The organism is Celeribacter indicus (assembly GCF_000819565.1).
GTDB classification, from domain to species: domain Bacteria; phylum Pseudomonadota; class Alphaproteobacteria; order Rhodobacterales; family Rhodobacteraceae; genus Celeribacter; species Celeribacter indicus.
The window spans coordinates 475,001-696,142 of record NZ_CP004393.1 but is presented as its reverse complement, the minus strand read 5'-3'; the positions used below and the strand labels follow the sequence as shown (position 1 = coordinate 696,142).

General features: G+C 65.8%; 234 protein-coding genes, 2 tRNA genes, 2 rRNA genes, 1 pseudogene, 2 riboswitches and 1 other annotated feature (2 of these 242 only partly in view). Of the genes and pseudogenes, 87 read left to right on the top strand and 152 right to left on the bottom strand.

The window, feature by feature from the left end:
• Positions 1-719: the 5' portion of a sensor histidine kinase gene (locus P73_RS03560; RefSeq protein ID WP_043868491.1), read on the bottom strand. 718 nt of this gene lie to the left of the window's left edge; 719 of the gene's 1,437 nt are visible here — the first part of the coding sequence; the start codon lies at positions 717-719; its stop codon lies beyond the left edge, outside the window.
• Between the two features lie 547 nt (positions 720-1,266).
• Between P73_RS03560 and rpmH the strand changes: the two genes are divergently transcribed.
• From rpmH to P73_RS03515, 9 genes are all read left to right on the top strand, one after another.
• Positions 1,267-1,401, top strand: a complete 135-nt coding sequence (rpmH, locus tag P73_RS03555) for a 50S ribosomal protein L34 (protein WP_043868490.1) — start codon at positions 1,267-1,269, stop codon at positions 1,399-1,401.
• 36 nt (positions 1,402-1,437) lie between these two features.
• Positions 1,438-1,881: a ribonuclease P protein component gene (rnpA, locus tag P73_RS03550; protein WP_043868489.1), complete on the top strand. Its 444-nt coding sequence runs from the start codon at positions 1,438-1,440 to the stop codon at positions 1,879-1,881.
• Entirely contained in the window at positions 1,878-2,132 is a 255-nt protein-coding gene (yidD, locus tag P73_RS03545; protein ID WP_043868488.1) for a membrane protein insertion efficiency factor YidD, read from the top strand. The genes rnpA and yidD overlap by 4 nt, the downstream gene beginning before the upstream one ends.
• Positions 2,125-3,006 (top strand): tRNA 2-thiocytidine(32) synthetase TtcA, encoded by an 882-nt coding sequence (gene ttcA / locus P73_RS03540; RefSeq protein WP_043868487.1) that lies wholly within the window; start codon positions 2,125-2,127, stop codon positions 3,004-3,006. The genes yidD and ttcA overlap by 8 nt, the downstream gene beginning before the upstream one ends.
• A 78-nt stretch (positions 3,007-3,084) precedes the next feature.
• A complete protein-coding gene (locus P73_RS03535; protein ID WP_043868486.1) occupies positions 3,085-4,623 on the top strand; it encodes a putative bifunctional diguanylate cyclase/phosphodiesterase in 1,539 nt (512 codons plus the stop codon).
• Between the two features lie 106 nt (positions 4,624-4,729).
• Positions 4,730-6,565 carry a membrane protein insertase YidC gene (gene yidC, locus P73_RS03530; RefSeq protein WP_043868485.1) on the top strand — a complete coding sequence of 612 codons (1,836 nt, stop codon included), beginning with the start codon at positions 4,730-4,732 and terminating at the stop codon, positions 6,563-6,565.
• 16 nt (positions 6,566-6,581) lie between these two features.
• A complete protein-coding gene (gene yihA / locus P73_RS03525) occupies positions 6,582-7,229 on the top strand; it encodes a ribosome biogenesis GTP-binding protein YihA/YsxC (RefSeq protein WP_043868484.1) in 648 nt (215 codons plus the stop codon).
• A gap of 65 nt (positions 7,230-7,294) precedes the next feature.
• Positions 7,295-8,188 (top strand): acetylglutamate kinase, encoded by an 894-nt coding sequence (argB, locus tag P73_RS03520; RefSeq protein WP_043868483.1) that lies wholly within the window; start codon positions 7,295-7,297, stop codon positions 8,186-8,188.
• Positions 8,185-8,697, top strand: a complete 513-nt coding sequence (locus P73_RS03515) for a SixA phosphatase family protein (protein ID WP_043868482.1) — start codon at positions 8,185-8,187, stop codon at positions 8,695-8,697. The genes argB and P73_RS03515 overlap by 4 nt, the downstream gene beginning before the upstream one ends.
• A gap of 41 nt (positions 8,698-8,738) precedes the next feature.
• On the opposite strand, the gene P73_RS03510 is transcribed toward P73_RS03515, so the two are convergent.
• From P73_RS03510 to rpmC, 31 genes are all read right to left on the bottom strand, one after another.
• Positions 8,739-9,527: an amino acid ABC transporter ATP-binding protein gene (locus P73_RS03510; protein ID WP_043868481.1), complete on the bottom strand. Its 789-nt coding sequence runs from the start codon at positions 9,525-9,527 to the stop codon at positions 8,739-8,741.
• Between the two features lie 14 nt (positions 9,528-9,541).
• Positions 9,542-10,852: an amino acid ABC transporter permease gene (locus P73_RS03505; RefSeq protein ID WP_043868480.1), complete on the bottom strand. Its 1,311-nt coding sequence runs from the start codon at positions 10,850-10,852 to the stop codon at positions 9,542-9,544.
• Position 10,853: 1 nt separating this feature from the next.
• The gene (locus P73_RS03500; protein ID WP_043868479.1) at positions 10,854-12,074 is read right to left on the bottom strand and encodes an amino acid ABC transporter permease; all 1,221 of its coding nucleotides are present in this window, start codon (positions 12,072-12,074) and stop codon (positions 10,854-10,856) included.
• Between the two features lie 141 nt (positions 12,075-12,215).
• A complete protein-coding gene (locus P73_RS03495; protein WP_043868478.1) occupies positions 12,216-13,241 on the bottom strand; it encodes an amino acid ABC transporter substrate-binding protein in 1,026 nt (341 codons plus the stop codon).
• 229 nt (positions 13,242-13,470) lie between these two features.
• Positions 13,471-14,178, bottom strand: coding sequence for an ATP12 family chaperone protein (locus P73_RS03490; protein ID WP_043868477.1), 708 nt, complete (start codon positions 14,176-14,178; stop codon positions 13,471-13,473).
• Positions 14,179-14,181: 3 nt separating this feature from the next.
• Positions 14,182-14,850, bottom strand: coding sequence for an HAD-IA family hydrolase (locus tag P73_RS03485; protein WP_043868476.1), 669 nt, complete (start codon positions 14,848-14,850; stop codon positions 14,182-14,184).
• On the bottom strand, positions 14,847-15,896 hold the full coding sequence (locus tag P73_RS03480; protein ID WP_043868475.1) for an RluA family pseudouridine synthase: 1,050 nt from the start codon (positions 15,894-15,896) through the stop codon (positions 14,847-14,849). The genes P73_RS03485 and P73_RS03480 overlap by 4 nt, the downstream gene beginning before the upstream one ends.
• Positions 15,893-16,267 carry a fluoride efflux transporter CrcB gene (gene crcB / locus P73_RS03475; protein WP_043868474.1) on the bottom strand — a complete coding sequence of 125 codons (375 nt, stop codon included), beginning with the start codon at positions 16,265-16,267 and terminating at the stop codon, positions 15,893-15,895. The genes P73_RS03480 and crcB overlap by 4 nt, the downstream gene beginning before the upstream one ends.
• 47 nt (positions 16,268-16,314) lie before the next feature.
• Entirely contained in the window at positions 16,315-17,640 is a 1,326-nt protein-coding gene (locus P73_RS03470; RefSeq protein ID WP_043868473.1) for a replication-associated recombination protein A, read from the bottom strand.
• A gap of 89 nt (positions 17,641-17,729) precedes the next feature.
• Entirely contained in the window at positions 17,730-18,317 is a 588-nt protein-coding gene (locus tag P73_RS03465; RefSeq protein WP_043868472.1) for an acyl-homoserine-lactone synthase, read from the bottom strand.
• Positions 18,318-18,371: 54 nt separating this feature from the next.
• Positions 18,372-18,989 carry an autoinducer binding domain-containing protein gene (locus P73_RS03460; protein ID WP_043868471.1) on the bottom strand — a complete coding sequence of 206 codons (618 nt, stop codon included), beginning with the start codon at positions 18,987-18,989 and terminating at the stop codon, positions 18,372-18,374.
• Between the two features lie 238 nt (positions 18,990-19,227).
• On the bottom strand, positions 19,228-19,656 hold the full coding sequence (rplQ, locus tag P73_RS03455) for a 50S ribosomal protein L17 (RefSeq protein ID WP_043868470.1): 429 nt from the start codon (positions 19,654-19,656) through the stop codon (positions 19,228-19,230).
• A gap of 142 nt (positions 19,657-19,798) precedes the next feature.
• A complete protein-coding gene (locus tag P73_RS03450; protein ID WP_043868469.1) occupies positions 19,799-20,815 on the bottom strand; it encodes a DNA-directed RNA polymerase subunit alpha in 1,017 nt (338 codons plus the stop codon).
• Positions 20,816-20,937: 122 nt separating this feature from the next.
• Positions 20,938-21,327 carry a 30S ribosomal protein S11 gene (gene rpsK, locus P73_RS03445; RefSeq protein WP_043868468.1) on the bottom strand — a complete coding sequence of 130 codons (390 nt, stop codon included), beginning with the start codon at positions 21,325-21,327 and terminating at the stop codon, positions 20,938-20,940.
• Between the two features lie 15 nt (positions 21,328-21,342).
• Positions 21,343-21,711 carry a 30S ribosomal protein S13 gene (rpsM, locus tag P73_RS03440; protein WP_043868467.1) on the bottom strand — a complete coding sequence of 123 codons (369 nt, stop codon included), beginning with the start codon at positions 21,709-21,711 and terminating at the stop codon, positions 21,343-21,345.
• Positions 21,712-21,915: 204 nt separating this feature from the next.
• Complete coding sequence (locus P73_RS03435) at positions 21,916-22,557, bottom strand: adenylate kinase (protein ID WP_043868466.1); 642 nt, start codon at positions 22,555-22,557, stop codon at positions 21,916-21,918.
• On the bottom strand, positions 22,554-23,912 hold the full coding sequence (gene secY / locus P73_RS03430; RefSeq protein ID WP_174446900.1) for a preprotein translocase subunit SecY: 1,359 nt from the start codon (positions 23,910-23,912) through the stop codon (positions 22,554-22,556). The genes P73_RS03435 and secY overlap by 4 nt, the downstream gene beginning before the upstream one ends.
• A gap of 104 nt (positions 23,913-24,016) precedes the next feature.
• Positions 24,017-24,493, bottom strand: a complete 477-nt coding sequence (gene rplO, locus P73_RS03425; RefSeq protein ID WP_043868464.1) for a 50S ribosomal protein L15 — start codon at positions 24,491-24,493, stop codon at positions 24,017-24,019.
• 239 nt (positions 24,494-24,732) lie between these two features.
• Positions 24,733-24,861, bottom strand: coding sequence for a hypothetical protein (locus P73_RS26625; protein ID WP_275451663.1), 129 nt, complete (start codon positions 24,859-24,861; stop codon positions 24,733-24,735).
• A gap of 36 nt (positions 24,862-24,897) precedes the next feature.
• Positions 24,898-25,113 (bottom strand): DUF1127 domain-containing protein, encoded by a 216-nt coding sequence (locus P73_RS03420; RefSeq protein WP_043868463.1) that lies wholly within the window; start codon positions 25,111-25,113, stop codon positions 24,898-24,900.
• 304 nt (positions 25,114-25,417) lie between these two features.
• Entirely contained in the window at positions 25,418-25,606 is a 189-nt protein-coding gene (gene rpmD / locus P73_RS03415; protein WP_043868462.1) for a 50S ribosomal protein L30, read from the bottom strand.
• Between the two features lie 3 nt (positions 25,607-25,609).
• Positions 25,610-26,185: a 30S ribosomal protein S5 gene (rpsE, locus tag P73_RS03410; RefSeq protein ID WP_043868461.1), complete on the bottom strand. Its 576-nt coding sequence runs from the start codon at positions 26,183-26,185 to the stop codon at positions 25,610-25,612.
• Between the two features lie 127 nt (positions 26,186-26,312).
• Positions 26,313-26,672: a 50S ribosomal protein L18 gene (rplR, locus tag P73_RS03405; RefSeq protein WP_043868460.1), complete on the bottom strand. Its 360-nt coding sequence runs from the start codon at positions 26,670-26,672 to the stop codon at positions 26,313-26,315.
• Between the two features lie 11 nt (positions 26,673-26,683).
• A complete protein-coding gene (gene rplF, locus P73_RS03400; RefSeq protein ID WP_043868459.1) occupies positions 26,684-27,217 on the bottom strand; it encodes a 50S ribosomal protein L6 in 534 nt (177 codons plus the stop codon).
• Between the two features lie 12 nt (positions 27,218-27,229).
• Positions 27,230-27,622: a 30S ribosomal protein S8 gene (gene rpsH / locus P73_RS03395; RefSeq protein WP_043868458.1), complete on the bottom strand. Its 393-nt coding sequence runs from the start codon at positions 27,620-27,622 to the stop codon at positions 27,230-27,232.
• 12 nt (positions 27,623-27,634) lie between these two features.
• Complete coding sequence (gene rpsN / locus P73_RS03390; RefSeq protein ID WP_043868457.1) at positions 27,635-27,940, bottom strand: 30S ribosomal protein S14; 306 nt, start codon at positions 27,938-27,940, stop codon at positions 27,635-27,637.
• A 21-nt stretch (positions 27,941-27,961) separates the two neighbouring features.
• On the bottom strand, positions 27,962-28,525 hold the full coding sequence (rplE, locus tag P73_RS03385; protein WP_043868456.1) for a 50S ribosomal protein L5: 564 nt from the start codon (positions 28,523-28,525) through the stop codon (positions 27,962-27,964).
• Positions 28,525-28,830 carry a 50S ribosomal protein L24 gene (gene rplX / locus P73_RS03380; RefSeq protein ID WP_043868455.1) on the bottom strand — a complete coding sequence of 102 codons (306 nt, stop codon included), beginning with the start codon at positions 28,828-28,830 and terminating at the stop codon, positions 28,525-28,527. The genes rplE and rplX overlap by 1 nt, the downstream gene beginning before the upstream one ends.
• Positions 28,830-29,198, bottom strand: a complete 369-nt coding sequence (gene rplN / locus P73_RS03375) for a 50S ribosomal protein L14 (RefSeq protein ID WP_009574016.1) — start codon at positions 29,196-29,198, stop codon at positions 28,830-28,832. The genes rplX and rplN overlap by 1 nt, the downstream gene beginning before the upstream one ends.
• Positions 29,199-29,285: 87 nt before the next feature.
• Positions 29,286-29,513: a 30S ribosomal protein S17 gene (gene rpsQ, locus P73_RS03370; RefSeq protein WP_043868454.1), complete on the bottom strand. Its 228-nt coding sequence runs from the start codon at positions 29,511-29,513 to the stop codon at positions 29,286-29,288.
• 12 nt (positions 29,514-29,525) lie between these two features.
• A complete protein-coding gene (rpmC, locus tag P73_RS03365) occupies positions 29,526-29,723 on the bottom strand; it encodes a 50S ribosomal protein L29 (RefSeq protein ID WP_043868453.1) in 198 nt (65 codons plus the stop codon).
• Positions 29,724-29,948: 225 nt separating this feature from the next.
• Here rpmC and P73_RS03360 point away from each other — a divergent pair, with 225 nt between their 5' ends.
• Positions 29,949-30,356: a DUF6636 domain-containing protein gene (locus tag P73_RS03360; RefSeq protein ID WP_052453530.1), complete on the top strand. Its 408-nt coding sequence runs from the start codon at positions 29,949-29,951 to the stop codon at positions 30,354-30,356.
• Positions 30,357-30,405: 49 nt separating this feature from the next.
• Here P73_RS03360 and P73_RS03355 read toward each other — a convergent pair whose 3' ends face one another.
• Positions 30,406-30,891, bottom strand: a complete 486-nt coding sequence (locus P73_RS03355; protein ID WP_043868452.1) for a bacterioferritin — start codon at positions 30,889-30,891, stop codon at positions 30,406-30,408.
• A 127-nt stretch (positions 30,892-31,018) separates the two neighbouring features.
• Between P73_RS03355 and P73_RS03350 the strand changes: the two genes are divergently transcribed.
• On the top strand, positions 31,019-31,639 hold the full coding sequence (locus P73_RS03350) for a TIGR02466 family protein (protein WP_043868451.1): 621 nt from the start codon (positions 31,019-31,021) through the stop codon (positions 31,637-31,639).
• 4 nt (positions 31,640-31,643) lie between these two features.
• Here P73_RS03350 and P73_RS03345 read toward each other — a convergent pair whose 3' ends face one another.
• The 28 genes from P73_RS03345 to P73_RS03210 form a co-directional block, all read right to left on the bottom strand.
• Positions 31,644-32,411 (bottom strand): ion transporter, encoded by a 768-nt coding sequence (locus P73_RS03345; protein WP_043868450.1) that lies wholly within the window; start codon positions 32,409-32,411, stop codon positions 31,644-31,646.
• A gap of 211 nt (positions 32,412-32,622) precedes the next feature.
• Positions 32,623-33,036 (bottom strand): 50S ribosomal protein L16, encoded by a 414-nt coding sequence (gene rplP, locus P73_RS03340; protein ID WP_043868449.1) that lies wholly within the window; start codon positions 33,034-33,036, stop codon positions 32,623-32,625.
• A 14-nt stretch (positions 33,037-33,050) separates the two neighbouring features.
• A complete protein-coding gene (gene rpsC, locus P73_RS03335) occupies positions 33,051-33,761 on the bottom strand; it encodes a 30S ribosomal protein S3 (protein WP_043868448.1) in 711 nt (236 codons plus the stop codon).
• Positions 33,761-34,141: a 50S ribosomal protein L22 gene (gene rplV / locus P73_RS03330; RefSeq protein WP_043868447.1), complete on the bottom strand. Its 381-nt coding sequence runs from the start codon at positions 34,139-34,141 to the stop codon at positions 33,761-33,763. Before rplV ends, rpsC begins: the two co-directional genes overlap by 1 nt.
• 3 nt (positions 34,142-34,144) lie before the next feature.
• Positions 34,145-34,423 carry a 30S ribosomal protein S19 gene (rpsS, locus tag P73_RS03325; RefSeq protein ID WP_043868446.1) on the bottom strand — a complete coding sequence of 93 codons (279 nt, stop codon included), beginning with the start codon at positions 34,421-34,423 and terminating at the stop codon, positions 34,145-34,147.
• Positions 34,424-34,426: 3 nt separating this feature from the next.
• Complete coding sequence (rplB, locus tag P73_RS03320; RefSeq protein ID WP_043868445.1) at positions 34,427-35,266, bottom strand: 50S ribosomal protein L2; 840 nt, start codon at positions 35,264-35,266, stop codon at positions 34,427-34,429.
• A 738-nt stretch (positions 35,267-36,004) separates the two neighbouring features.
• A complete protein-coding gene (locus P73_RS03315; RefSeq protein WP_043868444.1) occupies positions 36,005-36,301 on the bottom strand; it encodes a 50S ribosomal protein L23 in 297 nt (98 codons plus the stop codon).
• Positions 36,298-36,918, bottom strand: coding sequence for a 50S ribosomal protein L4 (gene rplD, locus P73_RS03310; RefSeq protein WP_043868443.1), 621 nt, complete (start codon positions 36,916-36,918; stop codon positions 36,298-36,300). The genes P73_RS03315 and rplD overlap by 4 nt, the downstream gene beginning before the upstream one ends.
• On the bottom strand, positions 36,915-37,757 hold the full coding sequence (gene rplC / locus P73_RS03305) for a 50S ribosomal protein L3 (RefSeq protein WP_043868442.1): 843 nt from the start codon (positions 37,755-37,757) through the stop codon (positions 36,915-36,917). Before rplC ends, rplD begins: the two co-directional genes overlap by 4 nt.
• Positions 37,758-37,773: 16 nt before the next feature.
• Positions 37,774-38,082 carry a 30S ribosomal protein S10 gene (gene rpsJ / locus P73_RS03300; RefSeq protein ID WP_043868441.1) on the bottom strand — a complete coding sequence of 103 codons (309 nt, stop codon included), beginning with the start codon at positions 38,080-38,082 and terminating at the stop codon, positions 37,774-37,776.
• Between the two features lie 485 nt (positions 38,083-38,567).
• Positions 38,568-39,743 (bottom strand): elongation factor Tu, encoded by a 1,176-nt coding sequence (gene tuf / locus P73_RS03295; RefSeq protein WP_043868431.1) that lies wholly within the window; start codon positions 39,741-39,743, stop codon positions 38,568-38,570.
• Between the two features lie 60 nt (positions 39,744-39,803).
• Positions 39,804-41,927, bottom strand: a complete 2,124-nt coding sequence (fusA, locus tag P73_RS03290) for an elongation factor G (protein WP_043868440.1) — start codon at positions 41,925-41,927, stop codon at positions 39,804-39,806.
• 22 nt (positions 41,928-41,949) lie between these two features.
• Complete coding sequence (gene rpsG / locus P73_RS03285; RefSeq protein WP_043868439.1) at positions 41,950-42,420, bottom strand: 30S ribosomal protein S7; 471 nt, start codon at positions 42,418-42,420, stop codon at positions 41,950-41,952.
• 12 nt (positions 42,421-42,432) lie between these two features.
• Positions 42,433-42,804 carry a 30S ribosomal protein S12 gene (rpsL, locus tag P73_RS03280; RefSeq protein ID WP_005980675.1) on the bottom strand — a complete coding sequence of 124 codons (372 nt, stop codon included), beginning with the start codon at positions 42,802-42,804 and terminating at the stop codon, positions 42,433-42,435.
• 389 nt (positions 42,805-43,193) lie between these two features.
• On the bottom strand, positions 43,194-47,435 hold the full coding sequence (gene rpoC, locus P73_RS03275; protein WP_043868438.1) for a DNA-directed RNA polymerase subunit beta': 4,242 nt from the start codon (positions 47,433-47,435) through the stop codon (positions 43,194-43,196).
• 52 nt (positions 47,436-47,487) lie between these two features.
• The gene (rpoB, locus tag P73_RS03270) at positions 47,488-51,624 is read right to left on the bottom strand and encodes a DNA-directed RNA polymerase subunit beta (RefSeq protein ID WP_043868437.1); all 4,137 of its coding nucleotides are present in this window, start codon (positions 51,622-51,624) and stop codon (positions 47,488-47,490) included.
• Between the two features lie 277 nt (positions 51,625-51,901).
• On the bottom strand, positions 51,902-52,279 hold the full coding sequence (gene rplL / locus P73_RS03265; protein ID WP_043868436.1) for a 50S ribosomal protein L7/L12: 378 nt from the start codon (positions 52,277-52,279) through the stop codon (positions 51,902-51,904).
• Between the two features lie 71 nt (positions 52,280-52,350).
• The gene (gene rplJ, locus P73_RS03260; protein ID WP_043871356.1) at positions 52,351-52,863 is read right to left on the bottom strand and encodes a 50S ribosomal protein L10; all 513 of its coding nucleotides are present in this window, start codon (positions 52,861-52,863) and stop codon (positions 52,351-52,353) included.
• A gap of 404 nt (positions 52,864-53,267) precedes the next feature.
• Positions 53,268-53,966: a 50S ribosomal protein L1 gene (gene rplA, locus P73_RS03255; RefSeq protein ID WP_043868435.1), complete on the bottom strand. Its 699-nt coding sequence runs from the start codon at positions 53,964-53,966 to the stop codon at positions 53,268-53,270.
• Positions 53,966-54,415, bottom strand: a complete 450-nt coding sequence (gene rplK / locus P73_RS03250; RefSeq protein WP_043868434.1) for a 50S ribosomal protein L11 — start codon at positions 54,413-54,415, stop codon at positions 53,966-53,968. The genes rplA and rplK overlap by 1 nt, the downstream gene beginning before the upstream one ends.
• A gap of 140 nt (positions 54,416-54,555) precedes the next feature.
• A complete protein-coding gene (gene nusG / locus P73_RS03245; protein ID WP_043868433.1) occupies positions 54,556-55,089 on the bottom strand; it encodes a transcription termination/antitermination protein NusG in 534 nt (177 codons plus the stop codon).
• Positions 55,090-55,434: 345 nt separating this feature from the next.
• The gene (secE, locus tag P73_RS03240; protein WP_043868432.1) at positions 55,435-55,632 is read right to left on the bottom strand and encodes a preprotein translocase subunit SecE; all 198 of its coding nucleotides are present in this window, start codon (positions 55,630-55,632) and stop codon (positions 55,435-55,437) included.
• Positions 55,633-55,746: 114 nt separating this feature from the next.
• A tRNA-Trp gene (locus P73_RS03235) sits at positions 55,747-55,822 on the bottom strand.
• 268 nt (positions 55,823-56,090) lie between these two features.
• Positions 56,091-57,266, bottom strand: a complete 1,176-nt coding sequence (gene tuf, locus P73_RS03230; RefSeq protein ID WP_043868431.1) for an elongation factor Tu — start codon at positions 57,264-57,266, stop codon at positions 56,091-56,093.
• A 90-nt stretch (positions 57,267-57,356) separates the two neighbouring features.
• Complete coding sequence (locus P73_RS03225; RefSeq protein ID WP_043868430.1) at positions 57,357-58,001, bottom strand: hypothetical protein; 645 nt, start codon at positions 57,999-58,001, stop codon at positions 57,357-57,359.
• An 84-nt stretch (positions 58,002-58,085) separates the two neighbouring features.
• Positions 58,086-59,243 (bottom strand): M48 family metallopeptidase, encoded by a 1,158-nt coding sequence (locus P73_RS03220; RefSeq protein WP_052453016.1) that lies wholly within the window; start codon positions 59,241-59,243, stop codon positions 58,086-58,088.
• A complete protein-coding gene (locus P73_RS03215; protein WP_043868429.1) occupies positions 59,240-60,496 on the bottom strand; it encodes a DUF898 family protein in 1,257 nt (418 codons plus the stop codon). Before P73_RS03215 ends, P73_RS03220 begins: the two co-directional genes overlap by 4 nt.
• 31 nt (positions 60,497-60,527) lie before the next feature.
• Positions 60,528-62,885: a DNA topoisomerase IV subunit A gene (locus P73_RS03210; protein ID WP_043868428.1), complete on the bottom strand. Its 2,358-nt coding sequence runs from the start codon at positions 62,883-62,885 to the stop codon at positions 60,528-60,530.
• A gap of 168 nt (positions 62,886-63,053) precedes the next feature.
• Here P73_RS03210 and P73_RS24245 point away from each other — a divergent pair, with 168 nt between their 5' ends.
• The 6 genes from P73_RS24245 to P73_RS03180 all read left to right on the top strand — a co-directional run bounded on the left by P73_RS24245 (position 63,054) and on the right by P73_RS03180 (position 67,262).
• Complete coding sequence (locus tag P73_RS24245; protein ID WP_052453015.1) at positions 63,054-63,686, top strand: SH3 domain-containing protein; 633 nt, start codon at positions 63,054-63,056, stop codon at positions 63,684-63,686.
• 60 nt (positions 63,687-63,746) lie between these two features.
• Positions 63,747-64,580: an SDR family NAD(P)-dependent oxidoreductase gene (locus tag P73_RS03200; RefSeq protein WP_043868427.1), complete on the top strand. Its 834-nt coding sequence runs from the start codon at positions 63,747-63,749 to the stop codon at positions 64,578-64,580.
• Between the two features lie 71 nt (positions 64,581-64,651).
• Entirely contained in the window at positions 64,652-64,855 is a 204-nt protein-coding gene (locus P73_RS03195; protein ID WP_043868426.1) for a twin transmembrane helix small protein, read from the top strand.
• A 1-nt stretch (position 64,856) separates the two neighbouring features.
• Positions 64,857-65,429 (top strand): cob(I)yrinic acid a,c-diamide adenosyltransferase, encoded by a 573-nt coding sequence (locus P73_RS03190; RefSeq protein WP_043868425.1) that lies wholly within the window; start codon positions 64,857-64,859, stop codon positions 65,427-65,429.
• Positions 65,430-65,589: 160 nt separating this feature from the next.
• Entirely contained in the window at positions 65,590-66,342 is a 753-nt protein-coding gene (locus P73_RS03185; RefSeq protein ID WP_043868424.1) for an electron transfer flavoprotein subunit beta/FixA family protein, read from the top strand.
• Entirely contained in the window at positions 66,342-67,262 is a 921-nt protein-coding gene (locus P73_RS03180; protein ID WP_043868423.1) for an electron transfer flavoprotein subunit alpha/FixB family protein, read from the top strand. Before P73_RS03185 ends, P73_RS03180 begins: the two co-directional genes overlap by 1 nt.
• Before the next feature lie 75 nt (positions 67,263-67,337).
• Here P73_RS03180 and P73_RS03175 read toward each other — a convergent pair whose 3' ends face one another.
• On the bottom strand, positions 67,338-68,165 hold the full coding sequence (locus P73_RS03175; protein WP_043868422.1) for a DUF6473 family protein: 828 nt from the start codon (positions 68,163-68,165) through the stop codon (positions 67,338-67,340).
• A 174-nt stretch (positions 68,166-68,339) separates the two neighbouring features.
• Between P73_RS03175 and P73_RS03170 the strand changes: the two genes are divergently transcribed.
• Positions 68,340-69,215 carry a 3-hydroxybutyryl-CoA dehydrogenase gene (locus tag P73_RS03170; RefSeq protein WP_043868421.1) on the top strand — a complete coding sequence of 292 codons (876 nt, stop codon included), beginning with the start codon at positions 68,340-68,342 and terminating at the stop codon, positions 69,213-69,215.
• A 74-nt stretch (positions 69,216-69,289) separates the two neighbouring features.
• On the opposite strand, the gene P73_RS03165 is transcribed toward P73_RS03170, so the two are convergent.
• The 7 genes from P73_RS03165 to P73_RS03135 are packed head-to-tail and all read right to left on the bottom strand — an operon-like array spanning position 69,290 to position 74,711.
• The gene (locus tag P73_RS03165; RefSeq protein WP_043868420.1) at positions 69,290-70,180 is read right to left on the bottom strand and encodes a lysophospholipid acyltransferase family protein; all 891 of its coding nucleotides are present in this window, start codon (positions 70,178-70,180) and stop codon (positions 69,290-69,292) included.
• 1 nt (position 70,181) lies between these two features.
• On the bottom strand, positions 70,182-70,457 hold the full coding sequence (locus tag P73_RS03160; RefSeq protein ID WP_043868419.1) for an HPr family phosphocarrier protein: 276 nt from the start codon (positions 70,455-70,457) through the stop codon (positions 70,182-70,184).
• A gap of 39 nt (positions 70,458-70,496) precedes the next feature.
• Complete coding sequence (locus P73_RS03155; RefSeq protein WP_043871353.1) at positions 70,497-70,889, bottom strand: PTS sugar transporter subunit IIA; 393 nt, start codon at positions 70,887-70,889, stop codon at positions 70,497-70,499.
• 14 nt (positions 70,890-70,903) lie between these two features.
• Positions 70,904-71,785 carry an RNase adapter RapZ gene (rapZ, locus tag P73_RS03150; RefSeq protein ID WP_052453529.1) on the bottom strand — a complete coding sequence of 294 codons (882 nt, stop codon included), beginning with the start codon at positions 71,783-71,785 and terminating at the stop codon, positions 70,904-70,906.
• 23 nt (positions 71,786-71,808) lie between these two features.
• Positions 71,809-72,276, bottom strand: coding sequence for an HPr kinase/phosphorylase (locus P73_RS03145; RefSeq protein ID WP_074743334.1), 468 nt, complete (start codon positions 72,274-72,276; stop codon positions 71,809-71,811).
• 3 nt (positions 72,277-72,279) lie between these two features.
• Positions 72,280-74,010, bottom strand: coding sequence for a sensor histidine kinase (locus P73_RS03140; protein ID WP_052453014.1), 1,731 nt, complete (start codon positions 74,008-74,010; stop codon positions 72,280-72,282).
• The gene (locus P73_RS03135) at positions 74,010-74,711 is read right to left on the bottom strand and encodes a response regulator transcription factor (protein WP_043868417.1); all 702 of its coding nucleotides are present in this window, start codon (positions 74,709-74,711) and stop codon (positions 74,010-74,012) included. Before P73_RS03135 ends, P73_RS03140 begins: the two co-directional genes overlap by 1 nt.
• 379 nt (positions 74,712-75,090) lie before the next feature.
• Between P73_RS03135 and P73_RS03130 the strand changes: the two genes are divergently transcribed.
• On the top strand, positions 75,091-76,689 hold the full coding sequence (locus tag P73_RS03130; protein ID WP_043868416.1) for a phosphoenolpyruvate carboxykinase: 1,599 nt from the start codon (positions 75,091-75,093) through the stop codon (positions 76,687-76,689).
• A gap of 85 nt (positions 76,690-76,774) precedes the next feature.
• Here the strand turns inward: P73_RS03130 and P73_RS03125 are convergent, their stop codons facing one another.
• Entirely contained in the window at positions 76,775-77,545 is a 771-nt protein-coding gene (locus P73_RS03125) for a sulfite exporter TauE/SafE family protein (RefSeq protein ID WP_043868415.1), read from the bottom strand.
• A gap of 190 nt (positions 77,546-77,735) precedes the next feature.
• Between P73_RS03125 and P73_RS03120 the strand changes: the two genes are divergently transcribed.
• Positions 77,736-79,409 (top strand): acyl-CoA dehydrogenase family protein, encoded by a 1,674-nt coding sequence (locus P73_RS03120; RefSeq protein ID WP_043868414.1) that lies wholly within the window; start codon positions 77,736-77,738, stop codon positions 79,407-79,409.
• A 17-nt stretch (positions 79,410-79,426) separates the two neighbouring features.
• Here P73_RS03120 and recO read toward each other — a convergent pair whose 3' ends face one another.
• The 12 genes from recO to folK form a co-directional block, all read right to left on the bottom strand.
• Positions 79,427-80,170: a DNA repair protein RecO gene (recO, locus tag P73_RS03115; RefSeq protein ID WP_043868413.1), complete on the bottom strand. Its 744-nt coding sequence runs from the start codon at positions 80,168-80,170 to the stop codon at positions 79,427-79,429.
• A gap of 63 nt (positions 80,171-80,233) precedes the next feature.
• On the bottom strand, positions 80,234-80,569 hold the full coding sequence (locus P73_RS03110) for a DUF1491 family protein (RefSeq protein ID WP_043868412.1): 336 nt from the start codon (positions 80,567-80,569) through the stop codon (positions 80,234-80,236).
• Positions 80,559-81,470 carry a GTPase Era gene (gene era / locus P73_RS03105; RefSeq protein WP_043868411.1) on the bottom strand — a complete coding sequence of 304 codons (912 nt, stop codon included), beginning with the start codon at positions 81,468-81,470 and terminating at the stop codon, positions 80,559-80,561. The genes P73_RS03110 and era overlap by 11 nt, the downstream gene beginning before the upstream one ends.
• Entirely contained in the window at positions 81,463-82,152 is a 690-nt protein-coding gene (gene rnc / locus P73_RS03100; protein ID WP_043868410.1) for a ribonuclease III, read from the bottom strand. The genes era and rnc overlap by 8 nt, the downstream gene beginning before the upstream one ends.
• Positions 82,149-82,931, bottom strand: a complete 783-nt coding sequence (gene lepB / locus P73_RS03095) for a signal peptidase I (protein ID WP_043868409.1) — start codon at positions 82,929-82,931, stop codon at positions 82,149-82,151. The genes rnc and lepB overlap by 4 nt, the downstream gene beginning before the upstream one ends.
• A gap of 113 nt (positions 82,932-83,044) precedes the next feature.
• On the bottom strand, positions 83,045-83,449 hold the full coding sequence (acpS, locus tag P73_RS03090; RefSeq protein ID WP_043868408.1) for a holo-ACP synthase: 405 nt from the start codon (positions 83,447-83,449) through the stop codon (positions 83,045-83,047).
• The gene (locus tag P73_RS03085; protein ID WP_043868407.1) at positions 83,446-83,901 is read right to left on the bottom strand and encodes a hypothetical protein; all 456 of its coding nucleotides are present in this window, start codon (positions 83,899-83,901) and stop codon (positions 83,446-83,448) included. Before P73_RS03085 ends, acpS begins: the two co-directional genes overlap by 4 nt.
• Positions 83,902-83,911: 10 nt before the next feature.
• Positions 83,912-84,667, bottom strand: coding sequence for a pyridoxine 5'-phosphate synthase (locus P73_RS03080; RefSeq protein WP_043868406.1), 756 nt, complete (start codon positions 84,665-84,667; stop codon positions 83,912-83,914).
• 89 nt (positions 84,668-84,756) lie between these two features.
• Complete coding sequence (locus P73_RS03075) at positions 84,757-85,404, bottom strand: DUF2062 domain-containing protein (protein WP_043868405.1); 648 nt, start codon at positions 85,402-85,404, stop codon at positions 84,757-84,759.
• A gap of 24 nt (positions 85,405-85,428) precedes the next feature.
• A complete protein-coding gene (locus P73_RS03070) occupies positions 85,429-87,546 on the bottom strand; it encodes a RelA/SpoT family protein (RefSeq protein WP_043868404.1) in 2,118 nt (705 codons plus the stop codon).
• 53 nt (positions 87,547-87,599) lie between these two features.
• Positions 87,600-87,953, bottom strand: coding sequence for a DNA-directed RNA polymerase subunit omega (rpoZ, locus tag P73_RS03065; RefSeq protein WP_043868403.1), 354 nt, complete (start codon positions 87,951-87,953; stop codon positions 87,600-87,602).
• An 82-nt stretch (positions 87,954-88,035) separates the two neighbouring features.
• Complete coding sequence (gene folK, locus P73_RS03060; protein ID WP_245629229.1) at positions 88,036-88,638, bottom strand: 2-amino-4-hydroxy-6-hydroxymethyldihydropteridine diphosphokinase; 603 nt, start codon at positions 88,636-88,638, stop codon at positions 88,036-88,038.
• A 142-nt stretch (positions 88,639-88,780) separates the two neighbouring features.
• Here folK and P73_RS03055 point away from each other — a divergent pair, with 142 nt between their 5' ends.
• The 5 genes from P73_RS03055 to P73_RS03035 all read left to right on the top strand — a co-directional run bounded on the left by P73_RS03055 (position 88,781) and on the right by P73_RS03035 (position 92,139).
• Entirely contained in the window at positions 88,781-89,341 is a 561-nt protein-coding gene (locus P73_RS03055) for a LabA-like NYN domain-containing protein (protein ID WP_043868402.1), read from the top strand.
• Between the two features lie 91 nt (positions 89,342-89,432).
• A complete protein-coding gene (gene ispH / locus P73_RS03050; RefSeq protein WP_043868401.1) occupies positions 89,433-90,383 on the top strand; it encodes a 4-hydroxy-3-methylbut-2-enyl diphosphate reductase in 951 nt (316 codons plus the stop codon).
• Complete coding sequence (locus P73_RS03045; RefSeq protein ID WP_043868400.1) at positions 90,380-90,991, top strand: LysE family translocator; 612 nt, start codon at positions 90,380-90,382, stop codon at positions 90,989-90,991. Before ispH ends, P73_RS03045 begins: the two co-directional genes overlap by 4 nt.
• A gap of 66 nt (positions 90,992-91,057) precedes the next feature.
• On the top strand, positions 91,058-91,519 hold the full coding sequence (gene rnhA, locus P73_RS03040; RefSeq protein WP_043868399.1) for a ribonuclease HI: 462 nt from the start codon (positions 91,058-91,060) through the stop codon (positions 91,517-91,519).
• On the top strand, positions 91,516-92,139 hold the full coding sequence (locus tag P73_RS03035; RefSeq protein WP_043868398.1) for a trimeric intracellular cation channel family protein: 624 nt from the start codon (positions 91,516-91,518) through the stop codon (positions 92,137-92,139). The genes rnhA and P73_RS03035 overlap by 4 nt, the downstream gene beginning before the upstream one ends.
• Before the next feature lie 16 nt (positions 92,140-92,155).
• On the opposite strand, the gene P73_RS25890 is transcribed toward P73_RS03035, so the two are convergent.
• The 6 genes from P73_RS25890 to def (P73_RS03010) are packed head-to-tail and all read right to left on the bottom strand — an operon-like array spanning position 92,156 to position 94,986.
• Positions 92,156-92,293: a hypothetical protein gene (locus tag P73_RS25890; protein WP_158401908.1), complete on the bottom strand. Its 138-nt coding sequence runs from the start codon at positions 92,291-92,293 to the stop codon at positions 92,156-92,158.
• 26 nt (positions 92,294-92,319) lie between these two features.
• Positions 92,320-92,562 (bottom strand): hypothetical protein, encoded by a 243-nt coding sequence (locus tag P73_RS03030; protein WP_043868397.1) that lies wholly within the window; start codon positions 92,560-92,562, stop codon positions 92,320-92,322.
• A 9-nt stretch (positions 92,563-92,571) separates the two neighbouring features.
• Positions 92,572-93,477 carry a methionyl-tRNA formyltransferase gene (gene fmt, locus P73_RS03025; protein ID WP_043868396.1) on the bottom strand — a complete coding sequence of 302 codons (906 nt, stop codon included), beginning with the start codon at positions 93,475-93,477 and terminating at the stop codon, positions 92,572-92,574.
• Entirely contained in the window at positions 93,474-93,977 is a 504-nt protein-coding gene (gene def, locus P73_RS03020; RefSeq protein ID WP_043868395.1) for a peptide deformylase, read from the bottom strand. The genes fmt and def (P73_RS03020) overlap by 4 nt, the downstream gene beginning before the upstream one ends.
• Positions 93,974-94,465, bottom strand: a complete 492-nt coding sequence (gene def / locus P73_RS03015) for a peptide deformylase (RefSeq protein WP_043868394.1) — start codon at positions 94,463-94,465, stop codon at positions 93,974-93,976. The genes def (P73_RS03020) and def (P73_RS03015) overlap by 4 nt, the downstream gene beginning before the upstream one ends.
• Positions 94,465-94,986, bottom strand: coding sequence for a peptide deformylase (def, locus tag P73_RS03010; protein ID WP_043868393.1), 522 nt, complete (start codon positions 94,984-94,986; stop codon positions 94,465-94,467). The genes def (P73_RS03015) and def (P73_RS03010) overlap by 1 nt, the downstream gene beginning before the upstream one ends.
• A gap of 129 nt (positions 94,987-95,115) precedes the next feature.
• Between def (P73_RS03010) and P73_RS03005 the strand changes: the two genes are divergently transcribed.
• On the top strand, positions 95,116-96,294 hold the full coding sequence (locus P73_RS03005) for a MalY/PatB family protein (protein WP_043868392.1): 1,179 nt from the start codon (positions 95,116-95,118) through the stop codon (positions 96,292-96,294).
• On the opposite strand, the gene P73_RS03000 is transcribed toward P73_RS03005, so the two are convergent.
• Positions 96,295-96,642 (bottom strand): hypothetical protein, encoded by a 348-nt coding sequence (locus P73_RS03000; protein WP_043868391.1) that lies wholly within the window; start codon positions 96,640-96,642, stop codon positions 96,295-96,297.
• A 205-nt stretch (positions 96,643-96,847) separates the two neighbouring features.
• Here P73_RS03000 and P73_RS02995 point away from each other — a divergent pair, with 205 nt between their 5' ends.
• Complete coding sequence (locus P73_RS02995; RefSeq protein ID WP_043868390.1) at positions 96,848-97,822, top strand: glutathione S-transferase family protein; 975 nt, start codon at positions 96,848-96,850, stop codon at positions 97,820-97,822.
• Positions 97,823-97,828: 6 nt separating this feature from the next.
• On the opposite strand, the gene P73_RS02990 is transcribed toward P73_RS02995, so the two are convergent.
• The gene (locus tag P73_RS02990; RefSeq protein ID WP_043868389.1) at positions 97,829-98,194 is read right to left on the bottom strand and encodes a response regulator transcription factor; all 366 of its coding nucleotides are present in this window, start codon (positions 98,192-98,194) and stop codon (positions 97,829-97,831) included.
• A 273-nt stretch (positions 98,195-98,467) separates the two neighbouring features.
• On the opposite strand from P73_RS02990, the gene P73_RS02985 reads away from it, so the two are divergent.
• The 3 genes from P73_RS02985 to P73_RS02975 are packed head-to-tail and all read left to right on the top strand — an operon-like array spanning position 98,468 to position 101,554.
• Positions 98,468-99,424: a threonine-phosphate decarboxylase gene (locus P73_RS02985; protein ID WP_043868388.1), complete on the top strand. Its 957-nt coding sequence runs from the start codon at positions 98,468-98,470 to the stop codon at positions 99,422-99,424.
• On the top strand, positions 99,421-100,326 hold the full coding sequence (cbiB, locus tag P73_RS02980) for an adenosylcobinamide-phosphate synthase CbiB (RefSeq protein WP_043868387.1): 906 nt from the start codon (positions 99,421-99,423) through the stop codon (positions 100,324-100,326). Before P73_RS02985 ends, cbiB begins: the two co-directional genes overlap by 4 nt.
• A gap of 52 nt (positions 100,327-100,378) precedes the next feature.
• Positions 100,379-101,554 carry a lytic murein transglycosylase gene (locus P73_RS02975; protein ID WP_043868386.1) on the top strand — a complete coding sequence of 392 codons (1,176 nt, stop codon included), beginning with the start codon at positions 100,379-100,381 and terminating at the stop codon, positions 101,552-101,554.
• 41 nt (positions 101,555-101,595) lie between these two features.
• Here the strand turns inward: P73_RS02975 and smc are convergent, their stop codons facing one another.
• From smc to P73_RS02960, 4 genes are all read right to left on the bottom strand, one after another.
• A complete protein-coding gene (smc, locus tag P73_RS02970; protein ID WP_043868385.1) occupies positions 101,596-105,051 on the bottom strand; it encodes a chromosome segregation protein SMC in 3,456 nt (1,151 codons plus the stop codon).
• A gap of 183 nt (positions 105,052-105,234) precedes the next feature.
• Positions 105,235-105,387, bottom strand: a complete 153-nt coding sequence (locus tag P73_RS26150; RefSeq protein ID WP_169747676.1) for a hypothetical protein — start codon at positions 105,385-105,387, stop codon at positions 105,235-105,237.
• 101 nt (positions 105,388-105,488) lie between these two features.
• Positions 105,489-105,863 (bottom strand): hypothetical protein, encoded by a 375-nt coding sequence (locus tag P73_RS02965; RefSeq protein WP_043868384.1) that lies wholly within the window; start codon positions 105,861-105,863, stop codon positions 105,489-105,491.
• A gap of 35 nt (positions 105,864-105,898) precedes the next feature.
• Positions 105,899-106,747, bottom strand: coding sequence for an MOSC domain-containing protein (locus tag P73_RS02960; RefSeq protein ID WP_043868383.1), 849 nt, complete (start codon positions 106,745-106,747; stop codon positions 105,899-105,901).
• Positions 106,748-107,122: 375 nt separating this feature from the next.
• Here P73_RS02960 and P73_RS02955 point away from each other — a divergent pair, with 375 nt between their 5' ends.
• The 3 genes from P73_RS02955 to cobO are packed head-to-tail and all read left to right on the top strand — an operon-like array spanning position 107,123 to position 108,821.
• On the top strand, positions 107,123-107,485 hold the full coding sequence (locus P73_RS02955; RefSeq protein WP_043868382.1) for a CidA/LrgA family protein: 363 nt from the start codon (positions 107,123-107,125) through the stop codon (positions 107,483-107,485).
• Entirely contained in the window at positions 107,482-108,198 is a 717-nt protein-coding gene (locus P73_RS02950; protein ID WP_043868381.1) for an LrgB family protein, read from the top strand. Before P73_RS02955 ends, P73_RS02950 begins: the two co-directional genes overlap by 4 nt.
• A gap of 8 nt (positions 108,199-108,206) precedes the next feature.
• On the top strand, positions 108,207-108,821 hold the full coding sequence (cobO, locus tag P73_RS02945) for a cob(I)yrinic acid a,c-diamide adenosyltransferase (protein WP_043868380.1): 615 nt from the start codon (positions 108,207-108,209) through the stop codon (positions 108,819-108,821).
• Between the two features lie 32 nt (positions 108,822-108,853).
• Here cobO and P73_RS02940 read toward each other — a convergent pair whose 3' ends face one another.
• Entirely contained in the window at positions 108,854-109,894 is a 1,041-nt protein-coding gene (locus P73_RS02940; RefSeq protein ID WP_043868379.1) for an NAD(P)/FAD-dependent oxidoreductase, read from the bottom strand.
• A 73-nt stretch (positions 109,895-109,967) separates the two neighbouring features.
• On the opposite strand from P73_RS02940, the gene mnmC2 reads away from it, so the two are divergent.
• Together mnmC2 and P73_RS02930 are read left to right on the top strand one after the other, a co-directional pair.
• Positions 109,968-110,633 (top strand): tRNA (5-methylaminomethyl-2-thiouridine)(34)-methyltransferase MnmC2, encoded by a 666-nt coding sequence (gene mnmC2, locus P73_RS02935; RefSeq protein WP_052453013.1) that lies wholly within the window; start codon positions 109,968-109,970, stop codon positions 110,631-110,633.
• Positions 110,630-111,505, top strand: coding sequence for a DMT family transporter (locus P73_RS02930; protein WP_043868378.1), 876 nt, complete (start codon positions 110,630-110,632; stop codon positions 111,503-111,505). The genes mnmC2 and P73_RS02930 overlap by 4 nt, the downstream gene beginning before the upstream one ends.
• 24 nt (positions 111,506-111,529) lie before the next feature.
• On the opposite strand, the gene P73_RS02925 is transcribed toward P73_RS02930, so the two are convergent.
• A complete protein-coding gene (locus tag P73_RS02925; protein ID WP_245629228.1) occupies positions 111,530-113,374 on the bottom strand; it encodes a lytic transglycosylase domain-containing protein in 1,845 nt (614 codons plus the stop codon).
• A gap of 263 nt (positions 113,375-113,637) precedes the next feature.
• Between P73_RS02925 and dapA the strand changes: the two genes are divergently transcribed.
• From dapA to P73_RS02905, 4 genes are all read left to right on the top strand, one after another.
• Complete coding sequence (gene dapA, locus P73_RS02920; protein ID WP_043868376.1) at positions 113,638-114,510, top strand: 4-hydroxy-tetrahydrodipicolinate synthase; 873 nt, start codon at positions 113,638-113,640, stop codon at positions 114,508-114,510.
• Between the two features lie 166 nt (positions 114,511-114,676).
• On the top strand, positions 114,677-115,159 hold the full coding sequence (gene smpB / locus P73_RS02915; RefSeq protein WP_043868375.1) for an SsrA-binding protein SmpB: 483 nt from the start codon (positions 114,677-114,679) through the stop codon (positions 115,157-115,159).
• A 95-nt stretch (positions 115,160-115,254) separates the two neighbouring features.
• Positions 115,255-116,142, top strand: coding sequence for a 3-mercaptopyruvate sulfurtransferase (sseA, locus tag P73_RS02910; RefSeq protein WP_245629227.1), 888 nt, complete (start codon positions 115,255-115,257; stop codon positions 116,140-116,142).
• Positions 116,142-117,326 (top strand): amino acid aminotransferase, encoded by a 1,185-nt coding sequence (locus P73_RS02905; protein ID WP_043868374.1) that lies wholly within the window; start codon positions 116,142-116,144, stop codon positions 117,324-117,326. Before sseA ends, P73_RS02905 begins: the two co-directional genes overlap by 1 nt.
• Before the next feature lie 140 nt (positions 117,327-117,466).
• Here the strand turns inward: P73_RS02905 and P73_RS02900 are convergent, their stop codons facing one another.
• From P73_RS02900 to P73_RS02890, 3 genes are all read right to left on the bottom strand, one after another.
• Positions 117,467-118,228, bottom strand: a complete 762-nt coding sequence (locus P73_RS02900; protein ID WP_052453012.1) for a lysozyme family protein — start codon at positions 118,226-118,228, stop codon at positions 117,467-117,469.
• A gap of 127 nt (positions 118,229-118,355) precedes the next feature.
• On the bottom strand, positions 118,356-119,690 hold the full coding sequence (gene amt / locus P73_RS02895; protein WP_043868373.1) for an ammonium transporter: 1,335 nt from the start codon (positions 119,688-119,690) through the stop codon (positions 118,356-118,358).
• Positions 119,691-119,724: 34 nt separating this feature from the next.
• Entirely contained in the window at positions 119,725-120,063 is a 339-nt protein-coding gene (locus P73_RS02890; RefSeq protein ID WP_043868372.1) for a P-II family nitrogen regulator, read from the bottom strand.
• Between the two features lie 274 nt (positions 120,064-120,337).
• Between P73_RS02890 and P73_RS02885 the strand changes: the two genes are divergently transcribed.
• A complete protein-coding gene (locus P73_RS02885) occupies positions 120,338-122,536 on the top strand; it encodes a transglycosylase domain-containing protein (RefSeq protein WP_043868371.1) in 2,199 nt (732 codons plus the stop codon).
• Positions 122,537-122,623: 87 nt separating this feature from the next.
• Here the strand turns inward: P73_RS02885 and P73_RS02880 are convergent, their stop codons facing one another.
• The gene (locus P73_RS02880; protein ID WP_245629226.1) at positions 122,624-123,217 is read right to left on the bottom strand and encodes an MlaC/ttg2D family ABC transporter substrate-binding protein; all 594 of its coding nucleotides are present in this window, start codon (positions 123,215-123,217) and stop codon (positions 122,624-122,626) included.
• A complete protein-coding gene (locus P73_RS02875) occupies positions 123,210-123,974 on the bottom strand; it encodes an MlaA family lipoprotein (protein WP_052453011.1) in 765 nt (254 codons plus the stop codon). The genes P73_RS02880 and P73_RS02875 overlap by 8 nt, the downstream gene beginning before the upstream one ends.
• A 191-nt stretch (positions 123,975-124,165) precedes the next feature.
• Between P73_RS02875 and P73_RS02870 the strand changes: the two genes are divergently transcribed.
• Genes P73_RS02870 through P73_RS02840 form a run of 7 tightly spaced genes read left to right on the top strand, consistent with a single transcriptional unit; the run spans position 124,166 to position 130,826 of the window.
• The gene (locus P73_RS02870; RefSeq protein ID WP_043868369.1) at positions 124,166-125,905 is read left to right on the top strand and encodes a type I secretion system permease/ATPase; all 1,740 of its coding nucleotides are present in this window, start codon (positions 124,166-124,168) and stop codon (positions 125,903-125,905) included.
• Positions 125,902-127,209, top strand: coding sequence for an HlyD family type I secretion periplasmic adaptor subunit (locus tag P73_RS02865; RefSeq protein ID WP_043868368.1), 1,308 nt, complete (start codon positions 125,902-125,904; stop codon positions 127,207-127,209). The genes P73_RS02870 and P73_RS02865 overlap by 4 nt, the downstream gene beginning before the upstream one ends.
• An 18-nt stretch (positions 127,210-127,227) precedes the next feature.
• Positions 127,228-127,692: a RidA family protein gene (locus P73_RS02860; protein WP_043868367.1), complete on the top strand. Its 465-nt coding sequence runs from the start codon at positions 127,228-127,230 to the stop codon at positions 127,690-127,692.
• On the top strand, positions 127,689-128,450 hold the full coding sequence (locus tag P73_RS02855) for a glycerophosphodiester phosphodiesterase family protein (protein ID WP_162484067.1): 762 nt from the start codon (positions 127,689-127,691) through the stop codon (positions 128,448-128,450). Before P73_RS02860 ends, P73_RS02855 begins: the two co-directional genes overlap by 4 nt.
• 46 nt (positions 128,451-128,496) lie before the next feature.
• Positions 128,497-129,678 carry a GNAT family N-acetyltransferase gene (locus P73_RS02850; protein WP_043868365.1) on the top strand — a complete coding sequence of 394 codons (1,182 nt, stop codon included), beginning with the start codon at positions 128,497-128,499 and terminating at the stop codon, positions 129,676-129,678.
• A complete protein-coding gene (locus P73_RS02845) occupies positions 129,671-129,973 on the top strand; it encodes a 4a-hydroxytetrahydrobiopterin dehydratase (RefSeq protein ID WP_043868364.1) in 303 nt (100 codons plus the stop codon). Before P73_RS02850 ends, P73_RS02845 begins: the two co-directional genes overlap by 8 nt.
• A complete protein-coding gene (locus tag P73_RS02840) occupies positions 129,966-130,826 on the top strand; it encodes a mechanosensitive ion channel family protein (protein WP_043868363.1) in 861 nt (286 codons plus the stop codon). The genes P73_RS02845 and P73_RS02840 overlap by 8 nt, the downstream gene beginning before the upstream one ends.
• Positions 130,827-130,870: 44 nt before the next feature.
• Here the strand turns inward: P73_RS02840 and P73_RS02835 are convergent, their stop codons facing one another.
• Positions 130,871-131,359 carry a peroxiredoxin gene (locus P73_RS02835; RefSeq protein ID WP_043868362.1) on the bottom strand — a complete coding sequence of 163 codons (489 nt, stop codon included), beginning with the start codon at positions 131,357-131,359 and terminating at the stop codon, positions 130,871-130,873.
• Positions 131,360-131,436: 77 nt separating this feature from the next.
• Here P73_RS02835 and P73_RS02830 point away from each other — a divergent pair, with 77 nt between their 5' ends.
• From P73_RS02830 to P73_RS02820, 3 genes are read left to right on the top strand one after another with little or no spacing between them, the layout of a single operon-like run.
• Positions 131,437-132,642 carry an NAD(P)/FAD-dependent oxidoreductase gene (locus P73_RS02830; protein WP_043868361.1) on the top strand — a complete coding sequence of 402 codons (1,206 nt, stop codon included), beginning with the start codon at positions 131,437-131,439 and terminating at the stop codon, positions 132,640-132,642.
• Entirely contained in the window at positions 132,642-133,202 is a 561-nt protein-coding gene (rsmD, locus tag P73_RS02825) for a 16S rRNA (guanine(966)-N(2))-methyltransferase RsmD (RefSeq protein WP_043868360.1), read from the top strand. The genes P73_RS02830 and rsmD overlap by 1 nt, the downstream gene beginning before the upstream one ends.
• The gene (locus P73_RS02820; RefSeq protein ID WP_043868359.1) at positions 133,199-133,843 is read left to right on the top strand and encodes an HAD family hydrolase; all 645 of its coding nucleotides are present in this window, start codon (positions 133,199-133,201) and stop codon (positions 133,841-133,843) included. The genes rsmD and P73_RS02820 overlap by 4 nt, the downstream gene beginning before the upstream one ends.
• An 82-nt stretch (positions 133,844-133,925) precedes the next feature.
• Here the strand turns inward: P73_RS02820 and map are convergent, their stop codons facing one another.
• Together map and sfsA are read right to left on the bottom strand one after the other, a co-directional pair.
• Positions 133,926-134,741, bottom strand: coding sequence for a type I methionyl aminopeptidase (map, locus tag P73_RS02815; protein WP_043868358.1), 816 nt, complete (start codon positions 134,739-134,741; stop codon positions 133,926-133,928).
• Between the two features lie 66 nt (positions 134,742-134,807).
• Positions 134,808-135,500: a DNA/RNA nuclease SfsA gene (gene sfsA, locus P73_RS02810; protein ID WP_043868357.1), complete on the bottom strand. Its 693-nt coding sequence runs from the start codon at positions 135,498-135,500 to the stop codon at positions 134,808-134,810.
• Between the two features lie 46 nt (positions 135,501-135,546).
• Here sfsA and P73_RS02805 point away from each other — a divergent pair, with 46 nt between their 5' ends.
• From P73_RS02805 to P73_RS02795, 3 genes are read left to right on the top strand one after another with little or no spacing between them, the layout of a single operon-like run.
• Positions 135,547-136,275 (top strand): competence/damage-inducible protein A, encoded by a 729-nt coding sequence (locus P73_RS02805; protein ID WP_043868356.1) that lies wholly within the window; start codon positions 135,547-135,549, stop codon positions 136,273-136,275.
• Positions 136,268-136,987, top strand: coding sequence for a GNAT family N-acetyltransferase (locus P73_RS02800; RefSeq protein WP_043871346.1), 720 nt, complete (start codon positions 136,268-136,270; stop codon positions 136,985-136,987). The genes P73_RS02805 and P73_RS02800 overlap by 8 nt, the downstream gene beginning before the upstream one ends.
• 11 nt (positions 136,988-136,998) lie before the next feature.
• Positions 136,999-137,919 (top strand): OmpA family protein, encoded by a 921-nt coding sequence (locus P73_RS02795; RefSeq protein ID WP_043868355.1) that lies wholly within the window; start codon positions 136,999-137,001, stop codon positions 137,917-137,919.
• A gap of 21 nt (positions 137,920-137,940) precedes the next feature.
• Here P73_RS02795 and P73_RS02790 read toward each other — a convergent pair whose 3' ends face one another.
• From P73_RS02790 to P73_RS02770, 5 genes are all read right to left on the bottom strand, one after another.
• Positions 137,941-138,846, bottom strand: coding sequence for a LysR family transcriptional regulator (locus P73_RS02790; protein ID WP_043868354.1), 906 nt, complete (start codon positions 138,844-138,846; stop codon positions 137,941-137,943).
• 145 nt (positions 138,847-138,991) lie between these two features.
• A complete protein-coding gene (locus tag P73_RS02785; protein WP_043868353.1) occupies positions 138,992-141,010 on the bottom strand; it encodes an NADPH-dependent 2,4-dienoyl-CoA reductase in 2,019 nt (672 codons plus the stop codon).
• 74 nt (positions 141,011-141,084) lie between these two features.
• Positions 141,085-141,471: a hypothetical protein gene (locus tag P73_RS02780; RefSeq protein ID WP_043868352.1), complete on the bottom strand. Its 387-nt coding sequence runs from the start codon at positions 141,469-141,471 to the stop codon at positions 141,085-141,087.
• Between the two features lie 12 nt (positions 141,472-141,483).
• Positions 141,484-142,254: a DUF6478 family protein gene (locus tag P73_RS02775; RefSeq protein WP_043868351.1), complete on the bottom strand. Its 771-nt coding sequence runs from the start codon at positions 142,252-142,254 to the stop codon at positions 141,484-141,486.
• Between the two features lie 128 nt (positions 142,255-142,382).
• Complete coding sequence (locus P73_RS02770) at positions 142,383-142,985, bottom strand: hypothetical protein (protein ID WP_043868350.1); 603 nt, start codon at positions 142,983-142,985, stop codon at positions 142,383-142,385.
• Positions 142,986-143,166: 181 nt separating this feature from the next.
• Here P73_RS02770 and P73_RS02765 point away from each other — a divergent pair, with 181 nt between their 5' ends.
• From P73_RS02765 to P73_RS02750, 4 genes are all read left to right on the top strand, one after another.
• Positions 143,167-144,069 carry a CPBP family intramembrane glutamic endopeptidase gene (locus P73_RS02765; protein ID WP_052453010.1) on the top strand — a complete coding sequence of 301 codons (903 nt, stop codon included), beginning with the start codon at positions 143,167-143,169 and terminating at the stop codon, positions 144,067-144,069.
• 64 nt (positions 144,070-144,133) lie between these two features.
• Positions 144,134-145,108, top strand: a complete 975-nt coding sequence (gene accD / locus P73_RS02760) for an acetyl-CoA carboxylase, carboxyltransferase subunit beta (protein ID WP_043868349.1) — start codon at positions 144,134-144,136, stop codon at positions 145,106-145,108.
• The gene (locus P73_RS02755; RefSeq protein WP_043868348.1) at positions 145,105-146,379 is read left to right on the top strand and encodes a bifunctional folylpolyglutamate synthase/dihydrofolate synthase; all 1,275 of its coding nucleotides are present in this window, start codon (positions 145,105-145,107) and stop codon (positions 146,377-146,379) included. Before accD ends, P73_RS02755 begins: the two co-directional genes overlap by 4 nt.
• 93 nt (positions 146,380-146,472) lie before the next feature.
• Complete coding sequence (locus tag P73_RS02750; RefSeq protein WP_043868347.1) at positions 146,473-147,501, top strand: LLM class flavin-dependent oxidoreductase; 1,029 nt, start codon at positions 146,473-146,475, stop codon at positions 147,499-147,501.
• A 3-nt stretch (positions 147,502-147,504) separates the two neighbouring features.
• On the opposite strand, the gene zapE is transcribed toward P73_RS02750, so the two are convergent.
• The gene (gene zapE, locus P73_RS02745; protein WP_043868346.1) at positions 147,505-148,584 is read right to left on the bottom strand and encodes a cell division protein ZapE; all 1,080 of its coding nucleotides are present in this window, start codon (positions 148,582-148,584) and stop codon (positions 147,505-147,507) included.
• A gap of 111 nt (positions 148,585-148,695) precedes the next feature.
• On the opposite strand from zapE, the gene P73_RS02740 reads away from it, so the two are divergent.
• Positions 148,696-149,949: an MFS transporter gene (locus tag P73_RS02740; RefSeq protein ID WP_043868345.1), complete on the top strand. Its 1,254-nt coding sequence runs from the start codon at positions 148,696-148,698 to the stop codon at positions 149,947-149,949.
• Here P73_RS02740 and P73_RS02735 read toward each other — a convergent pair.
• Genes P73_RS02735 through mbfA form a run of 3 tightly spaced genes read right to left on the bottom strand, consistent with a single transcriptional unit; the run spans position 149,941 to position 152,030 of the window.
• A complete protein-coding gene (locus tag P73_RS02735; RefSeq protein ID WP_043868344.1) occupies positions 149,941-150,564 on the bottom strand; it encodes an HAD family hydrolase in 624 nt (207 codons plus the stop codon). The two genes, P73_RS02740 and P73_RS02735, sit on opposite strands and share 9 nt — an antisense overlap.
• Positions 150,561-151,019: a YaiI/YqxD family protein gene (locus P73_RS02730; RefSeq protein ID WP_043868343.1), complete on the bottom strand. Its 459-nt coding sequence runs from the start codon at positions 151,017-151,019 to the stop codon at positions 150,561-150,563. The genes P73_RS02735 and P73_RS02730 overlap by 4 nt, the downstream gene beginning before the upstream one ends.
• A gap of 33 nt (positions 151,020-151,052) precedes the next feature.
• Positions 151,053-152,030: an iron exporter MbfA gene (gene mbfA, locus P73_RS02725; RefSeq protein WP_043868342.1), complete on the bottom strand. Its 978-nt coding sequence runs from the start codon at positions 152,028-152,030 to the stop codon at positions 151,053-151,055.
• Between the two features lie 264 nt (positions 152,031-152,294).
• On the opposite strand from mbfA, the gene P73_RS02720 reads away from it, so the two are divergent.
• Together P73_RS02720 and P73_RS24730 are read left to right on the top strand one after the other, a co-directional pair.
• Positions 152,295-152,909: a TetR/AcrR family transcriptional regulator gene (locus P73_RS02720; protein ID WP_043868341.1), complete on the top strand. Its 615-nt coding sequence runs from the start codon at positions 152,295-152,297 to the stop codon at positions 152,907-152,909.
• Positions 152,906-153,208, top strand: coding sequence for an I78 family peptidase inhibitor (locus P73_RS24730; protein WP_043868340.1), 303 nt, complete (start codon positions 152,906-152,908; stop codon positions 153,206-153,208). The genes P73_RS02720 and P73_RS24730 overlap by 4 nt, the downstream gene beginning before the upstream one ends.
• A gap of 47 nt (positions 153,209-153,255) precedes the next feature.
• On the opposite strand, the gene P73_RS25885 is transcribed toward P73_RS24730, so the two are convergent.
• On the bottom strand, positions 153,256-153,696 hold the full coding sequence (locus tag P73_RS25885; RefSeq protein ID WP_043868339.1) for a c-type cytochrome: 441 nt from the start codon (positions 153,694-153,696) through the stop codon (positions 153,256-153,258).
• A gap of 396 nt (positions 153,697-154,092) precedes the next feature.
• Here P73_RS25885 and P73_RS02705 point away from each other — a divergent pair, with 396 nt between their 5' ends.
• Entirely contained in the window at positions 154,093-154,431 is a 339-nt protein-coding gene (locus tag P73_RS02705) for a DUF2794 domain-containing protein (protein WP_043868338.1), read from the top strand.
• On the opposite strand, the gene P73_RS02700 is transcribed toward P73_RS02705, so the two are convergent.
• The 3 genes from P73_RS02700 to P73_RS02690 all read right to left on the bottom strand — a co-directional run bounded on the left by P73_RS02700 (position 154,412) and on the right by P73_RS02690 (position 157,131).
• Positions 154,412-155,251 (bottom strand): C40 family peptidase, encoded by an 840-nt coding sequence (locus P73_RS02700; protein WP_043868337.1) that lies wholly within the window; start codon positions 155,249-155,251, stop codon positions 154,412-154,414. The two genes, P73_RS02705 and P73_RS02700, sit on opposite strands and share 20 nt — an antisense overlap.
• The gene (locus P73_RS02695) at positions 155,248-156,630 is read right to left on the bottom strand and encodes a leucyl aminopeptidase family protein (RefSeq protein WP_043868336.1); all 1,383 of its coding nucleotides are present in this window, start codon (positions 156,628-156,630) and stop codon (positions 155,248-155,250) included. The genes P73_RS02700 and P73_RS02695 overlap by 4 nt, the downstream gene beginning before the upstream one ends.
• 108 nt (positions 156,631-156,738) lie before the next feature.
• Entirely contained in the window at positions 156,739-157,131 is a 393-nt protein-coding gene (locus P73_RS02690) for a hypothetical protein (protein ID WP_052453009.1), read from the bottom strand.
• Positions 157,132-157,283: 152 nt separating this feature from the next.
• Between P73_RS02690 and P73_RS02685 the strand changes: the two genes are divergently transcribed.
• On the top strand, positions 157,284-157,931 hold the full coding sequence (locus P73_RS02685; protein WP_043868334.1) for a carbonic anhydrase: 648 nt from the start codon (positions 157,284-157,286) through the stop codon (positions 157,929-157,931).
• 3 nt (positions 157,932-157,934) lie between these two features.
• Here P73_RS02685 and P73_RS02680 read toward each other — a convergent pair whose 3' ends face one another.
• The 3 genes from P73_RS02680 to P73_RS24720 all read right to left on the bottom strand — a co-directional run bounded on the left by P73_RS02680 (position 157,935) and on the right by P73_RS24720 (position 159,846).
• Positions 157,935-158,216: a hypothetical protein gene (locus P73_RS02680; RefSeq protein ID WP_043868333.1), complete on the bottom strand. Its 282-nt coding sequence runs from the start codon at positions 158,214-158,216 to the stop codon at positions 157,935-157,937.
• A 28-nt stretch (positions 158,217-158,244) separates the two neighbouring features.
• Positions 158,245-158,436 carry a hypothetical protein gene (locus P73_RS02675; RefSeq protein ID WP_043868332.1) on the bottom strand — a complete coding sequence of 64 codons (192 nt, stop codon included), beginning with the start codon at positions 158,434-158,436 and terminating at the stop codon, positions 158,245-158,247.
• A gap of 451 nt (positions 158,437-158,887) precedes the next feature.
• A protein-coding gene (locus tag P73_RS24720) for an IS630 family transposase (RefSeq protein ID WP_144401203.1) occupies positions 158,888-159,846 on the bottom strand; the annotation gives its coding sequence in 2 pieces (ribosomal slippage) (positions 158,888-159,502 and positions 159,505-159,846; 957 coding nt in all).
• Positions 159,847-160,278: 432 nt separating this feature from the next.
• Between P73_RS24720 and P73_RS26735 the strand changes: the two are divergent.
• A pseudogene (locus tag P73_RS26735) lies at positions 160,279-160,518 on the top strand (hypothetical protein); the annotation flags it as partial.
• A gap of 331 nt (positions 160,519-160,849) precedes the next feature.
• Here P73_RS26735 and P73_RS02660 read toward each other — a convergent pair.
• The 12 genes from P73_RS02660 to P73_RS02605 all read right to left on the bottom strand — a co-directional run bounded on the left by P73_RS02660 (position 160,850) and on the right by P73_RS02605 (position 174,193).
• Positions 160,850-162,517 (bottom strand): DUF4139 domain-containing protein, encoded by a 1,668-nt coding sequence (locus P73_RS02660; protein WP_052453008.1) that lies wholly within the window; start codon positions 162,515-162,517, stop codon positions 160,850-160,852.
• A 289-nt stretch (positions 162,518-162,806) separates the two neighbouring features.
• Positions 162,807-163,829, bottom strand: a complete 1,023-nt coding sequence (locus tag P73_RS02655) for an aspartate-semialdehyde dehydrogenase (protein WP_043868331.1) — start codon at positions 163,827-163,829, stop codon at positions 162,807-162,809.
• A gap of 73 nt (positions 163,830-163,902) precedes the next feature.
• Positions 163,903-165,042 (bottom strand): capsular polysaccharide export protein, LipB/KpsS family, encoded by a 1,140-nt coding sequence (locus P73_RS02650; RefSeq protein WP_043868330.1) that lies wholly within the window; start codon positions 165,040-165,042, stop codon positions 163,903-163,905.
• A 25-nt stretch (positions 165,043-165,067) separates the two neighbouring features.
• Positions 165,068-166,990 (bottom strand): polysaccharide biosynthesis protein, encoded by a 1,923-nt coding sequence (locus tag P73_RS02645; RefSeq protein ID WP_245629225.1) that lies wholly within the window; start codon positions 166,988-166,990, stop codon positions 165,068-165,070.
• Positions 166,991-167,152: 162 nt separating this feature from the next.
• Positions 167,153-167,770: a sugar transferase gene (locus P73_RS02640; RefSeq protein ID WP_043868329.1), complete on the bottom strand. Its 618-nt coding sequence runs from the start codon at positions 167,768-167,770 to the stop codon at positions 167,153-167,155.
• A complete protein-coding gene (locus P73_RS02635) occupies positions 167,767-168,663 on the bottom strand; it encodes an NAD-dependent epimerase/dehydratase family protein (protein WP_043868328.1) in 897 nt (298 codons plus the stop codon). The genes P73_RS02640 and P73_RS02635 overlap by 4 nt, the downstream gene beginning before the upstream one ends.
• 86 nt (positions 168,664-168,749) lie before the next feature.
• Positions 168,750-169,619 carry an energy transducer TonB family protein gene (locus tag P73_RS02630; RefSeq protein WP_052453007.1) on the bottom strand — a complete coding sequence of 290 codons (870 nt, stop codon included), beginning with the start codon at positions 169,617-169,619 and terminating at the stop codon, positions 168,750-168,752.
• A complete protein-coding gene (locus tag P73_RS02625) occupies positions 169,616-170,044 on the bottom strand; it encodes an ExbD/TolR family protein (protein WP_043868327.1) in 429 nt (142 codons plus the stop codon). Before P73_RS02625 ends, P73_RS02630 begins: the two co-directional genes overlap by 4 nt.
• Positions 170,041-170,418: an ExbD/TolR family protein gene (locus P73_RS02620; protein WP_043868326.1), complete on the bottom strand. Its 378-nt coding sequence runs from the start codon at positions 170,416-170,418 to the stop codon at positions 170,041-170,043. Before P73_RS02620 ends, P73_RS02625 begins: the two co-directional genes overlap by 4 nt.
• Before the next feature lie 7 nt (positions 170,419-170,425).
• Positions 170,426-171,100: a MotA/TolQ/ExbB proton channel family protein gene (locus P73_RS02615; protein ID WP_043868325.1), complete on the bottom strand. Its 675-nt coding sequence runs from the start codon at positions 171,098-171,100 to the stop codon at positions 170,426-170,428.
• Positions 171,101-171,258: 158 nt separating this feature from the next.
• Positions 171,259-173,175: an elongation factor G gene (locus tag P73_RS02610; RefSeq protein WP_043868324.1), complete on the bottom strand. Its 1,917-nt coding sequence runs from the start codon at positions 173,173-173,175 to the stop codon at positions 171,259-171,261.
• Between the two features lie 91 nt (positions 173,176-173,266).
• Positions 173,267-174,193, bottom strand: coding sequence for a LysR family transcriptional regulator (locus P73_RS02605; protein WP_043868323.1), 927 nt, complete (start codon positions 174,191-174,193; stop codon positions 173,267-173,269).
• A gap of 158 nt (positions 174,194-174,351) precedes the next feature.
• Here P73_RS02605 and ygiD point away from each other — a divergent pair, with 158 nt between their 5' ends.
• Positions 174,352-175,170 carry a 4,5-DOPA-extradiol-dioxygenase gene (gene ygiD, locus P73_RS02600; RefSeq protein ID WP_043868322.1) on the top strand — a complete coding sequence of 273 codons (819 nt, stop codon included), beginning with the start codon at positions 174,352-174,354 and terminating at the stop codon, positions 175,168-175,170.
• A gap of 115 nt (positions 175,171-175,285) precedes the next feature.
• Here ygiD and P73_RS02595 read toward each other — a convergent pair whose 3' ends face one another.
• The 11 genes from P73_RS02595 to P73_RS02545 all read right to left on the bottom strand — a co-directional run bounded on the left by P73_RS02595 (position 175,286) and on the right by P73_RS02545 (position 188,731).
• Positions 175,286-176,764, bottom strand: a complete 1,479-nt coding sequence (locus P73_RS02595) for an aldehyde dehydrogenase (protein ID WP_043871341.1) — start codon at positions 176,762-176,764, stop codon at positions 175,286-175,288.
• Positions 176,765-176,818: 54 nt separating this feature from the next.
• Positions 176,819-178,129 (bottom strand): TRAP transporter large permease, encoded by a 1,311-nt coding sequence (locus tag P73_RS02590; protein ID WP_043868321.1) that lies wholly within the window; start codon positions 178,127-178,129, stop codon positions 176,819-176,821.
• Complete coding sequence (locus P73_RS02585; protein ID WP_043868320.1) at positions 178,126-178,650, bottom strand: TRAP transporter small permease; 525 nt, start codon at positions 178,648-178,650, stop codon at positions 178,126-178,128. Before P73_RS02585 ends, P73_RS02590 begins: the two co-directional genes overlap by 4 nt.
• A 63-nt stretch (positions 178,651-178,713) precedes the next feature.
• Positions 178,714-179,688: a TRAP transporter substrate-binding protein DctP gene (gene dctP, locus P73_RS02580; RefSeq protein ID WP_074743425.1), complete on the bottom strand. Its 975-nt coding sequence runs from the start codon at positions 179,686-179,688 to the stop codon at positions 178,714-178,716.
• A 47-nt stretch (positions 179,689-179,735) separates the two neighbouring features.
• Positions 179,736-180,809, bottom strand: a complete 1,074-nt coding sequence (locus P73_RS02575) for a zinc-dependent alcohol dehydrogenase family protein (RefSeq protein WP_043868319.1) — start codon at positions 180,807-180,809, stop codon at positions 179,736-179,738.
• 93 nt (positions 180,810-180,902) lie between these two features.
• Positions 180,903-181,817, bottom strand: coding sequence for a 3-hydroxyacyl-CoA dehydrogenase family protein (locus tag P73_RS24710; RefSeq protein ID WP_175474791.1), 915 nt, complete (start codon positions 181,815-181,817; stop codon positions 180,903-180,905).
• A gap of 65 nt (positions 181,818-181,882) precedes the next feature.
• On the bottom strand, positions 181,883-183,385 hold the full coding sequence (locus P73_RS02565; RefSeq protein WP_043871338.1) for a sugar ABC transporter ATP-binding protein: 1,503 nt from the start codon (positions 183,383-183,385) through the stop codon (positions 181,883-181,885).
• A gap of 9 nt (positions 183,386-183,394) precedes the next feature.
• Positions 183,395-184,474, bottom strand: coding sequence for an SMP-30/gluconolactonase/LRE family protein (locus P73_RS02560; protein WP_043868318.1), 1,080 nt, complete (start codon positions 184,472-184,474; stop codon positions 183,395-183,397).
• Positions 184,467-186,596 carry an ABC transporter permease gene (locus tag P73_RS02555; protein WP_043868317.1) on the bottom strand — a complete coding sequence of 710 codons (2,130 nt, stop codon included), beginning with the start codon at positions 186,594-186,596 and terminating at the stop codon, positions 184,467-184,469. Before P73_RS02555 ends, P73_RS02560 begins: the two co-directional genes overlap by 8 nt.
• Positions 186,597-186,666: 70 nt before the next feature.
• A complete protein-coding gene (locus P73_RS02550) occupies positions 186,667-187,692 on the bottom strand; it encodes a sugar ABC transporter substrate-binding protein (protein WP_043868316.1) in 1,026 nt (341 codons plus the stop codon).
• A gap of 52 nt (positions 187,693-187,744) precedes the next feature.
• The gene (locus P73_RS02545; RefSeq protein ID WP_043868315.1) at positions 187,745-188,731 is read right to left on the bottom strand and encodes an ABC transporter permease; all 987 of its coding nucleotides are present in this window, start codon (positions 188,729-188,731) and stop codon (positions 187,745-187,747) included.
• Between the two features lie 236 nt (positions 188,732-188,967).
• Here P73_RS02545 and P73_RS25450 point away from each other — a divergent pair, with 236 nt between their 5' ends.
• From P73_RS25450 to cobJ, 9 genes are all read left to right on the top strand, one after another.
• Positions 188,968-189,180 (top strand): hypothetical protein, encoded by a 213-nt coding sequence (locus P73_RS25450; protein WP_139267212.1) that lies wholly within the window; start codon positions 188,968-188,970, stop codon positions 189,178-189,180.
• Positions 189,177-190,154 (top strand): LysR family transcriptional regulator, encoded by a 978-nt coding sequence (locus P73_RS02540; protein ID WP_052453004.1) that lies wholly within the window; start codon positions 189,177-189,179, stop codon positions 190,152-190,154. Before P73_RS25450 ends, P73_RS02540 begins: the two co-directional genes overlap by 4 nt.
• Positions 190,155-190,315: 161 nt before the next feature.
• Positions 190,316-190,525, top strand: a riboswitch (cobalamin riboswitch).
• 93 nt (positions 190,526-190,618) lie between these two features.
• The gene (locus P73_RS02535; protein WP_052453003.1) at positions 190,619-190,987 is read left to right on the top strand and encodes a DUF1636 family protein; all 369 of its coding nucleotides are present in this window, start codon (positions 190,619-190,621) and stop codon (positions 190,985-190,987) included.
• Between the two features lie 17 nt (positions 190,988-191,004).
• Positions 191,005-192,039 carry a cobalamin biosynthesis protein CobW gene (cobW, locus tag P73_RS02530; RefSeq protein WP_043868314.1) on the top strand — a complete coding sequence of 345 codons (1,035 nt, stop codon included), beginning with the start codon at positions 191,005-191,007 and terminating at the stop codon, positions 192,037-192,039.
• Positions 192,040-192,045: 6 nt separating this feature from the next.
• Positions 192,046-195,300, top strand: a complete 3,255-nt coding sequence (cobN, locus tag P73_RS02525) for a cobaltochelatase subunit CobN (protein ID WP_043868313.1) — start codon at positions 192,046-192,048, stop codon at positions 195,298-195,300.
• Positions 195,297-196,457: a precorrin-3B synthase gene (gene cobG, locus P73_RS02520; protein ID WP_043868312.1), complete on the top strand. Its 1,161-nt coding sequence runs from the start codon at positions 195,297-195,299 to the stop codon at positions 196,455-196,457. The genes cobN and cobG overlap by 4 nt, the downstream gene beginning before the upstream one ends.
• On the top strand, positions 196,457-197,086 hold the full coding sequence (locus P73_RS02515; RefSeq protein ID WP_043868311.1) for a precorrin-8X methylmutase: 630 nt from the start codon (positions 196,457-196,459) through the stop codon (positions 197,084-197,086). Before cobG ends, P73_RS02515 begins: the two co-directional genes overlap by 1 nt.
• Before the next feature lies 1 nt (position 197,087).
• Positions 197,088-197,801 (top strand): precorrin-2 C(20)-methyltransferase, encoded by a 714-nt coding sequence (locus P73_RS02510; protein ID WP_043868310.1) that lies wholly within the window; start codon positions 197,088-197,090, stop codon positions 197,799-197,801.
• The gene (gene cobJ, locus P73_RS02505) at positions 197,798-198,541 is read left to right on the top strand and encodes a precorrin-3B C(17)-methyltransferase (protein ID WP_043868309.1); all 744 of its coding nucleotides are present in this window, start codon (positions 197,798-197,800) and stop codon (positions 198,539-198,541) included. The genes P73_RS02510 and cobJ overlap by 4 nt, the downstream gene beginning before the upstream one ends.
• Here cobJ and P73_RS02500 read toward each other — a convergent pair.
• Positions 198,511-199,266 carry a cobalt-precorrin-6A reductase gene (locus P73_RS02500; protein WP_043868308.1) on the bottom strand — a complete coding sequence of 252 codons (756 nt, stop codon included), beginning with the start codon at positions 199,264-199,266 and terminating at the stop codon, positions 198,511-198,513. The two genes, cobJ and P73_RS02500, sit on opposite strands and share 31 nt — an antisense overlap.
• Between P73_RS02500 and P73_RS02495 the strand changes: the two genes are divergently transcribed.
• From P73_RS02495 to cobF, 6 genes are read left to right on the top strand one after another with little or no spacing between them, the layout of a single operon-like run.
• Complete coding sequence (locus tag P73_RS02495) at positions 199,265-200,452, top strand: bifunctional cobalt-precorrin-7 (C(5))-methyltransferase/cobalt-precorrin-6B (C(15))-methyltransferase (RefSeq protein WP_043868307.1); 1,188 nt, start codon at positions 199,265-199,267, stop codon at positions 200,450-200,452. The two genes, P73_RS02500 and P73_RS02495, sit on opposite strands and share 2 nt — an antisense overlap.
• Positions 200,449-200,811, top strand: a complete 363-nt coding sequence (locus tag P73_RS02490; RefSeq protein WP_043868306.1) for a cobalamin biosynthesis protein — start codon at positions 200,449-200,451, stop codon at positions 200,809-200,811. The genes P73_RS02495 and P73_RS02490 overlap by 4 nt, the downstream gene beginning before the upstream one ends.
• Complete coding sequence (cobM, locus tag P73_RS02485) at positions 200,808-201,593, top strand: precorrin-4 C(11)-methyltransferase (protein WP_043868305.1); 786 nt, start codon at positions 200,808-200,810, stop codon at positions 201,591-201,593. Before P73_RS02490 ends, cobM begins: the two co-directional genes overlap by 4 nt.
• Positions 201,590-202,915 carry a cobyrinic acid a,c-diamide synthase CobB gene (locus tag P73_RS02480; protein WP_043868304.1) on the top strand — a complete coding sequence of 442 codons (1,326 nt, stop codon included), beginning with the start codon at positions 201,590-201,592 and terminating at the stop codon, positions 202,913-202,915. The genes cobM and P73_RS02480 overlap by 4 nt, the downstream gene beginning before the upstream one ends.
• Positions 202,912-203,652, top strand: a complete 741-nt coding sequence (cobA, locus tag P73_RS02475) for a uroporphyrinogen-III C-methyltransferase (protein ID WP_043868303.1) — start codon at positions 202,912-202,914, stop codon at positions 203,650-203,652. The genes P73_RS02480 and cobA overlap by 4 nt, the downstream gene beginning before the upstream one ends.
• Positions 203,649-204,404, top strand: coding sequence for a precorrin-6A synthase (deacetylating) (cobF, locus tag P73_RS02470; protein WP_043868302.1), 756 nt, complete (start codon positions 203,649-203,651; stop codon positions 204,402-204,404). The genes cobA and cobF overlap by 4 nt, the downstream gene beginning before the upstream one ends.
• Positions 204,405-204,431: 27 nt before the next feature.
• On the opposite strand, the gene P73_RS02465 is transcribed toward cobF, so the two are convergent.
• On the bottom strand, positions 204,432-205,013 hold the full coding sequence (locus tag P73_RS02465; protein WP_043868301.1) for a histidine phosphatase family protein: 582 nt from the start codon (positions 205,011-205,013) through the stop codon (positions 204,432-204,434).
• A gap of 67 nt (positions 205,014-205,080) precedes the next feature.
• Positions 205,081-205,209: riboswitch (cobalamin riboswitch) on the top strand.
• 36 nt (positions 205,210-205,245) lie between these two features.
• Here P73_RS02465 and P73_RS02460 point away from each other — a divergent pair.
• Complete coding sequence (locus P73_RS02460; protein ID WP_052453002.1) at positions 205,246-205,434, top strand: hypothetical protein; 189 nt, start codon at positions 205,246-205,248, stop codon at positions 205,432-205,434.
• Between the two features lies 1 nt (position 205,435).
• On the opposite strand, the gene P73_RS02455 is transcribed toward P73_RS02460, so the two are convergent.
• A protein-coding gene (locus P73_RS02455; RefSeq protein ID WP_420836116.1) for an IS3 family transposase occupies positions 205,436-206,658 on the bottom strand; the annotation gives its coding sequence in 2 pieces (ribosomal slippage) (positions 205,436-206,370 and positions 206,370-206,658; 1,224 coding nt in all).
• Positions 206,261-206,377: a sequence feature (AL1L pseudoknot), on the bottom strand. It overlaps the preceding gene by 117 nt.
• Positions 206,659-206,806: 148 nt before the next feature.
• Here P73_RS02455 and P73_RS02445 point away from each other — a divergent pair.
• Entirely contained in the window at positions 206,807-207,193 is a 387-nt protein-coding gene (locus tag P73_RS02445; protein ID WP_043868300.1) for a DUF2946 family protein, read from the top strand.
• A 37-nt stretch (positions 207,194-207,230) separates the two neighbouring features.
• Positions 207,231-207,479 carry a PepSY domain-containing protein gene (locus tag P73_RS25445; protein ID WP_043868299.1) on the top strand — a complete coding sequence of 83 codons (249 nt, stop codon included), beginning with the start codon at positions 207,231-207,233 and terminating at the stop codon, positions 207,477-207,479.
• Here the strand turns inward: P73_RS25445 and P73_RS24705 are convergent.
• Positions 207,476-208,434 (bottom strand): IS630 family transposase gene (locus P73_RS24705; RefSeq protein WP_144401203.1). Its coding sequence is split into 2 segments (ribosomal slippage): positions 207,476-208,090 and positions 208,093-208,434, totalling 957 coding nucleotides; the frame shifts between segments, so codons are not numbered across the junction. The two genes, P73_RS25445 and P73_RS24705, sit on opposite strands and share 4 nt — an antisense overlap.
• On the opposite strand from P73_RS24705, the gene P73_RS02425 reads away from it, so the two are divergent.
• The gene (locus P73_RS02425) at positions 208,433-209,686 is read left to right on the top strand and encodes a PepSY-associated TM helix domain-containing protein (protein WP_052453001.1); all 1,254 of its coding nucleotides are present in this window, start codon (positions 208,433-208,435) and stop codon (positions 209,684-209,686) included. The genes P73_RS24705 and P73_RS02425 overlap by 2 nt on opposite strands.
• Before the next feature lie 28 nt (positions 209,687-209,714).
• Here the strand turns inward: P73_RS02425 and P73_RS02420 are convergent, their stop codons facing one another.
• Positions 209,715-212,465: a cation-translocating P-type ATPase gene (locus tag P73_RS02420; RefSeq protein WP_245629224.1), complete on the bottom strand. Its 2,751-nt coding sequence runs from the start codon at positions 212,463-212,465 to the stop codon at positions 209,715-209,717.
• 298 nt (positions 212,466-212,763) lie between these two features.
• On the opposite strand from P73_RS02420, the gene P73_RS02415 reads away from it, so the two are divergent.
• From P73_RS02415 to ppsA, 3 genes are all read left to right on the top strand, one after another.
• Positions 212,764-213,747, top strand: a complete 984-nt coding sequence (locus P73_RS02415) for a zinc-dependent alcohol dehydrogenase family protein (protein WP_043868298.1) — start codon at positions 212,764-212,766, stop codon at positions 213,745-213,747.
• A 163-nt stretch (positions 213,748-213,910) separates the two neighbouring features.
• Positions 213,911-214,744, top strand: a complete 834-nt coding sequence (locus P73_RS02410) for a universal stress protein (RefSeq protein WP_043868297.1) — start codon at positions 213,911-213,913, stop codon at positions 214,742-214,744.
• Between the two features lie 136 nt (positions 214,745-214,880).
• Positions 214,881-217,277, top strand: coding sequence for a phosphoenolpyruvate synthase (gene ppsA / locus P73_RS02405; RefSeq protein ID WP_202966934.1), 2,397 nt, complete (start codon positions 214,881-214,883; stop codon positions 217,275-217,277).
• A gap of 80 nt (positions 217,278-217,357) precedes the next feature.
• Here the strand turns inward: ppsA and P73_RS24235 are convergent, their stop codons facing one another.
• Positions 217,358-218,056, bottom strand: a complete 699-nt coding sequence (locus P73_RS24235; RefSeq protein WP_052453000.1) for an IS6 family transposase — start codon at positions 218,054-218,056, stop codon at positions 217,358-217,360.
• Positions 218,057-218,129: 73 nt separating this feature from the next.
• Here P73_RS24235 and P73_RS25880 point away from each other — a divergent pair, with 73 nt between their 5' ends.
• A complete protein-coding gene (locus P73_RS25880; protein ID WP_158401907.1) occupies positions 218,130-218,282 on the top strand; it encodes a hypothetical protein in 153 nt (50 codons plus the stop codon).
• A gap of 439 nt (positions 218,283-218,721) precedes the next feature.
• Here the strand turns inward: P73_RS25880 and P73_RS02395 are convergent.
• The 3 genes from P73_RS02395 to P73_RS02385 all read right to left on the bottom strand — a co-directional run.
• A tRNA-Met gene (locus P73_RS02395) sits at positions 218,722-218,798 on the bottom strand.
• Between the two features lie 75 nt (positions 218,799-218,873).
• Positions 218,874-218,988 (bottom strand): 5S ribosomal RNA (rrf, locus tag P73_RS02390).
• An 80-nt stretch (positions 218,989-219,068) separates the two neighbouring features.
• Positions 219,069-221,142, bottom strand: a 23S ribosomal RNA gene (locus P73_RS02385); it runs 757 nt beyond the window's last position.

Below are 221,142 nucleotides of genomic sequence, written 5' to 3'. Positions count from 1 at the left end.
TGCCGCAGCGCGGAGGTCAGTTCCGTCTCCATCGTCTTGAGCGCCTGCTCGGCCTCGCGCAGTTCGGTCACCTTGGCGGAGGGCTCGATGATGCGGCGCGTGTCCTCGGGCGCCTGCGTATAGGAGGTCATCGCCCCGACCACGCGACGGATCGGACGCACCAGCAGTTCGCGCACGGCAAGGAACAGCAGGAAGGCGGTGAAAAAGGAGATCACCGCGGAAAGCGTGAGAATGCGCACGCCGTAATCTATCATCGCCACGCGCAGCGGCGCGGTCGGCAACGTCACCTCGATCAGCAGGCCCGCCTGCTTCACCGGATCGCCGATCACCCGGATCACCCGCTCCTCCGGATCGAACAGCGTCACCATCGCGTCGCGCATGAGCTCGAATCCGGTGGCGTCGCGCAGGTCGTATGTGGCGTGGATCTGGTCGGGAATGGGCGAGGACAGGACGAGCTGGCGGATCTCGTTGCGGCGCAGCACCACGTTATAGACGCCGGCATTGGCCAGGAGCTCGTCCTCGAGATCCATGTCGAGGCTGTCGTTGGCCAGAAGCGCGAGCGAGGCGATCTGCGCCCGTTCGAGGCGCGAGAGCAGGAAATCCTCGCGATAGCGCGCGACGGAGGGGACGAAGATCATGACCTCCGCGGCCATCACGAAGATGACCGTGAGGATCAGGAATCGTCCCGTCAGCGTATTGAGGAAACGCGAGATCGCCATTCGTCCTTCTCGTCTTGCGGGCGCCGGCCATGCCAACTCGCCCGCTCGGGGCAGAAGCCGCCGGTCCCGGTGCATGATGATGCGCCTAACCGGCGGGCTTTCAAACAATTTAGCGCTAAAATAGGCATTCGCCGCAGGTTTGTTAAGCGCACCGGAGTCAAGTTCCCCGCGCGCCGGACAGCGTGCGGTTGAGGCGCGACCGTCGCGACGGCGCTGCGCAGGCGGATGTCCGTGCCGATCCCCTTCATACCTGCTCCCTGCGCCGCCCCTTCCATAGGATAGGAAGAAATGCGCAGGCGCCCAGAGCTTGCGACGGAAAAAGCAGACGCGGGTGCGGCGCCATCCCGATGAGGCGCCACGCAAAGGTCCGCCTGCCGGACCGGAAATTGTTGCGGAAAGTGGGCCCTTCCGAATTGACAACCGCCCGCGACGCCCCTATTGGACGGGCTTCGAACGATTATTCGCCTTCGAATCCTTTCGGCATGCCTCTCGAGGAGGCCCCGGCAGAGCGGATTTGGGCCCTAACGCAACCGATGGAGATGGCGCGATGAAACGCACCTATCAACCGAGCAACCTCGTCCGCAAGCGCCGCCACGGCTTCCGTGCCCGTATGGCGACCAAAGCCGGCCGCAAGGTTCTGAACGCGCGTCGCGCCCGCGGCCGCAAGTCCCTCTCCGCGTAAGCCGCGTCCAGGGATCGCCTGTCGCAGGCCAAGACGATGACACCGCCGGACGCACCCGAGGAGAAGGCACACGCCGATGCCCGCGGGTCGCAGTCGGCGGTTTTGTCATGTCCGGACGCTGCCCGCAAGCGCTCCCTCGAGACCCTGCGCAAGCGGGCCGATTTCCTGCGCGCCGCCCGCGCGCGGCGCCAGGGGACGGCGGGTTTCCTCCTCCAGGGCCGCAAGAGGGGGCCGGAGGAGCCGGCGCAGGGCATCCGCGTCGGCTATACCTGTTCGAAAAAGGTCGGCAACGCGGTCCGGCGCAACCATGCCAAGCGGCGCCTGCGCGAGGCCGCGCGCCTCGTCCTTCCCGGCCTCGGCCGCGACGGCTGGGACTATGTGCTGATCGGCAAGAAGCACGACACTGCGGCGCGTCCCTTCACGCTCCTGCTCGAGGATCTGCGCTACGCGCTGCGGAAGGTGCACGGAGAGACGCGATGACTCCCCTCGCCTTTCTCGCCTCCCTGCCCGTGCGCGCCTATCGCAGGCTGTTCTCGCCCTTCGTCGGCCACAATTGCCGCTATCAGCCGACCTGCTCCGCCTATGCGCTCGAGGCGCTCGAAAAGCACGGGGCGTTCAAGGGCGGCTGGCTCACCATCCGGCGCATCGGCCGCTGTCACCCGCTGGGCGGAATGGGATACGATCCGGTTCCCGACCCGACCCGAAAACCCGAGGACGAGCCCAATGCTTGACGATCTCGACGACATCCACCCGCTGTTTCACGGGGCGCCTTCCACCACCGAATTCAAGAAACTGCGCAAGCGCATCATCCGCAACACGCGCGAGGCGATCGAACAGTACGGGATGGTGGAGCGCGGCGCGAAATGGCTCGTCTGCCTGTCCGGCGGCAAGGACAGCTATACGCTTCTGGCCGCGCTCCACGAGTTGAAATGGCGCGGCATGCTGCCGGTCGAGCTCCTCGCCTGCAATCTCGACCAGGGCCAGCCGGGTTTTCCCGCCACGGTGCTGCCCGACTTCCTCGAGCGCATGCAGGTGCCGCACCGGATCGAGTACCAGGACACCTATTCCATCGTGATGGACAAGGTGCCGCAGGGCCGGACCTTCTGCGCGCTCTGCTCGCGGCTCCGGCGCGGCAACCTCTACCGCATCGCGCGCGAGGAAGGCTGTTCGGCCGTCGTGCTCGGCCATCATCGCGACGACATTCTCGAGACCTTCTTCATGAACCTCTTTCACGGCGGGCGTCTCGCGACGATGCCGCCGAAACTGGTGAACGAGGAGGGCGACCTCTTTGTCTACCGTCCACTCGCGCATGTGGCGGAGGAGGATTGCCAACGATTCGCGACCGCGATGAACTATCCCATCATCCCCTGCGACCTCTGCGGCTCTCAGGACGGATTGCAGCGCCAGCAGGTCAAGCAGATCCTCGACGGATGGGAAAGGAACAGTCCCGGACGGCGGCAGGTGATGTTCAAGGCGCTGACCAACGTCCGGCCCTCGCACATGCTCGATTCCGGCCTGTTCGACTTCCTCGGCCTCGCGCTCAGGAACACCTCCCGCGAGGACGGCGATGCAGACAATTCGACGGAAATCCCGAAGCTGCGTTAATCCGGCGGTCACCTTCCGACGTTTAAGCTCCCGAAGACGAGGGCCTCGAGGGGCCACACGGAACGACGGGACGGACCTATGCGACGTGACATCGCCGAAACGCTCCAGCGCCTGCGCGATGCGCTGACCGGGCCGCAGAGCCTCACCTTCCTGCCCGCGATCTGCCTGGGCGCCTACTGGTTCGGCGGAGAGGCGGCGCTTCTGCTCGTCGCGCTCGGGTTGCCCGCGCTGCTCGCGGCGGCGAGGATCCTGCTGTCGCGGCGGGAGCGCGGATCGGTGACCGCGACGGACGGGCTCACCGGCCTCGCGTTGCGCCCGGCGGTGCCGCGGGCGCTCGATCAGATGCTCGAGGCGCGGGAGGCGAGCGGGCGCAGCACGGCCTGTCTCGTGATCGAGATCGACGAATTTCGCGCCACGCGCACGCTGCTGGGGGAGACCGCGTCGGACGCGGTCCTGCGCACCGCCGCCCGCCGGCTGCGTGATGTTCTGCGCGAGGCCGACCTGATCGCCCGGATCGACACCGCCCGCTTCGCGATCGTCCCGGCGCCGATGCGCCGGACCGACCTGGAAACCCTGATCCAGCTCGCCGCCCGGCTTCAGGCCGCTTTAGGCGCGCCCTATTCCGTCGACGCCTCGAAGGTGCATGTCACCTGTTCGGTCGGCTTCTGCCTGCCCTCCCGCGCCCCCGCGATGTCGGGACAGGCCTTTCTCGAGGCCGCGGAGGCGGCCCTCGCCGAAGCCCGCCACCACGGGGCCGGCTCGATCCGCGCCTTCACCGCCGCGCGCGGGACCGGTCCGCTCGATCCGGGCACCGTGCTCGCGGAGGCCGGAGACGCGCTCGAAAACGGACAGATCGTGCCCTGGTTCCAGCCGCAGATCTCCACCGACACCGGCGAGGTGAGCGGCATGGAAGCCCTCGCGCGATGGACGCATCCCGAGAGGGGCGTCCTCTCCCCGGAGCAGTTCCTCTTCGCCCTCGACGATCTCGGCCTGCGCGACCGGCTCGGAGAACTGATCCTCTATCACGCGCTGACCGCCCTGACGATCTGGGACAAGGCGGGGCTTTGCGTCCCCGGCATCTCGGTGAATTTTTCCGCCGAAGACCTCGCGAACCCGAAGCTCGTGGACAAGATCCGCTGGGAACTCGACAGGTTCGAGCTCTCCCCGGAGCGGCTTACCATCGAGATCCTGGAAAGCGTGATCTCCACCGCCGAGGACGACATGGTCACCCGCAATATCCGCGCGCTGAGGGAGCTGGGATGCGGGATCGAACTCGACGATTACGGCACGGGACATGCCTCCCTCTCCAACATCCGCCGCTTCGCCGTCGACCGGATCAAGATCGACCGGTCCTATGTGACGCGCTGCGACCTTGACCGCGACCAGCAGAACATGCTCGCCGCGATCCTGACGATGGCGGAGCGGCTCGACCTGCAAACAGTGGCGGAAGGCGTGGAGACGGTCGGGGAACACGCGATGCTGTCGCAACTCGGCTGCGGCCATGTGCAGGGCTTCTCCATCTCGCGCCCGCTGCCCTTCGACAAGACGCTCGACTGGATGGAGGCGCACAGGCGGAAATTGTCTCAGACACCCCGGATCGGACGGCACGCGGGCTGAACACTTCCCCGTATTTTCCGAGGGAATCGGCCAAAACCGCTTGACCTTCGCGCCCCGGAGGGGTTGAACCACCCGAGATTGATTTCCACAAAATCGGGCGGCCTTCATGGACGATCAAAACAAGAACCTGATCCTCGCCGTTGTCCTCAGCGGCATCGTGCTCCTCGGATGGCAGATCTTCTTCCCGGCACCGGAACCGGCGCCGCAGAACGACACGCCGGTCGCGGTGACCGAGACGACGGGGAGCGAGGCCGGGACGGCGCAGGACGGTCAGGGCGTCGCCCTCGCCCCGCCCGCCGTCGACACGCCGAACGAGGCGACGGGCGTCGATGCGCAGACCGCCGACCAGGTCTCCGACGCACCGCGCGTCGATGTCGAGACCCCGAGTGTGACCGGGTCGATCTCCCTCGTCGGCGGCCGGATCGACGACCTGTCGCTCAAGGATTACAAGGTCTCGCTCGATGGCGACGAAATCGTCACCCTGCTGGCCCCCGTCGGCTCCGAAGCGCCCTATTACGCCGTTTACGGCTGGGCCCCCGGCGGCACGCTCGAGGCCGATCAGGTTCCCGGCGCGAACACGCTCTGGACGGTGGAAAGCGGCGAGACGCTGACGCCGGACAGCCCGGTGACGCTCATGTGGGACAATGGCGCGGGCCTCGTCTTCCGCCGCACGATCTCGGTCGACGACAACTATCTCTTCACCGTCGCGCAATCGGTCGAGAACACCGGCGACGCCGCCGCGCGGCTCGCCGCCTATGGCATCGTCGCGCGCCACGGAATGCCGGAGACCTCCCGGTATTTCGTGCTCCACGAGGGTCTCGTCCGCCTCTCCGACAAGGAGCTCGACGAAGAGGATTACAAGGATTTCGAAGATTTCGGCGCGGATGCGCGCGAGGGCGGCAATGCCTCCGTGATCCAGGTCGAGGCGAACGGCTGGACCGGCTTCACCGACAAGAACTGGATGACCACGCTCGTGCCGATGCCGGGGCAGTCCTTCGCCTCCGTGGCGAAATACGTCGCCGGAGCCGAAATCTACCAGGTCGAGACCCGCATGCCCACGCAGGAGGTCGCCCCCGGCGCAACCGCGGAGACCACCTCCTACCTCTTCGCCGGGGCGAAGGAATGGGAAACGATCAAGCACTACCAGGACGACATGGGCTTCGAACGCTTCGTCGATTCGATCGACTGGGGCTGGTTCTGGTTCTTCACCAAGCCGATCTTCCGCATCCTGCACGCCCTGCACGGGCTCATCGGCAACATGGGCTGGTCGATCCTCATCCTGACGCTGATCATCAAGGGCGTCATGTTGCCGCTCGCCTACAAATCCTACGTCTCCATGGCGCGGATGAAGGAGCTTCAGCCGGAAATGGAGAAGCTCAAGGAACAGGCTGGCGGCGACCGCGAGAAGATGCAGCGCGGCATGATGGAACTCTACAAGAAGAACAAGGTAAACCCGGCCTCGGGCTGCCTGCCGCTTCTCTTGCAGATCCCCGTCTTCTTCTCGCTCTACAAGGTGATCTTCGTCACGATCGAACTGCGGCACGCGCCGTGGATCGGCTGGATCCGCGACCTTTCGGCCCCCGACCCGAGCTCGATCCTCAACCTCTTCGGCCTGCTGCCCTTCGCGCCGCCGGAACCCGGCTCCGCGCTCGCCTTCGTCTCCCTCGGCGTGCTGCCGATCCTGCTCGGCATCTCGATGTGGCTGCAACAGAAGCTGAACCCGGCGCCGACGGATGCGAGCCAGGCGATGATCATGGCCTGGATGCCCTGGGTGTTCATGTTCATGCTCGGCAATTTCGCCTCGGGCCTCGTGCTCTACTGGATCTGCAACAACACAATCACCTTCATCCAGCAGTATCTCATCATGCGCAGCCACGGGCACAAGCCGGACGTGTTCGGCAACATCCTGCGCTCGCTGCGGCTCAGGAAGAAGGACGCCTGAGGAGGCGAGAGAGACGATGGAACTTTCCTTTCCCATCGCTGAACCGGATGCGGCGGCCCTCGAACAGGGCCGCTTGCTGTTTGCGGGTCAGACGGAATTTCTGAAGGGCGTGGTCGCAATGGACGGCATGCCCCCCGCCAACCGGCTGGAGGTTTGTTTCGCGGGCCGCTCGAACGTCGGCAAATCGACGCTGATCAACGCGCTCACCGGGCGCAAGGCGCTGGCACGCGCCTCGAACACGCCGGGCCGGACGCAGGAGATCAACTTCTTCACCGCGGGCGACAGTCACTATCTGGTGGACCTGCCCGGCTACGGCTTTGCCAAGGCGCCGGTCAAGACGGTCGAAAAGTGGCAGAAGCTGCTGAAAGCCTACCTGTCCGGCCGCGCCACGCTGCGCCGCGCCTTCGTGCTGATCGACAGCCGGCACGGGGTGAAGGACGTGGACGAGGAGATCATGACGCTGCTCGACAGCTCGGCGGTGACCTTTCAGGTCGTGCTGACGAAGGCCGACAAGGTAAAGGAGGCGGAGCGCGAGAAGAATCTCGCGCAGGTGCGCCAGCGGATCGCGCGGCACCCGGCGGCCTTTCCCGAGATGATCGTCACCTCCTCGGAAAAGGGATGGGGCATCGACACCCTCCGAGCGGTGATCGCGACGCTCGTCTGAGCCGGCTTGCACCGGGGCGCGCGGACACGGTATTGAAGTCGCACGCCCTTGAGAAAGCCCCAGAGATGAAGAAGCAGGACATGAACAGAGACTGGATCGCGACCGCCCGCACCCTTTCCCAGGCGCTGCCCTACTTGCAGCGGTACGAGGGGGCGACCGTCGTCATCAAGCTCGGCGGTCACGCGATGGGGTCGGACGAGGCGATGGAGAGCTTCGCACGCGACGTGGTGCTCATGCAGCAGGTCGGGGTGAAGCCGGTGATCGTCCATGGCGGCGGCCCGATGATCAACAGGCTGCTGGCCGAACTGAACATCAAGTCGGATTTCGTCAACGGCAAGCGTGTCACCGACAAGGCGACGGTCGAGGTGGTCGAGATGGTGCTCTCCGGCCTGGTGAACAAGCGGATCGTGCAGGCGATCAACGGGCAGGGCGGCCGCGCCGTCGGAATTTCCGGCAAGGACGCGAACCTGATGATCTGCGAACAGACCCATCCCGACCTCGGCTTCGTCGGCACGCCGGTCCAGATGGATCCTTCGATTATCCAGGAGCTCGGCGACGAGAACCTCATCCCGGTGATCGCCCCGGTCGGCGCCGGCCGCAACGGCGAGACATTCAACGTCAACGGCGACACCGCGGCGGGTGCGATCGCGGGGGCGCTCAAGGCGGATCGCCTGCTGCTCCTGACCGATGTGTCGGGGGTGAAGGGCGCCGATGGTGCGGTGCTGACCTCGCTCAATTCGGCGCAGATCAAGCAGCTGACGGACGAGGGCGTGATCGCCGGCGGCATGATCCCCAAGACGGAAACCGCGCTCGACGCGCTCGCGGCCGGTGTGCGCGCGGTGGTGATTCTCGATGGTCGGGCGCCCAACGCCTGCCTGCTCGAGCTTTACACCGAACATGGCGCGGGCTCGCTCATCCGCGACACGGAACCGAGCATCAGGCCGAAGAGCGGAACATGAGACGCCGGCTCATCCTCGTGCGGCACGCGAAGTCGAACTGGGACGAGCCATCGCTCGAGGATATCGCGAGGCCGCTGAACGCCCGCGGGGCACGCAACGCCGTCACTATGGGACGCTGGCTCAAGGAGCGTGGTTTTCTTCCCGATCTGATGATCGTCTCTCCGGCCCGGCGCACACAGGAGACGGCCGCGGGCCTTGCCGAGGGAATGGGTGTCTCCGGCGAGACAGAGGTCGACGAAGATCTGTATCTTGCGCCGGAGGACCGGATCCTTTCGGCGGTGAAGCGGGCGCGGGGCGACACGGTCCTGCTGATCGCGCACAATCCGGGGATATCCGTTTTCGCGACGCATTTCGCGCGCGCGCCGCATCCGCATCCCGATTTCCGGCGCTATCCGACCTGCGCGACCACCGTCTTCGCGCTCGGTGCGGACGATTGGCGCAACGCGGAATTCGGCCACAACGAGGTCCTGGACTTCGCCGTCCCGCGGGAAGTCGAGGCGACGGAATAGCCCGTCGCGGCGGAGAGGGAAAGCGCCCGACGGCGCGCCCCTCAATGCCCGAGGATCTGGCTGAGGAACAGCTTCGTGCGCTCCGATTTCGGGTTGTTGAAGAATTCCTCGGGCTCGTTCTGTTCGACGATCTGCCCCTGGTCCATGAAGATGACCCGGTTCGCGACCTGGCGGGCAAAGCCCATCTCATGCGTCACGCAAAGCATGGTCATCCCCTCCTCCGCAAGTTCGATCATCGTGTCGAGCACCTCCTTGATCATCTCGGGATCGAGAGCGGAGGTCGGTTCGTCGAACAGCATGATCCTGGGCCTCATGCAGAGCGAGCGGGCGATGGCCACGCGCTGCTGCTGACCGCCGGAGAGCTGGCCGGGATATTTGTCGGCCTGTTCCGGGATCTTCACCTTCCGCAGGAAATGCATTGCGGTTTCCTCGGCCTCCCGCTTCGGGATCTTACGCACCCACATCGGCGCGAGCGTGCAATTCTCCAGGATGGTGAGGTGCGGGAAGAGGTTGAAATGCTGAAAGCACATGCCGACCTCGGAGCGGATCTTGTCGATGTTCTTCAGGTCGGAGGTGAGCTCGATCCCGTCGACGATGATCTTGCCCTTCTGGTGTTCCTCCAGCCGGTTGATACAGCGGATCATCGTCGATTTCCCCGAGCCGGAAGGCCCGGCGATGACGATGCGCTCGCCGCGGTTGACGGTGAGGTTGATGTCGCGCAGGACGTGGAATTCACCGTACCACTTGTTCATGTTGATGATCTGGACGGCGATCTCGTCGGAGACGGCCAGTTTTGCCCGATCGACGGTGCGTTCGACAGCTTGAGACATGGGCGTCTCCTTTCCTAGCGGTGGTCGGTGCGGAGACGGCGCTCCAGCCATTGAGAATAACGGGACATGGCGAAACAGCAAATCCAGAACACCAGGCCGATGAAGATGAAGAGTTCCCAATAGATCCCGTTCCAGGCGGCATTCGCGCGGATCGCGTTCGACAGGCCGAGCATATCGTAGATCCCGATGAACATCACGAGGGTGGTGTCCTTGAACAGCCCAATGAAGGTATTGACGATGCCGGGAATGGAGATCTTCAGCGCCTGCGGCATGATGATGAGGCGCTGTGCCTTCCAGTAGTCGAGGCCGAGCGCGTCGGCGGCCTCGTATTGCCCCTTCGGCAGCGCGGCGAGCCCGCCGCGGATCACCTCGGCCATATAGGCGGAGGCGAAGAGCGTCACCATGATGATCACCCGCAGCGTGAGATCAAAGGTCGTGCCCGGCGGCAGGAAGTAGTTCAGGAGCAGCGAGGCGGTGAACAGCAGTGTGATCAGCGGCACGCCGCGGATGAACTCGATGAAGCCGACGCAGATCGTCTTGACGATGAACAGGTCCGACTGGCGTCCGAGCGCAAGGATGATCCCGATGGGAAGCGACAGGGCGATGCCGGAAATGCCGATGATGAGGCAGATCATGAAGCCGCCGAGCTCGCGGCTGTCGACCCGCGGAAGCGCCCCGAGCGGGGCGATCCGGCTCAGGTCGGTCACGACGGGTGGTCCGGCAAAGAGCCACCAGGCCAGCGCCACGACCACCGCCGCGATGGCGGAAATCGCCATGGAATTGAAGCGGTCGGCAAGTTTGAACGCGAGGCCGCCGAGCGCGAAGCCGACCGCCACGGACAGCGGACCCCAGATTGGACCGCCCCAGACGAGCCAGACCATGAGGAACGGGAAGGCCACGGTGAACCAGAGCATCCGGCGCGGCAGCCGGTCGAAGAGCACCGGCGCGATGGCGAAGAGCATGAGCACGAAGGCGAGATTGGCGCGCCAATACTGGCTCGAGGGATAAAAGCCATAGATGAGCTGGTTCCAGCGTTCCGTCAGCACCGCCCAGCAGGCGTGATGCGTGTTGCCGAAGCGTTCGGTCAGGATCTGGCGGCATTCCACGAGAGAGCCCGCATTCCAGACGCCGCCGAGGAGCCATGGCAGCGCGGGGCGGAGCACGAGGAAGATCACGTAGATCGACACCAGCGTCAGGATGCCGTTGAACCAGCTCGAGAACAGGTTCTCCCGGACCCAGCGCGCCGCGCCCACCTGCATGCGCGGCGGCGGCTGCTGGTCGAGCATCTGCTTGCGGACGAAAGCGGCGGAGGTATGTTCCTGCATCTCAGCGCTCCTTCAGCCTGACCGTCTTGTTGTAGAAATTCATGCCCGAGGAGATGACGAGGCTGACGACGAGATAGATCAGCATCATCAGGAGCATGCTTTCGAGCTCCCGCCCCGTCGTGTTGAGGGTCGTGCCCCCGAGCGTCGAGCGCAGGTCCATGTAGCCCACGGCAAGCGCGAGGGAGGAGTTCTTCGTCAGGTTCAGATATTGCGAGATCAGCGGCGGGATGATGACCCGGAGCGCCTGCGGCAGGATCACGAGGTTCATCGTGCGGGAGGGGCGCAGGCCGAGCGCATAGGCGGCCTCGGTCTGGCCCTTGGAGATCGCGAGGATGCCGGAGCGGACGATCTCCGCGATGAAGGCGCCGGTATAGAAGGACAGCGCGAGCCAGAGCGCGAGCATGGAGTTGCGCAGGTGGATGCCGCCGGAAAAGTTGAAGCCGGCGAGTTCCGGCAGGGAGAAGGCCACCGGCCGACCGAGCAGGAGATAGACGAGCAGCGTCGGACCAACGAGGATCGCGAGCTTGATCCAGAAATTCGGCAGCAGGTGCCCGGTCGCCTCGAACCGCCGCTGCGACCATTTCCCGAAGGCCCAGATCGCGAGCAGGGACAGAAGGAAGATGACCACGACGATGGCCGAGCCCGGCCCCCAGACCGGCGCGGGAATGTAGGTGCCGCGGTTGGTGACGGCGATCGTGTTCCACAGCCACATGGAGGCCTCCGCCTCTTCGCCGCGGAAGGCCCGCGGAGACGGCAGGGATTCCGACAGCACCGCCATGAAGGCGAGGATCCACAGGAGCACGGGAATGTTGCGGAAGCTTTCGACGTAGACGGTCATGATCCGCGCCGTGAGCCAGTTGTTCGACAGGCGCAGGACCCCCGCCACCACTCCGATGACCGTGGCGAGGATGCAGCCGAGGATCGCAACCAGGAGCGTGTTCAGCAGGCCGACGAGCGCGGCGCGCCAGTGCGGATCGTTGGAGGAATAAGGGATGAGCTTCTGGTTGATGTCATAGGCCGCGCGGCTGAACAGGAAACCGAAGTCGATGTCCTTGCCGAGCGCGGAGAGGTTGGTGATCGTGTTGCGGACGAGGAAGGCGGCGATCACCATGAAGGCGATGAGGGCGATGACCTGGATGGTCGCGGAGCGATAGCGGGTATCGTAAATCAGCTGGCTCAGGCGAAAGCCCTGGTCATTTGGCGGATCTGTCATTGTGGTCATCGAGAGGGTCCCCTGTTTCCCCTGAATACGGCCTGCCGACGGTGCGGGATGACCCCCGCCCGTGCATTGGATCTTTGTGTTTTTCGGTAGAGCCGGAACGGCGGAGGGCGCGGATCGTCTCGCGCCCTCCCCTGTTCGATCTTAGCGGAAGGGCGGCGAATAGATCAGGCCGCCCTCGGTCCACTGGGCGTTCAGGCCGCGTGCGAGTCCGACCGGCGTGTTCTCACCGATGTTCTTCTCGAAGCTCTCGCCGTAGTTGCCCACTTGCGTGATGATGTTGAGCGCCCAGTCGTTTTCGAGACCGAGCATGGCGCCCAGTTCCCCCTCGACACCGAGCAGGCGGTTGATTTCGGGATTGTCCGTGCCGTTGGCAAGCTCCGCGGCATTCGCGGAGGTCACGCCGTATTCTTCGGCCGCGATCATCGCATTGAGCGACCAGCGCACGATATCGCCCCAGTTGTCGTCGCCGTGGCGCACGAGCGGGCCGAGCGGCTCCTTGGAGATGATCTCGGGAAGCACGACGTAGCCTTCCGGGTTCTCGAAGGAGGCACGCGAGGCGGCCAGCGCCGAGGCGTCGGTGGTGTAGACGTCGCAGGCCCCGGCGAGGAACTGGGTCTGGGCCTCGGTGAAGCTTTCCACCGGAACCGGCTCGTATTCCATGTTGTTGACGCGGAAATAGTCGGCGAGGTTGAGTTCGGTGGTGGTGCCGGTCTCGATGCAGACGGTGGCCCCCGAAAGCTCCCTGGCGGAAGAGACGCCGAGATCCTTCGGCACCATGAAGCCCTGACCGTCGTAATAGTTCACGCCGACGAAGGTGTTCTTCAGGTCGACGTCACGGGTGAAGGTCCAGGTCGTGTTGCGCGCGAGCAGGTCCACCTCGCCGGAGGCAAGCGCGGTGAAGCGCACGGCGGAGGTCAGCGGCGTGTATTCGACGGCCTCGGAATCGCCCAGCACGGCCGCAGCAACCGCCCGACAGACATCGACGTCGAAGCCCACGAACTCGCCGCTCGCATCCGGCGCGGCGAAACCGGGCGTCCCCGGATTCACGCCGCATCTGAGCGTGCCCCGGTCCTTCACGGCGGCGAGCGTCGACGAATCCTGAGCCATCGCCGTCCCGGCGGCGAGCCCCGCCAGCGTCAGCGCGCCAAGAAATACGGATTTTTTCATGTTTACCTCTTCCTGATATGGCACCCTTCGCAGGCACCTTGTTCCGGCCTTCCCCGTGGACCGGGAGCGATATCGAAATGAGCAAATGCTCTTTCAACGAGCTTAGTTTGGGAGGATTCATTCCAATACGTCAAGGCCACGATCACAAATTGACATGGGCCGACGGAATTTGATCAAATTCAACGGGCATCTGCGCGGCGTTTGGGCTGCGCGCCGCGCAAAGCGCCTGCTAATTGACCACCCGATAAAAACGGGCCGCGTGCAGGAAGCTCTGGCGCTTGAGTTCGGCATGTTCCGCCGCTTCCTCGTCCTCGCCCCATTGCGCGATCTGGTAGGTTTCGTCGAGGCGCGACAACCGCCAGGCTTCTTCGGCGGCGAGCCGGTCCTGGATCACCGCGAAGGCGAGGATCAGCGATCCGGAAAGGGTGACCAGGTCGTGGAAGGCGGCCAGTTCGAACGGGGTCAGCGCATGGACGCGGGCGCGCAGCGCGGCGAGCGCCTGCGCGTCCTGGGGCGCGTGCATGACGCCGCCACGCGGGGCAAGCCGCGCACCGAGATGCGTCGCCGCCCAGTCGAGGAGCGGATCCCAGCCCTCCGCCTGCTGCGCAGCAAGATCCTCCGGCGCCTCCGCACGATAGCACAGCAGGTCGCTGTCGCCGTAATCGGAGAGCAGGTCCGCCACCTCGGCCCGCTGCGTCGCCACCTTGTCGATGGCGGAATTGGCGCTGCGCGTCGCCGGCATTGTATTCGGGTCTATCTCCCCCTCCTGCGCATCCCATTCCTCCGCGATCAGCTCCGCAAGCGCGCGCGTCGGCACGAGGAGCGGCACCTTCGCCGGCGTCCGCACCGGCCGACCGTCGAGGGAGACGCCGAATCCCTCCTCGTCCTCGGTCACCCCGGTTTCCGTCCAGAAGCGTTTCGCCTTCCATTCCGCCACGTCTCAGTTCTCCCAAATCCGTGCCAGGGCCGGTTCGAGCGCGTCGAACCCGTCGATCACGACCGAGGCCCCGGCGGAGAGCAGCGCCTCGCGTCCGTGATAGCCCCAGCCGACCCCGATCGCCGCCGTCCGCGCGGCCCTGGCCATTTCCATGTCATAGGTCGTATCCCCGACGACCACGGCATCCTCCGTCCCGCATCCGGTGTCGAGCAAGCATTGCATCACCATCGAGGGATGCGGCTTCGACGGGTGGTCGTCGGCACATTCCGTCGTCACGAAGAGATCGGCAAAGGGCCAGGCGGCGAGAAGCGCGTCGAGACCGCGGCGGCTCTTGCCGGTGGCGAGCGCGAGGCAGACGTCGTCGCGCGCCGACAGGCCGCGCAGCGCCGCCTCGGCCCCCGGATAAAGCGGGGCGGCCGCCGCACCCTCCGCAAGGCGATGCGCCCGGAAGGCGGCGCGATAGGCGTCGATCATCCGCGCAAGCGTCGCCTCGTCGGCCTCCGGCGCGAGCTCCGCCATCGCATAGGGCAGAGACAGCCCCACGACCGACAGGAGCCGGCCGCGGTCGGGCAAGGGCAAACCGCCCGCGGCAAAGGCCGCCTCCATCGACAGGACGATATGCGCCTGGCTGTCGACGAGCGTGCCGTCGACATCGAAGATCACGAGCTTCATCCGCGCAGGTCCTCGAACGGATCTTCGGCGGCAAGATCCTCGGTCCAGCCAAAGGTATCCCAGCTCTGCGCCATATGTTCCGGCAGCGGCGCGGTCACCGTCAGTTCCTTGCGCGTCACGGGATGCTCCAACCGCAGCAGCCGCGCATGCAGGTGCAGTTTCTTGGAGATGATCCCGCCGAGCTGCGCGCCCCAGCCGTCGCCGAGGTTCTCCTGCCCGGAGCCGCCATATTTCCCGTCGCCGATGATCGGGTGGCCGATCTCGGCCATATGGGCGCGGAGCTGGTGGGTGCGCCCCGTCACCGGCTCCATCGCCACCCAGCTCGCGCGCGCGCCGACGCGGTAGAGCGTGGCATAGAGCGTATGGGCGCGCTTGGCGCCGGGGGTGGCGTCGATGTCGCGCGGATGGACCGCAAGCATCTTTTCCCCCTCCCCCGACTTGCCGCGTCCGGGCGCCTTCACGAGACCGTATTTGATCTCGCCGAGATAGGGCGTCGGCACGCCGGCAACGAGGGCCCAGTAGATCTTGCGCGTGTTCTTGTGACGGAACGCCTCGGTGAGTTTCGAGGCGACGGCGGGCGTGCGCGCCAGGACGAGCACACCCGACGTGTCCTTGTCGAGGCGATGAACGAGCCGCGGTTTCTCCGGGAAATCGCCCTGGAGCGCCGCCGCGAGCCCGTCCACATGGCGCGTCTGTTTCGATCCGCCCTGCGTCGGAAGGCCGGCGGGCTTGTTGATCACGATCAGGTGCTCGTCCTCGTAGAGCACCGCGTCGCGCATCAGTTTCGCATCGGCATTCGAGATCCGCGCGGCATTCGGCGCAGGCTTCGGCGCGCTCTCGTCCGGCAGGGGCGGCACGCGGACCTCCATCCCCGGCCCGACGCGGGTGTTCGATTTCGCGCGCGCGCCGTCGACGCGGATCTCGCCCTTGCGGCACATCTTCTCGATATTGCCCTGGGTGAGCTGCGGAAACATCTTGCGGAACCAGCGGTCGAGCCGCTGCTCGGGCTGGTCGTCACCGATCGTGATCGTCTGGACTCGGCTCATGTGTAGAAACTCCGTGCGGCGTGAAGGCCGAGGGCGATGCCCCCGAGCGCGAGAACGAGCGTCACGACGACATAGGCGGCGGCGAGCGCGATCTCGCCGCGTTCATAGATCGTCAGCGCGTCGAGCGAGAAGGCGGAATAGGTCGTGAACCCGCCGAGCACGCCTGTCATCAGGAAGGGCGCGAAGCGGTTGCCGTTCGCATGCGCCAGAACGACGACAACCACGCCCATCAAAAAGGAGCCGGCGAAATTCACCGTGAGCGTGCCCCACGGAAAGCTCTTGCCCAGAAGGCGCGCCATGCCGAGGCCGGTGAGATAGCGCGCCGAAGCGCCGAGCGCGCCGCCGAGAGCGACCTGGATGAGGGGGGCCATAGATGTCTCCTTTTCGCGCCCTGCCATGGGCAACGGGGCGGAAAATGTCAAGTTTTGCCGGATTTCCTGCGGTCGTCGCGCAGCTTGTCGAAATAGGCCACCCGTTTGCCGAGATCGCGTTCGAACCCGCGTTCGACAGGCTTGTAGAACTGCGTGCGCGGCAGGCTGTCGGGAAAGTAGTTCTGGCCGGAAAATGCGTCCTCGGCATCGTGGTCATAGGCATAGCCCGCGCCGTAGCCCTGTTCCGACATCATCTTCGTCGGCGCATTCAGGATGTGTTTCGGCGGCGGTTCGGAACCGGTCTTGCGCGCGGCCTCGCGGGCGGCCTTGAAGGCGGTATAGACCGCGTTCGATTTCGGCGCGAGGGCGAGGTAGACCACCGCCTGCGCAAGCGCAAGTTCTCCCTCCGGGGAGCCGAGCCGTTCATAGCTCTGCCAGGCGTGCAGCGCGACCGATTGCGCCTGCGGATCGGCGAGCTGGATATCCTCGATCGCCATGCGCAGCAGGCGCCGGGCGAGGTAACGCGGATCCTCGCCGCCCTCGAGCATCCGGTTGAACCAGTAGAGCGCCGCGTCCGGGTCGGAGCCGCGCACGGATTTGTGCAGCGCGGAGATGAGGTTGTAATGCTCGTCCCCCGACTTGTCGTATTTCGCCGCGCGCCGCATGAGCCGCTTGCCGAGCTGCTCGGGGTCGAGCGGTGTGTCGACCTTCCACGCGGCGATCTGTTCGATCAGGTTCAGAAGCGTGCGGCCGTCGCCGTCGGCCATCTCGAGGAGTGCGCGGCGAGCCGCCTCCGTGAGCGGCAGCGTCTTGTCCAGTTCGCGTTCCGCACGGGCAGCGAGCTGATCGAGCTCCTCCGGGGAAAGCCGGGTGAGCACCATCACCTGCGCCCGCGACAGCAGGGCGGCGTTCAGTTCGAAGGACGGGTTTTCCGTCGTCGCCCCCACGAGCAGGATCGTCCCGTCTTCCATATGCGGCAGGAAACTGTCCTGCTGCGCCTTGTTGAACCGGTGGATCTCGTCCACGAAGAGCAGCGTCCCCTGCCCGTTCCGGCGGCGCAGCTTCGCGGCCTCGAAGACCTTCCGAAGCTCGGACACGCCGGTGAAGATCGCGGAAATCTGCACGAAATGCAGATCCGTCTCCTTCGCGAGGAGCCGGGCGATCGTGGTCTTGCCCACGCCCGGCGGCCCCCAGAAGACGATCGAGGACAGCGCCCCCGAGGAGAGCATCGTGCCAAGCGGCGCGTCGGGGCCGAGCACCTGGCGCTGGCCGATCACCTCGGACAGCGCCCGTGGCCTCAGCCGGTCGGCGAGGGGGCGCGGCGCCCGGTCGTCGGGTGCATCGGTATCATCGGTGGAAAACAGGTCGGCCATGGCCGCGAGGTTACGCCGCCCGAGCCGGGCGGGAAAGGGGTCTCGGGGCCGAAATGGCACGTTTCGGCCCCGGTCCGGAGCGCAAGGGGTCAGTGCAGCTTGTTGATCAGGTTGATGCGCATGCAGGCGTTGCGCGCGCCGCCGATATCCATCACCGGCCCGATCCGGTCGATGTCGAGCCCGACGCGGCGGCCCCAGCGGTCGCCGTGCTCCGGGATGAGGCAGATGACCGAGGTCGCGCCGAGTTCCCGTGCGGTGTTCGTCATTTCCCCGATGAGGCCCATCTGCACCTTGAGCCGCTGTTTCGCGGGCACGCGGGGAGAGACGAAAATGCGGCTCGATTCCCAGACATGCGGCGCGACCGGCGCCTCCTCGAAGAGCAGGTCGGTGGGAATGCTCTCGAGCAGCCCGCGCTGCGCGTCGCGGATCATGTAGGAGTAGATGCCACATTTGGTGGTGGTCGGGGTCAAGCGGATTCCAGCCAGGACGTCGCCGAAGTCATGCACCGCGATCCAGCGGGACGCGGGCGTATCGTACTGGTCGTATTCCATGCCGTCGGCCTGCGGCAGATCCCATTTCGCGTGCTGGATGAAGGTTTCATGCCGCGCGCGGAGCATATTCGCAAAAAGATCGCCGTAATTGTGCAGGTTGGCAAAGGAAAGCGTCGTGGTTTGCATGGTAGATCTCCAGTGTTGGTTGACATCTTCAACGCAACGCGGGAGCGGCTACCGTCATAGCAGCTTGATCTCCTTGGCTTTCTGGATGGCCTCCGAGGTGGTCCGGGCCATCAGTCTTTCTCGGGCGGAGACCAGGCGCGCCTTGAGCGCACTTTCCGAGATCCCGAGCTTGGCCGCGGCTGCTGCGTGACGGTCACCGCCCGCGATGCACCGGAGGGCCTGAATCTGGGCCTGTGTCAGATCTGTTTGCGGCTCAGAGATTTCATGCAGCGTGCGCACGAGAGTCGCGATCTTCGTGATCTCCTGATCGGTGAATTCGCGATCCGACCGGGCGCACCCGACGATCGTCCTCGACTGAACCGGTCCGCAGGACACGGCTACTCCATAGTTCAGGCCGAATTCGGTGGCCTGCCTCCAGATATTGAACGGGTCGGGGAGTTCTCTTGCAATCTCGCTCCACCTTTTATGCCCTTCGGTACTGAGCCCCCAGGCGATCATCGGATCCCGCAGAGCATAGGCATTGGCCGTGTAATGCTCGAGCCACTTCGGATCGTATGTTGACTCGGACACCAGCGGCGCAGCGAAGCGAATGTGAAGCCCTGCGGAATAGCCGACCGGCGATGCGGCACGAAGCTGAGAAAACAAACGATTGAGTTCCGTCGTATCAGGCATTGAAAAACATCTCGATCTCGAATGGGAATGACAACCTGAAGCTGATCATGGAAACAAGAGCTAAACCAACGGGACGGGTTTGCCTAGCCTCTTTCCCCGATCCGGCGATCACATTCTCCGGCAAGGGGCGCAAATGCGCAGTTTATGATCATTTTCTCACGGCGCGGGTCCGTGCCTCACGAAAAAGCCCCGCCGAGGGGGCGGGGCTGCTTCGGTCGATCCGGTGCGGAAGAGGAGATCAGTCCTCGTCTTCCATCGCCGCGTCTTCGGCCTCGAGCCGGGCGCGGTCGGCGGCGCCCTTGGCGGCCGGGTCACGGTCGACGAGCTCGATGATCGCCATCGGCGCCATGTCGCCATAGCGGAAACCGGCTTTCAGGACGCGGGTATAGCCGCCCTGACGTTCGGCATAGCGCGGGCCGAGCACCTCGAAGAGTTTCGCGACGTCCTTGTCCTGCTTGAGCTGGGCGGCCACCTGGCGGCGAGCGTGAAGATCGCCGCGCTTGCCGAGCGTGATCAGCTTGTCCATGATCCGCTTGAGTTCCTTGGCCTTCGGCAGGGTCGTCTTGATCTGCTCGTGCTCGATGAGCGAGCCGGCCATGTTGGCGAACATCGCCTTGCGGTGTTCGTGGGTGCGGTTGAGGCGGCGGTAGCCTTTCGCGTGACGCATTTTCTATCTCCTAATTCAGGTTTTGCTTTGTCTGACCGGCGATGCGTGTCACCGGTTCTCCTTGGGGCGGAATGCCCGAATTTGAGGGTCGGAAACCTGTCGGACTTTTGTCGACCTTTGCGCCCGACCCCCGGATTTCTGCTCAGAACTGGTCTTCGAATTTCTTGGCCAGTTCCTCGATGTTTTCCGGCGGCCATTCCTCGACATCCATGCCGAGGTGCAGGCCCATGCCGGACAGCACTTCCTTGATCTCGTTGAGCGACTTGCGGCCGAAGTTCGGGGTGCGGAGCATCTCGGCCTCGGTCTTCTGGATGAGATCGCCGATATAGACGATGTTGTCGTTCTTGAGGCAGTTCGCGGACCGCACGGACAGCTCGAGCTCGTCCACCTTCTTCAGCAGAAGCGGGTTGAATTCGAGACCGTCGTCCTCGACCTCGCGACCGGCCGATTCCGGCTCGTCGAAATTGACGAAGATGCCGAGCTGGTCCTGGAGTATGCGCGCGGCGAAGGCCACGGCGTCTTCCGGGGTGACGGATCCGTCGGTCTCGATCTTCATCGTCAGCTTGTCGTAGTCGAGCACCTGGCCCTCGCGGGTCGGCTGCACGTCATAGGACACTTTCTTGACCGGCGAATAGATCGCGTCGATCGGGATCAGGCCGATCGGGGCGTCCTCGGCCTTGTTCTTGTCGGCGGAGACATAGCCCTTGCCGGTGTTGACCGTCAGTTCCATGAACAGATCCGCGCCCTCGTCGAGGTGGCAGATCACATGGTCCTTGTTCAGGACCTCGATGCCCGCGCTCTCGGAGATGTCGCCGGCGGTGACGACCATCGGCCCCTTCGCGGAGATCGACAGGCGCTTCGGCCCCTCGACTTCCATGCGCAGGGACACGCCCTTGAGGTTGAGGATCACGTCGGTGACGTCCTCACGCACGCCCGCGATGGACGAGAATTCGTGCAGAACGTTGTCGATCTGAACGGAGGTGATGGCCGCGCCTTGCAGCGAAGACATCAGCACGCGGCGCAGCGCGTTGCCGAGCGTCAGACCGAAGCCGCGCTCGAGCGGTTCGGCAACGAGGGTCGCCTGACGCGCGGGCTCGTTGCCCGGTTTCACGTCAAGCTGTTGCGGTTTGATGAGCTCGGCCCAATTCTTGTGGATCATGCTGGTGCCTCCATACTTGTCCTCCCGCCCATGTCCTTAAACGGGGGACGCCCGAGGGATCTCAAAAACGCATAACGGACCGCGGGCCGGGAAGGCCCGCGATCCTCAAATCGTGTCCCGGATCACACGCGGCGGCGCTTCGGCGGACGGCAGCCGTTATGCGCGATCGGGGTCACGTCGCGGATCGACGTGATGTTGAAGCCGACGGCGGCAAGCGCGCGCAGCGCGGATTCGCGGCCGGAGCCGGGGCCCTGCACTTCGACTTCGAGGGTTTTCACACCGTGTTCCTGGGCCTTGCGGCCCGCGTCCTCGGCGGCCATCTGGGCGGCGTAGGGCGTGGATTTGCGCGAGCCCTTGAACCCCATCGTGCCGGCGGACGACCAGGAGATCGCGTTGCCCTGCACGTCGGAGATCAGGATCTTGGTGTTGTTGAAGGTGGAGTTCACATGAGCAACGCCGGCGGCGATGTTCTTGGAAACCTTGCGCTTCGTGCGACGGGTATCACGTGCCATGTCTGAATGCTCCCCTTACTTCTTCTTGCCGGCGATCGGCTTCGCCGGGCCCTTGCGGGTGCGGGCGTTGGTGTGGGTGCGCTGACCGCGAACCGGGAGGTTGCGGCGGTGGCGCAGGCCGCGGTAGCAGCCGAGATCCATCAGACGCTTGATGTTCATCTGCACTTCACGGCGGAGGTCACCCTCCACGGTGTAGTTGGCGTCGATATGTTCGCGGATGGCGAGCACTTCGGCGTCGGAAAGTTCGTTCACACGGCGGGTCTGCTCGACGCCGACGGCGTCGCAGATGCTGCGGGCCGAAGACGGGCCGATGCCGGTGATATAGGTGAGGGCGATGGGAACCCGCTTTGCAGTCGGGATGTTCACGCCAGCGATACGTGCCACGTTTCTTGTCCTTTCGTTGCGGTTCCGTAACGCCGGAACCTTTTTTCACAACGGAAGCCCGCGGGGGGTCCCTCGCGAGCCACAGCTGAATGCGATGATGATTGCGTCTGGGTGCGACCCGTAAGCGAATCCTTTACCCCGTCGGGGATGGGTTGCCATAGAGGGGAATCACCGGAGGGTCAAGGCCCTCCGGCGGATAACCACTCATGCGAGCGCTTTCGCGATCTCCCCGGCCACCTCGTCGGGCGATTGCAGGCCGTCGACGCTCTTCAGGTCGCCCTTGGCATAATAATAGCCGATGAGCGGCGAGGTCTTCTTGTAATATTCCATCAGGCGGGTCTTGAGGCTGTCCTCGTTGTCGTCCGCCCGGCGCTTCAGATCGGTGGAGCCGCAGACGTCGCACACGCCCGGCTGTTTCGTCGGCTTGGTGACGTCGTGATAGACCTCGCCGCAATTGCCGCAGGTGAAGCGGCCGGTGATGCGCTGCACCAGCGCCTCGTCGTCCACCCGCATCTCAATCACCGCCTCGAGCTGCGCGCCGTTGCGCGACAGAAGCTCGGAGAGGGCGTCGGCCTGCGCCAGCGTGCGCGGGAAGCCGTCGAAGATGAACCCGGCCGCATTGCCGTCGCGGATCTTCTCCTCGATGAGGCCGATCACGATCTCGTCGGTGACGAGCTGGCCCGCATCCATGATCGCGGCGACCTTCTTGCCCATGTCGGTGCCGGAGGTGCGGGCTTCGCGCAGCATGTCGCCGGTCGAAAGCTGCACCATGCCCCGCTCCTCGACGAGGCGGCGTGCCTGGGTGCCTTTGCCCGCACCCGGCGGGCCAAGGAGAATAATGTTCATCGTCTTGCTGTCCCTCTCTTGCTGCGCTTCCTCCCGCGCAGCTGCGATTTTTCGATCAGCCCCTCATACTGGTGCGCCAGAAGGTGGGACTGGATTTGCTGGATCGTGTCCATCGTGACGGATACCACAATCAGCACGGAAGTTCCGCCAAAATAGAACGGAATGGCGAACTGGCTGCGCAGGATCTCGGGCAGAAGGCAGACTGCGGCGAGATAGGCGGAGCCGAGCACGAGGATCCGGGACACGATGTAGTCCAGGTGTTCCTCGGTCTTCTTGCCCGGACGGATGCCGGGGATGAAGCCGTTCTGGTTCTTCAGGTTCTTGGCCACGTCATCCGTCTTGAACGCGACGTTTGCGGTGTAGAAATAGGCGAAGAACACGACCATCAGCGCGAAGAACAGAAGGTAGAGCGGCTGTCCGGGGCCGAAATAGGCGAGGATCGTCGACATCACCGGACCCACGTCCTGCTGGCCGGAGAAGGTCGCGATCGTCGTCGGCAGGAGCAGGAGCGAGGAGGCGAAGATCGCCGGAATGACGCCTGCGGGGTTCACCTTGATCGGCAGGTGGGAGGATTGCGCGTCGTAGATGCGCATGCCCTGCTGGCGGCGCGGATACTGGATATGCACCTTTCGCAGCGCGCGTTCCATGAAGACGACGAAGGCGATGACGGCGACGATCATCACGACCACGGCGAGGATGATCACGGGGGAGATCGCGCCGGACCGGCCGGAGGCGAAGAACTGCGCGAGCGCGCCGGGGATCTCGGCCACGATGCCGACGAAGATGATGAGCGAGATGCCGTTGCCGATGCCGCGCTGGGTGATCTGCTCGCCGAGCCACATCAGGAACATGGTGCCGCCGACGAGGGTGATCACGACACCCGCGCGGAAATACCAGCCCGGATCATGGGCGAGATCGCCCGCCTCGAGCGAGGCGGCGAGACCGTAGGCCTGGAACAGCGCGAGCGCGACCGTGCCGAAGCGGGTATACTGGTTGATCTTCTTGCGCCCCGCCTCGCCCTCTTTCTTGAGCTGTTCGAGGGAAGGGACCATGGCGGTCAGCAGCTGGACGATGATCGACGCGGAAATATAGGGCATGATGCCGAGCGCGAAGATCCCCATGCGGCCGAGCGCGCCGCCGGTGAACATCGACAGGATGCCGCCGATGCCGTTGGCGGCCTGCTCCATGAAGTCGCGGAGGGCGTTGCCGTCGATGCCCGGCACCGGGATGAAGGTGCCGAGGCGGTAGACGATCAGAAGACCGAGGGTGAAAAAGATGCGCTGGCGAAGCTCCTTGGCCTTCCCGAGGGTGCTCCAGTCGAGGTTCGCCGCCATTTGTTCTGCTGCGGATGCCATTAATGGTCTCTTTCTTCGCGACAGCGCCGCCCGACCGGTCTTCCGGGGGCGGCGCTTGGAAAACTCAAGGCTGATTTAAGGGGCTGCGCCCTTTCGCTCAACCCTTATTCGGCGGCCGCGTCGGCCTTCGCGGCCACGGAGAGCGAACCGCCCGCTTTTTCGACAGCGTCGATGGCGGCCTTGGAGGCGCCGGTCGCGGTGATGGTGAGTTTCGATTTCACGTCGCCCTTGGCGAGGACGCGGATGCCGTCGAGCCTGCGGCGCACGAGGCCGGAGGACACGAGGGTCTCTTCGGTCACGTTGCCCGCGTCGAGCTTGCCGGCCTCGACGAATTTCTCGATCAGGCCGAGGTTGACGACGGCGTATTTCTTGGCGTTCGGCTTGGTGAAGCCGCGCTTGGGCAGGCGCTGGTAGAGCGGCATCTGGCCGCCCTCGTAGCCGTTGATGGCCACGCCGGAGCGGGATTTCTGGCCCTTGATACCACGGCCACCCATCTTGCCCTTGCCGGAGCCGGGGCCGCGGCCGACGCGCGTGCGTTTCTTCGCAGCGCCTTCATTGTCGCGCAGTTCGTGCAGTTTCATGTCGCTTCTCCTTGCCGGAAATGCCCTCCAGCGACGGAGCGGGCACACACGGCGTTCGTGATTGATTCTTGCGGACAGGGTTGTCCACCGGGGGCGTATAGACCGGCGCGCCCGGCGGATCAAGCACCACATGGCGATCGGAGCGCGTCTTGTCGGACATTGCCGCCGGATTTCGCCAACGCAAAACGCCCGCGCGACGCATCGCGGGGCGTTTCCTGTCGTGTGGTGCGCTGCGCGGATCAGCCGCGGGTGGCGCGCAGATATTCGGTCCAGCTCGGGGCGGGGCCCTGTTGCCAGCGGGATTTCAGGGCGAGCAGGAGCACGGAAACGGGGCGGATCGCGGTGGGGAAGGTGACGGCGGATTGCATGTCGGGACCTCGGAAAGATGGGATGCGGCGGTGGCGTCAGACGGCGTCGGCGGCACGGCGGGCGATGGACGGGATCTCCGGCCGGGCGACGCCGATGTCGGCGAGCTCGTGATCGGAGAGCGCGTCGAGCTGCCGGAAGGTCTGGCCGTAGGCGCGGTGACGGGCGTAGGCGTGACGCAGGCCGTCGAACAGGGCGCGCAGGCGGCGCAGCGGGGAAGAGCCGGAAACGGCGGGATGGGCGATATGTGCCATGGCGGATGTCCTTGTAACCGGGGCCAGATGCCCCGTGCGTTGTGATCTCTCTGGGAGCACCGCCGATGTAGAGATGTCCGGGAAGATTGACATCCCCCTGTTTTCAGCAAGCCGATATGCACAAAATGCAATCAGTTTTGAAACTGGTCATTCTTGCATCATTAAACGCCGGACTCGCCCGCGAAATGACCTTTCCCGACGGCAGGCGCGCCAGGCCGGGCCCCGCCCCTGCCCTGTCCGCGCAATGCAAAACGCCCCGCCGGATCGGGCGGGGCGTTCGCTGGTCCTGTCGCGGGAGGGCGGCTCAGCCGCGCTCTTCGACGATTTCCACGAGATGCGGGATCGAGGCGACCATGCCGCGCACCGAGGGAGTGTCCTCGAGCTCACGCGTCCTGTGCATCTTGTTGAGGCCGAGGCCGACGAGGGTGCGGCGCTGGATGGCCGGGCGACGGATCGGGGAGCCGATCTGCTTCACGACGATGGTTTTGGCCATGGATCAAGCCTCCTCAGCGATTTGCGAGCTCTCCTGCGGCGCGTCTTCGCGCTTGGGCAGGATGTCCGCGACTTTCTTGCCACGACGCTGCGCGACGGAGCGCGGAGAGGCCTCCTTGCGGAGACCGTCGAGCGTGGCACGGATCATGTTGTAGGGGTTCTGGGAGCCGATCGACTTGGCGACGACATCCTGGACGCCCAGCATTTCGAACACGGCGCGCATCGGACCACCGGCGATGATCCCGGTCCCGGTCGGGGCCGTGCGCATGACGACGCGACCGGCGCCGTGACGGCCGTTCATGTCGTGGTGCAGGGTGCGGCCTTCCTTGAGGGGGACGCGGATCATCTGGCGTTTCGCCTGCTCGGTGGCTTTGCGAATGGCCTCGGGGACCTCTTTCGCCTTGCCCTTGCCGAAACCGACGCGGCCTTTCTGATCGCCCACGACCACGAGAGCCGCAAAGCCGAAGCGCTTACCACCCTTCACGGTTTTGGACACACGGTTGATCGCGACGAGACGATCGGCGAATTCCGGAGCTTCGTCGCGGTCGCGACGGTCCCGGCGGTTTTCACGTTCTGCCATAGAACTTTCCTTATCAGGTGGCGCGCTGATCCTCGGGGAGAGGCGCCGTTGAACTCGATCCCGGTGGCGGTCCGCCCGATGCGGAGCCCCGGATCATCGGGGGGGCGTCACCGCCCCCCGCAGGTCTTCAGAACTTCAGCCCGCCTTCACGCGCGGCGTCGGCGAGAGCCTTCACCTTGCCGTGGAAGAGGAAGCCGCCGCGGTCGAAGTAGCATTCCTCGACACCGGCTTTCTTTGCCCGCTCCGCGATCGCCGCGCCGACTTTCGCCGCCGCTTCGACGTTGTTCTTGCCGACCACGCCGAGATCCTTCTCGAGCGAGGAGGCGGCAGCGAGGGTCTTGCCCTGAACGTCGTCGATCAGCTGAACGCTGATGTTCTTGTTCGAGCGATGCACGGAAAGACGCAGCTTTCCGACATTGCTCTTGCGAAGTTTGTTCCGAACGCGCAGGCGGCGTTTCAGAAACAGGGTCCGTTTGCTGTTTGCCATGATGAGCGTCCTTACTTCTTCTTGCCTTCCTTGCGGAAGATATACTCGTCCTTGTACTTGATCCCCTTGCCCTTGTAGGGCTCGGGAGCACGCCATTCGCGGATATTGGCCGCAACCTGGCCGACGAGCTGCGGATCGGAGCCTTCCACCACGATCTCCGTGACCTTCGGCGCCGTGACGGTCACGCCGTCCGGAACCTCGAAGTTCACTTCGTGGGAGTAGCCGAGGTTCAGCTTCAGAACGTTGCCCTGCATCTGGGCGCGGTACCCCACGCCGTTGATTTCGAGCTCTTTCCTGAAGCCGTCGGTGACGCCCTGAACCATGTTCGCGACCATCGTGCGGGACATGCCCCACTGCTGGCGCGCGCGCTTGGACTTGCCGCGCGGGGTGACGGTGACTGCGCCTTCTTCGACAGCGATGGTCACGTCGTCCGTGGCGGTGAAGGAATGGGTGCCTTTCGGGCCCTTCACTTCGATGGTCTGGCCGGACACAGAGGCGGTAACGCCGCTGGGCAGCTCGACCGGTTTCTTACCAATACGAGACATCGGGTGACCTCCTTAGAAGACGGTGCAGAGCACTTCGCCGCCAACGTTGTTGGCGCGAGCGTTCGCGTCCGACATCACACCCTTGGGGGTGGAGACAATCGACACACCGAGGCCCTGGCGGACCTGCGGAATGTCCTTGACACCGAGGTAGACGCGACGGCCGGGTTTGGAGACCCGTTTCAGTTCGCGAATGACCGGGGTGCCTTCGAAGTATTTCAGGCTGATCTCGAGGGTCGGATGACCGTTCGAGTCCGTGCCTGTCTCATAGCCGCGGATGTAGCCCTCTTCGAGCAGCACATCGAGGACCCAGCCGCGCAGCTTGGAGGCCGGCGTGGAGACCGTGGATTTGCCGCGCAGCTGAGCGTTGCGGATGCGGGTGAGCATATCGCCGATAGGATCGTTCATACTCTGTCCTCCTTACCAGCTCGATTTCACGAGGCCGGGGATCTGGCCGAAGGAGCCGAGTTCCCGCAGCATGATCCGGGAGACCTTCAGCTTGCGGTAGTACGCATGCGGGCGGCCGGTCAGCTGGCAACGGTTGTGAAGGCGGGTCGCCGAGCTGTTGCGCGGCAGTTCAGCAAGTTTCAGGGAGGCGCGGAACCGCTCTTCCATCGGCTTGTCCTGGTCGTAGATGACCTCTTTGAGAGCAGCGCGCTTGGCAGCGTATTGGGCCACCAGCTTCTCGCGCTTGCGCTCGCGTGCGATCATGGATTTCTTTGCCATGTTCTCAAACTCCTCGCGCGATTAGCTGTTGAAGGGCATGTTGAAGGCTTTCAACAGGCTCTTGGCTTCAGCGTCGGTTTTCGCCGTGGTGGCGATGACGATGTCCATCCCCCAGACTTCGTCCACCTGGTCGAAGTTGATCTCGGGGAACACGATGTGCTCCTTGATGCCCATGGCATAGTTGCCACGGCCGTCGAAGGAGGTGCCCGGAACGCCGCGGAAGTCGCGGATGCGAGGCATGGCGATCGTGATCAGACGGTCGAGGAATTCATACATGCGGTCGCCGCGAAGGGTGACCTTCGCACCAAGCGGCATGTCCTCACGCACGCGGAAGCCGGCGATCGACTTCTTCGCCTTCGTGACGAGCGCCTTCTGGCCGGCGATGGCGGTGAGATCTTCCTGGGCGGATTTCGCCTTCTTGGAATCCTTCACGGCCTCGGCGCCGCAGCCGATGTTCAGCACGATCTTGTCGAGGCGCGGGATCTGCATGTCGTTCTTGTAGCCGAACTCTTCTTTCAGAGCGGCACGAATGCTGTCGCGATACGCGGCCTTGAGGCGCGGGGTGTAATCGGTGGTGTCGAGCATCAGATCACGTCTCCCGTGGTCTTGGCGAAGCGCACCTTCTTGTCGCCTTCCATGCGGAAGCCGACGCGGGTGGCCTTGCCGTTGGCATCGAGAAGCGCGAGGTTCGACAGGTCGATCGGCATGGCGACCGGACGACGGCCCCCCTGCTCGCCCTGCGCGGCGCGCTGGTGACGGATGGCGACGTTCACGCCTTCCACGATGGCCTTGCCCCTGGACGGCAGCACGGAAGTGATTTCCCCCTGCTTGCCCTTGTCCTTACCGGCGAGGACGACGACCTTGTCGCCTTTTTTCAGCTTGGCAGCCATCAGAGCACCTCCGGAGCGAGCGAGATGATCTTCATGAAGTTCTTCGCGCGCAGCTCACGAACCACCGGCCCGAAGATACGGGTGCCGACGGGCTCGTTGTTGTTGTTGAGGATGACGGCGGCGTTGCGATCGAAACGGATCGCGGTGCCGTCTTCGCGACGGACTTCCTTAGCGGTGCGCACGACGACGGCCTTGCGGACGTCGCCCTTCTTCACGCGGCCACGCGGAATCGCTTCCTTGACCGACACCACGATGATGTCGCCCACGGAGGCGTAACGACGGTGGGAACCGCCGAGGACCTTGATGCACTGAACACGGCGAGCGCCGGAGTTGTCAGCGACATCCAGATTGGTCTGCATCTGGATCATTTGGTTTCTCCCGACCTTTGGGGCGACATGCAGTTGTCGTGATCCCCAGGGTTTCGATTAAGCTGGGAGGAGGCTTGTCCGATCAGATCAGACGAGCACTTCCCAACGCTTGGTTTTCGACTTCGGCGCACATTCCACGATGCGGACGGTGTCCCCGACGTTGAACTGGTTGTTCTCATCGTGAGCCCGGTACTTCTTGGACTTACGGATGGTCTTTTTCAGAACCGGGTGCTTGAAGCGGCGCTCCACGGACACGGTCACGGTCTGTTCGTTGGCATTCGAGGTGACGACACCTTGAAGAATACGTTTGGGCATGGGTCGCTCTCCTTACTCGGCCGTGTTGGCTTTTTCGTTCAGAATGGTTTTCACGCGCGCGGCATCGCGGCGGACCTTACGCATCTGAGCGGTGTTTTCGAGCTGACCGGTCGCCTGCTGAAAGCGCAGGTTGAAGGCCTCTTTCTTCAGGTTGGCGAGCTCGTTCCTGAGCTCGTCCGGCGTTTTCGCACGCAGTTCCTGGGCGTTCATTGTTCGCCTCTCCTTGGTCCTGTTAGCACCGGAATGCGCCCGTTTCGGGGTGACATTCGGTCCGGTGGGTTATGTCAAAGCGCACGACTCCCCCGAAGGGGAATCTGTGAGATGCCGCTCTATAAGGGCATGGCGGCAGGTGCGCAAGGAAAACTTGGGATTTTCCGGGAATCGACGGAGGTGATAGGCTTCGGCCGTTACGTTGCTCTCCGGTACGAGGTTCCCATGCGTGTTCTGCCGCTCTGTCTGCTGTCTTTCGCCGCCGCTCCTGCCCATGCCGATGTCTTCACCTTCGAGACTCCGTCCGAAAACGTCCAGTGCAGCGTCGGGCTCGAAGCCGGAGCCTCCGACATCCTCTGCACGATCATCGAGATCGACGGCCCCTCCCCCTATCCGAGACCCGCGAATTGCGTCGAGGACTGGGGGCACGATTTCGGAATGACGGACCGCGGGGTCGTGACCATGTATTGCCAGCCGCTCGACCGCAGCCGGGACGGCTTCGATCGGGCGGAATATGGCGTGACAGGCGAGTTCGGCGGGTTCACCTGTACCTCCTCGACCTCGGGGCTCGAATGCCGCAACGAGGACGGGCACGGCTTCTTCCTGTCGCGCAGCGTCCAGCGGGTGTTCTGAGGCGGCGAACCGCCCCGCCGCCGCGGCAGCGGGGCGCAGGCGGGCGCGGTCAGTCCTCGCCCGCGTCGGCGCCGGATACGTATTTCGAGGCGTAGTTCTGTTCGCCGATCCGTTCGATCAGGCTCAGTTGCAGATCAAGCCAGTTCTTGTGGCCGACCTCGTCGATGGCGATGCTCTCGAAAAGTCTCTTCGTCTTCAGATCGTCCGCCGCGAAGGCGTCCTTCGCCGCCTTGGTGTAGAAGTCGATCGCCTCCTTTTCGTCGGCCATGTCCATCTCGAACATGTTGCGGAGCGACTTCGCCACCTTCGGCGTCGCGTTGAAGGCCATTTCCGGCTCGCCGTCCAGTTCGAAGATCCGCTCGAGAAAACGATTGGAATGGCCGGTCTCCTCGCTGGATTCCTCGCGCATCTTCGCGGCGAGCAGGTCGAGCCCCCAATCCTCGAGCACATGGGCATGCAACTGGTACTGATGCGTGGCGGTGAGTTCCATCTGGAGTGCGGTGTTGAGATGCTTGAGCGTGGTTTCGTTGGACATGGTCGTCTCTCCTTTGCTGTTCGGACCTGAGGTAGGTCGCCGCATTGCATTCGCCTCCCCCGGATGCGATCTTTCGCCATCCATGCGATCCCGTGTCGCAGCGCATCCACAGTCCCAGGAAGACACCATGCCAATCGAATCCCTTTTCGTCACCCGTCTTTACAGGGATCGCCTCGATGCCTTCGGCCCCGCGCTCGACCAGGACGAGCTGTTCGACAGCTGCTATGCCATCGCGGAGGACGACGAGGCCGGGCAGCAATGGTGCGACGAGAAAGGCTATCCCGGCTACACCTCCTATGCCTCCCTCACCGACCTGCCCTGGCGGTTCCCGATCTTCAAGGACATGGTCGAAAGCCTGGACCGGCATGTGGCGCGCTTCGCGGAGGATCTGGACTTCGATCTCGGCGACCGGCCGCTGGTGCTCGAGGACCTGTGGATCAACATCCTGCCGGAGGGCGGCTATCACTCCGCCCATATCCACCCGCATTCGGTGATCTCGGGCACGACCTATGTGGCGATGCCGGACGGGGCCTCCTCCCTGCGGCTCGAGGATCCGCGCCACGCGATGATGATGGCCTCCCCCGCGCGCCGGAAGGAGGCGCGGCGGGAGATGCAGAATTTCATCTACATGGCGCCCGAGGCGGGCGACGTGATGCTCTGGGAAAGCTGGCTGCGCCACGAGGTCATGATGAACCGCTCGGAATACGACCGGGTGTCGGTGAGCTTCAACTACAAATGGGGCGAGTGAGGGCTCAGCCCCGCTCCTTCAGCCCCTTCTCGATCCGCTCCAGCCGTGCCAGCACGTCGTCGCGGTAGCTGTCCGTCGCGGCGTTGCTTTCCTCCGCATGGGCATCCTGCATCGAGTTCACGATGAGGCCGACGACGAGGTTCACCACCGCGAAGGTGGTCACGAGGATGAAGGGGACGAAGAACAGCCAGGCATCGGGATGGGCCTCCATCACCGGGCGCACGATGCCCATGGACCAGCTCTCCAGCGTCATGATCTGGAACAGCGTATAGGCCGAGGCGCCGAGATCCCCGAACCATTCGGGGAAGGTCTGCGAGAAGAGCTTCGTCGCCATGACCGAGGCGATGTAGAAGATCACCCCCATCAGCAGGAAGACCGAGCCCATGCCCGGAAGCGCGGAGAGGAAGCCCTCCACCACCCGGCGCAACGTCGGGGCGACGGAGACGACGCGCAGAAGGCGCAGGATGCGCAGGGCGCGGAGCACCGCGAAGCCCTGCCCCGCCGGGACGAAGGACACCGCGACGATCACGAAATCGAACAGGTTCCAGCCGGAGCGAAAGAACCGCGCGCCGCGCGCGTAGATCTTTGCCGCGATTTCGGCGGCGAAGATCGCGAGGCAGAGCCCGTCGAGAAAGGTGATGATCCCGCCGACGCGGGACATGACCGCGGGCGAGGTTTCCAGCCCGAGGATCACCGCGTTGAACAGAATGACGCCCATGATCGTGTAGCGGGTCAGGGGGCGGTCGAGGAAGGCGGCAAGCTGCGCGCGCATGGATGTCGTCTCCTGTAGATGTCCGGGACGGATATGTGTGCCGCCGCAGCCAAGGACAAGGGACGGAGGAACAAAGAAAAATCAGACAAGACAAAACCCCCGCCGATCTCTCGGCGGGGGTCTGTCAATTTTTACCGGAGCATGTTCCCGTCGTTTTCTGTGAAAACGGCTGCCACATGCCCGTGACAGTCCGCTGACGCGGACGGCACGTTTACCAGTCTTCGCGGACGAAGGTGCGGGTCTTGATCGGAAGCTTCATCGCGGCAAGGCGCAGGGCCTCGCGGGCGATGTCTTCGCCGACACCGTCGATCTCGAACATCACGCGGCCGGGCTTGACCTTGCAGACCCAGCGGTCCACGGAGCCCTTACCTTTACCCATCCGCACCTCGACCGGCTTCGCGGTCACCGGGGTGTCCGGGAAGATACGGATCCAGACACGGCCCTGACGCTTCATGTGGCGCGTCATGGCACGGCGGGCGGCTTCGATCTGACGCGCGGTGATGCGCTCGGGCTCCACGGCCTTGAGGCCGAAGGTGCCGAAGTTCAGATCCGACCCGCCCTTTGCATCGCCGTGGATCCGGCCTTTGTGCATTTTGCGGAATTTTGTACGCTTAGGCTGAAGCATGTTTCAGACCCTCCTTAGCGGCGGCCGCCACGGTCGCCACGGGGCGCCGGACCGGCTTGTGCTTCTTCGGCGCGACGGTCACGAGCCTGCGGGTCGTGTTCCATGATCTCGCCTTTGAAGATCCAGGTTTTGATGCCGATGATGCCATAGGGCGTCGAAGCTTCGGCATGGGCGTAGTCGATGTCCGCACGCAGGGTGTGAAGCGGAACGCGACCTTCGCGATACCATTCGGTCCGCGCGATCTCCGCACCGCCGAGACGGCCGGCGACGTTCACACGGATGCCAAGGGCCCCCATGCGCATGGCGTTCTGCACGGCGCGCTTCATGGCGCGGCGGAAGGACACCCGACGCTCGAGCTGCTGGGCGATGGACTCGGCCACGAGCTGCGCGTCGAGTTCCGGCTTGCGCACTTCAACGATGTTGAGGTGCAGCTCGCTGTCGGTCATCGCGGCGACTTTCTTGCGCAGGGTTTCGATATCCGCGCCTTTCTTGCCGATGATGACACCCGGACGGGCGGTGTGAATGGTCACGCGGCATTTCTTGTGCGGGCGCTCGATGATGACGCGCGACACACCGGCCTGCTTGCATTCTTCCTTGATGAAATCGCGGATTTTCAGATCTTCGAGAAGAAGATCGCCGTAATCCTTCGTATCGGCGTACCAGCGGCTGTCCCAGGTGCGGTTGACCTGGAGGCGCATACCGATCGGGTTGACTTTATGACCCATTAGTTTTGCTCCTCGACTTGACGCACCTTGATGGTGATTTCCGCGAACGGCTTCATGATCTTGCCGAACCGGCCACGGGCACGCGGGCGACCGCGCTTCATGGTCAGGTTCTTGCCAACCCAGGCTTCGGCAACGATGAGCTCATCGACGTCGAGATTGTGGTTGTTCTCGGCATTGGCGATCGCGGACTGAAGGCATTTCTTCACGTCCTGGGCGATACGCTTGTTGGAGAAGGTGAGATCCGTGAGGGCACGGTCGACCTTCTTGCCGCGGATCATCTGGGCCACGAGGTTCAGTTTCTGCGGGGAAACGCGAAGCATGCGGGTTTTCGCCATTGCCTCGTTGTCAGCCACGCGGCGGGGATTTGCTGCCTTACCCATGACTTACTTCCGTTTCGCTTTCTTGTCGGCGGCGTGACCGTAATAGGTGCGGGTCGGCGCGTACTCGCCGAACTTCTGACCGATCATGTCTTCCGTGACGTTGACAGGGATATGCTTCTGGCCGTTGTAGACGCCGAACGTCAGACCAACGAACTGAGGCAGGATGGTGGAACGGCGGGACCAGATCTTGATGACCTCGTTGCGACCGCTCTCGCGCGATTTCTCGGCCTTCTTGAGGACGTAGGCGTCCACAAACGGGCCTTTCCAGACAGAACGTGCCATATCTTAGCGACCCTTCTTCCGAGCGTGACGCGAGCGGACGATGAATTTGTCCGTCGCCTTGTTCTTGCGCGTCTTCGCGCCTTTCGTCGGCTTGCCCCACGGGGTCACCGGGTGACGGCCACCGGAGGTGCGGCCTTCACCACCGCCGTGCGGGTGGTCGATCGGGTTCATGACAACACCGCGGACAGACGGACGGATGCCCTTGTGGCGGTTCCGACCGGCCTTGCCGATGTTCTGGTTGGAGTTGTCGGGGTTGGAGACGGCGCCGACCGTCGCCATGCATTCCTGACGGACGAGACGCAGCTCGCCGGAGGAGAGGCGGATCTGGGCATAGCCGCCGTCGCGGCCGACGAACTGGGCGTAGGTGCCCGCCGCACGCGCGATCTGGCCGCCCTTGCCGGGCTTCATTTCGACGTTGTGGACGATCGTGCCGATCGGCATGCCGGAGAAGGGCATCGCGTTGCCGGGCTTCACGTCTGCCTTGGCGGAGGCGACGACCCTGTCACCCACGGCCAGGCGCTGCGGCGCGAGGATATAGGCCTGTTCGCCGTCTTCGTATTTGATGAGCGCGATGAACGCGGTGCGGTTCGGGTCGTATTCGATCCGTTCCACGGTCGCGGCGACGTCAAACTTGTTCCGCTTGAAGTCGACGATGCGATAGAGACGCTTTGCCCCGCCGCCCTTGCGGCGCATCGTGATCCGTCCGGTGTTGTTCCGGCCGCCGTTCTTCGTCAGACCCTCGGTGAGGGATTTGACGGGGCGACCTTTCCAAAGCTCCGAACGGTCGATCAGAACCAGCCCACGCTGGCCAGGCGTCGTCGGTTTATACGACTTGAGTGCCATAGTTTCTGTCTTCCGTTAGCTTTGGGTCCTGTGATGTAGCATCGCGCTACGACCCGTTTTCGTCTCAGGCCGGGGGCTCAGGGGCCCTCGTCCCACACAAATCACAAGCCCCGGAAACGAATCCGGGGCCGTGAGATGGGCGGTGTATAGGGGGAGTTCGCGGGGGAGTCCAGTGCGGAGTGGAAATAATGCGCTGGGGGTGGAAGATGACCGCGAGCGCCGGCCCGTGGAGTGCATTTCAGATGACTAAACGCAACGCACTCTACATTATTCAAATCTTCATCGCTTCCTGACATCTTGAGGACAAAGATTTCAGGGGCGAGAACATGGATAGACCTCAGCACATTCACCGCAAGACGTTCAATGCCGATATTCGGCAGGGAGTTTCGATTGAGGTCTCCCTCAAAAGCACCCGTCCGACACCTCATTGTATCTGGCGCACGCGCGAGCACGGCAAAGTATGCCCGAGCCACGCTGCGAATGATCCATCGACCTCTTGGAAGAGTATTGGAGAGGTCGCCCGAATTCTCCAGGGGCGAGCTTTGCGCCCAAATCACTGCAGAGACCGGCCGTGCCAATGAAACCTTCGGAACGGGCTCCCATGTGCCCGGCCTCCGGTTCAAACGGGAGGGCGCTCCTCGCTATACACCGCACCCGATTGATGGCTTGGCAGGGCATACGAAAAGCCCCCCGGCTCTCGCCGAGGGGCATCTTCATGTCTAACCTGGTCCTGAAAAATCAGAGACCGGTGGTCACGTCGATGGCGTTGCCGTCCTCGAGCGTGACATAGGCTTTCTTGACGTCCTTGCGCTTGCCCGGCTGGCCGCGGAAGCGTTTGGTCTTGCCCTTGGTGACGACGGTGTTCACCGCCTTCACCTTCACGCCGAAGAGTTCTTCGACAGCGGACTTGATCTGCGGCTTGTTCGCGTCGATGGCGACTTCGAACACGACCGCGCCGTTCTCCGAGGCCATGGTGGCTTTCTCGGTGATGACCGGCTTGCGGATCACGTCGTAGAGTTCAGCTTTGCTGGTCATTTCAGGCGAGCCTCCAGAGCTTCGACACCCGCTTTCGTGATCACGAGCGTGTCACGCTTCAGGATGTCATAGACGTTGGCGCCAATGGTCGGCAGCACGTCGACGCCGGCGATGTTCGCGGCCGCAGCCTTGAAATTCGCATCGACATCGGAACCGTCGATCACCAGAACGCGTTTCCAGCCCTGCTCCTTGACGGCCTTCGCCAGCAGCGCGGTCTTGGCTTCGGCGAGCTTCGCCTCGTCCAGGACCACGAGATTGCCGGAGGCGGCCTTCGCGGAGAGCGCATGCTTCAGCCCGAGCTTGCGGAATTTCTTCGTCAGCTCATGGGCGTGGGACCGCGGCGTCGGGCCCTTGTAGATCCCCCCCTTGCGGAAGATCGGCGCCTTGCGGGAGCCGTGGCGTGCGCCGCCGGTGCCCTTCTGGCGATAGATCTTCTTGGTGGAGTAGGACACTTCCGAACGGGTCTTGACCTTGTGGGTGCCGGCCTGCGCCTTGTTGCGCTGCCAGCGGACCACGCGGTGAAGAATGTCGGCGCGCGGCTCGAGCCCGAACAGGGCCTCGTCGAGATCGAGCGTGCCGGCTTTCCCGCCGTCGAGTTTGATCACGTCGAGTTTCATTCTTCGCCTTCCTTCTTATCGGCCTCGATGGATGCCTCGGCGTCCTTGAGGGCGGCTTCTTCCGCGGCAGCGGCTTCGGCGGCGGCGGCTTCAGCGGCGGCAGCTTCGGCGGCGGCGGCTTCGGCAGCGGCCTCCTCAGCGGCTTTCGCGGCTTCGTCAGCCGCGGATTTCAGCGCGGCCGGAAGGATCGCGTTCTCGGGGAACGGTTTCTTCACGGCATCCTTGATCGTCACCCAGCCACCCTTGGAGCCGGGAACGGCGCCCTTGACCATGATGAGGCCACGGTCGCTGTCGGTGCGGATGACCTGGAGGTTCTGGGTCGTGATGCGCACCGCGCCCATGTGACCGGCCATCTTCTTGCCCTTGAACACCCGGCCCGGATCCTGACACTGACCCGTGGAGCCGTGCGACCGGTGGGAGATGGACACGCCGTGGGAGGCGCGCAGACCGCCGAAGTTGTGGCGTTTCATGGCACCGGCAAAGCCTTTACCGATCGAAATGCCGGAAACGTCGACGAACTGACCTTCGAAGTAATGGTCGGCGATGATTTCCTCGCCCACGCCGATCAGGTTGTCCTCATCCACGCGGAATTCCGCAACCTTGCGCTTGGGCGCAACATTGGCGGCGGCAAAGTGACCGCGCATGGCCTGAGAGGTGCGTTTCGCCTTCGCGGAACCGGCACCGAGCTGAACGGCGGTATAGCCGTCCTTCTCGACGGTCCGCTGGGCGACCACCTGAAGATTGTCGAGTTGGAGAACGGTGACAGGGATCTGCTTGCCGTCTTCCATGAAGAGGCGGGTCATGCCGACCTTCTTCGCGATAACACCAGAGCGCAACATGTCCTGATTGCCCTCCTCAGACCTTGATCTCGACGTCAACGCCGGCCGCGAGGTCGAGCTTCATCAGCGCGTCCACGGTCTGCGGAGTCGGATCCACGATGTCGAGCAGACGCTTGTGCGTGCGGATCTCGAACTGGTCGCGGGATTTCTTGTCGATGTGAGGGCCACGGAGAACCGTGAACTTCTCGATCTTGTTCGGCAGCGGGATCGGTCCACGGACCTGCGCGCCGGTGCGCTTCGCCGTGTTGACGATTTCCTGGGTCGAGGAGTCGAGCACGCGGAAATCGAACGCCTTGAGCCGAATACGGATGTTCTGGCTTTGCATTGCGTTGCCTTTCTGTAGGCATATTGAGGTTGAGAGGTCGAGCACGTCTCATTACGGCCCCACATCGAACCCTATGGAGAGCGGCCCGGACGGGCGAATCCCTCTCCATGCGTTCTCTCGGGAGAGAACCCGCGCGCTATACAGGGCGACGGGAGATGTGGCAAGGGATATTGTCACCCCCCCGCCCCTTCACTCCGGTCAAACTGCGAAAGCCGTGTACCCCTGGGAAGGAGACCGCGGGTTTCGCAGGATGTCCTCAGCTCCCGGATCCTGCAACCATCACCGCGGCCGGACGGGAAAAACCGCCTGCGGCGGGGCCTCTGCTTTCCTGTCCGTCCCCACTTTGGCAGGCGAGGTTCATATCCGATGCAAAAGGGCACCCCGTTTGGGATGCCCTTCCTTGTTCCCGACCGGCGGGCGTCTCGTCGCTTTGGCGTGCCAAACCGACGGCCGCCCCCTGTCAGAGGCTCTTGCGGAGCCCGAGCTTACTCGAGGATCTTCGACACGACGCCCGAACCCACGGTCCGGCCGCCTTCGCGGATGGCGAAGCGCAGGCCCTCTTCCATCGCGATCGGCGCGATCAGCTCAACCGTGAACTTCAGGTTGTCGCCCGGCATCACCATCTCGGTCCCGTCAGGAAGCTGAACCGTCCCCGTCACGTCCGTCGTCCGGAAGTAGAACTGCGGACGGTAGTTCGCGAAGAACGGCGTGTGGCGGCCGCCCTCTTCCTTGGTCAGGATGTAGACCTCGGATTCGAACTTCTTGTGCGGCTTCACGGAGCCCGGCTTGCACAGCACCTGGCCGCGCTCCACCTGGTCGCGGTCCACGCCGCGCAGCAGCGCGCCGATGTTGTCGCCCGCTTCCCCGCGGTCGAGCAGCTTGCGGAACATCTCGACGCCCGTGCAGGTCGTCTTCTTCGTGTCCTTGATCCCGACGATCTCGATCTCGTCGCCCACGTTGATCACGCCGCGCTCCACGCGACCCGTCACAACCGTGCCGCGGCCGGAGATCGAGAACACGTCCTCGATCGGCATCAGGAACGGCTGGTCCACCGCGCGCTCCGGCTCGGGGATATACTCGTCCACCGCCGCCAGAAGCTCGCGGATCTTGTTCTCCCCGATTTCCGGATCACGGCCTTCGAGCGCGGCCAGAGCCGACCCCGCGATGATCGGAATGTCGTCGCCGGGGAAGTCGTATTCCGACAGAAGCTCGCGCACTTCCATCTCCACGAGCTCCAGAAGCTCCTCGTCGTCGACCTGGTCGACCTTGTTGAGGAACACGACGAGCGCCGGCACGCCGACCTGACGCGCGAGCAGGATGTGCTCACGGGTCTGCGGCATCGGGCCGTCGGCCGCGTTCACCACCAGAATGCCGCCGTCCATCTGCGCCGCACCCGTGATCATGTTCTTCACATAGTCGGCGTGGCCGGGGCAGTCCACGTGCGCGTAGTGCCGGTTCTCGGTCTCGTATTCCACATGCGCCGTCGAAATCGTGATCCCGCGCGCCTTCTCTTCCGGCGCGCCGTCGATCTGGTCGTAGGCCTTGAAGTCGCCGAAGTATTTCGTGATCGCCGCCGTCAGCGTCGTCTTCCCGTGGTCAACGTGGCCGATCGTGCCGATGTTCACGTGCGGTTTGTTGCGCTCAAACTTACCTTTAGCCATAGCGTGGCCTCCTGTTATTCGTGGCGGGAACCGGTGGCAGCCCGGTCCCCGTGGTTACTGTCAGGCGTATTTGGCCTGGATTTCTTCCGAGATGTTCTGCGGAACAGGCTCGTAATGGTCGAACTGCATCGTGAACTGCGCACGGCCCGAGGACATGGAGCGCAGGGTATTGATGTAACCGAACATGTTGGCGAGCGGCACGAAGGCATTGATCGCCACCGCATTGCCGCGCCCTTCCTGGCCGGTCACCTGACCGCGACGGGAGGTCAGATCCCCGATGATGCCGCCGGTATATTCCTCCGGCGTGATCACCTCCACCTTCATCATCGGCTCGAGCAGCTTCGCACCGGCCTTCTTGAGGCCTTCGCGCATGCACATGCGGGACGCGATTTCGAAGGCGAGCACCGAGGAGTCGACGTCATGGAACTTGCCGTCGATGAGCGCCACCTTGAAGTCGATCACCGGGAAGCCGGCGAGCGGGCCGGAGTCCATGACGGACTGGATGCCCTTCTCGACGCCGGGGACGTATTCCTTCGGCACGGCACCGCCGACGATGCGGGATTCGAAGGAATAGCCTTCGCCCGGCTCGGTCGGGGTGATCTCGAGCTTGACCTCGGCGAACTGGCCGGACCCACCCGACTGTTTCTTGTGGGTGTAGGTGTGCTCGATCTTGTGGGAGATGGTCTCCCGATAAGCCACCTGCGGCGCACCGATATTCGCCTCCACCTTGAACTCGCGCTTCAGGCGGTCGACGAGGATGTCGAGGTGAAGCTCGCCCATGCCCTTCATGATCGTCTGACCGGATTCGATATCGGTCTCGACGCGGAAGGACGGATCCTCGGCGGCAAGGCGCGCGAGGCCGGCGGACATCTTCTCCTGGTCGCCCTTCGTCTTCGGCTCGACGGCGATCTCGATCACCGGCTCGGGGAAGGTCATCGTCTCGAGGACGACCGGCTCCTTGGCGTCGCAGAGCGTGTCACCGGTGGTGGTGTCCTTCAGACCCGCCAGAGCGATGATGTCGCCGGCGAAGGCTTCCTCGATCTCCTCGCGGTTGTTGGAGTGCATCATCATCATACGGCCGATGCGCTCTTTCTTGCCCTTGGTGGAGTTCAGGATGCTGTCGCCCTTGCCGAGCACGCCGGAATAGATCCGCGTGAAGGTCAGGGAGCCGACGAACGGGTCGTTCATGATCTTGAAGGCGAGGCCGGCGAAGGGCATGTTGTCGTCCGCACGGCGGGCGATGTTGCGCTCCTCGTTTTCGTCGCCGGGCTTGAAGCCCATGTAATCGACCACGTCGAGCGGGCTCGGCAGGTAGTCGACCACGGCGTTCAGGAGCGGCTGGACGCCCTTGTTCTTGAACGCGGAGCCGCAGAGGACCGGAACGAAGGTCAGCGACAGGCAGCCCTTGCGGATCAGCTTGCGCAGGGTCGGGACGTCGGGTTCTTCGCCTTCGAGATAGGCTTCCATCGCCGCGTCGTCCATCTCGACCGCGTTCTCGACCAGCTTGCCGCGCCATTCGTCGGCGGTGGCCTTCAGCGAGTCACGGATCGGCTGGCGCACCCAGGAGGCGCCGAGGTCTTCGCCCTTCCAGACCCATTCTTCCATGGTCACGAGGTCGATGATGCCCTCGAGCTCGTTCTCCGCGCCGATCGGGATCTGGATCGGGGCGGGAGTCGCGCCGGTGCGATCCGCGATCATGCGCACGCAGTTGAAGAAATCCGCGCCGATCTTGTCCATCTTGTTGACGAAGACGATGCGCGGCACCTTGTAGCGGTCGGCCTGGCGCCACACGGTCTCCGTCTGCGGCTCGACACCGGCATTGGCGTCGAGCACGGCGACGGCGCCGTCGAGCACGGCGAGCGAACGCTCCACCTCGATGGTGAAATCCACGTGTCCGGGCGTGTCGATGATGTTCATACGATACTTGGTATCGTAGGTCCCTTCCGCGGTCGGGTCCTCCTGCCACTGCCAGAAGGTCGTGGTCGCAGCAGACGTGATCGTGATGCCGCGCTCCTGCTCCTGCTCCATCCAGTCCATCGTGGCCGCACCGTCGTGCACCTCGCCGAGGTTGTGGGACTTGCCGGTGTAGAAGAGGATGCGCTCGGAACAGGTCGTCTTGCCTGCGTCGATATGCGCCATGATACCGAAGTTCCGGTATCGTTCGAGGGGATATTCGCGTGCCATGGTGTTCGGTCCTAGGCTTGAGTTACCAGCGGTAGTGGCTGAACGCCTTGTTGGCGTCGGCCATCTTGTGGGTGTCTTCGCGCTTCTTCACAGCAGCGCCACGGCCGTTTACCGCGTCGAGGAGTTCCCCGGCAAGACGTTCTTCCATCGTGTTTTCGTTGCGCGCGCGGGAGGCGGTGATGAGCCACCGGATCGCGAGAGCCTCGCGGCGCTCGGCGCGCACTTCGACGGGAACCTGGTAGGTGGCGCCGCCGACCCGGCGGGAGCGCACCTCGACGGAGGGCTTCACGTTGTCGAGGGCCTCGTGGAAGACCTCCACAGGGGCTTTCTTCAGTCTGGATTCAACACGGTCGAGCGCGTTGTAGACGATCTTCTCGGCAACGGATTTCTTGCCGTCGATCATCAGGTTGTTCATGAACTTGGTCAGGATGCGATCGCCATATTTGGCGTCGGGCAGAACTTCGCGCTTCTCTGCGGCGTGACGACGGGACATTCCGTGCTCTCCTTATTTCGGACGCTTCGCGCCGTATTTCGAACGACGCTGCTTACGGTCTTTGACGCCCTGGGTATCCAGAACACCGCGGAGGATGTGGTAGCGGACACCCGGAAGGTCTTTCACACGGCCGCCACGGATCAGGACCACGGAGTGTTCCTGAAGGTTGTGGCTCTCGCCGGGGATGTAAGAGATGACCTCGTAGCCATTCGTCAGACGCACCTTGGCGACCTTACGCATAGCGGAGTTCGGTTTCTTCGGCGTCGTGGTGTAGACGCGCGTGCACACGCCACGCTTCTGCGGGCATTGCTCCAGGTGCATGGACTTGGAGCGCTTGACTTTGGGCTGACGCGGCTTGCGGATCAGCTGTTGGATCGTCGGCATGGGGCTCTTTCCCGTTTCCTGCTTTGATGAACCTCGGACACAGCCGGGGCGATTACGATTTCTTGTGCCACACGCGTCCGCGTAACACGAAAACCCGCAATCGTTCCCATTCCGAGGCGAACGACGCGGTGAGTTCCCAGAGGATGAAGGCCTCAAAGTGGCCCGCATCTTGATCACTACGATTTAGAAGTCGGCGAAACGGGGACGTCCCCCGAGCCGGATGGAGCGCGGTATATGGAGAGTCGAGGGGCTTGTCAACAGCCGCTCCGGCTTCCCGTCCCGTCCCTGTCCGTCCCGCGCCGCCGGACGCCTCCGGGCGGCAGGTCCGCATGCAGAGGCCCCGCCGTACGGGCGGGGCCTTGCCATTGTTTTCAAACCGAAATCCGGTTTTATTCGTTGCCCTCGGGCGTCTCGACCATGAGGCTGTCGCCATCGTCATCGTCGGACATGTCCATCACCGGGGCCGCGAGCTGGGCTGCGGCTTCGGCTTCGGCGCGCGCTTCCTCGATCACCTTCGCGTCGCGGTCATGCGCGATCTTGCGCACGCGCTGGGTCGCACCGCCCGTACCCGCCGGGATCAGGCGGCCCACGATGATGTTCTCCTTGAGGCCCACGAGCTTGTCGCGCTTGCCCTGCACAGAGGCTTCGGTGAGCACGCGCGTGGTCTCCTGGAAGGAGGCCGCGGAGATGAACGACCGGGTTTGCAGCGACGCCTTGGTGATGCCAAGCAGGATCGGCTGACCTTTCGCCGGACGTCCGCCCTTGGCCTCGGCCTTGGCATTCGCCTCGTCGAACTCGACCTTGTCGACCGCCTCGCCCTTCAGCAGCGTGGTTTCCCCGGAGTCGAGGATCTCCCACTTCTGGAGCATCTGGCGCACGATGACCTCGATGTGCTTGTCGTTGATCTTCACACCCTGAAGGCGATAGACCTCCTGCACCTCATTGATCATGTATTCCGCCAGCGCCTCCACGCCGAGAATGGCGAGGATGTCGTGCGGAGCCGGGTTGCCGTCCATGATGTAGTCGCCCTTCTGGACGAAGTCGCCTTCGGCCACCGGGATGTGCTTGCCTTTCGGCACCATGTATTCGACGGCTTCCTTGGTCTCGTCGGACGGCTCGATCGTGATCCGGCGCTTGTTCTTGTAGTCCTTGCCGAAGCGCACGTAGCCGTCGATCTCCGCGATGATCGCGTGATCTTTCGGGCGGCGTGCCTCGAAGAGTTCGGCCACACGCGGCAGACCGCCGGTGATGTCCTTCGTCTTCGCACCTTCGCGCGGAATACGCGCCACGACGTCACCGGCCTGGATGTCCTGCCCGTCCTCGACGGAGAGGATGGCATCCACGGACATCAGGTAGGTCACCGGGTTGCCGGCCTCATTGCGCGCGGGCTCGCCATCCTCGCCGACGATCAGGATCTCCGGCTTCAGATCGCCGCCGCGCGGCACGGAGCGCCAGTCGGACACGATCTTCTGGGTCATGCCGGTCGCATCGTCGGTCTCGTCGCGGACTGACAGGCCCGTGATGAGGTCGACGAACTTGGCGCGACCGCCCTTCTCCGCGATGATCGGGAGCGTGTAGGGATCCCATTCGAAGAGCTTCGTGCCCCGCGTGATGTCCGCACCCTCTTCCACGAACACCTTCGTGCCGTAGCCGAGTTTGTAGGACGCGCGTTCCACACCGTTCTCGTCGATGATCGCGAGCTGCATGTTGCGGCCCATCACGATCTTCTCGCCGTGCTTGTTCTCGAGCAGGTTGGCGTTGCGGAATTCGATCCGGCCTTCCTGGTTGGCTTCCTGGAAGGATTGCTGGCCACCCTGCGCGACGCCCCCGATGTGGAAGGTCCGCATCGTGAGCTGCGTGCCCGGTTCACCGATGGACTGCGCCGCGATGATGCCGACGGCCTCGCCCTGGTTCACCAGCGTGCCGCGGGCAAGGTCGCGCCCGTAACACTGGGCACAGACGCCCTCTTCCGCCTCGCAGGTCAGCGGCGAGCGGATGCGCATGGACGCAACGCCCGCACCCTCGATCGCGTCGGCCTTGCGTTCGTCGATGAGTTCACCCTTCGACACCAGCACCTCGTCGGTGCCGGGTTTCAGGACGTCCTCGGCGGACACGCGGCCGAGGATGCGCTCGGCGAGCGAGGCGACGATCTCCCCGTCGTTCACCGCCGCTTCGGCCGTCACGGCACGTTCGGTGCCGCAATCGACCTCGCGCACGATACAGTCCTGCGCCACGTCGACGAGACGGCGGGTCAGGTAGCCCGAGTTCGCCGTCTTGAGCGCCGTATCCGACAGGCCCTTCCGCGCACCGTGGGTCGAGTTGAAGTACTCGAGCACGGTCAGGCCTTCCTTGAAGTTCGAGATGATCGGCGTTTCGATGATCTCGCCCGAGGGCTTGGCCATGAGCCCGCGCATGCCGCCCAGCTGTTTCATCTGGGTGACGGAGCCACGGGCCCCCGAGTGCGCCATCATGTAGACCGAGTTCGGCTCCATCTCGGCGCCGGTCTCGTCCCGCTTGTTGGCGGAGATGGTGGACATCATCGCCTCGGTGACCTTGTCGTTGCACTTCGCCCAGGCATCGACGACCTTGTTGTATTTCTCACCCTGGGTGATGAGGCCGTCCATGTATTGCTGTTCGAAATCCTTGACCTGATCGCGCGTGGCCTCGACGATGTCCCATTTGTTGTCGGGGATCACCATGTCGTCCTTGCCGAAGGAGATCCCGGCCTTGAACGCTTCCTTGAAACCCATGGACATGATCTGGTCGCAGAAGATCACGGATTCCTTCTGGCCACAGTAACGGTAGACGGTGTCGATGACCTGCTGCACTTCCTTCTTCCGCAGAAGGCGGTTCACCAGTTCGAACGGCGCCTTCGCGTTGAGCGGCAGGAGCGAACCGAGGCGCAGGCGGCCCGGCGTGGTCTCGTAGCGTTTCCACACCTCCTGGCCGTGGTCGTCGATCTGCTTGATCCGGGCGGTGATTTTCGCGTGCAGGTGCACTTCGCCGGCGGTCAGCGCGTATTCGACTTCCTCGATGTCGGAGAAGACCATGCCTTCGCCCTTCATCCCCTCGCGCTCCATCGTGATGTAATAGAGACCGAGAATCATGTCCTGCGACGGCACGATGATCGGCGCGCCGTTGGCCGGCGACAGCACGTTGTTCGTGGACATCATCAGGACGCGGGCTTCGAGCTGGGCTTCGAGCGAGAGCGGCACGTGGACGGCCATCTGGTCGCCGTCGAAGTCGGCGTTGAAGGCCGAGCAGACGAGCGGGTGCAACTGGATCGCCTTGCCTTCGATCAGCGTGGGCTCGAAGGCCTGGATGCCGAGACGGTGCAGCGTCGGTGCGCGGTTCAGAAGAACCGGGTGCTCGCGGATCACCTCGTCCAGGATGTCCCAGACTTCCGGGCGCTCCTTCTCCACCAGTTTCTTCGCCTGTTTCACCGTCGAGCTGAGACCCTTCGCCTCGAGCCGCGAATAGATGAACGGCTTGAACAGTTCGAGCGCCATCTTCTTCGGCAGGCCGCACTGGTGCAGCTTCAGCTCAGGCCCGGTCACGATGACCGACCGGCCGGAGAAGTCGACGCGCTTGCCGAGAAGGTTCTGGCGGAAGCGGCCCTGTTTGCCTTTCAGCATGTCGGACAGCGACTTCAGCGGGCGCTTGTTGGCCCCCGTAATGACGCGGCCGCGACGGCCGTTGTCGAACAGCGCATCCACGGATTCCTGAAGCATCCGCTTTTCATTGCGCACGATGATGTCGGGCGCACGCAGTTCGATCAGGCGTTTCAGGCGGTTGTTCCGGTTGATCACGCGACGGTAGAGGTCGTTGAGGTCGGAGGTCGCGAAACGGCCACCGTCGAGCGGCACCAGCGGACGGAGTTCCGGCGGGATCACGGGGATCACGGTCAGGATCATCCATTCCGGGCGGTTGCCGGATTCGAGGAAGCTCTCCACGATTTTCAGACGCTTGATGATCTTCTTCGGCTTCAGTTCGCCGGTCGCTTCCTTGAGATCCTCACGGAGCTGTTCCGCGGTGGCCTCGAGGTCGATGTTGGCGAGCATCTTGCGGATCGCCTCGGCGCCGATATCGGCTTCGAAGGCATCCATGCCGTAGGTATCCTGCGCGTCCATATACTCTTCTTCGGTCAGCATCTGACCGTAGGAGAGGTCCGTCAGACCCGGCTCGATCACCACGTAATTCTCGAAATACAGCACCCGCTCGAGATCGCGCAGCGTCATGTCGAGCATGAGGCCGATCCGGGACGGGAGCGATTTCAGGAACCAGATATGCGCGACGGGCGCGGCCAGTTCGATATGGCCCATGCGTTCGCGGCGCACCTTCTGGAGCGTGACCTCGACGCCGCATTTCTCGCAGACGACGCCACGATATTTCATGCGCTTGTATTTGCCGCACAGGCACTCGTAGTCCTTGATCGGGCCGAAGATGCGCGCGCAGAACAGGCCGTCACGCTCGGGCTTGAACGTGCGGTAGTTGATGGTTTCCGGCTTCTTGATCTCGCCATAGGACCAAGACAGGATCCGTTCCGGCGACGCCAGCGAGACCTTGATCTCATCGAAGGTCGACGGCTGGGCCAGCGGATTGAACGGGTTGGTTGTCAGTTCCTGGTTCATGTTTTGAGTTCCTCAAATTGTCTCGTGAGCAAGGGGAGAAGGGCCGGAGCCCTCACTCCTCTCCCTCCGAGTCCAGGAGTTCCATGTTGAGGCCGAGGCCGCGGACTTCCTTCACGAGCACGTTGAAGGATTCCGGCACGCCGGCCTCGAAGTTGTCTTCGCCCTTGACGATCGACTCGTAGACCTTCGCACGGCCCGCCACGTCGTCCGACTTGACCGTGAGCATCTCCTGCAAGGTGTAGGCGGCCCCATAGGCTTCGAGCGCCCAGACCTCCATCTCCCCGAAGCGCTGACCGCCGAACTGCGCCTTGCCCCCGAGCGGCTGCTGGGTGACGAGGGAGTACGGACCCGTGGAACGGGCGTGGATCTTGTCATCCACCAGGTGATGCAGCTTGAGCAGGTATTTCATGCCCACCGTGACCTTGCGGGAGAATTTCTCGCCCGTGCGGCCATCGTAAAGGTCGGACTGCGCGGAGGTGTCGAACCCGGCCCGCGTCAGAGCGTCGTTGATATCGGCCTCTTTCGCACCGTCGAAGACCGGCGTCGCGATCGGCACGCCGCGCGTGACATTGCCCGCCGCCTCGATGAGGTGGTCGTCGTCCATCGGCGCGAAGCCTTCGTCGTAGACCTCTTCACCGTAGACGAATTTCAGCGCGTCACGGACCGGGGTCATGTCACCGGAGCGGCGATATTCGGCCAGCGCCTCGTCGACCTGGAGACCGAGACCGCGCGAGGCCCAGCCCATGTGGGTCTCGAGGATCTGACCGACGTTCATCCGCGAAGGCACGCCGAGCGGGTTGAGGCAGAAGTCGACCGGTGTGCCGTCCGCGAGGAAGGGCATGTCCTCCATGGGAACGACGCGGGAGATGACCCCCTTGTTCCCGTGGCGGCCGGCCATCTTGTCGCCCGGCTGAAGCTTGCGCTTCACCGCGATGAAGACCTTGACCATCTTCATCACGCCCGGCGGCAGGTCGTCGCCGCGACGGACCTTCTCCACCTTGTCCTCGAAGCGGTGCTCGAGTGCCCGTTTCTGCGCCTCGTATTGCGCGTTCAGGGCCTCGACGATCTGCGCGTCGGTCTCGTCCTCGAGGGCGAGCTGCCACCACTGGCCCTTGGAGAGCTGGCCGAGCAGGTCCTCGTCGATCGTGACGTTCGGACGCACGCCCTTCGGACCCTTCACGGCGACCTTGCCGAGAATGAGGTCTTTCAGACGGGCATAGATATTGCGCTCGAGGATCGCCATCTCGTCGTCGCGGTCGCGGGCGAGACGTTCGATTTCCTCACGCTCGATCTGGAGGCTGCGCTCGTCCTTCTCCACGCCGTGACGGTTGAAGACGCGCACTTCCACGACCGTGCCGTAATCGCCCGGCTTCACGCGCAGCGAAGTGTCCCGCACGTCGGATGCCTTCTCGCCGAAGATGGCGCGCAGGAGTTTTTCCTCCGGCGTCATCGGGCTCTCGCCCTTCGGCGTGATCTTACCGACGAGAATGTCACCCGGCTCCACATGGGCGCCGATATAGACGATGCCCGCCTCGTCGAGGTTGCGCAGGGCTTCCTCGCCGACGTTCGGGATGTCGCGGGTGATCTCTTCCGGCCCGAGCTTCGTGTCGCGGGCGGCGACTTCGAATTCCTCGATATGGACCGAGGTGAAGACGTCGTCACGCGCGATGCGCTCGGAGATCAGGATCGAGTCCTCGTAGTTGTAGCCGTTCCACGGCATGAAGGCGACGATCACGTTCTTGCCGAGCGCGAGTTCACCCATGTCCGTGGACGGACCGTCGGCGATGACCTCGCCCTTCGCGACTTCCTGACCCACCTTCACCAGCGGACGCTGGTTGATGCAGGTGTTCTGGTTCGAGCGCTGGAACTTGCGCAGACGGTAGATGTCCACGCCCGGATCGCCCGGCTCCAGATCCTCGGTCGCCCGGATCACGACGCGGGTCGCGTCGACCTGGTCGATCACGCCTGCCCGACGCGCCTGGATGGCGGCGCCGGAGTCGATCGCGACCTTGCCTTCCATGCCGGTGCCGACGAGCGGCGCCTCGGCCCGCAGGAGCGGCACGGCCTGACGCTGCATGTTCGCCCCCATCAGGGCGCGGTTGGCGTCGTCATTCTCGAGGAACGGGATGAGCGCTGCGCCGACCGACACGAGCTGTTTCGGCGACACGTCGATCAGGTCCACGTTGGCCGGCGGGTTCAGCGCGTGCTCGCCACCCTCGCGGGTCGAGACGAGATCGTTCACGAACCGGCCCTCGGCATCGAGATTGGCGTTCGCCTGCGCCACGGTGTGACGCATTTCCTCGGTCGCCGACATGTAGGACACTTCGTCGGTCACCTGACCGTCGACGACCTTGCGATAGGGGGTTTCGATGAAGCCGTACTTGTTCACGCGCGCGAAGGTCGCGAGCGAGTTGATGAGACCGATGTTCGGCCCCTCCGGCGTCTCGATCGGGCACATCCGGCCATAGTGGGTGATATGGACGTCGCGCACCTCGAAGCCCGCGCGCTCGCGCGTCAGGCCACCCGGCCCGAGCGCGGAGAGACGCCGCTTGTGCGTCACTTCCGACAGCGGGTTGGTCTGGTCCATGAACTGCGACAGCTGCGAGGAGCCGAAGAATTCGCGCACCGCGGCGGCGGCCGGTTTCGCGTTGATGAGATCCTGCGGCATGACCGTGTCGATCTCGACCGAGGACATGCGTTCCTTGATCGCGCGCTCCATCCGCAGGAGGCCGACGCGATACTGGTTTTCCATCAGCTCGCCGACGGAGCGGACGCGGCGGTTGCCGAGGTGGTCGATGTCGTCCACCTCACCCTTGCCGTCGCGCAGCTCCACGAGCGCCTTGATACAGGCGACGATGTCCTCCCGGCGCAGGGTGCGCTGGGTGTCCGGCGCGTCGAGGTCGAGGCGCATGTTCATCTTCACGCGACCCACGGCCGACAGGTCGTAGCGCTCGCTGTCGAAGAACAGGCTGTCGAACAGCGTGGAAGCCGCCTCGACGGTCGGCGGCTCGCCCGGACGCATCACGCGATAGATGTCCATCAGCGCGGTCTCGCGGTTCCAGTTCTTGTCGCTTTCCATCGTGTTGCGGATGTAGGCGCCGACATTCACGCCGTCGATGTCGAGGACCGGGATCTCGGTGATCCCGTTGTCGAGCAACGTCTTGAGCGTGCCGCCGACGACGGTGCCGTCCTTGTCCATCTCATAGGTGAGCTCGTCGCCCGCCTCGACATAGATCGCGCCGTTTTCCTCGTTGATGATGTCTTTCGCGACGAACTTGCCCACGATCCGGTCGAAGGGCACGAGAAGCTCGGTCACCGATCCTTCGTCGAGGATCTTCTTGACCGCGCGCGGGGTCATCTTGTCGCCCGCCTTGCAGATCACTTCGCCCGTGGCCGCATCGACGAGGTCATAGGTCGGACGGGTGCCGCGCACGCGCTCGGGGAAGAAGCGGGTCACCCACCCCTTGTTCTTCTCGAGCTTGTAATCGACGGTGTCGTAATAGGCATCGCAGATCGCCTCCTGGTCGAGGCCGAGCGCGTAGAGCAGCGTCGTCACCGGCAGCTTGCGGCGACGGTCGATGCGCGCGTAGACGATGTCCTTGGCGTCGAATTCGAAATCGAGCCAGGAGCCGCGGTAGGGGATGATCCGGCAGGCAAAGAGCAGCTTGCCCGAGGAATGGGTCTTGCCCTTGTCATGATCGAAGAACACGCCCGGAGAGCGGTGCATCTGGGAGACGATCACGCGTTCGGTGCCGTTCACGATGAACGTGCCGTTCGGCGTCATCAGGGGCATGTCGCCCATGAACACGTCCTGTTCCTTGATGTCCTTCACGGATTTCGCGCCGGTGTCCTCGTCCACATCGAACACGATGAGACGCAGCGTGACCTTCAGCGGAGCCGAATAGGTCATGTCGCGCTGCTGGCATTCCTCGACGTCGTATTTCGGCGCCTCGAGCTCGTATTTCACGAATTCGAGCACGGCGGTCTCGTTGAAATCCTTGATCGGGAAGACCGACTGGAACACGCCCTTGATGCCTTCGCCGTCTTGCGGTTCGGAGGCGTCGCCGGATTTCAGGAACAGGTCGTAGGAGGATTTCTGAACCTCGATGAGGTTCGGCATTTCGAGAACTTCGCGAATTTTGCCGTAGTATTTGCGGAGCCGTTTCTGGCCAAGGAAGGACGATGCCATACGCGTCTATACCTTTTCACTTTTTCGCGAGCCACACGCCCCGTTGGGTGCCGGGAGATGTGCCCTGACGAAACAGAGGGTCGCGGTCTATTCCTGCCCCCTGCCCAAAAGGGGGCTCCCGACCGCTGCGACCTCTCCTTGGGAAACCCCCGCCCGCACCGGGCGGCGGGAGCTTTCCAAGACAGGTCCGGATGTTTGCCTGCCCTAAGACAGGTTCGGCTGGACCCGAAAAATCGGGTCCAGCCTGACATGTGGGTTGGCCCGGAGGCCGGAGGCCTCAGGCCAGCTCGACAGTCGCGCCAGCGGCTTCGAGTTTGCCCTTGATCTCTTCGGCTTCTTCTTTCGAAGCGCCTTCCTTGATCTTGCCGCCGGCTTCGACGAGCTCTTTGGCTTCCTTGAGGCCCAGGCCGGTGATGCCGCGGACTTCCTTGATCACGTTGATTTTCGAAGCGCCGGCGTCCTTCAGGACGACGTCGAATTCGGTTTTCTCTTCGGCAGCGGCCGCGCCGGCATCGCCGGCCGGGCCGGCCACCATCACGGCGCCGCCGGCGGCGGGCTCGATGCCGTATTCTTCTTTGAGGATTTCTTTCAGCTCTTGGGCTTCGAGAAGGGTGAGACCAACGATCTCTTCAGCGAGTTTTTTCAGATCAGCCATTGTACTGTTTCCGTTCGTTTAAGTGTGTTCCAACATGAGCCATTTCAACCCACGCAGGTGCATTTGGATGCTCAGGCAGCCTTTTCCTCGATCGTGGAAAGGATGCCCGCGATGTTCGAAGCGGGTGCGCCAATCGCGCCGGCGATGTTGGAAGCGGGTGCGCCGATGCAGCTCGCGATCTGAGCCAGGAGCTCTTCGCGGGAGGGCATCTTGGAAACACGCTCAACACCTGTGACGTCGAGACCTTCACCGCCCATTGCGCCACCGAGAATCTGTAGTTTCTCGTTGTCTTTGGCGTAATCCACGACCACTTTCGCAGCAGCGACAGGGTCTTCGGAATAGGCGAGAACGGTCATGCCGTTGAGAAGATCGCTGATCGGTTGGTTCGGCGTTCCCTCAAGGGCGATTTTGGCGAGCCGGTTCTTGGCAACGCGAACTGCACCACCGGCAGAGCGCATGCGCGCCCGCAGATCCTGCATTTCAGCAACCGTAAGACCTGCGTAGTGTGCAACGACGACCACGCCAGAGCTTTCAAAGATCTGACCGAGTTCCTCGATCACCTTTTCTTTTTGTGCTCTATCCACAGTTTTACTCCAAGTATGGGAGGGTTGCCCCTCCCGGCTCAATTCTACCTCGGCCTTGCAGGCCTCGGCTCGAAGTCCGGTTACGGGGCCGCGCCAAAGTCGCCCGAGGATCACCCCGGAGAAACTTGCCGTCTTTCCCGTCTCGGGCAGGAATTATGCGAGGCAGATCCCCCGCACCCACCGTCTCGGACGAAATGCAAATCAGCGCACGACGAATCGCACGCTTGTTTGCCTCGTTGCGTTTAACGGGGTTTGCCGGGCGGGGCAAGATGGGAGCGACAGAAACCTCCCGCAGATCGCCCGTTCGTGAGAATACCGGATCGACGACGAGCGTCAAGTCGGCGAAAAGGCGAAGGCGCCCCCGGAGGAGCGCCCTTCAAAAGTGTCGGAGCCGATCGCGCGGATCAGTTGCCGGTCGCGGAGTCCACCGAGACGGACACGCCCGGACCCATCGTCGAGGACAGGGAGACCTTCTTCATGTAGGTGCCCTTCGCGCCCGTCGGCTTCGCCTTCTGGACGGCATCGACAAAGGCGCGGATGTTCTGCGCCAGTTGCTCGGCGGAGAAAGACGCCTTGCCCACGCCGCTGTGCACGACGCCGGCCTTCTCGGCCTTGAACTGCACCTCACCGCCCTTGGCGGCTTCGACAGCGGCCTTGATGTCCATCGTCACGGTGCCGACCTTCGGGTTCGGCATCAGGTTGCGCGGGCCAAGGATCTTGCCGAGACGGCCGACGATCGGCATCATGTCCGGGGTCGCAATGCAGCGGTCGAACTCGATCGTGCCGCCCTGGATCGTTTCCATCAGGTCTTCGGCACCGACGATATCCGCACCGGCGGCCTGCGCTTCGTCAGCCTTCGCGCCACGGGCGAAGACAGCGACGCGGACGGTCTTGCCGGTGCCGTTGGGCAGGGTGACGACGCCGCGAACCATCTGGTCGGCGTGACGGGGATCGACACCGAGGTTCAGCGCGATTTCAACGGTTTCATCGAATTTCGCGGTGGCGTTCGCCTTGATCAGGTCGAGCGCGTCCTCGACGCTGAGGTTTTCCTTGCCGACGAAGGCTTCGCGAGCCGCGCGGGTACGTTTGCCAAGTTTCGCCATCACTTCACCTCGATGCCCATGGATTTCGCGGAGCCGAGGATGATCTGCATCGCGCCCTCGACGTCGTTCGCGTTCAGATCCTTCATCTTCGCTTCGGCGATCTCGCGCACCTGCGCGACGGTCACAGTCGCGATGGTCTCGCGGCCCGGCAGCGCAGCCCCCTTGGGACGGTTGCGCTTGCCCACCGGCTTCAGACCGGCGGCCTTCTTGAGATAGAACGACGCCGGCGGCGTCTTGATGTCCATCGAGAAGGATTTGTCGGAGTAGTAGGTGATCACGGTCGGGCACGGCGCACCGGGCTCCATGTCCTGCGTCTTGGCGTTGAACGCCTTGCAGAATTCCATGATGTTGATGCCGCGCTGACCCAGCGCCGGCCCCACGGGCGGGGACGGGTTCGCCTGACCGGCGGGCACTTGCAGCTTCATCGTGCCTGCGAGTTTCTTAGCCATTGGCCTTTTCCTTTCCAACCCCTGCGAAACGCGTTTCACAGGGTCTCATGTTGTGTGGTCTGGTCCGGACAACGCGTCGCCCTCGCCTCCCACGGCTCATGCCCCGACGGGGCTCGCGCGCCAGCCGGCGCGCGCGTTCCTCAGGCCCGCTTGTTGACCTGAGTGAATTCCAGCTCGACCGGCGTCGCCCGGCCGAAGATCGAGACGGAGACCTTGAGGCGCTGGTTGGCCTCGTCGACCTCTTCCACCATGCCGTCGAACCCCTCGAAGGCCCCTTCGGAGACGGAAACCTGCTCGCCCACCTCGAAGGTGATGGTCGAACGCGGCGCCTCCGCGCCCTCCTCGACGCGGCCGAGGATCGCCTCAACCTCGCTGTCGCGCATCGGCATCGGCTTGCCGAAGGAACCGAGGAAGCCGGTCACCCGGTTGATCGAGTTGATCAGGTGATAGCCCTCGTCGGTCATCTCCATGCGCACGAGCACATAGCCCGGCATGAAGCGACGCTCGGTCGTCACCTTCTTGCCCCGGCGCACCTCGATGACCTCCTCGGTCGGCACCAGGACCTCTTCGATCTGATCCTCAAGGCCCTTTTCCGCCACAGCCGTCTTGATCGCTTCGGCGACTTTTTTCTCGAAATTCGAGAGAACGCTCACCGAATACCAACGCTTCGCCATGGTGCCTTTGCCTTTTCATCTCTCCGGCAGGGCGCCGGATGTCGTTAATCTTCACGCTCTCGCCGGAACAATAAAGCGGCGCGCAACGCGAATCGCTGCACGCCCGGTCCGAAAGAGTGCGCCCGCTCTATACGCTCGCCGCCGCAAGTTCAACCCTTTCGGCCCCCGCCCGGCGCCTCCGGACCGGTGAGCCGGCACCGGGCGCTCCCCCTCCGTGGTTCCACCACGGTGGCGACGAAGAAGATCTTCGCGGCCCTGCAACGCGGCACAGCGGGTCGGTGATCGTGTCGAAGACTCCGGGCATCGCGGTCTCCTTTCGCGAGACCGCCGTCCGGCGTGGCCTGCTCAGCCGAACAGGTTCAGAAATCCGGTGAGGCCGGTGCGGATCGCGAGATCCACGAGGAAGAAGAAGGTCGCCGTCAGCGCCGACATGATGAAGACCATGATCGTCGTCAGCATCACCTCGCGACGGGTGGGCCAGACGATCTTCGAGATCTCCGAGCGGGTCTGCTGGATGAACTGAAGCGGGTTGGTCTTGGCCATGGTCTCGTCCTGCACTCTCAAGGTTTCGGCGCATGTACGCCAGGACCGTGCCGATTTCAACCCTCGCGACGGTGCCGCGCCCGGAGCGCGCTGTCGTCGTGGCGGCGGGAGGAATGGCAGGGGCAGCAGGGCTCGAACCCGCGACCTACGGTTTTGGAGACCGTCGCTCTACCAGCTGAGCTATACCCCTAAGGCCGTGCGTTGAGATACGAAAGGGTCACGTCCTTTGCAAGCGGGAATCGCGGTCGGAGACAAAGAAAAGAGGCCCCGGCGGGGCGGGGCCTGCCGATCCTGACCCTCGGCTCTCACTGCACGGAGGTCGCCGGCATCGGCCGACATGGCAAAAAAGGGCACCCCGTTTGGGATGCCCTTCCTTGTTCCCGACCGGCGGGCGTCTCGTCGCTTTGGCGTGCCAAACCGACGGCCGCACCCGCCAGAGGCTCTTGCGGAGCCCGAGCTTACTCGAGGATCTTCGACACGACGCCCGAACCCACGGTCCGGCCGCCTTCGCGGATGGCGAAGCGCAGGCCCTCTTCCATCGCGATCGGCGCGATCAGCTCAACCGTGAACTTCAGGTTGTCGCCCGGCATCACCATCTCGGTCCCGTCCGGAAGCTGAACCGTCCCCGTCACGTCCGTCGTCCGGAAGTAGAACTGCGGACGGTAGTTCGCGAAGAACGGCGTGTGGCGGCCGCCCTCTTCCTTGGTCAGGATGTAGACCTCGGATTCGAACTTCTTGTGCGGCTTCACGGAGCCCGGCTTGCACAGCACCTGGCCGCGCTCCACCTGGTCGCGGTCCACGCCGCGCAGCAGCGCGCCGATGTTGTCGCCCGCTTCCCCGCGGTCGAGCAGCTTGCGGAACATCTCGACGCCCGTGCAGGTCGTCTTCTTCGTGTCCTTGATCCCGACGATCTCGATCTCGTCGCCCACGTTGATCACGCCGCGCTCCACGCGACCCGTCACAACCGTGCCGCGGCCGGAGATCGAGAACACGTCCTCGATCGGCATCAGGAACGGCTGGTCCACCGCGCGCTCCGGCTCGGGGATATACTCGTCCACCGCCGCCAGAAGCTCGCGGATCTTGTTCTCGCCGATTTCCGGATCACGGCCTTCGAGCGCGGCCAGAGCCGACCCCGCGATGATCGGAATGTCGTCGCCGGGGAAGTCGTATTCCGACAGAAGCTCGCGCACTTCCATCTCCACGAGCTCCAGAAGCTCCTCGTCGTCGACCTGGTCGACCTTGTTGAGGAACACGACGAGCGCCGGCACGCCGACCTGACGCGCGAGCAGGATGTGCTCACGGGTCTGCGGCATCGGGCCGTCGGCCGCGTTCACCACCAGAATGCCGCCGTCCATCTGCGCCGCACCCGTGATCATGTTCTTCACATAGTCGGCGTGGCCGGGGCAGTCCACGTGCGCGTAGTGCCGGTTCTCGGTCTCGTATTCCACATGCGCCGTCGAAATCGTGATCCCGCGCGCCTTCTCTTCCGGCGCGCCGTCGATCTGGTCGTAGGCCTTGAAGTCGCCGAAGTATTTCGTGATCGCCGCCGTCAGCGTCGTCTTCCCGTGGTCAACGTGGCCGATCGTGCCGATGTTCACGTGCGGTTTGTTGCGCTCAAACTTACCTTTAGCCATAGCGTGGCCCCTCTTGGGTTGCAGGGCCGAACACTGGCCCGGAATTAACATCGCGGGCTAGTTATTGGCTCCGGAGCGGAAAATCAAGCGTCAGTTGTCATTCGCGGCAGGCGGAACGGCATCCGGGGCGAGAACTTCGAGCGCGGCGCGCGCATCGTCGGCCTCGCTGCCCTCCGGGGCGATCGGTTCGACACCGAACCACCGGCCGTTTTCCTGAAGCCAGCGCTCGACCTTGAGCGCGGCGTTGCGGGTCAGGATGTCGAGCTGTTCCTCCCGCGAGCGGGTGAGGCCAGAGCCGATCACCGTCTCGCCAGTCAGGCTTTCGAACACCACGATCACCTTCGGCTTCTCGGTCAGTTTCCTGTTTTGCGAATCGTCCCAGATGTTCACCGCGAGCACGAGGATGGATTTCGGCGTGAACAGCACCGGCAGGCCCGGTGCGGCAAGCCCGTAGGCATCCACCTTGATCCCGATGTGATAGAGCTTGTCCCCCTCGTAGCGACCGAGCCGCTCCTGGATCGTCGCGGTAAGCGCCGTTTCGATCTCCTCCTCCGTCGCCTCGCGCGAGAACGGCGCCTTCTGCGCATCCTTGGCGATGACGACATTGTGCCCGAGCCGGAAATCCCCGAGATCGACGAGCGGCGTCTCGGCCGTCACCTTCGCGGCGTCACTGCCGCAGGCGACGAGAGCGAGGAGCGACAGGCCAGAGAGGGCATGGCGGGCGAATGAGATCATGAGGCATCCTTCCGAAGGTCGTGGCCTTTAAGTCATGGCCTTAAGGGTTAGCGCGACAGGCGCGCCGTGGCAATCTTCGCGCGTTCATTCGCAGATCCCGCGCAGGCGCTGCCAATCGGCCGGGACGAGGACCGGCACGCCCGGCCCCGTGTAACCTTCGGCGGCGGCACGGGCGCGCGCGACGCGGTCTCCGAGTTGCGGATGGCTCGCCAGGTGGCTCGACAGGCTCCCCGCCTCGCCCTGTTCGGCTTGCAGACGCTCGAACAGCGGGGCGAGCGCGCCGGGCGAGATCTCCGCGCGCGGCAGTATCTCATGGGCATAGGCATCCGCGGCGCTTTCCGCCTCCTGCGAATAGCGCGCGTTCACGAGCTGGTTGGCCGTCATCAGCACGAGCGTCCCGCCGGCGAAATCACCGAAGACGAGCGAAAGGACGCCGAACGTGCCGACGGCGCGCAGCGCATGGCGGGTCGGATCGCGATGCGCGACATGGCCCATCTCATGCGCGATGACCGCGGCGACCTCCTCGGGCGCCTCCGCAGCGTCGATCAGCCCGCGCATGACGACGATCCGCCCGCCCGGAAGCGCGAAGGCGTTGACCATATCGAGGTCGAGCACGGTCAGCGTCACGGCGTCGGGGGAGAGAGTGGACGCCGCGATCAGCTTCCGCTCCATCCGGTCGAGGGCCGCGAGGCCGGGCGGGGCGGTGCATTCGCGGATCGGCAGGACGTCTTCGGAAAAGGCGGCGCGGATCTGGTCGTAGGTCCGGTCCCCCAGCGCGCGCTCCCCCTCCACGGGCAGGAGCGCGGCGAGCTGGCCGGCGATGGCCGGGATCAGCACGAGGACGATGAGCCCTACCGATGCAACCGCGCCAGCCATCAGCGCCGCGAGCCGTCCGCGCCCGGAGACCGGCGCGCGGCGCCCGAGATCCGGCGCGGCGGCCTCGATCCGCGACAGCAGGGCGGGATCCTCGACATAGAGCCGCGCCTCCGGGGTGAGGACATTGGTCAGGACGCCGAACCGCTGGCGACGGCGTTCGAGGCGCGACTGTCCCTCGACCCGGCGCAGGTGCGGAAGCGGCCAGTTCCGCGGGTTTCCCTCCGGCCCGTCCCCCCGACAGCGCAGCGAAAGCCTGTCTTCGGCAGTGTCGAACTGCACATAGACCGTATGCCGCTCCGCCGTCCGGCCGTCGACGAAATCGCAGGGCACGCCCTCGGGTGTCGGAGCCCAGGGACCGGACGTCATATCGCCGCTCCCAGGTCGAAAGCCTCGGCCATGCCCTCGGCCTCGCCCGCCTCGTCCCGCCCGCGCTGGCCGATCTCGCGAAAATGCTCTGCCCCGGTGATGGTGAGGGTTTCCGAATAATGCCGCCAGACCGGAAAAAGCACGAAGGTCTGGCGAAAGACCGCGAAGAACAGGAGCGTGGACATGTAGAGGAAGAGCGCGAAGGCGAGCGCGGCCTCGGGAGACGGCAGACCGTCGCCGCCGCCCACCTCTCCGTCTGCGACGGCGCCGCTCGCGAAGATGCCGAGATCCCGCAGCCCCGGATAGACGAGGAGCAGCACGGTCGAGGCGGCGGCGGCGACCGCGAGGGAGGCGAGCGTGGTGAAGACGTTGGTCAGGACATAGCCCGACAGGTTCAGCCACAGGACCCGCGGGAAGGAGGCGGTGGAGATCAGTCCGACGCCGCCGGCCGTCTTGTGCCCCGCCATGTAGCGCAGCGCGACCACGCGGTAGCGCAGATAGGCCAAAGCCGCGACGCAGCCGAGGCCGAGCGCGCCGGAAATCGCCCGGATCTCCCGCCCCCCGTCTCCCGCGGCGCCGACGACGAATGGTTCCTGTAACACGAAGGCATTCACGATCAGCGCGATCGCTGCCCAGCCCGACAGAAGCGCCGGAAGAAAGGGCGGCAGGAGCGCGCTCCATCGCCCGCCCTGGTGCAGCCGCGCCGTGCCGAACCAGGTGCGGTCGACGCGGAATTGCTCGAGCTTGAAGGTCATGCGCGGCCAGAGCGCGCCGAGCGTCAGCAGGGTGAGCACAAGATGCCCCGTCGCGTGCAACGCATAGCGCCCGGCGGCGGGATCGAGCCCGAAGCGGATGCCCCGCCAACGGGTGCGCGCGTAGACATAGCGTTTCGCACGGTAGGACGCGAAGAAGATCAGCGGCACGGCCAGTGCGGCGGCGACGAGCCAGGCCTCGAACTCCTCCTGGAACAGGGCGTAGGACGCAAAGAGGAGCGAGAGCGCGACGACCCCGATCAGCAGTGCGAGGATGACGAGCGCGACGAGGAAGCCGGTGAATTTCTCGATCCCGCGCCCGACATATTCGAGCGGCGTGCCGCCCGGCCGCACCGCCGACCAGAAATGCCGCCTGAGCCGGGTCTTCATCCAGAAGCGATAGAAGCCGAGCGTCACCACCGACAGCGCCCCGGTCCAGAGCGAGAGCGAGAGGAGCGGGCCGAGCCGCCCCTCGAACTCGGTTTTCAGAAGTTGCGCCATACCCATGGCCCTCGTGAACGTGATCTGCCGGTCAGGTGAACCTGTTGTTGCGCGGGAAGCCATGCGGCGGCTGCCGTCCCACCCCGGCACGCTTGCCGAGCCACGGGCCCAGGTCGCGTTCGGTCCGGGTGTTGCCGCCGCCCATGGTCCAGCTCAGCCCCTCCTCGAGGTTGAAGGTCGTCAGATCCGACAGGCCGCCATCGAGCTCCAGCGTGCCCTGCGCTCCGCGTGCCTGGTTGTATTTCTGCAACCGCACCCCCTTGCCGCGGCCGAGTTCCGGCACTTCGGACAGCGGGAAGACGAGGAAGCGGCGGTTTTGCGACACGATGGCAACATGATCGCCGCGCACGCGGTGCACCACGACGGCCTTTTCCTCGTCCTTCACGTTCAGAACCTGCTTGCCCGAACGGGTCTGCGCCACCACATCCCTTTCGGCGATCTGGAACCCGTTGCCGGCGTTCGAGGCGACGAGCAGCTTGCCCTCGGGATCATGGGCGAAAATGTCGACGATGTCCGCCTCGTTGGGCAGGTCGACCATCAGCCGCACCGGCTCGCCCATGCCGCGCCCGCCCGGAAGGTTCGCCGCCGACAGCGTATAGAAGCGCCCGTTCGACCCCATCATCAACAACTTGTCCGTCGTCTCCGCATGGAAGATGAACCGCGGCCCGTCGCCGTCCTTGAACTTCAGCTCGCGCGTCAGGTCGATATGGCCGGACATGGCCCGGATCCAGCCCATCTGCGACAGCACGACGGTGATCGGCTCGCGCTCGATCATCGCCTCGAGCGGGACGTCCTCGACCTCCGCGGCCTCGGCGAATTGCGTCAGGCGCTGGCCGCGGTCGTAGTCCTTGCCGAATTTCTTCTTCGTCTCCCGGAGCTCCTCGGAGATCCGGTCCCACTGCCGCTCCTCCGAGCCGAGCAGCGCGACAAGGCCCTCCTTCTCCTCCAGAAGCGCGTCGCGCTCCCCGATCAGCTCGATCTCCTCGAGACGGCGCAAACTGCGCAGGCGCATGTTGAGGATCGCCTCGGCCTGCACCTCGGTCAGTTCGCCCTGCCCTTCCCTGGCAGGCAGCGGCGAGACATACTCCTTTTCCGACATCGCGCGCGCTACGTCGCGGCCCCAGTCCTCGGCCATCAGCGCGGCCTTCGGATCGTCGTCGTAGCGGATGATGTCGATCACCCGATCGAGGTTCAGGAAGGCGATGATGAAGCCTTCGAGCACCTCGAGCCGGTGGTCGATCTTCTCCAGCCGATGCTGCGAGCGGCGTTGCAGCACCACGCGCCGGTGGTCGAGCCAGGCGCGCAGCACTTCCTTGAGCGAACACACTTTCGGCGTGCGCCCGTCGATCAGCACGTTCATGTTGAGCGAGAAACGTGTCTCGAGGTCCGAGTTGCGGAAGAGCGTGCTCATCAGCACTTCGGGATCGACATTCTTCGACTTCGGCTCGAGGATCACGCGGATGTCCTCGGCGCTCTCGTCGCGCACGTCGGCGAGGATCGGCACTTTCTTCGTCTGGATCAGTTCCGCGAGCTTCTCGATGAGCTTCGATTTCTGGACCTGATAGGGGATCTCCGTCACCACGATCTGCCAGACGCCGCGGCCCAGATCCTCGACTTCCCATTTCGCGCGCAGGCGGAACGATCCGCGCCCCGTGGCATAGGTCTTCGCCATGCTCTCGCGCGGCTCGACGATGATGCCGCCGGTCGGGAAATCCGGGCCCCGGACGTAGTTCAGCAGCGTGTCGTCACGCACGTCCGGCGTCCGGATCATGTGCAGCGAGGCATCGATCAGCTCGGAGATATTGTGCGGCGGAATGTTCGTGGCCATGCCCACCGCGATCCCCGCGGCACCGTTGGCCAGAAGGTTCGGAAAGGCCGCCGGAAGCACCTCCGGCTCGCGCAGCGTCCCGTCGTAATTGTCGCGAAAATCGACCGCATCCTCGCTCAGCCCCTCGAGCAGCGCCTCCGCGGCGATGGTCATCCGCGCCTCGGTGTAGCGCGAGGCCGCCGGATTGTCGCCGTCGATATTGCCGAAGTTGCCCTGCCCGTCGACCAACGGATAGCGGACGTTGAAATCCTGCGCGAGACGCGCCATCGCGTCATAGATCGCGGTGTCGCCGTGCGGGTGGTAATTGCCCATCACATCGCCCGAGATCTTCGCCGACTTACGGAATCCCCCGTTCGAGGAGAGGCGCAGCTCGCGCATCGCATAGAGGATGCGCCGGTGCACGGGCTTCAGCCCGTCGCGCGCGTCCGGAAGCGCGCGATGCATGATCGTCGAGAGCGCATATTGAAGATAGCGCTCGCCAATGGCACGGCGCAGCGGTTCGAAGGACTCCGCGAGGGGGCCCCCGGCATTGTCGGGATCTTGGGTCAAATCACTGCTCATGGGATCTGAATACTACCGCCCCCCGCCTGCGGCAAGCCGCACCTTCCCGCCGCGGTGCCTCCGAAGACGGTAAAATCGGAAATGGCAAGTTTTTCGGAACTTTCCCCCGCCGATGCGCGTAGAATCGCTTAGAATGACCATGCGTTCAAAGGTATTGAGGGACACGGTATGTTGCGTCTGACCGCACTCACCCTTGCGGGACTTTACGCCGCTTTCACCATCTGCGGCAGCGATCTTTCGCCCGAGGAACAGGCCGCCTGGGACGCCCGGAAGACAGGGCGGACCTCGGTCGTCGCGACGCTCGGGGACACCCTGAAGACCGCTTTCGCAGGCCAGTCCCTCCGCCAGGGCGACTATGTCCCCACGCTCGCAGAGATGCGCGTCCAGAAGGAGCCGGCGCCCGACCGCGTCAACGACGCCCCCGCCCCCGACGGGCTCGTGCAGATGGCAAGCTATGACGGCGCCCGGCCCGCGGTCGCGCAGACCGCGGCGGGTCCCGTCCCGGTGACGCCCGCGACGGCGACCACGCATGTGAGCGATCCGGAAAAGCTCGCGGCCCTCGTCAAGCCGGACGCCGCCGACCGGAAGAAAGCGGCGGAAGACCTGCGCGAGGTCACCGCCTCGCGGGTCAACGTGCGCTCCGGTCCCTCGACCGCCAATCCCGTACTCGACCAGGTCGTCCGCACCGACATCGTGCAGGTCGTCGAGGACACCGGCACCGGCTGGGTGAAGATCCGGATCGAGGGCGACGGGATCGAAGGCTATATGGCCGCGCGTTTTCTGACCGACTACGGCGAGTAGGCGGTTTTCGCGCCGCCCCCGATGCAGTAAGCCTTCCGCCATCCGTGCGGGAGGTCTTTCGTGAAATCCATCCTCATCACCGGCTGTTCCTCCGGCATCGGCCGTCATGCCGCAGGATATCTGAAGACCCGTGGCTGGCGCGTCCTCGCCGCCTGCCGGGCGCAGGCGGATGCCGACCGGTTGACCTCCGAAGGATTCGAGAGCGTTCGCCTCGACTACGAAGACCCCGCCTCCATCGCGGAGGGCTTCGAGGAGGCGATGGCACGCACCGGCGGCAGGCTCGACGCGCTCTTCAACAACGGGGCCTATGCGATCCCCGCGGCGGTCGAGGATCTTCCCGTCGCGGCGCTGCGCCGGAATTTCGAGGCGAACCTGTTCGGCTGGCACGACCTCACGCGCCGCGTTATTCCGGTGATGCGCGCGCAGGGTCACGGCCGGATCGTTCAATGCTCTTCCGTCCTCGGCCTCGTCGCGATGCCCTGGCGCGGCAGCTACAACGCCACGAAATTCGCCCTCGAGGGCCTGACCGACACGCTGCGCCTCGAGATGCGCGGCACCGGCATCCATCCGATCCTGATCGAGCCCGGCCCCATCGGCACCGCCTTTCGCCTCAACGCGCGGCGCCAGTTCGACCGATGGATCGACTGGCAGTCCTCCGCCCGCGCCGACCAGTATCGCACGACCCTCGTCCCGCGGCTCTACAAGGCCGCCGAAACCTCGAAACCCGATCCGTTCGAGCTCGGCCCCGAGGCGGTGAGCCGAAAGCTCCTGAAGGCGCTGGAGGCGCGCCGCCCGCGCGCGCGCTATTACGTCACCACGCCCACCTATGTCGCCGCCCTCTCCCGCCGTCTGCTGCCGCAAGGGCTCAGCGACCGGCTCATGGGCCGGATCTAGATCGCAATCGTGGCTTGGGCGACGCACCCGAACGGGCTATGTCCTGAGCCAGAAGCCAGAAAGGAACCGCAATGTCCGAGTCATTTCTCTACGTCATCGGCGCCGGCTGCCTGATCGTCCTGCTGATCCTCGCGTTCGGCATAGGCCAGTTCGGACGCGGCGGGGCCGAAGGCGCGAAACGCTCCAACAAACTCATGCAGGCCCGCATCGCCGCCCAGCTCGGCGTCGTCATCCTCGTGGTGATCTTCGTGGCCCTTCGCAAATCGGGGAACTGACATGGTCGTCCTGAACAAGATCTACACGCGCACCGGCGATGCCGGCGATACCGCCCTCGGAAACGGCACTCGGGTGCCGAAATACGACAGGCGGGTCGAGGCCTATGGGACCGTGGATGAGGTGAATGCGGCGCTCGGACTGGCCCGGCTCCACGCCGAAGGCGATGTCGATGCCGCGCTCTCGCGGATCCAGAACGACCTTTTCGATCTCGGCGCCGACCTGTGCCGGCCGGATCCCGGACAGGATGCGGAGGCGAAACATCCGCCGCTGCGCATGGTCGCCGAACAGGTCGACCGCCTCGAACGCGAGATCGATGCGATGAACCGGGACCTCGCGGCCCTGCGCTCCTTCGTCCTGCCCGGCGGTTCGGCGCTGGCCGCGCATCTGCACCTGTGCCGCACGGTCGCCCGGCGGGCGGAGCGGCGCACGGTCGAGCTTGCCTCGGCCGAAGAGGTGAATGCTGCCGCAGTGAAATATCTCAATCGCCTCTCCGACTGGTTCTTCGTGGCCGCGCGCGCGGCGAACGGCAACGGCGCCCAGGACGTGCTCTGGGTGCCCGGAGCGAACCGCTGATCCCGCCCCGCGGACGTTCGGTTCGCCCCGAACGTCGCGTCCTGCCCGGCATATCCGACGTTTTGGGGGTGTCTTCTGCGTCCGCAAAGAGCTAAGAAAATTGCCGGAGAGCTTGATGCCCCCGCGCGCCGGGCGGCGACGACATTAGGGAGTTTACGCCATGAAGGTATTGGTGCCCGTCAAACGGGTGATCGACTACAACGTGAAGGTTAAGGTTAAGGCGGACGGCACGGGTGTCGATCTTGCGAATGTGAAGATGTCGATGAACCCGTTCGACGAGATCGCGGTGGAGGAGGCGATCCGGCTGAAGGAGGCGGGTGTTGCGACCGAGGTTGTGGTCGTGTCGATCGGGGAGAAGAAGGCGACGGACACGCTGCGCAACGCGCTCGCGATGGGGGCGGACCGGGCGATCCTCGTGGAGGAGGCGCAGGGCGTGGAGATCGAGCCGCTCGCCGTGGCGAAGATCCTCGCGAAGGTGGCGGAGGCGGAGAGCCCCGATCTGGTGATCCTCGGCAAGCAGGCGATCGACAACGACATGAACGCCACCGGGCAGATGCTGGCCGCGCTGCTGGGCTGGGGCCAGGCGACCTTCGCCTCCGAGGTGAAGGTCGGAGACGGCAAGGCCGTGGTGACCCGCGAGGTCGACGGCGGGTTGCAGACCATCTCCGTGCCGCTGCCGGCGATCGTCACCACCGACCTGCGCCTCAACGAGCCGCGCTATGCCTCCCTGCCGAACATCATGAAGGCGAAGAAGAAGCCGCTCGAGGAGAAGACGGCCGCCGATTACGGCGTCGACACCTCCCCCCGCCTGACGGTGGTGGCGACCGCGGAGCCGCCGGCGCGGGCCGCCGGGGTCCGGGTCGGCTCCGTCGACGAACTTGTCGCGAAACTCAAGGAAGGAGGGCTCGTCTGATGGCCGTTCTGTGTCTTGCCGAAGTTGCGGGCGGGGAGCTCGCCCCGGATGCCACCGCGAAGGCGGTCACCGCCGCCGCGAGCCTCGGGGAGGTGACGCTGCTGGTCTGCGGCCCCGCCGCGGCCGGAGAGGCCGCTGCCGGGATCGCGGGCGTCGCGAAGGTGCTCCTCGCGGAGGATGCCGCCTATGCCCACGGGCTGGCCGAGCCGCTGGCCGGGCTGATCGTCTCGCTGGCGGGCGATTACGCTCATATCGTCGCCCCCGCCACGACCACGGGCAAGAACGTGCTGCCGCGGGTGGCCGCGCTGCTCGATGTGATGGTCCTCACCGATGTCACCTCCGTCGTGGATGCCGAAACCTTCACGCGCCCGGTCTATGCGGGCAACGCTGTCCAGACGATACGCTCGAAAGATGAAAAGAAGGTTATCACCTTCCGCACCTCGAGCTTCGAGGCCGCCGGCAGCGGCGGCCCGGCGCCGGTGGAGAGCGTCTCGGGCGCGGGCGACAGCGGCCTGTCGGCCTTCGTGGAGGACAAGGTGGCCGAGAGCGACCGGCCGGAGCTGACCTCGGCGAAGATCGTGGTCTCGGGCGGGCGCGGGCTCGGGTCGGAGGAGAATTTCGCGATCGTCGAAAGCCTGGCCGACAAGCTCGGCGCAGCGGTGGGCGCCTCCCGCGCGGCGGTGGATTCGGGCTATGCGCCGAACGATCTCCAGGTCGGCCAGACCGGCAAGGTGGTCGCGCCCGAGCTCTATATCGCCGTCGGCATCTCCGGCGCGATCCAGCACCTCGCCGGCATGAAGGACAGCAAGGTCATCGTCGCGATCAACAAGGACGAGGAGGCCCCGATCTTCCAGGTCGCAGACTACGGCCTCGTCGCAGACCTCTTCGACGCCCTCCCCGAACTCACCGGGAAGCTCTGAGCGCGGTGAGCGCCCATAGATCAATCCGAAAGGCCCGCCTCGTGGCGGGCCTTTTCGTCGTGATACCCCCCGCGGTCAGAGCAAGCGCGCCAGCGCGTCCTGCAACACGGCCGCAGCCTTTTCCTGCACCACCGGACCAAGCATCTCGCGGGCCGCCGGAGCGTCGAGATCGGACCGGATCATCCGGTCGCAACCCTGCGCGACCTCCTCCCGCGTGCCGACCACCTCCACCAGACCCTTCACCGCCGGCCGGATCTCCTCCAGCATCGCGCGGGTGACGAAAAGCGGATCGCTCCCCAGCCGGTCGCAGCGGCGCATATCGTCCGGCGCATGGTCGGAGAGCCACAGGAGAAGGACGTTGCCGCGGAGCGTTTGCGTCATGTGGCGCATTCGGGCCACCCAGGCGTGGCGCAATTCCTGGCGCACGATCGCGAACCTTTCCCCCGATGCACGCGCAAGCGCCTGGAGCAGATGCCGCGTAAAGTTGATATCGGTGAAATCGATCTCCCCGTAGAGCGTCTGCAACAGGGGCGAGGCGCGCAGGAAGCGATCATTGCGCCGCGGATGCACCGCGTAGAAGCGGTTCGACATGTTCTGTGCCCCCGGAACCTGCAAGACCGTCAGCGCCGCCGCGCGGCAGAGGTCGAGGACGGTCCTGTCGTTGAGGAAGACGTCGATCCCCGCATTGACGCAGCCGAGATTGAGCGTGTCGACGCCCAGCCCCGCCGCCGCCAGGTCGGGAAAGGGACGGTCGACGAATTTTCCATAGGTTTCCGTGCCGCCGACGAAGGCGACATAGGGCCTGTCGAGATCCTTTTTCGGCCCGCGGAACAGGAGTTTCGAGGCGCCATAACGGCAGGGATAGTAGTTGAGCGCCCCCGCGCCCGGAGTCTGGTAAGCCATGATCCACCCACTGATCTGTATTTTCACCCTGCCGACAGAGTCGCAGACACAGGTTGCCAAATCGCTAATCCCTTAATTCGATGAAAATCTTTCCCCTCTGCCGTCCGCCTTAGCTCTTGAACCCCGCGCGAGGGCGGGCTTAAGGTCTGTCCAACTCAGCCACGGAGAGCACAGATGGAGATCACCAAGGTCGGCGTCGTCGGCGCGGGACAGATGGGCAACGGGATCGCGCATGTCTTCGCGCTCGCGGGCTATGACGTTCTGCTCAATGACATTTCCCAGGACGCGCTCGAACGTGCGCTGGACACGGTCCGGCGCAATCTCGAGCGGCAGATCGCGCGGGAGAAGATTTCCGAGGCGGAGGCGCAGGCGGCCGTGGGGCGGATCCGCACCACGCTGAAGCTCGAGGACCTGGGCGGGACCGACCTGGTGATCGAGGCGGCCACCGAGCGCGAAGACGTGAAGAACGCGATCTTCGAGCGCCTTCTGCCGCATCTGAAGCCGGAGACGATCCTCACCTCGAACACCTCGTCGATCTCCATCACCCGGCTCGCCTCGCGCACCGACCGACCGGAAAAATTCATGGGATTCCACTTCATGAACCCGGTACCGGTGATGAAGCTCGTGGAGCTCATCCGCGGGATCGCGACGGACGAGCCGACGTTCAAGACGCTGCTCGGCGTCGTCGAAAGCCTTGGCAAGACGGCGGCGAGCGCCGAGGATTTCCCGGCCTTCATCGTCAACCGTATCCTGATGCCGATGATCAACGAGGCGGTCTACACGCTCTATGAGGGGGTGGGGTCGGTGAAGTCGATCGACGAGTCGATGAAGCTCGGCGCGAACCATCCGATGGGGCCTTTGGAGCTTGCGGATTTCATCGGGCTCGACACCTGTCTCGCGATCATGAACGTGCTCCACGACGGGCTGGCGGATACGAAATACCGGCCCTGTCCGCTGTTGACGAAATATGTCGAGGCGGGTTGGCTCGGGCGCAAGACGCAGCGGGGGTTCTACGATTACCGGGGCGAAACGCCGGTTCCGACGCGATAGGCGACCGGTGCGGAGCCCGTTTCCGGCGGTCGGATTTGCGTCGGACTTCTGTCGGCCCTTCGTCCGGCGCCGCCTCAGTCCGTCCGGCCGCCGAGCGCAAGCGTGTGGGTGCGCATCCAGTCCATGAATTCGCGCGTGTTCGCCTGCCAGGGCGCGAGATCCTGCGGCGTCAGCGGGTCGCCGATGATCGGCGACTGCGGCTTGTCGAGCGCCTTTGCGATCTCGTGCAGCAGCAACCCCTGCCGGACGCTGGGGGAGATCTTGTCCGCGATCTGGTAGAGGCGCGTGTTGCGACCCGGAAAATAGATCGGCAGCACGGTCGCGCCGGATTTCAGCACCATCTTCGCCGTGAACGGGTTCCACGGCTTTTCCTTCACCGGGCCGAACCAGGTCTCGGAGGAGGCCACGGCCCCGGCGGGAAACAGGATGATGACCCCGCCCGCCCGGAGCTGGTCCATCGCCTCGTTGCGCATCTTGATCGACTGGCGGTGGCTGTCGGGCTCGTGCGGGAAGGGCACCGGAAGCATGAAGGGGTCGATTTCGCGAATGCCGGTCAGCAACGAGCGCGTCAGGATCTTGTAATCCGTGCGCACGCGGCCGATCAGATCCGCCATCACCAGCCCGTCGACAAGCCCGTGGGGATGGTTGGCGACCACGACGAGCGGCCCCTCCGCGGGGATCTTGGCAATTTGCTCGGCGGGGGTGCGCACCTCGACCCCCATCACCTCGAGCGCCTGATGGAAGAAGGGCTGCCCCATCGGCGTGCCCATGCGTTCGAACCGGCGGATCCGGCGCAACAGCGGCAGCTTGCCGGTCACCCATTCGATCGACCGGATGATCGCGACCCTTGACGGATCGGAAAACGTCCCGGCATAGGACAGCCGGCGCGCGTCGTAGCGCACGAAATCGGGATCACCGGGTTTGGGGGCGTGGTTCTCCGTCCCGTCTGCGTCGGGGTGAGACACGTTACATATCCTCGCCAAATCTGTCCTTGATCAGGGCCTCGAGCGCGTCCGCCAGAGCTTCGGCGTCGGGCCCGTCGGTGGTGACGTCAATAAGACTTCCCTTGGACGCTGCCAACATCAAAAGCCCCATGATGCTGTCGCCGGCGGTGCTCATCCCGTCCCTGGAAACCTCGGCGCGGGCATCGTATTCCTCGACGGTTTCGACGAATTTCGCGGAGGCGCGGGCGTGCAGCCCCTTCACGTTGACGATTTCATGGGTGCGCGTCACCGATGCCATGCCCGTTCCTGCCTGTCGTTCTTCTTGTCGTTCCGCCGCCTAGCGGCCCTGCACGTCAAAGCTGTCTATATATTTGCGGCCGGCGTCGAGCGCGTTGACCACGGCCTCGTTCACCGTCTTGTGACGCGACTTCGCGAGCTTGATGAGCATCGGCAGGTTCGCGCCGTAGATGATGCGGCGGTTGTCGCGGTGACAGGCCATGAGCGACAGGTTCGAGGGGCTGCCGCCGAACATGTCCGTCACCACCACGACACCGTCGCCACTGTCGACATCGTCGGCCGCCGTGCAGATTTCCCGCTGCTTGGCAGAGCGGTCGTGATCCGGCTCGATCGCGATCGCCTCGATCCCCGACTGCTTGCCCACGACATGTTCGACCGCCGCCAGGTATTCCTTGGCCAGTCCCCCATGCGCGACGATGACGATTCCGATCACGCGAGTTTCCCCGATCACGTGCCGCCCCGGCGGCGTTCAAGTTCCCTGTGCCTTATTGACACTTGCCAATCATGTTCCGCAAGGGCTTTGGCCAGATTTTCGGCCAGCGTCACCGATCTGTGTTGCCCTCCCGTGCAGCCGAAGGCGATGGAGAGGTGCTTCTTTCCCTCTTCCCTGTAGGCGGGCAGCAGCAGGAGCGTCAGTTCCAGCACCTTCCCGAAGAAGGCCGCATATCGCGGGTCGGCCTCCACATGGGCCCTGACCTCCTCGTCGCGGCCGTCGAACCCGCGCAGGGCCGGTTCCCAGTAGGGGTTCGCGAGGAAGCGCACGTCGAAGACCATGTCGACCCCGCGCGGCATCCCGCGCTTGTAGGAAAAGCTCTGGACGGTGACGGCCATGTCGGCGGCGCTGCCCTCCGCGAACCAGCGCTCGATCTCGTCGCGCAACTGGTGCGGCGTCATTTCCGAAGTGTCGATCAGAATATCGGCGCGCGACCGGATCGGGACGAGCAGGTCCTTTTCCCGCGCCACGCCGTCCTGGGCGGTCTCCGCCGGGGCGAGCGGATGGCGGCGGCGCGTTTCCGAATAACGGCGGATCAGGACATCGGCTTCGGCATCGAGATAGAGCACCTCCGCCTCGAGCGCCGGATCGCGCGTCAGTTCGTCGATCACCTCGATCAGCCCGGCGACCGAAAAGTCGCGGTTGCGCACATCGAGGCCCAGCGCCATCGGCCGCGCGAGGTCGCGCGCGTCCAGCAGCTTCGGCAGGATCGACATCGGCAGGTTGTCGATCACCTCGTAGCCCAGATCCTCGAGCGCGTTGATCGCGGTCGAACGCCCCGCGCCCGACGGCCCGGTCACGAGGACGATCCGGCGCCGGACCCCCGGTTGCGTCAATGCCGTCTGCCCGGTCTCGTCGGTCACGCGCGGCGGCCTCCCTTGAGCCATTGGATGAGCGCCGGGGCGAAATGCGGTCCGTCGACCCGGCGGATGAGGGGAATCGGAACTCCGATCAGGACATGTTCGCGCGGCTCTGGCAACCGCTCGGCCTCGGTCGCGGCGAGGTCGACCAGCCCGCACAGCCGCGCCTCCGGCAGCGGATCGGCGGCGAGCAGGCCGAGGCCGCGCGCCTCGATCAGTCCGGCGATCGCCTCGGGCGCGCTGGCCATGAGCGCCTGCCCCTCCGCGTCGCGGCGCAGGAGCGTGCGGTCGTCAGAGACGAGCCGAGCGCCGAGCGCCATCAGCGCGAGCGCGAGCGAGGACTTGCCCGAGCCCGACGGCCCCATGATCAGCAGAGCCCGCGTCGCGTCGAGCGCCACGCAACTCGCGTGGAGATTGACCGGCGGCGGCGCCTCCCTGTCGCCCGAGGCTCCGGGATCCCGCGCCACGGGTCAGACCGGCAGGCCGACGACGAAGCGCGCGCCGAGAGGTTCGGAGGTGATGTCGGCATCCGTCGGGCGGATGTTCTCCGCCCAGATGACGCCGCCGTGCGCTTCCACGATCTGCTTGGAAATCGCGAGACCGAGGCCGGAGTTGTTGCCGAACTGCCCGGCGGGACGTTCGGAGTAGAAGCGCCTGAAGATCTTCGAGAGGGCCTGGTCGGGGATACCGGGGCCGGTGTCCTCCACCACCACGAGCACCCGGCTGTCGCGCTTGCGCACCCAGACGCGGATCGCGTCGCCCTCCTCGCAGAAGGAGATCGCGTTGGTGATGAGGTTGACGAAGACCTGGGCGAGCCGCGCCTCGAGCCCCGAGATGACGATCGGCGTGTCGGGCAGGTCGGAGATGAATTCGACCCCATTGCGCTGCGCCTCCTGCGACAGGTAGTCGATGAGGTTGCCGAGCATGGTCAGCAGGTCGAATTCCTCCTCGTCCTCCTTCACGAGCTCGCTGTCGAGCCGGGAGGCGTTGGAGATGTCGGAGACCAGCCGGTCGAGGCGGCGCACGTCGTGCTCGATCACGTCGAGCAGCTTCTCGCGATGCTCCTCCTTCCGGATCATCCGCAGCGACCCGACGGCGGAGCGCAGGGAGGCGAGGGGGTTCTTGATCTCGTGGGCGACGTCGGCGGCGAACTGTTCGTTCGCGTCGATCCGGTCGTAGAGCGCGGAGACCATGCCGCGCAGCGCGGAGGAGAGCCGGCCGATCTCGTCGGGGCGGCCGGAGAGATCGGGGATGCGCACGCGCCCCGGAGCGAGTTTGCGGCTGTTCTTGTCCCGGCCGATTTCGGCGGCGGCGGCGAGATCGGCGAGCGGATTGGCGATGGTGGAGGCGAGCACGAGGCTCAGCCCGATGGAGACGAGGAAGGCGATGACGAAGACCTGGAGGATCTGTTCGCGCTCCACCCGGACGAGTTCGTCGATCTCCCCCTCGCCGGAGACGAGGCCGACGACGCCGAGCGTCTCCACCCGGCCGTCCACCTCGCGCGTGATCGGCGCGGCCACGGTGAAGACCGTCAGGCCATGGGCGTCGACGCTGGTGTCGACATTGATCTCGTTTCCGAGCGTCCGTGCAACGAGCGGGGCGACGCGCGCCGCGTCCTCGGCGATCACGGCGTTCTCCGCGGACCGCGCGGGGGTGATCGCGGACCAGATATTGTTGAGGAAATCGGAGATGACGGTCGTCCGCCGTTCGTCCTGAAGGCCGGCGACATTGGTCGGCCGCACGCGCGGGAGGCCCTCTGTCGAGGCGATGAGCGCGCCCTCGCGGTCATAGACGTAGACATGCTCGCGCAAGGGGATGGCGATCACCTCCGCGATCCTGCGGGCTCCCTCCGCGCTGGCCATGCCGCCGGGCACACCGTCCTCGCCGGCGTAGACCTCGATCATGTCGGCAATCAGCGCGGCCTCCGTCACCATCGCCATCTCGCGCTGGGTCACGAGGCTGTCGCGGAAGGGGTTGAGGTAGAGGATGCCCGCGACCATCAGGATGATGGCGACGAGGTTGAAGGTGACGATCTTCTGCGCCAGCGGGGAGCGGTTGATCGCGATGAAGCGGCGCCCCTCGCGCCGCGCGCGCAGGTCGGCGTCGGAGGTGCGCGGCGCGATCCAGTCATCGCCGAGCACGACATCCGCGTTCTCGCGCCTGCGTTTCGCCGGCCTGTCCATGCGGGGGGAAAAGACCATTACTCCTCGTTATACCTGTACCCGATGCCATAGAGCGTCTCGATCGCCGCGAAATCGGGATCGACGCTGCGCATCTTCTTGCGCAGGCGCTTGATATGGCTGTCGATCGTCCGGTCGTCGACATAGACCTGGTCGTCATAGGCCACGTCCATGAGCTGATCGCGCGACTTGACGAAGCCCGGACGCTGCGCGAGCGCCTGGAGCAGGAGGAATTCGGTGACGGTGAGCGTCACGTCCCTGCCCTTCCAGGTCACGGCGTGGCGCAGCGGATCCATCTCCAGCCCGCCGCGCACCATGACCTTCGTCTCCTCGGCCTCGCCGGTCTCCGCCCCCGCCATCGCCTCCTGGCGGCGCAGGAGCGCGCGGATCCGTTCGACGAGGAGGCGTTGCGAAAACGGCTTCTTCACATAGTCATCGGCCCCCATCCGCAGCCCCAGCACCTCGTCGATCTCGTCGTCCTTGGAGGTCAGGAAGATCACGGGCATGTTCGTCTTCTGGCGGACGCGCTGAAGCAGGTCCATGCCGTCCATGCGCGGCATCTTGATGTCGAAGACCGCCATGTCGGGGAGGCGCTTGCTGAACGCGTCCAGCGCCGATTGGCCGTCATTGTAGGTCTCCACCTCAAATCCCTCTGCCTCAAGGGTCATGGAGACGGAAGTAAGAATATTCCGATCGTCATCTACCAGCGCGATGCGAGACATTTTCCGTTCCTTCAACTGCTCTATTGCTCTATGAAAATCTGTTTTTTGCGGCATCATCCGGTTTTCACCTCTCCAGATCAAGCGAAACCGCGAATCACGGCCCCGGACCGGATCATCCAAATCGGAAAATTTCAAGGAATGGCTAAATTGCCTCACCTCCCGCCGTTCCCTGTCCAAACGGTCAGCTTTCGGTAGACGGGTTTTCGCCTGTTTGCGCTACCTGCGGCATGGTTGCGCTACCAACTGATTTCCTTGCTGTTTACGCGAGCGGCTCGCGTGATATAGCAACCCGGTCGGGTGTCAGGGATCGCCCGGCCGCGAATGGCCCTTTCGCGAGACTGACCTATTCAAAACGCCGACGAGGCGGGGAGTTGAACTCATGACAACCGGACGCGTGAACCCGGCTTTCACATTGGACGATCAAGGCATCACCGGGCTTGGCAATGTCTACTACAACCTTCTCGAACCGGCATTGATCGAAGAGGCGCTCAAGCGGGGCGAAGGCACGCTCGGCAAGGGCGGCTCGCTGATGGTGACGACTGGGGAACACACCGGGCGGTCGCCAAAGGACAAGTTCGTGGTACGAACCCCGGAGGTCGAAGACACGATCTGGTGGGAAAACAACAAGCCGATGGATCCTGCGAAGTTCGATGTGCTCTATGCCGACATGCTCGAGCACATGAAGGGCAAGGACTATTTCGTCGAGGATCTCTATGGTGGTGCGGACCCGGCGCATCGTCTCGACGTGCGCGTCGTCACCGAACTCGCCTGGCACGGGCTGTTCATCCGCACGATGCTGCGCCGTCCCGAGCTCAGGGAGCTCGACGATTTCACCGCCGATTACACGATCATCAACTGCCCGACCTTCACCGCCGACCCGGAGAAGCACGGCTGCCGCTCGGGCACGGTGATCGCGCTCAACTTCACGAAAAAGCTGATCCTGATCGGCGGCACGCAATATGCCGGCGAAAACAAGAAGGGCGTGTTCACGCTGCTGAACTACATCCTTCCGGGCAAGGGCATCATGGCAATGCACTGTTCCGCCAACCACGCGCCGAACAACCCGGTCGACACGGCGATCTTCTTCGGCCTGTCGGGCACCGGCAAGACGACGCTTTCCGCCGATCCCTCGCGCGTGCTGATCGGCGACGACGAGCACGGCTGGTCGGAACGCGGCACGTTCAACTTCGAGGGCGGCTGCTACGCGAAGACGATCAACCTCTCGGCCGAGGCCGAGCCGGAGATCTACGCGACCACGTCGAAATTCGGCACCGTGATCGAGAACATGGTTTATGACGCGCATACCAAGGAGCTCGATTTCGAGGACAACTCGATCACCGACAACATGCGCTGCGCCTATCCGCTGCACTATATCTCGAACGCCTCCGACACCGCGCTCGGCGGGCATCCGAAAAATATCATCCTGCTGACCTGCGACGCCTATGGCGTCCTGCCGCCGATCGCGCGGCTCACCCCGGCGCAGGCGATGTATCACTTCCTTTCCGGCTTCACGTCCAAGACGCCGGGCACCGAAGTGGGTGTGACCGAGCCGATTCCGACCTTCTCCACCTGTTTCGGCGCGCCCTTCATGCCGCGCCGTCCGGAGGCCTATGGCAACCTGCTGCGCGACAAGATCGCCAAGCACGGCGCGACCTGCTGGCTCGTGAACACCGGCTGGACCGGCGGCGCCTTCGGCACCGGCTCGCGGATGCCGATCAAGGCGACGCGCACGCTGCTGCACGCCGCGCTCGACGGGTCGCTCGCCAATGTCGAGTTCCGCAAGGACGAGCATTTCGGCTTCGAGGTTCCGGTCTCCGTTCCGGGCGTGGCCGACCTGCTGCTCGACCCGCGCCGCACTTGGGCCGACAAGGAAGCCTTCGATGCGCAGGCCGAGAAGCTGGTGAAGATGTTCGCCGACAATTTCGAGCAATACCTGCCCTATATCGACGAGGACGTGAAAGCCGCCGCGATCGGCTGATCCGCCCCACCCGAAAGGCAGACAGACGCCCCGGCCCCGTGCCGGGGCGTTTTCCTTTGCCGGACCGCCGGACGGAGCGGGCGGTTCAGACCAGCCCGCGGCGGATCAGGTTCGCGCCTGCAAGAAGCAGCACGATGAGCGTCGCGCGTTTGAATTTCTGCTGGTCGAGACGGTCCTGGACGCGCTGTCCCAGCGCCATCCCGACCAGCGCCGGCAGGAACAGCGTTCCTGAAAGCGTCAGGGTCTGCGGATTCAGCACGCCGGAGCGCAGATGCGCGAACAGCAGCGTCAGCGATCCGGTGCCGAAGATGACGCCGGTGATCTTGATCTGCTGCTTTTTCGGCGTGTCCGCCGCGGTGAGATAGGCAATGGTCAGCGGCCCCCAGATGCCGGAGATGCCGCCGATCAGCCCGGAGAGGGCACCGAGACCGAGATCATAGAAGCTGCGATGCCCCTCGGAGATGCGCAGCGCGCGCCCGATCAGGAGATAGGCGGCGAGGCCGACGATGATCAGACCGAGCGAGAGGAAGACCACCGACTGCGGCAGCACGACGACGAGCTGCGCGGAGAGCACGATGAACACCAGCAGCGCAACGATATAGAGCCGGTAGAGCCGGGCCGCCGCGATTGCCTCCGCCACCCCGCCGCGCAGAGACTGCCAGAGGTTCAGAAGCACGGTGGAAACGATGATCCCCGCAAGCGCGGTTTCCGGGGCGAGGATGGATCCGAGGCCGGAGATCATGATCATCGGCATCGCAAAGCCGGTGGCGCCCTTGACGAAGCCGGCGACGAGGGTGACGGCGAAGGCAAAGACGATCTGCGACGGGGTGAGGAGGGACAGAAGGGTATCGAACATGCCTCCAGTTAGGCGCTTCGCCGGGGCTTGGCCAGCGCAAAGCACGGGCGCTGCGACGGGTTCGACACCGCCTGTGGCGCAAAAGCCGTTGCGACACTTTAATTCCCATGAGCTGATTATATCAGAATAATATTGCGCTGCGACTGCAAAGGCGCTAGACAGGCCCAAGAGATGCCGAAGGAGAGAGCCCATGGCCCTTGATCATGAGGAGATGACCGTGACGAACCCGATCCTGCCCGATCTGCTCGCGCTGACGGGCGCCGCGGTCGCGCCTGTCGAAGCCCTGCTCGACCGGGCGCGGGGGGCGTTGCGCGGCGAATGCCTGGACGGGGATCGCGTGTCGGGCCGGAAGATCGAGGAGAACCAGACCGCCGTGCACGGGCTTGCCTGGCTCGCCACCTATGTCGAGGCGCTGCGCCAGATGCAGAAATGGGCCGAAACCCTGACCGGAGAGGGCCGCTTCGGCGAGATGGAACAGCTCCTCCACCAGATCGCCTTCGGGGAATATCTGAGCCAGATCTACGGCGGGATCCCGATGAACCAGGGCGAGATCGTGCGCCTCTCCGATCTCGGGCTCGGCCTCGTCCCCCCGTCCAGGGAAGAGGTCGTCCGGCTCATGCTCGACGGCAACAGCGCCGCCGCGCGCACGCGGCTCGTGGCGCTGATGCGCGACAACACGGGCCATGCGACCTTCGGCGCCTCGGGCCTCGACGAGGAGCTCGAGATGGTGCGCGACCAGTTCCGGCGCTATGCCGATGAAAAGGTCGCCCCCTTCGCGCATGACTGGCACCTGCGGGACGAGCTGATCCCGATGTCGGTGATCGGGGAGCTTGCCGACATGGGCGTCTTCGGCCTGACGATCCCGGAGGAATTCGGCGGCTTCGGCTTTCCCAAGGCGGCGATGGTCGTCGTCTCGGAGGAATTGTCGCGCGGCTATATCGGCGTCGGCTCTCTCGGCACACGGTCGGAGATCGCAGCCGAGCTGATCCTCTCGGGCGGCACCGATGCGCAGAAGGCGGAATGGCTGCCGAAGATCTCCTCCGCCGAGGTGCTGCCGACCGCGGTGTTCACCGAACCCAACACGGGCTCCGATCTCGGCAGCCTGCGCACCCGTGCGGTCCGGGAGGGCGAGACCTACAGGATCACCGGCAACAAGACCTGGATCACCCATGCGGCGCGCGCCAATGTGATGACGCTTCTCGCGCGCACGGACCCGGCGACGACGGATTACCGCGGCCTGTCGATGTTCCTCGCGGAGAAGACGCCCGGAACGGAGGGTAATCCCTTCCCGACCGCCGGCATGACCGGCGGGGAGATCGAGGTGCTGGGCTATCGCGGGATGAAGGAATACGAGCTCGCCTTCGACGGGTTCGAGGTGAAGGCGGAGAACCTTCTGGGCGGCGAGGAGGGACAGGGGTTCAAGCAGCTCATGCAGACCTTCGAGAGCGCCCGGATCCAGACCGCCGCCCGTGCCATCGGCGTCGCCCAGAACGCGCTCGAGGTCGGCCTGCAATATGCCGAAGAGCGCAGGCAGTTCGGCAAGCCGCTCATCGACTTTCCCCGCGTCTCCGGCAAACTCGCGATGATGGCGGTCGAGATCATGGTGGCGCGGCAGCTCACCTATTTCTCCGCCTGGGAAAAGGACCACGGCCATCGCTGCGATATCGAGGCGGGGATGGCGAAACTGCTTGCCGCGCGTGTCGCCTGGGCGGCGGCGGACAATGCGCTCCAGATCCATGGGGGCAACGGTTTCGCCCTGGAATACCAGATCAGCCGCATTCTCTGCGACGCGCGCATCCTCAACATCTTCGAAGGCGCGGGGGAGATCCAGGCGCAGGTCATCGCACGCCGTCTGCTCGGCTGATCTCCCTGCCATCCCTGTCAAAAGGGTGGCGCCTCCTGAGCCGCCCTCTTCGCGAGCCGGTCGAGAAACCGCTCCCGCGCCGCGGGCAGCGGCCGGTCGGACAGTTCCGCCGCGATCTTCGTCAGGAAATGGCCCGTGGTGGCAAGCCCCTCCCCGATCTCGGCATAATCGAGCGAGGACTGGCCCAGAAGGCATTGCGGCAGCGGCAGGAGCCGGCCGGCCCATTCCCCCGCGCCCTGCCGGCTGACCGCGCGGCCGGTCTTCGGCGAGACATAGATGAGATCGTCCGGCGAGCCGGTGACGGCACAGGCGGAAAGGTCGAGGCCGAATCCCAGTTCCTCGAGAAGCGACACTTCCCAATGCAGATAGGCCAGCGGCCAGCGCGGATCCGTCCCGATCCGGTCGAACAGCGCGAGGCTTTCGGCGTAGAGATAGCCATGCGCCTCCCGCTCGGGCAGCAGCGACGAGAGCATGGCGGTCATCGCGGTCAGGCCCGCCAGCGCCATGGGATCGGCCATCACATGCGCGCGGCTCCGGAGCGGTTCGACGGCGAAGGCGCCCAGATGATCCTCGAGCCGCGCCTTCCACGTCACCGCCACCTGCCCGCCCGGCTGGAGATGCGGCGTCATCCTGCGCGAGATGCCGCCGCGCACCACCCCCGCGTGGCGCCCATGACCGTGGGTGAAGACCTCGACGATCACCGAGGTCTCGCCATGCCTGCGCACGGCGAGCACCACGCCCTCGTCCCGCCATTCGATCATGGCCGTCCCTGCTTTTTGCTGCCGAAAATACTCACGTCACCCTGCGCCGTCACGGGCGCGAGGTCAATCGGACAGGCCCGGCTCGTCCAGCAGCGTGCGGCCCTGCCGGTCCTCCACCTCGATCACCCAGAGGTCGGGATCGAAACCGCGCTGGCGCGCGAGCGCCGCATCCACCTCGCGCTCCGGCCCCTCTGCGAGCACCGTCCAGTCGCGACGGTCCTCCATCAGGTTGAACGCGCGCTGATAGGCCGCCGCACGCCCGTCGAGCGTGTTGAGCTTCACCATCACCGCCCCCGCCGTCGCATCGCCCCGGTGGACGACGAAGGCGGGAATGTCCGCGAGCCTCAGCCGGGTGAGATAGGCCGAGACCCAGACGCCGGCGGCGAGCCTAGTTGCCATCTTTGAAATCGAGGCCCATCTCGCCGTAGCGCTCGGCCTCCTCGAGCCAGTTCGGGCGCACCTTCACCTGAAGGAACAGATGCACCTTGCGACCGAGGAACTCCGACAGTTCCTCGCGTGCGGCGCGGGAGATCCGCTTGATCGTCTCGCCGCCCTTGCCGAGGATGATGCCCTTGTGCCCGTCGCGGGTGACGTAGATCACCTGATCGACGCGGGCGGAGCCGTCCTTGCGCTCCTCCCAGCTCTCGGTCTCGACGGTGAGCTGGTAGGGCAGTTCCTGATGCAGGTTGAGCGTGAGCTTCTCGCGCGTCATCTCGGCGGCGATCATCCGCATCGGCAGGTCGGCGATCTGGTCCTCGGGATAGAGCCACGGCCCCTCCGGCAGTTCCGCGGCCAGCCACTTGCGCAGGTCTGCCACGCCCTTGCCCTTCTCGGCGGAGATCATGAAGGTCTCGTCGAAGGCCCGGCGCGCGTTCATGTCCTGCGCGAGCGCGAGCAGCGTCTCGACCGGCACCATGTCGATCTTGTTGATCGCCAGCGCGATCTTCTGGTTCGGGTTCGAATGGGCGTCGAGCGCGGCGAGGATGGCCTCCACGCCTTCGGTGATCCCGCGATGCGCCTCGATCAGCAGCACCACGATATCGGCATCCGCCGCCCCGCCCCAGGCCGCTGTGACCATGGCCCGGTCGAGCCGCCGCTTCGGCTTGAAGATCCCCGGCGTGTCCACGAAGACGATCTGGCTGTCGCCCTCCATCGCCACACCGCGGATGCGCGCGCGGGTGGTCTGCACCTTGTGGGTCACGATCGACACCTTTGCGCCGACCATCCGGTTCAGGAGCGTCGATTTCCCCGCGTTCGGTTCTCCGATGAGGGCGACGAATCCCGCTTTCGTTTCAGCCATTCCCGGCCTCCAATCTCAGCAACAGCGCCTTGGCGGCCGCCTGTTCGGCCTGGCGCTTCGACATGGCCTCGGCGCTTGCGCTCTGCCCGCTTTCGAGGGTGACCTCGATGGTGAAGACCGGCGCGTGGTCCGGCCCCTTGCGTGCAAGTTCGCTATAGCTCGGCGGTTTCTGCCCGCGCGCCTGCGCCCATTCCTGAAGTGCGGTCTTGGCGTCGCGCGCATCCGCCTCCACCGCGCCGATCCGCTTTTCCCAGAGCCCGCGCACGAGCGCCTTCGCCGCGTCGAACCCGCCATCGCGGTAAACGGCGGCGATCACCGCCTCCATCGCGTCGGCGAGGAGCGCCTCCTTGCGCCGTCCGCCCGACATCATTTCAGACCGGCCGAGCTTCAGCACCGCGCCGAGATCGAGCTCGCGGGCCACCTCGGCGCAGGTCTCCTTGCGCACGAGCGCGTTGAAGCGCGGGGCGAGCTGTCCCTCCGACGCGCTCCTGTCCGCCTCGAACAGCGCCTCGGCCATCACCAGCCCGAGCACGCGGTCGCCCAGGAATTCGAGCCGCTGGTTGTCTGGCCGCGTCGGCGAGGAGATCGAGCTGTGCGTGAGCGCGCGCACCAGGAGCGCGGGATCGCGAAAGCTGTGGCCGAGGCGTTTCTCGAACGCCTTGAGGTCCGCCCCGAGTTTCACTGCAACGCCTTGAAGAAGCGATCCTTGCGCCAGGACCAGACATAGACGAGATGCTTGCCGCCCGAGGAGAACATCACGCGATCCACCCGGCCGAGAAGATACTGTTCCGGCACGAAGCCGACGCCCGCGGGCTGCGCCACACGGCTGTCGGCGGAGTTGTCGCGGTTGTCCCCGAGAAAGAAATACTGCCCCGCGGGCACGGTGAAGACGCCGGTGTCGTCGACGCGCGTGGTGCCGACGTTGAGGACCGAGTGCTGCCGTCCCCCCGGCAGGGTCTCCACGTATTTCTCCTTCACGCATTCCCCGCCGATCCCCGGCGCCGGGTTGGCGCAGCGCGGCAGGCTGCCGGCGGCGCCCTGGGGTGCATAGGTTTCGGTGAAGACGCCGTCTTCGGTCTGCGGCACCTCTTCACCGTTGAGATAGATCACGCCCCCGCGCATCTGGATCTGGTCGCCGGGCAGGCCGATCAGCCGCTTGACGAAGGTGCGGTGCTGCGTCGGGTGCTCGAAGACGACGATGTCCCCGCGTTCCGGTTCGGAACCGAGGATCCGCCCGGAGATCGGGCAGAGGAAGTTCACGAGCTTCGGACAGGACCATTTCGAATAGCCGTAGCTCATCTTGTTGACGAAGAGGAAATCGCCGATGAGCAGCGTGTCCTTCATCGAACTCGACGGGATGTAGAAGGGCTGGAAGAAGAACGTGCGGAAGATCCCGGCGATCAACAGCGCGTAGACGATGGTTTTGATGGTTTCGACCAGGCTGTCTTTGGTGCTGCTCATCTGGGTCACGAGTCCTTCTGGCGGTTGGCGCGGCTCACAGGCGTTCATGGAAGGCGGCGCGAGGGGTGTCAAGGCAAACCCAATGCACATGGGGGGTGCGAGGTCCGGCGCCGTCAGCCTCTGCGCGGCCGTGCCTCGATCACGACGAAGGCCTGGGCCCAGGGGTGATCGTCGGTCAGCGTCACATGGATGATCGCCTCGTGTCCGGGCGGGGTCATCGCGTCGAGCCGCTCCTTCGCCCACCCCGTCACCTCCATGACGGGCTGACCGGTGTGAAGATTTCTCACCGCCATGTCCTTCCACGAGATCCCCATGGCGAGGCCAGTGCCCAGGGCTTTCGAACAGGCCTCCTTCGCGGCCCATCGCTTGGCATAGGTGCCGGCGACATCGCGGCGGCGTTCGGCCTTGCGCTGTTCCGTCTCCGTAAAGACGCGATCCTTGAACCGCGTGCCGAAACGTTCGAGCGTGCCCGAAATCCGGTCGATATTGGCAAGGTCGGTGCCGATGCCGAGGATCACTCGACGGCCTCGTATGCGGTGTCGATCTCGCCGGTGGACTGGTTCAGCACGACGGTGAGGCGCCCCGGCGCCGGATCCGCCGCGCCTTCGGGGATCCGTCCGGCGGGCAGGGTGAAGACGAGACCGCGTGCGGGATCGTATTCCGCCTCCAGCTCCGCGAAGCCCAGGCTCCAGAAGCCCGCGCCATCTGGCCTGTCCGCGATCACCCGGCACTGGCGCCCGCCAAGCTCGTCGCGCGGCGGCGAGAGCAGGAGCAGGTAGAAGGGCGATCCGGCCGGTTCGACCGTATCGAGAAGGGTCACGCGCACCTCGCCATTGGCGAAGGTGCGGGTCGTCTCCTCCCAGGGCTCCACGAGGTTGCGGGCATGGCTCTGCGACCCGCAGTCGATCACGGATTGCGCGGCAAGCGGCGCGGCGAGGAGGGCGAACAGGATCGGAAGCAGGCGTTTCATGGGCCCGAATTTAGCGCCCTGCCCGCGCTTCGTCCATCAGGCGGCGCATTTCCCGGATGGCGGGCCCGATGCCGCGGAAGATCGCCTCCCCGATCAGGAAATGGCCGATGTTGAGTTCGGCGATTTCCGGCAGGGCGGCGACGGGCTTGACCGTGTCGTAGGTCAGCCCGTGGCCGGCATGCACCTCGAGCCCGAGCGACTGTGCATAGGCGGCCATCTCGGTCAGCCGCTCCAGCTCGTCGTCGCGCTCGCGCAATTTTCCCTCGGCATGGAAATCGCAGTAGGCGCCAGTATGGAGTTCGACCACGGCGGCACCGATGCGGTGCGCGGCCTCGATCTGCGGCCGGTCGGCGGCGATGAAGATCGATACGCGGCAGCCGGCGTCACGCAGCGGCGCGATGAAATGGGCGAGGCGGTTTTCCTCCCGCGCCACCTCGAGCCCGCCTTCGGTCGTCCGCTCCTCGCGCTTCTCGGGCACGAGGCAGATCGCGTGCGGCCTGTGGCGCAGCGCGATCCTCTGCATCTCTTCCGTCGCGGCCATCTCGAGGTTGAGCGGCAGGTTCAGCGCCGCCATGAGCGCGTCGATATCCGCATCTGTGATGTGGCGACGGTCCTCGCGCAGGTGCGCGGTGATCCCGTCCGCCCCCGCCTCCTCGGCCAGCGTCGCGGCGCGCACCGGATCGGGATAGGCCGAGCCGCGCGCGTTGCGCACGGTGGCGACGTGGTCGATGTTCATGCCGAGGCGCAGCTTGGTCGGGGCGGTCATGGCGGTAGTCCTTGGGTCGTCGTCTCTGGCCGGACAATAACGTGCGTCTGCGGAAAGGAAACCGGCAATCCCCGCAGCCGGCGCGCGGATCAGTCCGAAGGCGGCTTCGTCCCCGCTTTCTTGCGGCGCAGTTCCTCGAGCTTGGCCTTGAGCCGGCCACGGCGGCGATGCTGATAGGCGGCGATCATCGGCAGGATGACGAAATAGCCCGCGAGCCCCGCGGCGATCCCCGGAAGGATCCCGCCCACGAGATAGGGCCAGAACACCTCGTGCACGAAGCGCGACAGGGCGTCCCAGTTCATGTCCTGGTTGGTGAAGAACGCGACGAGATTGCTCCACAAGTCGTCCGCGGCATCGTAGAACTTGCCCGCAAAGGAGCGCTCGTGCGCCTCGGTGAAGCTCGTGCCGAGGATGAAATGGCCCATCTTGAGCGAGACGATGCCGATCGGCACATAGGTCAGCGGATTGCCGACGAAGGTCGCCAGGAGCGCCGCGATGACATTGCCGCGCGCCAGTTTCGCGAGAAGGTAGGCGATGACGAAATGCAGCCCGTAGAAGGGCGTAAAGACGGCAAAGATCCCCGCAAAGACGCCGCGGGCGATCTTGTGCGGCGTGTCGGGAAGGCGATGCAGCCGGTGCTGAAGATAGCGCGCGCTGCGCGACCAGCCGCCCTTGGGCCAGATCGACCGCGCCACCCATTTCAGCGGCGTGAGTTTATCCCGACGCTTGAAGACCAAAATTCCCCCGCTGGTTCTCCCGTCTCAGGGCTTTCTGTCCATGTTTCTGTAGCGGCGCACCCGTGCGACGTCGTTTTCCGCCTCGAGCGCCAGCATCACCGCGTGAAGATGCTCCACGTCCCGCAGGTCGACATCGACGATCAGCCGGAAATAATCCGGTTTGCGGTCGATGAAGTTCAGGTCGGAGATATTGGCCTTCTGCTCGCCGATCACGGTGCAGATGCGTCCCATCACGCCCGTGTCGTTGGAGATCGTCAGGTCGAGCGAGACGGTGTGCTCGGGCGCATGCGGCCCGGCATGCCAGTGCAGATCGACCCAGCGATGCGTCTCCGCCTCGAGCTCGGCCAGCGCCGGACAGTCGATGGCGTGGATGACCACGCCCTTGCCGCGATAGGTAATGCCGACGATCCGTTCGCCCGGCACCGGCTGGCAGCAATTGGCGCGGTTGTAGCTTTCGCCGTCGGACAGGCCGAGCACCGCGCGCCGCGCGTCGATTTCGCCGCCCTGCCGCACGAGTTCGGGATAGACGGCGCGCACCACCGCCGCCGCGGAAAGCTCCGCCGAACCGAGCCGGGCGAGAAGTTCCTCCGCCGAGGTGAGCGAAAGCTGCTTGGCCGCCGTGGCGAGCACCTTGTCGGTCGCCCGCTTGCCGACATGGTCGAAGGCCACGCGCACGAGTTCGCGCCCCAGCTTGACGAAACGTTCGCGATCCTCCTCGCGCAGGGACTTGCGGATCGCGGCCTTCGCGCGGCCCGTCACGACGATGTCGAGCCAGGTCGCCTGCGGGCGCTGGCCCTCGGCGGTGAGGATCTCCACGCTCTGCCCGTTCTTCAGCCGCGTCCAGAGCGGCACGCGGATGCCGTCCACCTTCGCGCCAACGCAACTGTCCCCGATCCGGGTATGGATCGCATAGGCATAGTCGAGGGGCGTGGCGCCTTTCGGCAGGCTCACGACCTCGCCCTTCGGGGTGAAGGTGAAGACCTTGTCGGAATACATCTCGAGCTTCACATGCTCGAGGAATTCGGAGTGATCCTCGGCGTTCTCGAACCGTTCGGTGAGCTGGGCGAGCCATTTCGCCGGATCGACGGCAAAGGGGTTCTGCGCCCGCACGCCGTCGCGGTAGGACCAGTGCGCGGCCACGCCGCTTTCGGCCACCTCGTGCATCTGGCGGGTGCGGATCTGCACCTCGACCCGCTTGCCGTCGCGGCCCGACACCGTGGTGTGGATGGAACGGTAGCCATTCGATTTGGGTTGGCTGATATAGTCCTTGAACCGGGTCGGCACGGCGCGCCAGCGCTGGTGGATCACGCCGAGGACGCGGTAGCAATCCATTTCCGACCGGGTGATGACGCGAAAGCCGTAGATGTCGGAGAGGCGGGAGAAGCTCTGCTGCTTCTCCTCCATCTTGCGCCAGATCGAATAGGGTTTCTTCGCCCGGCCGAACACGTCGGCGTCGATGCCCTCGCGGTCGAGTTCGGCACGGATGTCGTTGGTGATCTTGTGGATCACGTCGCCGGTTTCGCGCTGGAGCGTGATGAAACGGCGGATGATCGAATTGCGCGCCTCGGGATTGATCACCCGGAAGGACAGGTCCTCAAGCTCCTCGCGCATCCACTGCATCCCCATGCGACCGGCAAGCGGAGCGAAGATGTCCATCGTCTCGCGCGCCTTCTGAAGCTGCTTTTCCGGCTTCATCGACTTGATCGTGCGCATGTTGTGCAGGCGGTCGGCGAGTTTGACGAGGATGACGCGCAGATCCTTCGACATCGCCATGAAGAGCTTGCGGAAGTTTTCCGCCTGCTTGGTCTCCGTCGAGGACAGCTGGAGGTTGGTGAGCTTCGTCACCCCGTCGACGAGTTCGGCGATTTCCTCGCCGAACCGGCGGGCGACCTCGGCATAGGAGGCGCGTGTATCCTCGATCGTGTCATGCAGAAGCGCGGTGACGATCGTCGCGTCGTCGAGCGCCTGCTCGGTCAGGATGGCCGCGACCGCGACGGGATGGGTGAAATAGGGTTCACCCGAGCGGCGAAACTGCCCCTCGTGCATCTCGCGCCCGTAGGCGTAGGCCTCCCGGATCAGATCGGCATCGGTCTTGGGATTGTAGTTGCGGACCAGTGCGATCAGGTCTTCGACGTCGATCATTTCGGTCCGCGAACTCCGTTCTCCGGGGCATCCGGGCGCGTGCGCGCGCCGGCTTACTGCTGCCCCTGGGCTTCCATCAGAGCCCGCAGGAGTTTTTCCTCGGACATGTCGTCATCCGCGGGCTTGTCCTGTTCCTGCCCCATCAGCAGCGCCATCTGATCGTCCTCGGGCTCATCGACCTCGATCTGGGTCTGCTGGCTCTCGATCATGCGCTCGCGCAGGGCGTCGGCGGACTGGGTCTCCTCGGCGATCTCGCGCAGGGCCACCACCGGATTCTTGTCGTTGTCGCGGTCGACGGTGAGGTGCGAACCGGAGGCGATCTCGCGCGCACGATGCGCGGCGAGCATCACGAGCTCGAAACGGTTCGGAACCTTGTCGACGCAATCTTCAACGGTCACGCGGGCCATGGGATCTCCAATCGTACTGACTGACGGGGGTTGAGCGCCCTATGTAGGCCCAACCCTCCTTCTTGACAAGCGCCGTTTCCCCCTAATTCACGAGGATTTCAAGCCCCGCAACCGCTTTTACCGCGGTTTTCTCCGCCTCGGGTCGGGCGGCGAGCATCTGTGCGACGGTTTGGCCGAGCACGGGGTGGCACCAGTCCGGCGCGAGATCGGCGAAGGGAATCAGCATGAAGGCGCGATCCTGGATGCGCGGATGCGGCAGGATGAGCTCCTCGGGGGCGCGGCGGCGCTGGTCCTCGACCGGCAGGTCGATCCAGCCGCGCACCGCCTCCGCATCGGGACGGATCTCCCCCTCCATCGCCAGGAGATCGAGATCGAGACTGCGCCCCGCCCAGCGCGTCTCGCGCGTCCTGCCGAACTCCGCCTCGATCTCGTGAAGCCGCGCCAGAAGCGCCTCAGGGGCCAGTGCGGTGCGGATCCCGACCGCGAAGTTCAGATAATCCGGCCCTGCGCCGGCGGGAAAACAGGGCGTTTCGTAGATCCGGCTGCACGCTTCGAGTCCGACGTCCGGCCCGGCGAGCCGCGCGGCAGCGGCGCGCAGGGTGACGAGGGGCGCGCCGACGCCAGAGGGCAGATTGGCCCCGAAGGCGATCCATGCGCGTTTTTTTGCAAATTCTGCCGTAATCACGCTGACGCCCCCTGTTCGGGCCCTATATTTTTAGACAAGTTCCCGTTTGGCATGTTTCATACTACTCACACGCACAGAAAGCCACGACAATGGTCTGCCAATTGGGACGGACCCAAGAATCAAACCCAAAAGGATCCCGTAAATGTTTTACAAAGATGAACGGCTTGCCTTGTTCATCGATGGGTCGAATCTCTACGCCGCTGCGAAGTCGCTCGGGTTCGATATCGATTACAAACTTCTCCGACAGGAATTCATGCGCCGCGGCAAGCTGCTGCGTGCCTTCTACTACACCGCCCTGCTTGAAAACGACGACTACTCACCGATCCGCCCGCTGGTCGACTGGCTGAACTACAACGGGTTCAGCATGGTCACGAAACCGGCCAAGGAATTCACCGACTCCATGGGCCGCCGCAAGATCAAGGGCAACATGGACATCGAACTGACGGTCGACGCGATGGAACTCGCGCCCCGCGTCGATCATATCGTCCTGTTCTCCGGCGACGGCGATTTCCGCCCGCTGGTGGAGAGCCTCCAGCGCCAGGGCGTGCGCGTGTCCGTCGTCTCCACGATCCGCACCCAGCCGCCGATGATCGCCGACGAGCTGCGCCGCCAGGCCGACACGTTCATCGAGCTCGACGAGCTGCGCGAAGTGATCGGCCGCCCGCCGCGCGAGCCGCGCGACGACGACAGCGACGACAACTGAGAGTGCCCCCGCCGCGCGCGGGGGTCATCGTTTGGAGACGTTGCACTCCGGCGCACAAGCCAATACCTGTGGGAGAGAACAGGAGCGCGCCATGACCAGATCCCCTCTCACCCTTTATCTCGCGGCACCGCGCGGCTTTTGCGCGGGCGTCGACAGGGCGATCAAGATCGTCGAGATGGCGCTCGAGAAATGGGGGCCGCCGGTCTATGTGCGCCATGAGATCGTGCACAACAAGTTCGTGGTGGACGGCCTGCGCGAAAAGGGGGCGGTCTTCGTCGAGGAGCTCGCCGAATGCCCGGACGACCGGCCGGTGATCTTTTCCGCCCATGGCGTGCCGAAGGCCGTGCCCGCCGAGGCGGCGAAGCGCGAGATGGTCTATGTCGACGCGACCTGTCCGCTGGTCTCCAAGGTCCATATCGAGGCCGAGCGTCACCACGAGAACGGCCTCCAGATGATCATGATCGGCCATGCCGGACACCCGGAGACCATCGGCACGATGGGACAGCTTCCGGAGGGCGAGGTGCTTCTCGTGGAGAAACCGGAGGACGTGGCGGGGCTCGAGGTGCGCGATCCCGACCGGCTCGCGTTCATCACCCAGACGACGCTGTCGGTCGATGACACCGCCGGGATCGTGGCGGCGCTGAAGGCGCGGTTTCCGGCCATCGTGGGGCCGCACAAGGAAGATATCTGTTACGCCACAACCAACCGGCAGGCGGCGGTCAAGGCGATCGCGCCCGCGATCGACGCGCTCCTGGTGATCGGCGCACCGAACAGTTCGAACAGCAAGCGCCTCGTGGAGGTCGGCCGCGCCAATGGCTGTGCCTATTCCCAGCTCGTGCAGCGCGCCGCCGACATCGACTGGCGCGCCCTCGACGGCATCCGCGCCGTCGGCATCACCGCCGGGGCCTCCGCCCCGGAGGTGCTGGTCAACGAGGTGATCGACGCCTTCGCCGCGCGCTTCGACCTGACGGTCGAGCGCATCGAGACGGCGCAGGAGAATGTCGAGTTCAAGGTGCCGCGTGTGCTGAGGGAACCGGCATGAGCGTCGAATTCCTGCTGACCACCTTCATCGTCTGCCTCGCCCCCGGCATCGGGGTGATCTATACCCTGTCCACCACGCTCGGACGCGGCTTTCGTGCCGGTCTGTGGGCGGTTCTCGGCTGTACCCTGGCCACCGTCGTCCATCTCGGCGTGGCGCTCGCCGGCCTCGCCGCCGTGCTGCACAGCTCCGCATTGCTGTTTTCCGCGATCAAATATGCGGGCGTCGCCTACCTGCTTTACATGGCCTGGGGGACACTCAGGGGCAGCGGAGCCCCGGAGGTGACCGCCGATCCCACACCGCAGCGCCCCCTCACCCTCGTCCGGCGCGGGGTGCTGCTGAACCTCCTGAACCCGAAACTGCCGATGTTCTTCGTCGCCTTCCTGCCGCAGTTCATTCCCGCACGGGCGCCGGACGCGACACTGCGTCTGATCGAACTCGGCACGGGCTTTGTCGCCGTGACCTTTGCCGTGTTCCTGATGTACGCGATGGCAGCAGGCTGGCTGCGGACGCGTGTGGTCGAAAACGAGAGCGTCATGAGCTGGATACGCCGCGTCTTCGCCGCCTCCTTTGCCGGGCTGGGCGCGAAACTCGCCCTCGAGCGGACATGACCTGGGCGGACGGGACACGCACGGGGCTTGACGGCACCGCCCGGCGCTATATCACCCTGCTTTGTCATGGCTGAATTCTACGCATATACCGACGGAGCCTGCTCCGGAAATCCCGGTCCCGGCGGCTGGGGCGCGCTGTTGCAGGCGAAAGAGGGCGACAGGGTGCTCAAGGAACGCGAGCTGAAGGGCGGCGAGGCCGAGACCACCAACAACCGCATGGAGCTTCTCGCGGCGATCTCCGCGCTGGAGACGCTGGGCCGGCCGACAGAGATCACCGTTGTGACCGACAGCGCCTATGTGAAGAACGGCGTGACCGGCTGGATCCATGGCTGGAAGCGCAACGGCTGGAAGACCGCGGGCAGGAAGCCGGTCAAGAACGTCGATCTCTGGCAGCGGCTCGACGCGGCGCAGCGGCGCCACACCGTGATCTGGGAATGGGTAAAGGGCCATGCCGGCCACCCGGAGAACGAACGCGCCGACGAGCTCGCCCGCGCGGGCATGGCGCCATTCAAGAAGGCGTCCGCATGACGCTGCTCGCGGCGCTCGATTACGGGGCCGTATTCGTCTTTGCCCTCACCGGCGCGCTGGCCGCCTCGCGCGCCCAGCTCGACATCGTCGGCTTCGCCTTCCTCGCCTGCCTCACCGCGGTCGGCGGCGGGACGATCCGCGACCTGCTGATGAACCGCGAGGCGGTGTTCTGGGTCGCCGATCCGGCCTATATCCTCATTGCCTGCGCGGTCGCCGCCGTCACCTTCTTCACCGCGCATCTTCTCGAAAGCCGCCGCAAGGCGCTCGAATGGGCCGATGCCGTGGCGCTCGGGATCGCCGTCGCGGCGGGGTCGGGCGTGGCCCTTGTCCAGGGTCATCCGCCCGTCATCGTGGCGCTGATGGGCGTGGCCACCGGATGCTTCGGCGGGCTGATGCGGGACGTGGTCTGCAACGAGGTGCCGCTCGTGCTCAGGCATGGTGAACTCTACGCCTCCGCGGCGCTCGCCGGTGCGGTCGCGGCCATCGCCGCCGACGGCCTCGGGGCGCCCGCGATCCTCGGCTATGCCGCCTGTGCGGCCCTCACCTTTGCGCTGAGGGCGGGGAGCCTCGCCCTCGGCTGGTCCCTTCCGGTCTACAAGTCGCGCCCGCCGCGGTCGTGAACCTCGCGGGCCCCGACTACGCCTTGATGTACCAGGTCGCGGCGATGCCGAGGCAGCAGGCGACGAACCATCCGCCGGGCCGCATCATCAGCCAGAGCGCCAGCGCGAAGAGGATCCGCGCCACCATTCCCGGTATCGAGAGCAGACTGAACATTCACTTGCCTCCCTTGCCGGCCGTCCTCAGTCCCGCCGCCGCCAGTGGGTCGGCACGATGATCAGCGCGCCGAGCGAGGAGACGACCGCATTGAGACCGGGCGAGCGCAACCCGATGCCGAACATCAGCTTGACGAAATAGGCCAGGAATGCGCCGCCGACGCAGATGATGATCGACTGAAGATAGCCGTTGCGGGTGAAGCCGGACTTTTCGGAGGCATAGCCCACGATGCCCGCAATCACCACCGTACCGATCAGGACCGGAAACATCTGCTCACCTCATTCGAAACGACTGCCCTCCGGCAGGTCCAGACCTCTCAGGATCTCTTCGATCTGCATAGCACGTTTTCCCTCCCGCTGCGCAGAAAGAATCTCGACGGCCCCTTCGCCACAGGCGATCGTGAGCGCCCCGATCACCGCGCCGGGCGCTCCCTGCCCATCGGTCACCCGCGACAGGTGGAATTTGATGCGCTCGCCGCGGAACGTGGACCACGCGCCGGGAAAGGGCGAGAGGCCGCGGATCTGCCGGTCGATCTCCACCGCGGGGCGCGTCCAGTCGATCCGGGCCTCGTCCTTGTCGATCTTCTTTGCATAGGTAGCCCCCGCCTCCGGTTGCGGCGCGGGCGTCAACTCGGGGAGCCTCGCGAGTGCCTCGACAATCGCTTTTGCGCCCAGATCCGACAAACGGTCGTGAAGGGAGGCCGTGGTGTCGCTTTCCCCGATCTGCGTCACACGCCGCAAGAGGACGGGACCGGTGTCGAGCCCCGCCTCCATCTGCATGATGCAGACGCCGGTCTCCGCGTCGCCCGCAAGGATCGCACGATGGATCGGCGCGGCTCCGCGCCAGCGCGGCAGGAGCGAGGCGTGGATGTTGAGACAGCCGTGTCGCGGCGCATTGAGAACGGATTGCGGCAGCAGGAGACCATAGGCCACGACAACCGCGACGTCGGCCCCGAGATCGGCGAAGGCCGCGACCTCCGCGGGATCGCGAAAATTCGCCGGATGGCGTACCGGGAGGCCGAGCGACATGGCGCGGGCCTGCACCGGGGTGGGACGGTCCTTCTTTCCGCGCCCGGCCGGCCGGGGCGGCTGGCAATAGACGCAGAGGATGTCGTGTCCGGCCTCCACCAGCGCGTCGAGCACCGGCACGGAAAATTCCGGGCTGCCCATGAAGATCACCCTCATCGCATCGCCCCCGCCTTCTTCGCCTTTTTCAGGAACATCTGTTTCTTCACCGGCTTCAGGTGGTCGAAATACATCTTGCCGTTCAGATGGTCGATCTGATGCTGCACGGAGGTCGCCCAAAGCCCGACGAAATCGCGCTCCTCGATCTCGCCCTCCGTGTTCAGGAACCGCACCGTCACCGCGCGCGGGCGGGAAATCACGGCGGACACGCCCGGCAGGTTCGGGGAGGCTTCCTCATGCTCGCGCATCTGCACGGAGGCATGGAGGATCTCCGGGTTGGCCATACGGACGGCCTTGCCGCGGTCCTCCGAACAATCGACGACGGCGAGTTGCCGCATCACGCCGATCTGCGGCCCGGCAAGCCCATAGCCCGGCATCGCGTCCATGGTCTCCACCATGTCGTCCCAGAGGTGGCGGATCTCGTCGGTGACGGCCTCGACCGCCGGCACCTTCGTCTTCAGTCGCCGGTCGGGATAGGGCACGAAGGGGCGGGCGGTCATCTGTAGATCTCCTCGAGCCGGGCGCGGGTCTTCGGATCGAGCCGGTCGAAATGCACCCGCCCGTCGAGATGGTCGGCCTCGTGCTGCACGATCCGCGCTTCGGTGCCCGCGAAGGCACGCTCCTGCCGGGTTCCATCGAGATCGGTCCAGCGCAGGGCAACTCCCGCGGGGCGCGTCACGGCGGCGGTGACGCCGGGGATCGACAGGCAGGCCTCGTCCATCTCGCAGGTTTCCTCGGAGACGGACAGGATTTCGGGATTGATCGCCACGAAGGGCGTTCGCTCCCCCTCCTTCCATGTCGCATCCATCACGAAAAGCCGTGACATCACGCCGACCTGCGGCGCGGCGAGACCCCGCCCCGGCGCGTGATACATCGTCTCGAACATGTCGGAGACGAGCGCGCGAATGTCGTCGGTGATCGCGGCAACCGGCGCACAGGCAGTGCTCAGCCGCACGTCCGGCCAGAGCACGATCTCCCGCACAGCCATCAGGCCCGCGCCTGCTCGCGCTTGAGCTTCTGCATCTTGCGCGTGATCATCTGGCGTTTCAGCGGCTTCAGGTAGTCGATGAACAAGACCCCGTCCAGGTGGTCGATCTCGTGCTGCACACAGGTCGCCCAGAGCGCGTCGAATTCCTGTTCATGCGCCTTGCCCTCGACATCCTGCCAACTCACGCGCACCGACTTCGGGCGCTCGATCTCGGCATATTGGCCGGGGATCGACAGGCAGCCTTCCTCATAGATATTGCGCTCCTCGCTCTTCCAGGTCACCGCCGGGTTGACGAGGACCATCGGCGCGGGGGTGCCGTCGGCCTCCTTCACGCAATCCATCACCAGGAGCCGCTGCATCACGCCGACCTGCGGCGCGGCAAGGCCGATGCCCGGCGCATCATACATGGTCTCGAGCATGTCGTCGGCAAGCTTCGCGAGATCGCGGCCGAAAGCGGACACGGGATCGCAGACCTTCTTCAGGCGCGGGTCGGGATGGATGAGGATCGGTTTCAGCGTCATGCCACGCATTTAGTGGATGGCAGGCCCGCGCGCAACTGTCCGCGAGACGCGTTGAGCGGGCCGATTTGGCCTTTCGTTCCGCCTGCGACTGCGCCTAACGTGGCCGCGGCAGAGACAAGAGGAGCCCCCATGAGCGACGTTCTTTTCGACGAAGTCATCCCCCGCTTCGGCACCCATTGCGCGAAATGGGACATGATGGAGCCGCTTTATGGCGTGCCGGCGCGGGACGGGATCGCCATGTGGGTCGCGGACATGGACTTTCGCCCGCCTGCCGTGGTGCAGGACGCGGTGCGCCGCATGGCCGATCACGGCATCTACGGCTATTACGGGGATCCGGGCGACTACCACGCGGCGATCCGGTGGTGGATGCGGGAGCGCCACGGCTGGCGCGTGGAGGACGAATGGATCTTCACGACGCACGGGCTTGTCAACGGCACGGCGATGTGCGTCGACGCCTTCACCCTGCCGGGCGACGGTGTCGTTCTCATGACGCCGGTCTACCACGCCTTTCACCGGGTGATCAAAGCCGCCGGACGGCACGTCGCGGAATGCCCGCTCGCGCTCCGCGACGGTCGGTACGAGATGGATTTCGACGCCTGGGGCGCGCGCATGACCGGGCGCGAAAAGATGCTCGTGCTTTGCTCGCCGCACAATCCCGGCGGGCGCGTCTGGACCCCCGCCGAACTCGAGGGCGTCGCGGACTTCTGCCGCCGCCACGACCTGATCCTCGTGTCGGACGAAATTCACCACGACCTCCTGATGCCGGGACATCACCATACGCCGATGGCGCTGGTGGACGGCGTCGAAGACCGGCTCGTGATGCTGAGCGCGACGACGAAGACTTTCAACATCGCGGGTTCGCATGTCGGAAATGTCATCATCGCCGACGAGACGCTGCGCGGGCGGTTCGCGGCGCGGATGGCCGGGCTCGGCATTTCGCCCAATTCCTTCGGGATCGAGATGGCGATGGCCGCCTACAGCCCCGAGGGCGCCGCCTGGGTCGACCGGCTCACCGCCTATCTCGATGGAAACCGCCGCCTGTTCGACGCCGCGGTGAATGCGCTGCCAGGCGTGCACTCGATGCCGCTCGAGGCGACATATCTTGCATGGGTCGACTTTTCCGGCACCGGCATGGCGCGGGAGGAGATCCTCCGGCGCGTGCAGGAGGAGGCGCGGATCGCCCCCAACCATGGGCCCACCTTCGGCACGGGAGGCGAGGATTTTCTGCGTTTCAACCTCGCGATGCCGCGCAGCCTCGTGGAGCGCGCCTGCGAAAGGCTGACGGAGGCCTTTTCCGATCTCCAGTGATTAGCGCGGAAGGAGACCGACCGGCGCGTCATCCGGCCGGTCGTAGTCGAGCGGCGGTCCCTCCCGATGCTGCGTCGCGCGCTTGAAGTCAAAGCTCATCTCGTGCCCGTCCTCGCGGGCGGCAACGATCAGCGCCTGGTAGAGATGCCGGGCTCCGTCATAGACGTCCACCAGCCCGCGCAGATGCTCGGTATTTTCCCGATCAAGGGCAAAACCGGTCTCCCAGCTGCGCAGGATCGGATAGGTTTCCTCTCCCACCCGCACGCGCAGGCGGTTCTTTTTCTTCAGGTCGCGCCTGCGCGCGAGCTCGAGACCCTCGAGCACCTCTTTGGGCAGAAAATCCGTCATGGCAGACCTCCGGGGGCAGCGGACCGTGGTACTCACACAACCAGAATGACCGGCATTTGGTTTCCGTCAAGCTAACGGATTTCACCTTTCGCCCGTTCCGTCGCGTCAGCTGTGTGCGGTCACGCACCGGCACTGCGCCGTGACAGCGATTTGCGGGCGGTCCGTCCTGGACTACCTGTCCTGCGAAGCATTCAGGGAGAAAGCGATGGGCTATCTGGAAGACGGCGTCTGGAACACGGGCTGGTACGACACATCCGCGTCAGGCGGGCGGTTCGAACGCACCACGACGAAATTCCGCAACTGGGTCACCGCCGACGGATCGGCCGGTCCCTCGGGCGAGGGCGGGTTCAGGGCGGAGGCCGGTCGCTATCACCTCTATGTCTCCTATGCCTGCCCCTGGGCGCATCGCACGCTGATCTTCCGTGCGCTGAAGGGGCTCGGGGAACTGATCTCCCTCTCCGTCGTCCATCCCGACATGCTTAGGGATGGCTGGAGCTTTTCGACCGACTTTCCCGGCGCGACGGGCGACACGCTCCTGGGCAAGCCTTTTCTGCGCGATGTCTACACCGCCGCCGATCCGCAGGTTTCGGGCCGCGTCACCGTCCCGGTGCTCTGGGACAAGGCGAGCGGCCGGATCGTGTCCAACGAATCGGCGGAGATCATCCGCATGTTCAATTCCGCCTTCGACGGGATCACTGGGGACACACAGGATTTCTGGCCGGAGGAAAAGCGGGAGGAGATCGCCGCCCTCAACGACCGGATCTACGACACGGTCAACAATGGCGTCTACAAGGCCGGCTTCGCCACCACACAGGATGCCTATGACGAGGCCGTGCGCCCGCTGTTCGACAGCCTCGACTGGATTGAGGGCATTCTTGCCGAAAAACGCTATCTGACGGGGGATGCGCTGACCGAGGCGGACTGGCGGCTCTTCACCACGCTGATCCGCTTCGACAAGGTCTATCACGGCCATTTCAAATGCAACAAGCGCATGCTGAAGGACTATCCCAATCTCTGGGGTTATACGCGCGAGCTTTACCAGGTGCCGGGCGTCCGGGAGACGACCCATTTCGACCATATCGTGCGCCACTACCATTACAGCCACGACACGATCAATCCGCACCGGATCATCCCGATCACGCCCGATCTCGACTTCGACGCGCCGCACGGGCGAGGCTGAGCTCCGTCAGGGCGCGGTCTGGCCGTAATGCTCCACCAGGGCCGTCAGATCGTCGGGATCGACGCGCTTCGGCACGAAGGCACAGGCATTCGCCGCATGCTGGAAGATCGAGCCGTCTGAAAAGAAGGACGTGTTCGTCGTGAAGATCACGCGCGTTTCGGGATGCCGGAAATGCGCGTAGTCTGCGACGGCGAAGGCCGAGCCGCCGCGGAGCACGAGATCGAGGACAATGAGATCCGGCGCCGGACCGTGAAGCCGGGCAATCGCCTCCTCCTGTCCGGTGACGGCCGTCACGGATATGCCTTGCCCTTCCAGATGGCACTGCCAGATCCGCGCGAGATCCGGGTTACTTTCAACAATCAGGACTTGCATGGATTCAGGATTCAGGTCCGTGGCAGCAGTCCGGCACGAACCTTTCGAAACATTTCCGACCAGCCGGTGGTCCACCTTATCGGCGCATGGTCCGCCGGGTCAACGCCATTCCCACCGCGACGCCACGTCCGAAAGATAAGATTTTATCTTGCGCTTGTCCCGCAGGCTGGCAAAACAGGCGCCATGACCCACGCTCCTGCCCCCTCCTCCCGGCCCCGCACCCCTTGCGACCCCCCCCCCCCACACTCCGGACGGGATCGCGGGAAAGGCGCGATGAACGGGGGACGCGATCACGGCGGCGGCCTCGATGCTGCCGTGGCGCAGTATGGCGGGCCGAAATCCGACTGGCTCGACCTGTCGACGGGGATCAACCCGGTGCCCTATCCGGTCGGTCCCATCCCCGCCGAAAGCTGGACCGCCCTTCCCGACACGGCGGCACGGGACCGCCTGATCCGCGCCGCGCGAACCTTCTGGAACGTGCCGGACACGGCGGAGATCGTGGCCGCCCCCGGCGCCTCCAGCCTGATCGCGCGCATGCCCGCTCTGAGCGGAGAGGACCGCGTCCATATTCCGGGGCCGACCTATAACGAACACGCGGCCGCTTTTCGCGCCCATGGCCGGCAGGGGGGGGAGGATCCCCGCGCGCCGGTTCATGTCCATGTCCATCCGAACAATCCCGATGGCCGCCTCTGTCCCGCCGGCGCGCTCGGCGGACGGGCGCTGACGATCATCGACGAGAGCTTCTGCGACGTGATGCCGGAGCGGTCGCATGTCGCTCGGACGGCCGAGCAGGGCGTCGTGGTCCTCAAATCCTTCGGCAAGTTCTGGGGGCTCGCCGGGCTGCGCCTCGGCTTCGCCATCGGACGGCGGGAGACCTTACGTCCCAAAGATCGTCCCTCGATCGAAGACCTTCTTGGTCCGTGGTCTGTCTCGGGCCCCGCCCTCGATCTCGGAGCGCGGGCGCTCGGGGACGAAAGCTGGGCGCAGGCGACCCGCGCGCGACTGGCACAGGATTCTGCGCGCCTTGACGCCATAATGCACAAGAAGGACGCAAGATCCGTGGGTGGCGCCACGCTGTTCCGCCTCTACGAAGTCGACGATGCGCAGGACTGGCAGGACCGTCTCGCCCGCGGGAAAGTCTGGTCCCGGATCTTTCCCTATTCGACGCGCTGGCTGCGGCTCGGGCTTCCCGCGCCGGAGCGCTGGCAGCAGCTCGAGGCGGCGTTGTGAGCACGGCTTGCCTGCTCGCCCTCGCGATGGCGCTCGACGCGGTGCTGGGGGAGCCGGGATGGCTCTGGTCTCGCGTTCCGCATCCCGCGGTGCTTCTCGGGCGGCTCATTGGCCGGGCCGACCGTGCCCTCAACCGCGGGAGGGGCCGCAAGGCAAAGGGCGTGGCGCTCGTCGCCGGGCTGGTCCTCGGAAGCGCGGCGCTGGGGCTGATCCTCGCCCGGTTTCCGTCCCTCGAAGTGATCGGCGCCGCGATCCTTCTCGCGCATAAATCGCTGATCGAGCATGTACGCGCCGTTGCCCGCGCGCTCGAACTTTCCCTCGCCGAAGGGCGCGCCGCGGTCGCGATGATCGTGGGCCGGGATACGACCGAAATGGACGGCGATGCGGTGGCGCGGGCCGCGATCGAATCCGCGGCGGAGAATTTCTCCGACGGGGTGATCGCGCCCGCCTTCTGGTTTCTGCTGTTCGGCCTTCCCGGCATGCTCGTCTACAAGGCGGTCAACACCGCCGACAGCATGATCGGGTACCGCACGGAGCGGCATCGCGACTTCGGCTGGGCGGCAGCGCGGCTCGACGATCTCCTCAACCTCGTGCCCGCGCGCCTGACCGCGCTTCTCCTGTTTCCCTGGAGTCGCCCGCCGAGCCTCTGGCGCGGCATCGTCGCGGAGGCGCGGCGCCACCGCTCGCCGAACGCTGGCTGGCCCGAAGCGGCGCTGTCGCGCAGCCTCGGCCTCGCGCTGTCGGGACCGCGCAGCTATGACGGCGTGCGGACGGAGTATCCCTGGGTCAATCCCGAGGGCCGCCGGTCCCTGACGCCGCACGACATCGACGCCGCCTGCGTGCGCCTCTGGGTCGCCTGGGCCGTCTGCCTCACCCTCCTCGTCATTCTGTCATTTGCCTGAACTCCCCCGCGCGGCTAGGGTGACGCCGAACTCGTGTCTTACAGGTGATATCATGCGGTCCCTCAGCCTTGCGCTCCCTCTCCTCCTCCTTGCCACGCCCTCCCTGGCGCAGGTCAAATGCGGGGGAGATTTCGGCTCCTTCGTGAGCCAGATAAAAAACGAAGCCATGTCCCGCGGCTACGATGCCGCGACGGTGGACCGGTTCTTCGCCTCCGCCCGCCACGATCCCGCAGTGATCCGGGCCGATCGCGCGCAGGGAATCTTCCAGAAGGATTTCATCGAGTTTTCCCGCGCGGTCATCAGCCAGAACCGGATCCAGAACGGCGCTGCCAATGCGTCGCGCCAACAGGGCGTCTTCGACCGGATCGAACGCGAGTTCGGCGTATCCCGCGGCGTGCTTCTCGCCTTCTGGGCGCTCGAGACCGACTTCGGTCAGGTACAGGGCGATTTCAACACGCTCAACGCCCTGATGACCCTGAGCCACGACTGCCGCCGGCCGGAGTTGTTCCAGCCGCAGGTCTTCGCCGCGCTCGAACTCTACCGCCACGGAGATTTCGATCCGGCGGACACCAGGGGTGCCTGGGCGGGAGAGATCGGCATGGTCCAGATGCTGCCGAAGGACATCCTGGAGAACGGAGTCGACGGCGACGGCGACGGCCATGTGCGGCTGAAGACTTCCGCCCCCGATGCGCTCATGTCCGGGGCGAAGATGCTGCGGCATCTCGGCTGGCGCCCGAACGAACCCTGGCTTCAGGAGGTCGTGGTGCCGCAAGGCCTCGACTGGTCGAGAACCGGTCTCGACCACGAACTGCCCGTGGGCGACTGGGCGCAGCTTGGCGTGAAACCCCGCAGCGGCTCCTTCGCGGCATCGAACCTTCCCGCCTCGCTGCTCCTGCCGATGGGGCGCAACGGGCCGGCCTTTCTCGCTTATCCGAATTTCGACGTCTTTTTCGAATGGAACAAGAGTTTCGTCTACGTGACCACGGCCGCCTATTTCGCCACCCGTCTCGAGGGGGCGCCGGTCTATGCGGCCGGAAATCCGGAGCCGGGCCTGTCGGGGGCCCAGATGAAACAGCTCCAGCAGAAACTCCAGGCGCGGGGGCATGACGTGGGCGGGGTCGACGGAATCCTGGGGGAGAAGACCCGCGAGGCGGTCCAGAAGGAACAGATCCGTCTCGGGATGCCTGCGGACGCCTGGCCGACGACAACGCTGCTCTCCCGCCTTTGATCAAACCAGAACAGAATATCCGGCTCTGATCGCGCGAAACGTCACGCGACCAGAGCTTCGGCTTTCTTGAGATCGACGGAGACGAGCTGGCTCACGCCCTGTTCCTGCATCGTCACACCGAACAGCCTGTCCATGCGTGCCATGGTCACGGCGTGGTGGGTGATGACGAGGAAACGCGTATCGGTGCGCTGGGTCATCTCGTCGAGCATGTCGCAGAACCGCGTGACATTCGCATCATCGAGCGGCGCATCGACCTCGTCGAGGACGCAGATCGGTGCGGGATTGGCCATGAAGACCGCGAAGATCAGCGCAAGCGCCGTGAGCGTCTGCTCGCCCCCTGACAGCAGCGACAGGGTCGAAAGCTTCTTGCCCGGCGGCTGGCACATGATCTCGAGCCCGGCCTCGAGCGGATCGTCGCTTTCGACCATCATGAGCCTTGCGTCGCCACCGCCGAACAAATGGGTAAAAAGCATGGTGAAATTCGCGTTCACCTGCTCGAAGGCCGTCAGCAGCCGTTCGCGCCCCTCCCGGTTCAGCGAGGCGATGCCCGAGCGCAGCGTCTTCACCGCCTCTTCCAGATCCTCCTTTTCCTTCACGAGGGTATCGTGCTCCTCGCGCACCTCCTTCGCATCCTCCTCGGCACGCAGGTTCACCGCGCCGAGACTGTCGCGCAGGCGCCTGAGACGGTTCACGTCCACCTCGATCGTCTCGTGCGGAGGGATCGTGGCCGGATCCACGTCAAGCTCCGTGAGCAGCCGCGCCGGTGTCGTTTCCAGCTCCTCGCGAATGCGCTCGACCGCCGCCTCGACGGTTTCGCGCGCCGCATCGCGCCGGGCCTCGGCCGCAGCCCGGATCTCGCGCGCCTCGGAAGCCACACGCTCCGCCTCCCGCTCGGCGCTCACCGCGTCGCGCAGTGCGGTTTCCGCCGTCGCCAGCGCATCCGCCGCCGTCTCGCGCCGAGTCTCCGCCGCGGCAATCTGCTCCATCAGCATCTCGCGCTGATCGGCGATCTCCTCCGGCCGGGCGGCCGCCTCCTCGAGATCCTCTTGCGAACTTTCCTTCCGCTCACGCAATTCCGCGATCCGCCGGCCTGCCGTCTCCAGCCGGTGCCGCCAGCCCGAAAGCTCCTTCGTCACCTCCTGCGACCGGCGGGTGCGGGCCTCGCCCTCGCGGCGGATCTCGTCATGGGACGAACGCCGGGTCATCATCGTGATCCGCGCCGCCTCCACCGTGAGCTTGACCTGTTCGATCTCCGCCCGCGCGGCATCGAGATCGGGCAATTCGCGTAGCGCCGTCTCCGCCTCGCGCAGCCGCTGCTCGGAGGCGCGTGCCTCGTCCTCGTGACGTGCCACGGCAAGGCCCAGGGTCTCGACCTTGCCCTCGGCGAGGGTTCGGTCGTTTTCCGCCCGCGAAAGCGCCCGTGCAGCCTCCGACAGCGCCCGATCCGCCTCGCGCCGGGCCTCGCGCGCGACGCGATCCTCCTCGGTCAGGCGGAGGAGTTCCGCCTTGAGATGGTCATGCGCCTGGGCCGCGCCCGCCGCCTTCGCCTCCGCACCCACGAGATCCTGTTTCAGTTCTTCGAGACGGTTGAGCTGTTGCAGCCTGAGTGCCGCGGCGGATGGCGCGTCTTCGGCACCGGCGCGGAAACCGTCCCAACGCCACATGTCGCCCTCGCGCGAGACGAGCCGCTGGCCGGACTCGAGATCGGCCTGAAGCCGCGCCCCCTCCTCGGCCTTCACCAGCCCGACCTGCGTGATGCGACGGGACAGGACCGGCGGCACCTCGACGTGTTCGGACAGGGGCTCCACCCCCATCGGCAGGTCCGGCTCGTCCTCGTAATCGGGCAGCGCAACCCAGCCGGAGGCCTGGTAGCTTTCGATCTTCGGCTGTCTCAGATCGTCGGAGAGGGCAGCACCGAAGGCCTTTTCATATCCCGGTTTGACCCGCACGAGATCGAGGATCTGCGTTCCCGCGATCTGGTCGCGTTCGAGCATGCGTGCGAGCGCCGCGACCTCGGCCTTCAGCGCGCCGACCTCGCCCTCGGCTTCCGAGCGGGCGGCGCGGGCCTGGGCCTCCCGCGTCTGCGCCTCGGTCCGGGCATCGTCGGCGGCCATCAGCGCGGCCTCCGTCTCCTCGGCCCGCGCCTGCGCCTCTTCCTGTGCCGCCTCCGCCATGTCGAGCGCCTCGGCCGAGCGGCCGAGCGCCTGTTCCCCGTCAGCGACCGCCGCCCGCGCCCGATCCGCCTCCGACCGGGCGCGTTCGAGCGATTTGCGATTGTCCTCCACAAGCCGGGTCGCGGATTGATGTCGCGCGGCGAGGCGGGCGACGTCTTCCGTCATCTGCGTCAGCGCCGTCTCCCGGTCCGCGAGGATCTGGCTCGCCTCCGCGGCCTCCGCCGAGGACTGGCTAAGCCGCTGGCCATGCCCTTCGGAGGCCTTGACGAGTTCCTTCTGTTCCCATTCGAGCCGGGCAATGGTGTCGTCCGCGTCGCGGTTCAACTGCTCCTCGCGTGCCATATCGGCGGCGAGCTGTTCGATCCGGCGGGTCAGGGTGGCGATCGCCTCGCGGGCGCGCGTCTCCTCCTCGGCAAGCTGGTCGCGGGAGACGGTGAGACGCTGGAGGACGGCGGCGGCAATGGCCTCCTCCTCGCGCAGCGGCGGCAGGGCGCTTTCGCGCGCCTCGCGCTGCTTCGCACCCTCGCGTGCCAGCCGCTCCGCCTCCGCCGCCTGCCGGAGCCGGGTGCGCAGAACCTCCTCCGCGTCGCGTCGCGCCTGATCGGCATCAAGCCAGCGGCGGTAGTGCAAAAGCCCCTCGGCGTGGCGCAACTCCGTGCCGATTTCGCGGTAACGCGCGGCCTGACGGGCCTGACGCGCGAGAGAGGCGAGCTGGCCTGCGAGCTGTTCGACGACATCGTCCACGCGCGCCAGATTCGTCTCCGTCCCCTTGAGCTTCAGCTCGGCCTCGTGCCGCCGCTGGTAAAGCCCGGAGATCCCGGCGGCCTCCTCGAGCACGCGGCGGCGCGCCGTGGGCTTCGCGTTGATGAGTTCGGAAATCTGCCCCTGCCGCACGAGGGCGGGCGAATGCGCCCCGGTCGAGGCGTCCGCGAAGAGCATCGAGACGTCGCGCGCACGCACGTCCTTCGTGTTGACACGATAGGCCGACCCCGCGTCACGGGTGATGCGGCGGATGATTTCGAGACTGTCCTGATCGTTGAATCCGGCGGGAGCGAGCCGTTCGGAATTATCGATCGTGAGCGCCACCTCGGCGAAGTTGCGCGCAGGCCGGGAGGCGGCACCCGCGAAGATCACATCCTCCATCCCCGCGCCGCGCATCGCCTTCGGCCGGTTCTCCCCCATCACCCAGCGCAGCGCCTCGAGCAGGTTCGATTTCCCGCAGCCGTTCGGCCCGACGACCCCGGTCAGCCCGTCCGCGATCACGAGATCGGTCGGGTCGACGAAGCTCTTGAAGCCGTTGAGACGCAGACGGGTGAAACGCAAGGAGGGGCCTCCGGATGATTCAGCGTGGATCCGAAAACTGTCCGGGACCGGCCGGCGCGTGTCAACGGGAACACCGCGAGATATGGGAAAACCGGCGGAGTTATCCCCAAAATATTGCGAATCCGCCTCCGTGAAGAGGGTGACGTCGCGGGCAGCGGCGCGGTTCCTTCCCGCCCTGCCCCGTCACTTTGCCTTCGACTTCTCCGCAGCCGCCTTCATCCGGGCCAGAAGCTCCGCCTTCGGCGCCTGTTTGCCTTTCGGCTGCTGCCGCTTGTGCGCGCCGTGTTTCGGCGCCGGGGAGGGTGACTTTGCGCCGCCCATTTTCGAATAATCCATCGCAAAGACCTCTCGCGCTTTTCCCAGCCAATGCCCCGAAACTCAGCACATGGCAAGCGCGGGTCGCGGCACCGCCGGCACCCTTCCGCCGTTGCAGGCCCTCAGCGCGACCAGCGGCCCCACGGCCTCGTCTTGCAGGTGCCTTCGACCCAGCGCGGCGCGCCCTCGCTCCCGGTGCAATCGAGCCGCCCCTTCGTGATGGCCTGATCGCCGACGAAGCTACCACGCTCGAGACGGCATCCCGTCACCTGTACCACCGCGGTTTCCATCTCGATCAGCACGAGGCGCCGGGAGGGCGGCGGAAACACCGGATTGATCCGGTGCACCTCGACGCAGTCGCGGGTTTCCTCCGTATAAACGCGATAGCTGTTCTCCCCGACGTCCACGCTGGCATATCGCGCCGCGGCGAGGCCGGGGCTGTCGGCGGCACAGCCGGACAGGAGGAGGACGGAGACCAGGATCGGGAGCTGTCGCATGGGCCGACAGTGCGCCGATCAGGATTAACAAAGGATTAAAAACGTCCCGGCTCTCCGCGTTTCGGGTCGAGAAGGTTCGACGGCCCCGCCTCCAGCACCTCGACCACATCCCCGAGGACGACATTGCCCTCTTCCTCCACGACCAGGTTCTGGCCGAAAACAATCTGGCCCGTCGCCGCACGGTGGATCCGTCGCAGGGTCGCAAGCGGTTCGTTGCCGTGGGTGCGCTCCCCGGTCGCGGGATCCTGTGTCGTGATCACGCAACGTTCGCAGGGCTTCACCATGCGCAGGACGGCCCTGCCGATCCGGATCCGCCGCCAGCTGTCCTCCGCCCAGGGGCCGAAATCCCCCGACACGACGAGATTGGGCCGGAACCGTCGCATTTCCACCGGATGCGCCAGTTCGGCGTTCAACTCCTGAAGCGAGGGCTGCGTCGTCAGGAGAAGCGGGAAGCCGTCGCTCAGCGCAGTGAAATGCGCACCGGGCGCATAGGCGGGATCGACGCGGCGCCGGGCGCTGTCGGGGAAATAGACAAGCCGCACCTCACGCTCGAGCGCGGAGGACAGGAAATGCGACGCGTAATTCCCGCAATCCTCCACCCCCTCCACCTCGGTCGAGAAGACCCTGACCGTGACCTGGGCGCCGGAGGGGAAAGGCACGTCCATGCGCTCCCCCTCGAAGGACAGGGACATACCGTAGGAGGTCGAAACCGCGTTCAGGAGCGCAAGCCGCGGCAGTTCGCGGCGGGTCGCCACGATGCCGTTGGGATAGATCACGGCCCAGCGCCGGTCGCCGTCGATACCCAGAGGCGTCACCTGTGCGGCGGCAAGGTCCGTCCCTGCGACGCTTTTCACAGGATAGGTGGTGATACGCGAAAGTTTCATCCTTCCCCCGGCAGATCCGCTCCTTGAGACGAGTCCAGTTAAGCGATTCGAATTCAAAAGAGCAGATGTCTGTAAAGACAGGCCGCCCCGCCCGCCGCCACCACGCCTAGGTCTCCGGGACGGTGAACAGGGCACAGGAGATCTATCAAATATCTAATTGATATATATCAAAAAATATGTCCGACCCATCCGAATCGCATGCTCGCCGCATCTTCAACAGGTATGCGTGCCTCACACCGCCGCGACAGCCGACGGAGCATCCTGCCCCCGAACGACCGCCCCATGCCAGACCTGCGGCATACCGTATCGCGCACGGTGCCTTGCAGCCCCCCGCCTGCCCTGCAAAGATGCGGCGGAACGGCGAAAGGACATGCGATGATCCTCCATTTCGGTATCTTCCTGGGCTTCCAGCTTCTGGGCGAGGTGTTGTCCCGCATCACCGGGATCGCGCTTCCCGGCCCGGTGATCGGAATGGGACTGCTCGCCGCGCTCCTTCTCTGGCGGCCGCCGATCGGAACGGCGATCGAGGGCACGGCGACGGGCTTTCTCTCGCACCTCTCGCTGCTCTATGTTCCGGCGGGTGTCGGAATCGTCCAGTATCTCGACCAGCTCTCCGAGATCGGCCTGCCCCTTGCCGCGGCCCTCCTCGGCTCGACCGTGCTGTCTATCGGGGTGGGCGCGCTCACCTTCAAATATGTCAACCGCCTGCGCGGCGTGGCGGACGAGACGCCCGCATGACGGATATCATCGACATCTGGAGCTATCTTTCCGAGGGGCCGCTCCTCTGGCTCACGCTGACGCTTGTCGCCTATCTGATCGGCGACGGCTGTTTCCGACTGGCCGGGCGCAAACCCTATGTGAACCCGGTCCTCATCTCCATGCTGCTGCTTGCCGCGCTGCTCGAGGCCACCGGCACGAGCTACCAGACCTATTTCGAAGGCGCGCAATTCGTCCATTTCATGCTTGGCCCCGCCACCGTCGCGCTTGCCGTGCCGCTCTGGAGCAACTGGCGCAAGGTCCGCGAAAGCGCCCTGCCGCTTCTCGCCGCGCTTTGCGTCGGGTCGGCCATGGCGATGGGATCGGGTGTCGCGATCGGCGCGGCCTTCGGCCTCGACCGTCAGATCCTTCTCTCGCTCGTGCCAAAGGCGGCAACCTCCCCCATCGCCATCGGCGTCTCCGAGACGATCGGAGGGCTACCGACGCTCACTGTCGTCCTCGTGCTCATCACCGGCGTGATCGGCGCGGTGGTGACGACGCCGCTTCTCAACCTGCTGCGCATCCGCGACTATCGCGGCCGCGGCTTCGCCACCGGGGTGGCGGCCCATGGCATCGGCACCGCGCGCGCCTTTCAGGTGCATGGAACCGCCGGCGCCTTCGCAGGCATCGGCATGGTACTGAACGCCGCGCTCACCGCCCTTCTCGCCCCGCTCTTCGTGAAACTCTTTTTCTGAAGGATCCCATGACCACAGAGGACGACAACACCCGCCACGCCGCGAAGATGGGCAAGATCAAGGCCGCGCGCGACAGGATGATGGCGACGAAGACAGCCGAGAAGGGCTTGATCATCGTCCACACCGGCGCGGGCAAGGGCAAGAGCTCGGCGGCGTTCGGCATGATCTTCCGCTGCATCGCCCATGGCATGAGATGCGGCGTCGTGCAGTTCATCAAGGGCGGCATGAGCACGGGCGAACGCGATCTCATCACCGAACGGTTCGGCGACATCTGCGCGTTTCATACGATGGGCGAGGGCTTCACCTGGGAGACGCAGGACAAGACCCGCGACACGCAGTTGGCGAAGGCGGCATGGGAAAAGGCGAAGGAACTGATCCTGGATCCCGAGAACAGGATGGTGCTGCTCGACGAGATCAACATCGCCCTGCGCTACGGCTATCTCGACATCGCGGAGGTGACCGACTTCCTTGCCACCCGCAAACCGCCCCTGACCCATGTGGTGCTCACCGGGCGCAACGCCAAGCCGGAACTGATCGAGATCGCGGATCTCGTGACCGAGATGGAGCTTGTCAAACACCCTTTCCGCGCCGGAGTAAAGGCGCAGAAAGGTGTGGAGTTTTGACATATTAAGCAAAGATCCCGCCGGCGCAGGTGTTACAGAGAGGCCTCGACCCGGAACGCCGCCGGAATCGCGTCGCGCCCCTCGAGCACCAGCTCGACAAGCACCTGCGCCGCGAGCGGCGCCATACCGTAGCCGATCTTGAACCCGCCATTGGCGACGAAATGGCCGGGGCGGCCGGGCCAGGGACCAAGCATCGGTGCGCGGGACCGTGCCCGCGGCCGCACCCCCGCCCAGCGCCGGATCTCGCGTGCCTGCGCAAGCATCGGCACCACGGCCAGCGCGCGGGCGAGAAGCGCGTCGGCCTGAGCGTCGGTGGTGTCTGGCGCATCGAATTCCCGCTCGGAGGTCGAGCCGATGGCGGTGGTTCCGTCGGCATGGGGAATGACATGCAGGCCCTCGCCGTAAATCTGCGGCGCCTCGGGCAACGCGAGATCGAGCAGGATCGCCTGCCCCTTCACCCCGTTGCCGACCTCGCGGCCCAGCGCCGCGCCGAGCGCCGCCAGCCCGCGCCAGCCGGTCGCATGGATCACCGCGCCCTCTTCCGCCCCCTCTGTCGCGATCTCGCCGCCGAGCGCGGTGATCGCCGCGGCAAGCGCCTGACAGGCGCGCCAGGGGTTGAGCCGAGCCGACAACGTGTCGTGGACGAGAAACCCCGTCGGGCTCTGCGGTGCCCAATAGCCAGTCTCCCCCTGCGTCACCACGCGCCAGTCGGCGGCGCCGCGCCAGAACTCCTTCGCCTGCGCCTCCCGCTCGCGCGCGAGGCCGAGCTGACGCGCATCGGCAATGGCCTGAACCCGTCCCGTGCGCCCGTAGCCGGACGACACACCGCCCATCGCCTCGACCTCCGGCCAGAAATCGCGCGACAGCAGGAGGCTCCGGAACTGGAACTCCTTCTTCTCATTCCATCTTTCGGGCGTGTGGGGCGCGAGCGCGCCTACGACCCCGCCCGACGATCCCGCGCCGATCCCGTTTGGATCGAGAAGACGCACCCGCGCGCCGCGTTTCGCCGCCTCGTAAGCGCAGGCGAGGCCGAAGGCGCCCGCCCCGTGGATCGTGATTTCCGCCTTGCCCATTTGCAGTTTTATCCGTTGCACCCGGTTGCGTTGCGGCGCAGTCTCGCGCTCATTGTCCCTCATAGGCCGCAGAATGCACGAAGACCAGACAGCCCGCATCGCATGGCGCGACGGCGCGATCCCGATTTCCACCCGTTTCGACGATCCCTATTTCTCGCTCGCGTCCGGGCTCGAGGAAACGCGGCATGTCTTCCTTGCCGGCAACGATCTGCCGGCGCGGCTGTCGGAGGGGTTTCACGTTGCCGAACTCGGCTTCGGCACCGGGCTCAACCTGCTCGCACTCGCGCTGCTGTGGGAGGGGCCCGGTCCGGTCCGCTTCACGTCCTTCGAGGCTTTCCCCATGCGGAGCGACGACATCCGCGCCGCCCTGACGGCCTTTCCCGAAGTGGCAGCGATCGCCGGGCCTTTCCTCGCCGCCTGGGAAGGCGGTGCGCGGCGGTTTCGTATCCGGGAGGTAGAGGCGGAGGTGATCCCCGGCGATGCGCGCGAGACGCTAGCGGCGTGGGACGGAGAGGCGGACGCATGGTTCCTCGACGGGTTCTCCCCCGCCAAGAACCCCGAACTCTGGGAAGCGGAACTGATGGCGGAGGTCGGCCGCCACACCCGGCCGGGCGGCACATTCGCGACCTATACCGCCGCCGGCCATGTGCGGCAGAAACTGACCGCGGCGGGCTTCGCCGTCGAGCGCGCGCCCGGCTTCGGACGCAAACGCCATATGAGCCGCGGTGTGAAGAAATGAGCCGCAGCAGCCCCTTCTTCGGCACCGCCCTGATGATCGGGGCGACCTTCATCTTCGCGATGCAGGACGGCATCTCGCGCCATCTCGCCGGAACCTACAACGTCTTCATGATCGTGATGATCCGTTACTGGATCTTCGCCGCCTTCGTCATCCTGATGTCGATGCGGCGGAAAGGCGGGCTTGCGCGGGCGATCCGGTCGGAACGCCCCAGGCTCCAGATCTTCCGCGGCGCGCTTCTCGCGCTCGAAGTGCTGCTCATGATCACCGCTTTCGTGCGCATGGGTCTCGTCGATGCGCCCGCGCTCTTCACGATCTACCCGCTTCTCGTCACCGCTCTCTCCGGGCCGATCCTCGGGGAGCGTGTCGGCTGGCGCCGCTGGGCCTCCGTCGCCGTCGGCTTTGCGGGGGTGCTCGTCATCCTCAGGCCGGGCAGCGGCATCTTCACCTTCGATGCGATCTTTCCGCTGACCTCGGCCACCTGTTTTGCGCTCTATGGCCTGCTGAATCGGTATGTGGCACGGTTTGATGGGGCCGAGGTGACGTTCTTTTATACGGGGGTGGCGGGCGCAGTGGTTACGACGCTTGCGGGCGTCTGGTTCTGGGAGCCGATGCTGCCGGGGGACTGGCTGTGGATGCTCCTGCTCTGTGCCACCTCCATCTCCTCGCATTTCCTCCTGATCAAGGCCTATGAGGCGGCAGAAGCCTCGGCAATTCAACCATTTGCCTATCTCCAGCTTCCCTTTTCCGCGGTTCTCGGTGTCCTGATCTTCGGCGACGTGGTCCTGCCCAATGTCGTCCTCGGTGCCGCGATCGTCGTGGGGGCGGGGCTCTTCACGCTCATGCGCGCGCGGCGGGTGGCGTCCCGTCCGTGAGCGTCGGCTTTCCGTCGGACTTCGTCAGCGTTCGGTCAACTCCGCGGTCAGTTGCACCGGACCGGCCGCGCCGTTCAGCCGCGCGCGGTAGACCAGGAGGCTCTCGGCCACGCGCATCACGTAATTCTGGGTCTCGCGGAAGGGAATGTGCTCGATCCAGTCGACGGGATCGACCGTACCGGAACGCGGATCCCCGAACCGCTGCATCCAGTCCCGCGCGCGGGAGGGGCCGGCATTGTAGCCGACGGAAACGAGGATCACGTTCCGCCCGAATTCATCCTCGAGCTGCGCGAGATAGGCCGAGCCGAGCCGCGCGTTCGTCACCGGATCGTCGAGCTGCTTTTCGGAGAACCCCGCCAGGCCGAGCTTTTCGGCCATCGCCTGCCCGGTCCGCGGCATGAGCTGCATCAGCCCGCGGGCGCCGACATGGGAACGGGCGAGCGGGTAGAATTCGCTTTCGCGCCGGGCGATCGACAGGGCGAGCGCGGGCTCGACCGGCAGATCCGCCTTCGCCAGCGCGTGCAGCGGATAATAGGCGCGATTGAGCACGATTCCACGATCCGCGGCGAATTTCGCGACCAGCACCGCGAGGTAGTCGTCGTGGTCGAGCGCGAGATCGCCAAGCTGTCCGAGCTCCTGCGGCGTCAGGCTCTCTCCCAGATGCCGCAGGAAACGCGCGGCCTGGGGCAGGTCGCCGGCCTCCTTGAGCAGGAGCGCGGCCTTGAGCACGCTCGACCCCATGAACCCGGCCTGCTGATAATCCGCGAAGCGCAGCTCCCCGGTGAGCGCCGGATCGAGATCGCGGCCGATCTTTTCGGCCGACAGCAAGCCGTAGAATGCGGTCTGGAACTGCGCGCCGAAGGCATAGGCGGCGGCGGCATCCTCCTTTGCTCCCATCGCCTCGAGCGCCCGGCCCTCCCAATAGCCCGCCCGGCTGAGCGAAATCGGGGTGGTGACGGACATGCGGAACCGGTTGAAATGGTCGAGCGCGAGCGGCGCATCCTCGAGATAGCGCAGCGCGACATAGCCTGCGAGCCATTCGAGATCGGCATAGTGGTCCTCTTCGGGCAGGAGCCCGTGGCGTGCGGCCAGCGAGTAGGCGATCTGCGTCTTGCCGTCCCGCATCATCTGACGCGCGAGCATCCGGCGGCGGTTGCCCCAGGCTTCCGGCTGGCCCAGCGCCTCCCGTCCGGCGGAGCGTTGCAGCATGAGCGTCACCGCATCGTCGTTGCGCCCGCGCCGCACCCGCCATTCGAAACGCGCATGCGCCAGCACCGGATGATCGGCAAGCGACGCGGGCACGGCGGCAATCGCGTCGTCCACGCCGGCGTCGTCACGCACGAGCTTTGCCGTGGCCGTGATCAGCCTGTCCCAGCCGGAGGGCAAATCGGGCAGCATCCGCTCGGCATCGTTGAACCGGTCGCGCCAGAGCAGCATCTCGGCACGCGCGACATGGTGCGGAGCGAGGATGGCGGCGTAGCGGGCGCGCAGGATCGCCTCCTCATCCGCCCCCATCGCAAGCGTGTTCCAGCTCAGCACCGCCTGCGCCTCGGCATCGCCCTTCAGCCCGAGCGCCTCGTAAGCCTCGATCAGCCGGATCGCCCCCTTGCCCGTCTGCGGCGGGAAGGCGGTGAGATAGTCGACGACCGCCTGCGGCTCGGCCGCGTCGGGAATGGCCGCCTCGCCCTTTTCGGCCAGAAGCGGCAGGCCCGGCCAGTCCGCGTTGCGCTTCAGGAAATCGCGATACTCCGCGAAGCTCCCGTGCCCGGCGCGCAGCCGGTTCCATTCGATGATGTCGCGCCCGACCCCCTTCGCCTCGCGCTGTGCCCGGTTCCAGTCGCCTGCCCATTGCGCATCATAGGCACGCAACAACGCCTCCGAATCCTCGGAGGCGTCGGAGGGAGTCGCAAAAAGGCTTGCAAAAACAATCGCGTGAACCGCAATCGCGGCAAGGAGTCGGGACATGTCTGGAACGGTTTTTCGTGGGTCTGCTCGGGCGTTGCGCGCGAGCTTAGCTGTCTCATCCGGCACGGCAACACAGATTCTTGTGAACCGTCGCGAAGGCGGCTAGTTTCCGCCGGACCTCAACAGGGGCGACTCGCGCGCCCCGTCCACCCGAAAAGGAGCGCACGATGTTCAAAGGATCCATTCCTGCACTGGTGACGCCGTTCAAGAACGGCGCGGTGGATGTCGATACGCTCAAACGCCTCGTCGACTGGCATGTCGAACAGGGCTCCGACGGGCTCGTGCCGGTGGGCACGACCGGCGAGAGCCCGACGCTCACCCACGAGGAGCACCGCCGGGTGATCGAGATCGTGGTGGAGACCGCCGCAGGCCGCATTCCGGTGATCGCCGGGGCCGGATCGAACAATACCGTCGAAGGCATCGGCTTCATGGAACATGCCGCGAAAGTCGGTGCCGACGCCGCCCTCGTGGTCACGCCCTATTACAACAAGCCGACGCAGAAGGGCCTGATTGCGCATTTCACCGCGATGCACGACGCGGCCGACCTGCCGATCGTGATCTACAACATCCCCGGCCGTTCGGTGATCGACATGACCCCCGCCACGATGGGCGAGCTTGCGAAGCTGCCGCGCATCGTGGGGGTGAAGGACGCGACCGGAGACCTGTCGCGCGTGGCGAAGACACGCATTGCCTGCGGCACCGGCTTCTGCCAGCTCTCCGGCGAGGATGCGACCGCGCTCGGCTTCAACGCCCATGGTGGCGTCGGCTGCATTTCCGTGACCGCGAATGTCGCGCCGAAGCTCTGTGCGGAGATGCAGGCGGCCACGCGCGCAGGCGACTATGCCAGAGCGCTCGACCTTACGGACAAGCTGATGCCGCTGCATCTCGCGATCTTCCTCGAGCCGGGCGTCTGCGGCGCGAAATACGCGATGTCGCTGCTGGACCTGTGTTCGGAGGAGGTGCGCCTGCCGCTCACCCCCCTCTCGGAGGAGACGAAAGAGGCGATCAGGGCGGCGATGGCCCATGCGGGACTTCTCTGAGCGCCGCGTCTGAGACATCGGGACGGGAGCCTTTCGGGGCTCCGTCCCATCCGCGGCCCGAGACCGCGGCGCCGCCCCTCCCCTGCGGTTTTTTCTCCCCCTGCCGGGTTTGCGCGTGGCACTCCGGTGGACAGAGCCGCCCGCAGGGCTTATCTGACGCTCCATCATGGCCAAGAAAAAGCAAACGCCCGAAGAAAAGAACTACAAGGTGATCGCCGAGAACCGGCGCGCCCGCTATGACTATGCCATCGAGGATGACATAGAATGCGGGGTCGTGCTCACCGGGTCGGAGGTGAAATCGCTGCGCACCGGGCAATCCAACATCGCCGAAAGCTATGCCTCGGTCGAGGATGGCGAGCTGTGGCTGACGAATTCCTACATCGCGCCCTACGAGCAGGCGATGTTCCCCCATGAGGAACGGCGCAAACGCAAGCTTCTCGTGTCGAAACGCGAGCTTGCCCGGCTCTGGCAGGCGACCGGGCGGGAGGGCATGACGCTCGTGCCGCTCGTGATGTATTTCAACCATCGCGGCAAGGTGAAAATCAAGCTCGGCATCGCCAAGGGCAAGAAGAATGTCGACAAGCGGGCCACCGAGGCCAAACGCGACTGGAACCGCCAGAAACAGCGTCTCCTGCGCCAGAACGGCTGACGGCGGAGCGCGCGCACATATGTTGCGCCGCAACGCGCCTGTGCGTATCGCATCGCTTGCACGACTGCGGAGAGATCGCTAAGGCAGGGACCGACATGCCCTCCACGATCCCGGAAAGGCCCGAGCACATGCCCCCAAGCGATCCGAAGACGCTCGTTTCGACCGAGTGGCTCGCCGAGCATCTGAAAGCGCCGGAGTTGCGGCTGATAGACGCGAGCTGGTACATGCCCGCCGAGGCCCGTGACCCACGCGCGGACTACGAGGCCGAACATATTCCGGGCGCGCGGTTCGTGGACATCGACGAAGTCGCGGACCTGCGTTCGGAGCTTCCGCACATGCTGCCGCCGGTGGAGAAATTCATGTCGCGCATGCGTGCGCTCGGCATCGGCGATGGGCATCAGGTGGTGGTCTATGACACTGCGGGGATCTTTTCGGCGCCGCGCGTGTGGTGGATGTTCCGGTATTTCGGGCAGGAGAACGTGGCCGTGCTCGATGGCGGGCTGCCGAAATGGAAGGCGGAGGGACGGCCGGTCACCGCCGAGCCGCCGGTGATCCGCGACCGCCACATGGTCACGTCGATCCGCGGCGATCTGGTGCGCGACGTGACCCAGGTCGCGGCGGCCTCGAAACTCGGGGATCAGACGATCGTCGACGCGCGCGCCGCCGGGCGGTTCCGGGGCGAGGAGCCGGAGCCCCGTCCCGGCCTGCGATCCGGCCATATCCCGAATTCCCGCAACGTGCCCTCCGCCGCGGTGCTCAACCCCGATGGCACGATGAAATCCGACGGCGAGCTGCGCGCGATCTTCGAGGCGGCGGGCGTGGATCTGACGAAACCGGCGATCACCACCTGTGGCTCGGGTGTGAGCGCCGCAATCCTGAGCCTCGCGCTCACCCGTCTCGGCGTGCCTGTCTCGCTCTATGACGGATCCTGGGCGGAATGGGGCATGTATGGCGATCTCAAGGTCGCAACTGGAGAAGCGTGATGCTGAGCACTCTCAAACCGCAACCTGCGGACAAGATCCTCGAACTGATGCAGCTTTACCGCGAAGACCCGCGCGAGACGAAGATCGATCTCGGCGTCGGCGTCTACAAGGATTCCGATGGCCACACGCCGATCATGCGCGCGGTGAAGGCGGCGGAGAAAAGGCTCTGGGAAGAGGAAACGACGAAGAGCTATACCGCGCTTTCGGGCGATCCGGCCTTTGGCGCGGCGATGAAATCGCTCGTGCTCGCCGACAGCGTCGATCACTCCCGCGTCGCCGCGATCGCCACCCCCGGCGGCACCGGCGCGATCCGCCAGGCTTTCGAGCTCGCGAAGCTGATGAACCCCGACGTCACCGTCTGGACCTCCGATCCGACCTGGCCGAACCACCTCTCGATCCTGAAATTCATGGGGCTCGAGAACCGCGAGTACGCCTATTTCGACAGCGAGACCTGCACGGTCGATTTCGACGCGATGATGGAGAGCCTGAAAGAGGTGAATTCCGGCGATCTCGTGCTGCTGCACGGCTGCTGCCACAACCCGACTGGCGCCAACCTGACGCTCGAACAGTTCGGCGAAGTCGCGGAGCTGATCGCGGACAAGGGCGCTCTCGCGCTCGTGGACCTCGCCTATCAGGGGTTCGGTGACGGGCTCGAGGAGGATGCGGCGGCGACGCGGCTGCTGGCAGAGAAACTGCCGGAAATGCTGGTCGCGGCCTCCTGTTCGAAGAATTTCGGCATCTATCGCGAGCGCACCGGCTGCCTCATGGCCGTCTGCGAGGCGCCGCTACAGGCGCCGGTCGCGCAGGGCACGCTCAACTACCTCAACCGCCAGAACTATTCCTTCCCGCCCGATCACGGGGCGCGGCTGGTGACGATGATCCTCACCGATCCGGCGCTGAAGGCCGACTGGATGGCGGAGCTCGAAGAGGTCCGGACAGGCATGCTCGGCCTGCGCCGCCAGCTTGCCGACGAGTTGAAGCGGCTGACGAATTCCGACCGCTTCGACTTCATCGCGGAGCATCGCGGCATGTTCTCCCGCATCGGCGCGACGCCGGAGGAGGTGCTGAAGATCCGCGAGGAGTTCGGCATCTACATGGTGGGCGATTCCCGTATGAACATCGCTGGGCTGAACGCGCGCACCGTGCCGCTCCTGGCGGAGGCGATCGCGAAGACCTGCCGGTAAGGGTCTTCTGCAGATCTTCGGGAAAGGCGCGCTTCGGCGCGCTTTTTTCATGTCCGGCCGGACAGGCGCCGGCGTGCGCGACAGCCGTCCCCGTACCGCGCGCCCTTCCGCCGGCGGGCTCAGACCGGAACCGCGACGGATCAGCCCGGAAAGATCCGAGCCATCTCGCGCTCGAATTCGGCCCAGCTTATCGTCGCCCTGTTCCCCGCATAGCCGTGGTAATGCGAGCGCCCCGAGGAGGTGGGCAGTCCCGCCCATATCTCCGCGAGATTGTTCATGAACTGGCGGCGCGAGATCATGCCCTGCCCCACCTCGAAAATTCCGGCCTCCGCAAGCAGGAGATCGGAAAGCCGGTCCTGGACGGCGGGAGAGAAGATGACCTCCGGCCCGAGGTCGAGCTCGGTCACAAGACGGGCCAGCGTGGCCGGAATGAACTGATACCGCCCGATGGCATGCGGCTGTCCCGGCGTGTCGCGGATCCAGTCGAAGATCTCCCCGAGAGTCATCCGGGTCGGGCGTTTCGGCGGCGGACGCTTCGCCCCGTGCTGCACCGCGTCGTAACCGTCACGACGCGACTCCGCGCGTCCGATGATCTGGCGAAGCTTCTCCACATGGGCGGGGGCGAGACCGCCGTCGCGCAGGCGGTGCCCCCGCGCGGAGGCAGGCACGCGGGGCGGTGCAGGTGCAAACAGGCCGCCTTCCGCACGGCCGGAGAACAGGCTTGGCCCGACCGGGGTGATCGGACGCGTCGCGACCTCGATCAGCGGCAGGCCGGCCCCCGTCACGAGCGGCATCGTCGCGCCGGGCAGGAGCGCCTCGGCGGTGGCGGGGCGCGGCGCGGTCACGCAGAGGATGACGGCGCAGATCAGGCAAAGAAAGGCAAAACGGCTCTTGCAGGTCATCCAGGGCTCACCGGGTCGGGGACGAGTCACGGTCAGGATGGGGGCAAGCAGGTTTAGAAAGGGTTTCCGCCATGAAAAAAGTCCGGGCGCGCCTGCGCCCGGACCCGTTCTTCGGAGAGGAAGGGGCTCAGCCCTTGTAGAATTCCGGATAGGCTTCCATGCCGAGCTCCGCCTTGTCGAGACCGGTGATCTCCGCCTCTTCGGAGACGCGGATGCCGCCGAGGATCTTCAGGATCGTCCAGAGCACCAGCGACACGATGAAGGTGAAGGCGCCGATGGAGACGATGCCGACCAGCTGCGTGCCGAAGGAGGTGCCGTCATTGGTCAGCGGAACCGCAATGGTGCCCCAGATGCCGCAGATCAGGTGGACCGGGATCGCACCGACGACATCGTCGATCTTGACCTTGTCGAGCATCGGCACCGCGAAGACCACGATCACGCCGCCGATGCCGCCGATGATCAGCGCCATGAAGAGGGAGGGCGCGAGCGGTTCGGCGGTGATGGAGACGAGGCCGGCGAGGGCGCCGTTGAGCACCATGGTGAGGTCGATCTTGCCGTAGATGAGTTGCGTCAGGATGAGCGCGGCGACGGACCCGGCAGCGGCGGCCATGTTGGTGTTCACGAAGATGCGGCCCACGTCGGTGATGTCGCCCACGGTGCCGGCGGCAAGCTGCGAACCGCCGTTGAACCCGAACCAGCCGAGCCAGAGGATGAACGTGCCAAGCGTGGCCAGCGCGAGGTTGGAACCGGGGAAGGCGGTGACTTTGCCGTCCTTGTATTTCCCGATGCGCGGGCCGAGGATGATGGCCCCGGCGAGTGCCGCCCAGCCGCCTGCGGAGTGCACGATGGTGGAGCCGGCGAAGTCGGAGAAGCCCATTTCGGACAGGAAGCCGCCGCCCCACTGCCAGGAGGCCTCGATCGGATAGATCACGCCGGTCAGCACGATGACGAAGACGAAGAACGGCCAGATCTTGATGCGCTCGGCGAGCGTGCCGGACACGATGGAGGCCGTGGTGGCGCAGAACATCAACTGGAAGAAGAAGTCGGAGGCGACGGAGGCATAGCCGAGATCGGCATCCGCCGCGGCAAGGCCCACGGGCTCCATGGACGCGGTCCCGATCGACCCGATGATGCCGGGAATGATCCAGGCGTCGCCCGGATACATCAGCGCATAGCCGATGAACCAGTACATGATCGCGGCCAGCGAGAAGAGCACGATGTTCTTCAGGAGCTGGGTCGTCGCGTTCTTCGAGCGCACGAGGCCGGCCTCGAGCATGGCGAAGCCCGCCGCCATCCACATCACGAGGAAGCCGCCGATGAGGAAGAGCAGCGTGGTCATGATATAGGGGCCGAACTCGTCGAAGCCCGGAGCCGGAGCCGCCGCCTCGGCGTCCTGCGCGAAGGCCACGAGCGGCATCGCGGAAGCGAGCGCCACAGCCGGAATGAGTTTGGTGAGTTTCATCTCTATAGTCCCTTTCGTCTCGGGTCTCGCGCGATTAGATCGCGTCGTCGTTGGTCTCGCCGGTACGGACGCGCACGGCGCCTTCCACGTCGAGGACAAAGATTTTGCCATCACCGATCTTGTCGGTCTTGGCGGTGGAGGCGATCGTCTCGACCACCTGATCGGCCATGGCATCGGCCACGACGATCTCGAGCTTTACCTTGGGAACGAAGTTCACGGCGTATTCGGCGCCGCGATAGATCTCGGTGTGGCCGGACTGCGAACCGAAACCCTTGATTTCGGTCACCATCATGCCCCGAACGCCGATACCGGTCAGCGCCTCGCGCACCTCTTCAAGCTTGAACGGCTTGATTGCAGCAATAATGAGTTTCACGTTTTTCCCCTTCCGTTTGAGCGGACGGCGGCCCCTGGAATGCGAGGCACCGCGGGAACAGCAAGAGGGCGTTCCAAGGGCTTGCACAAGAAAACCGAGGCGCAGGGTTCGGGCGTTTTGCAGCCTTTTTGGGCAAGTATTTCACAATTTGTGCACGCTGCCATTTAATTGGGCAGTAAATAAAGGCGTGATCGCGACTCGTTTCCCCTCAACATTTGCCGTGCCCGCGGCTAAGGTCTCGCCCAAAGAAAACGGCAAAGATCGAGCAAAGGCCATGACCGGACCCAATCGGGGCAAGCCCAGACTTGTCGCGGATCGCCGCTATCCTGCAAAGGCGAAGGCGCAGGCGAAGAAGGCTCCCCCCCGCAAGTCGCCCGCAAGGCGCACCAAAAAGTCGCGTCCGCCGCGGCGGCCGGGATCGTCGAATCCCCTCGTCCGGCTGTTCCGCTGGATCCTGCGGCTTTTCTGGCTCGTCGTCTCACGCACCGCCCTCGCGCTGGCGGTGGTGATCGGGATCGCGGTCTTCTACATCTACACGACGCTGCCGCCTTACGAGGGGCTGCTCGACGGACGATCGCGGGGTTCGGTGACCTTCCTCGACCGCGACGGCTCGGTCTTTGCCTGGCGCGGGGAACAGTTCGGCGGGCAGATCACAGCGGACACGGTCTCGCCCAACCTGCGCAACGCGATCATCGCCACCGAGGACCGCAGGTTCTACCGCCATTTCGGCGTGTCCCCGCGCGGCATCGCCTCCGCCATCCGGATCAACCTTTCGGAGGGACGCAGTGCGCTCTCCGGCCACGGCGGTTCCACGCTCACGCAGCAGACGGCGAAACTCCTCTGCCTCGGCGTGGCCTACGATCCGAAGACCTGGAAGACGCAGTCGGAATACGAGGCGGACTGCCGGGAGAGCACGATCGCGCGAAAGGCGAAGGAAGCGATCTACGCGATGGCCATGGAGGCGCGCTATTCCAAGGATGAAATCCTGTCGATCTACATGAATCGCGCCTATCTCGGCGAGGGTGCGAACGGGTTCGAGGCGGCCGCGCAACGCTATTTCGGCAAATCCGCGGCGGAGGTGAACATTCCCGAGGCGGCGATGCTCGCCGGCCTGCTGACCGCGCCGTCGCGCTATGCTCCCACGAACAACCTGCAACGCTCGCAGGAACGCGCGAATGTCGTGCTCATGCTGATGAACCAGCAGGGATATATCACCGATGAGGAGCGCGCCGATGCCCGCGCCCATCCGGCCGAGTTGTCCGACAGCGCCGCGCAGGAGGCAGGCGGCTATTTCGCGGACTGGGTCATGGGCTCCGGCCCCGACTTCCTGACCCGCAACACCACCGAGGACGTGATCATCGAAACGACTTTCGACCCGCGGATCCAGAAGGCCGCCGAGGACGCGCTCGTCTGGATCTTCGACAATAAGGTGAAGGAAGGGTCCAAAGCCCAGGCGGCGATCATCGTCATGTCGGCGGACGGCGCGGTGCGCGGCATGGTCGGTGGGCGCAAGCTCAAGGTCTCGGGCGCCTTCAACCGCGCGACCCAGGCGAAGCGCCAGCCGGGTTCGGCCTTCAAGCCCTTCGTCTATGCCACCGCGCTCGACATGGGCATTCCCTACGATTCGGTGATCGAGGACGAGCCGATCACCTTCAACATCCCCGGCTCCGGCCCCTATTCCCCGCAGAACTACGACCGCAAGTTTCACGGCATGGTCACGCTGACGGACGCGCTGCGCCACAGCTACAACATTCCGGCGGTGAAGCTTGCGCAGATGGTCGATGTGGAGAACGTGCGTACCGTGGCGCAGCAGTTCGGCATCGAGAGCGATCTTGCACAGGGGCTCGCCCTCGCCCTCGGCGTGTCGGAGACGACGTTGCTCGAACTGACAGGCGCCTATGCGGGCATCCTGAACGGCGGCACCTCGGTGACGCCCTACGGGCTCAAGTCCCTGCGGCTGAAAGGCGACCAGACGCCGCTGATGGGACAGGAGGGCGGTCTCGGCGAGCGGGTGATCTCCCCGGACGCCGCACAGGCGCTCATCTACATGATGAATCAGGTGGTCGAGCGTGGCACCGGCACCCGTGCAAAGATCCCCGGCGTCGAAGTGGCCGGCAAGACCGGCACGACCCAGGCGGCGCGGGACGCATGGTTCATGGGCTTCACCGCCGATTACGTCGCCGGCGTCTGGATCGGCTATGACGACAACACGCCCCTGAGCGGCGTCACCGGCGGCGGCCTTCCGGCCGAGATCTGGCAAAAGGCGATGGAAGCCGTGCAGGAGGGCATCGAGCCGCATCCCCTGCCGATGATCCGCCCCGCGACCCCGCCGCAGGTCGGCGGCCAGGTCTATAGCGCCGGCGCGGCGCCCGGCAGCGGCGGCCAGCCCGCTCCGGCCCCGGCACCGGGCAACGATCGCGCGGAAAACGTGCTGAGCGACATCCTCGGCGCGATCTTCGGCAGCGGCAACTGACGGACGCCGGGCCCGCTCCCGGCCCCGGAAAACGAAAGGCGCGCCACAAGGCGCGCCTTTGTCGTTTCTCGACGGAGAACGCGCGGCTCAGGCGAGCTGGCGCGTCAGCGCGTCGATACTGCCTCCGGCGCGGTCGAGCATCGCCCCGACCTCCGCCCGTTCCGATTTCAACAGGGAGATGCCCTCGATCGACAGGTCGATGAACTTCCCGCTGCGATCCGAAACGATGAAGGACACGCCGAAGGGTGCCTCCCCGCGCAGGATCGCGGTGCAGCGCACGTCGTAGATCGAATTCACCTTCTGCGTCGAATTCACCTGAATCTTTCCGCCGATGAACTCGCGGAACCGCGCCCCGTACTTGCGCGCAATATACCGCTGGAACGCCCCGGTGAAGGCCGAGAGCTGCGCGGAGGAGGCGCTGCGGGCTGGCGGACCGAGGACGGAACGGGCGATGTTGGGCATGTCGGCATAGCGCACGAGCACACGCTCGAAATCGCCATACATCGCGGCCTCCGACTTGCCGGAATTGATGATCGACGTGATCTGCGCGACGACCTCGCCGATCAGGGCCTCCGCCTGGCCGGAGGAGAAGGCGTGCGCCCCGCGCGGCAGGAGCGCCGTCGCCGCGAGCGCAGCGACGGAGGTGAGCATGTGGCGGCGCGTGAATCCGGTATCACTCATAGAAATCCTCATATATGTCATAGCTTCCGCCTCCTTCCGTCTCGCCAGTGGCCGCCGAACCGATGGGCGTGCCGAGTTCGTAACGCCGCTGATCGAGATAGGTGAGGCGCATCTGTGCGTAACTGTCGGCACTTTCATATATGATGGACTCATAAATGTCGGAATAACGATAGCGTGTATCCGCCAGTTCCGCGACCGTCAGCCCCGTCTTCGCCTTGCGTTCGTTGCTGCCCAGCAGGCTGCCGACCGGATCGAGCGCGACGTCCACCGCGAGCCCCAGCGCATCGCGTTCGGTCGAGGGGCCATAGACCGGCAGCACCACATAGGCGCCTTCGGTCACGCCCCAGCGATGCAGCGTCTCCCCGAAATCCGCATCGCGCGCCTCGAGCCCCATCTCCGTCGCCGGATCAAACAGCCCGGCCAGTCCGATGGTCGCGTTCACCGCGAAGCGCGCGGTATTGTGCACCGCGTCCCCGAGCTCGAACTGGAGCAGGTCGTTGACCACCGCGCCGGGGATCGACAGCGTGTCCGAGACATTCGAGAGCCCCCTGCGCAGCGGGTCGGGCACCGCGGTGCCATAGGCGTTGGAGACCGGCCGGATCACCGCCCGGTCGAGCGCGACGTTCCTGTCGTGCCAGGCCCGGTTCGTTTCCTCATAGGGATCGTTGATGCCGCGCCCCTCGTCAGGGGAGGCGCAGGCGGTGAGCAGGATCGTTCCGGCGAAAGGCAGGATGCGGAGGAAATTCGGTATGGTCATCACGGGATCAATCTGACAGCGGCGGTTACGGGACATTAATGTTCGTCACATATGCGTTTTGGAGCGAAAGCCCAGTCTCTACACCCACCGTGATACCGCGCTGTGACAAAGATTCAACAGATGCCCCTGGAACCAGCCGCCGGCGCAGCCGGATCGGCGGCTTGTCGCGGACATGAAACGGGAGCCTCCCGATGACGCAGGACGAGATCCGTCTCGGTCGCGAGGAACTGGCGGAGATGCGCCGCCGCTCCGCGCTCCTGCTCTGCGTCGTGGGGCTCTTTTCCCTCTGTCTCAACCTGCTGATGCTTACGGGGCCGCTCTTCATGCTCCAGGTCTACGACCGGGTGCTTGCCTCCGCATCGGTGGAGACGCTCGCGGCGCTCTTCGCCATCGTGTGTTTCCTCTACCTGATGACGGGGCTCCTGGATGCGGTGCGCGCGCGGCTGCTGTCGCGCGTCGCCGCGCGATTCCAGGCGGGTCTCGACGAGCGGGTGTTCCATGCCGCCATCGCCGAGGCCGCGGGACGGCCGCGCAGGACGGGACAGGCAGGCGCGCTCGAGGATCTCGCCACGCTGCGGCGATTCTTCGGCTCACCGGCCCTGTCCTCGCTTTTCGACCTGCCGTTCACGCCGGTCTTTCTCGCGGGCATCGCGCTGTTTCATCCCGGTCTCGGCCTTCTCGCCCTCGCTGGCGGCGCGACCCTCGCCGGGCTCGCCCTCCTCCACCGCGCGGCCGCACGGACGGCGCAATCCCGCGCGATCCGCGCAGAGGCGGAGGCTGTTCATCTCGCCACCCGGCTCACCGCCACGGCGGAGGCGCTCAGGGCGCTCGGAATGGAACAGGCGGCGCACCGGCGCTGGCTCGGGACGCGGTCGGAGGCGCTGCGCCGCGCGGTGGAAAGCGACGAGATCACCCGCTCCTACTCCGCCGCCTCGCGCACGCTGCGCCTCTTCCTGCAATCCGCGATGCTCGGCCTCGGCGCCTGGCTCGTCCTCGGAAACGCCGTCACGCCGGGGGCGATGATCGCGGGATCCATCCTGCTCGGACGCGCGCTTCAGCCTGTCGACACGCTCATCGGCCAGTGGCAGCTCGTGCAGGGCGCGCACCGTGCCTGGACGGATCTCGCGGAACTTCTGGGCACCCATCGTCCCGTCGAACCCCGCCTGGACCTGCCGCGGCCCAAAGCTGCGCTCGACGTGAGCCACCTGACCGTCGTGCCGCCGGGCCAGTCCGTGCCCGCGCTGCGCCTGGTGTCCTTTGCCGTCGAGCCGGGCGAGGCCGTCGGGGTGATCGGGCCCTCGGGCGCGGGGAAATCGACCCTTGCCCGCGCACTGACGAACAGCTGGACCCCGAGCGGCGGCAGCATCCGGCTCGACGGTGCGACGCTCGACCAATATGCGCCGGAACACCTCGGCCGGCATATCGGCTACCTGCCGCAGCAGGTTCAGCTCTTTGACGCCACGATCGCGGAAAACATCGCGCGGCTCGCCCTCTCCCCGGATCCGGCGGCGGTGGTCGCGGCCGCGCGGAAGGCGGATGCCCACCACCTGATCCTGTCCCTGCCGGAAGGGTATGACACGCATGTCTCCTCCACCGGCGGGCTGCTTTCCGGCGGTCAGCTTCAGCGCATCGGCCTTGCGCGGGCTTTCTACGGCGCGCCCGTGCTGGTGATCCTCGACGAGCCGAATTCCAACCTCGACAACGACGGCTCGCATGCGCTCAACGCGGCGATCCGGCGGCACAAGCAGGAGGGAGGGGCGGTGCTCATCATGGCCCACCGTCCCTCCGCCATCAAGGAATGCGAAAAGCTCCTCGTCCTGGAGGGCGGCGCGCGCCGCGCCTTCGGGCCGCGGGACGCGGTACTCGAGGAGATGGTGACGAATTCGCGCGAGATCCTGCGCCGGAACGTGGCGCCGGGAGGGGTGCGATGAGCGGGTCCGATGCGTCCTGGCCCGTGCGCGGCGCGGTCGCCTTCGGCCTTGCCTGCGTCGCGCTCCTGCTCGGCGGCTTCGGAACATGGACCGTGCTCGCGCGCATCGACGGTGCCGTCATCGCGCCGGGGCGGGTGCAGGTCGAACAGAACCGCCAGGTCGTCGCCCATCGCGACGGCGGCGAGGTCACCGCGGTTCACGTCGCCGAAGGCGACACGGTCGCGGCCGGTGCCCTCCTGCTCGAACTGTCCCCCGCCGAGCACCTGACGGAACTCGCCCTCGCGGAAAACCGGCTCCACGAGCTTCTCGCCCGCGCCGCGCGGCTCGAGGCCGAGCGCGACGGGCGGGCGCAGATCGACTTCGGCAAGGACCTGCGCGCGCGCATGGCGACCGACGCCCAGGTCGCGCGCAGCCTGGCCGGACAGCAGGACCTCTTCGCCGCCCGGCGCGCCACCGCGCGCGCCGAGATCGAACAGCTCGAAAAACAGCGCCACCAGATCGAACTCCGCATCGATGGGCTCGCCGCGCAGAAATCCGCGCTCGGCACGCAGGCGCGCCTGATCTCCGCGGATCTCGAAGACCAGGCCGCGCTGCTCGCCCGCGGGCTGACACAGCAGAGCCGCGTCACGGCCCTGCGCCGAGACGCGGTGCAGCTCGCTGCCGAACTCGGCCGGATCGAGACCACGGAGGCGCAGGCGCAGGTGCAAATTTCCGAGATCGAGCTGGAAATCCTGAAGGCCGGCACCGACCGGCGCGAGGCCGCGATCGCAGAGCTGCGCGACGTCCAGGCGGAGGCGAGCCGCCTGCGGGAGCAGATCGCGGGGCTCAGGCTGCGGCTCGACCGGCTCGACCTGCGCGCACCGGTGTCGGGCATCGTCTACGGGCTTCAGGTCTTCGGTCCGGGGGCCGTCGTGCCCGCCGCCGCGCCGGTGCTTTCCATCGTGCCGCAGGACCGCCCGCTGATCGTCACCGCCCGCATCAACCCGACCGAAGTCGACCGCGTCTATCCCGGACAGCCGGTGCGCCTGCGGTTCCCGACCTTCGCGCGGCGCAGCACACCGGAACTCGCTGGGACCGTCACCCGCATCTCTCCGGACGCGTTTCTGGACGAGTCGAGCGGCGCGAGCTATTACCGTGCCGACATCCGGATTCCGGAAAGCGAACGCGCCCGCCTGCCCGAAGGCACGTTTCTCATTCCCGGACTGCCCGTCGAGGCGTATATGTCCACGGGCGAACGTGCGCCGATCGCCTATCTGACGAAGCCGCTCACCGACCATTTCACCCGCGCCTTCCGCGAGGACTGATCACAGAAAGGAACCTGCATGCCCCTCGACCTGTCCGCCAAGCTTTCCGAACTCGGCCTGACCCTGCCCGAAGCGCCCGCCCCGGCCGCCAATTACGTGCCCTATGTCGTTTCCGGCCGCCAGCTCTTTGTCTCCGGCCAGATCTCGGCCGGCCCCGACGGGCTGATCACCGGGAAGCTCGGCGCGAACATGACGACCGAGGAGGGCGCAGATGCCGCGAAGCGCTGTGCACTCGCGCTTCTCGCCCAGGCCAATGCCGCGGTGGAGGGCGATTTTTCCCGGATCGCCCGTCTCGTGAAGCTCGTCGGCTTCGTCAATTCCACCCCCGATTTCACCGAACAACCGAAGGTCGTCAACGGCGCCTCCGACGTAATGGTCGCCGTGATGGGCGACGCCGGGCGGCATGCCCGCTCCGCCGTGTCCGCGGCAAGCCTTCCGCTCGGCGTCGCGGTCGAGATCGAAGCGATCTTCGAACTCGCCTGATGCCCGCGCTGCCGGAGCCGTTCCTCGCCCGCCCCATCGCCCATCGCGCGCTGCACGATGGCAACGTCACCCGCGCGGAGAACAACCTGCGCGCCATCGACGCCGCGATCGCGGGTCGCTACGGGATCGAGATCGACCTGCAACTCTCGCAGGACGGCGTGGCGATGGTGTTTCACGACTACGCGCTCGACCGGCTGACCGACGCGCGCGGCCCGATCGCCCAGCGCGACGCCGCGGCGCTCGGCGCGCTCAGGTTCGGAACGGGGGAGGTTGGCATTCCGACCCTCTCCGAAGTGCTGGCACGGGTGGACGGGCGTGCCCCGCTGTTGATCGAGTTGAAGGACCAGGATGGCGCGATGGGGCCGAAGATCGGCGCGCTCGAGGCGGCGACGGCGCGGGCGCTTGACGGATACGGGGGGCCTGTGGCGCTGATGTCGTTCAACCCGCATTCCGTCGTGCGGCTCGCCGACCTCTGTCCGGGGATCCCGCGAGGGCTCACCACGGGCGGGTGGGCGGACGAGGACGACTGGCCCGTGCCCGCCGCCCGGCGTGCCGAACTCCGCGAGATCCCGGATTACGCGCGCACCGGCGCCGCGTTCATCTCCCATCAATGGACCGATCTCGGCCGCCCGCGGGTCGGGGAGCTGAAGGCGCAGGGTGCCCATATCCTGTGCTGGACCGTGCGCTCGCCGGAGGCGGAACGAACGGCGCGCGCGGTGGCGGACAATATCACCTTCGAAGGCTACAGGCCGGCTTGACCCGCGCCGGCGACGGCCCAGATGTACCCTGTTTGGAGCGGGCAGCGTGACGGAACAGATCGACATCGACGTCATCCCGGAGATCTCGGAGGTGCAGGCCTCCGACTGGGATGCCTGTGCCGCCCCCGGCGCGGGCCGCCCCGAGGATCCCTTCGTCACCCACCGCTTTCTCCACGCGCTCGAGGCCTCGGGATCGGTCGGGCGCGGCACAGGATGGCTGCCCCGCCACCTGGTCGCGCGCCGGAACGGCGAGGTCATCGCGGTGGCCCCGACCTATGTCAAGACGCACAGTCAGGGCGAATATGTCTTCGATCACGCCTGGGCCCATGCCTACGAACGCGCCGGCGGCCGCTATTACCCGAAGCTCCAGATCGCGGTTCCCTTCACCCCGGTGACCGGCCGTCGGCTGCTCACCCGGCCCGGTTTCGAGGCGACCGGCCAGGCTGCCCTGACGGAGGGCGCCGTGCGGCTCGCCGACCAGAACGGCCTGTCCTCGCTCCACATCACCTTCTGTACCGGCGCCGAGGCCGAAGCGGGGGAGGAGATGGGGCTCATGCACCGGACCGGCCAGCAGTTCCACTGGGACAATCGCGGCTATGCGACCTTCGCGGAATTCCTCGCCGACCTGTCCTCGCGCAAGCGCAAGAACATCCGCAAGGAACGCGCGCAGGCGCAGGGATTCGGCGGCGAGATCGTGCAATTGACGGGCGACGACATCCGCCCCGAACATTGGGATGCGTTCTGGGAGTTCTATCAGGACACGGGCGCACGAAAATGGGGAACCCCCTATCTCACACGGGCGTTCTTCGATCATGTCCACGACCGGCTGCGTGACGACGTGCTGCTCGTGCTGGCCATCGCACAGGACGGGCGGCCCATCGCGGGTGCGCTCAACTTCATCGGATCGCAGCGTCTTTTCGGGCGCTACTGGGGCTGCACCCGGTATCACCCGAGCCTGCATTTCGAACTGTGCTACTACCAGGCCATCGACTACGCGATCGCCCAGGGGGTCGCGCGGGTCGAGGCAGGCGCGCAGGGCGAACACAAGCTCGCCCGCGGATACCTGCCCAACACGACCCATTCTCTGCACTGGGTCTCCGACCCCGGCTTCGCCCATGCGATTTCCGAATTCCTCGTCGCGGAGCGGGCGGCGGTGGACGAGGAGGCGGAGATCCTCACCTCTTACGGCCCATTCAAGACCACGCAAGGAGACGCAGACCATGACTGAGATCCTGAGCCGCGCCGAGCGCGACGAGGCCCTGAAACAGATGACGCAATCCGGCTGGGGAGAGGCCCGCGACGGCGAAGCCATCGCCAAGACCTTCCGTTTCGCCGATTTCAAGGATGCCTTCGCCTTCATGTCCAAGGTCGCGCTCTGCGCCGAGGAAATGAACCACCACCCGGAATGGACGAATGTTTACAACCGGGTGGAGGTTGTGCTTTCCACCCATGACGCCGGCGGGGTCACCGCCGAGGACATCAAACTCGCACAATTCATGGATGAGGCCGCCACGGATGCTTGAAGACCTGCTGAACTACGAAGTCTACAACGGAAACAGGGTGGGAGATTACCTGTCCCTCGAATTCCTGCTGGCGATCGGCGGCTCCATCGTCGGCGCGTTTCTCCTTCTCCTGATCGGCTTCTTCCTCGCGGGCTTCTTCGGTCGCCGCATCAAGGGGATCAGCAAGAAATACCACCGTCTCGACGACACGCTCTTCAACTTCCTCTCCAATGTCGTCCGCTACGCCGTCATCGCCTTCACCATCCTGATCGTGCTGAACACCTTCGGCATCCAGACGACCTCCATCGTCGCGGTCATCGGTGCCGCCGGTCTCGCCATCGGCCTCGCGTTGCAGGGTACGCTGTCGAATGTCGCGGCGGGGGTGATGATCATCTTCTTCCGTCCCTTCAAGAACGGCGATTTCGTCGAGGTTGCGGGAAAGATGGGCACGGTGAAGGATATTTCGCTCAATTTCACCGAACTGGCCGACCTGTCGAACGTGCAGGTGATCGTGCCGAATTCGGAGGTCTGGGGGAATATCATCACCAACTATTCCACCAACCAGACGCGGCGGGCCGAATGGACCTTCGGCGTGGGATACGACGCCAATCTCAAGACCGCCGAGGAGGTCATCCGCACCACGATCATGTCCGATCCGCGCTCGATGGCCGAGCCGGAACCCTTCATCCAGGTCAACAACCTGGGAGATTACTCCGTGGATTTCCTCGTCCGGGTCTGGGTGCCGGCCTCGGATTTCTTCCAGTACCAGGCCGACATGAAGCGCAAGGTCAAGGAGGCGCTCGATGCCGCCGGGGTCGATATTCCCTTCCCCACGCGCACGCTGTTCACCGCCGGCAGCGACGCCGCGGAATGAACGGAACACGCCCGGCCGATCGGTGGCCGGGCGTTTCCTTCGGATCAGATCTTCTCAAGCAGGGAATCGCCCGCAGAGACCGTGCATTGGCCGGGGCTCTCCTCGACTTCGAGCCGCTTGACGATACCGTCCTCGGCGTAAAGCGCGAAACGTTTCGACCGGTTGATGAGCCCCACCGGCGGCGCCGAGAAATCGAGGCCGAGTGCGGCGACATAGGCGCCTTCGGCATCGCCCAGCATGGTGATCCCGGCCTCGCCCGCACCCGTCTCCTTCGACCAGGCGTCCATGACGAAGGGATCGTTGACCGAAATGCAGATCACCTCGTCCACGCCCTTCGCGTCGAACTGCTCACGGGTGCGGATGAAGCTCGGAAGATGTGCCGTCGTGCACACCCCGGTAAAGGCCCCCGGAAGACCGAACAGCACCACCTTGCGATCGGTGAACTTCTCCCCCAGATCGACATGGGTGGGTCCGTCCTCGGCCATCGTCAGTACGGTGCCGCCCGGAAGCGTGTCTCCCACGGAAATCGTCATCTTATCGTCCTCTTCGCGTTGTCATCCGATGTCCTCACGATATAGGCTCTGGGGGTTTTCGGACCAGAGGGAAAAGCATGAGCCATTTCGTTGTCGTCGGCGCCGGTCAGGCCGGGCTGTCGATCGTCACAACCCTGCGCGCCGGGGGCTTCGCGGGAAAGATCACCCTCATCGGCGACGAACCCGTGCCACCCTACCAGCGTCCGCCGCTGTCGAAGGCCTATCTGCTGGGCGACATGGCGCTCGAGCGGCTTTTCCTGCGTCCGGCGCATTACTACGCCGACGAGAACATCGCCCTCGTGACGGGCGCGGCCGTCTCGGGACTCGATCCGGTTGCCCGGACGGTCACGGTCGGCAACGAAACGGTGTCCTATGACAAGCTCGCCCTCGCGACCGGGGCCGCGCCGCGCCTGCTGTCCCCGGCGCTCGGCGGCACGCTCGAAGGCGTCTACACGATGCGCACCCTCGCAGATGCCGATGCCATGGCCCCGGAATTCCGCGAAGGCGCCTCCGTCCTCGTCGTCGGTGGCGGATATATCGGGCTGGAGGCGGCCGCCGTGGCGGCAAAGAAGGGGCTGAAGGTCACGCTGATCGAGGCGGCCGAGCGTATTCTCCGGCGGGTTGCCGCAAAGGAGACCTCCGATTATTTCCGCGCGCTGCACCGCCGTCACGGCGTCGATCTGCGCGAGGGCGTCGGTCTTGAGCGGCTGACCGGGGAGCGCCGGGTGTCCGGCGCCCTGCTGACCGACGGGACCGAACTCGAGGTCGATTTCGTCATCGTCGGCACCGGCATCACGCCCGACACCCGGCTTGCCGAACAGGCGGGGCTGGTGCTCGAGAACGGCATCCGCACCGACGCCCATGCCCGCACCTCCGATCCGCATATCTATGCGGCGGGCGACTGCGCCTCCTTTCCGCACCTCGGCAGGCAGATCCGGCTCGAATCCGTCGGCAACGCGATAGACCAGGGCGAAATCGCGGCAAAGAACATGATGGGGGGCGAGGAGACCTATATCGCGAAACCGTGGTTCTGGTCCGATCAGTACGACGTGAAACTCCAGATCGCCGGCCTCTCCGCGGGCCATGACCGGGTCGTGAGTCGCGAGGGCGAGGGCGCCCGGTCGCACTGGTACTACCGGGACGGCCACCTTATCGCCATCGACGCGATGAACGATCCCCGCAGCTACATGGTGGCCAAGCGCCTGATCGAGGCGGGGCGGTCCGCCGATCCCGACCTGGTGGCCGACCCCGCCACCGACCTCAAGACGCTGATGCGCGGCTGATGCGGATCATCGCGGGAAGATATCGCGGGCGCGCGCTCGCCGCGGTCGGAAAGGGCGATGCCGCCGCGCATCTGCGGCCGACGACGGACCGGGTGCGCGAGAGCCTGTTCAACGTGCTCTCGGGCGGCAGGTTCGGCGATCCGATCACCGACGCGCGGGTGCTCGACCTCTTCGCGGGCACCGGCGCGCTCGGGCTCGAGGCGCTGTCGCGCGGGGCGGCGCATGTCACCTTCGTCGACGACGGGCGCAAGGCGCAGGACCTGATTTCCCGCAACATCGCGCTCTGCAACGCCGCCGGGCAGACGACGCTGCTGCGTGCGGATGCGACCCGCCTGCCCGTCAATCCCGGCCCGCCCTGCGACCTGGTCTTCCTCGATCCCCCCTATGGCAAGGGCATCGGTGAAAAAGCCCTCTCCGCCGCGCTCGCAGGCGGTTGGCTGGCGCCGCGCGCCCTCGTCGTCTGGGAGGACAGTGCAGAGATCGAGGTCCCCGAAGCGCTTGCCCTTCTCGACACCCGCCGTTACGGCGACACGAAAATCAGCTTTCTGGAGCCCGAATGACCGTAAAATGCGTGATCTTCGACTGCGACGGCGTACTCGTCGACAGCGAACCGCCCCTGCTCGATTTCCTTTGTGACGAATTCGCCGCCCTCGGCCATCCCGTCTCCCTCGCGGAGCTCGAGGCAAAATACATCGGCGGCACGATGAAGACCGTCGCAGAACGGGCCCGCGCGGCCGGTGTGCCGCTGCCCGACAACTGGGAGGTGGACGTCTACCCGCGCATCTACGAGATCCTCGAGGGCGTGCCGCTCGTCGCGGGGATCGAGGCGACACTCGATGCGCTCGATGCGGCGGGCATTCCCTATTGCGTCGGCTCGAACGGCCCGATGGAGAAGATGGCGGTCACGCTCGGCGGTCATCCGGCCTTCCATGCCCGGCTCGAGGGGCGCATCCATTCCGCCCATACCCATGGCGTCGCGAAACCCGATCCCGGCCTGTTCCTCATCGCCGCCGAACAGATGGGCGTCGCGCCGGAGGACTGCGCCGTGGTCGACGACAGCCCCTCGGGCTGCATCGCCGCGCGCCTCGCGGGAATGCGCTGTTTCGGGTTCGACCCGCATGGCGACGGGGCGCGGCTCGTGGCGGAAGGTGCCGAACATCTGGACGACATGTCGCACCTTCCGGCGCGCCTCGGCCTCTGAGCCTCCGGCGGGCTTTTTGCTGCTCCAAATACTCAGAAAGGCCGCCCGGAGGCGGCCTTTTCAAACAGGATCGGAAGGAAAATCAGGCGCCCCAGGTCGGATGGAACCTGCCCGCCGGGGAGAGCGTGAAGATCTCGCAGCCCGTCGCGGTGACGCCGATCGAATGCTCGAACTGCGCCGAAAGCGACTTGTCGCGGGTGACCGCGGTCCAGTCGTCGGCCAGCACCTTCGTCTCCGGCCGGCCAAGGTTCACCATCGGCTCGATGGTGAAGAACATGCCTTCCTCGAGCACCGGCCCCGTGCCCTCCCTCCCGTAGTGGAGCACGTTCGGCGGCGCGTGGAACACCCGGCCGAGCCCGTGGCCGCAGAAATCGCGCACCACCGACATGCGCTGCGCCTCAACATAGGTCTGGATCGCATGGCCGATATCGCCGAACGTGTTTCCCGGCTTCACCATGTCGATCCCGATCATCAGGCTGTCATGGGTCACCTGTAGCAGCCGCTCGGCCTTCCGGCTCAGCTTGCCCGCGACATACATGCGCGAAGTGTCCCCGAACCAGCCGTCCAGGATCACCGTCACGTCGATATTGAGGATATCGCCATCCTTCAGCTTCTTGCCGCCGGGAATGCCGTGGCAGACGACATGGTTCACGGAAATGCAGGAGGCATGCCGGTAGCCCTTGTAGCCGATCGTGGCGGAGGTGGCGCCGAGCTCGGTCACGCGCCTCTCGATGAAGGCATCGAGCTCCGCGGTCTCCACGCCGGGCACGACCAGGGGCGCGACCTCGTCGAGGATCTGCGCGGCGACCCGACCCGCGGCCCGCATGCCGGCAAAATCGGCGTCCTCATAGATGCGAATTCCGTCTTTGGTGATGCGGCCGCGATGCGTCTCGTCCAAGGGTCCACTCCATAGCTTACCCGCCCGATATAAGCGCTTCAGGCGCGGGAGGCCAGTGGCGACGGGCTACAACTGTCGCAAAGGGCGCGTGTCGAAACTCACCTGCTCCGGTGTGATGGTGCTCGCGAAGACCATGGTTTCGACGCCCGCGCCCCGCGCGGCCCGTGCGGCCGCGGCATAGACGGGGTCGATGTCGGAAGCGGGGGCGAAGCGGTCGCAATCGTCGCGGCAGACGAGATAGAGCATGACCGCGCGATCCCCCTCGGCCACGCGCGCGGCAAGCTCGCCCAGATGCCGCGCCCCGCGCGCGGTCTTCGCATCCGGGAATTCGGCGAGCCCCGCCTCGCGCGACAGGGTGACGGATTTCACCTCGACCCAGGTCCGGCGGCCTCCTGCGGTCACGAGGAAATCGGCACGCGATCTTTCGCCATAGCGCACTTCGGCGCGGATTTCGCCGGCAAGCCCCGGAATCCGCCCCGCGATCAGGGCCTCCGCCACGACGCGGTTGGCGACACCGGTGTCGACGACGACCCGCGCCGCGCCCAGTTCGACGATCCGCAGCCCGTATCGGAGCTTCCTGCGCGAATCGTCGTTCGGTTCGACCCAGACAGGCAGACCCGGCTCCGAAAGGCCGATCATCGAGCCGGGATTGGGACAATGCGCCGTCACCTCGCGCCCGTCGGGAAGACGGATATCCGCGAGGAACCTTTTATAGCGACGCAGGAGAACCGCGGGGATCAACGGGGTTTGAAAGCGCATGTGGCGAGGACTATACCGAAAGGGAAGCCCACTCAAGGAGGCCCCCATGCCCAATCCGACCGCCGCGATCCTCATCATCGGGGACGAGATCCTGTCCGGCCGCACGCGCGATGTGAACATGCACCATCTCGCGGGTGAGCTCACGCGGATCGGGATCGACCTCAGGGAGGCGCGGTTCGTCTGCGACGACCGGGTGGCCATCGTCTCCGCCGTGCGCGCGCTGTCGGCGGCCTATGATCATGTCTTCACCTCCGGCGGCATCGGGCCCACCCATGACGACATCACCGCCGATTGCATCGCGGAGGCCTTCGGCCGCGCGATCGGCATCCGCGACGATGCGCGCGCCCTACTCGAGGCCCATTTCCAGCGGCGCGGAGTCGAAGCGAACGAGGCGCGGATGCGCATGGCGCGCATTCCCGACGGGGCGGCGCTCATCGACAATCCCATCTCCATTGCACCGGGCTTCTCGCTCGAGAACGTTCATGTCATGGCGGGCGTGCCGGCGATCTTCGAGGCGATGGTCGCCTCGCTCCTGCCGACGCTTACGGGCGGCCAGCCGCTCCTGTCGCAAAGCTATCGCATCGACCGGCCGGAAAGTTCGGTCGCCACACCGCTCAAGACGCTTGCCGAGAAATATCCCGAGCTGTCCATGGGCTCCTATCCCTTCCAGGACAATGGCGCCTACGGCACGAATGTCGTGATCCGTGGACAGGACGGAACCCAGGTCGAAGCGGCTCTCATAGAGCTTGCCGGTCTCTTCCCGGCCGATGTCTGAGCAGATCGGCGCCACGCGCCATTTCGCCGCCTTCGAGGCGACATGGCCCTCTGCCCGACAGGCGCCATGCGGCCCCTTCATCTGGCGCGACGGGGCCGGTGGCGGCCGCCGTGTCTCCGCCGCGACACTGGAGGGGGTATTCTCCGAAACGGACCTCGACAGGATCGAGAGCCGCTTTGCCGCCGCCGGACGAACACCGCTGTTCCAGGTCCGGCAGGGGCAGGACGCTTTCGACCGGGTGCTTGAGCGACGCGGCTATCGCATAGGCGACCCCTCCCTCTGCCTTGCCGCCGATCTTGCCATCCTGCCCGACGCCGATCCCGAGGCCGGTTTCGCCTGCTGGCCGCCAATCGCGGTCCAGCGGGAAATCTGGGAGGCCGGTGGCATCGACGCGGCTCGGCTCGGCGTGATGGAGCGGGTGGAGGGACCGAAGACGGCCCTGCTCGCCCGGCATGAGGAGCGGCCGTGCGGCGCGGCCTTCGTCGCCGTCGCACAGCACATCGCCGTGGTCCACGCGCTCGAGGTCCCGCAGGCCGAGCGGCGCCGGGGCATCGCGCGCCGGCTCGTCGCCTCGGCCGCGCACTGGGCGCGAGGTGCAGGGGCGCGGACACTCGCGCTTCAGGTCACGGCGGAAAACGCGGCGGCGCGGGCGCTCTATTCTTCGCTTGGAATGCACGAGGTGGGCCGATACCACTACAGGACAAAAATCTGAAGCCTCTGCCGATGTTCCGCGCCGCCTGCCTTTTCCTCTGCCTCAGCGCCGCCGGCGCCCATGCGCTCGACCTTCCCGGCACGGCGAGCGAGACCGCGCGACGCAGGGTCCCCTTCACCGCACAATCCTTTCCCACCGGTCCGTTCGAGGGCGACGAGACGGCGCGGCTCACGCTTGAGGGCGACGTGCTCCATGTCGCCTACAGGCTGCCCGCCACCGCTCTCACGAGCCTGCAAATGCTTTCGCTTCTGCGCGCGCAACTCGCGGAAGAAGGATTCGACATTCGCTTTACCTGCGCCGACCGGGACTGTGGCGGTTTCGATTTCCGCTATCTGCTCGACCTGCTGCCCGAGCCGGGGATGCATGTCGATCTCGGCGATTTCCGCTATCTCCTCGCCGTCCATGACGAAGGCCGGGCTGTCGCGGTGCTGACCAGCCGGGCGCCACAGACGGGCTATATCCAGATCACGACGGTGACCCCGGCGGAGACGCCGGAGATCGCGCTGAGGCCGGTCGACGGGGGACAAGGCACCGGCGCGGGGGCGTCCGCACCCACCGACATCGCCGCCGCGCTCGCGGCGCGCGGGCGTGTCGCGCTCGACGATCTGTCCTTCGAAACCGGGGCGGCGGCGCTCGGGCCGGGACCGTTTTCCTCGCTCGTGCGGCTCGCCGGATGGCTGGCGGACCATCCGACCGCGCATGTGGTGCTCGTCGGGCACACCGACACGGTCGGCAGCCTGTCGGGAAATACCGCGCTCTCGCGGCAACGGGCGGAGGCAGTGCGGGCGCGTCTCGTGACGGTCCATGGTGTCGATCCCGCGCAGATCGAAGCGCAGGGCGTCGGTTTCCTTGCCCCCCGCGCCTCCAACGCGACGGAGGAGGGGCGCGAAAGAAACAGGCGGGTCGAGGCCGTGCTTTCCTCGCCGCCGTGAGGACGGCGCTTCGGGCTCAGATCACCACTTCTCCGGCCCCTTGTCCGCAAAGGCCCCCACGAGAAAATCAATGAAGGCGCGCACCTTCGGCTGGGTGAATCGGCCGGGAGGATAGACCGCATAGATGCCCTGCATATCCGTCGGCAGGCCGGGGATCGCCTCCTCGATCAGGCCCTTTTCCATCGCGTCGGCATAGAGGAAGGACGGCAGGTAGGCGATGCCGAGGCCGGAAATGCAGGCGTTCAGCAGCGACTGCCCGTCATTCACCGTCAGCCATCCGGCGGTGCGGATCTGGCGCTTTTCTCCCGAGGGCGCGGTGAGCTTCCAGACGGCCCCGCTCGACTGGTTCGAATAATGCAGCAGCTTGTGCTCGTTGAGATCGTCGATCTTCTGCGGACGGCCGAATTTCTGGAAATAGGCGGGCGCGCCGACCATGCGTTTCGTCGTCTCGGTCAGCTTGCGCGCGCGCAATGTGCTGTCCTCGAGCTCGCCGATCCGCACCGCCATGTCGAAACCCTCGGAGATGAGTTCGACATAGCGGTTGTTGAGCACCATGTTCACGGTGATATCGGGAAATTCGGCCAAGAAGTCGCCCAGCACCGGCGAGAGGTGGTTGACCCCGAAATCGGTCGCGACGGAAATGCGCAGAAGTCCCGAGGGCGCGGATTGCATCGAGGTGACGAGCGCATCCGCCTCCCCCGCATCGTTCAGCACCCGGCAGGCGCGGTCGTAATAGGCCAGCCCGATCTCCGTCGGACTCACCCGGCGGGTCGTGCGGTTGAGCAGGCGCGCGCCGAGCCGGGCCTCGAGCGAGGAGACATGTTTGGAAACGGCGGATTTCGAAATTCCCATCTTCTTGGCCGCATCCGTGAAACCGCCCTGATCCACCACCGTGGCGAAGGCTTCCATTTCAGTCAGTCGATCCATCTGCGTGTCTACCTGCGATCTTGTCCCTCAGACCTGCCTTATCCCGTCCAATTCGGGCGAGAATGGGGAAGGCCGGGGACAATAGCGTGGTGTTGCGGAAATCGTGTTGTCGCGGGAAACCGCCCCTCCCCGACCCGCCGCGCGATCAGAGCCGGGCGGCGAGACGCGCACCCTGATCTATCGCACGTTTCGCGTCGAGTTCCGCCGCAACATCCGCGCCGCCGATGACGTGGCAGGATATCCCCGCCTTTTCAAGCATATCGACAAGCCCGCGCTCGGAGATCTGACCGGCGCAAAGCACGATCGTGTCCGCCTCGACAAGCTGCTGGACGCCGTCCCTCGTGATGAGCAGCCCCTCGGGCGTCACCGCGTCATAGCTCACGCCGCCGATCATCCGCACCCCCTTCATCTGAAGCGTGGCACGATGGATCCAGCCCGTGGTCTTACCGAGACGCCGGCCCGGCTTTTCCGCCTTGCGCTGCAAGAGCGTGACTTCGCGCAGCGGTGCCTCCGGCCGCGGCCCCTCCGGGGCGATGCCACCGCGGGCGCGGGCGGGGTCGGTGATGCCCCATTCCACCTTCCACTCCGGCAGATCGAGCGTCGGGCTGTGTCCGGTGACAAGGAACTCGGAGACGTCGAAACCGATCCCTCCGGCACCGACGACCGCCACGCGCCGCCCCACCGGCACGCGATCGCGCAACACGTCGATATAGCTCACGGTATTGCCGTGATCGTTCTGGCCGGGGATTTCCGGATCGCGGGGACGCACCCCGGTCGCGATCACGATCTCGTCGAAAGCTGCGAGCCCCTCCGCCGTCGCCTCGGTCCCCAGCCGCATCTCGACGCCATTGCGCACGAGCAGTGTGTCGAACCACGCGACGAGCCCGTGGAACTCCTCCTTGCCGGGAATGACGCGCGCCATGTTGAGCTGCCCGCCCGCCGCCCCGGCGCGGTCGAACAGCGTCACGCGATGCCCGCGCCCGGCGGCAATGATCGCCGCGGTCATTCCCGCGGGGCCCGCCCCGACGACCGCGATCCGTTTCGGCGCATCGGCCGGCGCGTAGACGAGCTCGGTCTCGTGACAGGCGCGCGGATTGACGAGGCAGGTGGTGAGCTTGCCCGAAAACGTGTGATCGAGACAGGCCTGGTTGCAGGCGATGCAGGGCGCAATCTCCGCGGCGCGGCCCCCGGCGGCCTTCGCGACGAAATCGGGATCGGCGAGGAAGGGACGCGCCATGGACACCATGTCCGCGCAGCCCTCCGCCAGGATGCGATCCGCCACCGCAGGATCGTTGATCCGGTTCGACGTGATGACAGGGATCGCAACCTCGCCCATCATCTTCTGCGTCACCCATGTGAAGGCCCGGCGCGGCACGGAGGTCGCGATGGTTGGCACCCGCGCCTCGTGCCAGCCGATCCCGGTGTTGAGGATGCTCGCGCCCGCCGCCTCGATCTCGCGGGCGAGCGTCACGACCTCGTCCCAGGTGGAGCCGCCGGGGATGAGGTCGATCATGGAAATGCGGTAGATCAGGATGAAGTCAGGCCCCACCGCCGCGCGTACCCGCCTCACCACCTCGACGGCAAAGCGCATGCGGTTCTCGTAGGATCCGCCCCAGCGGTCCTCGCGCCGGTTGGTGTGGGCGACGAGGAACTGGTTGATAAGATAGCCCTCCGACCCCATCACCTCGACCCCGTCGTAGCCCGCCTCCTTCGCCCGCACCGCCGCCGTCGCGTAATCGGCGATCTGCTTCTCGATTCCCGCCTCGTCGAGCTCGCGCGGCCTGAAGGGAGAAATCGGCGATTTGATCGCGGAGGGGGCGACACAATCGGGGCTGTAGGCATAGCGTCCGGCGTTCAGGATCTGCATCGCGATCTTTCCGCCCTCGGCATGGACGCGGTCGGTGACCGTCCGGTGATTGGCGATGTCCGTCTCCGTGAACAGCCCCGCCGCGCCGGGATAGACGCCGCCCTCCCGGTTCGGGGCCATGCCGCCGGTGACGATGAGACCGACACCGCCACGGGCGCGGGCGGCATAGAATTCCGCCACCGCCCCCCAGTCGCCGCGCTCCTCGAGCCCGGTGTGCATCGACCCCATCAGCGTGCGGTTGCGCAACGTGACGAAGCCCAGGTCGAGCGGGGCGAGAAGATGCGGATACTGCGTCATGTGGACCTCCCTTGCGCGCCAAGGATGCGCGGGCGCGCGCAGGCTGTCATCCGAAACGCGGCGTCAGGGCCGGCTCACGTCCCGCCGGTCTCGACGCAATGGCGGCGGAAGGCGCGTTTCAGCAGGTCGAGTTCCTGGCGCAGCAAGGCCATTTCCGCAAGCAGATCGTCGGCCGCCGCCTCCCCCGCGATCAGCGAGAAGGATCCGAGCCTGTCTCCCGTCGCGCGATCGGTGAAAAGAAACGTCTGCACGCCGTCGCTGACCAGCCCGGAGGGAATGGCAAAGCGGAAGAGCCACACCCCCGCGCGATCGGGATCCGCGCGCAGCTCATGGCCCGGCACCTGTTGATCGAGGCAGCTCACCTCGATATCGGGCTGCGCCTCGTGACCCGGCGGGACATGAAGCTCGCCCTCCCAGACCCCGGCCCTGAGCCGCGTCTTCACCAGCGTCAGATCGCTCATCCTTTCCCTCCCTCAGAGTTCCGCGCGCGGACGGCGCGACAGGGTCAGATCCCGCAGGTAGATCTGGTTCATTTCCGGACCCTCGAAAATCAGGTCGATCCACACCTTCTCCACCCGCTTCTCGTTGAGCTTCGTATAGGCCAGGTCGAATTCGACAAAGGTCTCGTCGCTGTGCAACGGCAATTCGCGTACCACCTGCTCCAGATTGGGGCCATGCTTCACGTTCAGCCGCGAGAAGATCTCGATCGGCTTCTCGAGCCCGATGTCGAAATCGAGCCGCACCAGGTGGCGGCGGCCGAGGCCGTGACAGGCCTCTTCGGGCATGTCGATCGACAGCGACAGGAAGGAGCCGTCGAAGCGGAAGACGTCGATCTGCACCCCGAAAGGCGCAAGGTCCTGTTCGGACAGGTTGCGGACCTGCCGGTAGGTCAGTTCGGAAATCCGGCAGTCGTGGAACAGCGTCGCCTCGCTGCCGATCATGGTCTTCGCCGGGACGGCGGACGCGCCACGCGACGGGATCGGCCCGCGCCAGAGTTCGGGGCGATAGGAGAATTCGGTATAGAGAGGCAATTGCATCGCATTCGACCCGATGAGCGGAAGGGCGAGGCGCCCCTCCGCCACGAAGAGAAAACGGTCGAGTTCCCGGCGCAACTGCTTCGCCTGCCCGCGCAGCCGCCGTAGCGTGGCCAGATCGAGCGCACCGGCCAGATCCGCCCGCCTTTTCCAGCGCCCGCTCGAAATCCCGTTGAGCCGTTTTTCCAGGTAGTCGCGAAACCGACGCATCTTTGGCGAAGCCTTTGTCCAACCGTTCGGCGCAGACTATGCCGGCCACGGCTTCCTACTCAACAAGGATCGGAAAAATCAGGGGTCTGGTTCCATTTCCGCAACAGCTTTTCTTGGAATATCAAGCCCTAGACGGGATTGGCACGTTCGAGCGCGATGCGGAAGCGCGCGAGCAGCGCCTTCAGCGCGCCCGCGGAGACCGGGGTTGCCTCGAACCCGGTGGCCGTCGCCGTCATCAGCCGCCCGTCGAGGACGAAGAGCACGCGCCAGTAGTCGTCGTCGAGCCCCGCGATGGGCGGAGGTGCGGTGTCGCGCGCGTGAAGCAGGAACGCCCCTTCACCGCTCCGGCTTTCGAGCACACGCACCGTGTCCGCCCGCCCGGCACGCGACAGGACCGCGCGCCCCTCCGCCGTCGCGAAAAATTCCGCAAGGCGCGCCGGTGCGAAGGCACCGGGAGCCGCGAGCGGGGGAGAGACGGACAGGGTGAGAAGCGCGGGCCCACCGCCGCCGGTCGCGCGCGTACATTGCGCGAGCAGGACGAAACCGCCCTCCGCCGTATCCCGGACCGAGGCCGTGTCCACGCAGAACCCCGCCGGCCCCTCGACGCTCAGCCCGCTCTGCACGAGTGTCACCCGGCGCGGCAGACCGGCCCCGGCGCCCGTTCCGGGCGGCGGCATCTGACAGGCCGTCAGCGCCAGCGCCACGGCCGCCGCCATGGCCGCCCCGGTCATCCTCCGGACACCGCGTCCTTCCCGCCCCATGTTCCTGCCTCCGTCGTTCCCGTTCGCACCGCGCCGGTGCCGGCCGCGCATGCCCGCCTCGGCGGGGTTCCGCCTGCGGCCGCCTTTCGTCGCCTGGCGCAACCTGCTATCGCTTCTTCAGTCTCCGTCAAGTGACAGGTGTACCCTTCCCGTGTCCGCCAGCTTCCACCCTTACGCGCCGATCATCGCCTCCGCCAGCCGTCGTCCCGAACGCTGGCGCCTCTTTGCCGCGATCCTCGCGCTGTTCTTCGTCACCATCGCGGTCGGGCCGGTCTTCTATACGCTCATCGGACTTGCCGCGCCCGAGTTGCGCCTCGTCGCGCAGGGACCTGGCGGCAGCTTCGCCATCGGGACGACGCCGGGCGGGCTGTTCACGATCCTGTCGGGCTTCGCCATCACCCTGCTCGCCGCGCTCGTGCTTGCGCGGCGGCTGCACGCGCGCGGCCTGCGGGACCTGACCGGCCCCGCCGCCCGCCTGCGGCGGCAGTTCGTCTCCGTGCTGAAATGGGTCGGCCCGCTCGTATTCCTTGCGATGGTCCTGCCCTGGGATACGGGAGCCGAAGTCCAGATCTCGGAGAATCTCCCGACGCGGGCGTGGCTGTTCTGGCTGCCTTTCGCGGTGCTCGGGATCATGATCCAGATCACGGCCGAGGAAATCGTCTTCCGCGGATATCTGCAAAGCCAGATCATCGCTGTGTCCCGCTCCTACGCGTTCGGCCTCGTCGCCTCGGCGCTGCTGTTCGGCCTCGGCCATATCTCGTCCTTCGGGCAGGGCGCGGAATTCTTTCCGGTGATCTGGGCCACCGGCTTCGGGCTTCTTGCCGGCGATCTCACCGCGCGCTCCGGCACGATCGGTCCGGCCTGCGCACTGCATTTCATCAACAATGCGGCCGCGATGCTGCTCGTCCCGCAGGCCAGCAATCTCTCGGGCTTCGGACGGATGGTCCAGACCGCCGAGATCGCCGCGCTCTACACCGATCCGAAGGTGATCGCCTTCGAAACGATCCTGCTGGTCGTCACCTGGCTCGCCGCCCGCCTCGCGCTCAGGCGTTGATTGCATTTCCCGGCGTGTGGCCTTATCTGGGGGGCCAATCACCGCAACGTCCAAAGGCGCGCTCATGAACTGGATTTCCAATTACGTCCGCCCGAAGATCAACTCGCTCTTCTCGAAGCGGGACACACCGGACAATCTTTGGACGAAATGCCCCGAATGCGGCACGATGCTGTTCCACCGGGAGCTGACGGAAAACCTCAACGTCTGCACCAATTGCGACCATCACATGCACATCACGCCGCGCGACCGCTTCACCGCGATATTCGACGGCGGGATCTTTTCCGAGGTCGCCGTGCCGATGCCGATCGAGGATCCGCTGAAATTCCGCGATCAGAAACGCTATCCCGAACGGATGCGCGCGGCGCAGAAGGCGACGGGAGAAAAAGAGGCGATGCTGGTCGCGGAGGGCGAGATCGGACGCACGCCCGTCGTTGCCGCGGCACAGGACTTTTCCTTCATGGGCGGCTCGATGGGCATGTATGTCGGCAATGCCTTCATCGCCGGCGTCGAACGCGCCATCGCGCTGAAGCGCCCGTTCATCATGTTCTCGGCGGCGGGCGGCGCGCGGATGCAGGAGGGGATCCTGTCGCTCATGCAGATGCCGCGCACGACCGTGGCCATCGAGATGCTCAAGGAGGCGGGCCTTCCCTACATCGTCGTGCTGACCCACCCGACCACGGGCGGCGTCACGGCCTCTTACGCGATGCTCGGCGACGTGCAGATCGCCGAACCCAATGCGCTGATCTGCTTTGCCGGGCCGCGCGTGATCGAACAGACGATCCGGGAAAAACTGCCCGAAGGCTTCCAGCGCGCCGAATATCTTCTCGATCACGGCATGCTCGACCGCGTGACCCATCGCCGCGCGATGAAGGGCGAACTCGTGACGATCCTGCGCATGCTCGGTTCCCTGCCGCCCGCCGTGGCCGGGGACCTGCCGGCGCCCGCACCCGCCGCATCGGCAGAGACGGAGCCCGCCGATCAGACGCCTGAACCGAAAGCGAAACAGCCGGCACAGGACGAGGGGAGCGCCGAAACGTGAGCGCCCGCACATCGGACGTCATCCTCGAGCGGATGATGTCGCTGCACCCGAAGGTGATCGACCTCGTGCTCGACCGCGTGTGGCGGCTTCTGGATGCGCTGGACCATCCCGAGACCAGGCTCCCGCCTGTGATCCACATCGCCGGAACGAATGGCAAGGGCTCGACCCAGGCGATGATCCGTGCGGGTCTCGAGGCGGCAGGCATGAGTGTCCATGCTTATACTTCACCGCATCTGGCACGGTTTCACGAACGCATCCGGCTGGCCGGAAAGCTGATCGACGAGGCCGATCTGATGGAGGTGCTCGAGGAATGTGAACGCGCCAACGGCGGCGCCCCCATCACCTATTTCGAGATCACGACGGTCGCCGCGATGCTCGCGATGAGCCGGGTCCCGGCGGATTACACGCTGCTCGAGGTAGGGCTCGGCGGCCGGCTCGACGCAACGAACGTGATCGATCGGCCGGATCTCACGATCATCACGCCGATCTCCATCGACCACACCCAGTTCCTGGGCGACACGATCGAGGCGATCGCAGGCGAGAAGGCCGGCATCATCAAGAAGGACGTGCCCTGCATCGTGGGTCCGCAACCCGACGCGGCGCTCACGGTGATCGAGGAGCGCGCCGCCCGGCTGCACGCCCCGCTCCTGGCCTACGGACAGCACTGGCATGTCTGGGAGGAGCGCGGACGGCTGATCTATCAGGACGAGCGCGGCCTGCGCGACCTGCCCCTGCCGCGCCTTGCCGGGCATCACCAGATCCTGAACGCGGGCGCCGCCCTCGCGGCGCTGCGCCATCTCGGCTTCGGGGATGCCGCCCTCGAGGCGGCGCTGACCGACGTTCACTGGCCCGCGCGCATGCAGCGGCTCAAGGAGGGCCCGCTCACCGTGGCCGCGCCGAAGGCGGAGCTTTATCTCGACGGCGGACACAACCCTGCGGCAGGCGAGGCCCTGGCCGAAGCACTCGATCGGCTTCCGCAGCGCGAGACCCATCTAGTCTGCGGCATGCTCAACACGAAGGACGTCGGCGGATACCTGCGCCCGCTCGCGCGCCACACCAAGGGTTTCCATGCCGTCTCCATCCCCGATGCCGAGGCGACCCTGCCCGCCGATGTGACCGCAGCGGCGGCGCGCGAGAGCGGCATGGCGGCAGAGACCGCGCCCGATGTCCTCACCGCCGTGAAGCGGATCGCAGAGACGGCTCCCGAGGCGCGCATCCTGATCTGCGGCTCGCTCTATCTAGCGGGTCACATCCTTCAGACCAACGGCTGAGCCGCAAACAGACGCTGTGCGCGCCTGCGGCTTTTCCCGCCGCGCGCATCGCAATATCTGTGTCTCACAGCATCGGGAGATCGGGAGACAGCCATGGCACTGGAATTCGGCATCGACACCTTCGGCGACGTCACATGGGATGACGAGGGCCGTGACCTGTCGCAGGCACAGGTGATCCGCAACGTCGTCGCGGAGGGCATCCTCGCCGATGAGGTCGGTCTCGACGTCTTCGGCCTCGGCGAACATCACCGCGACGATTTCGCCATCTCCGCGCCCGAGCCGGTGCTCGCGGCCATCGCAGCACAGACGTCGCGCATCCGCCTGACCTCTGCGGTGACAGTGCTCTCCTCCGACGATCCGATCCGCGTCTATCAGCGCTTCTCCACGCTTCAGGCGATCTCAGGCGGGCGCGCGGAAATCACGCTGGGGCGCGGATCCTTCACCGAAAGCTTTCCGCTCTTCGGCCACGACCTGTCGGATTACGAGATGCTGTTCGAGGAAAAGCTCGAAATCATCGCCGCGCTCGTGCAACAGGGCAAGGTGAGCTTCGAGGGCCGGCATCGCAGGGCGCTGAAAAACCAGACCGTCTATCCGCTCCCGGAAACGCCGATCCCGGTCTGGATCGGCGTCGGCGGAAGCCCCGACTCCGTGGTACGTGCCGCCAGCCACAACATGCCCATGGCGCTCGCGATCATCGGCGGCAATCCCGCGCGTTTCAAACCCTATGCCGATCTCTACCGCGAGGTGCGCGAAAAGATGGAGGCCCCCGCCCTGCCCCTCGGCTGCCACTCGCCCGGCCATGTCGCCAGGACGGACAGGGAGGCGCGCGACCGCTTCTTCGAGGGCTACGCGATCATGCACCAGCGGATCGGACGCAGCCGCGGCTGGCCACCGCTCTCGCGCAAGGCCTTCGACCACGAAATCGACCACGGCGCCCTCTATGTCGGCTCGCCCGACACCGTCGCAGAGAAGATCGCCGCGACGGTGCGCGTGCTGGGCCTCGACCGCTTCGACCTGAAATATTCGGCAGGGCCGGTGAGCCATGACGCGATGATGGACACGATCCGCCTTTATGGCGAGGACGTCGTGCCCCGCGTCAGGAACATCCTGGCCAGGGGCTGAGGCTCAGTCCTCGCCCCAGCTCGCGTCCTGCATCTCGCGCAGGCGCGAGGCGGTCCGCTCGAATTCGAACGCACCCGACCCCTCGATATAGAGCCGTTCGGGCGCGTCCACCGCGGTGCAGATCGTGCGCACCTTCGCCTCGTAAAGCGCGTCGATCAGCGTGACGAACCGCTTCGCCTCGTTGAAATTGCTGCGCGTGAGGCGCGGAATGTCCTCGATAATCATGAGCTTCACCGCATCCGCGATGGCAAGATAGTCCCCCGGTCCGAACATCTGCCCGCAGAGATCCCAGAACCGCGCCCGCGCGATCCCGTTGTGAAAGCGGGGCAATACGACGTCGCGCCCCTTCACCCGCAGCGTCAGACTTTCCCGTGCGCCGCCGGTAAGGTCGGTCCAGATGTCGTCGATCGTGGCGCGCACCTCGTCGGTCACCGGATGGAAATAGACCGGCGTCCCGGTCAGTCGCCCCTGCCGGTAATCGACCGGCGAATGCAGGTGATGCACCTCGAGCCGGTCCTTGATCAGCACGATGAAGGGCAGGAAAAGCTGGCGGTTCAGCCCATCCTTGTAGAGGTCGTCAGGCACGCGGTTCGAGGTGGTGACGACCGTCACGCCCCGTGCGAACAGCCCCTCGAACAGCCGTCCCACGATCATCGCGTCGGCGATGTCGGTGATCTGCATCTCATCGAAACAGAGCAGCCGGATATCGGCGGCAATCGTCTCCACCACCGGGCCGATGGCATCGGCGGTCCCGGCCCTGCGCGCCGCCTCGATCCCCGCCTGCACTTCCTGCATGAAGGCATGGAAATGCACCCGCCGCGCCGGAACAGGCGCATGCTCGTAAAACAGGTCCATGAGCATCGACTTGCCCCGTCCGACCCCGCCCCAGAGGTAAAGCCCGCGCACCGCTTCCGGTTTCCGGCGCCCGCCGATGAGCGACAGCAGCCCGGATTTGCCCTTCGGCTGCTGCGCCAGCTCGCGCCGGACGCGCTCGAGCAACGGCAGAACCGCCTCCTGTGCGGGATCGGGGCGCAGGCGCCCCTCGGCCACACGGGCCGCATAGATATCCATGAGCGTTTTCATATGTCTCCCATACTCCGCGCCGGATCATAAGGAAAGGTGATGCGACCCATGCGGATCATTCGATTGACCGACGGGCGCGATTGTCCGAAAGCTGAGCCAAAGGAGACAAAGATGTCCGCCCATCGCACCCCCCTCGTCACACCCGTTCTCGTCGCCGGCTGTATCGTGATCGTCGTGAGCTTCGCGATCCGCGCCTCCTTCGGCGTGTTCCAGATCCCCATCGCGGAGGAGTTCAACTGGCCGCGCGCGGAATTCTCCCTCGCCATCGCGATCCAGAACCTGTTCTGGGGCATCGGCCAGCCGATTTTCGGCGCGCTCGCCGAACGGATCGGAGATCGCAAAGCGATCATCCTCGGCGCGCTCACCTATGCCGCGGGGCTGGTGCTGTCCTCCTTCGCCGTCTCGCCCCTCGCGCATCAATTCTATGAAACGCTCGTCGGCTTCGGCATCGCGGGCACCGGCTTCGGCGTGATCCTCGCCGTGGTGGGGCGCGCCTCCTCCGACGAGAACCGCTCCATGTCGCTCGCCATCGCGACCGCCGCCGGATCCGCGGGCCAGGTCTTCGGCGCGCCGCTGGCGGAATGGCTCCTGAGCTTCATGAGCTGGCAGAACGTGTTCCTCCTCTTTGCCGCCGCCGTGCTCGCAAGCCTCGCCGCGCTGCCGATGATGCGCAGCCCCGCCCCCGCCTCCCGCTCGGAACTCGAGGACAGCCTCGGTCAGATCCTCGGCAAGGCCTTCCGCGACCCCTCCTACACGCTGATCTTCCTCGGCTTCTTCTCCTGCGGCTATCAGCTCGCCTTCATCACCGCGCATTTTCCCGCGCTCGTGACGGAAATGTGCGGCGCCATCGACCCCTCGGGCACGCTCGCCTCGCTCGGCGTCACCTCGACCTCCGCCCTCGGCGCCGTGTCGATCTCCCTCATCGGGCTCGCCAATATCGGCGGCACGCTCCTCGCCGGGTTTCTCGGCAACCGCTTTTCCAAGAAATACCTGCTCGCGGGCATCTATTTCGGGCGCACGCTGGCCGCGGCCCTCTTCATCGCGCTGCCGATCACGCCGACATCGGTGCTGATCTTCTCCGTCGCGATGGGGGCGCTCTGGCTTGCCACCGTGCCGCTGACCTCCGGCCTCGTCGCCCATATCTACGGACTGCGCTACATGGGCACGCTCTACGGGATCGTCTTCTTCTCGCACCAGCTCGGCGCCTTCCTCGGCGTGTGGCTCGGCGGGCGGCTCTACGACATCTATGGCGACTATACCGCCGTCTGGTGGGTCGGGGTGGGCGTCGGTGCATTCTCCGCCATCGTGCACCTGCCGGTGAAGGAAATTCCCCTCGGCAGCCGTGCCGTCCGCGCGCTAGGCTGACGCCTCTTCCGCGCTCAGCAACCCCTCGGCCACGAGCCGCGCCGCCCAGCCGTCCGGCCCCTCGAAAAGATGCGTGCGCCAGCCGCGCGCCTCCGCCGTGGCGATGTTGTCGTGCCGGTCGTCAGTAAACAGCAGCCGCTCCGGCGCGATCCTGCAATCCTTTTCCACCATTTCGAAAATCAGCGGATGCGGCTTCACGCAGCCCATCCGGCCGGAGATATACCGGCGGTCGAATTCGGTGAGAAAGGGATACTGCGTCTCCGCGAATTCGAAACTCTCGATCCCGAAATTGGTAAGGGCGAAAACCGGAACGCCCTTGCTGCGCAGCGCGCGCATGAGCTTGACCGAATGCGGGATCTCCGGCGTCGCCATCTTGATCCAGTCATGATACCACATCAGGATCTCGGCCTCGAAATCGCGGTAGCGCGCGGCGGTCCGCTCGACCGTGATGCGGAAATCGTGCCCCTGGTCGACCAGGTCGTTCATCGCATGCAGGTCGACCGCCTCGAACATCGCCCTGCGCCGTTCGGCACCGATCTGCGTGTCGTAATGGCGTTCCGGCTGCCATTCGATCAGCACGTTGCCGATGTCGAACACCACCGCGTCGATACTCATGTCCTGTCCCTCTTCGCGCCCTGCACCGCCCGCTCCAGCGCATCCAGAAAGCGCGAGCGGTCCGCCTTTGTAAAGCTCTTCCCGCCGCCCTGGCGGAACGGATCCGCCGCCCGCAGGTCATACATCAGATCGCGCATCGCAAGGGCATTGCCGATATTCGCGCGCGTATAGACCTCCCCGTCATGCCGGAGCACCCGCGCGCCGGCCTCCACCGCCTTCGCCGCAAGGGGAATGTCGGCGGTCACCACGACATCGCCCGACCCGGCCCGCTCCGCGATCCACTTGTCCGCCTCGTCCGGGCCATCGGGCACGAACACCATCTCGACAAAGGGATTCTCCGAGGGCCTGAGCCCACCGTTGCACACGAGAAGGCAAGGCACCCGGTGTCGCGTCGCGACCTTTTCCGCCTCGCCCTTCACCGGGCAGGCATCCGCATCGACATAGATCCTGGTCATGCGCCTTCGTCTTTTTGCTGCTCCAAATACTCATCAGCCGCCGCCGATGAGCGCACCCGCAGCGAACACCAGCGCGCCGCCGAAGACAACCTGAAAGGCCGCACGCAAAAAGGGCGTATTCATGTATTTCTTCTGGATCCACGCAATTGCCCAAAGCTCGACGAAGACCACGGCCATCGCGATGAAGGTCGCCGTCCAGAAATGCGGGATGAGATAGGGCAGCGCATGACCAAGGCCGCCGAGCATGGTCATCACGCCCGAGGCGATGCCACGCTTGACCGGCGAGCCGCGCCCGGAGAGTTCGCCGTCGTCGGAGGCCGCCTCGGTGAAGCCCATCGAGATCCCGGCTCCGACCGAGGCCGCGAGCCCCACGAGGAAGGTGGTCCAGGTGTCCTGCGTCGCGAAGGCCGTCGCGAAGATCGGCGCGAGCGTCGAGACCGATCCGTCCATCAGCCCCGCGAGCCCCGGCTGCACCCATGTCAGGACGAATTTCCGATGCGCCGTGCGCGCCTCGTCCCGCCGCGCGTCCTGGCCCAGAAGTCCCGCTTCGAGCTCGCCGGCACGCTTGTCATGCCCCGCCTCGGCCGCCGCGAGACGCCCGAGCAGGGCGCGGGTATCGGCATCGCGCGTGCGGGCCGCGGCCCTGCGGTAGAAATCCTCCGCGCCGCTCTCCATCAGGTGCGCCTCCTCCCGGATACGGTCGAGCGACAGGTTCTCGATCAGCCAGACCGGATTGCGGAGGTAATAGCCGGAGATATGCTCGCGCCGGACGAGCGGGATCATGTCGCCGAAGCGCCGCTTGTGCAGGTCGATGAGCGCCTCGCGGTGCCCGTCCTCCTCCTCGGCCATGGCATCGAAGATCGCCGCGCTGTCGGGAAAATCCGCGCGCAGCTTTGCGGCATATTGGCGGTAGATGCGCGCGTCGTCCTCCTCTGAAGAGATGGCGAGCGCGAGAATTTCCTGTTCATTGAGATCGGAGAAACGGCGGCGGTTTGCGAAACCCGGTATCATGCAGCACCTTAATTTAGAATAGTTCTAAATTATGCCGCCAACTTGCCGCATGCAACCCACGATCCTCGCGACAAAGTGAACCGGACGGTTCAGAATCTCTTGCCCGACTGAACCGGCCGGTTTAGGTTTTCCCGGCGCCTGTCGTGTGGCGCGTATCGGCATCATCCCTGTCGAGCACTGGGCAGGCCCGAGTGGCCTGCCTTTTTTCTTTGGTTGGAGCGGATTGCGCAAGGCTCTATGGTGACGCGACGAAGGGGAGGATCCATGGGTACGGACATCAGGAAGGGGCGCAAGTTCGATCAGGTGATCGACGGCGCCCGCGCGGTCTTCATGCGCGATGGGTATGACGGGGCCTCCGTCGATGACATCGCCCGCGAGGCCGGGGTCTCCAAGGCGACGCTCTACAGTTATTTCCCGGACAAGCGGGTCCTGTTTCTCGAGATCGCCGCACGGGAAACCCGCCGCCAGGCCGACGCCTTCAAAGACAGGGTGGACGAGAGTCAGCCCCCCGATCTGTATCTGCGCTCCGCCGGACGCAAGATCCTCGATTTCCTCCTGTCGGATCTCGGTCAGGCGATGTTTCGCATTGCGGTCGCCGAAAGCGCGCGCTTCCCGGAGGTCGGCCGGCGGTTCTACGAAAACGGCCCCGGCCTCGTGAAGGACCGGCTGTCGCAATATTTCGCCTGTTGCATCGCCCGCGGCGAGCTCGCGATTGACGATATCGAGCTCGCAGCCGAACAATTCGCGGAACTTTGCAAGGCGCGCGCCTTCCCGATCTGCACCTTCCAGTCTCGGTGCGAACTCGACGAAGACGAGCGCCGGAAAATCATCGACGGCGCCGTGGAGATGTTCCTGGCGCGCTATGGAGTCCGCTCATGACCTCGACAATCCGATGCTGTGCCTTCGTCCTCGGCGCTTTCGCGCTTTCCGCCTGTCAGGAGGAGGAGACCGCGCCGGTCCCGGAAACGGAACCGCCGGCCGCCACCGAAGACAGCTGCGGCATGGATCGCGTCGAGGGGATGGTCGGGCAGGACCGCGCGGCTGTGGATGCGCTGGCCCTCGAGGGGCCGGTGCGCATCCTGCCGCCGGGTAGCATGATGACGATGGATCACCGCATCGATCGGCTCAACATCGAGCTCGACGACGCCGGAAAGGTCACCCGCATCTGGTGCGGCTGACGGCGCGCAAGCCCCCGGCCCGCGCGCCATGCCGGCAGGCGGCCAGGTCAGTCCCGGAAATCGTCGTGGCACTGCTTGCAGGTCACGCCGAGCGTGCCCAGAGCGGGCTGAAGGGAGGCCTCATCGGTGACGGTGATGCTCTGCGCCCCGGTGTGAAGCGCCTCCGCCTTGACGACGAAATCGTCCCAATCGGACCACACCGCCGGCAGCGCCTCGCTCTCCGGATCGTCTTCCTGTGCCTCGAACAGGTCGGGGATCTCCGCGGAGACGGTCGCGATGGTTGCGACCGCCGCATTGGCCGCCTCTGCATCGAAGGCCTGATCGCCCTTGGCCATGTCGGACAGCACCTTCATCCCGCCGCCGATCTGAAGCATCGCTTCCTGACGCGCCTTCACCGCCGGGTTCGTGGCCTTGCTCTGCGCAAGCAGGGCCGGGGCGGAACAGATGAGGGCGATGGCGAGCGCGCCCGTGACGTGAAATGACTTCATACGCTTTAACTCCCGTAGAATAAGTGGCTTTTCGCGTGTTCCCCCAGGATCCTCGCATGGTTTTTTCAAAGTCAAATGCACAAATCCGTCAGGACGGGAGGAAAGGCCGGCACTGTGGGAAAACCGCCTCGAAAAAGAAAAGGCCGAAACGGATGCGTCTCGGCCTTCGACAGTTGATGGAGCGGGATCCCGGTGCCGCGAACTGGGTGGGGGCTGTTGAACCGCGACACCGGGATAAAGCGTTCTCGCTCTGAGACGAGTTCTGACCCGACAAGCGGGCCAAATGACGGGACGATCCGGGAAATTCATGGGTTATTTTGTGTCTGAAATCGGGCAGGACGCAGATGTACGGCGAGAGCCCTTGATTTGCACCCGGAATGGCTCCACCTTCAGTCTATGAACGTGCAGGATCCGACGCCCTTTCCCGGACAGAACGACAAGGTCGCCTTCGACCGCCACGAACTCGGTGCCATCATGGGGCTCTATGGCCGGATGGTGGCCGCCGGCGAATGGCGTGACTACGGCATGTCCTTCCTGCGGGACGTCGCCGTCTTCGCCGTCTTCCGCCGCACCGCCGAGCATCCGCTCTACCGGATCGAAAAGCGGCCGAAACTGCGTGGAAAACAGGGGATGTATGCGGTGATCGGCATGGAGGGTCAGGTGCTCAAGCGCGGCTCCGATCTGCGCACCGTCCTGCGGATCTTCGACCGCCAGCTCATCCGCGCCGTGGAGTGATCTCCAGCCGCCGATGCGCGATCACCGGCCCGTCGCCCTGCGCGGCAATCCGGGCAATGGCACGGCCGATCGGCTCATAGGCGACCGCCATATGATGCGCGTTCGCATGCAGCATCACCTCGTCATCCACGCAGATCGCCACATGGCCCTTCCAGAACAGCAGGTCTCCGCGCTGGTAGCTCTCCCCTTCCGCGACCTGCGCGCCGAGCGCCTGTTGCAGATCGCTGTCGCCGGGACAGTCGATGCCACAGGCGAGGAGTGCCGCCTGAACCGTTCCGGAACAGTCGATGCCGAAGGCGGAATTGCCGCCCCAGAGATAGGGCGTGCCGAAAAACAGCTGCGCGACGGTGACAGGATCGGAAAACGGCCGGGCGAGCGGGCGGAGATGGGGCTTCGGCACGAATAGCCCGCCTTCGATCTCCATGAACTTGCGCCGCTCGTCCACCACCCTGACGCGCGACCCAAAGGACAGGCTCGTCACCGCCTCGCTCTTCATATCGTCGGTGGGATAGAGATGGGTGGCGCGGGCCGAAATGAGGTAATCCGGCACGACCTCCGCCCCCAGATCCCGCTCCGCCACATAGCCCACGTAACCGTCCTTGCGCGAAACGCCGAAGGCCCAGCCCGCGCGCCGTTCCAGCACGTCGAAACGATCTCCCCAAAGGAGCTGCCGCTCGCGCGCTCCTCCCGGCGCCGCCCGCAAATCTGCTACCGGGACCGTGACGGTGGCGGGCTCAGGCAGGACGATGCGCTGTCCTTCGCCTGCGAACCCCGCGAGCGCGACACGGGCATTGGCGGGAGTGAGACGGCGGTCGGTCACAGCGCAAGCAACTCCGAAAGCGCATCCAGGATCGCGCGGGCGCCCTGACCCACACCCCCCTTCGGACGCGCCGGCGCGGCGGTCGGGTTCCAGCCGTAGATGTCGAAATGCATGTAGCGCGGCGTCCCGGTCACGAAGCGGCGCAGAAACAGCGCGGCGGTGATGGACCCGGCAAATCCGCCGGAGGGAGCATTGTCGAGATCGGCGATCCCCGGCTCGATCATCTTCTCGTAGGGCTCCCAATAGGGCATTTGCCAGACAGGATCGGCGACCCTCCCTGCGGCGGCCTTCAACGCCGCGGCATCTGCCTCCGTGGTCGCGTAGAAGGGCGCGAGATCGGGACCGACCGCCACCCGCGCCGCGCCGGTGAGCGTGGCCATGGAAATCAGCAGATCGGGCGGCGTCTCGTCGGCAAGCGCCAGCGCATCGGCGAGCACCAGCCGCCCCTCCGCATCGGTGTTGTTGATCTCGACCGTCAGGCCCTTGCGCGAGGTGAGAATGTCCTGCGGACGGAAGGCGGCCCCGGACACGGCATTTTCCACGGCCGGGATCAGCACGCGCAATTGCAGCGGCAGATCGAGCGCCATGATCATCTTTGCGAGGCCGAGCACGGTGGCCGCGCCGCCCATGTCCTTTTTCATCAACCCCATCGACCCGCCCGGCTTGATATTGAGCCCGCCCGTGTCGAAACACACCCCCTTGCCGACGAGCGTCAGCACCGGACCGCGTGCGCCCCAGCGCATGTCGATCAGGCGCGGCGCGCGCGGCGAGGCCCGCCCCACCGCATGGATCATCGGAAAGCCGTCGGAGAGGAGCGCCTCCCCCACGGTCACGGAGATGTCGGCGCCATGCGCCTCCGCGAGCGCGCGCGCGGCAGCTTCCAGTTCCTCCGGTCCCATGTCGTTCGCGGGCGTGTTGATCAGGTCACGAGTCAGCGCCTCGCCCTCTGCGATGGCCACCAGCCGCGCGGCATCGACATGGTCGGGCGCCACGAGCTGCGCTTTCACCGGCGCCGATGCCGCATAGGTGTCGAAGCGATAGCCCGCCAGCAGCCAGCCCAGAAGCTGTTCGTCGAGCGCGTCACCCGTCAGATCGGTCTCGAGTCGGTAGCAGCCGTCCGGCAGCGCGGTACGGACGGCGCCTAGCCCGAAACGGCTGCGCCGGCGGTCCCTGTCGGAACCGAGCCCCGCGAGGGCCGCCTTGACCCCCTCCCCGCCGGGCAGAAGGCAGACTGTGCCAGGCTGCGCCGCAAACCCGCTCGCCCGGACCCAGCGCGCCTCCGCCTGCGGCAGGTCCGACAGGAAGCTCTCGAGCGCGTCGGGCGTGAGAAGATGAAGCGGGATCTGCGCCGCGCTCGCCGCGGCAAAGCAAAGGGACATCGGAGGGGCCTTTCGTGACGGTTCGTGCCAAACCTAACCCATCCCATGCCACCTGCAAGCCGGTTCCCGCAGGCTCGCCTGCCCCGCCCTTGGCCGATCCCCGAATGCTCAGAGCGTCGCGCCCTGGAGATCCCAGACCGCAAGCAGAGAGTTTTCCCCGATCCGCATCAACCGCTCCACACAGGCGGCAAGCGCGGCGCCGTCATCGCCAAGCGCGAGCGCACTCACGTCGCCCGCCACCTGCGCGACGGTCACCATGCCGATCTGCTCCGAAATCGCGATCATCGACCGGGCGGCGCGCTGCATCTCGTCGAACTGCGCCTTCCTGAAACACGTCTCCACCCTGGCCAGCCGCACGGCCAGCTCCTCCATCGCGCGGGAGATGACCCCCTCCGCCCCCGCGGGTCCGAGCTGACCGTAAAGCTGGTCGAGCCGGTCCCTGTCGAGCTGTACGGCACCCTCCGGCCGCAGTTTCGCCACCACCATCGTCTCACCCGTCATCCTGAAGCACCCCCACGCGCTATGCAGGAAGTTTGCAACAGGCCGCTGAACAAAGGGTTTAATGCAAAGCGGATTCTCTCTCGAATTCCGCGAAAACTCTCACTACATTCGCCCGAAAATTCCGCCGAAGTCTGAAAGAGAGTTTCGCCTCGATGAAATATGCAAAACCGCTCCCGACCTACATGGTGCAACGCTATCACGGCTGGAAAGCAACGACATTCACGGAAAACAAGGCCTGGTACAAACGCCTTGCCGAGGAAGGACAGCGTCCCCGCGCCTTCATCATCTCCTGCTGCGACTCGCGTGTGCATGTCACCTCCATCTTCGGCGCGGACGAAGGCGAATTCTTCATCCATCGCAACATCGCGAACCTCGTGCCGCCCTTCACCGATGACGGCGACCACCACGGCACCTCCGCGGCGATCGAATATGCGGTCACCGCGCTCAAGGTCGCGCATCTCGTCGTCCTCGGCCATTCCAACTGCGGTGGCGTACAGGGCTGTTACGACATGTGCTCCGGCCATGCGCCCGAACTCGAACAGAAATCCTCCTTCGTCGGGCGCTGGATGGACATCCTTCGCCCTGGCTACGAGCGCGTCCTCGAGGTGCCCGAGTCCGACCGCAAGCGCGCACTCGAAAAGGAATCCGTCCTCATCTCGCTCGAAAACCTGATGACCTTCCCATTCGTGCGCGAGGCGGTGGAGGAGGGCAACCTGACGCTGCACGGGCTATGGACCGATATCGGCAACGGCGACCTGCACCAGTACGACAACGGCTCGCGCAGCTTCGTCCAGGTCTGAGCGTCAGGCGGCCTTGTCCAGAACCCTGGACACCACGAGATCTTCTGTCAGAAGGAGCGGGCCGTTCGCCGCGGGTTCCGGCAGGTCCCGCACGGCACTCCCCGTCACGGAGGCGGAGCGCAGGAACATCGGCTTGTTCACCTGGGCGATAAGCTCGCGCGGTGCGATGGCCGGGCGCGCCGGCGCGTCGTCCATGCCTTCTGGAAAGAACATCACGGCCCCGCTCCTGTGCAGGTCGAGCGCGGCGATGCGGCCCTCGCGGGCCTTGGCGAAATAGTCGATCATGGTCTGGTCCTTTCGTGACTGCGCGACCTCAGGCTGCGAAGGCGAGGCGGGCGCCGAGATCCGGACGGAAATCGGGCGCGGGATGCCGGCCACCGATCAGCACCACATTGGAGCGGCGCGCCGCGCGGGTGAGGTTGTGATTGGCGGGACGGTCCACGCCGGACGGGATCGCACCCAGGGTGCCGGCATTCAGGCCATCGCACGTCGTCAGATTGATCATGGTTCCATCCTCTCTGTTTGTTGGGGGATGGGAGCACAGGGGCTTTGGCGTGGGTATCGTGGCGTGAGAACAATTTGAACTATCGTGCCGGATAGGTCCCCGCGGGAAAACGGAAGCCATGTGATTTCAATGGCTTGACGGCCGAAACCGGAGCGTTGCGGCGAAAATTAAAATTCGGTCCATCCGCGGGAGCGCGGTTAACGGCCGTTCATACCGGCGTCGGATTTCTGTCGGACTTCCGTCGGCCTTGCGTCGGCTTTCGGGCAGGATTGCGGCACCGCGGGGCAGGGCCGAATCGCCCCTCGCCGCAGCGCCTCCGGGCGCGCGCAGGCGGCCTCACCGACCTGCTTGAAGCCCTTTGTCGGAAACCTGAATCGCGGGAATTCCGATGAAGGTCGCAGTGTCATATCAACGCCATTGCCGTCGACGCTTCGGATAAAGCGTTTCGGCTTTAACCCGAGACATATCCAGCAGCCTTGAAGTAGTTCCAGCACTCTGTTGGGTCGTAGAGCTCGCAGATTGCGCCGATGGCGTCGAAGACTTCGGTGAAGGTTCTGGCGCCGATCTTTCGAAGGTGAGCTTTCAGTTTGGAGAATGCTTGCTCGATGGGATTGAGATCCGGCGAGTAAGGCGGGAGGTACAGAAACCAGCAGCCGTGGTCGTGCAAGGCCTGAGCCGCCTCCTTGTTCCGATGGGTCGCCAGATTGTCCAGGATGACAACGGTGCCGGGGGCGATCTCCGGGACAAGCACTTCTCGGATGTAGACGGCAAAGGCGGGGCCATCCATGGCACCCTTGATGACCCATGGTGCGATCAAAGCATCCGAGGCCAGCCCGGCGATCAGCGTTTGGGTTCCCCAACTGCCAAACGGTGCATCCATGGTCAGGCGATGACCCCGCTTGGCCCGGCCACGCAGACGGGTCAGGTTGGTCTTCACTGCCGTTTCATCAATAAAGACAACGCGTTCGGGAAAGGCCGCAATGGCAGGCAGCCGATGCTTGAACCACTCAGTCCGCTGCTGTCTTACCTTGGCGCGACCGCGCTCGGTGGCGACCAGCGACTTTTTTTGTATGTGAAACCGAGCCGGGACAGCAGGTTGGCGATGGAAGAATGATGCACCCGCACGCCTGCCGCGGCCGCCAGCGCGTCGCGCAACTCAAAGAGCGTGATGTCGGGGTCTTGCGCGACCAGTTCCTTCAGGAAAGCCTGATGCGCTGCCAGCTTTCCCCGACCACGTGGCGGGCCTTGCGGTGCGGGCTCCGCATGGCCCTTGGTCCGAACCTGACGCGCCCACCGCGCGCCTGTCGCCGCAGACACTTTCAGGCGCAACGCCGCCGCCCGCCCGCTTAACCCTTCCTCAATATACTCCTGAAACCGCGCCCGAAGCGCATTCGGCAAAGGTGCTGACATGATCCATCCTCCCAAACAGGATGAATCACATCAGCCACCTCAAGGAAACCCCCGCCGATTCAAATTCAAGCCGAAACGCTTTAGGGTTCCAGAGGAACTTTGAGAAAGGCCTGAGCGGGCGGGCCGCGGCGGCGCGACTGAGGGAGACGTCTGCGACCGGAGCAAGGTGGGCGTGTCACATGAGGCCATGCCGAACCGGCGGTCCGGGGGCGGCCGCCTGGAACCGGCACGCCGGCCCCCATCGGGCCTTCCTTGGAGAACCGGTCGCTCACGCTCTACAAACTGCGCAAGGTGCTCGCCGAGGCGGAGGACGTGAAGGTCCACCACGCGTCCATTGCCAGGCTGCTGCCCCGTCTCCGCGTCACCTGCAAAAAAGTCGCCCTCGCCACCGGACGCCTCCGCGCCGGCGTGAGGCAACAGCGTGCGGACTGGATGACGCGCCGCGTCCCCGCCATGCAGACGCCGATGGCGGGTCTGACGGCGGACGCGCTGATTGCGCTCTGGGGGATCAAGGGCGAGACGGCCTTCGCCGCCTGCGGTCGCGAGGGGCCGGTGCCGGAGATCGCGCCGGGCACAGGCGTCGCGCTCGACGACCTGACCACGCACCGCAACACCGGGGCCGCCCGCGCGTTGAGGGAGCACGGCTGCCGGTTTCTCTACCTGCCGCCCTGCTCGCCGGAGCCTGATCCCATCGAACTGGCCGTCTCAAGGCTCAAGGCCCATCTCCGACGGACCGGCGCTGTGATCTTTACGACCCGCAGGCGTGCGGGAACGACTTCACGGCTGCCGAATGGGGTAATGGCCAAGCGCTCGAGGAGACTCAGCGGGAGGAGCGCTGCCGAGCACGCTCGGAGGCGACCATGGCACCAAACGCGCGCCGGGCTCTCCGGCTGGCGCCGCCGGGCGCACGCACGAGGCGCGACGCGGGGCTTCGGTTCAAAAGCGCCCGGTCAGTCGCTTCGGGGGGCGCGCACAGGCGGCGCCGGAGATAGGTGCGGCGAGGTTACTGCAACCATTTCCCCTCGGGCCAGCGCAGCCGCTCCTCGAGCGAGATCTCCCGCGTTTCCCCCGGCGCGAGGTCGAAGGTCCAGGACAGCACACCCCGCCGGTCCTCGAGATCGGTCGTGCCGGGCATGGGGTCCGCGCTCCAGCCGATCTTCAGGTCCTCCTGCTCGCTGACGGAGACGCGGTCGATCACCTCGACGGGCCAGGCGCGGGAGGTGAAATTCTCCACCTCGATCCGCCATGCGGAGGTTTCCTCGGTCGAGCGGGAGATCACACCCCGGTCCCCCTCGTTGCGGTCGAGGACGATCCGTTCGACCCGGATGCCGTCCATAGCGCCGAAGGAGAGGTCGGTTTCCGCGCCGTCCACGAGGGTCTCCAGCATCGTCTGGCCAAGGCTCACCCCGTCGCGGATCAGCCGTACCGGCCCCGGCACGAGCGTTTCGCCGCTGTCGTTCGTGAATGTCGCCATGAGGTAGCCGGTCGTCTCGTAGAGCGGCACCGCACGGACCACCAGTTCGGGAGAGACCGGCAGTTCGGCGAGGCTGAACTCCGTCGCGCCCTCCTGCGAATAGAGCGTGGCGGGCTCGGGATAGGCATAGCTCTGGTTGAGCCCCGTCACCTGGACCTGTGCCGGGCGTGCCTGTAGGGAGGCCGCCCCGGCCATGGCGGAGGGCGCGTATTCCGCGACGGAATCCTTTGCCGCGCGCAGGTTCGGCTCCGGCATCGGCACGGGGTCGAAGATGCGGCGGATCCATGGATGCACCTCCGCCGGGTCGGACCGCCGCGCGGGATCGTCCGTGGCGAAGGTGAGGGAGGCGCCGATCCAGGCCTCTCCGGTGGTCTGGCTCGCCTGGATGCCCCGCGTCAGCACCATCTCGCCGCTCCCGCTGTCGAGATCGGCGGTGTAGACCGGCTGCCAGAAGGCATCGTCCACCATGTAGGAGAGAGCCACGGCAATCTCTCCGGCCTCCTCCACATCGAGCGTGAGCGTCACCGCAAGCCGGTCCTGCTGCGCACCGGACAGACGCTCGAGATCCGCGCGCGCCGCGGCGAGGTCTTCCTTCAGCACATCGAGATCGTCCTCGGCCTCCCCGGCGCGGGCGTTGGCCTCCGCCGCTGCCTGACGCGCCTCGAGGGATTGCGCGCGAATGAGGCGGGCCCGTTCGATCACGGCCTCCGCACCGGCATCGTCCCCCGCGCCGAGCCGCGAGAGATAGGCGAGCGTGTCTTCCGCGGCCTGCGCCTCGAGCCGGATCGCGGCCACGTCCCGTTCCGCGCCGCGCAACTGCGCCTCGAGCTCCTCGACCCGCGCGAAGGCGGCATCGACCTCCGGCACGCCGCGCCGGCTCGCCTCGCGCGCGGGAACCGTGGTGTAGCCGATCGGGCCGAGGGTCGCCCCGGTCACCTCGACCTTGAGCGTCGAGAGGATGCGATCGGGCGCGCCATCCACGGGAATGTCCTCGAAGGTGAGCTCGTGCCTGCCGGGCGCGAGGGTGACCCGCGCATCGCGGGTGATCGCCGCAGCGGAGGGATAGAGGGTGACCTCTTCGACGGTGCTGCGCGCCGTGATCTCGTCGGCGCCGGCAAGGCCGGGGACGAGGGCGGCAAAGGACATCAGGGCGATGCGCGATGTTGCGCTCCGGGCGGGGCGTGGCGGTATGAACATGGTTTCCTCCTTCTGCTCGCGGGAGAAGGTCCGACGGCGCCGGGCCGGAGGCAAGTCATTTTCTCGCGACGGAGCGCAAGGCCTTCCGTGATCGCGGGGCGGCGGAACACGCCGTGTCCTCAGGAGCTTGCGCACTGCGCCCGCGGGGCGATCCATCGTGACGGAGGCGCGGGAGCGCCCGCCCCGGTCCCGGCCGGGCGGCACGCGGAAAGACCGGGGAGGCGCGGCCACGAAAAAGGGCGCCCTCGGGCGCCCCTCCGCTGGCAGTCACAGGGCGTTCCGGCCCTGCTCAGCCCTTCCTGAGCACGCGGCGGCCCAGAAGTTCGGCGATCTGCACCGCGTTCAGCGCCGCGCCCTTGCGCAGGTTGTCGGAGACGCACCACAGGTTGATCCCGTTCTCCACCGTCACGTCCTGACGGATGCGGGAGATGAAGGTCGCGAAATCGCCGACGCATTCCACCGGCGTGACGTAGCCGCCATCCTCGCGCTTGTCGACGACGAGGATTCCCGGCGCCTCGCGCAGGATGTCACGGGCCTCGTCCTCGTCGAGGAAGTCCTCGAATTCGATATTGATCGATTCCGAATGGCCGACGAAGACCGGCACGCGCACGCAGGTCGCGGTGACCTTGATCGCCGGATCGACGATCTTCTTCGTCTCCGTGATCATCTTCCACTCTTCCTTGGTGTCGCCGCTGTCCATGAAGACGTCGATATGCGGGATCACGTTGAAGGCGATCTGTTTGGTGAACTTCGTCGGATCGACCTCTTGGCCGGGGACATACATGCCCTTGGTCTGGTCCCAGAGCTCGTCGATCCCCGCCTTGCCCGCGCCAGAGACGGACTGGTAGGTGGAGACCACGACGCGCTTGATCTTCGCCCGGTCGTGCAGCGGCTTCAGCGCCACGACCATCTGCGCGGTCGAGCAGTTCGGGTTCGCGATGATGTTCTTCTTCGCATAGCCCTCGATCGCGTCGGGGTTCACCTCCGGCACGATCAGCGGGACGTCCGGGTCGTAGCGGTAGAGCGAGGAGTTGTCGATCACGACACAGCCCGCCGCCGCCGCTTTCGGCGCGTATTTCTTCGTCGCTTCGGAACCGACGGCGAAGAGCGCCATGTCCCAGCCGGTGAAATCGAACGTGTCGAGATCCTTGGTGGTCAGGGTCTTGTCGCCGAAGCTCACTTCCGTGCCGAGAGACTTGCGCGACGCGAGCGCCGCGATCTCGTCGACGGGAAACTCGCGCTCGGCGAGGATGTTCAGCATTTCGCGGCCCACATTGCCCGTGGCGCCCGCGACGACGACCTTATAGCCCATTTGGGTCTCCTCATCAGTCCAGGGTGACTGGCGCGGAGCCTTACAAGAAAGGGGGTGCGGATGAAAGGGGGGATTAGGCCAGCGCGGCCCGTTTCGCGGCCAGAATGCGGGATTTCGCGGCCTTCGGGTCGATTTCGACCCGTCCGTCGGCGTCCTCGGATATGCGCGGAAAATGGATCTCGTCAAGGTAGTTCATGAACGCCGCCCGGAGCGCGGGGTCGAAGGACAGCGTCTCCACCTCCGCCATGGCCGCGTCGAGGGCGGGCTGGTCCCCGGCCGGGCGCACGAGGCCGGGAAGGGCGAAATAGGCCTCGCCCAGCACGATCACCGGCTTGTCGTGGAAGAAGCTTTGCAACCCGACGGAGGAATTGATCGTGATCACGCCCCGGCTCGCGCGCACCTGCGCGAAGGTGTCCGTCCGGTTGTCTACCACGATCCGCCCCTGCGCGGCCTCCAGCGCGCGCGCCAGCGGCCCGGCGAGCGAGGTCTTCGCGGAGGGATGTTCCTTGACCCGGATGTGCCAGCCCTCCGGCAGGTGGGCAGACGCGCGCGCCAGGGCGTCGAGCATGCCCTCGACCGAACGCACCCAGCCCGCGAAAAGGGTGATCTGGCTGTCGTTGGGCACCTGCAACGGGACGAAGAGGAAGTTTTCCGCCCCGAGCGTGGTCGTTTCCGCCTGTCCGACATCGCTGCGCCGCGAGGCGCGCGCGGTGAGTGCGGCGCCCATCGCGCGCCAGCCCTCGCCCTGCCGGTCCGCCCGTCCCGCCGCCCAGGCGGTGAAGAAGCCGGGGTCGCGCGGCACCGAGCCCGCGGCATTGACGCCCGCGGGGTCGAGCTGCATCCGGCCGGGAAAGGGCGCGAGTTCGGCAAAGAGCGTTCCCGCGCCGGCGTCACGCGCGCCCTCCATGAAGGCGCGGCGCGACCCGGTCAGGCCATTCCAGCACATCGCGACCGCGCCGGGATGGCACGAGAAGAAGCGGCGCGACCAGTTGTATTGCGCCCGGATCAGGTGGTATTTCAGCGCCCGGCCGACCGCGCCCTTCGGCTGGCGTTTCGCCACAGCGAGCGCGGCGCGTGCCCGCGCGGCGCTCTGCGGGAAGTCGCGGAAGGACAGGCCGATGAGAGGCAGCGCGCGCACCCGCTCCTCGCCGCGGACGACCGAGGCGAAGAAGCTGTCCTTCCGTCCGGACCATTCCCTGAGATAGACGATCATGGCGACGTGCCTCCCGATGAGAGTGTCATAGGTCAGGTTGCCGCGGCGATCCAGCCCCGGTGACACGCCGGGGCGACACGCGCGGCCCGCGGGGCCCCGGATCCGACGCGCTCCGGTTCTTGCGCGGGAGCTGGCCGGCGGCGTAACCCTCCACCCGCTCCCGCGCGATCGCGCGCAGCTTTTCGGGATTGGACGTCTCGATCGCCTGCTGCACCTCGCGCAGGATCGCGGCCACCTCGAACTCGCTCAGCATCGCCTCCTCCGCGCGCAGGATCTTCGGATGCGGCGTCCGGCGCAGACTGCCGGCATCGACGAAAAGCTCCTCGTGGAGCTTTTCCCCCGGTCTCAGGCCGGTGACCCGGATCTCGATATCGCCAAGGCCAGTCGCGGGATCCTTCACCCGGCGCCCGGACAGGTGGATGAGCCGCCTCGCGAGATCCATCACCCTCTGCGGCCTGCCCATGTCGAGAACGAAGACATCGCCGCCCTCGGCATAGGCTCCGGCCAGAAGCACGAGGCGCGAGGCCTCGGACACGGTCATGAAATAGCGGCAGATCTCGGGATGGGTGACGGTGACCGGCCCACCCGCGCGGATCTGCTCCTGAAAGAGCGGCAGGACGGAGCCCGAGGAGCCGAGCACGTTCCCGAAGCGCACCATGGCGAATTTCGTCCGTGGCGCGCGGGTCTGGAGATCCTGCACGATCAGCTCCGCAAGGCGTTTCGTGGCGCCCATGACGCTCGTCGGGCGAACGGCCTTGTCGGTGGAGACGAGGATGAACCGTTCGAGCCCCGCCTCGACCGCTGCATCCGCGATCACCCTGGTGCCGAGGACATTGTTGCGCGCGCCCTCGAGCTCGTTGGCCTCGACCATCGGCACATGCTTGTAGGCGGCCGCGTGCAGGACGATCTCCACGCCCTGTCCGGCGATCACGTCCCGCACCCGCACCGGATCCGCGACGGAGCCGAGGCAGGTGGCAAGCGCCACCCCGTGCCCGGCGGCACGTTCTCGCAATTCGAGGTCGATGCGATAGAGATTGTATTCGCTCTGCTCGAACAGCACGATCTTTGCCGGGCCGCATTCTACGAGCTGCCGGCACAGCTCCGACCCGATGGAGCCGCCCGCGCCGGTGACCATGACGACCCGTCCGGCATAGCTTTGCGCGACTTCCGGCGTCTCGAGATCCACCTTTTCGCGACCAAGGATGTCATGCGCCTCCACCGGGCCGGGACGCACCCGCCCGCCCTGCGCCAGAAGCTCGAGGGAGGAGGGCAGGATCCGCACCTCGATCTCCGCGCGCCGGCACATCTCCACGAGCGTCCGCTGCCGTGTCCGCGCGTCGTCTGGCAGGGCAATGATCAGCCTGTCGATTCCGTGCCGGTAGAGATCCCCGACCAGGTCCTTCGGCGACCAGACCGGCAGCCCGCCGATATCCATCCCCTGCATCGTGGGATTGTCGTCGAAGAAGGCCACGGGGCGCACGTCGGAGGACTGGCTGAGCGAGGAGGCGAGCTGCACCCCCGCCGGCCCCGCGCCGAAGATGGCGACCGGCTCCCGGCTGCGCTGTCGCTCGCGCAGCCTCGTAAGCGCCGCAATGGCCAGAAGCCGCGCCCCGACAAGGCCGGAAAACGCGACGATGCCAAAGGCGGTAGCAAGCGCAAGGGCACGCGGCACATCGAGGAGGAGCGCCACCCCGAGCAGCCCGAAACTGCACGCCAGAGCCGCCCGCGCCAGCCTGTCGAGGTCGCGGGCATTCAGCATCACGAGCCGGATCCGGTTGAGCCGCAGGCCGAGGGAGATGCCCGGCCCGGCGATCCCGACCATCGGATAGAGCCACACGAAGGGCGCCGCGCGCAGACCCGGCTCACCGGGATGCAACACAAGCCCGGAGACCGTGAGCGCCGTCAGGAAGACAAGGAGATCGGCGAGAAGCGGGACACTTCTGACCACTTGGACAGGCAGGGCCGTCAGCCCCGAAATCAAAACTTTCCGGTACACACGACGCCTCGCGTTGCAGTTGCGTGTACCCCATCACCTTGGCGACCAGTCTGGCCTGCCTGCGCGGCGGTGTCCAGTATTTTCGATCCGGCGGAGCACCGGCGGCCGGACCGCTCAACGGCGGCGCGGCCGCAGCAGCCGCCTGCCCGTCTGCACGAGGATCTTCACGTCGAGACAGAGGTTGGCCTCCCGCGCATAGAGCAGGTCCAGACGCGCCTTGCGCGGCACGCAGCGGCGCGCATAGACGGCGTCGGTTTCCTTCGGCGTGGTGCAGGCGGACAGGAGCCGTTCCTCATGCGCGTGGAAATGGAGTGTCGCGAGGCCGGTGATGCCCGGACGATTCCGCAGGACGCCGGAGTAGAGCGCCGGGAAGCGGTCGACATAACGGCGCAGCGGCGGGCGCGGGCCGACGAAGGACATGTCCCCGGCGAGGATATTCCAGAGCTGCGGCACTTCGTCGAGCCGCGAACGTCGCAGGATCCTGCCCGTGCGGGTGATCCGCGCGCTCTTGTCCCCGCCGGACACGCCGCTGTCGGCCCGGTCCGTTGTCATCGTGCGGAACTTCACGAGCCGGAAGGCCGTGTCGGGCGCGCGCATCCGTTCCGAAAGGTAGAAGACCGGCCGCCCATCGCGGAGGAGGATGACACAGGTCACGAGCACGATCAGGGGCAGGAGCAGAAGTCCCGCCACCAGCGCGAGGGCGAGATCGAAGAGGCGCTTTTGCGGTGTCATCCGGCCTTCCCCGCCGCCTCCCGCCATTCGCCGCAGATCGCCCCGGCCGACGCGGCGATGCCGACGCTGGGCAGAAGGGCAGTCAGCCGCCCGCAATCGAGGGTGATGTCCTGGCGCGTCGCGTCGGTCTGCGGCCGCGGGCGCCAGGGCACCACCGCCGCCGCGAGCAGCGCCTTCATCCCGACGGGATGCGGCGCGGCGAGGTTCAGGACCGCAGGCAGGGGCCCCGGCGCGCGATGCAGTGCAAGAAGCACGCGCAAGAGGCTTTGCGGTCCGATATAGGACCGCCGCGGCCCATCGCCGTCCGGATAGATGTCGAGCCACAGGGGCGGTGCGCCGGGCGGGTGCCGGGTCGCACTCCCCAAAAGCATGTCCGCCCCCGCCACATTGCCGATCCGCAGGCAACAGATCTCCTGCCCGCTGCGCGCGGCGCGCTCGGCGCAGCGCCGCTCCATCTCCGCCTTCGCATGACCGTAGGCATCCAGCGGCGCGCAGGCATCGTCCTCCCGAAAGGCGCGGCCCCGGCCGGCGCCATAGACCGCGGCGGAGGAGGCCACGACGACCCGCGGAATGCCTGCCGCCTCCGCGGCGGAAATCGCCGCCTCCGTTAGGTGCACGTTTGCGGCCATTGCGGCGGCGTCCGTCCTGTCGGCGGAGCCGGTCCCGCCGGCGAAGACGAAAAGCGTGCGGACAGGGCGATCGCGGCACAGGGCGACGAGCGGCGCGACCTCCGCCAGATCGGGCCAGAGGACATGCGCAAGGCCCCGCGCCTGCGGACGGCGAAATTGCCAGAGCATCGGAGAGGCGTCTGCGGGCACGCGTCGCGCCACGGCCCGCAGGAGCGTGCCGATCCGCCCGGACGCCCCGATATAGACCGCTTGCCCCTCGTCCATCTTCCGTCCCGTGTCCCGACGCCGCCTTGCACCGCATGCTAGCCGCAGCGGTCGGGCGGCGCCACATCAAAGGCGCGGCCTGCCGGTCAGCCGGTGAAGCGGATCGGCAGGCGGAAGCTGTATTGCGGATCGTTGAGCCCATCCGGCGCGGGCGGGAAGCTCCCGGCACGGCGCACCGCGTCCACGGCCGCCGCATCGAGCGCGCCGTTGCCGGAACTGGCCGCCACGCGCACACCGACCAGCGCGCCGGACCGCGCGATCGAGACGGACAGGACCACGGTGCCCTCGCCGGCGCCACGAGGGGCGCGCTTGCGGCGCTCGATCCGGCTCCGGATCGCGCCGCCCCAGTTCGACAGGCGCGACTGGACGGCGGAACTCGAGAGGGTGGCGTTGGCCTGTGCCCCGGCGTTGCCGGCCTGCGGCCCGCCGCCGCTGCCCGCGGCACGGGTTTTCTGCGAGGAGGTCTCCCCGCCGGCCACGCTCCGCTCGACCTGCGGCGCGGGGGTCTCGCGCGGCTTTTGCGGCGGCGCCTCCGGCTTCGGCTTCGGTTTCTGCGTCGGAGCCTCGGCGAGCTTCGGCGGTTCGGGCGCCTCCGGCGTCTCGATCGGCATGTCGGGCGGCGGCGGCGCGGCGGCGAGCGATTCGCTGGTGGGGCGTTTCGGCGCCGTCTCGGTCGCGAGCGGCAGCGGCACGTCCGTCGGAACGTCGGGCAGTTCGATCGCCTCCGGCGCGGGCGTCTCGCTCGCGACCTCGGGCGGCCGTTCCCAGGCCTCGACCATGGCGACGGTTCCGGCGGTGGCGGCCTCGAGCGAGAGGACGTCCTCTCCCCCGGCCCCCGCCGCCTCGCTGCCTTCCTCGAGCTGCGGGACGCGCACGGCGGCGAGCGCGATATGCGCCGCGAGGGCGATCGACAGGAAGACGGTCGCGTTCACGATCCTTTTCGCGGGCATCGTCATTGGGCCTCCGTCACCAGTTCGACATCGGAAAAGCCGATCTCCGCCAGCCGCGGCAGGAGCCGGGCGAGGGTGAGCGCGGGCACGGTCTCGTCCGCCTTGACCCGGAGCGGCATGGCCTCCGACCCGGCACAGCCGCCGTCGGCGCAGAGTTCGATCCGGGTGCGTTCGAGCGCATGGAACACCGCCTCCTCGCCCTGTGCGTCCTGAAAGCCGAGCTCTCCCTCGGGGCCGAGATAGACAGTCATTTCCGCCTCCGCAGGGGTCTCGCTCGCCGCGGCGGGCGGGGACAGGTCGAAGGGTTCGGGCGGGGCGATCTGCGCGGTCATCAGGAAGAAGATGAGCAGCAGAAAGACCACATTGATCATCGGGACGATGCTCTCGCCTTTCGGCGGGCGCGGCGGCGGGGCAAAATCGAGCCGTTTCATTCGAGCACCACCAGACTGGTGAGACCGGCGACCGCCAGGCTGTCCATCACCGCCACGAGGCGTTGCAGCGGCACCTCTTCGCCCGGACGCAGAATGATCACGTCGGTCGGCTCCTCCATCAGCGGCTCGAGGGCGGCGGCAAGCCCGTCCTCCTCCACTTCGCCGCCGTTGAGGCGGATCCCCGTCTCGTCGATATCCACGAGGCGGGGCGGGCCGGAATAGGGCGTCGTCGAGGCGCCGGCAAGGGTCAGCGGGATCTGCATGTCCATGCCGAAGCGGGAGGCGAGCATGAAGAAGACGAGCAGAAGAAAAACCACGTCGATCATCGGCGTGAGCGAGGGGCGTCGGCGCGGGCGTGGTTCGTCGAAAGTCATGGTCCTGTCACTCCGCCGCGAGCGGCAGCTTCTCGGCATCGCGTCGACGCGGGCGCAGGAACACCCGTGTCGCGGCATCTTCGAATTCAAGGCGCAGCCGGTCGGTGACCGATTCGAACCAGGTAAGTGCCATCGAGGCCGGGATCGCGACCGCCATACCGGCGGCGGTGGTCAGCAGCGCCTCCCAGATCCCGCCCGCGAGCATCGCCGGATCCGCCCGGCTGCCGGCGTCCTGAAGCGCCTGGAACGCGGAGATCATCCCGAGCACCGTGCCCAGAAGACCGAGAAGCGGCGCGATGGTCGCGATCAGTTCGAGCGGGCGCAGCCCGCCCCGCGCGCGTGCCAGCAGGGATTTGGCGACACGCCCAGTCTCCGCCGCGGCGGCATCGTCGTCGAAAGCCGTGTTGCCATGGGCCTCTATCGCCGTGCGCGTGAGCTTTGCGCGCACCGTGCGGCGCTTGCTCAGCCGCTCGAGCGCCTCACGGTCGCGGCCGTTCTGCCAGTCCTGGAGCGCCCGGCTCACGACGCGTCCGTTGCTCCACGCGCCAAGCAGCATCAGGTCCCAGACCTTCCACAGGATGAGCGCGAGCGTGATGACGGAGAGGGCCGCGATCACCCAGATCGAGATCCCCCCCTTTTCAAGAAAATCGAGAATCGGTGCGAGCGTTTCGGAGAAGGGCATGAAGACGGGTCCATTGACTTTGGGAACGGCTGGCGAACGATCTTCCGGCTAGCCTTTGGGCGCGGATACTATATCCGAGTGTTTTAGTCAATTGTCGAAGCCGTCCGCAAGCGGCGCAGGCGCCGCCGCGGCCTTGCCCCGCCTCCCCCGGCGGCGGCTCAGACCGCAGCCGCCAGCGTGCCGGCGTCACCCCGCGTTTCCTCGTAGTGGTCGAGCGCGGCCTCGTACCAGGCCGTTCCCCGGCAGGCCGAACCCAGCGCCTGCGCCAACGCCTCCTCGCTCGCCGCCGGCAGGAGCGCCGTGAAGACGTCCCATCCGGCCGCATCGGGATGGGCCTCGAACCCGAGGACCTGTCCCTTCAACCCCGTCACGAGCGGCACGAGTGCGCCGGAAAAGCAACCCGGCACATGGATCTCGACCCGGTCGACGGGCTGGAGCAGCACCGGCTTCGCCGCCGACAGCGCCTCCCGCGTCGCGGCCCGGCCCGCCGTGCGGAAGGCGAAATCGGAACTGTCGACGGCATGATGCTTCCCGTCGGTGAGCGTCACCCGCAGATCGACGACGGGGCATCCGTTCGGCCCCCCGGCAAGCGCATCGCGCACGCCGGCCTCCACCGCGGGAATATAGTTGCGCGGCACCGCACCGCCTTTCACCGTCTCCGAAAATTCGAAACCCGAACCGCGCGGCAGGGGAGCGATCTCGATCACCACATCGGCGAACTGGCCCGCCCCGCCGGATTGCTTGCGGTGACGGTGGTGCATGCGCGCCGGCCGCGAGACGGTTTCCCGCAAGGCTGCCGGAAGCGGCGCCAGGGTGAGCGAGAGGCCAAAATCCTGTCCGAGCTTCTCGATCACGCCGCGCTGGTGCAGCGGCCCCTGCGTGGCGAGCACGCTCTTGCCGCTCTGCGCCTCCTGTTCTAGGGCGAGGCCCGGATCTATCTCCGACAGCTTCGCGAGTGCCGTCGAGAGGCGGGCCTCGTCTCGCTCGTTCTCCGGGGAGAGCAGAACGCGGGTGCCCCCAACATGCGGCCGCGCCCAGTCCGGTGCGGGGTGGGCCGCCCCGGCGGCATAGAGCGGATCGCGCAGAGACAGGTGTTCCGTCTTCACCGTCAGCGCGAGATTTCCCGGCGGAAGACTCGTCACCGGGGTCTTGCCGTCGAGGCCCACGAGGCTGCCGACCGCGCCGCCCGCCAGCTGCACCCCGGCCCCGATCTCGCCGCCCACCGCGCGAATCAGCACGGTCTTTCCGAGGTGCTTCACCTGATCGGCGAAGATCCCGACGGCGAGCGGCGCTTCCCCGAGGCGGGCGGACAGCGCCTCCACCCCCGGCACCTCGTGGCGCAGCCCCTTCATCAGGCGGTTGAGCCCGTCGCCCTGGCTCGCGGAACCGAGGAAGGCGGGGATCAGGTCGTGATGTTGCAGAACCCGCGTGGCGACCTCGTAAAGCTCCGCGTCCATCGGCCTGCGGTCCTCGACCAGCTCCTCGAGCAGATGATCGTCGAAATCCGCGAGATGCTCGAGCAGGTCCGCCCGCGCCTCCGCCTCCCGTGCCCGCATCGCGGCGGGCAGTTCGACCAGCGAAGAGCGTGCGCCGTCGTTGAACTGCCATGCGCGTTCGGAAATCAGGTCGACCATGCCGGTTATCCTGTCGCCCTCGCGGATCGGCACTTCGCGCAGGACGATTCCATGGCGCGAATAGGTCTGGAGCGCCGCGGCCACCTCGCTCATGCGGTCCCGCGCCGCGTCCAGTTTGTTGACGAAGACGAGGGTCGGCAGACCCGCCTCCTCGAGCAGCCGCAGATAGGGCGCGGCGAGCACCGCCGCCTCGGCCTCCGCCGGGACGCAGAGCACCGCGGCATCGCTCGCCACCAGCGCCGCGCCGCACCAGGCGAGCGCATCGCCGCCCCCCGGACAGTCGAGCACCGCCCAATCCTCCCCGAGATAGCGAAAGGCGGTGACGGCCGTCCCGCCGAAAAGGGCGAGGGGAGACGGCGGGGCGCCCTCCAGCGCGGCGAGCGCCGCCGCCAGTGTCGTCTTTCCGGATTGCGACGGGCCAAGAACGGTCACGGTTTTCATGTCACTGTCCTCCAAACGCGAACTGTCGCGCCCGCCGGCCGCGGACGCGTTCCTCCCCAGTTTGGCGACAAGTGTCCGCCCGTGCCTTGGCTCAGGTCAAGTCATCCGCGGTCCGCAAGCCCGTGACGGCGCCGGAGCGCCGAATATCCTCCACCGCGAAGTCGATCAGCGCCCGGACCTTGCGCGGGAGGGTGCGGCCCTCGAGATAGACGATGCCGAGCGGATGGGCGGGGCGCTCCACGGCGTCGAGCACTGCGATGAGCCGCCCCGTCTCCAGCGCATCACCCAGCACGAAGCGCGGGCAGAAGGCGATGCCCAGCCCCGCGAGCGCGAGATCCCGCGCGGCGCGGGCGCTGTTGACGTGGAACCGGCTCCTGACCTCGACCGCCTGTTCCGCGCCGTCGCGCAGGAAGATCCAGCGCCCGGCATCGCGGCGGTTCGAATCGAGGATACAGTCGTGGGCAAGAAGATCCTCCGGCCGCACCGGCGCGGGATGGTCCGAGAGGTAGCCGGGCGAAGCCACGACAACGGAGCGGATCGCGCCGATCCTGCGCTGCCGGAGCGCGAAGCTGTCCGGCGTGCCGATGCGGAAGGCAAGGTCGATCCCCTCGCCCGCGAGATCCGCATAGGCGTCGTCCAGGCGCAGGTCGATGGTGAGATCCGGGTGCGGCGCCGCGAACCGACTCAGCATCCGCGCGAGATAAATCTCGCCGAAGGTGACCGGCGCGGAGATCCTGAGCACGCCGGAGAACCCCTGGCTGTCCTCGCGGATCGCACCGAGCATGTCGTCGACCTCCTCGATCACCGCGGGCGCGCGGGCCAGAAGCTCCGCACCGGCAGGGGTCAGCCCGAGCTTGCGCGTGGTGCGCTGGAACAAGCGCGTGCCGAGACGCGCCTCCAGATCCGCGAGGTCTTTCGAGGTGAGCCGGTTCGAGATCCCGAGCCTCCGGGCCGCCGCGGTGAAGGAGCCGGTTTCCGCCGTGGCGACGAACACGCGCAATGTGCGGATCAGGTCCATGCTGCCTCCATTCGGAACATTTCAGAGAAAGTCATTCCATATCTTCGCCATTTCATTCCGATACGACAAGCCACATCTTATGTCCGATAGCCGGGGCCCCGCTCCGGTCCCGCATCGACACCGGCCCCATGAGGCCGGAAACCGAAAGGACACCCGCCATGAGCATCGTTCAACAGCTTCAGGCCCTCAGGGACGGCCTCCGGACCTCCGACCGCCTGCCGGTCGTCTTCCTCGGACATGGCAGTCCGATGAACGCGATCGAGGACAACGACTATGCCCGCAGCTGGGCCGCACTCGGCCATGCGCTGCCGCGCCCGCAGGCGATCCTCGTCGTCTCCGCCCACTGGATGACGCAGGGCTCGACCCTCGTGGACATCTCGCGGATGCCGAGGACGATCCACGATTTCTATGGCTTTCCCGATGAACTTTTCGCCCAGCAATATCCCGCCCCCGGCACCCCGGAGATGGCGCAGGAGGTGGTGAGCCTGCTGGCGAGCCACCATGCCGAAGGCGACGACAGCTGGGGGCTCGACCACGGCGCATGGTCAGTGCTGAAATTCCTCTATCCTGAGGCGGATGTTCCGGTCTTCCAGCTCTCGATCGACATGTCCAAGGACCTTGTCCACCATCGCGAGATCGGGGAGGCGCTGAAGGAGCTGCGCGAGCGGGGCGTGCTGATCCTCGGATCCGGGAATGTCGTGCACAACCTCCGCACCATGCGCCGCGGCGGCCTGCCCTATGACTGGGCGGAGGAGTTCGACGCGGTCTTCGCCGATCGCCTCACAGCGGGCGACCATGCCGCGCTGACCGACCGGGCGGCGCTCGGCACTCTCTTCGCCATGGCACACCCTTCTCCCGACCATTACCTGCCGGCGCTGACCGTCGCCGGGGCGTCGGACCCGAAGGACAGGCTCATGTTCATGAACACCTCGATCGACATCGGCTCGGTGTCGATGCGCAGCTTCATCTATTACTGAGGCATCCCTGCTGCCGAAGCGCACGGTCCCGAGGCTCTCGGGGCCTGAAAGGGATCGCGCACCGGGATGCAGCCGCACAACTGCCTCCCCGGCGCGCGATCCAGCCGCGCTCGGGCTATTGCATGACGAAGGGGTTCTTCGTCTCCTCCGCATAGGACAGCCAGACGGATTTAGTTTCGAGATACTGGTCTATGGCCTCGATGCCGTTCTCCCGCCCGAAACCGGAAGCCTTCACGCCGCCGAAGGGCATGAGGAAACTCGCAGCGCGATAGGTGTTGACCCACACCGTCCCCGCACGCAGCCGTTTCGGCGCCACGGTCGCGCGCTTGATGCTGGAGGTCCAGACACCGGCGGCGAGCCCATAATTCGTGTCGTTCGCGAGCTCGTAGGCCTCCTCGTCCTCCTTGAAGGGGATGATGGAGACCACGGGGCCGAAGACTTCCTCCTGGGCGATGCGCATGTCGTTGCGGACATCCGCGAAGACCGTCGGCTCGATGAACCAGCCCTTGCCGCATTCGGGCCGCTGGGCGGCCGCACCGCCGAGAACGCAGCGCGCGCCCTCGGATTTGGCGATCTCGATATAGGACAGGATCCGGTCGAACTGGGGCTGGGTGGTTACCGGCCCGACCTGCGTCGTCATCTCCATGGGATCGCCCATCTTCGCCGTCTTCGCCGATGCGACGAATTTTTCGACATAGGCGTCATAGATGCTCTCGTGCACCAGAAGGCGCGAACCGGCGATACAAGTCTGCCCCGTCGCCGCAAAGATCCCGGCGATCCCGCCGGAAACGGCGGCGTCGAGATCGGCATCCGGGAACACGACCTGCGCCGACTTCCCGCCGAGTTCCAGCGTCAGCCGCTTGAAGGTCGAGGCGGCGCTCTCCATGATCTTCTGCCCGGCCACCTCCCCGCCGGTGAAGGCGACCTTGGCCACCTTCGGATGGGTCGTCAGCCGGTCGCCCACGTCCTTGCCGAATCCCGTCACCACATTGACCACGCCTTCGGGGAAGCCCGCCTCGCGCACCAGCGCCGCGAATTCGAGGGCCGAGGCCGAGGTATGTTCCGACGGCTTGATCACCATCGTGCAGCCGGCGGCCAGCGCCGGCGCCAGTTTCCAGGCCATCAGCATGAGCGGGGAATTCCACGGCACGATCGCCGCGACGACGCCCACGGGCTCGCGCAGGGTATAGGTGAACATATCGGGCTTGTTGATCGGAATGACCGCGCCGTTGATCTTGTCCGCAAGCCCTCCGTAGAAATAGAGCCATTGCGAGACGCCGAGGACCTGGCCGGAGACTTCGGCCAGAAGCTTGCCGTTATCGCGGACTTCGACGGCGGCGAGGGCGTCGGCATCCCGCGCCACGAGATCCCCGAGCTTCCTCATCAGGGCTCCGCGCTCGGTAGCCGACATCTTCCCCCACGCCCCGTGATAGAGCGCGTCATGCGCCGCATCCACCGCGGCATCGACGTCCCGTGCGTCGCATTTCGGGATTTCGGCCCAGGGCTCCCCGGTATAGGGATTGCTGCTCTGGAAGGTCTCGCCCGAGGCGCTGTCCTTCCAGGCGTTTCCGATGAATATCTGATATGTCTTCATTCCGTTTTCCATTGTCTCCTCCATGCGGGTGAGCGTGCTTGGGTCACCGCCCCCTCAGAGCAGGGACGGCAGAAAGGTGGTCAGCCCCGGCAGCAGCGCGAGAAGCACCATTCCGAAGACGAACAGCGCGACGAAAGGCCAGGCGGCGCGAAAGACCGTCGAAAGGGATCCCTCGGTCCACGCGCTCTTCAAGGCGAAGAGCGTGTATCCGAACGGCGGGGTCATGCCGCCGACGGTGATGTTCACGAGGAACAGGAGCCAGAACCAGATCGGGTCGTATTGAAAGGTCTGGATGATCGGCAGGTAGATCGGGATGACGATCAGCATCAGCGCGATCTGGTCGATGAACATGCACAGCACGAAGGGCAGCAGCATCAGCAGGACGAGCATGGTCCAGGAGGACACGTCGAGCCCGACGATCCATTCGGTCAGCGCGCTTGCTCCGCCGGAGAACGCGAGGAGCTGGCTGAACAGTTTCGAACTTGCCATGACGATGAGGATCATCGCGGAAATCTTCGCCGACTCCCCGACCGATTCCGCCACCATTCTCACGCTCAGGTTCCGGTAGATGGCCGCGGTGATCAGGGCGCCCAGGACCCCCATCGCCCCCGCCTCCGTCGGCGTCGCCACGCCCAGCAGGATCAATCCCATCACCAGCAGGATGATGATGCTGAACGGGAGCAGCCGGATCAGCGCGAAGGCGACATCGCGATAGCCCGACGGCCCGACCCTCTCCTCGTCCTGCGGCGCGAGGGCGGGATTGCGCCAGATCCGGAAGAAGACATAGGCCGCGAAGAGCCCGGCGAAGACCAGCCCCGGAATGATCCCGGCGATCAAAAGGCCCGCGATGGAGACGCCGGCGAGCGTGCCGATGATGATGACGAGGACGCTTGGCGGGATCAGCGGCGCGAGGCTCGCCCCGGCAAGGATGGTCCCGATGGAGAGACGTGCATCGTAGCCCCGCGAGATCATGCCCGGCAGCAGGGATCGCCCGAGCATCGCGGCAACCCCCATCGCGGCGCCGGAGAGCGTGCTGAAGACGGTCGCGAGAAGGATCGACAGGATGTATTGCCGCCCCCGGACGCGCCCGACCAGCGTATCGATGGACTGGAACAGCACCTCGACCGCCCTGCTCCGGAAGAGCAATTCTCCCATCAGGATGAAGAGCGGGATGGTCACGAGCGAGGGACTGGTGGCGGTTTCGTAGAAGCTGCCGGCGAACATCCCGAACCCGGCGGGCCCGAGCAGAAAGACCGTTGCGCCCAGGTTCACGACAAGGAAGGCGACGAAGACCGGCATGCCGGTGGCCATGGCCAGCAGCAGGAGCCCGACACCCGTAAGAACGGCTGGAATTCCCTCGATCATTCCCCCGCTCCCTTCACGGTGCGAAACCTGTCGCCGAGCGCCAGTCGCAGGAAATACAGTCCCGTGTTCAGCATTCCGAAGAAGACGAAGGCGTAGAGCCACCATTTTGGAACCTGGACCGTCGTGAGCGTGACCGTGCCGCGCGCGATCAGCCGCTGGGTTTCGCCCCAGAAGATGAAGCCGACCCAGATGCACACCGCCGCCCCGACCGCAAAGCCCAGCCGGCGCACGATCTCCGCGCTCCGTCCGCCGAGGATGTCGAGCAGGATCGAGACGGAGACGTTGCCCTGGATCCGGGTCACATGGGGGATGACCAGGAAGAGCGAGATCAGGAGAAGGAAGGAGACGAAATCGCTGCCCCATTTCGTCGGCGCGTCGAGAAAATATCGCATCACGACCTCGTAGGCGAAGATTGCCACGATGAGCAGCAGCGCCAGCGACCCGAGCCAGTAACTGACGCTGATGAGGACATCGTGAAGGCGCAGGATCGCCCTCAGCGGATGTCGCAAAAGATCCTTCATCACATATCTCCGGAACTGCCTGTGGAACGGGGCCGCTCCCGGCGGAAGCGGCCGCTTTCGTGTCTATTTGCCGATACCCGCGTCGCCGGCCGTCGTGCGGATCTCCGCGATGGCCTCGGGGTTGATGGTCGCGGACAGGTCCAGCACGCCGTCGAACCACGCGCTCTTGAGATTCGCGGCCACGTCGGGCTGGAAATTCGTGACTTCCATCCCCTCGGCGACCAGCGTCTCCTCCTCCTTGCCGGCGAGGCTGTCGAAGATCGCGGAGCTTTCCGTTTCGTAATGCCGCGCGGCGGCTTCGATCTCCGCCCGTGTCGTCTCATCGAGCCCGTTCCATGTATCGAGGTTCATCAGCAGCATGTGGCTGACCTGGCCGAAGGTCGGACGCACGAAATAGCCCGCGACCTCGAACCAGCGGTAGTTCACCGCGCCGACGGCCGGCCAGGCGGCACCGTCCACCACGCCGCGTTCCAGCGCGGGATAGATCTCCGGCGCGGGCAGCACGGCCGGCGAGCCGCCCAGCGCCTCGATCACCGGGTGATAGAGCGGCGTGCCCCGGATCCGGCGCCCCGCCAGCGCATTGTCCCCCAGCGGCTCCTTGAGGATCATGTGAAAGCCGTTCCTGTCGTAGAAGACGGCAATCAGCTTCAGCCCCATCTCCTGATACTGCCGATCCGCGAAATCCCAGATCCCGGAGTCATGCAGTTCCTCGGCGGAGCCGCTGAGCGCATCAAGGGCCATGCCGACGGCGATATCGTTGTAGTGATATCCGCCATTGGTATAGAGCATGTCGAAAAGGCCCTGCGTCACCGGGTTGAGCTGCTCGAAGGGCGGGATCGTCTCCGGACCGAAGCGCGTCAGCTTCAGGTCGGCCGTCGTTTCCTCCTCCAGGTAATCCATGAACGGGATCAGCACGTCGCTGACGGCGGGATAACTCTGGTCCCAGCTCGACAGGATCTTCAGATCCTGCGCCGTGGCCTCCGTGGCCATCGAACCCATCGCGATAGCTGCGCAAAGAGCGCCTGCCAGTCTTCTCATTTCCATTTCCTCCTCAGTTGGCTTCGGCGTGCCCACCAGCGGCACGTCTAGAAGATGATCACGCCCTTTCCGGACGACTGCTTGTCAAGCAGGTCATAGGCCTGCGCAGCTTGTTCGAGGCTCCAGCGATCCGAAAACACCGCCTCGACCTCCACACCGCGATCGACCGAAAACACCGCGCATTCCTCCATGATGTTGGTCGAGAAGGTGAACGACCCCTGCAACGAGATCTGGCGAAAGATCACGTCGGAGGCGAAATCGACCACGGGCGGCCGGCCGAGTCCGACGAAGACCGCCGTGCCCCAGAGGCGCAGGCTCTTGATCGCATCGGCGATCGCCTGCTGCGCGCCCGAGGTCTCAATCGAGAAATGCGCGCCCCGGCCGTGGGTCAGTTCGCGGATCGCCTCCGGCGCGTCCACCTCCGCGGGGTTGATCGTCTCGGCGGCGCCGAAACGTCGCGCCGTCTCGAGCCGCTCCTTGTTCACGTCGAGCGCGATGACCCGCGCGCCCATGGCGGCGGCGAACTGGGTGCCCGACAGCCCGACCGGCCCCTGACCGAAGATCGCGACCGTATGGCTGGCATTGGGCTGCACCTTGCGCAGCGCCGCATAGGAGGTGCCCGAGCCGCAGGCGATGGCCGCCCCCGCCTCGAAGGACAGCCCCTCGGGCAGGGTGACGAGCGTATGGGCCGCGCATTTCATGTATTTCGCGTGCGCGCCATGGGCGGTCCAGCCGTAGATATCGGGCACCATCTCCTCGCACATCTGCGGCCAGCCGGTGCGGCACTGGTCGCAGACATGGCAGCCGGAATAGTGGTGGATCATGACCCTCTGGCCGAGGCGCGCCACCCGTTCGCTTACCCCCGGCCCCACCGCGACGACCACGCCGCAGGGTTCGTGGCCGGCGATCTTGGGACCGTTGTCGCGCATCGTCTCATAGGGCTTGCCCTTCGCCAGTTCGCGAAAGGCCGCGTCATCCGTGGGCGCCCGATAGGCATGCAGGTCGCTGCCGCAGAGGCCCGAGGCTTTCACCTCGATGACCACCTCGCCGGGGCCGGGCGTCGGATCGTCGAAATTCATGATCTCGACCCTGCGGTCTCCGGGAAAGGTCACGCCGCGCATGTCGCCCTCCCCTGCCTGCCGCACCCGGCGGCCATTCCCAGCTTTTCGGTCATCCTCTGCACCATCATTTTCCTCATTCGTTTCTGCCAATGCCTAGCGGACATTCAGATGTCCCACGGGATCCGCGTCCCGCAGCCAGTCGAGCAGTGTCCGCAACTGCCGGTCCCGCTCCTCGACCACCTGCCCCGCCGGAGCGTCGAAGGTGTACCAGCCCTGCCCCGTGACGGCGCCGAGATGCCCCTCGTCCACCAGATCGCGAAGCACCTTCCGCCCCGCGTAGCTTTCGTCCCCCGTCTGCCGCCAGAGCGAGTCCGTGACCGCCAGCGCGGTCTTCTTCGACACGATCAGATCCTCGGTCAGAAGCGGCCCCCAGAGCGCCAGCCGCGGGCCGATGCTCAAACGCACCGCGGCGTCGATGTCGTCGCGCGTCGCAAGCCCCTCGTCCATCAGCCGGTAGACCTCGGTCAGCATGGCGAACTGGATCTTGTTGATCAGGAAGCCGGGGCGTTCGGGACAGGCCACGCCGACATGGTCGATGCTGCGCACGAAGGCGCGGCCCCATTCGACCAACTCCGGCGGCGTGGCCTCGCCGTGGATGAGTTCGATCACCGGGATGATATGGGCGGGCGTGATGTAATGGATGCCCAGCACCCGCTCCCTGTGCGTGACCCGCGCCGAAATATCGGAGATCAGGAAGGACGAGGTATTCGTCGCCAGCACCACCTCCGGCGGGCAGAGCCGGTCGAGCTCGGCAAAGACCGCCTGTTTCGTCTCCAGCACCTCCTGCACCGCCTCGTGCACCAGAAAGACCCCGGCCACCGCCTCCGGCAGCGCGGCCTCGCCCCGCACGCGCGCCACGATCGCCTCCGCGGCGGCTGGGTCGCCGGCCAGCGTCGCGGCAATCGGGCGCGCGCGGTCGCGATAGCTGTCGAGCATGGAGGGCTCACTGTCGCACAGCACCACCTCATAGCCGTGGTGCGCGTAGAGCGTCGCGATCACGCAGCCCATGAATCCCGCCCCGAGGACACAGATGCGCCCCCCCGCGGGCGGATGTTTTCCGATACCGTCCGCCATCAATGCACCGCCGCATACATGATGCGCTCCTCCGTTGCTTCTTCGGGTGTGAATTCCTCGACGATCCGTCCACCGCGTGAGACGAGGATGCGGTCCGACAGGTTCATGATCTCGGGCAGGTAAGAAGAGATCACCACGATCGCGATCCCCTGCTCGGCCAGGTCCTTGATCAGCTGATGGATCTCGGAGATCGCACCGACGTCCACCCCGCGCGTGGGCTCGTCGAAGAAGATCACCTTCGGCTTCTGCACGAGCGCCCGCGCGATCACGACCTTCTGCTGGTTGCCGCCCGACAGTTCGATGACGCGCGCATCCGGGTCGATGGCGCGGATGTTGAGCTTCTTGCTCCATGCCTCTGCCATCGACCGCATCTCCGCCATGTTCACGAAGAGGCCGGCGCTGACATTCGCCGCCTGCGCGGCGCGGTGAATGTTCTCTGCGATCGACATGCTTTCGTAGAAACCCTCGATCTTGCGATCCTCGGTGACATAGACGATCCCGTCCTTCACCGCCGGCCGCGGCGTGCGGTAGCGCACCCGCCGGTCCTCGAGCCAGACCTCGCCGCCGTGGAAGAAATCCCGCTTGTAGATGCCGCAGACGACCTTTGCGGCTTCGCTGCGTCCCGAGCCGATGAGGCCGAACACGCCGGTGATCTGTCCGGCATAGACCGAGAACGAATTGTTCTTCACGATCTTGGACATCGAAAGGTTCTGCACCGAAAGCACCTTGCGGCCCGGCTTGCGGATCCTGTCCTCGCCATGGTTGTGATAGAGTTCGTCGGAGAGCGTGCGGCCCACCATCGCCTGAACGACCGTGTCGCGGTCGAACCTGTTCGCGTCGTCGCTGGCGATCAGTTCGCCGTCGCGCAGGATGGAGATCCGGTCCGCGATGGTCAGCGCCTCCTCGAGCGCGTGGGTGATGAAGATCACCGCGACCCCGCGCGCCTTCAGATCGTTCACCAGCGCGAAGAAATGCCGTTTCTCCTCCGGCGTCAGCGTCGCAGTGGGCTCGTCGAAAATGATGACGCGGGCCTTTTGCCGGACGGCGCGGGCGATCTCGACCATCTGTTTCTTGGCCGCGCCCAGCGTCGCCACATCGGCCCAGGGATCGACCTGGAAATTCAGCGACTGCATGAACTGCTGCGCAGCGATGTAGATGCCGCGCAGGCGGTTGAAGAGCTTTTCCTCACCCAGAAACAGGTTCTGAGCGACGGTCATGCTGGGCACGAGGCTGGTTTCCTGGAACACCATGGCGACGCCATTGGCCAGGGCCTCGCCGGGCGTCGCGAAGGAGACGGGCGTTCCGTCGAGCAGCATCTCGCCCGCGCTCAGTTGGGTGACGCCGGCCATGATCTTCGTCAGGGTGGATTTTCCCGCGCCGTTCTCTCCCAGCAGCGCGTGGATCTCGCCGGGCAGAAGCCGGAAATCCACGCTCCGTATCGCGGGAACACCGCGATATTCCTTGGTGACGGACCGCATTTCGATAAGGGGCGATGTCTCCATGATCTTCACCTATATCTTCGCGCGGACGACGAGATTGCCGCCCTTGGAGCAGATGATCAGGCCGTCCTGCGATGGCAGACAGCCGGTGACGCCGTGACGCAGCCCGTTCGCCCGCGAATGCAGGCTTTCCGTGGCGTGCCCCGCCGGGTCGAGCCGCAGCACGATGCCGAGCGAGCGCGAGGGCGCCCAGGGCTTGAGTTCGCCGAGCTGTTTCAGGCTCCCGCCCTGTAGCGGTTCGAGATAGGAGCTTGGCGGATGCAGCGACGGCGCGATCCAGTAGTTCGGCGCGATTGTGTCCATCATCCGCTGCCGGTATTCCTCCTCACGCAGGACGAATTCGATCAACTGCGTGCGCGGCGCGAAAAGCGTCAGCCAGAAGCCCGGCCCATCCGCTTCGGGCACCAGACGCGCCGGGTAGCCGGGCAGCTCGTCGAGCACTGCCGTGCGGCGCCCGTCCGGCGCGAGCCGCAGCACCCGATGCCGCCAGCTTTCCGAGATGAGGACGCCATCCTCTCCGGTCCGCGCGATCCCGTAGGGGAAGGCCAGGTCGCGCGCGAGGCAGGTCGCGGCCCCGGAGGCGAGATCGACACGCCAGACCGATCCGCTCGCGCGCTTCGTCATCAGGTCGCGTTTCCACTCCCGCATCGGGTTGTCCCGGCTCGCAAGACAGACAAGGAGCGTGTCGGGATCCTCGAACATCGCCGCGGAGGGCGCGAGGACCGGCTCCCCATCCAGTTCGATGAGCACCCGCCCGTCATGCCTGCCACCGCGAATGACCAGCCGCCCCTCGTCGAGACCGAGGGCCAACGCCCCTGCGCCGTCGCTGGCAAGGCAGGTGATCTCGCTCGTTTCGGTCCGGAGGAGCTGTGTCGTGCCGTCCTGGGTGAGGCTCAGCAGATCTGCCCCGCTCGAAAGCCGCAGCCCCTCGGGGGTCGCCACGATGTCATCCGGTGCGGTGACCGTCGCCAGCACGTCGGCGTCATCGATGCGCGTGTTCGGACGCAGCGCGCCGTCCATCGGCGGGATGCTGGTCGCGGCGCTGCCGCTGCCGCGAAACCGGTCCATGGCGCGGGAAAAGACGTTACTCATCGTTCTTCGCTCCCCAGTAATGTCCGATGCCCGTCCAGTGCGGATCCGCGTCCGGCAGGTCGTAGACGCCGATCCTGTCGTTGAAGAGCCCGCCGAGATAGAGCTTGCCCTTGTGCTCGCGCATCGAGGTGATCGAAGGATGCTTGACCCCGTCGCGGTCCCAGAGCACGTCGAGGATCTCGCCCTCGAGGCTGAACTTGAAGACGCAGCCGGCATTCATGTTGGGATACATCCACTCGTCCGCTGCGACGCGATAGACCATGCGCCGACGGAACTGCGGCATCCGCTGCGCCAGGTCGAAGGTCGGGGAACGCATGCCGATCACGGCGCACCAGAATGTGCCGTCCGAGGCGCGATTGATATTGTCGGGATAGCCCGGCAGGTCGGGGATCACGACCTCGCGCTGACCCTTGCGCGGGCCGTCATACCAGTAGCGGTTGATCCGGCAGCCCCAGGTCTCGGCAAAGAGGAAGGACTGGTCATCCCCGACCATGGTGATGCCGTTGGGGAACTGGAGGTTCGGCAGGACCGTGCGGGACGAGCCGTCGCGCGGATCGTAACAGATGATCCGGCCGTTGCCGCGCGCCTCGAGCGCATCGAGGATCCAGTCGTGGATCTCGTATCGGATGGTGGCTTCGGAAAAGAAAATCCGACCGTCCGACGCGATATCGAGATCGTCGGCGAGGCGCATGCGCGAATCGTCGATGATCGAGAACAGCGAGCGGTTGGTCTCGTCCGACAGTTTCACCGGTTTGCGGTCCTTCGTGACCTTGTAGAGCCCCATGCCGCCGACACAGACGACCAACTCGCGGTCGCGATTGAACGCCATGCCAAGCGGATGGCCGCCGATGTGCACATAGACCTCGTGCCGCTTATAGTCGGGGGCGAAGAACCGGATCACGTCGCCGTGGCGGCTGCCGCAGTAGAGGTTGTCGTCCTCGTCCAGGATGATGTCCTCGGGTCCGTCGAGTTCACCCAGCCCGATGGGCTCGGCCACCGCCAGCTTGTCGTTGACCTCGTAGATCGAGGACGATCCCTCGACCGTTTCGGGACAGGGCGGAAGGGCGAAATAGGTCGGGGAGACATAGGCACGGTTGAGGATCTTCAGCCGGTTCTTCACCCATTTGACGTCGATCGCCACGGCCGCGAGCAGGATCAGACCCAGGACAAGGTCGTTCGCCCCCGTGCGCAGGCCGAGCCGCACCAGCGCGTTCGTCACCAGCACCACGATCACTGTGCCGATGATGGCCTTGGCGACCGAGCCGCGCCCGCCGCCGAGGCTGTTGCCGCCCAGCACCGCTGCGGTCAGGATCACGATCTCGAGCCCGACACCGACCGAGCCGCCGATGCTGCCCAGCCGCGAGGCATAGAACAATGCCCCCGCCGCAGTCAGCACGCCCGACATGACATAGGTCTGCGCCACGATCCGCTTGACCGGCAGGCCGACGTTATAGGCCGACCGGCGCGACCCCCCGACCGCGCTGAGATGCCAGCCGAAACGCATCCGGGTCATCAGGACATGGATCGCGATCGCGACGATGCCGGCGACGAAGAGGGAGACCGGAAGGCCGAGGATCGTTGCAAGGCCCAGATAATCCCATGCCGGCACCTCTGAGGCGGGATAGGACGCCTCGACCCCGTAATTCAGCGACAACAGTTCCACGATGGCGCGCACGAGGATCAGCGTCACGAGCGTGGTCAGGAAGGCGCGCAGCCGCATGTAGCCGATCAGCACCCCGTTCAGCGCACCGACCAGCCCACCGAGGAGCAGGACGGCGGGAATGACCACGACCAGTGGCATCCCCAGCGCATTCACCAGGTAGAGCGCGCCGAAATTGCACAGGGCAAAGTTCGAACCGACGCTGAGGTCGATGCCGCCGGCCTTCAGCACCAGCGTCATGCCGATGCAGATGAACATGTATTCACCGAGGACGCGGGCAATCGTCGACAGGCTGCCGACCGTGAAAAAGCCGGGGATGAGGATGGAAAATACCGCGACGGCAATCGCCAGGAAGAGGACGGGGATCGCATTGTCGATCCAGTTCTTTGCCAGAACCTCGCCCAGCACATGATCCGGGATATAGCGGTAGCGCCAGCGCAGATACGTTTCGTTCACGCTCATTCTAAAACTCCGAAGGTGCGAGAGGCGGTCGCCGCGAATCCGGCGACCGCGCCTTGGGGCGCAGCGAGGCTCAGTCGCCCGCCCGGATCCCGTCGAGGGTCCAGCACGAACCGGGGCCGATGTTGTCCGGCGTCAGGATCTTGTTTTCGGTATAGAGGCCGAAGGGCTGCGATCCCGGCTCCGGCCGGGTCTGCAACAGGATCTGGATCGTTTCGGCAAGCTGGTGCGCCTGATCGCGGGTATCGACCTTCACGTAGGACGCGAAGGATCCGTTCTCGAGATTGGTGCAACCGAATTCCTGGTTCCCGCCGCCCGTGGACACGAGCTTGATCTGGTCGGTGAGCCCGGCCTCGCGGATGGCTGCGGCGATGCCGACATCCATGTTGTCCCACAACCCGATGAAGGCACAGAGATCGCCATGCTGTTTGATGATCGTGGAAGCGATGGACCGCGCCTTCGAGGCATCCCAGTCCGCCGCCTGGTTGGATACGATCTGGATCTCCGGGTATTCGGCCAGGGCGTCCTCGACCCCGGCGACACCGAGCTGGTTCGGCGGAGCGGTCACCGGCCCCTGCACCACGGCAATCTTGCCCGAGGTCCCTTCGCCGCAGAAGCGTGCAGCCTCCTGCGCCGTCTTGACCCCGACGTCGTACCAGTCGCCGCCCACGAATGCGTCGGAATTGACCGGCGTCTTCAGGTTCATCTGGATCACGTTGATGCCCGCGCTCATCGCCCTGCGGATGAGCTTGGTATAGGCCTGCATGTCGTTGTTGTGGACGATCAGCAGGTCGGGCTTTTCGTTGATGAGCTGCTCGATCGCCTGTGCGCCGGCGTCGACGTTCCAGTTGGGGTCGCGGATCGTCAGCTCGTATCCGAGCCGGTCCGCGTCGCGTTGCACCGCGGCCATCCAGCCCTGGGTAAGATCGAATCCCATGGTGATCGGGACAAAGGCGACCTTCTTGCCCGCGAGGGCCTCCTGATACGTGAAGACCAGACCGTCATCGGGACGTTCCGCCGATGCCGGCGCGGCGGTTCCGAGGGCAGCACCCGCGAGCGCTGCGATGCCGAGGGCCTTTCTCAACCTTGTCAGTGTCATGTTTCTCCTCCCCTGAGACATGTTCATATGCGTTTGTTCTCAATATTCTTGTTCATATATCGCCCTGCTGGGACGTCTGTTCGTCCCGCGGGTTGACCACCGAGTCGACGATGATCGCCAAGAGCAGGATGAGGCTCTTGATGATGTTCTGCGCCGAATAGCTGATGTTCATGATCGTCATGCCGTTGAGCAGCAATCCGATGAGCAGCGTGCCGGCGATGACGTTGCGGATGCTGCCCTTGCCCCCGGCAAGCCCGATGCCGCCGATCACCACCACGAGGATGATGTCGTAGATCATCGTCGAATTGGCGAGCTTGGTGTTCACGGAGGACACCGTCATCGCCATGATCAGCCCGGCGCAGAAGGCGACGAAGGCGGAGATGCCGTACATCAGGACGCGGATCGGCCGGATCGGAATGCCGCTGTTGCGCGAGGCGAGGGGGTTGTCGCCGATGGCGTAGATGAAGGCTCCGTAGCGCGTCAGGCGCAGGCCCACGAAGGCGACACAGGCGATGACGAGGAACAGCACGACGGGCATCGGGATCGCCGCAAGCGTGCCGGTGCCGAGTGCGGACAGCCAGCCCAGGTCGCCGCCGATGAAGATGTTGTCGCTGGGCACGAGCGCGAACCGCCCCAACCCGGCGATGACGGTGGCCATCGCGAGCGTGGCGAAGATGTCCGGGATCTCGACATAGGCGACGAGGATCCCGTTCACGATGCCGATCCCGAGTGCGAGCAGCATGCCCAGCAGAAGTGCCAGCTCGATCGGCATCCCGCGGGACACGAGCACGAAGGCCCAGCCGGTCGAGAACACCATCACCGCGACCATCGTCAGGTCGATGCCGCGGCCGATCACCACCACAGCCATCCCGACCGCCAGGACTCCGAGGATCGACACGTTCTGCAACAGCGACAGAAGGTTCGAGATCTGAAAGAAATTGTCGAGAAACAGTGAGAAGGCGACAAACAGCACGCCGGAAATGGCGAGCACCATCTGCTCCTGTGTCAATGAGACTCTCGTCTTGTGCGATGCGTTCATGGCGGCCTCCTCCCATGGCCCCGCGCCTGCTCTCCCCTGCATCTTCCGTGCGGAGTTCGAGAGCCTGCGCCCCAGAAACAATGGCTGTATCGCGGCGGCGGGACGGGTCGTCTCCTCCGGTGCCGCCGATGTGCCACCCCCTCATGGACGATGGCGCGATGTCCTCCCGTTTGCGCAGGAACGCTCGGGCGTCCTGCATGCCTTGTTTCCGTTATTTTTCGAAATCGGAGGCGGGTTTGTCCAATATCAACCTGCAAAAAATTCATAACTTAAAACTTATGAATGGAGATTGCCGCCCGGCTCCGGCCTCGCGAGGAAAGGCTTTGGAAATCGCGCTTTTCGGCTATGCTGTATCGCGCAACCCTGCGGCGGGAGGGCGGTCTGCGGGCACGATCCCGCCCGCCCCCGCCGCCGGCAGCCGCCCGAAACCGAAGTCCGAGCCGATATGACGAAATCCCCGCCCCAGGCGCCGCTCACCGCCCTGACCAGCGAATTCCTGCATTCGCGCAATCTGACGCTGCACAAGCTCAACGTGTTCTGCATGATCGCAAGGTATTCGAGCGTGACCCGAACCGCCGAGCGGCTCAACATCGCGCAGCCCGCCGTCACCTCGCATCTGCGCAGCCTCGAGGACAGCCTCGGAACGCAGTTGGTCCGCAAGACGGGGCGCAATATCGAACTGACGCAGGCGGGTGAACGGGTCTATTCCTGGGCGACGGAGGTCATGCAACGCAGCTCCGAAATGCTTCTCGATCTCGCCGACATCAAGAAGGGCGTGCTGGGCCAGACCAAGATCGCGGCGGCCATGGTTGTCGGAACTTATAAACTTCCCGATATCATTATCCGGTTTCACAAGGAATATCCGGCTGCCAAGGTCTGCATGTCGATGTCCAGCCCCCACCTCGCGACGCAGGCGGTGCTGTCCGGAGATTGCGATTTCGGCGTGACGCTGATCGACCCGACGCAGGACACGTCGCGGCTCGAGACCGAGCTGCTCTGGAAGGAGCCGCTATTCCTCGTCGCGGCTCTCGACAGTACGCTGGTGGGCGACGTCGCCACCCTGTCCGAACTCGCCTCCCTGCCGTTCGTGACGCCGATGAAGGGACAGATCGCGCGCGAGCTGATCGACGAGGCGCTGCGCACGGCAGGGGTGGTGAGGACCAACAGCGTGCTGGAATTCGGACATCCGGAGCCGATCCTGGCTGCCATTCGCGCCGATATCGGGCCGGGTTTCGTCTTCCAGAGCGCGCTGCCCGCCGATCTCGAAAGGGAAGGCCTCCGCATCGTGCGCACGCCTGGGATCGAGCTCACCATGCCCCTGTTCCTGATCTACGACAGGAAGACCGTCTTTTCCGCGCCGCAGACGGATCTGATCGACAGGATCCGTCGCACATTCGCCGCCCTGCAAGATGCTCCGGCATAGCCGGACGGATCCGGCGCTTAGCCTTGTTCTCCCGGAGCGTCCTGCGCCACCGCAGCAGTCCCTCTCACTCAGCCTCCTCTCCCGATGGCGAAGAGCGGTGCTGGCCGGCGCAGATGGACGCATCCCTGCCATCCCGTCCTTGACAACCACACCGGCTTTGCCTCAGGTGAGGGCCAGCTGGTTCCTGTCTGTGACAGGCGAAGAGGGAATGCGACAGACCGCAAAGGTCAAAGCGCAGCCGCCCCCGCGACCGTGACCGGAGAGGTCCGCCCGAAGCCACTGGCCAATGTGCCGGGAAGGCGGGTGGACCGCAGGAGCGCAATGCTCCGGGATCCGCAAGCCGGGAGACCTGCCAGCACAGATTTGTTTCGGGCGAACGGGGTGTGTCGCGGCCGGCTAGAGATGGCTTGTCCACCGCCTCTCCTGCCTTCCGCTCCCGCATCGTCCCTTTGGAGGACTGCGAGATGGGCGGGGTGACCCTGATGATCTGCCAAACCTGCCGGCGCGTCGCGGGCGGTCCGCCCGAGACGGAGGAGCCGCGTCCCGGAGCGCGCCTGCTGGGGCGGCTCGAGGCGGCGTGCCTGCCCGACACTGTCACGATCCGCCCCGTCGCCTGCCTGTCGGCCTGCACGCGCGGCTGCACCATCGCGCTTTCCGGCGGGCCGAAGCGCTGGAGCTACATCTATGGCGACCTCGATCCCGACCGCCATGTCGAGGCGATCCTCGAGGGCGCGGCGCGCTATGCCGCGAGCGAGGACGGGCGCGTTCCCTGGCGCGAGCGCCCGGAGATCTTCCGCAAGCAATCCATCGCCCGGCTTCCGCCGCAGGACTGACCCCAAAGGAGTTGCAGATGTCCGATCTGAATAAAATCCCCGTCACAGTCATCACCGGCTTTCTCGGCTCTGGCAAGACCACGCTGGTGCGTCATCTCATGGCCAATCCCGAAGGCCGGCGCCTCGCGGTGCTGGTCAACGAATTCGGCACCGCCGGGGTGGACGGCGATATCCTGAAATCCTGCGCCGACGAGAATTGCCCGGCCGAGAGCATCGTCGAGCTGGCCAATGGCTGCATCTGCTGCACGGTCGCGGACGAATTCATCCCCACGATCGAGGCCCTGCTGGCCCTGCCGCAGCGCCCCGATCACATTCTCATCGAGACCTCGGGGCTCGCGCTGCCCAAACCGCTGCTGAAGGCGTTCGACTGGCCGCCGATCCGCTCGCGCGTGACCGTGGACGGTGTAATCGCGCTCGCCGATGCCGAGGCGGTGGCGGCGGGGCTCTTCGCACCGGACCCGGCCGCGGTTCAGGCCCAGCGCGAGGCGGACGAGAGTGTGGATCACGAAACACCGCTGTCGGAAGTCTTCGAGGACCAGATCTCCTGCGCCGATATCGTGCTGCTGACCAAGGCAGACCTGGCGGGCGAGGACGGCGTGACGAAGGCCCGTGCGGTGGTCGAGGCGGAGGCCCCCCGCCCGGTCCCGATCCTGACGGTGACCGAGGGTGCGGTGGATCCGCGCGTGGTTCTGGGGCTCGGCGCGGCCGCCGAGGACGACATCGACGCCCGGCCCAGCCACCACGATGGCGCGGAGGATCACGAGCATGACGACTTCGACACGGTGGTGGTGGGCATGGGCGAAATCGCGGATCCGCAGGTCTTGCAGGACGCGATCGGCCGGCTCGCGCGCGAGCAGAACGTTCTGAGGGTGAAAGGGTATGTCGCGGTCGCGGGCAAACCGATGCGGATGCTCGTTCAGGCTGTGGGGGCGCGGGTGCGGGCGCAATACGACCGGCCCTGGGGCGGAGAGCCGCGGCGTTCGGAACTGGTCGTGATCGCCGAGCACGACAATGTGGACGAGGCGGCGATCCGCGCGGTGCTGGGAGCCTGAGCGACGATGCACATCGTTTTCCGCGAAAGCCACGGTCTCGAGGAGACGGACCTGCCGCAGGATCTGGGGCAGAGCCCCGCCGATCTGATTGCGCTGTCCTTCTCCGACAGCGATCTGGGGGCTTTCGCGGCTGGCTGGCACCGGGCACGCGACACGGGCGCTCCGCTGCCGTCGCTGCGCCTCGCCAACCTGGCGGCCTTGCGTCACCCGCTTTCGGTCGATGTCCATGCCGAGCAGACCCTCGAGGGGGCAAAGGGAATCCTCGTGCGGCTGATCGGCGGCGAGAGCTACTGGCCCTACGGGCTCGCGACGCTCCAGGATCTCGCGCGGAGGCGCGGGATGGCGCTTGCGGTGCTGCCGGCGGACGGCCGACCGGATCCGCGGCTCGACGCGCTCTCTACCCTCCCCGTCTCGACCCTGCGCCGCTTGCAGCACCTGTGCGATGCGGGCGGGGCGGTCGCAGCGCAGGCGGCGCTGGCACAGCTCGCGCTCGCCGCGGGGCTCTATGCGCAGCCCGTCGCGGGGCTGAAATCGGTGCCGGAAGCCGGGTTCTACCGCCCCGGCGCCGGGGTCGTACCCCCGCCCGAGCCCCCCGACCGGCCGCTCGCGCTCGTCACCTTCTACCGCTCCTACCTGAGCGCAGCCGATACCGCGCCCGTCGAGGCGCTGATTGCCGCGCTCGAGGCGCGGGGGTTCGACGCCTTCGGCCTCTTCGCCCCGTCGCTCAAGATCGCGTCGATCGCGGATTGGCTGCGCCGGGAGATCGCGCGCCTTGCCCCGGCGGCAATCGTCAACGCCACCGCCTTTTCCGCGAAGGGACCGGATGGCGCGCCCTCGCCGCTCGACGCCGCGGGTTGTCCGGTCTTTCAGGTCGCTCTCTCGACAGCGGAGCGCCGGCTCTGGGCGGAGAGCGAGCGGGGGCTCTCGCCCGCCGATCTCGCGATGCATGTCGTGCTGCCCGAGGTGGACGGCCGGATCTTTGCCGGCGTCGCCAGTTTCAAGGCCCGCGCCCCGCGCGACCCGGACCTGGAATTTTCCCGCCTGATCCATCAGCCGGATGAAGGGCGGGTCGAAGCGATCGCGGATCGGGTCGCGGGCTGGCACAGACTTTCCACCCTGCCCGCGGCCGGATGCAGGCCAGCGATCGTGCTGTCGACCTATCCGGGACGCGCGTACCAGATCGCCCATGCGGTCGGGCTCGACGCCTTCGCATCCACCGGAAAGATCCTCGCCGAACTTGCCGGTCAAGGATATGACGCGACGCCTGTGCCCGATCTGGCCGTGCGTCTGGGGCAGGAGGTCGAGAGCTGGCCGCTCGAGGCGTATCGCGCCGCGCTGGCTGCCCTGCCCATGGCGCTGCGCGACGATCTGGCCCGCGCCTGGGGCGCGCCCGAGGACGATCCCGCCTTCTGCAACGGCGCCTTCCGGTTTCGCGCCCTGCGCGCGGGACAGGCGCTGATCGCGCTGCAACCCGAACGCGGCGAGGTCAACAAGCGCGAGGATGACTACCACGATCTCGCCCGCACGCCCTGCCACGGCTATGTCGCCTTCTACCTCTGGCTGCGGAGCAGGATCGATGTGCTGATCCACGTCGGCGCGCATGGCACGCTCGAATGGCTGCCCGGAAAATCGGTTGCCCTGTCGGAGGCCTGCTGGCCCGAGGCGCTGACCGGATCCCTGCCGGTCGTCTACCCCTTCATCGTCAACGATCCGGGCGAGGCGGCACAGGCGAAGCGGCGGACCGGCGCGGTCACGATCGGACACCTGCCCCCGCCACTGGCACAGACGAAACTGCCGGAAGGGCTCGGCCAGCTCGAACACCTTCTGGACGAATATTCGACCGCGGACGGGCTCGATCCCGCCCGGCGCGACCGGCTGATCGCGGATATCCGCGCCGAGGCGCAGGGGCGCGGAGTCGAGGCGGATCTGGGGATCCCGGAAGAGGCCAGCGCGGCCGAGGCGATCACCCGCATCGACCGGTTCGTCTGCGACATCAAGGAGGCGCAATTCCCCGAGGGGCTGCATGTCTTCGGCGAGGGCGCCTGCGGCGCGGCCGAGCGTGCGGGACTGATGGCGGCCCTGTGCGGACGGTTCGTGACCGCGGGACCGTCGGGCTCGCCCTACCGGGGGCGCGCGGACGTCCTGCCCAGTGGACGCAATCTCTATACCACGGATCCACGTGCCGTGCCCTCGCGCGCCGCCCATGCGCAGGGGGTGAAACTCGCCGAGGAAGTGTTGCGCCGCCACCTCCAGGACCAGGGCGACTGGCCGAAAGGGCTGGTGGTCGATCTCTGGGGATCGGCGACGATGCGCACGGCCGGCGAGGAGTTCGCCATGGCGCTGCACCTCGCGGGCATCAGGCCGCGCTGGGACGAGGACAGCGAGCGCGTGAGCGGGTTCGAGGTGATCCCGCCACCGCTGCTGGGCCGGCCCCGGATCGACGTGACGCTGCGGGTCTCGGGGCTGTTCCGGGACGTCTTTGCCGGGCTCGCGCAGATGTTCGAGGCCGCCTGCGCGGCCCTGGCCGAGCGCGACGAACCCGCCGCGGAGAACCCCTATCTCGACCGCATCGCCCGCGTCTTCGGTCCGAAGCCGGGGCAATACGGACTCGACATGGGATCCGCCATTGAGGAGTTCACCGCCGAGGCGCGGCTGATGGCGGGGGAGGCCTGGCTTGCCGCCTCGAGCCACGCGATCGACGCGCACGGTGCGGTCACGCCGGCCCGCAAGGCGCTCGAGGAGCGGCTTTCCGCGGCGGACAGCTTCGTGCATTTGCAGGATCTGCCCGAGACAGACCTCCTGATGGCGGCGGATTATGCCGCCCATGAGGCCGGTTTCGCCGCCGCGATGGCACGGATGGGACCGACGCAACCCGCGCTCTATCACGTCGACGCCACCCGCCCCGAGGCGCCGCGTGCGCGCACCCTGGCCGAGGAGGTGGCGCGGGTGTTGCGGGCGCGGGCGGCCAATTCCGACTGGATCGGCTCGATGATGCGGCACGGATTTCGCGGCGGAGCAGAGATCGCGGCGACGCTCGATCACCTCGCGGCCTTCGCGCATCTCGCCGGGGTAGTCGAACCGCATCTGTTCGATCTCTATTTCGAGGCGACGCTGGGGCGCGCGGATCTGGTGGCGTTCCTCGAGGCCGAGAATCCGCAGGCGCTCGCCGCGCTGCGCGAGCGGTTTCGTCAATTGGCCGCGGCAGGACTGTGGCAAACCCGGCGCAATTCGAGCCGGACCTTTCTGGAGGAAGAGACATGAGCGACCCGGTCATTCGGGGCTGGTGCCCCGGCGCGCTGCGCCCGATGCGCTCGGGCGACGGGCTCGTCGTCCGCCTGCGCCTGCCGCTCGGCCGCATGGGCCCGGAACAGGCCCTCGGGATTGCCGGCCTGTCGCGCCGCCACGGCAACGGCCGGATCGACCTGTCGGCGCGTGCGAACCTGCAACTGCGCGGCGTGTCCGAGGACAGCCACCCGCCCCTGATCGCCGCCCTGAGCGAAATGGGACTGATCGACGCCAGTCCCGAGGCCGAGGCGCGGCGCAACATCCTCATCACCCCGTTCTGGCGTGCGGGCGACGATAGCGAGGCCGTCGCGCGCGACCTGGCGCAGGCGTTGCGCGCTGACGACGCCCCCGCGCTTTCGGGCAAGTTCGGCTTCGCCGTGGATTGCGGCGCGCAGCCCGTTCTCGGTACAGTCGCCGCCGATATCCGGATCGAACGCGCGGGCGAGGGGCTGATCTGCCGCGCCGACGGGATGGAGACCGGGCGCCCGGTCACTCGGAAGACGGCCGCCCGCGCCGCGCTCGATCTCGCGGAATGGTTCGTGACGAGCGGCGGCGTGCAGGACAATCGCGGCCGCATGGCGCGGCATCTCGCGCAGGGGGCACGGCCTCCCGCCCCCTGGACGCATGTCCCTCGCGGCGCGGGACGGCAGCCGCCTGCGCCCGGTCCTTGCGAGGGGGGCGTTCTCGTCGCGCTGGAATTCGGGCGGATGGAAGCGGACCTGCTGACATCGCTGGCGGAGTTCGGTGCGCTGCGGCTCACGCCGTGGCGGATGCTGCTGATCGAGGGCGCGACGACGGTGCCTGAGCTGCCGGGCCTCATCGCCTCGCCCTCCGATCCGCGCTTGCGCATCGACGCCTGCACCGGCGCGCCGGACTGTCCGCAGGCGCTGGCCGCGACCCGGCCGCTCGCCCGCGCCCTCGCCCCCTCCCTGCCGCCCGAGGCGCATCTGCACGTCTCCGGCTGCACCAAGGGCTGCGCCCGTCCCGCACCGAGCGACATGACCCTTGTCGCGACCGGCGACGACCGCTTCGACCTCGTGCTCGACGGGCGCGCGGAGGATCCGCCGGCGCGGCGTGCCCTGAGCCAAAACGAATTGTTGGCCGGATCGGCCCTGCTGAAGAAAGACCTCTGATGCCCCACACCTATGAAACCGACGGTGCCAGGATCTATGCCGAGAGCTTCGCGACAATCCGCGCCGAGGCCGACCTGTCCCCCTTCACCCCCGACGAGGAGCCCGTCGTCGTGCGCATGATCCACGCGGCGGGGCTGGTGGGGCTGGAACGCGATGTGCGTCTTACCCCGGATTTCGCGCAGGCCGCTCGGGCTGCGCTCGAAGCCGGCGCACCGATCCTGTGCGATGCGCGCATGGTGTCGGAGGGGATCACCCGCCCGCGCCTGCCCGCGGCGAACGAGGTGATCTGCACGCTTCAGGACGCGCGGGTGCCGGATCTGGCGAAACGCATGGGCAATACCCGCTCGGCCGCCGCACTGGAACTGTGGCGCGACCGGCTGGAGGGCGCGGTGGTCGCGATCGGCAATGCGCCGACCGCGCTTTTCCACCTGCTTGACATGCTCGAGGATCCCGCCTGCCCGCGCCCGGCCGCGATCGTCGGCTGCCCCGTGGGCTTCGTCGGCGCGGCGGAGGCGAAAGCCGCCCTGATCGCCGATCCGCCCGCTCCCGCGCTGGTGGTCGCGGGACGGCTCGGCGGTTCGGCCATCACCGTTGCCGCAATCAATGCACTGGCCAGCCGGAAGGAATGAGATGGGCAAGGTGATCTGCGTCGGGCTCGGCCCCGGCGATCCGGAACTGATGAGCCTGCGCGCCGCCCGACGCCTGGAGGCCGCGCGCCACGTCGCCTATTTCTGCAAGCGCGGCGGGCGGGGACAGGCGCGCGCCATCGTCGAGGGGCTGCTGCCCCCGCAGGCCGTCGAATACGCGATGGAATACCCGGTCACGACCGAGATCCCGGTCGGGGATCCGCGCTACAATGCCCTGCTCTCCGCCTTCTACGCGGACTGGTCTGACCGGATCGCGGAACTGGCGCGGATCGAAGACGTGGTCGTGCTCTGTGAGGGAGATCCGTTCTTCTACGGTTCCTTCATGCATCTCCATGCCCGGCTTCAGGGCCGCGCCGAGATGGAGATCGTGCCGGGCATCACCGGCATGTCGGGGTGCTGGACCGAGACCGGGGTGCCGATCACCTGGGGCGACGACGTGCTGACGGTGCTGATGGCGACCCTGCCCGAAGACGAGCTGACCCGCCGCATTGCGGATACGGACGCCCTCGTGGTGATGAAGATCGGGCGGAACCTCGCGAAGCTCAAGCGCGCGCTTATCGCCGCGAACCGGCTGGAACAGGCCTGGCTGATCGAGCGCGGCACCATGAAGGACCAGAGGATCGGCCGCCTGATCGAGACCGAGACGGTGCCCTATTTCTCCATCGTCGTGGTCCATGGCCAGGGGCGGCGGCCATGAGCGGTTGGCTGGCGGTGGCGGGGCTCGGGCCGGGCGACGCGGCACTGGTGACGCCGGAGGTCACGGCGGCGCTGGCCGAAGCGACGGATGTCGTCGGCTATGCCGCCTATGTGGCGCGGGTGGCCGGGCGCTCCGGGCTGACCCTGCACCCCTCGGACAATCGGGTGGAGGTGGAGCGCGCGACGCTCGCGCTCGACCTGGCGGCACGCGGGCGGCGTGTCGTGGTCGTCTCCTCCGGCGATCCCGGCGTCTTCGCCATGGCCTCCGCCCTGTTCGAGGCGCTGGAGGCGGGCGCGCCCGCCTGGCACGATATCGACATCCGTATCCTTCCGGGTATCACGGCGATGCTGGCCGCGGCGGCGCGGCTGGGCGCGCCACTGGGGCATGACTTCTGCGCCATCAACCTCAGCGACAATCTCAAGCCGCGCGAGCTGATCGAGCACCGGCTGCGCATGGCCGCGCGCGGCGATTTCGCAATGGCCTTCTACAACCCGCGCTCCAGGGCGCGCCCCGGCCAGTTCGCCCGCGTCCTGGACATCCTGCGCGAGGAATGCGGTGACGACCGGCTGATCTCCTTCGCGCGCGACATCGGAAAGCCGGGCGAGCAGCTTCTCACGGTCACGCTGTCGGAGGCACGTCCGGAGATGGCCGACATGCGCACCGTGGTGATCCTCGGCAATGCCCGGACGCGCCGGGTGGGGCGCTTCGTCTATACTCCGCGTTTCGCGGAGGCGCCATGATCGAGCCAGTCGAGACACTGCGCGACCGTTTCGCAGATGTGCCGCGGCGGCAGCGCCGGGCGGTCGATCACGATCACCGGCAGGGACAGCAGGCGCGCCGCCTCCATCTTCGCCCAGGCTCCCGTGCCCCCGGCATTCTTTGCCACGAGGAGGGAGATCCCGCGGCTTTGCAAGAGCGCCAGATCCTCTTCCACCGTGAAAGGCCCGCGCGCGACGACCGCCTCGGCCTGAGGCAACGGCAGGGGGCCCTCGGGCGGATCGACGAGACGCAGCAGGTAATGATGGTCGGGCCGCGCGGCGAAGGCTGTCAGGTGCTGCTTGCCGATGGCGAGGAAGACGCGGGCGGGGTTTTCCGGCAGCGCCGCAACCGCGCCCGCAAGGTCGGGCACATGGGTCCATCGATCCACCGGCCCGGCGCGCCATGGCGAGCGCTCGAAGCTGCACAGCTCGACACCGGCCGCGGCACAGGCCGTGAGCGCATTGCGGCTCATCCGAGCGGCGAAGGGATGGGTGGCGTCGATGACATGGCTGATCCCGTTTTCGCTCAGATAGGCGACCAGTCCCGGCACGCCGCCGAAACCGCCGGTCCGGGTCGGGAGCGGCTGGGCCTTTGGCGCGCCGGTCCGTCCGGCATAGGAGAAGATCGCATCTGCGCCGCGCGCCGCCAGCGCCGAGGCGAGGGCGCTGGCCTCGCTGGTGCCGCCAAGGAGAAGGGTGCGTGTCATGGCTGATCCGTGGTTGAGCCTGATAGGTGTGGGCGAAGATGGCCTGAACGGGCTCGGCAAGGCAAGCCGGGCCGCGCTCGACGCGGCGGAGACCGTCTTCGGCGGGCCCCGGCATCTGGCGCTGGCACAGGTGGACGCCCGTGGGTGCGCCTGGCCCGTCCCGTTTTCGCTGGCTCCCGTGCTGGCGCTGCGCGGACGGCCGGTCGCGGTCCTGACCTCGGGCGATCCATTCTGGTTCGGGGCGGGTGGCAGCCTTAGCGCCGAGCTTTCGCCGGAGGAATGGTGCGCCTATCCCGCGCCCTCCACCTTTGCGCTGGCGGCGGCAAGGCTCGGCTGGCGGCTCGAGGAGACGATCTGCCTCGGCCTTCACGCCGCACCGTTCGACCGTCTCGTGCCGGTGCTTGCGGAAAAGATCCGGATGATCTGCCTCTTGCGCGACGGAGCGGCGCCGCAGGCACTCGCAGGTTGGCTCGACGCGCGGGGCTTCGGCCCTTCCCGCCTGTGGATCCTCCAGGCGCTCGGTGGACCGCGCGAGCGTATCGTCGAGACCACCGCAGAGGCATTCGGCACTACCGTGACCGAAGCCCCTGTCGCCGTCGCCATCGAAGCCGCCGGCGCGCCCGGCCTGCCCCGCACCGCTGGCCTGCCCGATGCGCTTTTCGCCTCGGACGGGCAGATCACGAAATCGCCGGTCCGCGCGCTGACGCTGTCGGCGCTGGCCCCGCGGCCGGGCGAATTGCTCTGGGACATCGGCGCGGGATCGGGATCGGTTTCCGTCGAATGGGCTCTCTCGGCACGCGGCTGCCGCGCCCTCGCGCTGGAGCCGCAGAGCGCGCGCGCGGCCAATATCGCCGCGAATGCCGCGACCTTCGGCCTCTCGCACCGCATCGAGATCCGCGAGGGCCGCGCACCGGAGGCGTTGAGCGGGCTGCCCGCGCCCGATGCGGTCTTTGTCGGGGGCGGCGCCTCGGACCCGCTGCTCGAGACGCTGTGGGACAGGCTTGCCCCCGGCACCCGGCTTGTCGTCAATGCCGTCACGCTCGAAACCGAGGCCCTGCTGCTGAGGCGCCATGCGGAACTGGGCGGCAGACTGCTGCGCCTCGAGATATCGGAGGCCGCGCCGCTCGGCCGGATGCGGGGCTGGTCGCGCGCGCGTCCCATCACGCAATGGAGCGTCACGCGATGAGGGTGGCGGGGATCGGGTTCCGTGCCCAGGCACCGCTGGCCGCGCTGCGCGAGGCGGTGGCCGCGCTCGGCGACGGGATCGACGCACTTGCCACCTCCGAAGACAAGGCGGCACAGCCGCAGGCCCGCGCGCTGGCGGCGGCACTCGGCCTGCCCCTCCTTGCCATTCCGGCCCGGTGCCTCGCGTCGCAATCCACCCCAACCCGTTCGCCGCGCGTCCAGGCCCTGTACGGCACCGGATCACTGGCCGAAGCCGCCGCGCTCGCCGCCTGCGGAACCGGCGCGCGGCTTCTAACCCCCCGCCGGCTGTCGTGCGACCGGACCGCCAGCGCAGCGCTTGCAGAAGGAGCAGATCCATGACCATCCATTTCATCGGCGCGGGCCCCGGCGCCGCCGATCTGATCACCCTGCGCGGGCGCGACCTGATCGCCGCCTGCCCGGTCTGCCTCTATGCCGGATCGCTCGTGCCCGAGGCCCTGCTGTCGCATTGCCCGCCCGGCGCGCGGATCGTGAACACTGCGCCGCTGTCGCTGGACGAGATCGTGGCAGAATTCCGCGCCGCCCATGACGCCGGCTTGGACGTCGCGCGGCTGCATTCGGGTGACCTGTCGGTCTGGTCCGCGATGGGAGAACAACTGCGCCGTCTGCGCGCCGAAGACATCCCCTTCGACATCACCCCCGGCGTGCCCGCCGTGTCCGCCGCCGCCGCGGCGCTCGAAGCCGAGTTGACCCTGCCCGGCGTGGCGCAATCGCTGGTCCTCACCCGCACTTCGGGACGCGCCTCGACCATGCCGCCGGGCGAGACGCTGGAGAATTTCGCCGCCACCGGCGCGACGCTGGCGATCCACCTGTCCGTGCATGTGCTCGACGAGGTGGTCGCGCGACTTATGCCCGCCTACGGCCCGGATTGTCCGGTCGCCGTGGTCTGGCGCGCGAGCTGGCCCGACCAGAAGATCCTGCGTGCGACGCTCTCGACCGTGCTCGAAGCGACCGGCGGCGAACGCGGCCGCACGGCGCTGATCCTCGTCGGCCCCGCCCTCAATGCCGAAGAGTTCGACGAGAGCCGCCTCTACGCCGGCGATTACGACCGCCGTTTTCGCCCGGTGGGGGCCGATCCGCGGTTCCCGGAGGGACACGAATGACCTTGCCGCCGATCCTGCCCCCCGGCCTGATGATTTCCGCCCCCGCCTCCGGAACGGGCAAGACCTCCCTCATGCTGGGGCTGCTGCGCGCGCTCACCGAACGCGGCCTCGCGGTTCAGCCGTTCAAGAGCGGGCCGGACTATATCGACCCCGGCTTTCACACCGCCGCCTCGGGGCGGAGTTCGTTCAATCTCGACAGTTGGGCGATGCCGCGCGGTCGGATCGGGCAACTGCTCACCGCGGCCGAAGGCGCCGATCTGGTGCTGGCCGAGGGCTCGATGGGACTTTTCGACGGGGTGGCGCGACCCGGCGAATGCGGCACTGGCGCGAGCGCCGAGATTGCCGCCATGCTGGGCTGGCCCGTGGTGCTGGTGCTCGACGTCTCGGGCCAGGCGCAATCGGCGGCCGCCGTCGCACAGGGTTTCGCGCGCTTCCGCCCCGATGTGCGGGTCGCGGGCGTGGTGCTCAACCGCGTCGCTTCGCCGCGTCACGAGGCGCTGTTGCGCGCGGGGATGGAGGAGGCCGGCCTCGCGGTGCTGGGCGTGCTGCCGCGCCGTCCCGATCTCGAGATGCCGGAGCGCCATCTGGGCCTGGTGCAGGCCAGCGAACACGCGTCGATCGAGGACATGATGGCAGAAGCCGGGCGCTTCATCGCCGCCCATGTCGATCTCGACGCGGTGATCGCGGCGGCGGGCGCGACCGCGCGCCCGGCGGGCACGGCCGCCGCGCTCCGCCCCCCCGGCCAGCGCATCGCACTCGCCCAGGACGCCGCATTTTCCTTCGTCTACCCGCACATCGTGCAAGGCTGGCGCGCGGCGGGGGCCGAAATCCTCCCCTTCTCCCCGCTTGCCGACGAGGCCCCCGACGCGCAGGCCGATATCTGCTGGCTGCCCGGCGGCTATCCCGAACTGCATGTGGGCAGGCTCGCCGCCGCCGCGCGCTTCCGCACCGGGCTGCGCCGTTTTGCCGAAACCCGCCCCGTCCATGGCGAATGCGGCGGCTACATGGCGATGGGGGCCGCACTGATCAACAAGGACGGCGCGCGGCACGAGATGGCCGGCCTGCTCGGCCTCGTCACCTCCTACGAACGGCGCAAGATGCACCTGGGCTATCGCCATGCAAGATTGCACGCCCCGGTGATCGGCCTCGGCCATGCCGCAGGCCTGCGCGGGCACGAGTTCCACTATTCGACCATCCTCGAACAGCCCGATGCGCCGCTGGCCGCCGTTGCGGATGCCACCGGTGCGCCGGTGCCGGAGACCGGTTCGATCCGCGGGCTGGCACATGGCACGTTCTTCCACCTGATCGGAGAAGCGACATGAGCGGCTTCGTAAGTTTCGTCTCCTCGGGCCCCGGCGATCCCGAGCTTCTGACCGTCAGGGCAGTGGACAGGATCCGGGGGGCCGACGCCATCCTCTACGACGATCTGTCGGCAGGGCCGATCCTCGACCTCGCCCGGCCCGAGGCGGATCTGGTCGGCGTCGGCAAGCGCGCCGGGCGTCCCTCCCCGCGACAGGATCACGTCAGCCGGCTGCTGGTGGATTATGCCGCCACGGGTGCGCGGGTGGTGCGGCTGAAGTCCGGCGATGCCGGGATCTTCGGACGGCTGGAGGAAGAGATTGTCGCGCTGCGTGCCGCGGGGATCGCGCATGAAATCATTCCCGGCGTCTCCGCCGCCTCGGCGGCGGCCGCGGCGGCGGATCTTTCCCTCACGCGCCGGAAGACCGCACGCCGGCTCCAGTTCGTCACCGGCCACGACCTCAACGGCGCGCTGCCAGAGCGCCTCAACATGGCGGCCCTGGCGGATCCCGAGGCGATGACCGCGGTCTACATGGGCCGGCGCACCTTTGCCGAATTCGCCGAACGCCTGGTCGCCGCCGGCTTGCCCGGCGACACGCCCGCCCTGCTGGCGGAGGCGATTTCGACCCCCGGCCAAGCTCTCCGCCTCGACACGCTGGCGGGTCTGGCCGCGCGGCTTCGCGATGCGCCCGCCGGGGATGCGCCGGCCCTTATCCTCTACGGGCCGTTGGGCGAACCGGGACCGGAGGTCATACGATGATCGAGCTGTCCCTGATCGGCATCGGAACGGGCAATCCGCGGCACCTGACCCTACAGGCGATCGACACGATGAACGCGGCCGACGTGATCGTGATCCCGCGCAAGGGGGCGGGCAAGGACGACCTGGCCGGACTGCGCCGCGCGATCTGCGAGACGCATCTCACCGGCTCCACCCGTCTCGTGGAATTCGACCTGCCCCGGCGCGATGCGACCGGTCCCGACTACCGCGCCGGTGTGGAGACCTGGCACGATGCCATCGCCGCGACATGGGAGCAAACGCTGCGCGACGCCCTGCCCTCGGGAGGGCGCGCGGGGTTCCTCGTCTGGGGCGACCCCGCGCTCTACGACAGCACGATGCGCATTGCCGGACGGCTGGCCCGGCGGATGGAGATCCGCATGGAGGTGATCCCCGGCATCACCGCCATCGCCGCGCTGACCGCAACACATCGCATCCCGCTCAACCGGATCGGTGCGCCGGTGCTGATCACCACCGGACGGCGCCTGCGCGAGGAGGGCTGGCCTGCCGGCACCGGGTCGCTGGTGGTGATGCTCGACGGCGACTGTTCCTTCCGGTGCCTCGATCCGCGGGGCATCTTGATCTGGTGGGCAGCCTATGCGGGCATGCCACAGGAAATCCGCCTTGCCGGCCCGCTTTCCGACACTGCCGCGCAGATCGTCGCCGCACGGGCAGAGGCGCGCGCGCGCCATGGCTGGATCATGGATATCTACCTGCTCCGGCGGGAGAGCGCGTGATCTCCCGGCTGTCACACGGCAGGCGCCTCAGAGCCGCGCCGCGCCGGCGAGCGGCACAGCACAGCTTCGTAGCGCCCAGCGCCGCCCGTCATGCCGCAGATCGGTGACGGTGAGCGGCGCCACGTCGATCTTCCAGAAGGCGCTGGCGGGCGCGCCGAGCACCCCGACCACCATTGCGCGCACCACCGCGGAATGAGTGACCACAACGACATGGCCTCCGCCCCTGCGGCGCGCGAGGAAGCGGCCGGCGCGATCGAGCACCGCATCGAGGCTTTCGCCCCCATGCGCGTCGAAGGCCGGATCGGCCATCCAATGCGCCAGCCGCTCGGGCGCCTCCGCCGCGATCTCCGCGATCGTCCGTCCGGTCCAGTCGCCATAATCGACCTCCCGGAGGTCGGGATCCTCCGCGCAGCGGATCGACAAGGCGTCCGCCGTCTGCCGCGCCGCCCGCATCGGACTGACGAGCGCGGCATCGAACCGTCCCCCGGCAGGAGGCAGTGCCGCCACGGCCGACAGCGCCCGCTCCTCCAGCGGGTCGTCTCCCGCGAACGCGGCAATCCTGTTCGCCGTGGTGGCGCCCTGGCAAATCACCGTCAGGCGATCCGTCATCCCTACCTCCTTACCCGCCGTTCCCATCGGAGAAATCGCCTAGCGTAAGTCCCATATTCGTTGACAGCACAGTCATGCCCCAATAGCCTGTCCAGACAGATTGCGAGAGGGGAATCCGGTGCAAGTCCGGAGCGGTCGCGCCACTGTAACCGAAACACCGTTTCGGGAGCCAGACCCCCGATTGCCGCTGATCAACTTCAACGGGCGCGTCATCCCAGGAGGCTTTAGAGTCATGTCTGATACCGCAATTTCGCCGGGATTCCATCCCGAACCCCTTCCCGTCGGCGAGCTTCTGCCCTGGGCGATCTTCGCCGGCATTCTCTTGCTGATCGCCATCTATTTCGTGGGTGCAGAGGAAGGGGCGACCTCGCTCATCTCCGGCATGAACCGCTCCGGGTTTGCCGGAGGCTGTTTGGTTTAAGTTATGCGGCTATGGTCTTAGTTACCAGAGCTGCGTAGAAGTTTGCCTCTGCTTCCGCTGGTGGGATGTTCCCGATGGGCTCGAGGAGGCGGCGATTGTTGAACCAGTCGACCCATTCCAGAGTGGCGTATTCCACGGCGTCCAGACTGCGCCACGGGCCACGGCGGTGGATGACCTCCGCCTTGAAGAGACCATTGATTGTCTCGGCCAAAGCGTTGTCATAGCTGTCACCGACGCTGCCGACCGAGGGTTCGATTCCTGCCTCGGCCAAGCGTTCGGTGTATTTTATCGCCAGGTATTGCGATCCGCGGTCTGAGTGATGGATCAGTCCCACACCAGGCTGCCGCTGATGAACAGCCTGTTCCAAAGCGTCGAGAACGAAGCCTGTGTGAGCCGTGCGGCTGACGCGCCACCCAACGATCCGGCGCGCGAACGTGTCGATCACGAATGCCACATAAACGAACCCTTGCCAGGTGGCGACATAGGTGAAATCGCTGACCCAGAGCATGTTCGGTGCCGGCACCCGGAATTGCCGGTTTACCTTGTCCATCGGGCACGGCTGCTTCTTGTCAGGGATCGTCGTTTTATGCGGCTTGCCCCGGATGACGCCCTGCAGGCCCAAATCCTTCATCAACCGGGCTATCGTGCATCGGGCCACATCAAATCCTTCCCGCCGCATCTGGCGCCAGACTTTGCGCACGCCATAGACCTTGTAATTCTCATCGAACACGCGCTCGATCTCGGGGCGAAGCTCGTCGTCGCGCTTGAACCGATCCGAGCGCAGATCAGGGTCGGCCCGTTTGGCCAGATGATCGTAGTATGTGGACGGGGCAATCGGCAGGTGCTTGCAGATCGGCTCGACCCCGAGCTCTCCACGATAATCGTCGATAAAGGCGATCATGACTTCGGTCGGCGGTCGAGCTCCGCCATCGCAAAATACGCCGACGCCTTCCGCAGGATCTCATTCGCCTGCTTGAGTTCGCGGTTCTCGCGCTCCAGCGCCTTCATCTTCTCGGCCATCTCGGTACTGACCCCAGCACGGTCGCCACGATCAATCTCTGCCTTTTTGACCCAGTCATTCAGCGTGTTCGTCGAACAGCCTATCTTCGCCGAGATCGATACGATCGCTTGCCAGCGGCTCTCATGCTGACCGGCGTTGTCCAAAACCATACGAACCGCTCGCTCGCGCACTTCAGGGGAATATTTGTTCGTTGTCTTGCTCATGATGCTCCATCCTACTCAAGAGTTGGAGCCTCCGGCAAACCCGGAGCGGTTCAGCCGCACCTGCACCCGGACGCCCGATGAGACGGCAACACTCGCCCCACCACCAGTTTCCGTTGACGCACCGCGGTCCGCGCGGCTAGGACGAGACATGGGAACACGGCAGGCACTCCATTCGCTGAAACTCGTCGTATGGGCCGTACTCGTCCCCTTCTTCCTGCTGTCCGCCGCAAGCAACGGTCTCATGCTGCAAAAAGCGCCCGAGGGCATTGCCGTTGTGATCTGCTCCGGCGAGGGGCCGCTCGAATTGCGCCTCGATGTAAAGACCGGAGAGCCGGTCGAGAAACAGTCCCCTGACCGCCCCAAACACTGCGACTGGGCCAGTCTCCATCTCAGCGCAGCCCTGCCCGACGTGGCCGCCGCCCCGGACATCGCCACCGCATCCCTTGCCGCACCGGCCCTGTTCCCTTCCACCATCCTGACGGCCGGACAGGCGACCGGTCTGCCGCCCTCCACGGGTCCTCCCGCCGTCATCTGACTTCCCTTCCGAAGACTCAGATACGACCGAGGATACCATGACAGACATCTCCCACGGGGCAGGTGCCCCTGCGGCCGATCGTGCCGCGAACAGATATTACTTCATCGCCTGGCGCTGGCATTTCTATGCCGGACTCTATGTCATCCCCTTCCTGCTGATGCTGGCCACGACCGGGCTCATCATGCTCTGGATCTCCTGGGGTGCCGGTCTCGGCGCCGAGAGGATGGCCGTGACGCAGGGCGAGGCCGTCCTGCCGCTCAGCACGCTTAAAGCGTTTCGGCTTTAACCCGAGACATATCCAGCAGCCTTGAAGTAGTTCCAGCACTCTGTTGGGTCGTAGAGCTCGCAGATTGCGCCGATGGCGTCGAAGACTTCGGTGAAGGTTCTGGCGCCGATCTTTCGAAGGTGAGCTTTCAGTTTGGAGAATGCTTGCTCGATGGGATTGAGATCCGGCGAGTAAGGCGGGAGGTACAGAAACCAGCAGCCGTGGTCGTGCAAGGCCTGAGCCGCCTCCTTGTTCCGATGGGTCGCCAGATTGTCCAGGATGACAACGGTGCCGGGGGCGATCTCCGGGACAAGCACTTCTCGGATGTAGACGGCAAAGGCGGGGCCATCCATGGCACCCTTGATGACCCATGGTGCGATCAAAGCATCCGAGGCCAGCCCGGCGATCAGCGTTTGGGTTCCCCAACTGCCAAACGGTGCATCCATGGTCAGGCGATGACCCCGCTTGGCCCGGCCACGCAGACGGGTCAGGTTGGTCTTCACTGCCGTTTCATCAATAAAGACAACGCGTTCGGGAAAGGCCGCAATGGCAGGCAGCCGATGCTTGAACCACTCAGTCCGCTGCTGTCTTACCTTGGCGCGACCGCGCTCGGTGGCGACCAGCGACTTTTTTTGTATGTGAAACCGAGCCGGGACAGCAGGTTGGCGATGGAAGAATGATGCACCCGCACGCCTGCCGCGGCCGCCAGCGCGTCGCGCAACTCAAAGAGCGTGATGTCGGGGTCTTGCGCGACCAGTTCCTTCAGGAAAGCCTGATGCGCTGCCAGCTTTCCCCGACCACGTGGCGGGCCTTGCGGTGCGGGCTCCGCATGGCCCTTGGTCCGAACCTGACGCGCCCACCGCGCGCCTGTCGCCGCAGACACTTTCAGGCGCAACGCCGCCGCCCGCCCGCTTAACCCTTCCTCAATATACTCCTGAAACCGCGCCCGAAGCGCATTCGGCAAAGGTGCTGACATGATCCATCCTCCCAAACAGGATGAATCACATCAGCCACCTCAAGGAAACCCCCGCCGATTCAAATTCAAGCCGAAACGCTTTAGGGCCGCGGCCGAGACGGCCGTGCCGGGCAGCCATGCTGTGCAATATGTCGAACCGCTCGCACCCGACCGGGTCGCCGGTTTCGCGGTGGAAGCCGGCGGCAGCATGACCGGCCTCGCGGTCGATCCCTACACCGGCGCGATACTGCACAGCTTCCCATGGCGGGCGGGCTGGTACGATTTCGCCAACAGGATCCACGGCACGCTGCTGCTGGGCACGTTCGGAGACCGGCTGATCGAGATTGCGGCGAGCCTTGCGCTCCTGCTGGTCGCCACCGGGCTCTACCTGCACTGGCCGCGGAACGGCGCAGGCTGGCGCGACACGCTGCTGCCCCGGCTTTCGGCACGCGGGCGGTCGTTCTGGAAATCCCTGCACGGCGCGCTCGGCTTCTGGATCTCCCTGATCCTCGTGCTGTTCCTGCTGTCCGGCCTCAGCTGGTCCGGGATCTGGGGCGAGCGCATCGTGCAGGCGTGGAACACCTTCCCGGCGGAGAAATGGGGGGCGCCCCTGTCGGATGCGACGCATGCGGAAATGAACCACGAGGGAGCGCATGAGGTCCCTTGGGGACTCGAGCAGACGCCGCTGCCCATGTCCGGCTCACTCGCCGGATCGCGGGCGATTCCGGGCGCGGTCTCCCTCGACAGCGTCGCGAAGTTCGCGCGCGGGCTGGGTTTTGTGGGACGGTTCCAGATTACCCTTCCCGCCGGCGAGGCGGGGGTCTGGACGATCGGCCACGACAGCATGTCGAACGACGGACCGAACCCGGCGGCGGACCGGACGATCCACATCGACCGCTACACCGGGAACGTCCTGGCGGACGTGCGATATTCCGACTATTCGCCCTATGCCAAGGCGATGGCCTGGGGCATCGCCTTCCACGAGGGCGACATGGGGATCTGGAACCTCCTGCTCAACACGCTGGTCTGCCTGTCGGTGATCGGCATGTCTCTGTCCGGCCTTGTCATGTGGTGGAAACGCCGCCCTGTCGGACAGGCGCGGCTGGCCGCACCGCCGAAACCCCGTGACCTGCCGCTCTGGAAAGGCGCGGCCGCGCTCGTTCTCGTCCTCGGGGCATTGTTCCCGATGGGCGGGCTCGCCATCCTTGTTGTGCTGGTTGCCGACGCGACCTTGTTGCGGCTGTTGCCGAAGGTGAAACGCGCCCTGTCGTGACCTGCGGAGCGGTGTGCCGGACGTGCGGTTATCGTGCCGCCGCTGCCGGCCGCCGCTTGGTGGACCGGGGACGAAGGGTCACGGCAATCGCCAATGCCGCCTGACCGAGAAGAAGCGGCAACAGGCTCGCGACCGCCGCCAGCGCCAGCCCCCCGGTGCCGGGCGTTGCGAGGCTCAGGACGGATGACAGCTCCGGCACCCAGAGCGCCGCACCGATCAGCACCAGGCAGAGCGCCAGAGCGCCCCAGACATAGGGATTCCGCACCACGTCATTGGCAATGAGCGGCGCATCGGCGGCGCGGGTGTTGAAGACGTTCCAGAGCTGCGCGAGCGCCAGTGTCAGGAAAGCCACGGTCACCGCCTGCTCGGCGGAGAGATCCAGCCGGTAAAGCGCCAGCATGAATGCGGCCAGCGTCGCGACGGTCTGCGCCGCACCCAGACCCGCGATCCGCAGCCATTCGGTTCGGCCGACGATAGGCTCGGAGGGCGGACGCGGGGGACGGTGCATCTCGCGGCCGTCGCCCTGCCCCAGCCCCAATGCGAAGGCGGGGAACACATCCGTCACGAGGTTCAGATACAGGATTTGCAGCGGGAGCAGGGGCGCGGGCAGCCCCGCGCTCAGCGCGACCGCCACGACCAGAACCTCGCACAGGTTGCAGGACATGAGATAGACGATGAACTTGCGGATATTGCCGAAGATCACCCGCCCCTGGCGGATCGCCTCGACGATCGTGGCAAAGTCGTCGTCACTCAACACCATGTCTGCGGCCTCGCGGGCAACCTGCGTGCCCCGGAGACCCATCGCGACCCCGATATCCGCCTTCTTCAGCGCCGGAGCGTCGTTGACGCCATCGCCGGTCATCGCGACAATTTGCCCGTCCTGCTGGTGGAAATCCACGAGCGTCAGCTTCGCCTCGGGCGCGACACGGGCAAAGACTTCGGCCGCGCGGAGCCTCTCCCGAAAGGTCTCCGGCGCCTCCTCCGGATCGAGCTCCGCCAGTTCGTGCCCTTCGATCACCGTCGAGCCGTCGTCTCCGATCCCGGCCTCGGATGCGATCCGCGCCGCCGTCGCGGCATGGTCCCCGGTGATCATCGCCACCCGCACCCCGGCTTCCCGGCAGGCGGCTATGGCAGGTGGAATATCGCTGCGCAGCGGATCGGCGAAGCAGACCAGTCCGATCAGCGTCAATCCCTCGTAAGGCTCCGCCCCGGCATCCTGCCCGATCTTCATCGCCAGTCCCAGGGTGCGCAATCCCTCTCCCGCCACGCGGGCGTTGCGATCCATCCACTCCGCTCTGTCCGCTTCGGTCAGATCATGTGGCCCCGCTGGGCCGAGGACCTTTCCACAGGCGTTGATGATCGTCTCGGGCGCTCCCTTGACCGCGAAATAGGCGCCATCGGGATCGGCATGAACGGTCGCCATCATCCGACGCTCCGGTTTGAAGGCATGCTGGGCAAGCCGGTTCTCCGGCGGCGGCAGTCCAACCCCGTCCGCGGCCCGGAGCAATGCCAGCTCCATCGGATCTCCCGTGCCGTCCTCGCGCCCGTGCCCCAGCTCCGCGGTGGTGCAGAGCGCGCCGGTTTTCAGGGCGAGCCTCACAGTCCTGTCCTCCGCGTCGGGCGGAAATTCGCCGTCTTCCAGCAGGAACCGGACCACGGTCATCCGGTTTTCCGTGAGCGTGCCGGTCTTGTCGGTCAGGATGAGAGTCGTCGCCCCCAGCGTTTCGACAGCCGAGAGGCGGCGAATGAGCGCGTTCCTTCTGGCCATCCGCCACATGCCACGCGCCAGCGACAGCGTCGCGACCACCGGAAGCCCCTCGGGAATCGCGGCCACCGCCAGCGCGACGCCGGTCTGCACCATGTCGGCCAGCGCATGACCGCGCAAGATCCCCGCCATGGCGGTGCCCACGGCGAGGATCAGCGTCAACCAGAGCAACATATGCCCCAGTTTTTCCAGCCGGACCTCCAGCGGCGAGATCTCGGCCTGCGCCGTTTCCGCCAGGCTGCTGATCCGCCCCAGTTCGGTCGCCATGCCGGTCGCGGTGACGATCGCCGTGCCCGCCCCCTGGGTGATCGCGGTGCCCTTGAAGAGCATCGGCGTTCGTTCGGCGAGGAGTGTCTGCTCGTCGACAGGGTCCGGGGTCTTGGCCACCGGCGCGGCCTCTCCGGTCAGGACGGATTCGTCGGCCTCGAGATACGAGGCCTCGGTCAGGCGCAGGTCCGCCGTCACCATATCGCCGCCTTCCAGCACCACCACGTCGCCGGGCACCAGATCGCGCGCATCTATCATCCGGATATGGCCGTCCCGGCGCACGCGGGTCCGGACTTCGGCGATCTCGAACAGCGCCTCCATCGAGCGGGCCGCCCTCAGTTCGGTGAAGAACCCGATGGCGCTGTTCAGCACCAGGACGATGGCGATGGCGGCCGCCTCGGCATGGTCTCCCATGACCAGGGAGACCGCAGCGGCCGCGGCAAGCAACCAGACGATCACGCTGCGGAACTGGTGTAACAGGATCGCCAGCGCGCTCCTCGGCTTCTGGCGGCGCAGGCGGTTCGGGCCATGGGACTTGAGCCGCCGCGCGGCTTCGGCCTGTGAGAGGCCCGTTTCGGACGACACCGCCAGAAGTCGGGCAACCTCGTCCGACGGAAGCCCGTGCGGCGCATCGGAAAGCATCAGGTTCGATGACTGTTCCATCCGGTCCACTCCCTTGTTCTGATCCCGTTTCTCGACAAGAGAGCGCGCCTCCCGCCATTTCAGGCAGTTGCTGTCGTCAATCATGTGCCACGCTGCAACGAAACCGGCGTTGATGCCCGTCAACGGGTCCAGCACCGATCCGACGGCGCCGGTTGGTCGCCTCCGACGGTGCCAAGCCTATCAGAAAGCGTCCAACCGGCAAGACGCCAGCCGGGCGACCTGCTCTCTGCGGGCAAGGAACGGTCGGTGGATCTTTTCGCCGCCATCGCGTAGACTGATCGGGCGGCGCCAGGAAAGCTGTTGGCACCCTGGTGCATCGCCCCTTGAGGGGACGAACTGATCATGCGGCCACCTGGGCCGCCAACCGAGGCACGAGGCGTCCATGCGTGCGATGGTCCTGGAGCGGCCGAACGCTCCGCTGCTCGCTCGAGATCTGCCGGTCCCGGATCCGGGACCGGGCGAGGTCCGGCTGAAGGTGGAGGCCTGCGGCGTCTGCCGCACCGATTTGCATATATGCGATGGCGAATTGTCCGATCCCGCCCTGCCGCTGGTGCCGGGGCACGAGATCGTCGGACGCGTGGACGCCATCGGCGCCGGTGTAGACAGGCTGGCGCCGGGCCAGCGGGTCGGAGTGCCGTGGCTGGGGCGGACCTGCGGGATCTGTCCTTACTGCCGCGCCCATCGCGAGAACCTCTGCGACGCGCCTGAATTCACCGGCTATACCCGTGACGGCGGCTACGCCGAATATTGCCTGGCCGATGCCGGCTATGTCTTTCCCCTGCCCGACGATGCGGACCCGGTGCGACTGGCACCGCTGCTGTGTGCCGGGCTGATCGGATATCGCACGCTGAAACTCGCCGGACCAGCCGACCGTATCGGCCTTTACGGTTTTGGCGCGGCGGCGCACATCCTGTGCCAGCTCTGCGTCTGGCAGGGCAAGGAGGTCTATGCCTTCACACGCCCCGGAGACCGGACGGCGCAGGACTTCGCCCGTCGCCTCGGCGCGGTCTGGGCAGGCTCGTCCGACGCCGGGTCGCCCGAGCCGCTGGATGCCGCGCTGATCTTCGCACCTGTCGGCGCGCTTGTCCCCAAGGCGCTGAAAGCGGTGCGCAAGGGTGGTAGCGTCGTGTCGGGGGGCATCCATATGAGTGACATTCCCGCCTTTCCCTATGCCGATCTCTGGCATGAACGGGTCATCCGCTCGGTCGCGAATCTGACGCGCAGCGATGGCGACGAGTTCCTGCCGCTGGCCATCGAGGCCGGCATCGAGACCGAGACCACGGCCTATCCCCTGGAACAGGCCAATCGCGCGCTGAACGATCTTCGCTCCGGGCAGTTGAGCGGCGCCGCGGTGCTGGTTCCGTGACGCGGGTGCATGTCCTGGCCGACCTTCGATCCGGGACAGGTCGAGGGAGGTCATCGCGGGGTCCGGCGGCCCCGATGACGTCTGTCAATGACCCGGCGGCCGCGCTCGGGACACAAGCGAGGCAATGGCATGGAAGACGTAACGGACCAGGAAGGAGATCGGAATGACCATCAAGACCATCACACTCGTGCTGTTTTCACCTGACGAGGCCGCTTGGCTCGCTCCGGCGGGTGCGGAGCTTGCCCGTCAACTGGATGCACATCTGATCGGGGTACACCCGGTCGAACCCGCCGTCGTCTACAGCGCGGGTATGGATGTCATGGTCGTTCCCGAGGTGCAGAACTGGCATCAGGAAGAGGACGCGCAGATCGAAAAGGCCTTCTCGGAGGCCGTGCGGCGTGCAGGCATTGCCGGAGAGTACCGCAGCCAACGCGACGGTCGCCTGGCGGACGAGGCCTATCTCCTGTCCTGCCTGCGTGGCGTCGATCTTGTGGCGCTGGGAACCGCCGATCCGAAGGAAGAACCCGCCAGCGCCGCGCGCATGCGCAGTCAGGCGATCCGGCAGTCCGGGAGACCGACGCTCGTGCTGCCGCGCGAGGTGTCGCCGGCCCTGCCCGCGAAACGCGTCCTGATCGGCTGGAGCGACACGCGGGAATCCGCAAGGGCGGCGCATGACGTGCTGACCCTGACGGAGGCGGGAGCGGCGATCGACCTGCTGGCGGTCTCCCGCGACGCCTATTCAAGCTCGCACCTGGCCGGCAGCCGCGACGATTTCGCGGCCGCGCTGGATCGGCGCGGCTACTCTGCCACGCTCGTCGACCGCGACGCCAAATCAAGCGAGATCGGCAAGGCGCTGCTGTCGGCGGCGGCCGAAAGCGACGCTCAACTCGTTGCGACCGGAGCCTTCGGCCACTCGCAGTTCTACGATTTCGTCATCGGTGCCGTGACCTCGCATCTCCTTGAGAACGCAAGGGTGCCTGTCCTTCTCTCGAAGTGAGCGGCACGCGTTTTCTCGGACGCCCTGTCGTGCGACGATGCCGCGGGCTTCCGGTTCCCGTCCGCATTGACTTCCATCAATGACTGCGCGCTTCGTGCCTTCCAGAGTGCGTCCAGTCTGATGGGGGAGGAAAATCGTGTCCGAGCTTCTGATCTGGTTCGAGAATCTGCGCCGCGGAGACGTCGCGCGCGTGGGCGGCAAGAATGCGTCACTGGGCGAGATGATCTCGACCCTCGGGGCGAAAAACATTCGCGTGCCGCAGGGATTTGCCACAACGGCGGATGCCTATCGCGGCTTCATCACGGCCAATGGCCTCGAGCGGGTCATTGCGGAGCGTATCGACGCGCTCGAGGCCGGGCGCACGACGCTGCGCGAGGCTGGCCTGGCCATAAGGACCGCAATCACCTCCGGCGAATGGCCGAAGGAGACGGCGGACGCGATTCGCGCCGCCTATCGGGAGCTGACGACACGCAGCGGCCGCACGAAGCCGGCGGTCGCCGTCCGATCCTCCGCCACCGCCGAAGACCTGCCCGAGGCAAGCTTCGCCGGACAGCAGGAGACGTTTCTCAATGTCACCGGCGAGGCCGCGCTGCTCGACGCCTGCCGCCGGTGCTATGCCTCGCTTTTCACCGACAGGGCGATCACCTACCGCCAGATCCATGGCTTCGGCCAGACGGAGATCGCGCTGTCGGTCGGGGTTCAGATGATGGTGCGCTCCGACATCGGCAGTTCGGGCGTCATGTTCTCGATCGACACGGAGAGCGGCTGCGACCGTTTCGTGCTGATCAACGGCGCGTGGGGGCTTGGCGAAAACGTCGTTCAGGGCGCGGTGGACCCGGATGAGTTTCAGGTGTTCAAGCCCTTCCTCGACGATCCCGGCCGGCTGCCCGTCGTCGCCAGGAGGCTGGGCGCGAAAGAGATCAAGATGATCCACGGCCGGGCCGGCGAGGCGGCGACGCGCAACGTGCCCACCTCCCTGGCGGAGCGCGAGCGCTTCACGCTGAGCGATGCAGAGGTGGTGGAACTGGCGCGCTACGCAAAGACCATCGAGGCGCATTACGGCGTCGCGATGGACATGGAATGGGCGAAGGACGGGGAGACCGGCGAATTGTTTATCGTTCAGGCCCGCCCCGAGACGGTACAATCGCGCAAGACCGGCGCCGTGTTCCAGTCCTTCGAGGTCACACCGGCAGGCAGGCTGATGGTGGACGGACTTAGTGTCGGGAGTGCGGCGGCTGCGGGCCGGGTGTGCCTGATCCGTTCCGCCGACGAGATCGACCGCTTCGTCGATGGCTCGGTGCTCGTCACCTCGACCACCGACCCCGACTGGGTACCGGTCATGAAGCGCGCCGCCGCCATTGTCACCGACCACGGCGGGCGCACGTCGCATGCCGCCATCGTCAGCCGTGAACTGGGCCTTCCCGCGGTGGTCGGAACCGGCAATGCAACCCATGTCCTGCACGACGGCCAGGACGTGACCGTCTCCTGCGCCGAAGGCGGGACCGGGGTCGTCTATGACGGATTGGGACATATAGACGTCAGGGATATCTCGCTCGACGACGTGCCGGAGACACGCACCGGCGTGATGCTGAATATCGCCAATCCCTCCGCCGCCGTCCGGTGGTGGCGGCTTCCGGCGGACGGTGTGGGTCTGGCGCGAATGGAATTCCTGGTGAGCAACGAGATCAAGGTGCACCCGCTGGCCCTGCTGAACCCCGAAAGAGTGACGGACGCGACCGAGCGCAGCGCCATCGCTGAACTGACGAAGGGATACAAGGATGGGCGCAGCTATTTTACGGAATGCCTGGCCATGGGACTGGCGCGGATTGCCGCCGTCTGGCACCCGAAGCCGGTGATCGTCCGGCTGAGCGACTTCAAGTCGAACGAATATGCCGACCTTCTCGGTGGCCGCCATTTCGAGCCCCTGGAGGAAAACCCGATGATCGGACTCCGCGGCGCAGCACGCTACTATTCGGAATTCTACCGTGACGCCTTCGCGCTGGAATGCGTTGCGCTGAAACGGCTGAGGGACGACATGGGGTTCACGAATGTCATCGTCATGGTGCCATTCTGCCGCTCACCCGAGGAGGCGGACAAGGTCCTGGAGGTGATGACCGCGAATGGCCTGACGCGCGGGGAAAACGGGCTCGAAGTCTATGTAATGACCGAGATCCCGTCGAACGTGATCCGGGCCGCGGAATTCGCCGAGCGTTTCGACGGGTTCTCCATCGGGTCGAACGACCTGACCCAGCTTACCCTGGGGGTCGACCGCGACAGCGAGGCGCTGGCCGAGGTCTTCCGCGAGCGCGACCCGGCCGTGATCTGGATGATCGAAACCGCCATTCGCCGCGCACGCGAAGCCGGGCGTAAAATCGGGCTATGCGGACAGGCGCCCAGCAACGACCCCGATTTCGCGCGGCTGCTGGTCAAGGCGGGGATCGACACGATCTCCGTGACTCCAGACAGTTTTCTGGAGGTCAAACGCAATGTCGCGCTGGCGGAAGAGGGCGATGTCAGGATGCGCCGTGCGTGATCGGCCGGGGCAGAGGTTCGGTCGACCGGTGTTGTCACGTTAATCAGTATGCGGCTGAAGATGGTTTGTTGGGTGGAAAGTTAAACAAGCCCGGCGGCGGCCTTCCAGATGTCGAACGCTTCCAGTCGATGAAATCGGATGGCCATGGCAGTACGGCGGCGGGATGGGACGGAAAAGCAATTTCGGGTTGGCGAATGAGTGGAAACAAATCGCTGCAATCCGCCGGGCGAGCGAAATCCTTGCATGCAGCGTTCGCGTTTCCTGAACGGCAGGTGACTGTTTTCAGCCCGATTATTCAGACCTTTATGGGAACGGTGTTCCAGTCCCGGCGCGACGTCACGTTTCGCGGCTCCATAGGACCGCAGCTTGTCGGTGACGATCCGCTTGGGCAGGCCAAATCGCTTTATCAGGGATCTCAAAAGGCGCTTTGCGGCTCGTTTGTTACGCCTGGATTGAAGGATTTCCTCCAGCACGGTCCCATCCTGATCGACGGCGCGCCAGAGCCAGAATTTACGCCCCGATATCACCACGACAACCTCGTCGAGGTGCCAGATATCGCCGGGGCAGCGCTGGCCGCAGCGTAAGTTTCGGGCGATCTGCGGCCCAAATTTGCGGACCCACCGCCGAATGGTCTCGTAGGAAACGTCGATACCTCGTTCCAGCAGCATCTCTTCCACTTCGCGAAGGCTCAGGTTGAAACGAACGTACAACCAGACCGCATGAGCGATGATTTGCGGCGGAAAGCGGTGGCGTTTGTAGCTGATCAACTGTTTCTGCATCGTCCCGAACTATGTCCAGACATTGCAATGAGCAACCGTGCCAAGCTTAACGTGACAACACCGGAGAGGTCAAATGTCCGATAAACCCTACAGCACCGAGAACCTTGAAACGAGCGACTATGGCCGGGACCATCCGAACGGCACTGGCCTTATCGCGCTTCTCTTTCTTGTCCTGCTCTTCGACGCGCTTGCCGGTATGGTGATCGGCGCTCTGGTGTTTGTTTGATGGGCTGCACATGTCCCGTAGTTGTGCGTGGGAAATATTACCCAAGCATGAAAGAGGCCGCTAAGGCGCACGGCGTCACCCAGACCGCAGTTTCACAAATGTTGAGTCGCCGCGGAAATCTCGACGCACTTGGCCTTGGAAATAAAGCCCCTCGAAATTATCGGCCAGCGGCTCCGGTCAAGACGACTATACTTGGCGTCACCTTTGGATCGCGATGTGAGGCCGCTCGCGAGCTTGGCGTTTCGCGATCTTCGGTGCGTCGTTTCATTTCTGGCACAGCCTCAGACCGTGCCCGTGAGGAAATGGTCGGCGCCGTCATGGCCTATCGGATCAAGTCGGGTCGGTAAATCCTGGCTCGGGATTCCCTCTAAAATTTGAGGTGGTGTTGAGGCATTAAAAAAGGCCCCCGGCGTTGAAGCGCTCGGGGGCCTTATTTTATTGGTTGCGGGGGCAGGATTTGAACCTGCGACCTTCAGGTTATGAGCCTGACGAGCTACCGGGCTGCTCCACCCCGCGACAGGGTATTTTTGCCCACGGGCGATTTATCGATCGGGGGCACATCGTTGAGAGAGATTATGGGCTCTTTACTAGGTTTGGCGGTGACCTACTCTCCCACGTCTTGAGACGCAGTACCATTGGCGCGGTCGTGCTTAACGGCCGAGTTCGGGAAGGGATCGGGTGTTTCACTGACGCTGTGACCACCAAACCGAGGAAAGAGCCAAGTCAAGCAGGGATTGTGTATGCTTCTGGTTTGTCCGTAGCAGCTGAGTTTTGCTTTTACTGGATCAAATCAAGCCTATCGGGCAATTAGTACCGGTCAACTGAATGCATTGCTGCACTTACATCTCCGGCCTATCGACGTGGTGGTCTTCCACGGCCCTCAGGGATACCTTGTTTTGAGGGGGGCTTCCCGCTTAGATGCCTTCAGCGGTTATCCTTTCCGATCATAGCTACCCTGCACTACCGTTGGCACGATAACAGGTCCACCAGTGGATCGTTCACCCCGGTCCTCTCGTACTAGGGGCAACTCCTCTCAAGTATCCTACACCCACGGCAGATAGGGACCGAACTGTCTCACGACGTTCTAAACCCAGCTCACGTACCTCTTTAAATGGCGAACAGCCATACCCTTGGGACCTGCTCCAGCCCCAGGATGAGATGAGCCGACATCGAGGTGCCAAACACTGCCGTCGATATGGACTCTTGGGCAGTATCAGCCTGTTATCCCCGGCGTACCTTTTATCCGTTGAGCGATGGCCCTTCCACTCGGGACCACCGGATCACTATGGCCGACTTTCGTCTCTGCTCGACTTGTCAGTCTTGCAGTCAGGCTGGCTTCTGCCATTGCACTCAACGAGCGATTTCCGACCGCTCTGAGCCAACCTTCGCGCGCCTCCGTTACTCTTTGGGAGGCGACCGCCCCAGTCAAACTACCCGCCACACAGGGTCCCGGGTCCCGATGAGGGATCGCGGTTAGACATCAAGCAGAACAAGGGTGGTATCTCAAGGGAGGCTCCACAGGGACTGGCGTCCCTGCTTCGAAGCCTACCACCTATCCTGCACATGTTGTGCCTGATGCCAGTGTGAAGCTGTAGTAAAGGTGCACGGGGTCTTTCCGTCTAACCGCGGGAAGCCTGCATCTTGACAGGCAATTCAATTTCGCTGAGTCGATGTTGGAGACAGCGGGGAAGTCGTTACGCCATTCGTGCAGGTCGGAACTTACCCGACAAGGAATTTCGCTACCTTAGGACCGTTATAGTTACGGCCGCCGTTTACCTGGGCTTCAATTCAAGGCTTGCACCTCTCCTTTTAACCTTCAGGCACCGGGCAGGCGTCAGACCCTATACGTCGTCTTGCGACTTCGCAGAGCCCTGTGTTTTTAGTAAACAGTCGCCACCCCCTGGTTTGTGCCCCCAGCCAATACTTGCGTAGAAACTGGGCCTCCTTCTCGCGAACTTACGGAGGTATTTTGCCGAGTTCCTTCAACATCGTTCTCTCAAGCGCCTTGGTATTCTCTACCAGTCCACCTGTGTCGGTTTAGGGTACGATCTTATGAGAGGCTATTTCCAGGGACTGCTGAGCGGCCCATCCAATCCGATAAGGATGAACAACCTTTGCAATCCGTCACATCTCTCTGGCCCAGGAATATTAACCTGGTTCCCATCGACTACGCCTTTCGGCCTCGCCTTAGGGGTCGGCTTACCCTGCTCAGATTAGCTTTAAGCAGGAACCCTTGGACTTTCGGCGACAGGGTCTCTCACCCTGTTTGTCGCTACTCATGTCATCATTCTCACTAGTGATCTCTCCACCGGATCGCTCACGCGCCGGCTTCACAGAAAGCCTCGTGTCTCCAAGGACCCCGGAGGGTCGAAGGAGACATGAGACTATGTCACACTACGCTCTGCTACCGCGGTACACGAATGTACCACCCTCGGCTTCGGCTCATGGCTTGAGCCCCGTTACATCTTCGCCGCAGGACAACTTGTCTAGACCAGTGAGCTGTTACGCTATCTTTAAAGGATGGCTGCTTCTAAGCCAACCTCCTGGTTGTTTTGGTCGTCCCACCTGCTTTCCCACTTAGCCATGAATTAGGGGCCTTAGCCGGAGGTCAGGGTTGTTTCCCTCTCCACGACGGGCGTTAGCACCCGCCGTGTGTCTGCCATCTACTACTCCCGGGTATTCGGAGTTTGGTTAGGATCAGTAAGCCTGTGGGGCCCCATTACCCATCCAGTGCTCTACCCCCCGGGGTATTCGGATGACGCTCTACCTAAATAGATTTCGCAGAGAACCAGCTATCTCCGAGTTTGATTGGCCTTTCACCCCTAGGCACAACTCATCCCGACCTTTTTCAACAGGTGTG

Coding starts and splice junctions, on each gene's coding strand:
- rpmH (WP_043868490.1), top strand. CDS start 1,267: ATGAAACGCACCTATCAACCGAGCAACCTCGTCCGCAAGCGCCGCCAC.
- rnpA (WP_043868489.1), top strand. CDS start 1,438: ATGACACCGCCGGACGCACCCGAGGAGAAGGCACACGCCGATGCCCGC.
- yidD (WP_043868488.1), top strand. CDS start 1,878: ATGACTCCCCTCGCCTTTCTCGCCTCCCTGCCCGTGCGCGCCTATCGC.
- ttcA (WP_043868487.1), top strand. CDS start 2,125: ATGCTTGACGATCTCGACGACATCCACCCGCTGTTTCACGGGGCGCCT.
- P73_RS03535 (WP_043868486.1), top strand. CDS start 3,085: ATGCGACGTGACATCGCCGAAACGCTCCAGCGCCTGCGCGATGCGCTG.
- yidC (WP_043868485.1), top strand. CDS start 4,730: ATGGACGATCAAAACAAGAACCTGATCCTCGCCGTTGTCCTCAGCGGC.
- yihA (WP_043868484.1), top strand. CDS start 6,582: ATGGAACTTTCCTTTCCCATCGCTGAACCGGATGCGGCGGCCCTCGAA.
- argB (WP_043868483.1), top strand. CDS start 7,295: ATGAAGAAGCAGGACATGAACAGAGACTGGATCGCGACCGCCCGCACC.
- P73_RS03515 (WP_043868482.1), top strand. CDS start 8,185: ATGAGACGCCGGCTCATCCTCGTGCGGCACGCGAAGTCGAACTGGGAC.
- P73_RS03510 (WP_043868481.1), bottom strand. CDS start 9,527: ATGTCTCAAGCTGTCGAACGCACCGTCGATCGGGCAAAACTGGCCGTC.
- P73_RS03505 (WP_043868480.1), bottom strand. CDS start 10,852: ATGCAGGAACATACCTCCGCCGCTTTCGTCCGCAAGCAGATGCTCGAC.
- P73_RS03500 (WP_043868479.1), bottom strand. CDS start 12,074: ATGACCACAATGACAGATCCGCCAAATGACCAGGGCTTTCGCCTGAGC.
- P73_RS03495 (WP_043868478.1), bottom strand. CDS start 13,241: ATGAAAAAATCCGTATTTCTTGGCGCGCTGACGCTGGCGGGGCTCGCC.
- P73_RS03485 (WP_043868476.1), bottom strand. CDS start 14,850: ATGAAGCTCGTGATCTTCGATGTCGACGGCACGCTCGTCGACAGCCAG.
- P73_RS03480 (WP_043868475.1), bottom strand. CDS start 15,896: ATGAGCCGAGTCCAGACGATCACGATCGGTGACGACCAGCCCGAGCAG.
- crcB (WP_043868474.1), bottom strand. CDS start 16,267: ATGGCCCCCCTCATCCAGGTCGCTCTCGGCGGCGCGCTCGGCGCTTCG.
- P73_RS03470 (WP_043868473.1), bottom strand. CDS start 17,640: ATGGCCGACCTGTTTTCCACCGATGATACCGATGCACCCGACGACCGG.
- P73_RS03465 (WP_043868472.1), bottom strand. CDS start 18,317: ATGCAAACCACGACGCTTTCCTTTGCCAACCTGCACAATTACGGCGAT.
- P73_RS03460 (WP_043868471.1), bottom strand. CDS start 18,989: ATGCCTGATACGACGGAACTCAATCGTTTGTTTTCTCAGCTTCGTGCC.
- rplQ (WP_043868470.1), bottom strand. CDS start 19,656: ATGCGTCACGCGAAAGGCTACCGCCGCCTCAACCGCACCCACGAACAC.
- P73_RS03450 (WP_043868469.1), bottom strand. CDS start 20,815: ATGATCCACAAGAATTGGGCCGAGCTCATCAAACCGCAACAGCTTGAC.
- rpsK (WP_043868468.1), bottom strand. CDS start 21,327: ATGGCACGTGATACCCGTCGCACGAAGCGCAAGGTTTCCAAGAACATC.
- P73_RS03435 (WP_043868466.1), bottom strand. CDS start 22,557: ATGAACATTATTCTCCTTGGCCCGCCGGGTGCGGGCAAAGGCACCCAG.
- secY (WP_174446900.1), bottom strand. CDS start 23,912: ATGGCATCCGCAGCAGAACAAATGGCGGCGAACCTCGACTGGAGCACC.
- rplO (WP_043868464.1), bottom strand. CDS start 24,493: ATGAAACTGCACGAACTGCGCGACAATGAAGGCGCTGCGAAGAAACGC.
- P73_RS26625 (WP_275451663.1), bottom strand. CDS start 24,861: ATGCAATCCGCCGTCACCTTCCCCACCGCGATCCGCCCCGTTTCCGTG.
- P73_RS03420 (WP_043868463.1), bottom strand. CDS start 25,113: ATGGCACATATCGCCCATCCCGCCGTTTCCGGCTCTTCCCCGCTGCGC.
- rpmD (WP_043868462.1), bottom strand. CDS start 25,606: ATGGCCAAAACCATCGTCGTGAAGCAGATCGGCTCCCCGATCCGTCGC.
- rpsE (WP_043868461.1), bottom strand. CDS start 26,185: ATGGCAGAACGTGAAAACCGCCGGGACCGTCGCGACCGCGACGAAGCT.
- rplR (WP_043868460.1), bottom strand. CDS start 26,672: ATGGCAAACAGCAAACGGACCCTGTTTCTGAAACGCCGCCTGCGCGTT.
- rplF (WP_043868459.1), bottom strand. CDS start 27,217: ATGTCTCGTATTGGTAAGAAACCGGTCGAGCTGCCCAGCGGCGTTACC.
- rpsH (WP_043868458.1), bottom strand. CDS start 27,622: ATGAACGATCCTATCGGCGATATGCTCACCCGCATCCGCAACGCTCAG.
- rpsN (WP_043868457.1), bottom strand. CDS start 27,940: ATGGCAAAGAAATCCATGATCGCACGCGAGCGCAAGCGCGAGAAGCTG.
- rplE (WP_043868456.1), bottom strand. CDS start 28,525: ATGCTCGACACCACCGATTACACCCCGCGCCTCAAGGCCGCGTATCGC.
- rplX (WP_043868455.1), bottom strand. CDS start 28,830: ATGGCTGCCAAGCTGAAAAAAGGCGACAAGGTCGTCGTCCTCGCCGGT.
- rplN (WP_009574016.1), bottom strand. CDS start 29,198: ATGATCCAGATGCAGACCAATCTGGATGTCGCTGACAACTCCGGCGCT.
- rpsQ (WP_043868454.1), bottom strand. CDS start 29,513: ATGCCCAAACGTATTCTTCAAGGTGTCGTCACCTCGAATGCCAACGAA.
- rpmC (WP_043868453.1), bottom strand. CDS start 29,723: ATGAACGCCCAGGAACTGCGTGCGAAAACGCCGGACGAGCTCAGGAAC.
- P73_RS03360 (WP_052453530.1), top strand. CDS start 29,949: ATGCGTGTTCTGCCGCTCTGTCTGCTGTCTTTCGCCGCCGCTCCTGCC.
- P73_RS03355 (WP_043868452.1), bottom strand. CDS start 30,891: ATGTCCAACGAAACCACGCTCAAGCATCTCAACACCGCACTCCAGATG.
- P73_RS03350 (WP_043868451.1), top strand. CDS start 31,019: ATGCCAATCGAATCCCTTTTCGTCACCCGTCTTTACAGGGATCGCCTC.
- P73_RS03345 (WP_043868450.1), bottom strand. CDS start 32,411: ATGCGCGCGCAGCTTGCCGCCTTCCTCGACCGCCCCCTGACCCGCTAC.
- rplP (WP_043868449.1), bottom strand. CDS start 33,036: ATGCTTCAGCCTAAGCGTACAAAATTCCGCAAAATGCACAAAGGCCGG.
- rpsC (WP_043868448.1), bottom strand. CDS start 33,761: ATGGGTCATAAAGTCAACCCGATCGGTATGCGCCTCCAGGTCAACCGC.
- rplV (WP_043868447.1), bottom strand. CDS start 34,141: ATGGGTAAGGCAGCAAATCCCCGCCGCGTGGCTGACAACGAGGCAATG.
- rpsS (WP_043868446.1), bottom strand. CDS start 34,423: ATGGCACGTTCTGTCTGGAAAGGCCCGTTTGTGGACGCCTACGTCCTC.
- rplB (WP_043868445.1), bottom strand. CDS start 35,266: ATGGCACTCAAGTCGTATAAACCGACGACGCCTGGCCAGCGTGGGCTG.
- P73_RS03315 (WP_043868444.1), bottom strand. CDS start 36,301: ATGACCAGCAAAGCTGAACTCTACGACGTGATCCGCAAGCCGGTCATC.
- rplD (WP_043868443.1), bottom strand. CDS start 36,918: ATGAAACTCGACGTGATCAAACTCGACGGCGGGAAAGCCGGCACGCTC.
- rplC (WP_043868442.1), bottom strand. CDS start 37,757: ATGTTGCGCTCTGGTGTTATCGCGAAGAAGGTCGGCATGACCCGCCTC.
- rpsJ (WP_043868441.1), bottom strand. CDS start 38,082: ATGCAAAGCCAGAACATCCGTATTCGGCTCAAGGCGTTCGATTTCCGC.
- tuf (WP_043868431.1), bottom strand. CDS start 39,743: ATGGCTAAAGGTAAGTTTGAGCGCAACAAACCGCACGTGAACATCGGC.
- fusA (WP_043868440.1), bottom strand. CDS start 41,927: ATGGCACGCGAATATCCCCTCGAACGATACCGGAACTTCGGTATCATG.
- rpsG (WP_043868439.1), bottom strand. CDS start 42,420: ATGTCCCGTCGTCACGCCGCAGAGAAGCGCGAAGTTCTGCCCGACGCC.
- rpsL (WP_005980675.1), bottom strand. CDS start 42,804: ATGCCGACGATCCAACAGCTGATCCGCAAGCCGCGTCAGCCCAAAGTC.
- rpoC (WP_043868438.1), bottom strand. CDS start 47,435: ATGAACCAGGAACTGACAACCAACCCGTTCAATCCGCTGGCCCAGCCG.
- rpoB (WP_043868437.1), bottom strand. CDS start 51,624: ATGGCATCGTCCTTCCTTGGCCAGAAACGGCTCCGCAAATACTACGGC.
- rplL (WP_043868436.1), bottom strand. CDS start 52,279: ATGGCTGATCTGAAAAAACTCGCTGAAGAGATCGTTGGTCTCACCCTT.
- rplA (WP_043868435.1), bottom strand. CDS start 53,966: ATGGCGAAACTTGGCAAACGTACCCGCGCGGCTCGCGAAGCCTTCGTC.
- rplK (WP_043868434.1), bottom strand. CDS start 54,415: ATGGCTAAGAAACTCGCAGGCACGATGAAGCTGCAAGTGCCCGCCGGT.
- nusG (WP_043868433.1), bottom strand. CDS start 55,089: ATGGCGAAGCGTTGGTATTCGGTGAGCGTTCTCTCGAATTTCGAGAAA.
- secE (WP_043868432.1), bottom strand. CDS start 55,632: ATGGCCAAGACCAACCCGCTTCAGTTCATCCAGCAGACCCGCTCGGAG.
- tuf (WP_043868431.1), bottom strand. CDS start 57,266: ATGGCTAAAGGTAAGTTTGAGCGCAACAAACCGCACGTGAACATCGGC.
- P73_RS03225 (WP_043868430.1), bottom strand. CDS start 58,001: ATGATCTCATTCGCCCGCCATGCCCTCTCTGGCCTGTCGCTCCTCGCT.
- P73_RS03220 (WP_052453016.1), bottom strand. CDS start 59,243: ATGACGTCCGGTCCCTGGGCTCCGACACCCGAGGGCGTGCCCTGCGAT.
- P73_RS03215 (WP_043868429.1), bottom strand. CDS start 60,496: ATGGCGCAACTTCTGAAAACCGAGTTCGAGGGGCGGCTCGGCCCGCTC.
- P73_RS03210 (WP_043868428.1), bottom strand. CDS start 62,885: ATGAGCAGTGATTTGACCCAAGATCCCGACAATGCCGGGGGCCCCCTC.
- P73_RS24245 (WP_052453015.1), top strand. CDS start 63,054: ATGTTGCGTCTGACCGCACTCACCCTTGCGGGACTTTACGCCGCTTTC.
- P73_RS03195 (WP_043868426.1), top strand. CDS start 64,652: ATGTCCGAGTCATTTCTCTACGTCATCGGCGCCGGCTGCCTGATCGTC.
- P73_RS03190 (WP_043868425.1), top strand. CDS start 64,857: ATGGTCGTCCTGAACAAGATCTACACGCGCACCGGCGATGCCGGCGAT.
- P73_RS03185 (WP_043868424.1), top strand. CDS start 65,590: ATGAAGGTATTGGTGCCCGTCAAACGGGTGATCGACTACAACGTGAAG.
- P73_RS03180 (WP_043868423.1), top strand. CDS start 66,342: ATGGCCGTTCTGTGTCTTGCCGAAGTTGCGGGCGGGGAGCTCGCCCCG.
- P73_RS03175 (WP_043868422.1), bottom strand. CDS start 68,165: ATGGCTTACCAGACTCCGGGCGCGGGGGCGCTCAACTACTATCCCTGC.
- P73_RS03170 (WP_043868421.1), top strand. CDS start 68,340: ATGGAGATCACCAAGGTCGGCGTCGTCGGCGCGGGACAGATGGGCAAC.
- P73_RS03160 (WP_043868419.1), bottom strand. CDS start 70,457: ATGGCATCGGTGACGCGCACCCATGAAATCGTCAACGTGAAGGGGCTG.
- P73_RS03140 (WP_052453014.1), bottom strand. CDS start 74,010: ATGGTCTTTTCCCCCCGCATGGACAGGCCGGCGAAACGCAGGCGCGAG.
- P73_RS03135 (WP_043868417.1), bottom strand. CDS start 74,711: ATGTCTCGCATCGCGCTGGTAGATGACGATCGGAATATTCTTACTTCC.
- P73_RS03130 (WP_043868416.1), top strand. CDS start 75,091: ATGACAACCGGACGCGTGAACCCGGCTTTCACATTGGACGATCAAGGC.
- P73_RS03125 (WP_043868415.1), bottom strand. CDS start 77,545: ATGTTCGATACCCTTCTGTCCCTCCTCACCCCGTCGCAGATCGTCTTT.
- P73_RS03120 (WP_043868414.1), top strand. CDS start 77,736: ATGGCCCTTGATCATGAGGAGATGACCGTGACGAACCCGATCCTGCCC.
- recO (WP_043868413.1), bottom strand. CDS start 80,170: ATGATCGAATGGCGGGACGAGGGCGTGGTGCTCGCCGTGCGCAGGCAT.
- P73_RS03110 (WP_043868412.1), bottom strand. CDS start 80,569: ATGGCAACTAGGCTCGCCGCCGGCGTCTGGGTCTCGGCCTATCTCACC.
- era (WP_043868411.1), bottom strand. CDS start 81,470: ATGGCTGAAACGAAAGCGGGATTCGTCGCCCTCATCGGAGAACCGAAC.
- lepB (WP_043868409.1), bottom strand. CDS start 82,931: ATGAGCAGCACCAAAGACAGCCTGGTCGAAACCATCAAAACCATCGTC.
- P73_RS03085 (WP_043868407.1), bottom strand. CDS start 83,901: ATGAAACGCCTGCTTCCGATCCTGTTCGCCCTCCTCGCCGCGCCGCTT.
- P73_RS03080 (WP_043868406.1), bottom strand. CDS start 84,667: ATGACCGCCCCGACCAAGCTGCGCCTCGGCATGAACATCGACCACGTC.
- P73_RS03070 (WP_043868404.1), bottom strand. CDS start 87,546: ATGATCGACGTCGAAGACCTGATCGCACTGGTCCGCAACTACAATCCC.
- rpoZ (WP_043868403.1), bottom strand. CDS start 87,953: ATGGCCCGCGTGACCGTTGAAGATTGCGTCGACAAGGTTCCGAACCGT.
- P73_RS03055 (WP_043868402.1), top strand. CDS start 88,781: ATGTTTTACAAAGATGAACGGCTTGCCTTGTTCATCGATGGGTCGAAT.
- ispH (WP_043868401.1), top strand. CDS start 89,433: ATGACCAGATCCCCTCTCACCCTTTATCTCGCGGCACCGCGCGGCTTT.
- P73_RS03045 (WP_043868400.1), top strand. CDS start 90,380: ATGAGCGTCGAATTCCTGCTGACCACCTTCATCGTCTGCCTCGCCCCC.
- rnhA (WP_043868399.1), top strand. CDS start 91,058: ATGGCTGAATTCTACGCATATACCGACGGAGCCTGCTCCGGAAATCCC.
- P73_RS03035 (WP_043868398.1), top strand. CDS start 91,516: ATGACGCTGCTCGCGGCGCTCGATTACGGGGCCGTATTCGTCTTTGCC.
- P73_RS25890 (WP_158401908.1), bottom strand. CDS start 92,293: ATGTTCAGTCTGCTCTCGATACCGGGAATGGTGGCGCGGATCCTCTTC.
- P73_RS03030 (WP_043868397.1), bottom strand. CDS start 92,562: ATGTTTCCGGTCCTGATCGGTACGGTGGTGATTGCGGGCATCGTGGGC.
- fmt (WP_043868396.1), bottom strand. CDS start 93,477: ATGAGGGTGATCTTCATGGGCAGCCCGGAATTTTCCGTGCCGGTGCTC.
- def (WP_043868395.1), bottom strand. CDS start 93,977: ATGACCGCCCGCCCCTTCGTGCCCTATCCCGACCGGCGACTGAAGACG.
- def (WP_043868394.1), bottom strand. CDS start 94,465: ATGGCTGTGCGGGAGATCGTGCTCTGGCCGGACGTGCGGCTGAGCACT.
- def (WP_043868393.1), bottom strand. CDS start 94,986: ATGACGCTGAAACCGATCCTCATCCATCCCGACCCGCGCCTGAAGAAG.
- P73_RS03005 (WP_043868392.1), top strand. CDS start 95,116: ATGAGCGACGTTCTTTTCGACGAAGTCATCCCCCGCTTCGGCACCCAT.
- P73_RS03000 (WP_043868391.1), bottom strand. CDS start 96,642: ATGACGGATTTTCTGCCCAAAGAGGTGCTCGAGGGTCTCGAGCTCGCG.
- P73_RS02995 (WP_043868390.1), top strand. CDS start 96,848: ATGGGCTATCTGGAAGACGGCGTCTGGAACACGGGCTGGTACGACACA.
- P73_RS02990 (WP_043868389.1), bottom strand. CDS start 98,194: ATGCAAGTCCTGATTGTTGAAAGTAACCCGGATCTCGCGCGGATCTGG.
- P73_RS02985 (WP_043868388.1), top strand. CDS start 98,468: ATGAACGGGGGACGCGATCACGGCGGCGGCCTCGATGCTGCCGTGGCG.
- P73_RS02975 (WP_043868386.1), top strand. CDS start 100,379: ATGCGGTCCCTCAGCCTTGCGCTCCCTCTCCTCCTCCTTGCCACGCCC.
- P73_RS26150 (WP_169747676.1), bottom strand. CDS start 105,387: ATGGATTATTCGAAAATGGGCGGCGCAAAGTCACCCTCCCCGGCGCCG.
- P73_RS02965 (WP_043868384.1), bottom strand. CDS start 105,863: ATGCGACAGCTCCCGATCCTGGTCTCCGTCCTCCTCCTGTCCGGCTGT.
- P73_RS02960 (WP_043868383.1), bottom strand. CDS start 106,747: ATGAAACTTTCGCGTATCACCACCTATCCTGTGAAAAGCGTCGCAGGG.
- P73_RS02955 (WP_043868382.1), top strand. CDS start 107,123: ATGATCCTCCATTTCGGTATCTTCCTGGGCTTCCAGCTTCTGGGCGAG.
- P73_RS02950 (WP_043868381.1), top strand. CDS start 107,482: ATGACGGATATCATCGACATCTGGAGCTATCTTTCCGAGGGGCCGCTC.
- cobO (WP_043868380.1), top strand. CDS start 108,207: ATGACCACAGAGGACGACAACACCCGCCACGCCGCGAAGATGGGCAAG.
- P73_RS02940 (WP_043868379.1), bottom strand. CDS start 109,894: ATGGGCAAGGCGGAAATCACGATCCACGGGGCGGGCGCCTTCGGCCTC.
- mnmC2 (WP_052453013.1), top strand. CDS start 109,968: ATGCACGAAGACCAGACAGCCCGCATCGCATGGCGCGACGGCGCGATC.
- P73_RS02930 (WP_043868378.1), top strand. CDS start 110,630: ATGAGCCGCAGCAGCCCCTTCTTCGGCACCGCCCTGATGATCGGGGCG.
- dapA (WP_043868376.1), top strand. CDS start 113,638: ATGTTCAAAGGATCCATTCCTGCACTGGTGACGCCGTTCAAGAACGGC.
- smpB (WP_043868375.1), top strand. CDS start 114,677: ATGGCCAAGAAAAAGCAAACGCCCGAAGAAAAGAACTACAAGGTGATC.
- sseA (WP_245629227.1), top strand. CDS start 115,255: ATGCCCTCCACGATCCCGGAAAGGCCCGAGCACATGCCCCCAAGCGAT.
- P73_RS02905 (WP_043868374.1), top strand. CDS start 116,142: ATGCTGAGCACTCTCAAACCGCAACCTGCGGACAAGATCCTCGAACTG.
- P73_RS02900 (WP_052453012.1), bottom strand. CDS start 118,228: ATGACCTGCAAGAGCCGTTTTGCCTTTCTTTGCCTGATCTGCGCCGTC.
- amt (WP_043868373.1), bottom strand. CDS start 119,690: ATGAAACTCACCAAACTCATTCCGGCTGTGGCGCTCGCTTCCGCGATG.
- P73_RS02885 (WP_043868371.1), top strand. CDS start 120,338: ATGACCGGACCCAATCGGGGCAAGCCCAGACTTGTCGCGGATCGCCGC.
- P73_RS02880 (WP_245629226.1), bottom strand. CDS start 123,217: ATGAGTGATACCGGATTCACGCGCCGCCACATGCTCACCTCCGTCGCT.
- P73_RS02875 (WP_052453011.1), bottom strand. CDS start 123,974: ATGACCATACCGAATTTCCTCCGCATCCTGCCTTTCGCCGGAACGATC.
- P73_RS02870 (WP_043868369.1), top strand. CDS start 124,166: ATGACGCAGGACGAGATCCGTCTCGGTCGCGAGGAACTGGCGGAGATG.
- P73_RS02865 (WP_043868368.1), top strand. CDS start 125,902: ATGAGCGGGTCCGATGCGTCCTGGCCCGTGCGCGGCGCGGTCGCCTTC.
- P73_RS02860 (WP_043868367.1), top strand. CDS start 127,228: ATGCCCCTCGACCTGTCCGCCAAGCTTTCCGAACTCGGCCTGACCCTG.
- P73_RS02845 (WP_043868364.1), top strand. CDS start 129,671: ATGACTGAGATCCTGAGCCGCGCCGAGCGCGACGAGGCCCTGAAACAG.
- P73_RS02840 (WP_043868363.1), top strand. CDS start 129,966: ATGCTTGAAGACCTGCTGAACTACGAAGTCTACAACGGAAACAGGGTG.
- P73_RS02835 (WP_043868362.1), bottom strand. CDS start 131,359: ATGACGATTTCCGTGGGAGACACGCTTCCGGGCGGCACCGTACTGACG.
- P73_RS02830 (WP_043868361.1), top strand. CDS start 131,437: ATGAGCCATTTCGTTGTCGTCGGCGCCGGTCAGGCCGGGCTGTCGATC.
- rsmD (WP_043868360.1), top strand. CDS start 132,642: ATGCGGATCATCGCGGGAAGATATCGCGGGCGCGCGCTCGCCGCGGTC.
- P73_RS02820 (WP_043868359.1), top strand. CDS start 133,199: ATGACCGTAAAATGCGTGATCTTCGACTGCGACGGCGTACTCGTCGAC.
- sfsA (WP_043868357.1), bottom strand. CDS start 135,500: ATGCGCTTTCAAACCCCGTTGATCCCCGCGGTTCTCCTGCGTCGCTAT.
- P73_RS02805 (WP_043868356.1), top strand. CDS start 135,547: ATGCCCAATCCGACCGCCGCGATCCTCATCATCGGGGACGAGATCCTG.
- P73_RS02800 (WP_043871346.1), top strand. CDS start 136,268: ATGTCTGAGCAGATCGGCGCCACGCGCCATTTCGCCGCCTTCGAGGCG.
- P73_RS02795 (WP_043868355.1), top strand. CDS start 136,999: ATGTTCCGCGCCGCCTGCCTTTTCCTCTGCCTCAGCGCCGCCGGCGCC.
- P73_RS02790 (WP_043868354.1), bottom strand. CDS start 138,846: ATGGATCGACTGACTGAAATGGAAGCCTTCGCCACGGTGGTGGATCAG.
- P73_RS02785 (WP_043868353.1), bottom strand. CDS start 141,010: ATGACGCAGTATCCGCATCTTCTCGCCCCGCTCGACCTGGGCTTCGTC.
- P73_RS02780 (WP_043868352.1), bottom strand. CDS start 141,471: ATGAGCGATCTGACGCTGGTGAAGACGCGGCTCAGGGCCGGGGTCTGG.
- P73_RS02775 (WP_043868351.1), bottom strand. CDS start 142,254: ATGCGTCGGTTTCGCGACTACCTGGAAAAACGGCTCAACGGGATTTCG.
- P73_RS02770 (WP_043868350.1), bottom strand. CDS start 142,985: ATGACCGGGGCGGCCATGGCGGCGGCCGTGGCGCTGGCGCTGACGGCC.
- accD (WP_043868349.1), top strand. CDS start 144,134: ATGAACTGGATTTCCAATTACGTCCGCCCGAAGATCAACTCGCTCTTC.
- P73_RS02750 (WP_043868347.1), top strand. CDS start 146,473: ATGGCACTGGAATTCGGCATCGACACCTTCGGCGACGTCACATGGGAT.
- zapE (WP_043868346.1), bottom strand. CDS start 148,584: ATGAAAACGCTCATGGATATCTATGCGGCCCGTGTGGCCGAGGGGCGC.
- P73_RS02740 (WP_043868345.1), top strand. CDS start 148,696: ATGTCCGCCCATCGCACCCCCCTCGTCACACCCGTTCTCGTCGCCGGC.
- P73_RS02735 (WP_043868344.1), bottom strand. CDS start 150,564: ATGAGTATCGACGCGGTGGTGTTCGACATCGGCAACGTGCTGATCGAA.
- P73_RS02730 (WP_043868343.1), bottom strand. CDS start 151,019: ATGACCAGGATCTATGTCGATGCGGATGCCTGCCCGGTGAAGGGCGAG.
- mbfA (WP_043868342.1), bottom strand. CDS start 152,030: ATGATACCGGGTTTCGCAAACCGCCGCCGTTTCTCCGATCTCAATGAA.
- P73_RS02720 (WP_043868341.1), top strand. CDS start 152,295: ATGGGTACGGACATCAGGAAGGGGCGCAAGTTCGATCAGGTGATCGAC.
- P73_RS24730 (WP_043868340.1), top strand. CDS start 152,906: ATGACCTCGACAATCCGATGCTGTGCCTTCGTCCTCGGCGCTTTCGCG.
- P73_RS25885 (WP_043868339.1), bottom strand. CDS start 153,696: ATGAAGTCATTTCACGTCACGGGCGCGCTCGCCATCGCCCTCATCTGT.
- P73_RS02705 (WP_043868338.1), top strand. CDS start 154,093: ATGAACGTGCAGGATCCGACGCCCTTTCCCGGACAGAACGACAAGGTC.
- P73_RS02695 (WP_043868336.1), bottom strand. CDS start 156,630: ATGTCCCTTTGCTTTGCCGCGGCGAGCGCGGCGCAGATCCCGCTTCAT.
- P73_RS02690 (WP_052453009.1), bottom strand. CDS start 157,131: ATGACGGGTGAGACGATGGTGGTGGCGAAACTGCGGCCGGAGGGTGCC.
- P73_RS02685 (WP_043868334.1), top strand. CDS start 157,284: ATGAAATATGCAAAACCGCTCCCGACCTACATGGTGCAACGCTATCAC.
- P73_RS02680 (WP_043868333.1), bottom strand. CDS start 158,216: ATGATCGACTATTTCGCCAAGGCCCGCGAGGGCCGCATCGCCGCGCTC.
- P73_RS02675 (WP_043868332.1), bottom strand. CDS start 158,436: ATGATCAATCTGACGACGTGCGATGGCCTGAATGCCGGCACCCTGGGT.
- P73_RS02660 (WP_052453008.1), bottom strand. CDS start 162,517: ATGTTCATACCGCCACGCCCCGCCCGGAGCGCAACATCGCGCATCGCC.
- P73_RS02655 (WP_043868331.1), bottom strand. CDS start 163,829: ATGGGCTATAAGGTCGTCGTCGCGGGCGCCACGGGCAATGTGGGCCGC.
- P73_RS02650 (WP_043868330.1), bottom strand. CDS start 165,042: ATGATCGTCTATCTCAGGGAATGGTCCGGACGGAAGGACAGCTTCTTC.
- P73_RS02640 (WP_043868329.1), bottom strand. CDS start 167,770: ATGACACCGCAAAAGCGCCTCTTCGATCTCGCCCTCGCGCTGGTGGCG.
- P73_RS02635 (WP_043868328.1), bottom strand. CDS start 168,663: ATGGACGAGGGGCAAGCGGTCTATATCGGGGCGTCCGGGCGGATCGGC.
- P73_RS02630 (WP_052453007.1), bottom strand. CDS start 169,619: ATGACGATGCCCGCGAAAAGGATCGTGAACGCGACCGTCTTCCTGTCG.
- P73_RS02625 (WP_043868327.1), bottom strand. CDS start 170,044: ATGAAACGGCTCGATTTTGCCCCGCCGCCGCGCCCGCCGAAAGGCGAG.
- P73_RS02620 (WP_043868326.1), bottom strand. CDS start 170,418: ATGACTTTCGACGAACCACGCCCGCGCCGACGCCCCTCGCTCACGCCG.
- P73_RS02615 (WP_043868325.1), bottom strand. CDS start 171,100: ATGCCCTTCTCCGAAACGCTCGCACCGATTCTCGATTTTCTTGAAAAG.
- P73_RS02610 (WP_043868324.1), bottom strand. CDS start 173,175: ATGAAAACCGTGACCGTTCTTGGCCCGTCGCAATCCGGAAAGACGACA.
- P73_RS02605 (WP_043868323.1), bottom strand. CDS start 174,193: ATGGACCTGATCCGCACATTGCGCGTGTTCGTCGCCACGGCGGAAACC.
- ygiD (WP_043868322.1), top strand. CDS start 174,352: ATGAGCATCGTTCAACAGCTTCAGGCCCTCAGGGACGGCCTCCGGACC.
- P73_RS02595 (WP_043871341.1), bottom strand. CDS start 176,764: ATGAAGACATATCAGATATTCATCGGAAACGCCTGGAAGGACAGCGCC.
- P73_RS02590 (WP_043868321.1), bottom strand. CDS start 178,129: ATGATCGAGGGAATTCCAGCCGTTCTTACGGGTGTCGGGCTCCTGCTG.
- P73_RS02585 (WP_043868320.1), bottom strand. CDS start 178,650: ATGAAGGATCTTTTGCGACATCCGCTGAGGGCGATCCTGCGCCTTCAC.
- dctP (WP_074743425.1), bottom strand. CDS start 179,688: ATGAGAAGACTGGCAGGCGCTCTTTGCGCAGCTATCGCGATGGGTTCG.
- P73_RS02575 (WP_043868319.1), bottom strand. CDS start 180,809: ATGCGCGGCGTGACCTTTCCCGGAGACCGCAGGGTCGAGATCATGAAT.
- P73_RS24710 (WP_175474791.1), bottom strand. CDS start 181,817: ATGGGCTGCGTGATCGCGACGCTCTACGCGCACCACGGCTATGAGGTG.
- P73_RS02565 (WP_043871338.1), bottom strand. CDS start 183,385: ATGGAGACATCGCCCCTTATCGAAATGCGGTCCGTCACCAAGGAATAT.
- P73_RS02560 (WP_043868318.1), bottom strand. CDS start 184,474: ATGAGTAACGTCTTTTCCCGCGCCATGGACCGGTTTCGCGGCAGCGGC.
- P73_RS02555 (WP_043868317.1), bottom strand. CDS start 186,596: ATGAGCGTGAACGAAACGTATCTGCGCTGGCGCTACCGCTATATCCCG.
- P73_RS02550 (WP_043868316.1), bottom strand. CDS start 187,692: ATGACACTGACAAGGTTGAGAAAGGCCCTCGGCATCGCAGCGCTCGCG.
- P73_RS02545 (WP_043868315.1), bottom strand. CDS start 188,731: ATGAACGCATCGCACAAGACGAGAGTCTCATTGACACAGGAGCAGATG.
- P73_RS02540 (WP_052453004.1), top strand. CDS start 189,177: ATGACGAAATCCCCGCCCCAGGCGCCGCTCACCGCCCTGACCAGCGAA.
- P73_RS02535 (WP_052453003.1), top strand. CDS start 190,619: ATGGGCGGGGTGACCCTGATGATCTGCCAAACCTGCCGGCGCGTCGCG.
- cobW (WP_043868314.1), top strand. CDS start 191,005: ATGTCCGATCTGAATAAAATCCCCGTCACAGTCATCACCGGCTTTCTC.
- cobN (WP_043868313.1), top strand. CDS start 192,046: ATGCACATCGTTTTCCGCGAAAGCCACGGTCTCGAGGAGACGGACCTG.
- cobG (WP_043868312.1), top strand. CDS start 195,297: ATGAGCGACCCGGTCATTCGGGGCTGGTGCCCCGGCGCGCTGCGCCCG.
- P73_RS02515 (WP_043868311.1), top strand. CDS start 196,457: ATGCCCCACACCTATGAAACCGACGGTGCCAGGATCTATGCCGAGAGC.
- P73_RS02510 (WP_043868310.1), top strand. CDS start 197,088: ATGGGCAAGGTGATCTGCGTCGGGCTCGGCCCCGGCGATCCGGAACTG.
- cobJ (WP_043868309.1), top strand. CDS start 197,798: ATGAGCGGTTGGCTGGCGGTGGCGGGGCTCGGGCCGGGCGACGCGGCA.
- P73_RS02495 (WP_043868307.1), top strand. CDS start 199,265: ATGGCTGATCCGTGGTTGAGCCTGATAGGTGTGGGCGAAGATGGCCTG.
- P73_RS02500 (WP_043868308.1), bottom strand. CDS start 199,266: ATGACACGCACCCTTCTCCTTGGCGGCACCAGCGAGGCCAGCGCCCTC.
- P73_RS02490 (WP_043868306.1), top strand. CDS start 200,449: ATGAGGGTGGCGGGGATCGGGTTCCGTGCCCAGGCACCGCTGGCCGCG.
- cobM (WP_043868305.1), top strand. CDS start 200,808: ATGACCATCCATTTCATCGGCGCGGGCCCCGGCGCCGCCGATCTGATC.
- P73_RS02480 (WP_043868304.1), top strand. CDS start 201,590: ATGACCTTGCCGCCGATCCTGCCCCCCGGCCTGATGATTTCCGCCCCC.
- cobA (WP_043868303.1), top strand. CDS start 202,912: ATGAGCGGCTTCGTAAGTTTCGTCTCCTCGGGCCCCGGCGATCCCGAG.
- cobF (WP_043868302.1), top strand. CDS start 203,649: ATGATCGAGCTGTCCCTGATCGGCATCGGAACGGGCAATCCGCGGCAC.
- P73_RS02465 (WP_043868301.1), bottom strand. CDS start 205,013: ATGACGGATCGCCTGACGGTGATTTGCCAGGGCGCCACCACGGCGAAC.
- P73_RS02460 (WP_052453002.1), top strand. CDS start 205,246: ATGTCTGATACCGCAATTTCGCCGGGATTCCATCCCGAACCCCTTCCC.
- P73_RS02445 (WP_043868300.1), top strand. CDS start 206,807: ATGGGAACACGGCAGGCACTCCATTCGCTGAAACTCGTCGTATGGGCC.
- P73_RS25445 (WP_043868299.1), top strand. CDS start 207,231: ATGACAGACATCTCCCACGGGGCAGGTGCCCCTGCGGCCGATCGTGCC.
- P73_RS02425 (WP_052453001.1), top strand. CDS start 208,433: ATGATCCATCCTCCCAAACAGGATGAATCACATCAGCCACCTCAAGGA.
- P73_RS02420 (WP_245629224.1), bottom strand. CDS start 212,465: ATGATTGACGACAGCAACTGCCTGAAATGGCGGGAGGCGCGCTCTCTT.
- P73_RS02415 (WP_043868298.1), top strand. CDS start 212,764: ATGCGTGCGATGGTCCTGGAGCGGCCGAACGCTCCGCTGCTCGCTCGA.
- P73_RS02410 (WP_043868297.1), top strand. CDS start 213,911: ATGACCATCAAGACCATCACACTCGTGCTGTTTTCACCTGACGAGGCC.
- P73_RS24235 (WP_052453000.1), bottom strand. CDS start 218,056: ATGCAGAAACAGTTGATCAGCTACAAACGCCACCGCTTTCCGCCGCAA.
- P73_RS25880 (WP_158401907.1), top strand. CDS start 218,130: ATGTCCGATAAACCCTACAGCACCGAGAACCTTGAAACGAGCGACTAT.